Source organism: Gammaproteobacteria bacterium (assembly GCA_041395725.1).
In the GTDB taxonomy this organism is placed as follows: domain Bacteria; phylum Pseudomonadota; class Gammaproteobacteria; order Pseudomonadales; family Pseudohongiellaceae; genus NORP240.
In genome coordinates this window covers 3,292,501-3,523,186 of record JAWKZW010000001.1, presented here as the reverse complement: position 1 = coordinate 3,523,186, position 230,686 = coordinate 3,292,501, and the positions used below count along the sequence as shown (strand labels likewise).

Below are 230,686 nucleotides of genomic sequence, written 5' to 3'. Positions count from 1 at the left end.
ATCCCGACCGCCTCGTCACGGCTCATTTCCGACCGGTCTACCTGCAGATCTTCCCTGACGATTTCCTGCATGGTTTTTTCGATTGCCGCCAGGTCTTCCGGTGTAAAGGGGCGCTCATAGGCAAAATCATAGAAAAACCCGTCTTCAATGACAGGCCCGATGGTTACCTGAGCTTCAGGAAAAAGCCGCTGCACCGCCTGGGCCATTAAATGGGCACAGGAATGTCGCAGCACCTCCAGGCCGTCGTCATCACGCTCGGTGATGATCGCCACCTCGGCGTCGTCTGTCACCAGGTGCGAAGTATCGACAAGTGTTCCATCCACCCGTCCGGCCAGCGCCGCCCGCGCCAGGCCCGCGCCGATTGATTCGGCGATCTGAGCAACGGTTACCGCTTCGTTGAATTCACGTCGGCTACCGTCTGGTAATGTAATCTGTGGCATGTTTTGAATCTTGCAGTGTTTATTGTCTGGCTGAATGCCTGCCGGCTTAATTCGAGGACCCTAAACAAAGACAGACCCGTGCGGGTCTGCCCTGATTATACTGAGAGTCCACGCCGCGTTTGCCCTAAGGGGGCTGCCCGCCGGCTTCCGGTTGTTGGGCTCAGGCCTCTGAATTGGTAGGCACGACCAGATTCGAACTGGTGACCTCTACCATGTCAAGGTAGCGCTCTAACCAACTGAGCTACGCGCCTACATTTCTGTATCCAGAAGGACTGGCGATTATAGGGGATCGGACTGCCAGGTGTCGATGGGTTTATGCGTGTTTCTGACCCTGATTCAACTCCCCCGTAATAGAACTTCCTTGAGTTCGGCAATTTGATCCCGGGTAGCCGCCGCTTCCTCGAAGGCCAGGTTGCGTGCCTGTTCAAACATCTCAGCTTCGAGGCGGTTGATTTCCTTGCTGACCTCCGCCGGATCTCTGGTGTCGATAGCCTGATAACCACCGGACTTGTCCGCCGCCCGGCGCTGTTTTTTCTGACTCCGGCTACCAGGCGCCGCGTAGGCACCCTCCATCACATCCATGACCCGCTTTTCGACTCCGGCCGGGGTTATACCGTGCTCCTTGTTGTACGCCAGCTGTATGTTACGACGATTGGTGGACTCGTCGATGGCTCTGCGCATGGAGCCGGTAATCTTGTCGGCGTAGAGAATGGCGCGGCCATGGATATTGCGTGCCGCCCGGCCGACTGTCTGGATCAGGGAGCCCTCTGAGCGCAGAAACCCTTCCTTATCGGCATCCAGAATGGCGACCAGGGACACCTCGGGAATGTCCAGGCCTTCGCGCAACAGGTTGATGCCAACCAGCACATCGAACTTCCCGAGCCGTAAGTCCCTGATGATCTCCGCCCGCTCCACGGTATCGATATCGGAATGCAGATAGCGGACCCGCACGTCGTGTTCGGCCAGGTAATCGGTCAGGTCTTCAGCCATGCGCTTGGTCAGCACGGTAACCAGTACCCGCTCCTGCTGCGCCACTACTTGCCGCACCTCGGACAACAGGTCGTCTACCTGGCTGGATGCCGGGCGCACCTCCAGCACCGGATCGACCAACCCGGTAGGCCGGACCACCTGGCGCACCCGCTGTCCTTCATGATCTTTTTCGTAGGAACCCGGTGTAGCGGAAACAAAAATGATCTGCGGCGTCAGCCCTTCCCACTCCTCGAAACGCAGGGGCCGATTGTCCAGCGCCGATGGGAGGCGGAACCCGTACTCCACCAGGGTCTCCTTGCGGGAACGGTCGCCTTTGTACATGGCACCCAGTTGCGGGATGGTAACGTGGGATTCGTCAGCCACTACCAGGGCATTGGGGGGCAGGTAGTCGTAGAGGGTCGGTGGCGGTTGTCCTGTGGCACGCCCTGACAGGTAGCGGGAATAATTTTCAATGCCGGTGCAATAACCCAGCTCCTGGATCATCTCCAGGTCAAAGCGGGTTCGCTGCGCCAGCCTTTGTGCTTCCACCAGTTTGTGGCTCGATTCCAGCTGTTGCAGGCGCTCGTTCAATTCCAGCTTGATATGGTCCAGCGCGTTGAGCAGGGTCTCCCGGGGCGTCACATAATGGGACTTGGGGAACACTGTCAGTCGCGGAACCCGGCGCACCACCTCCCCGGTCAGCGGGTCGAAATAGGACAGGTTTTCGATTTCATCGTCGAACAGCTCGATGCGGATGGCGTGGCGATCAGACTCCGCCGGGTAGATATCTATCACGTCGCCCCGCACCCGGAATGTCGCCCGGTGCAATTCCACATCGTTGCGGGTGTATTGCAGGTCCGTGAGCCGCTTCAGCAGATAGCGCTGATCCATCTTATCGCCACGATCGAGATGCACCACCATCTTGAGATAGGAAGTGGGGTCACCCAGGCCGTAAATGGACGACACGGTGGCAACTACGATGACATCCCGCCGCTCCAGCAGAGCCTTGGTGGCCGACAGACGCATCTGCTCAATGTGATCATTTATTGAGGCGTCTTTCTCAATAAAGAGATCCGATGAGGGCACATAGGCTTCGGGCTGGTAATAATCATAATAGGAGACAAAATATTCCACCGCATTGTCCGGAAAGAACTCGGTGAATTCCCCATACAGCTGCGCGGCCAGGGTCTTGTTGTGGGCCATGACCAGCGTCGGACGCTGGGTCCTCTCGATGACGTTGGCGATGGTATAAGTCTTGCCAGACCCGGTCACACCCAGCAGTGTCTGCGCGTGCAGGCCGGCCCCCAGCCCCTCAACCAGCTCATCAATGGCAGCTGGCTGGTCTCCGGCCGGCTGAAACTTGGCGTGTAACTTGAAAGGCGTGCTCATTGAGGCTCTTGCGGGTGCAGACTAGAGATCCATACAAAGCCGACTATGATAGCATGCAAGCAAGATGAAACGCGGTGCGGTGTTGACCCCACTGCGATTTCTAATTAGTATACGCGCGTTTTCGACGGTCCTGTCGAGACATTGCTGCCCAATAGCTCAATGGTAGAGTAGGTGACTGTTAATCACTTGGTTCCTGGTTCGAGTCCAGGTTGGGCAGCCAAATATAGCAATAAAACCAACCAGCTAGACAGATTTCCTGTAAGACACCCAACCTCAAATTGATTTAATCAGCAAGTAATCAGCAAGTCTGATTGATGCCGCCTTCCTTCTATTTGTTACCACTTCAAATCAAACCTAGTCCGCCGCCCTTCTGACTCCCGGTATTCTGGGAGTTTAGGATTGCCGAGCGCTCCTGAGGTAACGACTGTGAACCTATCTGATAAGTGGCTAGACCACTTAACAAAGCCGCTCAAGATTCAGCTGGGGGTTACAGCAGGCTGTATTATTCTGCTTGAGGGTGAAAACGTAGGATACATTCCAAGTAGCGGCATCGGCGATTTTATAATTCCCTTTCTGTGGATAGTGCTCGTATTCCTTGCGTTATGTCATTTACCAGTCTGGCAACAATGCTTATCGACGTCATCCGAAAATAGAATGAAATGCGGGCGAACAAGAAAGCAGTGCTCGACCGCATTGATTCATTATCACAGGAAGAGCTGTGGCATCTTGCGAATCGCTTGCGCGAAAATTGTTCTGCAAGCTCTGCCCGTGTCCTGTCGCCTTTAATCGCCGCCAGCACGACCTTGGCTGTGAATCCCGGCAAATGGTTTCGTCTTTTGCGCCTCATAATCTTCTCCTGTGGTGACTTAAATTACCGCAGGATTTACACTTACGCTACTGTCTCAAATCCGGGGCCCACTTCTATACAGCCCGGCGGCTTCGATATTACCGGTGGAGAATCAGTTGGTGCCGCCAACGAGCGATGTGCAACAAGTCACCTGACCCTTCATAGCCTCCGGTAGCGGCCTAAGTCATGTTCGTGCAGGGTGGGTGCAACTTTCCAGTTATAGAATCCGACAGCGGCCTTGCTTCCATAATCGAAACCGAGCAAGAATCGAAGCCACGCAAAGTTTACTTCTACACAACTTCAAGGTGAGGACTGCCGGGGGCCTTGTGCGGGCTGCAATCAGGGGCCAGCGCTGAGCGGCGAAAAAGACTGCCCAGCCACACCGCGTTCGGCCGCGCTCAGCAGGTGATCGAGAACCAGGGCGCCATCCGGATTGACCCACGGGTAAAGAAGTCCTCCTGACGCTGGACTACAAAGACAGTAACACCCGGTCGAAAAGGACTTCGACGTGCTGCGGCCGGATCGCCGCACCACTACCGGCGCGATCAACCGGAAACGACCCTGCTCTACCGGCTCGTCGAGCAGTATTACCCCGCCTTCCTCAACGCCTGACTCGATAATAAGTAGAAAGCTTTAGTGCTTTAGTGCCTGAGAGCCTGCCAGGGGTGAGGCAAGCGCATTTGAAAGCGTCAGCTTTCTGTTCGGCCGAACGACCACAAACCGTGAATGGGGGCTGGGCCCGGCGGCCGGGGGCGGTCGCTGCCTGAGTCTGTGAATCTCCGAATTTCTCCTTTGCCATGGGAACACGTTGCCCCGGATTCAATCCGGCATCGAATCACTGTTTGAAATTCGACACTCCCTTCATGCTGGCGGGTCGCCCCCTAACATTCGCTGGCTGGCGCTTTATGACGTCATTCGTCACTTTTTGCCGAAATCCGGCAAGTCATACTTGTATAAAGAAGATAAAAACCCTGAACAAGAATCTTTTTTCCTTTTATATCAAGCGCTTACATCCTCTCTTTAAACTGGCACGATAATTGACTGTCCCGGGGGAAAGCAAGAAGTAAAAAAGTATGACCGCGGCAAAACTTTGCCGCCGGATCAGCTTTCCTCACCACAAAGACCGTATTGGGATTGCAGCAACAGACATATGGACAGTTCAAATTTCACCAAACAGGCAGATGACTTGCCCCACGCCCCCCACAGTGGATTCCAGGCACTATGCTCTCTGGTCAAAAATTCACCTGTGGCAACCTTGTGTCTAACACTGGTTTTATTTTCGTCTGGCATATTTTCAGCTGGTGCTGCCCATGCAGCGAATCCTGAAAGTTCTATTTTTGAATCCGCCCTTCCGATGCTCGTGTCAGGTTCCTTCGATGAGGGAGAGACATACTTTAAAACCACTATTAAGATAACTAATAACACTAACAACCCTGTCACTTACAGTGTGGTCTTCTACACACCCGATGGCGCGATCTCTGAAATGCTATTGGAAGAAAATTCAAGCCAGGTATCCAACAATATATTTTCAAGCAGCCTGTTTCCCGAAGAAAGCGTAAACATGGTGCTGAAGTCCTCAGAACAGCCCGCCGAAATAACCTGGGGACTGGTCAGCGCGGATGGTCAGCTGCAAGTCCAGGCCATCATGGAATTGCTGGATTCCACGGGCAAGCCACTTTCTGCAGTTGGGCTTCCGTCCAGCCCACTCAATTTGGAACGCGTCGTATTTCCGCTCATTACAGATCCTTCAACCGGGCTGACAAGTAGTTTTAGCATCGTGAATACATCGGAGCTACCAGTTTCAATCACTGCAACCGCGATCGGATTTGGCGGTACCTTATCAACGATAACCGGTGAGATCGACGCATTCGGCCAATTAGCATTTTTGGCGCAGGACCTATTTGGTATGGAACTACTAAATGCACGCCAGGAAGGGGTTCCGCCCTATGTGGTATTTGAGTCTTCTGAGCCTACACTGGCGGTTACCGCGATCGTATCGGACGGAAACCAAATGATTAGCTTCCCTGGTGCCAACGCAATCAGAATTGACAATACAGACAACACCTGGACGGGTTCAGGACTTATGGGGTCAACAGCTCCGCAAGGCCCGGCGGGTCCAGCGGGGCCTCAAGGGCAAGTGGGACCGCAGGGCCCTGTCGGCCCTGCGGGTCCAGCAGGCGCCGATGGTGCGACCGGGCCACAGGGGCCAGCCGGCGCTGACGGACAAGTTGGTGCAACCGGACCAGTGGGCCCAGCGGGGCCTCAAGGGCCAGTGGGACCGCAAGGTCCTGTCGGCCCCGCAGGTCCAGCAGGCGCCGATGGTGCGACCGGGCCACAGGGGCCAGCCGGCGCTGACGGACAAGATGGTGCAACCGGACCAGTGGGCCCAGCGGGGCCTCAAGGGCAAGTGGGACCGCAGGGCCCTGTCGGCCCCGCGGGTCCAGCAGGCGCCGATGGTGCGACCGGGCCACAGGGGCCAGCCGGCGCTGACGGACAAGATGGTGCAACCGGACCAGCGGGGCCTCAAGGGCAAGTGGGACCGCAAGGTCCTGTCGGCCCCGCGGGTCCAGCAGGCACCGATGGTGCGACCGGGCCACAGGGGCCAGCCGGCGCTGACGGACAAGTTGGTGCAACCGGACCAGCGGGGCCTCAAGGGCAAGTGGGACCGCAGGGCCCTGTCGGCCCCGCGGGTCCAGCCGGCGCTGACGGACAAGATGGTGCAACCGGACCAGCGGGGCCTCAAGGGCAAGTGGGACCGCAGGGCCCTGTCGGCCCCGCGGGTCCAGCAGGCGCCGATGGTGCGACCGGGCCAATGGGCCCTGCGGGCGGACTAAAGGATGTTTACAGCGTTAGTGTGGCGACTTCGGTAACTGAAGCCAAGCCGGGCGACTCCAGAACCGCGATAGCTTCTTGCAAAGAAAAAACCTATTTGGTTGGTGGTGGCTACGAATTGATACAAGGCACAATACCAGCATCGGAATTGAACCTACTGGTAGTGCGACTTAGCAAACCGGCTAGCACCACAAGTTGGGAAGTGGAAGTTGTTAATGCAGGTACTGAAAAGTCCTGGGGAATAGTAGCCTGGGCGCATTGCGCGCAGGCAAACTGAGCACTGGCAACCTGACTGAGCCAATTGAGTCTATCAAACACCGGGATATCAAATAATTTCACGCCGATAGTACGGCAGAGTTTGGCGCATAGGCAGTTGCGAAATTTCGGAAGGCTCCTCATTTCCCACAGCTGCTGCTTCGAAAACCCGGTGTAGGATTCGACGTTAGCATATTTCTCTGCGCCTGCTGAATTCTAGGGAACCTCTGAAAAATTCGTATTTTTTGGCATAATACAGCTTCCAACCAGAAGCAACCATTTATTACGAGCCAGTTGACCTTCGCCGAAGCTGAGGTTGCCATCAAGAAAAAGAAAACGCGTCGAGAGCTCGTTCTGGAAAAATGGACATGCTTATCCCCTGGCAGTAGCTTGAGCAGCAACTGATCAAGGAGTATCACAAGGGGATTCCGGGCCGCCCACCGTATCCGCTGCCTGTTATGCTGCGCGTTCATGCAATGCAACTTTTCTATAACCTGAGCGACCCGGCAATAGAGGATGCCTTGTATGAGATTGAGTCTATGCGTCAGTTCGCGGGTCTTCGGCTCACGGTAACTTGCCGGACGAGACAACCATTTTGAACTTCAGGCATTTTCTGGAAAAACACAAATTCGGCAAAGTGATCTTTGAAACCATCAATGGTCATTTGGCTGGGCAAGGGCTGATTCTGCGTGAAGGCAGTATCGTTGATGCCACGATTCTGAGAGCGCCGTCCTCTACTAAGAACAGCAGCGGTGAGCGTGACCCAGAAATGCATCAAACCAAATAAGATAATCAGTGGCATTTTGGAATGAAGATGCACATTGGCACGGACGACGCTTTCGGCCTGATTCACAGCATCGCCACCACGTCCGCGAATGTTCATGATATTGCGGTAGATGATCAGCTTTTGCATGGCAAGGAACAATGAGTCTGGGGCGATGCGGGGTACCTTGGGATTGCGCAACGACCCGAACATCAAGGGCGCGAGATTAACTGGCAAATCGCCATGCGTCCAGGCAAGCGAGCGAAGCTTCCTGAAGGCGATCCGGCTGCAAAACTGGAACGACTGAAAGCAGGTGTGCGAGCCAAAGTTGAACATAGCATCTTCTACTTCAAGCGAATCTTTGGGTACAACAAAGTGCGCTACCGAGAACTTGCCAAGAACACCGAGCGGCTTTATATACTCGCCAGGTTCAGTAACAGATGATGGCGAGAAAACATCTGGTGGCATAGAAACAGGTGCGCCTGTCTGGCGCCCATTGGCCGCCGGAGGGCGAAAAACAAGAGAATAAATGGTGCCTGTTATACCTGTTTTTCGTCAATTTTTTCAAATTTTTTGTCCGCGTATTCTATAAATGTCAGTTATTCAGAGGTTCTTAAGATGTCAGCTTTACCAAGGGATTTGCCTTCTAGCCGGATCTTGCCGCTACCGCTGTCGCGACAATGATATTGGCATCTTTGCTTGCCACGGGGCGATTGGCGCTGGTATTCCGTGGATAGTTGTTGTCAGCGAACAGCGGCGCCACCAGGCAATTTCACGTCGGTAAATTGCGAAAGAGCCACCGCATTCTGGTGGATGATTTTAAGATCCACTCGCCAGGAGTGAGGTTGTTTCCAAAGCTTTATCCGAAAAAACCACCTGGATCACACTCGAATTCGTAGAAAGGGCGTATAGTGCCAAAAATGCCATCGTGCGCATTTTCCGACAGGATAATACCACCCCGCAGGTTGGACCATTTTAATGACCGCTGTTTGAGCAGAACCGGGTAGTATGCAAACCAGCCAACCAGAACAATCAAACGACCTTGCGCCGGCAAACGAGGGACCGAGGATGTCTAGCATCATTGGTATTCTCAGCAACCCTGAATTGCTCCGACTGGGCGTCGCCAAGCGTCGCGACTACGCTTGCGGTGAAACAATTCTCGAGGAGGGGAGTATCGGTCGAAGCCTGTTCCTGATCGAGCAAGGTCTTTTGCGCATACTTCCACGGGTCGAACTCGACAACCGAAGATCCATTCAACCCGGACTGTGTGACCTGGGATCGGGAGAAGTGTTCGGCGAATTCAGCCTGTTCGAGCCAGCACCGCGCAGCGCCACAGTCATGGCGGTCGAACCCAGCAGCCTCCTCGAGATTGATACTGAGGCGCTCACCAAACTCTTCGATAGCGATCCCGGAATGGGATACCTGGTACTGAAGGACCTGTTCGGTATCCTCACCAATCGACTGCGCCAGGCCGACCGGCGATTCGGCCAACTGTTTGCCTGGGGCCTCAAAGCCCACCGAATAGACCGGCATCTGTAAAAATCCGGGCATCAGAGCAGGCGTTACCTGACACGTATCTTCTTCACAACTTTTGACCCAGAGAATCGAAGCGAAAGTTAGCGGCTGCACGGCTGGCGAAGAAGTGGCTGCTTCACTACCGGGTGGACATAGACGAAAAGACCGGTGGCAATCCATGACTGGGCAACGGGGACGGAATCCCGGTCGGATAGAGCCCACAAAGTCAGGGCTTTGCAGCTTTCGCCGTATTGCGCCCAACCTGAAGTATTGTCAAGGCCGGCAAAGCGGTCCATGCCAAAACAGGCTTAAATTCTAATCGTTTTCGATTTGGGCCGTGGGACTCTCCCGAGTCCGGCCAATACCCTGTCTCAGCCCCCAGAGTTCTGAGACTTGTGCAGGTGGGGCACCCTCAACTATCTCGAGAGCAAGGCTGTCAAAAAACCTTACAATTTCACACAGAGAATTCTTGGGCCAACTGTAAAAAGAACCATAAAATCAGAGATATAAGAATTCTGGTATTTTTTTTGCATCGTATTCCGACAGATAGGACCAAGTCCTACATAATTTCCTCTCCCATTTTACACAGGACGGTAGACGGTCAACTATGAAAAACTTCAAGAAAGCTATCGCTTTAATGGCGTCCGGTGTGGCGCTAACAGTGTTTTCAACAGCCAGTTTTGCGGGGCCCGTTGTCACGACATGGAGTTACTCCACCAATGCAAAATTTACCGGGGCTACCTTCTCAGGTACAACCGGCACACAGACTACTTCTGACTACGAATTATCGTGGGGACAGACCGGTGGTTCTTTTACCCAGAATCAGGTTGATATCACTGATGGTGAACGAAGCGCCTTGACCATCGGGAATGGATCTGTAAATCCTGTGACCTTCACCGGCGGCGGGCCAGCAACCGGATCGGTAGATACAGTGATTGGCGGAGGTGTCCCGAGTGGTAGTGAAATCGGGATAGGCGTCAATTTTTCCCATTGGAATAATCCAATTGACTCAGGCTTTGATACCTTAACAGGCGGGTCTATTCTTGATACTCTAACCTTAACTCCGGTTGCGCCCGCTGCCGGTCCTGCTATTTCCGCACCTTCTTTGAACTTTCAATTCAACTTTCTCGAGACTAGTAACAACGGACCGTGTGCCGGGGGTACAGCAACCCCGTGTGGAGACCTGTTCGGTATCTTGGCAATTCCAACCTTGAACCTCCCATTCAGTTACGATGGCAATGATTATCTGGCCAGCATTCTTGTTACTGATGAATTTGGCGGCGCTGCGCCAATTGGCACATTGCTTGATGGCGAATGTGCCGCAGTCAGCCTTGCAAACGGTTGTCAGGGTTTTAGGACCGCTGAAAATGCGAGAACAACGATACAGTTCGGCTTTGCGATCAGCACTGAACCCGTTTTCGACGTACCAGAACCATCCACGCTTCTGTTGATTGGACTCGGACTGGCCGGACTCGGGCGCAGGCGCCAGCGTAGTAAGACCGCCGGATAGTTGATTAGCAAGAAGCCCGCAGCCCCGCCACGGTTTGCCTTGGCGGGGCTTTTCCGTTCCACCAACGGATTGCCGCGAGCGGTACAGTCTTAGGCTGAAAGACTAAGGAGCCTCTGATTTAGGTACCACTTTGTAACTTTCAGGAATTTTTACACGATCACCAATTTTGTGATAAGCGAACTCTATTGCACAGGAACCAGTCGGCTAGAACGTAATTGGTCGACTGTTGGCCTGGGGGCGTTTGGGCTCAGATTTTCTTGATGATATTGAATAGCGTTGCGGATTCTCGGAGTGTATTTCAGAAACACATTAATTTTTCTGCTGCTTTTCAGAAAAGGCTGTTCCGGAAGAATTTGACCGCTCGGAGTCTGATTATGCAGCTCAATTTATTGTTCATCTCAGCAGGGATTATCTTTAGCATCTCAATTCGAGCACAATCTGACTCCAGAATATCTGAATAGTTTTGAGAGCGGATAGAAACCTTGGCTTTCGAAATTACAGTTCTCCAGACACTTCGCGGGAGTACCATTTCTAGAGGCTCCCTAGATCAGCTTCAATCGCCTGGCCGCCAATGCAGCTTCAGCGCGACTTGATATGTTGAGCTTTCGATAGATCTGTTTTAGGTGATCCTCCACAGTATATTTGCTGATATTCAACTCTGCTGCCACGACTGGACTGCTGGCACCGGATGCGACAAGGCAAAGCACCTGGCTTTCTCTTTGCGTGAGCGGAGATCCCTCGTCAGCACTTTGAGCATCGGAAAACTGCTTCAGAACCAGGGTGGTGGGTAGCGACGTGCTCGGCATAGTGTTTGTGTTATCCGATCCCGTCAATCTGATCTTTCAACTTGTTGATCTGTCTTTTATCGGTACTATTCCCTGAATTAAAGTCGTTGAGTGAAACTGCGCGCAGAGCCCTCTGCGCGCTTGATCACCGTGATTCGATCAATACCATCCAGTCTGTCGAAGTTGTTTTCCCAGCCTGCCCGGTGGTTCTGTTGCGTAGAGGCAAACGTGGTTTAGCTGTAAGAAACCGGTCTTTGCCCTTATTGCTCCCCGCCCTTCCCGCCCCATCCCTCCCCTCGCCTTTTCCGGATGACGTGAGCTGCGCTCGATGTTTGCGGTTAGGCGCGAACACACCCTTGGAGTTTTATGGAACGGGCGTTTATTGTCGCAGTCAAGGCGCCAGCTTACTGCTTTTTGCCGTGAATCGAGACTCAGCCATTTCATTCAGCATCGGCCTGTCAAGGCGAGGCAACGAAGGTAGTGCGCTCGCCTGAAAGCCCCTTCGGGCGGGGCCTGTCGGGCGCCCCTGCGGCGTTGTCACGTTTGGCAGGGGCTGGGCCACTTCCTGCGCAAGACGCCTTGTAGTGACGCCCGTCAGACTCCCGCAGAGCGTTTCTCAAATCAATCAGAGGTTCCCTGAATGAGTTGAACCAATCCACTCGCTTCGCAACGATGTTGCCGATACTATAAGTCAGACTGAAACCGAAAGATCTGCATTGCAAATTGACCATCTGACAGAATCTGAATTTCTGATTTCACCCTGAGACCAAAACATGAGCCTTCTTACAGAAATTACCGTACTGCTTCTTGCCGCAGCATTCGGCGCACTATTCGGAAAAATATCCCGCATTGGTGCCGTCCTTGCTTTTGTCGGCGCCGGAATCCTGATTGGTCCCTCGGTACTGGGCTTTATCAACAGTACAGAAGATATTCTTCATTTTTCAGAAATAGGCGTGGTCTTTCTGTTGTTCATAATAGGCCTGGAACTGCAGCCACGTCGCCTGTGGGCCCTGCGCAAACTCATTTTTGGGGCTGGCAGCCTGCAGTTAGCCGTTACCGGCCTGGTGTTATTTCTGCTCCTGCAACTGACCTCTATGAGCTGGCAGACCGGCATCGTTGTCAGTTTTGGACTGGCATTGTCGAGTACGGCCTTTGCTCTCCGATTGCTGGCTGACAACAATGAACTGACCTCCAGCCAGGGAAAGCTGGCATTCGGCATTCTGCTGTTTCAGGATCTGGCCATCATCCCGTTTCTGACGATTATTCCGATGCTGGCCCTCGGCGAAGCTGCGCAGGACAGCGCCAGTCACGACTCTGTCGGGGGTTGGCTCGCTCTGTTAATTTTTTGTGGATTTATCTTAGCCGGCCATTACCTGCTCATCCCTTTTCTGCGCCTTGTTGCCTGGACGAGAGTTCAGGAGGCTTTTACGGCCACCGCCCTGCTGCTGGTAATCGGGTCTGCTCTGATCATGGAATCTATCGGTCTATCTATGGGCCTCGGGGCGTTTCTGGCAGGCGTCCTGGTCGCTGATTCAGAATACCGACACCAGCTGGAAGCGGACATCGCGCCATTCAAGGCGCTGTTATTGGGCTTATTTTTCATGGCAGTTGGTATGTCGACCAACATTCTTATCCTGGTTAACAGCTGGGCAGTTGTTATCGGGGGAGTAGTAGCACTGATCCTCCTGAAAATTGCCGTCCTCTATCCTATTGGCAGACTGCATGGCCTGGACAATCGTCGCAGCCTGCGATTGTCAGCCTACCTTTGCCAGGGTGGCGAGTTTGGTTTCGTGGCGTTCACCCTGGCCAGCCAGGTTCTGATCTTGGATTCCACTCTGAAAGATCAACTCGTCATGATAGTGACGGTATCAATGGCCATGACTCCTCTTATACTGAAGATTGTCACCCATGCCACCAGCACAGAACAGACCAGCGAAGAAGAGCTGGCTGCACTGGGCCTGCCTTCGGGCGACTCAGTTGATAAAGGCAACCCCGCTATTGTTATCGCCGGATTTGGACGTGTCGGCCAAATACTAGGACGAATATTAACCGCCCAGGGAATTCCCTTTACCGCGATAGACACTAACCCGGCGCAGGTCAAACTCGTGCGCCAGTTCGGCAATAAAGTCTACTACGGTGATCTGTTGCATCTCTCCCTGTTGGAGTCAGCACACGTGGAAGAGGCAAAAATCCTCGCGCTCTGCATTGATGACGTTGAAAAGAGTATTCAGATCACCCGCCAGCTGAAGCGGCGGTATCCGAATTTGCGCATCATGGCCAGAGCTCGAAATCGCCACCATGAGATTCGTTTACGAAACCTGGAAGTGGATTTTGTAATTCGGGACACACTGTTGTCCAGCCTGGAGATTTCCCGCAGTGTTCTGCTGGCCCTTGGCTGCGAACCGGAGGAAGCGAACTCCATGATTGCAACTTTCTCGCAACTTGATAACAAGTTGATCGAACAGCAGGCTGCACTGGTTGACGACCATGAATCCATGATTCAAACCGCACAGGATGCCGCAACAGAGTTTCGCCGCCTGCTACAAAGTGAGAGTGAGGCAGCCGGCGAGAGTCCTGGGTCTCACATAAACCAACCAGGCCACGAATAAAAAGCGGAATTCGGCCTTGACTTGCTGGTGGTGAGTGTTAGACAGGAAAGCTGGCGCAAGTGATTACTGCGGTGTCAGGTGCTTTTCCCCAAAGCACCTGACCTTGCGAGCCTGCTAGGCCGCACCGTGTTTTTCTGCGATGTACTTATCGATTCTCTGCTCCAGAATTGTAAGGGAACAATGCCCACAGCCAGCACCTGGTTATGGTATTCCCGCAGTGAAAACTGGTCACCGAGCCTGTCCCGCGCCCGCTCACGCAATTCTATGATTCTTAACTGGCCGATCATGTAGGAGCAGGCCTGAGCGGGCATCACGACATAGCGTTCAACCTCACTGGCCTCAATTCCAAAATCAATTGCTTGCTGACGCGTCCAGCCCATGGCATGAAGGCCGGTATCAACTACCAGTCTTCTGGCCCGGAACAGTTCGCTATTCAATTGTCCCAGCCTGCCAATCGCATCGTAATCATACCAACCGTCCTCTGTGGCAAAACGTTCGGCATAGAAGCCCCAGCCTTCGCTGCTTGCGGACAATCCCCAGCGCCCGTATCTGCCTGAAGGCGGGTAAGCTTGTGGTCTCCACTGTCAAAGCGATCTGAAAATGATGGCCGGGCACAGTTTCATGATAGACCAGTGAGCGAAGACCGAACTGCGTCAGCCGGCTTGGTCTCAGTGGCATTTGAAAAATACCGGGGCGACTGCCGTCTGCTGGCGGTCCATTTCCTCTTCAATTCTTGCTACTTCCTGTAACCCGATAGTGTGAATTTCCTCCGCAGTCAGATCGGTCACATCTAGCTGGTTGATCAGCCCGACATTTACCCCGTTCATCTGCTGCAGCGGAAAGTCATAATCGATAAATTGCTCGCTATCGATAAGGCTTTGTAACTGCCACTGCATGATTTCTGCGGAAAGCCGCTGATTGTCAGACATTGAGCCCCAATCAAAGCTGGCAAGTTGTTCAAGTCCACGTCGAGCGAGAAGTAGTCTCTGCTCGCGCCACTCTCTCGTCACAGGGGTTAATTCCCGACTCAGCCCATCTTGTTCGTCCCCCTGGAAATATTGGCTTCGCACAGCCTGGTTGGGATCCTGCCTGAACCATTCATCCGTAAAATCGCTGATAAACTGATCAACTCAGGAGACAGAAGAAGGTGCGTCTCCACAGGCGGTTAACAGCAAAGAAATCAATAGTAAGTCAACAGCTAAAATTGGTGAAATATACTTATTGTTCATTACGTTATCTTCTTTTCAGGTCTGATCGAAAAAGCGCTCCGCCCCGGTATTGCGATCCAGATCAAACAGCCTCGCTATCAAACAGCGCAGTATTGAGACAGACGCCAGCTAGACAGGTGGTGTAGGCAGAATCAAGTATTGTATAGTTACACTTAAATCAACAAGAAGCTGTGTCTGTTCGGTTTCACCCATTTCTTAAGGAGATTCAACGCGATGCGTGCATTATTATTGTCAATGGTTGTGGTTTTCAGTGTTACCGCATGGGCCCAGGAAAACCCGGTTGTAGTCATGGAAACCAACAAAGGCGCGATTACCATAGAACTGTTTGCTGACAAGGCACCAATCTCGGTGGAAAACTTTTTACGCTACACCGACAATGATTACTACGACGGGCTTATCTTCCACCGGGTCATTAATGGTTTCATGATTCAGGGTGGCGGTTTTGATGTTGACATGGTGCAGAAATCAACTTATGACGCGATCAAAAACGAGGCCCGGGCAGATGTGCAGAACCGTCGTGGCACTCTCGCCATGGCGCGCACCAGCGTTGTGGACAGCGCTACTTCACAGTTCTTTATCAACCTGGTGGATAATGCCTACCTTAACCACACGGATGAAACACCACGAGGCTTCGGTTATGCCGTGTTCGGACAGGTCATTGAGGGAATGGAGGTGGTTGATGAAATCGCCAAAGTGGAAACCGGGACAGTCCGGGGCTACGCCGACGTACCCACCGAGGCAGTGATTATTAACTCTGTCAGCCGCAAACAATAAACAGAATTTATCAGGTTTCTGCCGGCGGATCTTCTCACCGACACAGACCTGGATCCGGCCGGGGCACTGACAACACAGTTTTGTGCCTGTTTATTTTATCTAGTCCTTGAATAGATGTGTCACCTTGGCAGCTGGTACCCGGCTGCCGGTGTCGACCTGAGAGTCTTCCAGTGGTAACTGTGCCTGCCTGCGGTTGGACCACAAAGGGTCCATAATATCACCCTGCGGTTCGAATCCGTCCACTGCCTCAACCAACAGCTCGCGGGCACCCACCAGGTCAGTTTCTGCACACGCGCTTTTCAATTGGTGAATCAGCTCAGCCAGCTTGCTCCAGGGAAGAAACTCTTCCTCGGCACGCAGAATCTTAGGATGGTCGGTTCCGGTTACAGACTCACCGATCAGCAATTCTTCGTACAGTTTCTCGCCCGGCCTCAGGCCTGTGTATTCTATGGCAATGTCTCCGCGGTAAGACTTCTCATCCTTCACATCGTAGCCCATCAAGTGGATCATTTTTTTGGCCAGATCAATGATCTTGATAGGCTCATGCATGTCAAGGACAAAGACATCTCCGCCACCGGCCATGGAGCCTGCCTGAATCACCAGCTGCGCTGCTTCCTGCACGGTCATAAAGTAACGGGTCACCTCAGGATGGGTAACAGTTACCGGACCACCCTGGGAAATCTGTCTTCGGAATAAGGGCACAACTGAACCGGACGAACCAAGCACATTACCAAACCTGACCATGCTGAACTTGGTGGTCTTCTGATCACGGGACATGGCTTGCAGAATCTGCTCAGCAAACCTCTTGGTCGCACCCATTATATTGGTAGGACGGACAGCCTTGTCGGTGGAAATAAAGACAAAGTTTTTGACGCCGAATTTAGCAGCCGCCGTCGCCGCCACCAGGGTGCCGAAAATGTTGTTCTGAACGCCCTCGATGATATTCTTTTCCACCATGGGGACCTGTTTGTAAGCAGCAGCATGGTAAACGGTATCCAGCTGAAACTCGGCAATCGCATTCTCCATCTGCACCCGGTTACAGACCGAGCCAAGCAAAGAGACTATTTCCACCTGGCTGGACGCATCAAGACCCGCCAGGGTTTCCTGCAATTCCCCTTCGATTGTATAGAGACCGAACTCAAAATTATCCAACAGCACAAGTCTGGCAGGACGCAGCAGGATTATTTGCCGGCACAACTCCGCCCCGATAGAACCGGCCGCTCCGGTCACCATAACCGACTGCCCGGTGATACAGGCACCCAGCAAATCTGGATTGGGGGGAACCGTATCCCGTCCAAGCAGGTCCTCAATATCCACATCCCTGATCTCATCGACCCCCATTCTTCCAGTCACCATCTCGAAGAGGTCGGGCACGGTCTTTACGTGCACAGGAAGATGTTCCAATCGATTCAGAATTTCTTTACGTTCAGTATGGGTTGCCGACGGGATGGCCAGCAAAATCTGCCTGACGGAATAGGACCCGATAAGATCGTAGAGCGCATTGGGGTTGTACACACGGATGCCATGCACCATGCTGCCGACGAGTTGTTGACCATCGTCGACAAAGGCCACTGGCAGATACTGATTACCGCTTTGCAGAGCAGCAACCAGTTGCATGCCGGAGCTACCGGCGCCGTAAATGATTACCGGCTCCTTGGGGCGAAAATTCTGGATCAATGCCTGCAGAATCATCTTCGCCACGAAGCGGCTTCCACCGATCAGCAAAAGCGACATCATCCAGTAAATTCCCAGCAGCGGGTAGGAAGTGTCCAACTGATAACCACTGAGAACTATCGCCGCTGCAACCAGCGCCGTGGCCGCGGTGATCCCTTGCAGCAGAACCAGTACCGACTGAAAACCCATGTAAAGCACAATGGCACGATAGAGCCCCAGCTTGCCAAATAAAAGGATGCCGGCGAAATTGGCCGCCAGCAGGTAGAAATAGAATGACTGGTTATAAGCGAAAAAATCCTGACCCAGCAACGCCATCGAAAAAATAAGCGTAACAAACAGCAGCAGGTAGTCAGAAAGCATGAGCAGGATCTGCTTGACTGACCTGGAAAGTTTAATACTGTAAGGATTCATGACTTGTCTCCTACCCGTCGAAATCCACCCTTCAATCCGGCGGTAATTTTTTCAAGCATTATCTTCTTATCGGGATGTCGTGCCCACAACTTTCAGGCTTCTGACGTAATCAGCCGGCCTCTGCCAAATGGCGGCCAGCCGTTCCAGCGCCGAGCCATCTGGCCAGGCATACCACAGGAAGTAATCCTAACACAGTCAGGTAAACTCCCACTTCAGGACTGTGATTAGCCAGCCAGGCCAATGGCGCCAGCCAGGCCAGGTTGATCACCAGCACCACCAGCGTCACGCGCTGATGGCTGCTCAGCAATCGTGCCGCGATCTGGTACCCGTGACTGCTGTGAGCCTCGTACCAGCGTTGTCCGGAGCACAGGCGATACACCAGCGTGTAAGTGGCATCGACGACGAAAACACCCAGCAACAACAGCCAGGACCAGGGGTTCATGCTGCCATGGGAAAGACTGACTAAAGCCAGCGCCCCCAGTAGATAGCCCAGCAAGCTGCTACCCACATCACCCATGAAAATTTTCGCCGGCGCCCAGTTCCAAACCAGAAACCCCAGGGTGGCAGCGCAGGTAACAGACGCCATGATGCCAACAGCGGGGTCTGCTGCCTTTATAGCGAACAGGCATGACAACAGCGTTACAAAGCCGGCTTCACTGGCGGCAAGACCGTCGATACCGTCCATGAAATTGAACAGGTTGAGCAGCCATACAAAAGCCAGTGCGCCGAGGATATGAACCAAGGTGGGAAACTCAAGACTCCATACGCCCAATTGCACGGCTGGCAGAGAGCCTACCCAGTAAATAACCCAGGTCGCCGCCGCAAACTGGATTGGCAAGCGCCAGCGTATGCTTAATGTCAGTAAGTCGTCCAGCAGGCCGACCAGGGCCACGCACAGGCAGCCGGCAAAGACCAGCGCCTCCTGGGCAGTAAGCAGATCTGCCAACCAACAATACAGAAGAGCGCCCAGCAACGGGATCAGCATGGCGATTCCGCCGGCAGAGGGCATGGGGTGTTTGTGGGCGCTGCGGGAATTCGGATGATCCAGCCATCGGTGTCCCGTATTGAACCCAATCAAGACCCAGGCCAGGACTGCTGTGCCGGTCAGCACAGCAATCAGCATCCCCCAATTCAACATGAACCGTAACCTGACAAGCCAAACCACCAAGAACCATCTGAACAATACTGCTACAACGTTCAGACCACCATTCAGACTACTTCATTCTAAGTCGGGCAGGCAGATATTTACAGCAGGAAAATTAATGACACCGGTGCCGCCTCTTAGGTTCGTGCAGGCTTCCATCGCTAAAGATAGCCGGGCACCGGGGTATCGGTGCCCGGCAATACTCTTATTGCACATCAGTGCGCGAATCAGTTTGGCTCGGTGTTCACCATCAGCCGGTGCCGGTTCTTTTCCAGAGTCGCCGCACCTATTCCGTTCACTTCCAGCAGCTGCTCCAATGATTGAAACTTTCCGAACTGCTGCCGGTACTCGATGATAGCCTGAGCCTTGACAAGGCCCACACCGTCCAGAGCCTCAGCCAGTGTTGCCGCATCAGCAGAGTTAATATCGACCTGCTGCTGAACCGTGCCATCGCCAATCGGGTTGTCGGCGGCACCGGCTATAGAACTGAGGGCGAAGGTCGCGCAAAGGAACAGGGCCTGCAGAATTGCAAATGGGGTGCTTGCTGGTTTCATAGTAATTTCCCTATTACTGAATGTTTTCTATTGACTGTGATTAAATCGCAGTGTCGCCACCGCTAACCTAAGTCTAGTCAATGTCGCCAGGAACGCCAGAAACCTCCCGATTAAATGCCTCCAGACTTTGCTGCGGAGACTCCGCCTGACTGATGGGCCGCCCAACCACCAGATAGGTACTCCCGTTTCTGATGGCCTGCGCAGGTCCGACGACTCGTTTCTGATCGCCTGCCGCATCCTCTGCCCGCCTGATGCCCGGTGTTACCAGGCAGAAATTATCAGGAACCGCGCGTCGCAGCAGCCCGGTTTCCGCTGCAGAGCAGACCACCCCATCAAGTCCGCAGTCAACACTTAGTATCGCCAGGCGTTGAACCTGCTCTTCAGGACTGCTCTTGATGCCGACTTCAACAAGATCGTCTGCGGACAGGCTGGTCAACACCGTCACTCCAATCAACAGTGGTGGCTGGGAGCCCCAGGACGAGAGCGCGCTGACTGCCGCTTCCATCATGGCCCGCCCACCGGAAGCATGGATGTTAAGCATCCAGACGCCAAGATCTGCAGCCGCCAGGACAGCACCAGCGACAGTGTTTGGAATATCGTGAAACTTAAGATCGAGGAATACATCGAAGCCCCGGCCCACGATATCGCGCACCAGAGACGGCCCACAGCTGGTAAATAACTGTTTCCCGACTTTCACCCGGCATCGAGAGGCATCAAGTTGATCCAGCAGGCGCAACGCCGCGTTGGCGTCGGGCACATCCAGCGCGACAATAATCCGATTGCTATCGGTAACGGTGTTTGCACTAGTCAATTAAGTCTCCCTCCCACGGTTACGCGGGTCAGTTGATCCGGCCCGGGCTAATCCCCATCGGCCCCCTTGATGGGATTAAGCTGATCCCATTTCTGGCAACTTGGGCATTGCCAGTACAATTTTCGCGTCTCGAAGCCGCACTGCTCACAACGGTAGCCAGGTTTCGACTCCAGGTAATTCTGTAGTGTCGATGTGCTCAGTTCCAGCTGCTGTCGGATTTCACCCTGAGAATCCTCCAGTTGCAATTGCAACAGAGCCAGACAGGCTTTCAGGGAAGCATGCGCGCGCAGCCCGTCAGCCAGTGTCTGTCGCGCGGCTTCATCGCTTTCCTGGATCTTCACCAGCCGGGCAAGTTCCAGCAGCACGGTGGAACTGGGCTGCTCCTGGAGCAGCCTGGATAACACCTTTTTAAATTCGGCCGCCTGCCTGGAATCCCCATCTGACTCATAACATGCCCGCAGTGGCGGGATAACCTCGGTAATCAGATGCGGCTGACTGGTCGCCACTCTCAACAGCTCTTTTCTGGCCTTTTCCAAATTGCCTGACTTTTTTTCCAGTTCCGCCAGCAGCATGCAGGTTCGGGCGCTGCTTCGGTCAAACTGGAATGCCTTGCGCAGGTGATCTCTCGCCTTGTTCTGATCGTCACTGGCCAGGGCCTGTTGTGCAAGCTCGCAACAGTAGTGGGCCGCTACGCTCCTGAGTGATTTTTCTCGTCGGTATCGGGAGTTGCGAAGTAATTCCTCGACGACTTCTATTGCCTGCCCCCACTCCTTTTCAATCTGGTAGACCGTTACAAGCTGGGCAAGCGCATCCCATCTGGACGGATTGGCTTCGGACAGCAGCTCTTTCAGCAACCGCTCCGCGCGGTCCAGCAGACCTGCAGCGATGTAATCGTTGGATAGCTCCAGCCTGACCGAATCCCCAAATTCACTGGACAATCCCGAACGAGTAAGCAGGTCCTGGTGCACAGTTATAGCCTTGTCCACCTTGCCCCTGCGCCGCAGCAGCGTGCCGAGAGCCAGATGGGTTTCGACAGTGTCCCCGTTGATCTCCAGGCCCTTGATGAAGGTATCTATGGCCTCATCAGGTTCATCCCTCAGCAAGTAGTTAAGGCCCACAAAGTAGTCGTGGTAAATATTGCTGGTAGTCCGCCCCGATCGTTTGCTTGGTTTTTTACCATAGCGGGCCATAAACCAGCCGGCCGCAACAGCCAGCAGTAACCACAAATAAAATGTGATTCCCGACTCGATCATACTGGTATCTTCACGGCGTATTTCACTGGTGGCAAGAGCGGCAAGAGATGAATTCCCTGCTTTCGGTTGGGGTCTGTTAACGGGCCTTAGTATATCAGGGCTAACCTCTGTCAGCCGTATCGTTCAAAACAAAAAGGCGAACCAGCCAGTAAGACCGGGTCGCCTTTTTCGGTTATTGCCTGAAAATTAATCAGGAAACGGAAAAGTGTTGATCAGTAGCCATACTCTGATTGACTCTGTCCCGCAGTTCCTTACCAGGTTTGAAGTGAGGCACGTACTTACCCGCCAACGCCACTGGCGTTCCGGTTTTCGGATTACGACCAATTCTGGGCACGCGGTAGTGCAAAGAGAAACTGCCGAAACCACGAATCTCGATTCTGCCGCCGCCTTCCAGCGTTTGCGACATGTACTCGATAATCGCTTTCACAGCCAGTTCCACGTCCTTTGCAGACAACTGCGTTTGCTTTCCCGTGATTCTATCTATCAGTTCAGATTTGGTCATGGCCTCGTTCCTTCAATTACAGTGGCGGCACTTCCAGATGACAAGCCTGCTACGACTTGTCCATCTGTGCCTTGATTAAGTCTCCGATAGTAGCCGGAGCTGCATCGCCAGCTTCCTGTTTCTTGTGCTCCTGTATGGCAGCCTTCTCATCATCGATTTCGATAGCTTTGACTGACACGCTGAGAACGCGGTTTTTGCGATCGACGCTGACGACTTTAACTTCAATCTCGTCACCTTCGTTCAACACATTTCGCGCATCTTCAACCTTGTCACGGCTGATTTCGGAGGCTCTGAGAACGCCCTCCACACCGTCGGCCAACTGGATAGTGGCGGCCTTCGCATCCACTGAAACGATTTTACCCTTGACGATGCTGCCTTTCTCGAATTCCGCCACATAATCCATGAACGGGTCTTCTTCCAGCTGCTTGATACCCAGGGAGATTCTCTCCCGCTCTGGATCTATTGAAAGAATGACAGTCTCGATCTCATCACCCTTGGAGTAGCCCCGAACAGCTTCTTCGCCGGTATCCTCCCAGGAAATGTCAGACAGGTGCACAAGGCCATCGATATTGCCTTCCAGGCCAATAAAAATGCCAAAATCAGTAATCGACTTGATGGTGCCCTTAACGCGGTCGCCCTTGTCATGGCTTTCAGCAAAGCGATCCCAGGGGTTCTGGAAGCACTGTTTGATGCCGAGGGAAATTCGACGACGCTCTTCGTCAATATCCAGGATCATGACGTCGACTTCTTCACCCACCTGCACCACTTTGGAAGGATGGATGTTCTTGTTGGTCCAGTCCATTTCAGAAACGTGTACCAGACCTTCCACACCCTCTTCCAGCTCGGCGAAACAGCCGTAGTCGGTCAGATTGGTGATCACCGCTTTCACAACAGTATTCTCGGGGTAACGGGCCTTGATGGAGACCCAGGGATCTTCGCCAAGCTGTTTGAGGCCGAGAGACACGCGATTGCGCTCACGGTCGTACTTGAGAACCTTGACATCAATCTCGTCACCCACGTTGACAATTTCGCTAGGGTGCTTGATGCGCTTCCAGGACATGTCGGTTATGTGCAGAAGACCATCCACACCACCAAGATCAACGAAAGCACCGTAGTCGGTCAGGTTCTTCACAATCCCCTTGATGGTGATACCTTCCTGGAGCTTCTCCAGCAACGCATCCCGTTCCTCAGTGCTGACAGATTCCAGCACGGCCCGTCGCGAAACCACAACGTTATTGCGCTTCTGATCCAGCTTGATCAGCTTGAATTCGAGCTCCTGGCCTTCCAGATGCGTGGTATCGCGAATCGGTCGGATATCCACCAGCGAACCGGGCAGGAACGCGCGGATGTTGTTCAGATCGACAGTAAACCCGCCTTTAACCTTGCCATTAATGACGCCCTTGACCACTTCATTCTTGTTGAAGGCATCTTCCAGCTCCAGCCAGGATTCGGCACGCTTGGCCTTTTCCCTGGACAATCGTGTTTCGCCAAAACCGTCTTCCACGGCTTCCAGCGCCACCTTGACCTGATCGCCGACAGCCAGGTCAAACTCGCCGCTTTCGTTCAAAAATTGCGACCTTGGGATTACCCCTTCTGACTTGAGTCCTGCGTTGACGGTCACCCAGTCAGAGTCGATATCAATCACGGTTCCATTGACGATGGAACCTGGCGTCATGTTGATTTCGCTCAGGCTTGCTTCAAAAAGTTCTGCAAAATTTTCGCTCATTAAAATTCCTAAATATTAATAAGTTATGTGAATTATTTAAGATTTCACATAACCATGCCGAATCCCAGCCGATACGGGGTCAATTTACAAATGTTCGATGCCGGCCTATGCTGGTCAAGCCGGAATTGAACGGTCTTTTGAGATGTTCAGACTCGAGGGTCAGTCCTGTGACTGCACGACCAGGTCCATGACTTTCTCCACCACCTCGTCGATAGAAAGTGAAGTGGTATCCAGGATGTGGGCGTCCTCGGCAGGCTGAAGTGGCGAAACCGCTCGCAGACTATCGCGCGCGTCCCGCTCCTGCAGCTCTCGCAAAAGGTCGGGCAGAATAGCACCAATACCCTTACCTATCAACTGGTTATATCGCCTTTTAGCGCGTTCCTCCACACTTGCGGTGAGAAAGATTTTAAGACTGGCATCGGGGAAAACCACGGTCCCCATGTCGCGACCGTCGGCCACCAGGCCCGGTGCCTGGCGAAACACCTGCTGGCGCTCGAAAAGAGCCTCGCGAACGGCAGGCAGCGCACCGACGCGGGATGCCATTTCACCGGCCACTTCCTGCCTGATCAGATCTGTAAAATCCTCGCCATCGACAGTTACCGACCCGGCCCCCCGCTCGCCGAAACGAATCGCCAATCCGGTCGCCGTGCGGGCGAGCAGGTCCTGATCAGTCAGATCGAGTTGGCGCTGCAAAGCGACGCATCCCAGAATCCGGTAGAGCGCGCCGCTATCGAGCAGGTGATAACCGAGCTTATCCGCTACCAGCTGGGAAATCGTGCCCTTGCCGGAACCGCTGGGACCATCGATGGTAATAACTGGCGCCTTGGTCATGGTCATAGTCAATCACTGGCTTCAGAACAAACCTGAATCCGCAGGCCCGCCTGATTAGCGAGCTCGACGAAACCCGGGAACGAGGTTGCCACATTGGCACAGTTGCGCACAACAATGGGTCCATTGCTGCGCAGGGAGGCTACCGCAAAGGCCATGGCGATACGATGGTCACCGTGACTCTGAATTTCACCACCCGTTATCTGACCGCCGGTGATATCGATGCCGTCGTCGTAAAGTGTATGGGCAACACCCAGCGCTTCCAACCCGTCAGCCATCGCCTGCAACCGGTCGCTTTCCTTGACCCGCAGTTCCTCGGCGCCACGCAATCGCGTCACGCCCTCGGCACAGGCCGCCGCCACGAACAAGGCCGGAAATTCATCAATAGCCAACGGGATGAGTTCGGCGGGGATATCGATTCCATGCAGACGGGAAGACCTGACCAGCAGATCGGCAACGGGTTCACCGCCCACCTCAGCCAGATTTTGCAACTCAATGCTGGCACCCATCATTCTCAGCAGATCGATTATCCCGGTGCGAGTTGGATTGATACCCACATGTTGCAGGCACAACTCAGAGCCCGGCGCGATGGCGGCAGCTACCAGAAAAAAAGCCGCCGAGGAGATATCGGCCGGTATATCAATAGAACTTGCGGTCAGGCGCTGGCCTCCGGTCAGCCGGATTTCACCTACCTGGGGATCTTCCTCGATGGGATAGCCAAACCCGCGGAGCATCCGCTCCGTGTGATCACGGCAAACGGCTGGCTGTTGCACCCGGGTTACGCCCTTTGCATACATCGCCGCCAGCAGCAGACAGGATTTAACCTGGGCGCTGGCCATGGGCAACTGATAGTCGATACCCTGCAAACTGCTGCCGGTTATGACCAGTGGGGGCGTCCCCGCCTCCGTAGTCTCAATCCTGGCACCCATTTTTCGCAAGGGATCGGCAATACGCTTCATCGGCCGCATTGATAAGGACTCATCGCCGGTTAACTGACTGGAAAAATTCTGTGCTGCGAGCAACCCGGCCAGCAGGCGCATGGCGGTGCCCGAATTTCCCATATAAAGGGGTTTGCGGGGCGCCTGTAAGCCATCCATACCGACCCCATAAACGGTCAGTTCGCCGCGCTCGGGCCCGACAATGGTGACGCCCATTTCCCGAAACGCTTCCAGCGTATTCAGGGCGTCTTCTCCTTCCAGAAAGCCACTGATCCGGGTCACGCCATCGGCCAGAGAGCCAAAAATGACGGACCGGTGGGAAATGGATTTATCACCGGGCACCCTGATGGCACCTGACAGTTGACCACCGGGCGAAGCCTGGTAATCAACCTGTTTCCTTATCTCGTGATTCTCGGACTTCATATTCTGATTGAACTTCCTTACAAATCTGTCCCGAATGGTTTTAGCTGAGGCAAAAGTGTTTCTAAGCAGCTGATAATCTTTGTTTTGCAATGCATTACGCAGGTGTTGCAGATGAGCGATATAGTCGTCCAGTACCTCCGTCGTGGCCGTGGCGTTGGCAACAAAAATATCCGCCCACATGGTCGGATCGCTGGAGGCCAGGCGACTGAAATCGGCAAACCCGCCGGCAGCATAACGAAAGATATCTTCGCTCTGTTGATTCTTGACCAGTACGTCCACCAACGCATAGGAAAGCAGGTGCGGCAGGTGACTGGTAGCCGCCAGCACCTGATCGTGACGGGCGACCGACATACCAAGCACCCTGGCCCCCAGACTGCGCCACAGTGCATGTACCAGAGCAACCGCGTCAGGATCGGCATTATCCAGCGGCGTCAGAATCACATTACGGCCGTCAAAAAGACTTCCGTTGGAGGCCGCAAAACCGCTCTTCTCCGATCCGGCGATCGGATGCCCTGCCACAAAACGCCCGACGCGCTCACCGAGATACTCCTGGGCTGCCTCGGCCACCGACTGCTTCACGCTTGCCACATCGGTGACCACTGCTCTGGGCTGCATCAAGGGTGCGATCTGCCGCAGGATCGCGGGGATTGATAGAGTCGGCACAGCCAGAACGATCAGATCGGCTTTCGCTACCAGCGCCAGCGGATCCCGGTTGCCGCGGCTGATGACACCCTGAGCTATGGCACAGTCAAGCTGCTGTTGATCACCATCGGCGGCCAGCAACTGCAGCCCTGGCAGCGCCCCATGGAGGCCACGGGCAATAGATCCACCGATCAACCCAAGGCCAATAATCAGAACGGTTTTGTCTGTTGTAAGTGGCAATTCCAGTAACTCCGTCGCCAGGGGTCAGTCGGCTGTCGCTAGCGGTTCGCTGGGAACTGCTTCAGCCATCGGATAGGAACCCAGCACCTTGATCTCGACGGTGCAAAGGGTCAGCTCTGCCAATACCTGTTTGACGGCGGCGTCGCTGCAATGTCCCTGAAAATCGATAAAAAACACGTAATCCCAGGCTTCCTTTCTGGAGGGTCGGGTTTCGATGCGAGTCAGGCTTACCTGATGCTGCTCGAAAGGCTTCAGTACGCGAAACAGAGCCCCTGGACGGTTTTCCGTGTAAATCAAGGTGCTGGTCTTGTCTTTTCCGGTGGCAGTGCGGGTATGCTTACCGATCACCAGAAAGCGTGTGCTGTTATCACTCTGATCCTGAATCGCCGAATTGACAATCTCCAGACCATAAGCATCGGCAGCCATTCTGCCGGCAATGGCGGCTACCCCGGTATGCTGCGCAGCCAATCTGGCGGCCTGCGCGTTACTCGCAGCCTCTTCCTGGGGCAGAGTCGGCCAATTGCCAGCGAGCCATTTTCGACATTGTGCGAGGGACTGTTTATGAGAGACCACTTTCGCAAGATTGCCGAGGTCTGTGCCAGGCTTGACCATAAAATGGTGCTCAATAGGCACCACTACCTCACCCACTATCTTCAGTTCAGTTGCTACCAGGCAGTCGAGTGTGTTGTTGACCGCACCTTCAGTAGAGTTTTCCACCGGGACTACGCCGTATCTGGCACTGCCTTTTTCCACGGCAGAGAACACATCGTCTATGGTGGCGCAGTCGAACAGCCTGGTGTCCCGCCCGAACAAATCGAGCACGGCCGAATGGGAAAACGTTCCGGCAGGGCCCAGAAATGCGACAGCTCCACTACCTGGATTGAGTTCTGTCACAAGCGCGTACGCTCGTTCTGTTGCGGCATCGCTGGGTTTGAAGTCATGAAATCAGTTCCAGAACAGGGCTTATTCAGTCTCCGGGCCGGCTGACTCACCAGCTTCACCGATGTCCTCAGGCTCATTGACACGCGCCAGCCCAACCAGGCGCTCTTCCTTCTTCAGCTTGATCAGTCGAACCCCCTGGGTATTGCGACCCTGCACGGAAACCTCATCGATTCGGGTTCGCACCAGAGTCCCTTTATCGGATATGAGCATGATTTCATCGCCATCATCCACCTGAGCAGCACCAACCACCGCACCGTTGCGGGAACTGGCCTGAATGCCTATAACGCCCTGCCCGCCCCGACCATAAACGGGGTAATCCTCAATCCGGGTGCGCTTACCGTAACCATTTTCACTGACAAGCAGAATCTGCTTCTCAGGTTCTGGAATGATCAATGCGATCATAGAATGTCCGTCAGCCAGACGGATACCTCGCACCCCTCTCGCTGTCCTGCCCATTGGGCGCACGTCATCTTCCCTGAACCTGATAGTTTTGCCGCTGCTGCTGATCAACATCACATCCTGAGAACCGTCCGTAATTGCAGTGCCAACCAGCACATCGCCCTCGTCCAGCTCCAGTGCCTTCAGGCCCACGCTACGGGGGCGAGCAAAACTGGTCAACTCGGTTTTCTTGACCGTTCCGTTTGCCGTCGCCATAAACACAAAATGGTTTTCGGAATACTCCCGGATTGGCAGCAGGCTGGTAATATGCTCCCCCTCTTCCAGGGGCAGAATATTGACGATGGGCTTGCCGCGTGCTGTTCTCGCCGCCAGCGGAAACTGGTATACCTTCAGCCAGTAAACCTTACCCGCATTGCTGAAACACAGCACCGTGTCATGGGTGCTTGCCACCAACAGATGTTCGACAAAATCCTCGTCCTTGACCGAGGCTGCCGCCTTGCCCATGCCACCGCGACGCTGAGCACTGTAGTCACTCAATGGCTGAGATTTCGCATAGCCGGTCTGGGAAATGGTCACCACCCGTTCTTCCTCGGTAATCAGATCTTCGACCGTGAGATCCTGCTGCGATTCGACGATTTCCGTGCGCCGCTCGTCACCGTAATCACTCCGCACGCGCTCCAGTTCCTCGCGTACAACCGAAAGCAATCGCGGCTCATTGCCCAGAATATCGATATAATCGGCGATCTGTTTCAACAACTCCTTGTAGTCGTTAATGAGCTTTTCCTGCTCCAGGCCGGTTAAACGATGCAAGCGCAGATCAAGGATCGCCTGAGCCTGCTCGGGTGACAGAAAGTACTCTTCATTCCTGATACCGTACCTGGGATCCAGATCGTCTGGCCGGCAGGCATCAGAACCTGATTCTCCCAGCATTTTCAGTACACTCTCGGAATGCCAGGATCTTGCCAGCAATTTCTCCTTGGCTTCAGCGGAACTGGGCGAAGACTTGATCAATTCGATTACGGCGTCGATGTTAGCCAGCGCCACCGCCAGTCCTTCCAGGATGTGCCCCCGTTCGCGGGCCTTGCGCAACAGATATTGAGTGCGACGGGTTACCACCTCACGTCGATGCCGCACAAAGGATTCCAGCGCATCCCGCAGATTCAGCAGCCGCGGCTGTCCATCTACCAGAGCCACCATGTTGATACCGAACACGGATTGCATCTGCGTCTGCGCATAGAGATTATTAAGTATTACGTCAGGCACCTCACCTTTGCGGAGCTCGATGACAATACGCATACCATCCTTGTCGGACTCATCGCGCAGCTCGGTGATACCCTCCAGCTTTTTCTCCTTAACCAGCTCGGCAATACGCTCGATAAGTCTTGCCTTGTTCAGCTGGTAGGGAATTTCCGTGACCAGGATGGTCGACCTGCCGCTTTTCTCGTCCGTTAATATTTCTGCTCTGGCGCGCACATAAATGCGGCCCCGCCCGGTCCGGTATGCCTGGACGATACCGGCCCTGCCGTTGATGATTCCCGCAGTTGGGAAATCCGGCCCCTGGATGTGCTCCATAATACCTTCAAGTTCGATGGCAGGATCGTCCAACAGGGCGATGCAGGCGTTCACCACTTCGGTCAGGTTGTGGGGCGGTATGTTGGTAGCCATACCCACGGCGATACCCGAAGACCCGTTGACCAGGAGATTGGGTATCTGGGTTGGCAACACGTCAGGAATCTGCTCTGTGCCGTCGTAGTTATCCGAAAAATCGACCGTTTCCTTATCAAGGTCTGCCAACAGATCGTGGGCAATCCTGGCCATACGGATTTCTGTGTAACGCATGGCAGCAGCGGCATCGCCATCCACCGAACCGAAGTTTCCCTGCCCGTCGACCAGTGGGTAGCGCAGGGAAAAGCTCTGCGCCATTCGAACGATGGTGTCGTAGGCCGCAGTATCACCGTGCGGGTGGTATTTACCGATAACGTCGCCCACCACGCGGGCGGATTTTTTATACGGTTTGTTGTAATCGTTGGACAGCACGTTCATGGCGAACAGAACCCGCCGGTGAACCGGCTTGAGCCCGTCGCGGACATCCGGCAGCGCGCGCCCGACAATGACACTCATGGCGTAGGCTAGATAGGATTCCCGCATCTCGCTTTCCAGCGCGACCGGTGATACCTGTTTGGCAAACTCAGACATAAGCCACCCTAATCCTCATGTGTAAAGATTGCATGATCTCAGTTGATTTGAATAATTATTCTGACTGTAGCGTGGTAGTGTTTTTGCCGCCGGAGCCGCGCCGAAAAAAAGCCTGGATATGCTACAAAGCAGTGTTGTCAGCAAGATAGTTTTCCGCCGTAAATCAAGCCAAGAATTCTAACACATTCCAGGCCGAAACTAACAGGGAAAATGCCACCAAATAGTGCCGGAAATACCAGCCTGGGGATAACTTTTACAGTTCCGGGCCGCAGCAATTTCGCCAAGCTATTTTCCCCCGTTGACGTTATAATGCCGCCCTCGTTAACCAACCGTACGCGTAGCACACTTGGACCCGCAAACTGAACAACAAATCGAGCTGGCCATTTCACCCCGCTGGCTCATTCCCGTTATCCCCGCAGGGGTCGTACTGCACGATCACAGCGTGATAATCGGCGCAAAGCGCATTCAGGCTATTCTGCCCACCGCAGACCTGCCCGCGCGTTACCCGGGAATCGCTGAAGTCAAACTTGCCAGTCACGTACTGATACCGGGGCTGGTCAACTCCCATGGCCACTCCCCGATGAGCCTGTTTCGCGGCATTGCCGATGATGTGCCGCTGAAAACCTGGCTGGAGGACCATATCTGGCCACTGGAAAGTAAATTAGTCAGTGAGGATTTTGTCTACCAGGGCGCCGAACTGGCCATTGCCGAAATGCTGCTGAGCGGCACTACCTGTTTTGCAGACATGTATTTCTTCCCCGATGCCGTAGCCCGCGCAGCGACCAACGCCCACATCCGGACGCAGCTGTCCAGCCCGGTTCTGGATTTCCCCACCGTCTGGGGCCAGAACGCCGACGAGTATATTTTCAAGGCCACAGATCTGCATGACGATTACCGTAACAGTGAACTGATATACACCGCCTTCGGCCCCCATGCGCCGTATACGGTGTCGGACGCCCCCCTGCAGAAAATCATGACCCTGGCGGAGGAGCTGGACATTCCGATTCACATGCACCTCCACGAGACCGCCGAAGAGGTTGAGACCGCCATACAGAGCACCGGCAAGCGCCCGTTGCAGCGCCTGGCAGAGCTGGGGCTGGTCAGCCCAAGACTGGTCTGCGTCCATGGAACCCAGTTATCTGAGCAGGATATCCAGCTGATCCGCGACAACGGAGCTCACGTAGTACATTGCCCCGAATCCAATCTGAAACTGGCCAGTGGATTCTGCCCGGTCGGGGCGCTGATTTCGGCCGGCGTAAACGTAGCTCTCGGAACCGACGGTTGTGCCAGCAACAACGACCTGGACATGTTTTCTGAAATGAGAACTGCAGCATTGCTGGCCAAAGGCGTTGCTGGCGATGCCAGCACTTTACCGGCTCATCAGGCCCTGCAGCTGGCGACCATCAATGGCGCCCGAGCGCTGGGCCTGGAGCAACTGATCGGCAGCATTGAAGCGGGAAAATTCGCCGACCTGACCGCCGTTCGACTCGATTCCTTGAACGCTTTGCCGGTCTACAATCCGGAGTCGCACCTGGTCTATAACACCCAGGCGGCACAGGTCAGTCATGTCTGGGTCGGAGGCCGCGCAGTTGTGAATGACCGGCAGCTGACAACGCTGGAATATGGCGCTGTGCAGGAACTTGCCCTGCACTGGCAGAAAGAAATCAGTGGAGTCCTGTAATGAGCAATGTTGACGAACTGGAAATCCGAAAATTCGAAGCGCTGGCATCCCGCTGGTGGGACCCCAACAGCGAGTTCAAGCCGCTGCACGACATCAATCCGCTGCGTATGAATTACATCAGTCAGGCGATCAATCTGGCCGGCAAGGAAGTGCTCGATATCGGCTGCGGTGGCGGCATCCTGTCCGAGGCGATGGCCCATCACGGCGCACATGTCACCGCAATCGATATGGCCGATGCCCCCCTGGGAGTGGCCAGACTGCACCAGTTGGAAAGCGGCCTCGAAATCGATTATCAGAAAATCACCACGGAGGAGTTCGCCGCCCGGCACCCAGCTCGTTTTGACGCGGTAACCTGCCTTGAGATGCTGGAACATGTCCCTTCACCCGCCTCAATCGTGCAGGCCTGCGAGCGCCTGGTCAAGCCAGGTGGACTGGTGTTTTTTTCCACCATCAACCGCAACCCCAAGGCCTATCTTTTTGCCATTGTCGGGGCCGAGTACGTGCTGAACCTGCTGCCTCGCGGCACTCACGAGTACGACAAATTCATCAAGCCTTCCGAACTCGCAGGCTGGTGTCGCGAGGCAAACCTTTACCTCTGCGACCAGGTGGGAATGGGATACAACCCGCTGACCAGAAAATATGCCCTGCAGAAGAACCTCGACGTAAACTACATCGCCCGCTATCAGAAACCCGAACAGGACATTTGACGTGGAAGAAAGCAGCCTGACTACCGGCATCGAATGTGTACTGTTTGACCTCGACGGCACCCTGGTGGACACCGCGGCAGACTTCCAGCTGGTTCTCGATAAGATGCTGGATCAGGCTGGCATGCAGCAGGTTGCCGCCGACCGGATCCATCAGACCGTCTCAGATGGCGCCCGGGCCCTGATCAAGCTCGGCTTTGGCCTGCAGGAGCACGATGCTGAATTCCAGGCGCGGCTGCAGCAACTGCTGGATATGTACTTCGAACAGTTGTCTGACACCCGGGCGCAACCCTACCCGGGCATTCTCTCTCTGCTCGACAAGCTGGAGAATGCGGGCGTGCCCTGGGGCATAGTCACCAACAAGCCGGAAAAATACAGCCAACGGCTGCTCGATCAGTTGCAGCTGCTGAAACGTTGCGGCACACTGGTATGCCCTGATCACGTAGCCCGGGGAAAGCCGGATCCGGAGGCATTGCTGCTGGCCTGCCAACAGCTTGACCGCGATACAGAGCGCACGGTCTACGTCGGGGATCACCTGCGCGACATGCAGGCAGCCAAGAATGCCGACATCATTGCCGTGGCAGCTGCCTATGGCTATCTGAAAGTCGATACCCGCATCGAAGAATGGCCGGCTGACTTCGTGATCAACACCGCTACCGACCTGGAACCCCTCTTAAAGATTCTGCAATTTGCCTGAGTAACTAACCGTGTTCAATTACCAACCGGCCACTGATTTACTGGCTGACAAAACCATTCTCATTACCGGAGCCGGCGACGGAATCGGGCGCGCTGCCGCACTCTGCTACGCGCAGCACGGCGCAAACGTGATCCTCACTGGCAGGACCCAGTCGAAACTGGAAGAGGTCTACGATGAAATCGAAGCCCTCGCCCCCGGTACCGCCCTGATTCATCCGCTGGACCTGCTGAAAGCCGGTGAGCAGGACTATGCTGCCCTGAAGGAGTCTCTGGACGAGCATTTCCCCTGCCTGGACGGCCTGCTCCACAATGCTTCGCAACTGGGTCCTCGCAGCCCTGTTGAACATTACCCCTACCGGGAATGGCAGGATCTGATGCAGGTGAATGTGAACGCCGCTTTCCTCCTGACCCGGGCACTGCTGCCGGCCTTGACACGCTCGCCAGCAGGACGACTGCTGTTTACTGCCTCCAGCGTGGGGCGGAAAGGAAGAGCTTACTGGGGCGCCTATTCGGTAACTAAATTCGCCGTCGAAGGGCTTATGCAGGTACTGGCGGATGAACTCGGCAACACCACTTCCATTCGAGTCAACAGCATCAACCCGGGTGGGACCCGAACCAGAATGCGGGCTGCCGCCTATCCGGCCGAGAATCCTGCCTCAGTCCCCACGCCTGAGTCACTGATGCCGGTTTACCTGTATCTGATGGGACCAGAGGGCGCGCGAGTGCACGGTAAGGCGATCGACGTCAGATCATTCGACCCCGAGCAGCAACAGTAACACGCCATAACCTTGCCATGCCCGCAACTGACCGGTCTGCGCTTATCAGCAGATTGAGGTCGGGAGCGGGCTCAGACAGGCGCACCCGCAACTGACTCAGAGATGGCTGCCCGGCGCAGCTTGCTGATGTCAGCAGCCGGCAGTTCGTAAAACTGGCCGCGCCTTATGGTGCTGGGGATGAAGAGTGGCCCGAATCTAACCCTTTTCAGGCGGCTGATTTTTACTCCCTGTGATTCCCAAAGGCGTCGCACCTCGCGATTGCGGCCCTCCATGAGTACCACGTGGTACCACTGATTGGCCCCCTCGCCACCGTAGTGCTGGATATCCGTGAATCGGCACAGGTGGCCGTCAAGCAGAACCCCCTTATGCATCGCCTGGATCTTGTCAGGTGTGACCTCGCCAATGACCCTTACCGCGTATTCCCGTTCTATGCCTGAACTGGGGTGCATCAACAGGTTGGCAAGCTCGCCATCGGTCGTGAACAAAAGCAGGCCGCCGGTATTGATGTCGAGCCGACCGATTGCCACCCACCGGCCATGTTTCAGTCCGGGCAGTCGATCATAAACTGTTGGACGGCCTTCAGGGTCCTTACGGGTACAGATTTCTCCTTCCGGCTTGTTATAAAGTAACACCCGGCACTGTTCTTTTTCCCTGGGTCGCGGAGCCAGTTTTTTTCCATCCACGGTTATGCGGTCGTCAGGAGTTACCCGATCACCGAGTGTCGCCACGCGGCCATTGACCTTAACCCGCCCCTTGCTGATCCACTGCTCCAGTTCACGGCGGGAACCAAACCCGGCGCGCGCCAGAACTTTCTGTAATTTCTCATCCATCTGGATCAGTTACTCGTAATGATGATTGTGTCGGTCACTCAGCTCGGCACTAGTGTGCTGAAGTCTTGATGGCAGGCCTGGACCCCGGCTGCCCTTCCCCGCCAGATTCCGCCTCTAAAGCGTCTCGCTCTTCCTCTGACTCAGAGGCCGACCTGTCGCCATCGGCAGCAACTTCCTCGCCCTCTGTCCCGTCGGCAGGCAGCTCTCCATTCGAAGTCGCCGGCTCACTGTCAGAATCGGGTTTACCGGCAGGTTCCCGGCCATCGGAATCCTCCTGCTGGAGCCCCTCGTCCATTACAGGAGCATTCGCTTCGGCGAGCAGCTGCTCGGGGACACTGTCTTCCTGTGCGGGGCCGCCCGCTTCGCGGACAGGCGCGTCGACCGCATCCGGTTCTGACTCATTATGTTCTGCAGCGCCCTCGCCGACTCGCTCCTCGTCGTCCACTTCTGGTTCGAAGGCTGACTCACCGTCGTGAACCACTCCCTCTTCGTCGTCAATCACATCCACTTCGCTGCTCAGGCCCAGTATTTCATCCAGCGGTTTGCGCGCAAGCGCGGCAGCTTCGTCTTCATCAGGCAGGTCCTCGGCATCAAATACCAGCACCTCACCTTCCTCACCGATCACCTGAGCCGGCCCTTCCGGTTCATCCTCGGGCACTTCGAGCACATTGCGAGCAGCCAGATCATCTTCCAGATCAAATTCCGGGCTGGACTTGGTCAGCTCCCGGACTTCTGACAGCGGCGGCAACTCCTGGATACTCGTCAGATTGAAGTAATCAAGAAACTGCCTGGTGGTCGCATACAGCGCCGGTTTGCCCGGGACATCCTTATGCCCGACGACACGCACCCACTCGCGATCAATCAATGTTCGCATGATGTTGGAGCTGACGCCGACACCGCGGATCTCTTCAATATCGCCCCGCGTAATAGGCTGGCGATAAGCGATGAGCGCCAGCGTCTCCAGCAGAGCACGGCTGTAGCGGGGAGGCTTCTCTTCCCACAGTCGCGCTATCCATTCACTGATGTCCTGTTTAACCTGAAAGCGGAAGCCGGAAGCGACTTCCTTCAGCTCGAAACCCCGGTCATTGCAGTCTTCGGCTATGGCTGTCAGCACATCCCGTAATTCCGCGGGTTCAGGGCGCTCATCCTCGCTGAACACGCCTGCGATCACACTGAGACTGAGCGGCTTGCCGGCAGCCAGCAGCAACCCTTCAACGATCATCTTTATCTTGTTATCTACATCTACCATAGCCTGTTACTTCCGGCCGCTCTTCCCGGGCTTCGCGCCATTATCAACTTCGTGATCAACTTCGTGCTTTCAGATGGATTGGAGCAAAGGGCTCACTCTGGACTATCTCGATCATGGAATCTTTGATCAATTCCATGACAGCCAGGAATGTTACCACGACTCCCAGGCGCCCCTCCTCTCGCAGCAACAGGGAGACCAAGGGAACAAATTTCTGAGTGGAAAGCCTGGCCAGAACCTCAGACATTTTTTCCCGCGTGGACAGGGTTTCACGTTGCACATGATGATGCTCGAACATGTCGCCGCGACGCAAAACAGCGGCCAGGGCCTGTAACACGGTCTGCAGATCCACGTCGGGATCGGAAACCACCCGATCAATTTCCGGCAGCGCGCCGCTGGCCTGGTACAGATCCCGATCCATGCGCGGCAGTTCCTCAATGTCCTCGGCAGCCTTCTTGTAGCGTTCATATTCTTGTAAACGGCGAATCAGCTGTGTGCGAGGATCCTCTTCTTCATCTTCCTCTTCCTGCTGGCGAGGGAGCAGAATACGCGACTTGATTTCAGCCAGGGTCGCGGCCATCACCAGGTATTCTGCCGCCAGCTCGAACTGTGACGCCTCCATTAAATCCACGTAGGCCATGTATTGCTGGGTGATATCCGAGACATTGATTTCAAGAATATCGATATTCTGGCGCTTGATCAGATAAAGGAGCAGATCGAGAGGTCCCTCGAAGGCCTCCAGAAATATTTCCAGAGCGTCGGGCGGAATATAAAGGTCTTTGGGCAGTTCGGTAATCGCCCTCCCCGCGACGTAGGCGAAGGGCAGCTCTTCCTGGCTTGGCTGGTCGACCAGTTCAGCCATGTTATCCGATTCGCCGGTGGTTTTAGTCAATGCAGGAGCCCGCCTTGTTTTGTTCGGGAAATATGCTAAATTTTAGCACTAATTGCGGGACAAAGGCCCCACAAAAAGCGTTTTCCAACAAGATACCCGCCAGCTTGCTCACCAGTAACTCAAGCCCATCGCCTGCCTCACCTCCTGCAGGGTTTCCTTGGCCTTGTCCCGCGCCACTTCGCACCCCTCGGCAACGATACTCTTCACCACGTCAGGGTCTTTCTCATACTGGACCGCTTCCTTCTGGATAGGCTCGAGTTCGGCAATCACTGCATCGATGACCGGCTTTTTACATTCCAGGCAACCGATCTTGGCACTACGGCAGCCGTCACAGACCCACGCTTTGGTAGCCTCGTCAGAGTACGTCTCATGCAATTGCCAGACCGGACACTTGTCGGGCTCACCGGGATCGGTCAATCGGACCCTCGCAGGATCCGTCGGCATGGTGCTGATCTTCTTCTGAATCTGATCCAGCGGCTCTCGCAGCGCAATCACGTTGTCGTAGGACTTGGACATTTTCTGCCCGTCCAGACCCGGCATTTTCGATGCCGGAGTCAACAGAGACTGGGGTTCCGCGAGAATCATCTTGCCAGAACCCTCCAGGTAGCCGTACAGGCGCTCCCGGTCTCCCAGGGAGATATTTTGTTGCTCCTTGAGCAGGGCCTGGGCTTTCTGCAGGGCTTCCTGATCGCCCTGTTCCTGGTATGCGACCCGTAACTGGGCGTACATACGGGCCGCCTTCTTGCCCATTTTCTTTACTGCCGCCTCGGCCAGGGTTTCAAAACCCGGCTCCCGGCCGTACAGGTGATTGAATCGTCGCGCGACTTCCCGGGTGAGTTCCACATGGGCTACCTGATCGGCGCCTACCGGCACCAGTCCGGCTCGATAAATCAGAATGTCAGCTGCCTGCAGTAGTGGATAGCCCAGAAAACCATACGTCTCGAGATCTTTTTCCCGCAGTTTTTCCTGCTGATCCTTATAGCTCGGCACCCGTTCCAGCCAGCCCAGCGGTGTCATCATGGAAAGCAGCAACTGAAGTTCGGCATGCTCCGGCACCTTGGATTGAATAAAGATCGAGGCTGAACCCGGATTAACCCCGACCGCAAGCCAATCGATGACCATGTCCAGGACGTTTGCTTCGATGACCTGAGGATCGCTGTAGTGGGTGGTCAGGGCGTGCCAGTCCGCCACGAAAAACAGGCACTCGTACTCATGCTGAAGCTTGATCCAGTTCTTCAGGACGCCGTGCAGATGGCCAAGGTGCAATTTGCCCGTGGGCCGCATTCCCGACAAGACACGCTGCTGTGAATCAACTGTAGACAATTTAATACCCTCTTTGCTGAGAAACCCCTGTTCGGTTACCGCTGAGTCTTGCAGTAATCAAACGGGGATTTCGAAGATGCTATTTTACCCAATCATTGCATAAATTGTTGAGGTCAGGCGCTTTCAGAGTGGCATTTCCAGTGTCGCACGGAGATTTTTAAGGATTGCGCGTAGTCACTCTGCGTGATATCCAGAAAAACTGAGTACGGCGCTGGAAAGCGCTGCTATGGAAGCAGCGAAGCGGTCCTGGGCCAACAACTTATGCAATGATTGGGTTTATATGAACGGCTCGGCATCGCCCTTACCCTGCCTGACCACGGCCGGAATGCCGTCGACCAGATCGATCATCGTGGTGGGCTCCAGGCCGCAGGAACCTGAGTCGATAATCAGATCCACCAGTTTGCCCAGCTTGAGACGAATCTCATGGGGATCGGTAAGCTGAAGCTCCTCGCCGGGCAGAATCAGGCTGGTGCTCATTATCGGCTCACCTATCGCATGCAGAAGCGCCTGGGCCACCGGGTGATCCGGAACCCGCAACCCGATAGTTTTCCGTTTCGGGTGCATCAGCCGTCGTGGCACTTCCGGCGTAGCCTTGAGAATAAACGTATAGGGGCCAGGCGTGTAGGCTTTGAGAATCCGGTAGGCACTGTTGCTCACCTTGGCATAACTGGCCAGCGAAGAAAGGTCTTCACAGACCAGGGTGAAGTTGTGCCGATCATCCAGCTGCCTGATACTGCGAATACGGTTCAGGGCCGCCTTGTCACCCAGGTGACACCCCAGCGCATACGTGGAATCCGTCGGGTAGACTATTACCCCTCCCTCCATGAGCACCGTGACAGCCTGTTTTATGCGGCGCGGTTCCGGGTTGTCCGGGTGCACCTGAAGGTAATCAGCCATTTATCGAGACTCTGTCAAAGCCAGCCGCGGTATTGTGACCGGGGCGGCAAAATAGCCCAGCCGACCTTGCGGTTCGGCGAAGCCCGGGATTCTATTACATGCAGGACCAAAAATAGACTCTTTTTGGCATCGACCAAAACACGCGTATAATGCCTGGCCACGCAGTCTGTCCTGCAATAGCTCTCATCCTCATGCCGGAACGCAATTATGAAACAGTTTCTGGACTACATCCCGCTGATCGTCTTCTTCGCCGTCTGGTCACTGGATGAACGAATCATCAACGTTGCCGGGTATGACTATACGCTGGGCGGCATCTACAGCGCTGCCGAATTTCTGCTGGTGGCTTCGATTCTGGTATACGGCGGCATTTTCCTGAGCCAGCGGCGCCTGGACAAGTTTCAGCTCATCACCCTTGTGGTTGTGGTGCTGGCCTGCCTGCCAACCATTTATTTTCGCAATACAGACTTTCTGAAGTGGAAAGCGCCAATCGCCAACTGGGTATTTGCCCTGGCATTTATCGGCTCCCGGTTTGTCAGCGAAAAACCCGCTATTGAGCACATGCTCGGACACGCAGTAGAAGCGCCGCGGGAAGTGTGGAATACCCTGAATACCGTATGGATCGTGTTTTTTACCGTCCTGGGCGCTACCAACCTCATCGTCGCCTTCACTCTGTCGGAAGCCATGTGGATCAACTTCAAGGTATGGGGCAACCTGGTAATCACCTTCCTGTTTGTTTTTGCCCAGATGCCCTACCTGTCACGCTACATCGAAGTCGCAGAACAGGAGGGTTCGGATTCAGGCTCCGGCTCCTCCTGAAGGTCCGGTTAACCTGACGGGCTGAATCCACTCAAAGACTGTTCCCAGCAGCCACAGCAAGGAAAACCCCCATGCTCTATGCCATTATCAGCGAAGACGTGAAAGACAGCCTGGAAAAACGTCAGGGTGCTCGAGAAGCCCACCTGAAGCGCCTCAAACAGATGGTGGCTCAGAATCGTATTCTGGTGGCTGGCCCGCACCCGGCCATTGACAGCGAAGATCCGGGCGAAGCGGGATTTTCCGGCAGCCTGATCATTGCGGAATTTGACAGCCTGGAACAGGCCAAGGCCTGGGCCAATGATGATCCCTACGTGGCGGCAGGTGTGTACCGCAAGGTTACCGTCAAGCCTTTTAGAAAAGTGCTGCCCTGAAGCCGGCGTGATTACTGGCTGAGCAAGGGTGAAGGCTTTAAATCGGGGAAGTTTTCATTCAGCACGGTGTTCCACTCTTCAATTCTCGCACGCCGCCTTTCCAGCACCGGTGCGGGATCACCGACGATTGTAATGCTGTTAATGACGTCTCCGCGCCGGATCTCATAAACTGTCTCTAACCCGGATGTAACCCGCCCAAACACCGAATGCAGCCCATCCAGGTGCGGCGTTGCCACGTGGGTAATAAAAAACTGGCTGCCGTCAGTTCCCGGCCCGGAGTTAGCCATGGACAGTACGCCCGGACGACTGTGATGCAGAATCGTCTCGCCGCTGAACCGATAACCAGGCCCGCCCGTGCCGGTACCCAACGGGTCACCCCCCTGAATCATGAAATTACGCTCCACGCGGTGAAAGGTCAGACCGTCATAAAAGCCCCGCATGGCCAGATTGACAAAATTGGCGACTGTCGTGGGCGCAGCACGCTGGTTCAACTCAATCTCCAGGGTACCTTTTTCAGTCTCGATTACCGCGACCAGTTGCTGGGCGGCCGCGTTAGTGGATAAAGCGAGGACCAGAGGGAGGCTGAATAGCAAAGATTTAATAAATGAATTCATAATGTTATCGCGTAGTCCAGAATAACAGGTGCATGGTCTGAGAAGTTTTCCTCAGTGTAAATTTCAGCGGCAGTGACCTTATCGCGAAGGCCGGGGGTAATAACCTGATAATCCAGCCGCCATCCCACGTTGTTAGCTCTCGCATTCCCGCGATTGGACCACCAACTGTACTGATCCGGCTCCTGATTGATCAGTCTGAACGCGTCGATATAGCCAACTTTGTCATACAGCTCGTCCAGCCATTGCCGTTCCTCGGGCAAAAATCCTGAATTTTTCTGGTTTGCCCGCCAGTTTTTCAGATCTATCTCCTTATGACAGATATTCCAATCAGCGCCGATGATGTATTCCCGTCCGTCGTGACGGAGCTTATTCATGAACTTCATGTACCTGTTCATAAAGTCCACTTTCCGGGCCTGTCGTTCCGGGCCAGCGGACCCGGAAGGGAGATACAGTGACGCAACAGAAAGACTGCCGAAATCGGCCTGGATATAGCGGCCTTCCGTATCAGCCATTTCCCAACCCAGCCCTGTAGTCACCTTGTCAGGTTCGCGGCGGCAGAAAATCGCCGTGCCGGCATACCCCTTTTTCACCGCATCAAAATAGTAGCAGTGAAACCCCGCCGGGTAGAAGGGCTCGTCGTTCAGTTGATGCTCCTGAGCCTTGGTTTCCTGCAAACAGACCACGTCCACCTGGATAGTCGCGAGCCAGTCAAAGAACCCCTTGCGCGCGGCGGCTCGAATACCATTGCAATTGAAAGTCATTACCCGCACTGGCGCTTACTCCTATCCGGCTACGCGGACAAAAGCCGCAAGTTTAACCAGCTTGAGCAGCGCAGGCAAAATCAACCTGAGAGCTACCGATGTCGGACCAACCCCTTCGTGATCCACCGCACACTTTTGTTACTTTGAGTTACATATTGGCTGAATCTGTTACCTTTTCTCCCATCTCCGTGATAAACTGCCCGCGAAATTTCGGAGTGATCGAAGTTTGACTTGACCAACCAACCGATGAACAAAAGGAGTAGAGAAAGGTGAGTAGAGTGCTGGGTAAAGCATGGCCAACCATCCAGGCCGTGGCGGTAAGCGCAGCTGTCGTTGTCAGTGCAGTGGCGATCCCTGCCCTGATCATGTACGTTGCCGTCTAGGCAACTGACTGTCGGAAGAAATGCCCATCGGGCGTAAACCTTCGCCGACTACTTTAGACCCGGGCCAGCCTGTCCGCTAAGTTGAAACCCGCTGTAAGACCTGTCGGCTGCCCCGCAGTGCCGACCACTGCTCAGCAGTCCCGAAACAGCCGACAGTTTCGTGAACGTATTCGTAAATCGATTGAGTGATTGATCCGGGCCAGCGGATCGATCTAATCAGGCGCCTTGAGTTTATCAACAAAATTACAAGGCTTATGCGCACTGTCCAACTGCGCCGATATTATCTTGTCCCAGGCAGTCTGACATGCGCCTGGCGAACCGGGCACACAAAATACAATCGTCCCGTTGGCCAGGCCCGCAAAGGCGCGCGACTGAATCGTGGACGTGCCTATTTCCTCGAAAGAAAGTTGTCGAAAAAGTTCACCAAAGCCGTCAATCACTACATCCAGCAGCGGCTCTATAGCCTGCTGGGTATTGTCCCGTTCGGTAAACCCTGTGCCGCCGGTCATCAGGATCACCTGAGTTCGAGGATCAGCAATCCCGACAGAAACAGCGGCTCGCAACTGGTAAACATCGTCTGGGATGATGACCTTTCCCAATAGACGATGCCTGGCTGCCTGTAGTCTTTCCACCAGTACAGCACCAGACCTGTCAGTCTCCTCGGTACGGGTATCCGACACGGTAATCACGCGCATGTTCAGGGGACTGCTGGTCATTGTCGAACTCGGCTCTACGGTTTGGGTCGGTTATCCACCGGTCATATTCATCAAGCGGACTGGTTGAGCATAATCCTGGTCGTAGAAATAATGCCGTTCCGGCTTAATATCCATGGCCGCGACGATGGTCTGCTGGAGGTCTTCGAAACTCTTGTCGGGATCACGCAGAACAGCACGCAGATCCACTGAGTGTTCATTTCCGAGACACAGCAGTAAGCGCCCCTCAACGGTAACCCGGACACGGTTGCAGTCGGCGCAGAAGTTGTGGGTGATCGGGGAGATGAAGCCGATGCGGTTTTTTTCCCCTTCCACCTGCCAGTACTTGGACGGACCGGCGGTGCGGCTGGCGGTAGGCAGAAGTGTATAGCGCTGCTCAATCACATTTCTCACCCAGTCATTGCTGCACAGGGTTTCCTCTCTCGAATGATCCGACGGATTGCCCAGGGGCATCTCTTCGATAAAGGCGATGTCGACACCGCGATCGGTGGCAAAGTCCACCAGATCCAGCACCTCGTCCTCGTTGTAGCCTTTCATAATGACCGAATTCAGACGTATCCGTTCGAAACCGGCGGCAATCGCCGCATCGATGCCTGCAATAACACGGTCCAGCTTGCCTACCCGGGATATGCGCTGGAAACGATCGGCGCGCAGACTGTCGATACTGATATTGATGCGCTTGACCCCTGCCTTTTGCAGCGGCTCGGCATAGCGGTCGAGCTGGGCACCGTTGGTGGTAAGTAAAAGTTCCTGCAAACCGGGCAAGGCACCGATGTTATCCATCAGCGACATGATGTTGCTCCGCACCATCGGTTCACCACCGGTAATGCGAATCTTGCGGACCCCAAGCTCAACAAACGCTCGGGCGATCAGGTGCAGCTCTTCCAGCGACAGGACCTGCTTGCGGGGTAAAAACTGCATATTTTCTGTCATGCAATAGACACAGCGAAAATCACACCGGTCGGTCACTGACAGGCGAATATAGTCAATTCGTCTACCGAATTTATCTATCAGCTGATCAGGGGTTGAGGCCATTATCTTCGTCTTCCGCTCAAGTTGAGCCGAATGGTAGCAAATTTTCAGTCCGGGAACGCGTACAACCGGCTAAAATTACCTGCTTCCTGTCTCGCAGCCGTTACCGGGCACAACAACTCAGCGTACGATATCGCTGAGGCTGATGGTCAGGGCAATGGCATCGTTTGCCTCACTGACACTGAAACTGTCTGAGGCCACCCGGTAATCCCCGGGCTGCACGGTGGCAGAACCGGTTCTTGACACTGTTGCCGTCACGTAAACGCGCTGTGCCGAAGACAGATTGAAAGCTGGCGTCAGGGCCAGGTTATTGTCCAGCGTGACCGTCGCCGGCAGGTCATCCACAACCAGGTCTATGGCCGCCAGTGGCGGCGTCCCTTCCTGCTCGGCATTGCGCGCCGAGACAAACACACGCATCCCCGACGGCAGTTCAAGGCCTGGCTCAAGCGCCACGCTCACATCGATGCTGGGACCGGCCTGCGTCGCATCCGCTCCCTCCGCAGCTAACTGTTGCTGCGCCGCGGCGATCCTGCCGCGCAGCTGCTGTGCCTGAGCAGAATTCGGATTGGACTGAATCATCAACCGCCAGTAACCGATAGCCGCCTGCAGGTCTCCCTGCATCTCGGCATCTACCGACAGCAACTGCAATGAGGCGTTCTCAGAGGGGTTTATAGCCCTGGCCTCCCCCACTACTGACAGCACTTCCTCGGTCATCTCACCGCCCGCAACGAGATACTTGATCTGTGCCTGCAACCCTAATGTGGCCGCCTTATCCGGCCCGTCAGGCATCAGATCACTGGCTCGCTGGAAAGCGATATCCGCCTCGCCGAACATGCCCAGATTAGAAAAATTGCGCCCCAGGAAGTACCATGCCCATTGATTGGACTCATCCTGCTGAACCACCCGGCCAAGCTCGATGACCAGATCGCGGGATTCCTGCTGGTTATTGTCGCTGGCGATGGTGCGCTCGTAGAGATCCATAAGCTGGACGTCGTCCAGGTATCCCCACTGCTCATACATCAGGTAGGTGACTAACGGGATCAGAAGAACCATGATCAGAGGCAATGCCTTGGTAAGGTTATCGCTTTTCCCGCCGGGCTCGTGTGCACCCTGCTTCTGCTTGTGACCATGGAGTGACTTACCACTACCCGCTGCATTCGCCGTGTCAGAGAGCAGAGACTTCTTGAGTTCCAACACCAGTTCGTCGAATTGGGCAGGGTCCAGATTACCGTTCTCCAGTTCGAGCTTCAGTTCGTTCTGGCGCTCTTCGAAGATGGTCAGATTGGTCTGCGTGCGAAGCTGCTCGCTATCGGTAAGGGGCCGGTAGTGTTTCCACAGGGGTAACAGCACGAACAGGGCCGCAAGGGCCAGAAGGATGAGACTGATTATCCAGAACAAGAATTTTTCCTAGCGCAAGGTTGAAAGCCGAATCAGGATTTTCTATTGAGCAACTCGTTCAATTGTTGCTGTTCCTCGTCACTCAGGGTTTCAGTGACCGAGGATTTGGATTTCCTGATGATAGTAAAAACCACGACCCCGCCTACCAGCAGAAACACAAGCGGGCCGAACCAGAGCAGCACTGTCTCTGCCCGCAATCGGGGGCGATAAAAGATAAAATCTCCATAGCGCTCGAACATGAACTGTTCAATTTCAGCATCGGTCATGCCGTCCATGATCATGCGATGTATCTCCCGCCGCAGGTCCTCCGCGACACCACCGGTCGAACCGGTCAGATTGGTATTCTGGCACATCGGGCAGCGCAGCTCATTGGACAGGCGGCGAAACCTTAGCTGCTGCTCCTGAGTATCAAACTCAAAGGTATCGACCTGCGCCACGGCCGGTAACGCCCCTATTGTGGCGACCAGACTCAGTACCATTGCTAACAGTAATCTGGCCAATCAGGATTCCTCGCGCCGCAGCTCTTCTAATGCAGGAACAAAGATCTCTTCCCACGCCTGTTCATCAAGTACACTCACATGCCGGTAGCGAATTACACCATTTCGATCGATAAGAAAGGTTTCCGGTGCGCCATAGACGCCCAGGTCTATCCCCAGCCGGCCTTCCTCGTCCATGATGCTGAAGGCAAACGGGTCGCCATTGGTTTCCAGCCAGTCTACGGCCGCTCCCTGCCTGTCTTTGTAATTGATCCCCACGATAGGGATGACATCGTTCTCGGAAAGCCGCATGAAGGTCGGGTGTTCAGCCAGACAGGGCAGACAATAGCTGCCCCACACATTCAGCAGAAAAGGGCCCTCCGGGAGATCCTCTTTGCTTACCAGTGCATTGCTGTACACATTTTCCAGCTCGAACGCCGGCAGAGGTTTGTTAATTAACACCGAAGGTAACTCGCCGGTATTCAAATACAGTCCACGCCACAGCATGAACCCCAGAATTGCAAACCCTGCCACTGGAATGAAAAACTTTATACGCATGCTCAGTCCCTCACCTCACACTGCCTGGGGTCGCCCGGTCAGGTTTTGGTTTTCCTGTGCCACCTGACGCTGCTGATCCCTGGCCTGCAGTCTTCGATAACGACGGTCAAGCGCCGCAGTCACTCCGCCGATAATCATAAAAATTGCACCCATCCAGATCCAGCGTACAAATGGCTTGACGTACAGAGTCATGGACCACGCAGCCCCACCTTCACGCCCCTCCCCGAGAGTGACAAACAGATCACGGAACACACCTGCATCGATTGCCATCTCTGTAGAGGGTGAATTGCTCGCCACATAAATACGTTTTTCCGGGTGCAGTTCGCGCATGAACTCGCCCCGGTAACTGACCAGGATGGTTGCCTCGTCACCTACATAGTTGGGACCGGTGATGGGCCGGGTGCCATTGAACTGAAAATCATAGTCCCCAAGATCAATGGTCTGACCCGCAGACAGGAGAACACTTTTCTCCATACTGTAGTTTGCCGTCAGACTCACCCCGATGATCATTACTACGACACCGAAATGCGCCAGTTGCATGCCAAGGTAACTCGCCGGCAGTCCCAGCAATGCCTTGAACCGGTCCGGCTTGTTTTTCACTTTATTGACTGCGTCTTTGCCGATGGCGAACAAGAGCCAGAATGCAAGGCTCATGCCGATAGTCACCGACCAGGAAAAATCCAGCGTGATAACCAGCGGTACGACAACCCCGAGAATGACACTGGCGATGGCCACCAGGGTCAGTTGATTGCGCAGATAGGAAACCGAGGTGCTTTTCCAGCGGCTGATCGGGCCAATTCCCATGGCGACGACCAGGATTCCCATCAATGGCACGAAAATTGAGTTGAAATAAGGAGGGCCTATGGAAATCAGGTTATCAGTCACCGCCTGATAAACCATCGGGAACAGCGTTCCCAGCAGTACCGAGGCGCTGGCCACCACCAGCAGAATATTATTAGTCAGCAAAAACACTTCACGGGATACGGCGCCAAACCCCGATTCATTTTTAATTAACGGGGCGCGCAGTGCATAGAGCACCAGTGAGCCACCAATGGTGACGGCAATAAACGCCAGAATAAAGACTCCGCGGGTGGGGTCGCTGGCGAACGCGTGAACCGACGTGAGCAGCCCGGAGCGGGTGATGAAGGTGCCCAGCAGGCTACCGGCAAAAGCCAGGATTGCCAGCAGCACGGTCCAGCTTTTGAACACCCCGCGCTTTTCCGTCACGGCCAGGGAATGCATCAATGCAGTTCCAAGCAGCCAGGTAATCAGGGGTGGATTTTCTACCGGGTCCCAGGCCCACCAGCCGCCCCAGCCCAGTTCGTAATAGGCCCACCAGCTGCCAAGAGCCAGACCACCGGTCAGCCACACCCAGGCAATATTGGCCCAGGGCCGCGACCAGCGGGCCCAGGCCGCGTCAAGCCTGCCGCTCAGCAGCGCGGCGATAGCAAAGGCAAACACCACGGAGAATCCAACGTATCCCATATACAGGGTCGGCGGATGCACAATAAACGCAATATCCTGCAGCGCCGAGTTAAGATCGGCCCCATCCCGCGGCGCCAGAGGAACCACCCGATCAAACGGATTGGAAGTGGCAACCATAAACAGGATATAGCCCGCGCAGAGGAAACCCAGCACGCCTAACACCCGGGACACGAAGTCAATGGGCATGCTCTTGCTGAAAATCGCAACCATCAGCATCCAGAAGCTCATCATGAAGGTCCAGAACAGAAAAGACCCTTCATGTCCACCCCAGATAGCCGTGATCTTGTACTGCAGGGGCAGCAGAGTATTGGAATGATTGGCAACAAACTGGACAGAAAAGTCATCGGTCACGAATGCATAACCGAGCACTATCATACAGAGCGAAAGAAAGACAAAGACCCCGGCGGTGAGTGGCCGCGCGAAACTCATCCAGAGCACATTGCCGCGCGCCGCGCCGACAATGGGCAGGGTCGCCAGCACTACACTCAGACAAAATGCCAGTATCAGGGCGACCTGACCGAATTCAGGTACCATCAGGCGCTCCTTCAGCAGACTGCTGATAGTCAGGTTTTTCCACGTGAGCCGCATCGAGTGCCGCTTTCACTTCCGGTGACATGTAGTTCTCATCGTGCTTGGCGAGTACCCGGGAGGCCTGCAGAATGCCGGACTGATCCACCTGCCCTTCTACCACGATCCCCTGCCCCTCACGAAACAGGTCAGGCAGAATCCCTTCGTAATGAATAGAAACATCACTGGCATAGTCGGTCGCAATAAATCGGACTTCCAGTGAATCCGCCGCGTGTACAACGGAGCCTTCCTTCACCATGCCGCCGATGCGGATTTCCCGTCCCGCCGGTATTTCGCCAGCCGCGACTTCAGTCGGCGTAAAAAACATATTCAGATTCTGTCGCAACGCATACAAGGTCAGACCGATACCGACGCTCAGCCCTGCCGCAATAAACAGGATGATAGCCAGTCGCTTTTGTCTATGAGGCTTCACTGTATTTCTCCACGTGCATTTAACAGAGTGACCGGCAGGTTGACATTAATCAGTCATTCGCCGCTGGCTGTTGTCGTTCAGAAAGTACCGCCCGACGCTGTAACTCTTTCAGAATTTGCTTACGGCGCCGGAGCGGACCAAGCAGATTGACCAGCAGGAAAACAAAAAACAGCAGGTACACGCTCCACACATTGAAGGCATACCCCCCCATACTCAGGAACTCACCGAAACTGGAAAACTGTATGCGGTCAAACATGCGCTGGTCCTGTCCTTCCTGTATAGCCTGTATAGCCTGTATAGCCTGTATAGCCTGTATAGCCGTATAGCCGTATAGCCGTATAGCCGTATAGCCGTATAGCCGTATAGCCGTATAGCTGGTTCGCTGAATTGCTCGTTTGCCATTTTACACAGCTGTTACCGCCGTCTTTTTCTTCCGTCTTTTTCCACGTTGACAGCCTGCCGTTACCTGGCGCCCAGCATCAGGTCCTGGACCCACTGCGCCCGGCTTTCACGGCGCAGTATTTCATTCCGGGTCGCCATCATCACGTGTACCGCCATGAACAGGTACATGGCGACCACCATGATCAGGGTTGGTACCCAGAATTCCGGGCCGTTGACGCTGCCGCCATCCATGGACAGGGCACTGGCCGGCTGGTGGAGTGTATTCCACCACTCGACGGAGTATTTTATGACGACCACATTGACACAGCCAACAATGGATAGCACTGCACAGGCTTTGGCCGCAGTTTCCGAGTCATTCAACGCAGAACGCAGCGAGATAACGCTGATCAGGAGAAAAAATTGAAACAGCATGGACGTCAGGCGGCTGTCGCTCCACTCCCACCAGGTGCCCCACATGACGCTGCCCCAGATCGAACCGGATGCCAGCGTCAGGGCCGAAAACCAGGCACCCAGCGGCGCTACTGTCTTGGCCACCATGTCGGCCATCTTCATTTTCCATACCAGAGTGATGGTGCCGGCAACGGCCATGATGGGAAAAAACGCCAGTGATGTCCCGGCGACAGCTACGTGAACCACCAGAATTCGGGTGGTGTAGCTCTGCTGATAGTCTTGCGGAACAAACAGCAGCGCCCACAGCACGCCTGCCGTCAGGAAGAGGAACATCGCCGTTGTCAGCCAGGGCAGCCAACGCCCTGACAATTCATAAAACCACTTGGGAGAACCCCAGCGGTGAAACCATTGCCACATAGCAGTCTTTACGCCTAAAAGTAATGTTATGGGTCACTCCGCACTATACCACGGTGCCCCTGATCGCCTTCGTTACTTATTGTAACCGATTGCGCAGCTCCCGAAAGTCCACCAGTCCCGACTGCAACGCAATCCGGAGGCCGACTGTCCTAATTGATGCTTATTCGCAGGGCCGCGGACGAAGCCAGCGGGGCCAGCGTGACGGCCATCGCCAGCATTGCGCCCATGATGGCCAGATGCCCGCCAACGGGATTGCCGTCTACCGCCTGCCCTACGGCCAGCGTACCGGCAATCAATACCGGCACGCTCATGGGCAGAATTATCATAGCCAGTATCAGCCCCCGGCTACCCAGCGAGACTGTCAGGGCGACCCCGATGGAGCCCAGCAGGCTCAGGATTGGCGTGCCAAGTATCAGCGTAATGATCATGGCCGGATAGGCCTCGGTGGGCAATGCCAGCATATAACCGAGCAGTGGCGAGAGCAGCACCAGAGGAACACCGCTGACCAGCCAGTGACTGAGTATTTTTGCCAGCACCATGAAATACAGAGAATGCGGGCTCAGGATGAGCAACTCCAGCGAGCCGTCTTCGAAATCGGAGCGGTACAGATTGTCCAAGGACAGGAGCGATGCCAGTAACGCACAAACCCAGAGAACGCCGACCGCAATCTCCGCCAGTCCGTCCCGCTCCGGCGTGATTCCAATGGGAAACAATGAAACCACAATGAAAAAGAACATCAGTGGATTCAACAGGTCGTTGCGCCGCTTGAAAGCCACCAGCAGATCGCGCTTCAGAGTGACAGCAAAAGCGCTGACTCCACTGGCCAGAGGATGGTCCTGCTGTAGATGAGTCAACTTATCCATGCTGTCCGCCTACCGTCGATCCAGGTTGAGAACCTGAATGCCCGTTTTTACCGACAGGGCATGGTGGGTTGTCACCACCACCGAGCCGCCTTGTGACACATGCCCGGCCAGCAGTTCTTCCAATGCCGCCACCCCATAGACATCCAGTGTCGTGAAGGGCTCGTCCAGAATCCACAGGCGTGCCGGACTGATTAACAGCCGCGCCAGCGACACCCGCTGCTTCTGCCCCGCTGAAAGGTTGTGACAGGGGGACTGCTCGAACCCGCGCAAATCGAGCTTTTCCAGCGCCTGGTAAATCCGCTCATCACTGGTAGGTGCCTGGAGATTACAGGCCCAGCGCAGGTTCTCCAGCGGACTCAACACCATGTTTACCCCGACCCGATGCCCAAGATACAGTAAAGAACCATAAAAGCTGTCCCGCTGTTCAGCCACTGGTCGCCCGAACCAGTCGATTTCACCGCGGTAATTGTCATTGAGGCCGCACAAGATACGCAACAGGGTTGTTTTTCCGCTGCCATTGCTGCCTTTAACCTGAAGCACCTGCCCTGCCGGTAACTGGAAGCTCAGGGATTCAAACAGCAGACGATCGTCGCGTTCACAGTAAAGCTCACGCGCACTGAGCATTGGTAGGCTGTTGGAAGATGGATCAGGTGACATGTGACTGGCGGGTCCAATAGGCTGGCTTGGGCGCGGATTATAACCAAGTTAGCGCGGACCTGCTCTATCTGTAACCGGTAGCGCCTTGCGGAAAGTCTGTATTCAGAGCGGCTGCGCTGACGCGCCTCGCCTATCTCCAGTCAACCAGCCTGGACCGCAGGCGCAGAGCCGCCTGGCTATGGATCTGACTGACCCGGGATTCGCTGACACCGATTACTTCGCCAATCTCCTTCAGGTTGAGCTCTTCGTCGTAATACAGGGAAAGTACCAGCTTCTCCCGATCCGGCAGATTGTCAATTGCTGCCGCCAGGTGCTCACGAAATGTCAGGCGCTGCAAGCCGTCGCAGGGTCCGGGCAGTTCACCGGCCGCAGCTTCGATAGCCGAATCATCCCCCTCCATGATGTCATCAAAACTGAACAGACGACTGCCGGTGGCGTCTTGCAGGATCGTGTAATATTCGTTGAGCGTAATATCCAGCTCAGCCGCAATTTCCTTGTCTTTCGCATCTTTACCAGTGCGCGCTTCTACCGTCTTGATAGCTTCGGTCACCTTACGGGATTTACGGTGTACCGAACGTGGCGCCCAATCTCCCTTCCTGACCTCGTCCAACATCGAGCCCCGAATGCGGATCCCGGCGTAAGTCTCGAAACTGGCCCCCTTCGAGACATCGTACTTGCGGGCCGCTTCAATCAGGCCGATCATGCCTGACTGAATCAGGTCATCGACCTGGACGCTGGCCGGCATCCTCAGCAACAGGTGGTGGGCGATGCGCTTCACCAGTGGCGCATAGCGGTCCACGACTTCATTCAGATTCTGGTGGGAAGTATTACTAGCTTTCGGCGCCTCGACTTTTTTGTAGACAGATGTCTCTCTTGCGGCGGTCATCAGCAAAATTCCTGTTGTTATTGCGTTTCTGTCTGCGCAATTCCATGCCTGCCCGTTCAGGCGCGTTTCTGGATGCGCAATTCCCCGTGTATGTTTTCGCGGCCTGGCCATGGACCTTGGCAGGATTTCCTAAACTTGTCCGGCTTCGTGTCGACACAACAAGTAGCTTCAGGAAACAGAGGCTTTTTACCCGGCTCCAGGCTCTTGACTTCTGGCGCTCCTGGCCAGAAACATCCGGATCAGGAAAGCAGGCAGACCCGCAAAAAACACAATCCTGTACGTGGTATGCAATATCCGTTCCAGGCCTGAATTTTATTCGTGAAATTTCCTGAACGCCTTGTAAACAGGGGCTTCTGGAGTAGCTGCCAAAATTTGAGGGGTGCTTTCAACACCGACCAGCCGCCTGGGGAAGACGGTTTTATGGCGGTTTCAGGAGTGGGCGCCATTTTTACCACGCTGGAGTGACAAAACCCCGTCACTAACGTCAGATGAACGGCGCGCGTGGTTCAGGCGTTCGGATCAGGCCTTGGGGGGAGTGACGCCGGTCTGCCCCATGTACTTCCCACCACGTTGACGGTAAGTCGTCTCACACTGCTCGTCTGATTGAAAAAACAGCATCTGCGCAACGCCTTCATTGGCATATATTTTGGCCGGCAGAGGCGTGGTATTGGAGAACTCGAGGGTCACATGCCCCTCCCACTCGGGCTCCAGTGGGGTCACGTTGACGATTATTCCGCAACGGGCGTAGGTGGATTTGCCCAGGCAAACCGTAAGCACATCAGAAGGGATGCGGAAATATTCTACAGTCCGGGCCAGCGCAAATGAATTCGGGGGGATGACACAAACCTGCTCATCAATTGCGACGAAACTGGTCTCATCGAAATTTTTCGGGTCTACCACATTCGGCGTATGCACATTGGTGAAAATTTTGAATTCACTGGCACAGCGCACATCGTACCCATAGCTCGAGGTGCCGTAGGAAATAACCCGAGCACCGTCCGCTCCGCGCACCTGCTGCTCCGCGAAGGGTTCGATCATGCCCTTCTCACGAGCCATTTGCCGTATCCACCGGTCTGATTTAATTGTCATGGGTGCCAGTCCTTAATTCGAAAACGCGCATAATAAAGGCAATTGTGTTTCGCTGCACTAAGCAAACTCCGGCAGGGATAATATTCCGCCGTCCAGCCATTTACCACTGAAAACATGCTGAATTCAGCGCCCATCTAAAGTATCATCGCCTGCCGTTGCGCCCCTGTATATACCGGGTCTTACTCACCGTTTCTGCAAGGTTCTGCAAGGAATCCACCGTGTCAAACAGAAAAATTCTAGTCACCAGCGCTCTTCCCTACGCCAACTCGGGCATTCACCTTGGCCATCTGATGGAAGTGATTCAGACGGATGTCTGGGTCCGACTGCAGAAAATGCGCGGCCACGACTGCGTTTACGTATGCGCCGATGACGCGCACGGAACCGCGATCATGCTGAGCGCTGAAGCCCAGGGCATCACGCCAGAGGAGCACATAGCGCGAATCAACCAGGCCCACCAGGAGGATTTCGCCGGCTTTCATATCGGCTTCGACAACTACTACACTACTCACTCTGAAGAGAATCGTGAATTCGCCGAAACGATCTTCGCACGACTGGATGCCAACGGCCACATAAGCCGGCGCAAGATTACCCAGTTGTTCGACCCGGAAAAGCAGATGTTCCTGGCAGATCGCTTCATCAAGGGCGCCTGTCCCAAGTGCAAGGCGGAGGATCAGTATGGCGATAACTGTGAGGTGTGCGGTTCGACCTACAGCCCCACCGAGCTGATCGAACCCCGCTCAACAATTTCCGGGGCGGCGCCTGTAGAGAAAGAATCCGAGCACCTGTTTTTCACCCTGCCGGCCTTTACTGAGTTTCTGAAAACCTGGACCCGCAGCGGCGCACTGCAACCCCAGGTGGCCAATAAACTGGCGGAATGGCTGGACAGCGGCTTGCAGGAGTGGGACATCAGCCGGGACGCACCCTACTTCGGCTTCGAGATTCCGGGCCACCCCGGCAAATATTTTTATGTCTGGGTGGACGCGCCCATCGGCTACATGGCCAGCTTTAAGAATCTTTGCGCACGGTCCGGTCACGACTTCGATGCGTACTGGAACAAGAACAGCGAGGCCGAACTGTACCATTTTATCGGCAAGGACATCGTCAATTTTCATACCCTGTTCTGGCCCTCAATGCTTCAAAGTGCCGGTTTCAGAACTCCGACCGCTGTCTATGTTCACGGCTTTCTGACCGTGGATGGCAAGAAAATGTCCAAGTCCCGCGGCACCTTCATTAACGCCAGAACCTATCTTGATCACCTGGACCCAGAGTACCTGCGCTACTATCTGGTGGCCAAGATGTCGGACGGCGTCGACGACCTGGATCTCAATCTGGAAGATTTTGTTCAGCGGGTGAACTCAGACCTGGTGGGCAAAGTGGTCAACATAGCCAGTCGCTGTGCCGGGTTTATCAACCGGGGTTTTTCCGGGCAACTGGCGGACCAGCACAGCGAACCCCAGCTGCTTGCCGAGTTTCAGGCAGCCAGTGACACCATTGCCACGCTGTATGAAAAACGCGAATACAGTAAAGCCATGCGGGAAATCATGGCGCTTGCAGATCGCGCCAATCAGTACATCAACGATCAGCAACCCTGGGTGCTTGCCAAAGCAGACCCCCAGGATCTGCGCGTTCAGGCTATCTGCAGCATGGGAATTAACCTTTTCCGGCTGCTGGTTATTTACCTGAAACCGGTCCTGCCGGTTCTGGCCTGCAAGGCCGAAGCCTTCCTGGGTGTGGAGAGCCTTCGTTGGCAGGATGCCGATACCGCCCTGAAAGGAACGACTGTCAACCGATTTGAACCGCTGCTGCAGCGGGTAGAAATGGAGAAAGTGCAGGCCGTTATCGAAGCCACACGGGTGGAAGTTGGACAGCGCGAAGTCGAGTCCAGCAAACCGGCCAGCCAGGCATCGGGGCCAGCCCTGGAATCTGAAATCGAGATCGATGACTTTTTCAAAGTTGATCTGCGAATTGCTCGAATAACTGGCGCTGAACACGTAAAGGGCGCGGACAAACTGTTGAGACTGGAGCTTGACCTGGGCATCGATGACAAGGGTCAGCCTCTCACTCGAACCGTCTTTTCCGGCATCAAATCCGCTTATGACCCGGCTCAACTGGTCGGGCGTCTGACGGTGATGGTGGCCAACCTGAAACCACGCAAGATGAAATTCGGCTTGTCGGAAGGCATGGTCCTTGCCGCAGGCCCCGGTGGCAAGGATATCTGGCTGCTTGAACCGGATTCGGGAGCCCAGCCCGGCATGCGGGTGACCTGAGCGCCCGCATTCGTCGGTTCGACTGTTCTGAACTGGCCAGCGTGCACCGAACGTAATAAGCTTGGCGCTTCGCTCCGCAAACAGTTGTCAGTGCCCTGCCGGGGCACTGGTCCCTACCTAGGGCCTTTGAAGACCACCAGAATGGAATTTCAGATACCGATGCTTTCACGTTACTACGCTGCCTGGTCAACCCTGTTCGGAATATGCCTGCTGGCCGCGCCTTTACTGGCCACCGCCCAGGAAACCGAAATCAGTGCGATTGAAGATTCAGTCGTTAAGATCTATACCACTGCGGCGGAGCCTGATTATTTTACGCCGTGGCGGCTACTGACCCCGAGCCAGGGCAGCGGCTCCGGCACAGTAATCGAGGGTAACCTGATACTCACCAATGCTCACGTGGTCGCCAATGCGAGTTTCATCCAGGCGCAGAAGCACAACGATCCGGAGCGCTACCAGGCAGAAGTGGTGTTCGTATCCCACGAGGCCGACCTGGCACTGATCACAGTTTCCGACCAGAGTTTTTTCAGTGATCTGCAGGCGCTCTCGGTGGGCAGCCTGCCCCGCATAAGAGAGGCTGTGTCGGTGTTCGGTTATCCTATCGGCGGCAAGACTCTCAGCGTGACTGAGGGCGTGCTGTCGCGCGTGGAACATCAGCGCTACGCCCACGCTGGCACCTACCTGCTGGCCGGGCAGATCGACGCTGCCATCAACCCCGGCAACAGCGGTGGCCCGGTTATTAAAGATGGTCAGATCGTAGGCGTGGTAATGCAGGCCAATGCCGGTGGCCGGGCAGAGAACCTGGGTTATTTTGTCCCGCCCAGTGTCATCTCCCATGTGTTGAAAGACAGCCAGGATGGTCGCAACGACGGCTTTCCGGACCTTGGCTTCCGCACCCAGACCCTCGACAGCCCGGCGGCCAAACGAGCCCGCGGTCTGAAACCGGGAGAAAGTGGAGTGCTGGTTATCAAGGTATTTGAAGAGTCACCGGTAGACGGCGTATTACGGACCGACGATGTGATTCTGAACATCAATGGCTATGATGTAGCAGATGACGGCAGCATTAGTATCAATGACGACTCCCGCACGGATTACAAACACGCCATCGATCTTGCCCATGTGGGTGAGCCGATCAGCCTTACCTACGTCAGGGACGGCGAACTTCTGACCGTTTCAGTCAAGGCCAGGGAAGCGCTGGAGAGCTACAGTCTGGTGGCAGGTCAGCAATACGACCGGGTGCCTGAGTATTACATCTACGGTGGCATACTGTTCGTGCCGCTGAACATGAACCTGATCCGTCGCTGGGGCTCTGACTGGGCCCGCACCGCACCGGTCAATCTGCTTCAGGCGCGGAACGAGTGGAGTTCTCCCCAGCGCCGTGAAGTGGTCGTAGCGTTGCAGGTATTGGCGGCCGATGTGAATCTTGGCTATCACGACTGGCGCAACTGGATCGTCGACTCCATAAACGGCGAGCCGGTAAAGGACTTTCAGCATTTTGTCCAACTACTTGACAACAACCAACGAGAGCACGTGACTTTTTCCAACGCCAACGGTTACCAGATGGTCATCAACCACGAAGAGGCGTTGCGTACCGAAGCGGAAATTCTGGCACGTTATCGGATCCCTGCCGCACGTTCGGCGGGTCTGCCTGACGACAACTGCGGGCAGTACTGCTGACATTCCCTGCGGCCTTACTCTCTCGACCAGGCCGCAACGTGGGCCTCGTGCTAGAATACAGCCCGCCGTTCAAACGAACCGAACCTTCACGGAATGACCGTATCTTCAGCCAGAAAATTTGCCAACACCCTGCTAGCTGCGTTGTTTGCCTTTCAGACCGGCAGGATGCTGCTTGGTACGCCCGGGCTTGCCATCCTTAGGATTCCCGGTATTGCATCATTATGGCGAACCCTTGCCACCCTGCACACAAGACTGTTTTTTAGAGGTCCAGCTCAGCCTTTTCGGGACCTGTGCATCGCGTTACTGACAGCCAGTCGGGCAGCATCGAACCTGCCGCTGGTTACTCTGGCTGGCGGCTACTAAAACTTATGAACTACGATTCACACCGCCCGCAACTGGACCTGGTTGAGCAGATCAACCGTTTGCTGCCGCAGACCCAGTGCGGGAAGTGCGGATTTTCCGGCTGCGCACCTTATGCCAAAGCAATAGCCGATGGAGAACCCATTAACAAATGCCCTCCCGGCGGCGAACGAACCATCCGCCTGCTCGCCGACCTGATGGCTCAGCCAGTTACCGTGCTGGACCCGGCCCATGGTACCCATTCACCACCTCGCGTGGCCTTCATCAGAGAGACTGAATGTATAGGCTGCACAAAATGTATCCAGGCCTGTCCAGTAGATGCCATCCTCGGGGCGCCTAAACTGATGCATACTGTAATAACGCGCGAATGCACCGGTTGTGATCTTTGTGTCGACCCCTGCCCGGTAGATTGCATTGACATGTTGCCTGCAGCAGGTCAGGAGCAAACAGACTGGCAGCTACGGCAGCTAAGTGACTACCGCAAGAAACGTTTTGAATCACGCAGGCAACGCCTCGCCAGAGACACTGCGATGCGGCGCGGATCGAGACGGCGCTCGGTGGCCCGCCCGGAAAATCCCGAGGTTGCCGATGCCGGCTTACAGGCCTTTTCCAGGAACCAGGCCAGACAGGAAATCGCCGCTGCAGTTGCCCGCGTCAAACAGCGCAAACAGCTGCAAAAACCATTTTTTACCGTAGGTTCTGAAACCAGCACTGAGGAAGATCGGTGAACTCGCCCCGACCGATTGAATTGCGCGCCCAGGTCCCAGTACAGCAGACTGTGGACCGGTACGCTGGCTATTTGATGCTATGGGCAGCTGGGTGTTGGCTGACAGGCACCCTTGCATCAATCTGGTTTTTCGGCCTGGTCAACAGGACAACCTGCAGATGAACAAGGCCAAGCGTACGGAAATCTTTGAGCGTCTGCGCCTGGCAAATCCGGCGCCGACTACGGAGCTCAATTACAACTCAAATTTTGAGCTGTTGATCGCCGTTATCCTGTCAGCACAGGCGACAGATGTCAGCGTCAACAAGGCAACCGCGAGTCTCTTCACAGTGGGCAGCACCCCTGAGGCGATGCTCAAGCTTGGCGTAGACGGCGTCAAACAGCACATTAAAAGCATTGGGCTTTTCAACACCAAGGCCGCCAATGTCATTAAGACCTGCCAGGCTCTGATCGAGCATCACAACTCAGAGGTACCAGCCACCAGAAAAGAGCTGGAAGCACTGCCTGGAGTTGGGCGAAAAACCGCCAATGTGGTGCTGAACACAGCCTTCCGGGAAGCAACTGTCGCGGTCGACACCCATATCTTCCGGGTCTCCAACCGGACCGGTATCGCGCCTGGCAAGACAGTTCTCGAGGTGGAAAAAAGACTGATGCGCGTGGTGCCAGCGGAGTATCTGCTGGATGCTCATCACTGGCTTATTCTGCATGGCCGCTATGTGTGTACTGCGCGCAAGCCAGACTGCATAGCATGCGCCATAAACGACCTTTGTGAGTTTAAAAAGAAAACCCGGTAGCCGGAATAACCCAGAGCCTCATAGACTTTCTTTACCGCCCTTTTTTGGCGGCAATCCTCAGTCGCAAAGAATTCAGCTTGATGAATCCTTCGGCGTCCTTCTGGTCGTAAGCCCCGGCGTCGTCCTCAAAGGTGGCGACCGCCTCGTCAAATAACGAGTCAGAGGACTCCCGTCCCACAACGACGGTATTGCCCTTGTACAATTTCAACCTGACTTTGCCATTTACATACTGCTGTGAATAATCGATCAGCGCCTGCAGCGCTTCCCGCTCAGGCGACCACCAGTATCCGTTGTAGACCAGCTCGGCGTAACGGGGCATCAGTTCGTCTTTCAAGTGTGCCAGCTCGCGATCCAGAGTCAGGGACTCGATAGCCCGGTGGGCCTTCAGCATCACGGTACCACCCGGCGTTTCGTAACAGCCCCGGGACTTCATCCCGACGTAACGGTTTTCAACGATGTCCGCCCGCCCAATACCGTTGGCACCAGCGACCTGATTCAGCTTTTCCAGTACGGCGGCGGGGCTCAACTGTTCGCCATCGATGGCAACGATGTCGCCTTGCTTGTACTCGAGCTCGATATAGGTCGGCTGATCCGGCGCCGACTCCGGCGCAACGGTCCACAACCACATGGACTCTTCCGGTTCTGCGCCCGGGTCTTCGAGAATGTCGCCTTCATAGGAAATGTGCAGCAGATTGGCATCCATGGAGTAAGGAGACTTGGTGCCACGTTTCTTTTCCACGCTGATTCCGTGCTGTTCACAATAAGCCAGCAGCGTATCCCGGGAGGTAAGATCCCACTCTCGCCACGGAGCGATTACCTGGATTCCCGGGCTCAGCGCATAGGCTCCCAACTCAAAACGTACCTGGTCATTGCCCTTTCCAGTGGCACCGTGGGAGATGGCGTCCGCACCGGTTTCCTCGGCAATCTCCACCAGGCGCTTCGCTATCAAGGGTCTGGCGATGGAAGTGCCCAGCAGGTACTCACCCTCATACAGCGCATTGGCACGGAACATCGGGAACACGAAATCGCGGACGAACTCCTCTCGCAGATCTTCGATAAAAATCTCTTTGATACCTAATGCCTCAGCCTTGGCCCGGGCTGGTTCCACTTCACCGCCCTGCCCCAGGTCTGCAGTAAACGTGACGACCTCACAATCGTATGTCTCCTGCAACCACTTGGCTATGACTGAAGTATCCAGACCGCCGGAATACGCCAGCACGACTTTCTTAATTTCCGACATTTTCAGACTCCTGCTTAAGGTCTACTGCGCGGGCCATACTGCTGAAACGGCCCGACGAAAAAGGCGCGTATTGTAGCACCTAAAACCAGAAATGCGACGCCTGACGATCAGCCTGGCGCCGGCTTTAAGGAACTTCTGATTAATTTCCACCACGCGCTACGGGAGGCAAGCGGGCGCTAATGCCAGGCGTCGCGGGAAGGGAACGGCACGCCCCTGCCAGGCGCGACAACAACGCAGTGGCACCCGACAGGCCCCACCCGGAGGGGCCTTCAGACAAACCCGTGGACTTCGTTGCGCTGCCTTGACAGGCCGACACATGCGGGCGGCAATGGGAGCGGGTTCGTCTGAAGGTCAGAGCATTGTAGTATCTATGCAGCGGTTCCTTTAGCAATGGGCCGGGGAGAGCTCCCGGCAAACGGAACGACCATGGAACATTGCCCGCACCATAAACAGTAAGCCGCGCAGATTCCCACCTCTCTCACGACAGGATTCCGAATAGCCCGGTCGACGCCGTTTCGCCCCTGACTGCTCTTCAGCTACAATACGGCAACCAAGGATATCCCTATCATGACCAACAACAGCATTACCCTCACGCGTCCTGACGACTGGCATCTCCACCTCCGGGATGACGACGCGCTCACCCATACAGTGGCGCACAGCGCCAGGGTATTCAACCGCGCAATCATCATGCCCAATCTTGTACCGCCCGTTACCAGTCTGGCAGCGGCCGCTGCCTACCGGCAACGGATCATTCAGCAGGTGCCTTCTGGCAATGATTTTGAGCCGCTAATGACGCTTTACCTGACCGACCGCCTGGCAGCCGCTGAGATCCGAAAGGCGGCAGAAAGCGGCCTGGTTTTCGCGGTCAAGTATTATCCTGCAGGGGCCACGACTAATTCTGAAAACGGGGTGACGCGCATTGAGAATGTCTACCCGGCTCTGGAAGCCCTGACCGAACTGGGAATGCCCCTGTTATTCCACGGCGAAGTGACAGATCACGATGTCGACATCTTCGATCGGGAAAGTGTCTTTATTGATACCGTTCTGTCTCCGCTGCTGCAACGCTACCCGACGCTCAGAGTGGTACTTGAGCACATCACAACACGCGAGGCCGTGCAGTTTGTTCTCGCGCAGAAAACGAATGTAGCCGCGACCGTGACTGCGCATCACCTGCTTTACAACCGCAACCATATGCTGGCAGGAGGGATCAGGCCGCACTATTACTGTCTGCCGGTTCTTAAACGCGACACCCATCAGCAGGCGTTGATTGATGCCGCCACCAGCGGCGACAGACGTTTCTTTCTCGGTACCGATTCTGCGCCGCATCCCGTGGGCAGCAAAGAAACCGCCTGTGGGTGTGCGGGTATCTTCAGTGCTCACGCCGCACTGGAACTTTATACCGAAGTCTTCGATCGCGCCAACGCCCTCGACCGGCTGGAAAGTTTTGCGGCGTTTAATGGCCCGGATTTTTACGGCCTGCCACGTAACGAAGGAAAAATTACCCTGTCCCGAGACGAGTGGCAGGTGCCGCGCAGCTATCAGCTGGGTGATTCATCGGTAGTGCCTTTGCGCGCCGGCGAAAAAATAGGCTGGCGTGTCTCGGAGTATTCCTGATGGATGGACATGTCGATGCAGATGAATGCAACCCTTTGATTGTCGATCGTTTCCGAACCTACCTGCCCGTAGTCGTGGATGTGGAAACCGGCGGTTTTAATTCCAGTACCGATGCCATTCTGGAAATCGCAGCTGTGATTGTGGCAATGAATGGCCACGGCAGACTCGAAATTGATCAGACCTATTTTCATCGTGTGAAACCGTTTCCCGGTTCCAACATCGAGGAGGCGGCGCTTAAATTCACCGGGATCGACCCCTATCATCCGCTGCGAGTCGCCCGTGAAGAAAAAGAAGTGTTTCGGGATCTGTTCCAGATTATCCGTAGCAGTATGAAAACGCAGCACTGCAAGCGAGCCATCCTTGTCGCTCACAATGCCCATTTTGACCACGGATTCATTAACGCGGCGGCAGCACGGCACAACCTGAACCGCAATCCGTTTCATCCCTTTTCAAGTTTTGACACAGCGACGCTGAGCGGTCTCGCCTTCGGGCAGACGGTTCTGTCCCGGGCCTGTGAGGCGGCAAATATTGAATTCAAGAATGAATTGGCTCACTCAGCTCGCTATGACGCGGAAAGGACCGCTGAATTATTCTGCCATATAGTCAACAAATGGCAGGATCTGGGTGGCTGGCCTCTTTAAGGAACTTCTGATTAATCAGCACAACGTTCCGGTGTTCAGACCAACCCGTCGGCAAGGCACCTTGTCAACGTCATGGGCAGGCCTGTCTCGGCAGCGCAAGGAAACCCGCGGGTTTTTTGACGGTCCTGACAATGCGCCAGGACCGCAGCCCTGCTATCCGGCCATTCAGTACTCAGGACTCCGCGCTGGCGGGCTTTTCCGACCCGGCACTGTCGATCAGGGATTTCAGTTCGCCCTTCTCATACATTTCAACCACGATGTCGCAACCCCCTACCAGTTCTCCATCAATCCATAGCTGAGGAAAAGTAGGCCAGTTGGCAATCTGAGGCAGGGTCGCACGGATGTCCGGGTTGCTCAGCACATCTACGTAGGCAAACTTCTTGCCACAGGCCATGAGAACTTGTGAAACCTGAGCCGAAAATCCGCACTGGGGCTGTTCAGGGCTGCCCTTCATGTACAGCAGGATATCGTGTGACTTGATCTGGTCTTTGATAGTTTCTTCAACACTCATCGTAGGCTACCTGTGTCTTTGGTTCGATACGGACAGTTAAAACCGGAAAACTCAAACGCTGAAATCCGGGAGTTGCAGTCGGCCGGTATTCTACACAGCTGGCGGATCTGTGTCAGCTCCGTGCCCGCCACCCCCCGGTGTGGCGATTACCAGGCGGTCACCAGTTCGGGCAGTGAAGCTGACCTTAGGCGCCAGTAGCCGACCATTCAACAGATTCTTGCCGGCAGCACCAGCTTCACCGCCAGCGAGCCCCCAGGGCGGTCGGTAGCGTCGCTCGGTAAGCAGGCTCACCTGGGCCTCGGCCAGAAACTCATATTCCCGAACCAATCCCTCGCCGCCACAGCGCTGCCCCCCTCCGCCGCTGCCATGGCGCAATGCATAGCGTCTGATTCGCAGCGGATAATGCATTTCCACACTCTCCACGGGTGTATTTAATGTATTGGTCATGTGGCTGTGAGCGGCATCCAGTCCATTCTGATGGGGCCCCGCGCCAGTGCCACCTGCAAGGGTTTCGTAATAGTCCCACCGATTACCGGTGTGAGGGTCGATATGGCCCATGGCCACATTATTCATGCTGCCCTGACTGGCAGCGGGTATTCGGTCCGGCAGCGCCTGAGCGAGAGCCCCGAAAATGACATCCACAAGTCGGGTAGAGGTCTCCACGTTACCGGCCGCAACAGCGGCCGGCCGCAACGCGTTTACCAGAGACCCTTCTTCAGTCCGCAGCTTTATGCGCCTGAATGCTCCTTCACAAGCCGGAGTGAAGTCGGGCATCAGGCAGCGAAAAGCATAGAAGGCCGCAGCCGCTGCGACAGATTCAGGGCAGTTCAGATTGCCCCGCACCTGGGCGGCTGTACCTGAAAAATCCACCGTTGCGCGCTCCCGCTCGATAGTCAGCTCGACGGCGATGGGGATATCCCGCTGGCCCGCTCCGTCGTCATCCATGAAATCCTGAAATCGGTACCGGCCGGGCCTCAACTGCTCAAGCGCCGAGCCCGCCAGGCGGTCGGCATAGTCGTTGAGCTCAGCAAGCCCGGCCAGATAACCGGGCAACCCCAGCCTTTGCACCAGATCCAGAAGGCGCTGAACGCCGCTGCTGTTGGCGCTGTACTGAGCCGCGAAATCGGTATCCAGCACCGGCCTGCCACTTAGAAGCTGCAAGGCGGCCGACTGCAGTTCACCCTGGCGGAACAGAAATGTCGGTGGGATAATCCGCCCTTCCTCATGCAGACTGCGAGAGAGCGGCATCGAGCCCGGAGAGTCACAACCGATATCCGCATGATGGGCGCGATTGGCCACAAAGCCGGCAAGGGCTCTGCCAGCCTGCTCGAAAACTGGCGAAACCAGAGTCACATCAGGCAGGTGTGTGCCCCCCAGAAACGGGTCGTTCAGAACCAGCGTGTCACCTGGCGCCCACTCCAGGTCGTTAACTATGGCGCGCATGGCATAGGCCATGCTCCCCAGATGAACCGGAATGTGAGCCGCCTGGGCGCAGAGACTGCCCGCGGGGTCGAATACAGCACAGGAAAAATCCAGCCTGTCCTTAATATTGGGAGAGAAAGCGGTGCGACGCAGAACCGTGCCCATTTCATCACATACGGCTGTGATCCGGCTGTGGAACAGATTCAATTCAATCGGATTCATAAATCACTCTGACAGCCGGGAAACCCGTGGCGTTTTTGATTGTCCGCCCGTTGACTGCAGCCTGCGAGGCTGGATCGCCGGGCTATCATCAGACTCAGGACGGTGGGAGCCGAAACAGAATTTACACCGGTCGTGCCGCAAGTTAAAGACCTCTCAATGTCGTGCTGAGGTCCCTGCTGATGGCATGATCCCCTGGCACAGGCTGAAGCAGTGTCTCACTCTTAGTTTGCTCCCCCCCTTGCGTCTTGTTCTGGTCCGCCCTACACGGGAGGGAATCTGGATCTTGTTTTTCCGCTTTTTTTTATAGCTTTTTCCAGTTTTTCCAGTTAGCGCTCTTTTTTACAGACCGCACCAAGCCGGGGGACCTGCTCCTCCGCAACTTGCACCCCTCCGGGGTTCCCGCCCTCGTTCAGGAACCCGCTAGCGGTCTCCTACGGTCAGTCGGTGCTGCGTTTTGATTGCTCCGTCGTCAGGTCCCCGGCGTGGTGCTCAGTGCGAGATTTCAATCTCGGTGTATTGATGCAAGGATGCGAAAATTCTTTCTTAACACTATTTTCTCCATTGCGTATTCAGCGATTCCCAATCACTTCGGTCTCCCTCGAGGTCGCTGAGTAATGAGTGCGACTCAGTGCCAAGGCGTGGCCGGCAGGGGGTTCTGTGGGCTACAATCAAGGACCAGCGCTGAACGGCAAAAAATGACCGCTTTCCAGGGCATTTTTCAGAGTGAATGCACCCGGGACGGGTGCGGTCCGCAGCCCACAGAACCCCCTGCCGGCCGCGCCGCTCGAAGCCACCTCATGTAACCCCGCCCCCACCCCGTGGCCGCCCCAAAAGCACCACCAACCTGCCAATCCCACCTGACTAAAAACACCCCTGCCCCGCAAAACATCCAGAACGAGACCCCGCACTGTGGCCCGATCAATTGCCCCTGTTACTGCTCTTACGTTAGAATCCACGGACAACAGGCGGCAATGGCTGCCTTTTTTGTTTTGTGTCAGGCCTAATTGCCGCGACACTTCACAGCCCCTCTTATGGAGCCAGGCGTTAAACCGGCTCCATTTTTATTTACTGGACCAGGATCAAGCATGGCAGTTCAACACTTTCTGACACTGAAGGATCTTCCCCGCAAAGACATACTGGAAATCGTCCAGAGAGCCAGCGCCCTGAAACAGGCTGACGACCCCTCAACAGCGCTTGCTGGTCGCACGCTGGCACTGATTTTCGACAAGTCCTCCACTCGCACCAGGGTTGCATTCGAAGTAGCAATGAATCGCCTGGGTGGCAGTTCGATCTTTCTGTCCAACAAAGATTCGCAGCTGGGCCGCGGAGAAACACCGGAAGACAGCGCCAGAGTGCTGTCCCGCATGGTGGACTGCGTGGCTATCCGGACTTTTGAGCACAGCATGCTGGAGCGATTCGCCAGTCATTCTCAAGTACCCGTCATCAACGCCCTGACCGATTCCTTCCACCCCTGCCAGTTACTGGCCGACGTGCAGACCTTCCAGGAACATCGCGGTTCAATCGCAGGCAAGACGGTCGCCTGGATCGGAGACGGCAATAATATGTGCCAGTCTTACATCAATGCCTCGGAAGTATTTGATTTCGAATTAAGGATTGCGGCACCCAAAGGCTATGAGCCGGATCCCCTGCTGGTGCAGCAGCACAGTCATCGGGTCTCGCTGTGCAGCACTCCCCAGGAGGCGGTCCGAGACGTGGACCTGGTGGTCACAGATGTCTGGGCCTCTATGGGGCAGGAATCCGAGCAGTCACAGCGGCTGCAACTGTTTGCTGCCTACCAGGTCAATGAGGCGTTGTTGGCGCTGGCCAACAGCAGGGCTTTGTTCATGCATTGCCTGCCGGCCCACCGGGGTGAGGAAGTCAGTGCCGGGGTAATCGATGCGCCGGATAGCGTGGTTTGGGACGAAGCTGAAAACCGTATGCACTCACAAAGAGCATTACTGGAATTTCTCTGTATCAGCAATTTACTCAATTGACCGCCCGGGTAGCCGTACCGGTTGTAAAAAGGCTTGAATTCAAACCTCTCCAGCGCCCGTTTTCAGCGGAGCGCTACCACTATATATAGTGGTAGCGCATTTTGAGCGCAAACCCCTGCCACGAGGTTGGGCACACCCCGCCATGCGACCCGGCACCGGGCTGCGCCCCGCAGAAGCGCACCTTTGCAGGGCGCTCGATGTAACGTGGCTAAGTCCCGGAATCTATTAACAACTTACTCACAACTACTGCACAAAAAAACTTCTTGCAATAGCCTACCAACCGCATTATCTTGTGGCGGTAGTTTTCGGCTTGCCTATATATTGTAATCAGGCCGACAGGATCACCGGCTGATTCTTGTCAGGAAGAACCAGAAAAAGCCCGGAATATCGAGCGCTTACAGAGCCGCTCGAAAGGCGAACCCAGCGACTTCAGCAGTTTTCAGACAGGGACAACGGGCATCAACCCCCGCTCTTCGGCGACTTTGAAAATAATAGAATAAAAGTGCTAAAGTCCAGCCGCAAAAACACAATATATAGTGTATGGCTCAGAGAGCTTAGCCGACCCGGGTTTTGCCCGGCGACACCAGTCTGCGACGTTCTGGCTGTACAGCGCCAGGAAGCAGCAGCCAACAGGCCGAGACAGCTTGAATCAGCAGGAGACGCCAGCCCGCACCGGGCATTAGGCAAGTAATACAAGACCGAGACAAACAACGACAATCTGCAAACGCGCACAGGTCGCAGACCCAAGAATACACCGGAGAAAAAAATGCAAACTGAAGTTCCTACTCCAGGGGATACCACCCTTACCGCTCCGTCAAGCAAATCCGCCAGCAGCAACACCGTCGCCAGCACGGCACCGGGACAACTGCGCGTCATAAAGCGCAATGGCGCAGTGGTTTCCTATGATGAATCCAAGATCATCGTCGCCATTACCAAAGCTTATCTGGCGGTAGAAGGTGGTAATGCGGCGGCCTCCAGCCGAATTCACGACCTGGTGCTGACACTTGGCAAGCAGATTGCGGACACCTTCAAGCGCCGGATGCCCTCTGGCGGCACTATTCATATCGAGGACATTCAAGATCAGGTGGAGCTGGCCCTGATGCGCAGTGGCGACCATAACGTCGCCCGCAGTTACGTCCTGTACCGTGCCGAGCGCGCACGCCAGCGGGAACAGCGCCAGAAAAAAGACGTGGCGAACAGGCCGGCTCTGGAAGTCACCTTTGAGGACGGTACCCGCGGCCCCCTCGATACCGAGCGCCTGCAAACTGTCATTCGCGAAGCCTGCGAAGGTCTGGAAGATGTGTCCAGCGATGAGATTTATAACGAGACACTTAAGAACCTGTACCCGGGCGTCAAGATGAGTGACGTGAGTACTTCCCTGGTGATGACTGCCCGCACAATGGTCGAAAAAGATCCCAATTATTCCTTTGTCACGGCGCGCCTGTTGATGGATACGCTGCGTAGCGAGGCCCTGAGTTTTCTAGGCGTAGCTGACAAGGCCACCCAGTCGGAAATGCACTACCGTTACGCGTCGGTGTTAAAGCCCTACGTCGAAAAAGGGGTTGAACTAGGATTGCTGTCCCCTCACCTGCTGGAATATAACCTGGAAGTTCTGGGTCAGGCTCTCAAGGCTGAACGCGACCAGCAGTTTACCTATCTGGGGCTGCAAACCCTTTACGACCGCTACTTTATCCACAGTAACGGCGTCCGATTTGAACTTCCCCAGGTATTCTTCATGCGTGTAGCCATGGGACTGGCCAGCAACGAGGAAAATCGGGAGGAACGGGCAATCGAGTTCTACAACCTGATTTCCAGTTTCGATTACATGGTCTCCACCCCGCAGCTATTCAACTCCGGCACCATGCGGCCGCAACTGTCGTCGTGTTTTCTTACCACAGTCCCCGACGACCTGTATGGCATCTACTCGGCTATCCGCGACAACGCCATGCTGTCGAAATGGGCTGGTGGACTGGGCAACGACTGGACACCGGTCAGGGCACTGGGAGCCTACATCAAGGGAACTAACGGAAAATCACAGGGAGTCGTACCTTTTCTCAAGGTGGTCAACGACACGGCGGTAGCTGTCAACCAGGGTGGCAAACGCAAGGGCGCGGTCTGTGCTTACCTGGAAACCTGGCACCTGGATATCGAGGAGTTTCTCGAACTGCGCAAGAACACTGGAGACGACCGGCGCCGGGCCCACGACATGAACACCGCCAACTGGATTCCGGATCTGTTCATGAAGCGGGTGTTTAACGACCAGGACTGGACCCTGTTTTCACCGAACAACGTCCCGGAACTCCACGACCTTCACGGCAGGGAGTTCGAGGAAGCTTACGAAGAATACGAGCGCAAGGCGGCAGCCGGCGAGATGGAGATTTACAAAACCGTCAAAGCTGCCAGCCTGTGGCGCAAGATGCTGTCGATGCTGTTTGAAACCGGCCATCCCTGGATCACATTCAAGGACAGTTGCAACGTGCGCTCTCCCCAGCAGCACGTGGGGACTATCCATTCTTCCAATCTGTGCACGGAGATCACCCTCAATACCAGCAAAGATGAAGTGGCCGTCTGTAATCTGGGGTCCATCAACCTGGTCAACCATGTTGACGAGAATGGACTCAACCAGGAAAAGCTGCAGAGAACAATCAAAACCGCGATTCGAATGCTGGATAACGTAATCGACATCAATTATTACTCTGTACCGGAAGCCAAGAATTCCAACATGAAGCACCGCCCTATTGGCATGGGCATCATGGGCTTTCAGGACGCTCTGTATCTGCAGAAAATCCCCTATGCTTCCAATCAGGCGCTGGAGTTTGCCGATGCATCCATGGAGGTAATCAGCTATTACGCCCTGCAGGCATCCAGTGAGCTGGCAGAAGAACGTGGTTGCTACGAATCCTACCGGGGCTCGCTATGGGATCAGGGTATTTTACCAATCGATTCCCTGAAGCTTCTGCAACAGGAACGCGGCAAGGACTACCTGGATGTCAACCTGGAGCAACGCCTTGACTGGGCCAGCCTGCGGCAGCGAATCCAGGAAAAGGGCATGCGGAATTCCAATGTCATGGCGATAGCACCGACCGCCACCATTGCCAATATCAGCGGCGTTTCCCAGTCCATAGAACCGACCTACCAGAACCTGTATGTGAAATCCAATCTGTCCGGCGAATTCACCGTGGTGAACCCCTACCTGGTTAAGGATCTGAAAGCCCTCGACCTGTGGGATAACGTCATGGCCAACGATCTGAAATATTACGAGGGCAGTGTTGAAAAGATCGACCGAGTCCCCCAGCACATCAAACAGCTTTATGCCACAGCCTTCGAAGTGGAACCGCGCTGGCTGGTGGACGCTGCAAGTCGCCGACAGAAGTGGATTGACCAGGCCCAGTCATTGAATCTTTATATCGCCGGGGCCAGCGGCAAGAAACTGGACGTCACCTACCGCATGGCCTGGCTGCGAGGGCTGAAGACCACTTATTACCTGCGCGCACTGGCAGCGACAACAACGGAGAAATCCACAATATCCGACTCGTCATTGAACAAGGTTTCGTCGGGGCCCGCCAGCGTCCCCATGGCCTGTTCAATTGATGATCCGGATTGCGAAGCCTGCCAATAACAGCGCCCGAGCAGCGAATACAGAATCAGAAACAGAGGTGTAATTATGTTGTCATGGGATGAATTTGAAAACGAAGACCAGCCTGTTGCTTTCGAGCCCCCTGCTCGCAGCAAAGTAGCAGACCTGGCACCTGCGCCGCAAGCAGCGCCGCGGACAGCCACCCCACAGTCGACAGAAAAAGAAACTACAGAGGGCGCGTCGTCACAGACCGAAACAGCAGACGCGGCCATTGCCGCCAACGATCAGGCTCTGCAACGGGCCATTGACGCGCTGGAGGATCTCGATGTTCAGGCCGGGATTGAGGAATTAGAAGGAGCCGCCGCCAGGGTCAAGGTTGATGATAAGCGCATGATCAACTGTCGCGCGGACCTGAATCAGCTGGTCCCCTTCAAGTATGACTGGGCGTGGCAGAAGTACCTCGACGGCTGCGCCAACCACTGGATGCCCCAGGAAGTCAATATGAACGCCGACATCGCTCTGTGGAAGACCGAAGGTGGGCTGACAGCCGATGAGCGCCTGATCGTAAAACGCAGCCTGGGTTTCTTTTCAACCGCGGACTCACTGGTCGCCAACAACCTGGTGCTGGCGATTTACCGCCTGATCACGAACCCGGAATGCCGTCAGTATATTCTTCGTCAGGCGTTCGAAGAGGCGATTCATACTCATGCCTATCAGTATTGCATCGAGTCGCTAGGCATGGATGAAGGTGAAATTTTCAACATGTATCATGAAATACCGTCGGTAGCTAAGAAGGCCGCCTGGGGACTGAAGTACACACAGGACCTGTCTGATCCAGCCTTCGAAACCGGGACTGTGGAAAACGATCAGAAGCTATTACGTAATCTGGTGGCGTTTTACTGCTGCCTGGAAGGAATTTTCTTCTACTGCGGCTTTACCCAGATTCTTTCCATGGGGCGCCGCAACAAGATGACCGGCACTTCCGAGCAATTCCAGTACATTCTGCGCGACGAGTCCATGCACCTGAATTTCGGCATCGACATGATCAACCAGATCAAACTGGAAAATCCACAACTCTGGACCGACTCTATGAAGGAGCAGGTCACCCAGATGATACTGCAGGCCACCCAGCTGGAAATTGAATATGCCCGGGATACCATGCCCCGTGGCGTGCTGGGGATGAACGCAGCCATGATGGAAGAGTATCTGCAGTTTATCGCCAACCGGAGACTGGTCCAGATCGGGCTTCCCGAACAGTTCAAAGGTGTAGGAAACCCGTTCCCGTGGATGTCGGAAATAATGGATTTGCGCAAGGAGAAAAATTTCTTTGAGACACGGGTTACTGAGTACAAGACCGGTGGCGCGCTGAACTGGGACTGATTCTCGGTCAGAGACGGGACCAGGGCCAGCCAATACAATCAAGGAGAAGCCAGCATGAGTGAGAAGAAGTACTCAGAAAACGATCCGGAAAGGACTCTAATTACTCTCGATCAACTCAGCCAGACCATAGAGGTGATGACCAGCGTAGTAAACCGCCTGAGAAAGCACCTGAGCGATCAGATCACGGCGCGTCGGGAAATCGAAGAAATCCAGCGCGCCCGGCGCGAAAGGGAGAGGGATAAAAGCGAACTGGAGCTGTGCCCGGTGGACGACGACGATGCAGGATCCAATCCTCAGGGTGTCGTTGTGGAAGTCACCCAACCGGGCTCCGAGCTCGACGAACGTCCGGATGAGAAGACACTGCACTGAAAGTCCAACCGACCAACGTGAGCGCTAATCCCAGGATTGGTGCCATTGTGCTGGCTGCGGGGTTCAGCAGCCGCTTTGGTGGCACAAAACTGCGTGCCCGGCTGAACTCGGGTTATACAGTGCTGCAGCAGACAGTCGCCACAGTGCAATCCATAATTCCCCAGGTCCTGCTGGTTACCCGCCCGGATAGCGGGGTGACGATTACCGACAGTTCTGTTTACATCGAAGCCTTTTCGGATGCTGAGAAAGGTATGGGCGCCAGTCTTGCCTTTGGCATGCGACAGGCGCTTCAGCACTTCGACTGGGATGGCTGCCTGGTCTGCCTCGGTGACATGCCCTTTATCAGACCCGAGACCTATCTAGCCCTGGCCGAAGCCCTGGGCGCAGACAATATAGTGCTGCCAGATTATGGCGGAACGACAGGCAATCCGGTCGGATTTGGCAGGGTTTTCTTTACCGCCCTGACTGGCCTGCATGGCGACCAGGGTGGTCGCGACGTCATCAGGGATAACTCCGATGCCGTTGTCCGGATCACCGTGAATGATCCCGCAATCAGTCAGGACATCGACACACCCGACGACCTGATCCGCTACGATCAAACCTGACGGGAACCTCCCCTTCTCCATCCACCGCGGACTTTCCCCATCGCAGTTGCACAGGCCCTGGCATTGCTCCTAGAATGGAGCGGTTGCCGTTGCCGTTGCCAATCAAGACGGGACTGTCGGCCGGACAAGACCGGAATGAGAGGCCAGCCAGGTGAAAAAAATAAAGAACGAGAATGAACTGCTGAAAGAGGCTATCCGGGTGGGTACCCGGTATTTTGAGGCTCGCGGTGCGGGAAAGTTCGAAGAAACCGATCACGTGGACACCAAGGCACGGGCCATCTACCTGTTACTGGTGAAGGACAAGGTCATACAGCCCCTGGCCAAACAGGACGAGTCAGTGCAGAACATGAAGCACAAGCTGGCGCTCTGGATAACCAAGAACCTTCCCAAAGATCACCATCTGCTGAGTTAAACCGGAATTTGCATGGTTCCCTTCAAGACACAAACGAAACACCTGATAGCCGCTTTACTCCTGTTACCGATCCAGTTGTTCCCCGGACCAACCAGCGCCGACGAAACCAGCGCAAGAGCCGCGATGGAAAGTGCGGAAAATCCCCTGGTCGTAATCACCAGCGGAGCCGGCAATATTTACCTGGAGTTACTTGAGGACGAGGCCCCTCGCAACGTGCAGAACTTTCTTGCCCTGGCAGAAGGCGAACTGGAAATTACCGACCGTCAATCAGGCCAGACTTTTTCACCACGCTACTTTGACGGCATGACCTTTCATCGCGTGATACCCGGTTTCCTGATTCAGACCGGCAGTCCGGCCGAGAACGTCTTTGGTGAGCCTGCCGAAATCCTGGCGGACGAGATCAACGCCAGCTCCCTGGGGCTGGACCGGATGCCTGCAGTGCTGGCGGACGGCTCATTCAATCCCATTCTGCAGCTCAGTGATCGCGAAGACCTGGAGGAAGCACTGCTGGTGCCCCTGTACCGGACCCTGGGCATCGAATCCAACGGGGAAATTGCCGAACGGCAATACGAGCTTGATCAGCACCTGCGGACACTCACAATCAAGCAGGTCTACGAAAACCAGGGCTATCGTTATACGGAGCAGCACCCCACCAGACCAATCAGTCGCGGCACAGTAGCCTTGACCAATTCCGGGCCGAATACCAACAGTGCCGGGTTCTTCATCTCCCTGGTGCCGGCAGAATGGCTTAACGGACGCTACACGGTGATCGGCCGCGTTGTCGAGGGGCTGGATGTGGTGGAACGCATCAATCAGCAATCCGCCGCCAGAGGGGGAAATCGCCGCGCGACGCTGATCTACAGTATTCGCAGACTTTAGTTGTTGCCCGACGGAAGTCTGTTCGCAATAAAAAACTGACCTTATACTACGGGTTCTCGCCCTGAACACTGTGCTGGAGGCTCATCATGAGCAAGAAAAAAAACAAACGCCAGGCCACTGCTGCTGAAATGTACGCGCTTTGTGTCACCGTGGGCCTGATCATAGGCCTGGGCTTGACGCCGCTGATGGGCAATTTGCTGATAATGCTGGCAGGCGGTGCTGTGGTCGGCGCGCTGGCTGCCTTTCTGCTGACACGAAACACACCCCGTTCGTCACATCGTCATGCCCACAGGCGCCACCATCACCGCTAGCCCAAAGATTTCACCAAACTCCGTGGCGAGACCGTCCCCGGGTGCGGCCGCAGCAGGAGTTTGGTTAAAAATTCAGGACCAGGCCCGGAACCAGCTTTTAAACTGCCGTAATCAGTCAGCGGCGCCCTGCACAGTCAGCGTCTGTTGAAATATTTCCCGCCGATACGGAGGCAGGGACTCCAGGATGGCCTTGCCGTAAAATTTGGTCACCAGTCGCTCGTCAAAAAGGGTTATTTTCCCGCTGTCAGATTCATTGCGCAACAGGCGCCCACAGGCCTGCACCAGTCGAAAAGCGGCTTCGGGAACAGCCAGAGTCATGAACGGGTTATCGCCTCTGGATTCGATCCACTGGGATAAAGTCGCTTCGATTGGATCATTGGGAACTGCAAACGGTATCTTGGCGATCAATACATGGGTGCAATACTTGCCTGGCAGGTCGATACCCTCGGCGAAACTGGCAAGGCCACAAATAATGCTGCGCTCTCCCCGATCAATGCGTTCTCTGTGCTGCTGCAGGAGTTGCGATTTCTGGTAATCGTCCTGGCACAGAACCCTGTCGTACAACTCGGGCTCGAGACCCTGTAGCACGTCCTGCATCTGGCGACGACTGGAAAACAGTATCAGCGCCGCCTGATCCTCCAGCAGCATATCTGGCAAAGACGCCACGATCAGGTCGGTATGACGCTGGTTGTCCGAAGGTTCGCAATGCATGCGCGGAATTCTCAATACCGCCCTGGTGGCGAAATCGAACGGGCTGGGAATGCTCAGATAGCGGGTCTGTTCCGGCAGCCCGGCGCGCAGTTTCAGCACATCGAAGCGCCCCAGCGCAGAAAGGGTGGCCGAAGTCAGTACGGCGCCACCACAGGTACTCCAAAGGCGCCGGGCGAGATTATCTGCCGCCAGCACCGGGCTGGATGCCAGGCTGAAATCCGTGTCATCGTTGAATTCTGTCAGAGTAAGCCAGCGGGCTGATGGCGCTGATTCCGGCGGATCTCCATGGGCAAAGCTGGTCCATAGCTTCAGGCTGCTGTCGGCCCGGGAAAACATACTGCCCGCCAACGGAAACCATTGCTCTGCCAACAGGCGCATCTGCAGATCCGCTCCGTTTTCCACCAGTTGCTTGATGCCATCCTGAAGCTCGTAAAAATGGTTATAGAGTTGCCCGAATCGCACTTCGAGAGCACCTGCTGCCTCCTGCAATTCAATCGGAATTACCCCGAGCGCGAAGGTATGTTGCTGGCTGCTTCCGTAACTGTCCAGGGTATCCAGCGACCCTCTCAGGTTCTCCAGCAGCAGTAACACTTCGCCGAGCTTCTCACCCGTGTCTGCCAGCACAGAGCGAATCGTTTCCAGGTCTGAATCGCCTCCCAGCGCATTCATCAATTGCGGTTCTGCGGTCAGCTGCAGCATCGCCCTGTCAACCTGTTGCAGCCATTGCAGGCTACCCTTGATGCGAGTAAAGGCGGCGAAATGATTGTTACTCTTTACCGGCAGATGATGGGCCTCATCGAAGATGAACAGAGTCTCCGCGGGATCCGGCAAAATGACCCCTCCCCCCAGCGCCAGATCGGCCAGCACCAGATCATGATTGGTGACAATACAATCCACCTTGTCCATTCGTTCGCGGGCCTTGAAAAAACAGCACTGTTTGAAGTAGCTGCAGCGTGCTCCCATGCATTGACTGTTGTCCACCGTCACCTGACGCCAGGCTGTATCGGTCACCGGTTCGTGCCATTCATCCCGATCACCCTGCCAGCGACCGGCCGAAATATCGTCCAGCATTGCCTGATAGAGGGACTTGTCCCCCTGGCCCGGTCCTTCCGGTTGATCTCCATAGAGATCAAACATGGCATTCAGACTGGCGTTGTCCTGCAACAGGCTATCCAGACGCGCCAGGCATAAATATCGCCCCCTTCCCTTGGCCATGGCGAAACTGAAATCCAGCTCCGAGCCCGCCAGAATATCTGGCAGATCCTTAAGGATCACCTGCTCCTGCAACGCCACGGTTGCAGTGGCCAGCACCACTTTGAAGTCGAGTTTTTTCGCCACCGGCAGGACTGCCAGCACGTAAGCAAGCGTCTTGCCGGTACCGGTTCCGGCTTCTACCACGCAAATCGGTGGCGCGTGATCGGTATTTTCCTCCGGGCTCGCACTCGCGTTCTGGACAGTGGCCAGGCAATTGGCAATCTCGGCTATCATTTGCCGTTGCCCCATGCGAGGCGTAAACCTGTAGGTCTCGATGAGCTTCGTATAAGCTGACTGAATGCTTTTTTTTACGTCGTCAGGAAGCAGACCGGCAGGTTGACTGGATTTGGGGACGGCCAAACAGAACTCCATCGAGCGCCACAGGTAAGATGCAATCATTATAGTCCTCCCGATCGGGAAATGTGGACAAATCATCCACTTTCCTCCTGCGTGCGGTATGGCCGGTAGTTTCTCTGGGTGGATTTACCGGCAACTCGCCGCTGTCACCGATGAAATAACTTCTGGTACACTTGCGCTTCATTTCCAAAGAGGCAGCAGGCGGATTAACATGAGCAGTGAAGAAACGCCAACCCCGGCAGTTACCGGCAGCCCATCTCCCTCGAGCGACACAGCGGATCCCGGCGCCACCAGTGACACTGGTAGCATGACAAAAGAGTCTGACCTGAGTCGCGCGACTACCGAGAGTGAAGCTGGCAGCGAGGCCCAGGGAAGCGCCACGCCAGCCACCGTTGAGTCATCCAGTGAGTCATCTGACCCTGGCTCCCGCTGCGAAAATGAAGAGCCCGTTAAGCCAGCGGTCGAAATCGACAGCCGCGTCACCGAACAACTGACCTCCGCACTGCAAGGACACGTTCAGGTACTCTCGACCCTGCAGAATCCTCTCACGAACCAGGAAGAAACCCTGCTCATGGAGCTGGGCAAATCCATGCCAGAGGCCATACTCCAGGTCAGCCGCAATAAAAGCGCCGGCCTATCCGGCGACCTGCTGGCGCTGGCCCGTCTGGTCAAGGCTGTTTCTCTACTGGATGAGCGTCGCCCGATGCTCGATGAGGCACTCAGCGCTGTGGGCAAATTGGATTCGAAGCGCACTGCTGACATTGTTAACGCCCAGAAACTGATCCGCCGACTGAAGAGCGAAATTGGCTGGCCCCTGGAAACTCCGGTTTCAGAGTCCTACCACACACTGCTGGAAGCAGAGCAGACACTTGATGACATTGTCAGTAAGAACCGGGAGTTCCAGGCTGAGCTGCTGGGTGACACCGGCAAACTGGTTGACGAATTACGCAGCCTGCTGGAAGCCGGCAACAGCACCGCAGCCGGCTCCTTGTGGGACAAAATTCAATCCAACACCAGAAATCTCAGCAGCCGCACTCAAACAGAGCTTAAGGAGCAGATTTCCGAACTGCGCGCTAAAATCAACGAATTGCAGGAATGGAAGAAGTTCGCCGCGGCTGAGAAAAAGAAAGAACTGATCGGCGAAATGGAAAAACTTCGCGATCTAACCCTCCCTGTACCGGAAAAAGCCGCCCAGATACGCAAGCTCCACGAAAAATGGAAGCTGTTGGGGTTTTCGGACCAGAACGAAGAGCTGTGGCAACAGTTTAAAAAAGTATCAGACGACGCCTATGCCCCCTGCAAGGAGCATTTTAAACAGCGTAAGGCGCAGATGATCGAAAACTTTAAGCAACGCGAAGAAATATGTTCACGCATCGAAAACTTTCTGCAGACCGCTGACCAGACGGCGCCCAATATCGCAGACCTCAAGAATTTTGAAAAACAGGTCCAGGAAGATTGGAAAAAATACGCGCCAATCGAACAGTCAAAAATAAAGAAATTGCAAAAGAGATTTTACGGTCTTCTAGATCAGGTTCGCTCAATTCGGAATTCCGCGGCCAGGACTAACGGTGAATTGAAGCAGGCACTGGTTGAGAAAGCGCGGCAGCTGCTGGATCTGGATGATCGGCGTGAGGCCATGGCGCAAGCTAAGGCGTTGCAGATCGAATGGAAAGCCATCGGACCGGCCTCATTCAAAGATGACAGAAAACACTGGGAGGACTTCAGAGCCGCCTGTGACACCCTGTTCAAGGACCGTGACAACACCAAAAATGCACTTCGTAACGAGATCGGCAGTTCACTGCAGGCCTGTAATGACCTGCTGTCAAAACTGGATCAGATCCTTGAGCAGGATGACGAGACCTTACGGGAATCGCGCAAACTTTTTGCTTCTCTGCAGCGGGATTTCAACCAGGCGCTGAGCCCTAAAATCAAGAAGGAGCGCCGCCAGTTACTGGATCGTTTCACCGTACTGACCCGGAAAATCGAGTCACGGTTACGCCGCTTACCGGATAAAAAGCAGCTGCAGGCGCTGGCCTCCCTGGAAGCCAGGGCATCTGTCTGCCTGGCGCTGGAGACCACACTGCTGGCCTGTAGTGACGACGAATCGCTGTCCAGCGAGCAGAACAATTTTGACAGGGCGGCCTGGGGTAGCCTGGAAAACAGCGGACTGACAGATTTTGACCGCCGGATGAATCAGCGGCTGGAGGCTGTGCTTGGCACCAGGAGTGTCAAAGCCCTCAACAAGCTTCAGGAAGAGTCTGAAAAACTGGCTCGCAGACAGTTAATTGAAGCTGAAATACGGGCCAATCTCGACTCACCGGAGCAGGACCGCGGTATGCGAATGGAGTTACAGCTCAGCCAGTTGCAGAATAATTTTGGCAAAGCAGTCACAGAAGACAGCGGAGACCGGGCACGATTTGGACGTGAGTTTCAACTGGCCCTGTTGTGTGCTGGGCCGTTATCCTGTCCGGTACGCAAGGAACTGCAGCAGCGGGCAGAAAAGGTGCTGGAAAAGCTTCTTTAATCTGTTAACGCGAAACGTCGGATTACCGGATTGGCATACATCAGGAGAACATACCTGTGCAGTCGCGTGTCGATGCTGACCAGACGACGCGTGAACTTCTCACTGGTCAGCGGATCGAGTGCAGTCGCCCAGGCTCCTTCCGCCAGTGGCGGCAACGCCACCAGATTATTTTCCCGGAGTAAGCGCAGGGCCAGGAAATTAGTGTCATGTAACCGGTAGTTTTTCAGTATCTGGGCATCGATCATGGCCGCCACTTCATCGGGGTCGTCGGTAGCGATGCTCAATTCCTCACCGAAGCCGACATGCACGTGCCCCTTCTGACCGATGATCCCGGTAACGATACTGTGAATATCGCTTTGGTCGGTTTTGGTGAATTCCCCTTTGGCTTCAAGCTGGTACAGCTCTTCTGCCTTGAGTTCATCACAGGCATCGAACTCGTAGGAGATCGCCACGGGAACCAGGTTGAGCTGTGCGAGGCTCTCTCGCAAAGGTACCTGTCTCTGCCCCATGGCCAGCATCTTTATCAACGCCGGCTCCGTCTCATCGACGCCGTCCTTGGCCCGTCCTTCCCGCTGTGCAATCCAGACGCTCTGACCGTCGGCAATACAATGATGGATATAGCGCGACAGCAGATCCAATGATTTCAACAGCTCACGACCCTTCAACGAGCGATGGACAATAAAACTTTTATTCAAGCGCATCAGGTCGGTGACAAAAGGCTTCTTCAACAGGTTGTCGCCGATGGCAATCTGACAGGTTCCCTGTCCGGCATGATGGAGCGCATAGTTGACAAACGCCGGATCCATGGCGATATCCCGGTGATTGCTGATAAACAGGTGTGGCTTGTGTGGATCCAGACGTTCCAGCCCGGAATTGGAGAAGCCAGCCGACGTATCCCGGATCATCTTGCCCATGTGGATCGCGATCACATCCTGCATGGCTGCCACGCTGTCCACGCCTTTCAGCTGGGAACTGAGACGCCTTTTGGCAAGCAACTCCAGCGGCAGCAGACGGGCCAGACGGGGGTAAAAAAAGCGGGCCACGCTGCGAAGAAACTCGGGGTTAGCCAGCAGATCGTCCAGCACCAGCCTGATTTCATTGTCAAGATAGGGTCTGATCTCTTTAAATTCATCCATCAAGCTTGACGGTCCGTCTTGCAGGCTCTTTTTCGACCTGATGAAGGGTGGCTGTCGAAGCCAACCGGAATGGGCGGCAATTCTAGCCTCATCGCCACGCTATGACAACCAGCTATTTCCTGCGACGAGATTTTTTCCTTTTATTAATCAGAATGTTAAAAAGATTTCGCGACGCAACGCCGGCCGGATTGCCCGTTGTCCTCCTGATTCAGCGGAGTGAATCAGCATAACGACACCAGTTACTGGCTGACCGGCAGGAGCCCGGACGTACCTGTGTACAGGCCTGTATTGGCTGCCATCAAGCCTGCATCAGCTTCGGTCGGGCCTGTTTCAGTCTGGGGTCAGGCCTGTTTCAAGTGAGGTCAGGCCTGTTCTGGCGGCGGTTTGACTTGCTCGGCGTAGGTCGATAATTCTGCGAGAATATCCTCATCCTGCGGGCTCTTGCAAAGACCCGCCGCTTCTTTCATCGACCGGGCAAAGTCCTGCCAGCGGGCTGCATCGAGGCGTGAACGGCGAAAACCCTCCCACCGTTGACGCTCCTGCGCACTCAGCGAGTCGGGAAAATTTCTGGCGCGGTAACGAAAAAGCATTTCCGACAGCCTGCGGTCACGAAACGGAAGATTGAGCATTGCGAGCTGTTCTGGCGTGCTTTCTCGAACTACCGCCATGAGCTTACGATCCCCCGCGCTGAAAAAACCCCCGCTGTAAATCATGAAATCCGGGTCCAGTTCCAGTTCGCTCCGCTCCGGCTCAAGGACTTCCCGGAGTCTTGCCGACAGGTCCTTCTGCTCGACCAGGCGTTGCCAGTGACGCTGACAAGCCTCCAGATCGATCTGATAGTGCGCCGCTTTTGCATCGCTTAGAATAGTACGCGGCGCGACAATGGGGCATCGGTTGATGTGCAGGGTTTTCAGGGGAATGCGGCTGACTCCTGCCGGCAGATCTTCCTTGCGGGTAAAAAGACGTTGCCGGATTTCCCCGGCGCTGGCAGACAACCAGCTCTCAGGAGCTTCCCGCAAGTCATAGACGATGACACCGTTTTTATCGACGGGATGTCGACAGAGCGGCATTACCAGGGCAAGACAGCCCTGACTGGCCGGATACATGGCTGACACATGCACAACCGGTTTTTTCTGGAACAAGTCCAGCTGTTGTTCTACATTCTTCTTGTAACGTAGCTGATAAACATAGTCATAGAGTTTCGGCTGGCTCTGTCGCACCAATCGCGCCATCTCGATCGTAGCGAATACATCAGCCCGCGCATCATGGGCATCAGCATGAGAAATCCCGTTGGCGGCAGTTAATTCTTCCAGGCGAAAGCTGGGCTGACCGTCCACACCGGTCGGCCAGTTGATGCCGTCCGGACGGACCGCAGCACACAGCCTGAGCATGTCAATAATATCCCAGCGGGTATTGCCGTCCTTCCACTCCCGCTCGTACGGGTCGTAGAAATTCCGGTACAGCAGCTGACGAGTCAACTCATCGTCAAAGCGAATGCTGTTGTAACCGGCGACACAGGTTTGCGGGGTAGAAAATTCGGCGTGAATACGAGCAATAAATTCCGCTTCGCTGAGGCCTTTTTCGCTGGCCTCCTGAGGCGTGATGCCGGTAATCAGGCATGCCTGTGGTGCGGGGAGAAAATCATCGGCTGGCCGGCAGTAAAGCACCAGGGGATCGCCAAGGATGTTCAGTTTCTCATCGGTGCGGATTCCAGCGAACTGGGCAGCACGGTCCCGACGGGGATCAACGCCAAAGGTTTCGAAGTCATACCAGTAAATAGTTCTGAGAGTCACTTAGCAGCCAATGGGTGGATTCAGATAATGAGGCCGACTTGCCCGGGATGAAACTCTAGCACGAGCCGGTTGCAAGTTCTAACGCCCGGCTAATTGTAGTAGTATCCGCAGGTCTCCCGTATTCCTCGCCGGCACCAAGGCTGCGGCCGTGAGCGAACCCGGGAAACAGGACCCAGACCGTTACACTTACACCAGGCAAACAGCATCATGGACTTTCCCGGCTCTCATATTCTCAGCGTCAAACAGTTCGCCCGGGAGGATGTAGAGAGGGTGTTCGAAGTGGCCGACAGCATGCGCCCCTATGCCAAAAGGGAGCGCGTGACCAAAGTGCTGGACGGCGCCATTCTCGGCAACATGTTCTTCGAGCCCAGCACGCGGACCCGGGTCAGCTTCGGTTGCGCTTTCAACCTGCTCGGCGGTCACGTCAGGGAGACCACTGACGTCAAGGCATCTTCCATTACCAAAGGTGAATCGCTGTATGACACAGCCCGGGTTCTCAGCGGCTACAGTGATGTTATTGTCATGCGCCACCCGCAGGCAGGTTCCGTGGAGGAATTCGCTCGAGCGAGCCGGGTCCCGGTTATCAACGGCGGCGATGGTCCGAACGAACATCCCAGTCAGGCCTTGCTGGATCTTTACACCATCAAGAAAGAGCTGGCCAGCCAGGATCGCGATATTGCCGGCATGAAGATCGCCATGGTGGGCGACCTCAAGCATGGTCGCACGGTGCACTCCCTGTCTCAATTGCTGCATCTCTACGAAGGCGTGGAGATCACCTTGATTTCCCCTCAGGAACTGCGGATGCCTGAGGGCATCGTGGCCTCACTGAACGCTCGCGGTCACCGGGTTGTGGAAACCGACAATATGGAGAACGGGTTGGCCGGGAACGACATAGTTTACCTGACCCGCATTCAGGAAGAGCGTTTTACAAATCGGATGGAAGCTGACATTTACCGGGGACGATTCCGGCTCAATCAGGCGGTATACACCCGTTATTGCCAGCCGAAAACTGTCATCATGCATCCCCTGCCGAGGGACTCCCGGGCTGAAGCCAACGAACTGGACAACGACCTGAACCAGAACCCCGGCCTGGCCATCTTCCGTCAGACAGACAATGGCGTGCTGATACGCATGGCGTTATTTGCCCTGATATTAGATGTGGATCACAAAATTGACGATACCTCCACCGATGTGGGCTGGTATACTGACCGAAGATTCAAATTTGTATAGCTAAAACAACCGGTTATGCCAGGGTCATAAGCTATGGGTTTCAAAGAACTGCTAAAACTGCTGATTGAGAGAGAGGGGTCGGACCTGTTTCTGACCACCAATGCACCACCTACCATCAAGGCTCACGGCAAGCTGGTCCCCGTGACGGACAAGCGCCTGCCGCCCGGTGCAGCCAAGAAGATCGCCTACCAGATTATGAGTGAAGACCAGATCAGGGAATTTGAAAAAAGTCCCGAAATGAATCTGGCAATCCAGGAAAAAGACGTCGGGCGATTCCGTGTAAACATTTTCCAGCAGCGCGGCGAAATCGGCATCGTTGCCCGTCACATTAAAACCGACATACCCAATCTTGATGAATTAGGCCTGCCGGTCATCCTCAAAGATCTGGTCATGTCCAAGCGCGGTATCATCCTGTTTGTCGGAGGTACCGGTTCTGGTAAATCAACTTCTCTCGCGGCGCTGGTTGATCACCGTAATGTAAACAGCGATGGTCATATCATAACCATCGAAGATCCGGTGGAATTCATTCACCATCATAAGAAGTCCATTATCAATCAGCGTGAGGTGGGCATGGATACCCACACTTACGAAGACGCCTTGAAGAACACATTACGCCAGGCGCCCGATGTCATTCTGATCGGCGAGATTCGCAGTCGCGAAACCATGGAGCACGCCATAGCGTTTGCCGAGACCGGTCACCTGTGCCTTTCCACCCTGCACGCCAACAATGCCAACCAGGCTTTAGACCGGATCATCAACTTCTTCCCGGAAGACCGACACAAACAGTTGTTGCTGGACTTATCCCTGAACCTGCGATCTTTCATCTCTCAGCGTCTGGTGCCAACGCCAGAAGGTAAACGTACCGCGGCGGTGGAAATCATGATCGGAACACCAAGGATCTGCGATCTCATCAAGCAGGGCAAGATTACAGAACTGAAGGAAGTCATGGAGAAATCCGAGCAACAGGGCATGAAGACTTTCGACGGTGCCCTTTATGAACTGTATAAAACCGGTAGAATCAGCTACGAAGAAGCCCTGAAGAATGCTGATTCCAAGAATAATCTTCGCCTGCGAATCCAGCTTTCCGAAGACCGTAAACCCGATGAAGATACCGTCTACGATGAAGAAGACGACAGCGGCATTCTGTCCCTTGTTTCCAAGGAAGAGCGACGTTTCTAAGCGCGGCACAGATTCCGCCTTGGCAATAAACAGGGGTTTTTCCCTTGCTCGAGAGTGAAGTCTTTCAACAACTCGATGGCCTCGCCATTGCCGAGGGAATTCGTCGTCGTCAATTCAGCGCCACTGAGGTTATGGACTGTGCGTTGCAACTGGCCGAGGCACTTAACCCCCAGCTGAATGCCATCACCTGGCAGACCTTTGAGCAGGCCCGGGAGCAGGCCCTGGCACTGGATGCCGCTGGTCCGCAAGTGGACCAGCCCTTCTGCGGCGTCCCCTTCCTTGTTAAAGACAACAGCGCGGTCAGAGGATTGCCTCAGACCTCTCACAGCCGGCTTTTCGAGGGCGAGGTCGCCACCCATGATGCGCCGATCGTGAGCGCGTTCAGCAAAGCCGGCCTGCTGTCGCTGGGCAAGGCCAATACCCCGGAACTGTGCCTTACTATCACGACGGAGTCGGCATTCGCCGGGCCCTGCCACAACCCCTGGAATCTCAATCATTCCGCCGGCGGCTCCAGCGGCGGCTCCTGTGCCGCGGTCGCGGCGCGCATCGTACCGCTAGCTCACGGCAGCGATGGCGGCGGCTCCATCCGTATCCCCGCGTCCTGTTGCGGGCTGGTAGGACACAAACCCAGTCGTGGCCTGACTCCCTCCGAACCGGATCTTGCCGGCACCTGGAGCGGAATGAGCGTCGGTCACGTGGTCACTCGAAGTGTCCGGGACAGCGCCGCCATGCTGGATGCCATCCGCCTGCAGAAGCCCGCGCTGTACCCCCTGCCGGAGGTCCCGCAGTCGTTTTTGTCGGCACTGAAAGAATTCAGGCCGCTGACTATCGCGATTCAGCGCCAGCACCCGCTGGATGCGGAAATCCACCCGGAGGTCAACAGGGCCCTGGAAAAAACTGTGGAAGTCCTGCGCCAATTCGGTCACGACGTGCGGGATGCAGCCCCACCGGTCGATTATGGCCAGCTCAGTGACCTTACCGGCAGGATCATCAATCTGCACGTGGCCCAGGCGATTCTGCCCCAATTGCAGAAATGCGGCGAAACACTGGAAACCCCCTTATTGGAGGAAGCCACGCGTCGCATGGCGAAACGGGGCGGTGCGCTGAGTGCGATTGAGTATGCTGAAGCATTGGATGGAATCCACCGTCTGGAGCGGTCAATGGAATACTTCCACCGGCGTTACGACGTTCTTGTGTCCCCGGTGCTGACTCAACCCCCCGCACCGCTGGGATGGTTGGACATGAACAGTGACGACATGAAGACTTATGTACAACGCTTTGGCAGCTACAGTGGCTTCTGCTCTCTGTTCAATGCCACCGGACAACCGAGCCTATCGGTCCCCGTCTACCAGAGTGATGCGGGATTACCGGTGGGTATTCTGCTGTCGGCAGGCTGGGGCGCCGACGCAACGCTGCTGCAACTGGCCTACAGCATGGAAAACGAAATTCAATGGGAGCAGCGACGGCCACCGGTGGCGTTGAGTCAGGGCAGCAAGACAGCCTGAGAAAGAGAATACCGCTGCACTTCTACAGAATTCAGGTCAGCACCGCGGTTTCGGGTGACGTTGGGCAACCCTCATCCGCTCTACCCGCAGTCTGATTCACTGCCGGTCAGACCTGAAGCAGCCTTTCTCAGCGCGCGAATTCCGCATCGAGCTCTTCGCGCCGGGCTCCTGCCAGTATCGCGGGCAGGGAATAATTGCCCTCATGGCAGGCATATTCATAGATTCTTTCGCCTGCCGCCTTCCTTCTCAGGGTCATTTCTACCGTAAACGGCTGTTCATAAATTTGCGGATCGTTGACCGTGTATTGGTACAGAATTTCATTTGCTCCAAGCAGTGTAAAACGTTCACTGACCTTGAAGTCCGCTGAAGAGCGAATGAACGGATGTGAGGCCTGAGGATGAAAATTTTCACTTTCAACCACCAGCACATCGCCTTCCCACGTCCCCACGGAATTACCCGACCACTGGACCAAGGATGCAGGGAAAGGCTCCCCTTCGATTCTGATGATCCGGGCATCGTGAACCATTTCCCTGGCGATCACCACATAGTCCCGGTTCTGAATAATCTGAAAATTAGCGTTATAGGTCCAGGCAATCATGGGCGGCAGCTGGCCACCAACAAAGAAACAGCGTTCCCAGGGATTCCTGATTTCCGGACCATCAAAGGCTCCTGCGCCGGCAGCCAACCATTGCCCATAGACATCCCCTGACTGCCCACCTGGACGATACGGCAACTGACCATTGGGCGGATCTACTACCAGGGAAGTGCGGTATTCACCATGAACCTGCATGAGGTCGATTCTGGTGTTGGCGAAGTTTTCATCCGCCTGAAAACGAATGATTTCACCCGCCTCGGGAGCCTGTCGGTTTTCCTCCAGCGGCGCGGCTTTGTCCTGATCACGGACCAGTGCCTGCCGCTCCTGTTCTCTTGCTTCCTGGCTGGTGAAAAACCGTTTGTTCCCGAATCCGGTCGGTCGCTGCAAAGGTGTCTGGCTGGCATTGGTCCAGATTCCCTGTAAATCAGGAAACCCATACTCGGTGCGGGGAATCCCGACGGGCTGGGGCAGCGCCAAACCGGGGAACAACCACAGACTGAGAAAAAGCGGAGTAAAACGGGCAAACATTGAAAACTCTCCCTAGTGCTTGTGACCAGGTACCACCTGCCGGTGACACTCTGAGGCTGACCGTAGAACAAACAACTCCAAAACTGACCTTTTAACCGGCCTTGCCACGTCTCACGGCAGTGACCTCTGCCATGACAGATATAGCGATTTCAGCTGGTGTCTTACTGCCAATCTGAAATCCGATAGGCGCATGCAAACGGTTTATCTCATCCTCGCTCAGACCAAGCTCCGGCAGCCTTTCACGGCGTTTCGCAGATGTTCTATCAGACCCCATGGCGCCCACATAAAACGCCTCGGTTTTCAGCGCTTCCATTAACGCCATATCGTCTACCCGGGGGTCATGGGCCAGTGCAATGATGCCACTGTAGGGATTACTGAACTGTTCGCGCACAACATCATCCGGTAGACGCGAAGTGGTCGTGACGCCATTCACCTGCCAGTTCTCCAGATACTTCGGCCTCGGGTCGCAGAGGGTTACATCATATTCCAGCGCCAGGGCAAGTTCGGCCACATAGCGGGCCACATCACCAGCGCCCAACAACAGCAACCTGTAGTGGGGGCTCAGACTGTGGATCAGTCTGTCACCTTCGACGATCACCGCTTCTTTGCTGGACTCGTCAGCAAAATGAATGTCACCTGACGCCAAATCTACAATGCGGCTTATCTGGCGGTGCTGTGCCAGGGCATTGCTGATATGGTTGAATACTGCGATCGCTTCAGGCTCCGGGTCAAAATACTCAAGCAGGACGTGCAGCTGTCCACCACAGGGCAGCTTCAGCCGCGCCTGCTCTTCGGCCGTGATTCCATACTTGACGACAAAAGGACGACCCTCTTCAGTGAAGCGCGATTTAAGACTGCCGTCACGCAACTGTTCCAGAAAGTCCTCTTCGATGCAGCCGCCGGAAATGGAACCTACCAGTTCACCGTCCAGCGTACAGGCCATCATCGACCCCACAGGTCGCGGCGAAGATCCCCAGGTTTTCAGAATCGTACATAACCAGACGGATTTTCCACCATTAAGCCACTCGGCCACCCTGGAAATAATGTTCTGTTGACTGCTCAGCATAACTGATATTGCCTACTCACCGATTCGCACCTCATACCATCTTGCTCTTCCAGCTACCCCGCCGAAAGAAAAAGACGCCTAATATACCAGCGAGTACGTCGGAAACAAACACTGCCCAGAAGACCCCCACCGGCCCCAGACCACTGCCCAGGGCCAGAACGTAGGCCAGCGGCACCTGAACTATCCAGAAGCTGAAGAAATTAATCCAGGTCGGTGTCATGGTGTCACCGGCCCCGTTAAACGCCTGCACCGACGTGCCACTGATACCGAAGAAGACCAGCCCGTAACTGAAAATCTGCAGGCAGGCCACGCCATAATCCAACACCTCCGGATCGGTGCTGAACAAACCGATTAACTGCTCATCGAATACCAGGGCGATCAGCGCCGTACCGAGCATGTAATAGCTTACGTACTGCATTACCTTCCAGACCGTCGCTTCAGCACGCTCAGGCAGCCTGGCTCCGAGGTTCTGGCCCACCAGGGTTGCGGTGGCATTGCTGAGGCCGAAAGCTGGCAGAATAATAAATAACACTATTCGCACCGCAATGGTGTATCCCGCCACCGCCGAACCACCGAACTCGGAAACGATCCGCATCAGGAAAACCCAGCTGGCCGTAGCAATCAACATCTGAGCCACTCCACCGAACGAGATCCGCAATATTGCCAGCAACACTTTACTCTGGAGGGCCGCATAGTCCCGTACCAGGCGAATCCGGTTGTCGGCGGAGAACAGGTAATACACGCCGTACAGCACGCCACAACCGCGCCCGATATTGGTAGCGACTGCTGCACCGGTGACTCCCAGCTCAGGAAACGGACCGACACCATAAATCAGGCAGGGGTCCAGCAGAATATTGATCCCATTTGCCAGTACCAGAGTCCGCATGGCCAGACTGGCATCTCCTGCGCCGCGAAATATTGCGTTGATGAGAAACAGGAAGAAAATCGTGAAAGAGCTGCCAAGCATAATGGTGGTGTAGCTCCGCCCGGTTTCGACTACACCCGGCTCCGCCCCCATAAGGCGCAGGATATCTTCACCGAACAGGATGCCAGTGAGACCAACCAGCACTGAAATAAGCGCTGCCAGCCACAAGGCCTGAGCCGCTGTGATGGAAGCGGCCTCGCGGTTCTTTTCGCCCATTCGGCGCGCCACCAGGGCGGTCGTGCCCATGGACAGCCCCATGGCGATAGCATACAGCAGGGTAATGACTGCTTCGGTAAGGCCTACGGTGGCTACGGCCTCGGTGCCGACGCCAGACACAAAGAATATATCCACAACGGCGAAGATTGACTCCATCGCCATTTCGATAATCATTGGGACCGCCAGCAGGAAAGTAGCCCGGGCGATCGAGCCCTGGGTGAAATCAATCGCTGAGTTTCCCACGACAGCCTGCTTCAGAAGAGCCCAGCCCTTTTCTTGTTGATTTTCCGACATGATAAATTCCAGACAGGTGGATTCCAGACAACGAGGCCGTGACGTCGCTGACCGTTTGGATACGTTAGGGAGGCTTTGCGGATAAACGTCTGCTCTATTCTATTAAGCAGGCCGACCGGACAGTATGCCGGTGGCCGAAACAGCAGGGTAAAGCCTCAGGGCTATGAGTGGGAAAATTTCATTGGAGCGTGCTCCTGTCTTGAAAGGACGCCGGATTATATAGTGTTGACCTGGAGCTGTCGTGAAAAAATCCCGTTTCAAGTGATCCCGATCACTCGACCACCGGCTCAACGGGGATTCAGTACGCGTTGCGCCTGCTGATACGTTTCATCATTACGGTAAATCTGCTCCTGCAAACGCTCCAGCGGTGCATTGCCGCTGCCGGAATAGACTTCAATCCCCTGCGAGAGCTGTTCCTGCAGGTATTCCGCAGCAGCGGAGTCGAGCCCGATGCCCGCCAGATTTTCCTGCAGTTGCTGCCTGTTCCCGGCAATTGTCCCCATGGCTGTGCGTGAGCGATCGGGCTCGGCGGAAACATTGAATGACAGATTCAGCCGGCCCGGAAGCTCAGCCTGTGCCGAAAAAATCTCCGCCCCGGGGCAATCCAGGAGTTCATTCTGGGCCTGCAAAGGCGTGCAGGCGCGCATACTCCGGTCTGCCTGCCTGGCCTGTGCGAAATCACGCACTGACTGCTGAATTGTCGTTAGCGCAGGCAACCAAGGTGACACCGCCGGCGTTCTGGGTATCCGACTGGATTCTGTATTTTGTGGCACGTCAGGAACCTGTCTATCAGATTCCACTACTGCCGGTTCTGCGACAATTTTCATTCCTTCTCCGGTCTCTGCGGAGAGCCCGGCAAGCTGACCCGGAGATCGGTAATTGGGATCCTCTGCCACCGCTTCCTGAGGGATCTCCTGCATAGAACCCGGCTCCGCGATCAAAGTCTCGGGGACAACCGGCACAGCGGATCGACGGTTGACAAGGCTTATGCTCAACATGTCGATTGCCGGGCTGACGACCGACCGCTGGGATTGTTCCCCAAGCCAGACCAGGGCGGCCACCAGCAGTCCGTGCAGGAGGACACTGATGCAGGTTGCCAGCCGCAGGTGTGTTCGTTGTGGCAACAGTGGCTCCAGAGTTCTCTCGTTGTCAGCCCAGTCCACTTCAGCCCAGTCCACTACGGTTGTTGACCCCTGCATTGAATAAGAAAACGTTGATGAAGTTCCGCAACCTCAGGCATGTCGGTGGTTGGACCGCAGGCCAGACGCAAGGTTCCTGCCTCGCTCAGCGGGGTTCGAGCAGAAACAGATGCCTGGGTGGAAACCCGGTCAGAATCCTGAACCCCAGACCCAGCCTGTGTTGGCCATCAATCCGGGCATAGTCCATGCCGTGCAGCTGTATCGCCCTGTATGGGACGGATTCACCATCCACGGTCACCTCAACCAGAGGATTGTTCAACATCCTTCTGTACCAGGCCCGGGGCCAGTGATTGACCGCTACATAGAGTCGCGTTCCACTTTCCAGCTTTGCCACAACACGGTCGTACCCGGCACCATCTGCGCCGAACGTGGTAACGACCATGGTGGCTCCTGCCTGAGGCTGAAAATACCCCAACAGGGACTCAAAGAGTACCACCACCCCTACATAGACAAGCAGAGAAATAGAAATAATTTTTATTTTTTTCATTAGGTTAGGGGGTATAACTATTGTATTGCCAGAGGTTTTTAAGATCAGGCAATCCACCTGCTAAGTTACCCCCAAAACTCATGAGTCAGGAAGCACCCCCTCGCCTGATGGTTTTCAGGTTGGTTGTTCGGCGCACCAGTCCCGCCGCTGCCGCCCAGGAACCGGATGCTGCCAGTGCCGGGCCTGCCTCGACGTCGATGCGATTAGCACCGTAGCGCCGACGCAGATCCTGTATATCCTGGAAGCCATCAATCTCATCTTCGAGACAGAGTGACAACTGAACCAGGTTCAATGGTTTCGCTTGCTCCTGTACAGACCGGCAGTAGGGCATCGCAATGACGCGGTAAAAATCCTGGTTCGAGTATCGGCCGTTGTCTGCCTGAATTCTGGCCAGAGCCTGCTGTTGCTCCCGCAGACAAGCCGCATACAAACGCTGGTCTGTGTCATCGCCACTCAGCCAGGAGGCGCGGCAGAATTGCTGAATGTCTGTACCATTAAATACACCCGGTGCACTTGACTGCGCCAAGGACAGGACAGGCACTGCCAGACTGAGTAAAAAACTGCCAATAAGAAGATTTTTCATTACGTTATGCTCCTTTTCTGCGGCCCTTTCTTATCCGTTAAAAAGATCCACCCTGCGACTTCTAACTCGCTATTTCATTCCCGCTATACTCATTACGCACTGATCAGGTGTTGATTGCACGACCTGCCTGTCATCCTATACGCCAGAATGACATTGGTAAACCTCCCAGTGTTAAGCAAGCGGCACCGCCCCACTTAAAGTCAACCGCCAGTCTTCAGCCCCCCAGAGGACACTGAAAGGGCTCAGCCCAGACGGCCCATCCCTGCCCTCGGTATTTAAAAACAGTGTAATTCCCGGCCCGGCAGGCGGTCAGCACACTAAGAACAGACCGAGCTGACCGGCGAATTCTGACACCGTCTGCAGAAATCCCGGTATCATCGCAACATCAGTAATCACGACGATCAGCCACCATGCATGAACGCCCTGCTCTGCTCACTCTTTCACTGGCGGTGGCCATCCTGTTTTACGCGCTGGTGGTCTTTTTCAGCCAGAATATTCCGCAACAGGATGACTACGACAGTATTCTGTACTACCTGCTGAATTCCTCTACCGTATTGAACAGTGCTCTATTCGACGTCCATGTCAGCCACCGTCTGGCTCTCACCCGCCTGCTGGCTGAAGCTACTACGCTGCTCGGTCACGGCGTGGATTTCCGTCTGTTGGTATACAGCGGCTCCCTGTGCCTGCTCGGTGTTGTTTTCCTTTTATTCCGAACAATCAGGCAACGCGAGGACCGCGCGCTTCTGCTGGCACTGATCTGCCTCAGCGCCTTCTCACTGTATCACTGGTCCAACATGGCCTGGGCAACTGCAGCAGTCCAGAACTATGCTTCGCTCTTTGCAGCCTTGGCGTGTTTTTATCTGTTTAATCAAAAAACCCTCGCTACCACGACATCAGCTGTATTGCTTGGATTAGCCGTACCTTATATCAGCAGTAACGGGCTGCTTGTACTTCCAATCCTGCTGTGCTGGTCAGCCTGGTCCTCGGGGCATCTGTCGGCGGCGACAAAAACCAGCCTGGTTCTTGTATCGTCCAACCTGTTCAGTTTCTGCCTGTATTTTCTATTACTGCCGACCGACACGGGCAAAGCCTTCGATCCATTGCCGATCAACGCAGAGCTTCCCGCGCTGATACGTCTGGTCAGAGCCTACCTGGTCATCTGTGCAGGTTACTTGCATTTTGAGCCGCTGGCCCTCTTTGCCGGAACTTTCATCAATGGCTACTTCCTGTTGCTGGTTCGAAGGCGTTACTACACCCGAAATCCGGTTGTGTTCTTTTTCTTCTCCTACCTGATGCTTTCAATGCTGCTGATTGCCCTGTTCCGGCAGGATCTGGGTATCAGGCAGCTGATCGCGTCCCGATACCAGGTATACACCCAGCTGATCAATGCACTGATTGCTATTTCCTTTCTGGAACTGGGCCTGGATCGCTGGCTACTCTGGCAAGGCTTCCGTAAAATGCTGCTGGCATTTTTCTGCTCGATTTACCTGGCCTCGTTTTATTACCTGGGGAATCTGAACAGCGAAAAAAACAGGCTTGAATCCGGCATCGCCGACTGGCGCAACAGCGGTTCGGCGTCGCTTTATCACCCGGACCCTCGCAGAGCTTCCGAACTGCTGAGCAGGTCCATCGATGCCGCTGTTTATCAGCTTCCGGCCGATATCAGTCAATAGCCTCCAGGCTCGCTGCCATACCGGTACGGTGCTTTAGCGCTCGCATAACCAAGGGAATCACACGGGAACCTTTATCGGGTTCTTTGATCAGACTATGACCAACTCAACAAGGCCCACTGTCATCCTATACCTGGTGTCCGCAGGGGCTGCTCTTCTGATGCTGGCGAAAATTTTTCTGGCCAGCAGGCTGGACCTTTACAGTGATGAAGTCTTTTATTGGCTGGCATCCGAGCACCTGGCACCTGCATACAGCGACCTGCCCTTTATGACGTCTCTGCTGGTAAAGCTGGGCTCCAGCCTGGATCCCGGCAGTACGCTGGCAGCCAGATCCCTGTTTATCCTTATTGGCAGCTGCCTGCCTGTGCTGGTCTACTGGCTGGCAAACCCGATAGTCGGCAAGTCAGAGGCCCTGATGTCTGCCCTGCTTTCTCTGTGTATTCCGCTGGGGGGCTTCCTCGGGCTACTGGCAGTACCTGATGTCCCTTTATTATTTTTCGGAATTCTAAGCATCGGACTGTTTGAGCGTTCACTACGCACTAACCGTCTCTGCTACTGGCTTGCCGCGGGTCTGGTGGCAGCCATGGGGCTGGCGACTCACTACCGATTCCTGCTCTACCCTGCTGCGGCTGTTCTGTTCCTGGTTTACTGCAAGTCGGAGCACAGGCAGTTTCGCAATCCTTTTTTCTGGGCAGCGACAGGTCTGGCGGCGTTGGGGTTGATCCCGGTCATCTGGTTCAATCTTTCGCACCAGCTGGCCAGTGCCAGTTTTTACCTGGTCGAAAGACACCCCTGGACGTTCCAGGCCTCGGGATTGTTACACAGCCTGAAACAGGCAGTCCTGGTAACACCCCCCTTATACCTGTTGCTCGGGTTTACTCTGTGGCGGATGCTGCTGAAGGCCCGGGGAGGAGACCAAAGGGCCGGCCTGCTGGCCAGCTTTGCACTGGTCAATCTGCTGGTCTACCTGATTCTGGCGCCCTGGACAGACTCCTCAAGCACATCCATTCACTGGCCGCTGTCCGGTTACTTTCCGCTGCTGGTGTACGCCCCTGCGACACTGCGTTCAACAGGTCAATGGACGGCCGCCAAGTGGAATACAGGTGCCGCCAGGATCATAACGCCTGGCATCCCGGCTCTGGGCTTCTGTGGCTCCGTGTTGGCTTTGCTGGCAATCGGATCCCAGGCCTTTCAGATACCACTGCAGGCACTGCTGGGAACCGGGGTGTTGTCGAACAAAATGGCTGGCTGGCGGGAGTTCACAGCTCACACAGCCACGGTAATTGAATCAGGCTACCCTGAGGAGCTTCCGGTATTGGTAACGGACAACTATTACACCGCAGCTCAACTGCGTTTTGCCGGGACGGGCGCGCCGGTATTCACAACGGATTCTGACAAGTCGGTACGGGATGGTCGACGCCTGCAACTGACACTGTGGGGAATGGACGCAACCGCGCTGACCGGGTTCAGGAATCGACCGGCGCTCTTCATCACCGAAGACAGCACATTATCGGTAGTGGACAAAGAGGCGGCCATCGGGGCGATGTGCCGGCAGGTGGCAGATCTTTCCTTCCTGTCAAACCTGCGGCTGTTTAACGGGGAAAAACAGTTCAGTTACTACCAGGCCAGCCGACTCAGCGGTGTCGGGGATCAGTCCGCCGACTCATCGCATTCGTGCCCCTATCCCGCCAGGGCCTGGTTGGAACCTCCCGTAGCCAACGCGTCGCTCAGTGGAACGACACACATGGAAGGCTGGGCTTACCAGGAAGACATTGGAATCCAATCCGTAAGCCTGCTGCTCAACGACGAAGAGATTGCATCTGTTGACTACGGAATCAGCCGGCCGGACGTCGTTGACGTCATGGCTGTGGAGAGTGACCCCAATGCACCTGACCTGGGATTCAGCTATGAACTTGATACCCGCCCCTACCCGAATGGTCGCTACCGGCTTGCCCTGAAGCTGACCGACAATCGGGGCGTAACGACGATTTATGGAGAGCGCCCGGTATTTATAGTCAACTGATCGGCCAGGCGATACCCATAATTTGCAATAGCATGATCAGCCAGGTAACGCGGCATCTGTGAGGAGAGTGTTCTCAACCTATCAATCACGACAGAAAGCGCCCGGTACTTCTTTAAGGAGTCTCTGGTTAATTCAGGAATGTATGTCAACTGGCGCTTTTGAATTTCTGCATCACTGAGCGAGACCGATATTTCACCGTGCTGATCAATATAGATGGCGTTGTCCGGATGAGTGTAGACGACCGGCCCAACCGTTAGCGGTATCCCGGTAACGACATCGCAACCATTCACAATCCTGTACAGGGGCAGATCGGCAAGCTGTTTGGCGAAACCGGCATTACCAATTCTTGGGCAACCAAAACTGTAACAGGCACAAACATCGATGCCCGAGCGAAGGAATTCAGCCGTAGTCAGAGTCGCCAGCGCTGCTCCAAGACTATGCCCGGCAATCATCAGTCGGCCATTGAACAGCCCCTGGTCATGCAGCTGCGCGGCAATGCTCTGGTACCCCTGTAAAAAACCACTGTGAACTCTGACGTCCCCTGGGAAGGGCTGTTGGTTGGCCTGCAGGTTCAGCTTCCAATCCAATGTCTCATTGGAGCCGCGGAATACCAGTAATGTCAGGCTCTCATTACCTACTGCCTGCTTTCGGCTGCGGGTAAAAACTACCGCCCGACTGGAAGTGGCAGCATCAGCTGCGATAGTCCGAATTTGAAAATCGATTCTGGCCAGTGCGGCAGTCACTACTGCATCGACCTCACCTGCCAGTCGCAGCTGGTCGTCCATGCGGTAAACCAACCGGCAAAATTCAGTCAGCCACCAGGCATCGACAGAGGAGTAGACGGCAGGGTCCGGCTGCCAGGGAAACTTCGGTGTCCACTGAAAATAATCCACCGCTGCCCCAGGACTAAATAATGCATCAAAAGATCTGTCGTAGCGGTTCATGCTTCACCTGGCGAAATCGCCACTGCGGCAGTGGCCGGCCAGACCCCTCTTTACAACGGGCACTTACTCGGACAACCCGGGCAGACGGCTTCCCACCTATCTAACGGCATTGTGTCAGGTTTTTTGACATCCAGGTTAGTGGAAATCATGCATCCTGCTGTTTTTATTACTTATTTATAACGGGTACGAATTTTGCAGAAACCCTTGTGACTCATAGTAATCTTGCAGGGAGAGCAAAATACATGACAAGAGAACGAAGCATCGATCTGGCAATAATGTTTCTGAACCTGGTAGCTGTAGTGGTGCTGGTGGGGATACTCAGTGTAATGGTGAACACCGCCGAAGCGCGAGAGCCTGCCGATCAGACCATCACTGGCAGCGAATCCAATCTGTCAGACAGCGTTACGGCTTCTTTGTAGCCCGACGCCCGTCTGACTGTCCAGACGCACAGCTGCCTCGGGCCGGGAACAGCTCCTGGCGGTAGAAGTTTTGCCTGGCAACCAGGGAGCCCTGACGGCGCCAGGCTGATCGGCTCACACCCGGTTGGCGCCGGCAGTGGCTGGTGCGTGGCCCGGTGCCCATGATTGCCGACTCCGTCAGGCGCCGGCCGGGACGCACTGATCAACTGTCTCAGACCATTTCATTGAAGACGCCCGCCAAGTAACGCCTTCAATCCTGTTCGAAAAGAGTTGGAGCGATAGCCTCCTGCTCAAGCGCCAACAACTTCTGCTTGACGCCCAGCCCACCACCAAAACCTACCAGCCTCCCGCTCGCACCGATCACCCGGTGGCAGGGTATGATGATCGGGATCGGGTTTCTTCCATTGGCTGCCCCGACTGCCCGACTGGCACTGGGCTTTCCAATTTGTCGCGCAAGTTCGCCATAGCTCAGGGTTTCGCCATAGGGGATGGAAACCAGCGCGCCCCAGACCCGCAACTGAAATTCCGTGCCCTGCGGGGCAATTGGTATTGTAAAAACTCGACGCTGACCGGCGAAGTATTCCACCAGCTGCCCGCGAGCCGCGGCAAATATTTCGGGTTTGAAAACCCACCCCGGGTGATGGCGACGTGCCCCTTTGCCCGCTGGAAAGCCCAGCTCTACCAGATTAGCTCCGTCCCCCGCCAGCATCAGACTGCCAATGGGCGTTTCTATGTAATCGTAAAACAGTACCTGCATACTCATTTACCTCATAGCCGCACTCAGGCCGGTGCCTGGGGTTCCCTCGATTGTTGATAATTCCGCCACAACAACATTACCGCGTAAGCGCGCCAGGGGCGCCAGTATTCGGCTCTTTCCAGCAGTTGGCCGGGGGAAAGCGGTGAGGACCCGAGATGCAAGGCCCGACGCAGGATCAAATCCCCATGAGGAAAGGCGTCCGGGTCTCTCAAGGCGCGCAAGGCAACATAGTCAGCTGTCCATTGACCCACCCCCTTCAGCTGGCAGAAAAGACGCCTGAAATTCTCGCTATCCTGAGCGCAATCGAAACTTAACTGACCGTTGGCTACCGACCGGGCGAGCGACTGAATTGCTTCGATACGGCTGCCGGTAATACCAAGTCCCGACAAGTCAGCCCCTGCCAGCCGACGAGCGTCAGGAAACACCCGATAGATACCTCCCTCAGTCTGCTCAGCCGCGGTGGTGAATTTGTCGCCGGTCCGTTCCACAAGGCGCCGCATCAGCGTGGCTGCTGCTTTTACTGACACCTGCTGACCGACGATCGCCCGCACCGCGATTTCCAGTCCGTCCCAGCACCCTGGCACCCGCAGCCCCGGGTTTCTTGCAACAATCGGAGCCAGCTGCTGATCAGCACTCAACTCACTATCGATCCAGGCGCTGTCGGCTCTCAGGTCGAACATATTGCGAACACGCTCAACAATCTCCAGCAGTCGAGCGGAGTCGGGAAAAACCACAGTCAACGACGCAGACCTCCCCGGCAGGGAAAAAACCAGGGAAAAACAGCCAGCCATGTCATCAAGCACAAAAGAGCGCTGGTAACTCCTGTCGGTAATCTGTTCGACACCAGGGATTGCTCGCATGGCGAAGAAATCAAGCATCGCTTGCCAGTCGAAGGGCGGACGGTAATGCAGCTGGATCTCGATACCCGCAGTTGTTTGCTGCCTCCTGCGGGGTCGCTTCCGTAACCGGGTGGGAGACTCTCCATAGGTTGTTTTTATGACTTCGTTAAAGCGCCTGACACTGCCGAACCCGGCCGCAAAACACACCTCCGAGACAGGAAGTGTTGTCTCATCAAGCAGTTGTTTGGCAAACTGCAGCCGGTGTGTCTGTATGACGGCCTGCGGGGACGCCCCAAGGTGTTTCCTGAACAGTCTGCACAGCTGCCGTGTGCTGATCCCCAGTTTCTCGGCCAGTGCCGCACTGGCCCCCTCGTGCGACGATTCCCGTCCGATAATCTGCAAGGCCTTCGATACGGTGAACGACGACCCCAGCCAGGACGGGGTACCGGGAGACGTCTCCGGCCGACATCGCAGGCAGGGTCTGAATCCAGCCTCAGCGGCGGCAGCCGCAGATGGGAACAGAACCACATTTTCCCGCTTGGGGATTCTCACGGGGCATACGGGACGGCAGTAAATCCCGGTCGTGGTGACACCAACAAAAAAACGACCATCGAAGCGTGGATCGCGATTCTGACGCGCGAGTTCATAAACTTCGGCATCACTTAACACTGTTGCTCCTCCAGCCGGTTGCCCCCGACGCGCCGTTGATCTGCCCCTGTCCAGCAGGGCGACCTCAGTCTACAACAGTGGCAGGCGATTTTCTGGCCGTTTTCAGCCCCCATCATCAGGCTGAGGAGCCATGACGGCACCCTGGAAAGACTGCTGATGGCCAATTACAGGGAGTTTGTTGTATAGTGCGTACCGTCTCAAGTCGAGCCAGCTGTGCTGTACTGGCGCCACCGCCCAGGAAGCTGTATCTCAGGCTCGCGCTGAGCGGTTATCCATTGAACACTGTCCTGATCAGAACAAGCATTCCCCTATGAGCAACAAAGACCCCAGAAAATATTCTCACCTCGTAGTTGACGGCGTGGAACAGGCACCAAGCCGAGCCATGCTGCGAGCCGTTGGATTTACTGACGAGGACTTTAAAAAACCTCAGGTAGGCATTGCATCCACCTGGAGTATGGTCACTCCCTGCAACATGCATATTAATGAACTTGCAGAGAGCGTAAATGCCGCCGTGGACGCAGCCAAAGGGAAAGGGGTCATCTACAACACGATAACCATTTCCGATGGTATTTCCATGGGCACCGAAGGCATGAAGTACTCCCTGGTTTCCCGGGAAGTGATAGCCGACTCCATCGAGACTGTCTCGGGCTGCATGGGTCACGATGGAATCATCACTATTGGTGGCTGCGACAAGAACATGCCCGGTTGCGTAATGGGTATGGCCCGACTCAACCGCCCATCCATCTTTATTTATGGGGGCACCATTCAGCCCGGCAAAAATCATACCGACATCATTTCTGTCTTCGAGGCCGTGGGTGGTCATGCCAAAGGCACTGTCTCTGACATCGAACTGAAGGAGATCGAAGAAACAGCCATTCCCGGGCCGGGTTCATGTGGCGGCATGTATACCGCCAACACCATGGCCTCGGCCATCGAGGCACTGGGCATGAGTCTGCCCAACAGTTCCGCGCAGGACGCCATATCTCAGGAAAAACTGGACGACTGCCAGAGGGCGGGCGAAGCCATCATGTACCTGATCGAAAACGACATCAAACCATCCGACATTATGACCCGCCCGGCCTTTGAAAATGCCATCAAAGTGGTAATAGCCCTCGGTGGGTCCACCAACGCAGTACTGCACCTGTTGGCGATGGCGCATACCATCGGTGTTGAACTCAGCCTGGATGATTTCTCCCGGATCGGCAAGGCTACGCCGATGGTGGCCGACCTGCGCCCCAGTGGTAAATACCTGATGTCCGAACTGATCAAAATTGGTGGTATCCAGCCTCTGATGAAGACCATGTTGGATCGCGGCATGCTGGACGGCAGCTGCCTCACTGTGACCGGCAAAACACTCGCTGAGAATCTTGCCAACGTAGCGCCCTATCCAGCAGGCCAGGATATTATTTATCCGTTCGAGAAGCCGATTAAAAAAGACAGCCATCTGGTCATTCTCAAGGGCAACCTGGCCCCTGGCGGGGCAGTGGCCAAGATCACCGGCAAGGAAGGCCTGCAATTCACTGGAGCAGCGCGGGTGTTTCATTCGGAAGAGGAATGCCTTAAGGGAATACTCGATGGGACAGTTGTTGCTGGCGATGTCATCGTGATTCGCTATGAAGGCCCGAAAGGTGGGCCAGGTATGCGAGAAATGTTGAGCCCCACTTCAGCGATTATGGGCAAGGGGCTCGGACAGGAAATAGCGCTGATCACCGATGGACGTTTTTCGGGCGGCAGCCACGGCTTTGTAGTCGGCCATATCACGCCGGAAGCTATCGAAGGCGGCCCCATTGCCATCGTGGAGAATGGAGACCGCATCACTATCGATGCAGAACGCAATGAAGTCGCCCTGCATTTGAGTGACGAGGAAATTTCCGACCGGCTGGCTCAGTGGCAACGCCCGGAGCCCCGCTATACGCGGGGCGTTCTGGCGAAGTATGCAAAGACGGTGGTGCCCGCTTCAGAAGGTGCTGTAACTGATAAAAATCTATAGCGGATTGCGAGACCCAGGGGCCCTTCGATAATTACCGCGATGCTCTGCGGCAATTAATCAGAGGCCCCCTAATCCAACAATAATAAAAAAGGCGATCCAATGCCTGACTTCTTTACCGGCATGGCTAATTTGTTAGACGGCACCTTTCTCCAGGCGGGAGCCCTGTGGGCATTGAGCTCGATCCCCGGTTTCCCGCCGATTATCCAGACTGTGCATATCCTTGGCATTGCTGTTGTCATGGGATCGATAGTGCTGTTAAACCTCAGAATACTCGGCCTGGTTTTACCCTCCCAATCCGTTACCGAAATGACCAGCCGCGTCATGCCATGGCTGTGGTGGGCACTGGCCAGCAATTTTATCTCCGGTGCCTTCTTCGTTTTTGGCCGCCCCAATCGCTATTTCAATAACCCGGTGTTCGCCTGGAAACTGGGTTTGCTGCTTCCGGCTATCGCCCTGGCCTTGTATTTCTGTCTGATGCACAGAAAGTACGCCGGCTATTGGGAAGAACCTGGCAGAAAATGGATGGCCCGGGGCATTGCCCTGCTATCCCTTGGGTTGTGGATACTGGTTGTGTTCGCCGGACGCTGGATCGCCTACCTGGAGTACCTCCAATACCCGCTTTGGACTATCGAAGTTTTCGATGCCGGCCCCCAACAGTCCTGGCTGGTGGCACTGGAGAATTCATCCTTGTCTCAGATAATCGCCGCCACGAACTGGTTCCCCTTGCTGGAAACCATCCATGTTGTTGCCATAACCCTGGTACTGGGCTCGATACTCTGGGTTGATCTGCGTCTGCTGGGATTTGCCACCAGACGCTACCCGATCACCCTCCTGAGCAGGGAACTGCTTCCCTGGACCTGGGGCGCTTTTACGGTTGCCACCGTGACCGGACTGGGCATGTTTATCACCCGGGCTGCCTCGCACATGGTGAATCCGGCATTTCAGTGGAAGCTTTTTCTGTTGGCTCTGGCCGGCCTCAACATGGCGCTGTTTCACGGCAAGGTTTATCGCCAGCTGGGAGAGTGGAACAATGCTCCGAGGCCGCCCGGCAAAGTGCGATTTTTCGGCGCTTCGTCTCTGGCGATCTGGTCCGGCGTCATGCTGGCGGGTCGCTGGATCGGGCATATTGTTTAGAGCACCTGTGACTATGACTGCAAGGAGACCACTTTGGCACACCCTTGGCTTACCCACGCTTCTCTCATAACATTACTGATCAGCCTTGGTCAGACAGCCCTGGCTCAAACGCAACCGGTAGGCGAATCCCCCTCCAGCGCCAGGGCAGCGGACGGCCGATACATTCGCTGGCGAGAACATATCATCGATGATCCGCAACGAGCCGGATTTCTGCTCAGCGGCAGCGATGGCCTGGTCATGGCCGACCTGGACAAGGATGGCTATGAAGACATTGTCTCGGTACACGAGTTCGACTCCAGTTATGATTCCGCCAGTTATCAGCCTGGATTTGTCGCGCCCGCGGATGGCCATGTTCGAATAGCCTTCGGGTCCGCCGACCCGGACCAATGGTTCAATATCACCGTGGCAGAGGGCAGCGATGCCCCTGCTCCCGAAGACGCCGATATCGCCGACCTGAACGGTGACGGCTACCCGGACATCCTGGTCGCAGCGGAACTGTCCCATCTCATCTACCTGCAAAATCCGGGGGTGAATGCACGATCCGCGCCGTGGCCAAGGCTGATTCTGCCAATGACCAAGGGCCGCGGCTCCTACATCAGAGTCTTTCTCGCCGATTTTGATGGCGATGGCCGGCCTGAAGCCTCGGCCCCGAACAAGGGGGCCCAGATTCCGGGACCGGACGATTTTGCAGTTTCCAATCCCGTTTCCATTTTCAAGGTCAGCGGAGATCCACTGCTGGGCGAAAATTGGCAAGAGGTGATTCTGGGTTATTTCAGTGTTCCGCAGAACGCAGAACCAGTGGATCTCGATAGCGATGGCGACATCGACATCGTGGTAGGCAGTCGGGGCGAAGCACGACTGGTGTTCTTTGAAAATCTCGGCACTGGCGGGCTGGATTTTCGTGAACACGCCATCGGCATCAATGGCGGCAGCATGGCCGGCTTCAACCTCGAGTACGCGGACCTTAGCGGTGATGGAAAACTGGACATCATAGGCCGATCGCGACGCGATCTGGCCTGGATAGAACAACCCTCGCGTCCCGGTGATGCCTGGAATGCACATTTTATTGGCAGCTTTCAATCAGACACTGTGACCGGGCTGGAAGTGGCTGACATCGACAACGATGGCGACCTGGACATCATTGCAGGCAGCTACAGCGAGGGCGACAGAGAAAACGACAGCAGTATCGACGTGAACGGGGCGCTGGGTCGGTTGGGGTGGTTTGAAAATCCCGGCAATGCCCGCGGCGACTGGCGTCGCCACGACATCTCCAGACGTAAACGAGGCATGTTCGACAAGTTTATCGCCCGCGATGCAGACGGCGATGGCGACGTGGACTTTTTCGGCACCCGAGGCAACAGTGCACCCTATGACGGAGTCTTCTGGCTGGAACAGATTCGCACTCCCGAGGCGGCGCCGGTATTTATTCCCGCCAGGGCGGACGAAAGCCGGGAAATGCCCTTGCCACAGCAGTAATCCTTTCCTGCCTCAGAAAGACCCGATCACCAGGAATACACCGCATTTACTGACCACCATAATCGAGAAAACTGTGTTTTAGGTTACCGAGCCACTGTAAAAAACCATTCCAAAGCGTGATCTCTGTCACGCTTTCTTACTACGAAACGCCGATCATCAACCGCCAGACCACGCTAACAAACTGATAATCATCCATTTTTTCTGCCAGTGACAGGTTTGTGAACCGAATCACAGCACCAGCGGCACTGGAACCCATATCATCCTTTCTGTCCTTCGCGGAAATGAATTCCCGAATGGAGCGACAGGTTTAACCGAACTGAACTATTAAACTAGTCGTTAAAGAATCACGTATTATCTACGATGTATTGGCTAATAAACGGAATTAGAGAGTGACGACGCTATGAACATCTTTGAAAAGCTTGGCGAACTAACTTCCAGCAACCGCGGCTATCATGACGTAGCAAGAGAACTGGAACGACTCCGCAATTCTGGAAAGCCCGTTTCAGTAAAGTTCGAAGGCGAAGGCCGCTCTTACTCAAGCCGGATCACCGCATTTAATCGTGATCACAAGATTTTTGTGCTGGACAATATATTCCCCCCTGCACCCGGGGAAACATTTAAAAGCGGTCGCATGGTGACAATTTCCTCCACAGACAACCAGAAGACAATCTCGCTGACAAGCGTCTGCATTGAACCCTTGGTTGACAGCCAGGAAATGGGCTACGAAATGAAAGTCAGCAGCTCACTCACCGTTGTGGAGCTTGAACAGGATTTCGATTTTGGTCTGCAACACATGAATTCCGTTTCCAGATCTGAAACTTCCATTCCAAATCGCAAGGTGGTAGGGCTCTAGCCTGAGACATCAGAGACATCACGCGGCCCGCAAACCCGAGTGCTGCCTGGTCGCCGTTCAGCAGTCCCGCCTAGGGCGGGATTGCCTCACAAGCAGCGAGAAAACGTCCCCTACCGATTTGGCCTCTGATCATCCTCGTCACTGATTCTGCGCAAGCGTCCGTAGATCATTTCCTCAACAAACTCTACACACTTGAATTCCAGCAACTGCATGTTCTCGTCAAGCCTGCGGTAAAGCGGAAACCTGATTTTCCAAGGCCGGGTGTAGACGTTGGGGTCTTCCAGCGTTGCCTCATACAATAACGTATCCGGACCAGTATGCGTGTAACGCTCGGTCACTCGCAGCGCATCAGAGTGATGATTACCCGCATGGTCCAGCCAGCTGTCAGGCATCTGATCGGTAACGTCAATTACCAGTGTGTCGCCCTCGAAGTGGCCTCTGGAGTGCCCCATCCAGCTCAACACCGGTGCCTCGAAGTCAGGCCGATTCATGTAAACAATCCGACTGGCACTGGCAAATTCATAAGCCATGATAAGGTGATCAGGTGACTGGACGATCTGAAAGGGAAAAGGCAGATAGTTCGCCCTGGGTACGCCAGGCATGTAGCACTTCACATAGGGATCGCGAGCCAGCCACTCTTGGCGGTTCTCCTGCTGCCTGAGCCGGGCCTCAGCCGTATAGGGAATTCCACCACCGACCACGATCCCCAACCCTGCTGGCGCCGCGCCCCAGGCACCCAGTTCAGATAGAGGCGGGAAATCAGCTGCATGGGGTTCAATATCCCAGTGAGCAGCCCCCATGGTCTGCCAGATTCCATTGAAATCCGGACTGCCGTCGGCTGTTCTGGGCGGCTCGAATGGCACCGCCGCCTGCGCGGAACAGACCAATGAAAACAGCATCAGGATAGACTGCAGGTTTCCCCGCAAATTGGACATTCTCATCGCAACCACCTCGTCGCTTTTCTTGTTTTATAGTTATCAGGCTGTTTTCGTTATCCGGAATTGATTGCTTTTTCCGGACCCGGCATCTGGCCAGCAGTGGTTTTCGCCTTGAAAGCAAGACTGCATCGATTCTAACACAGCGACAGAGCGCGTCCATGACGACGAGAAGGCCGCCCTGAATAACGGTCAACTCGGCCTTGTTTCACCTCGTAGCCAGCCGGATTCTCCCTAATTAAGGTCCCAAAGTGGTCCGCAACTGCTGCTATCGATGGCATCAGCAGTCCCCTATAGCGCGCATACAGGTTGGCTGCCCTCCTCCCACTGCCCTCCCTGATTTGGTCCAAAAACTCAGACACCGTCCAGCGTGTAGGAGCATCAGGGCGGTGAAATTAAGCCCTCAGTTGTATTAAACCTCCAACTCCTTTAGGCTCACCGACTTTTCATCAGGCAACTATCCTGGCCGGGCCGCAGCCCGGCAATGGCAACGACATTCTATGGCTTCCTCGCGTATCTGGTCTCTGGGACCGCTGCAAATTCGTATCAACTGGCTCATACTGGCCTGCGTGCTTTTCGCCGTATTCGGTCTGCTAAGGCTCGGGCTCTGGCAATTAGGTCGGGCTGGAGAGAAACTGGCGGCACAGGAAGTCTTTGAGCAGCAGCAACTTTTGACTGCCCGCCCGATTGAAGAGATCGAACTAGAGGCTCAGAACCCCGCGGAGTTGCGTAACCTCCATGTGGCTCTGCAGGGAGAGTATGTGAATCAGCGGGCCATCCTGGTGACGGCACAGTTCTTCGAAGGCCAGATCGGCTATGAGGTGGTGACACCCTTTCAACTTGAAAATTCCAGCCGCCTGGTGCTGGTAAGCCGCGGCTGGACCAGCGGCATCCTGCCCCCTAACACGCCCCCGAACCTGCGTCCCGTGGAGGGACCGGTGCAACTGAAAGCACAGATTTACGTGCCTGCTCCCGATGAACGCATTCTCCCCAGTCAGATCGACGCCGGCAGCTGGCCCCTGCGTGTTCGAAGCATCGAAATGGATGTCCTGGAGAGTATCTTTGGTGAGCCACTATTCCCCTATCTCGTGCGCTTGACGGAAGAACAACCCGGCATGCTGGTGCGGCACTGGCCGGAAACCAATGTGGACATCGATACGCATCTTTCCTACGCCCTGCAATGGTTCACCTTCGCTGTGATGATCGCTATTGCAGCGTTATTTGCCAGCAGCAACCTGCTTGCCCTGATGCGCGACCCGGAAACAAAAGATTTCCAGTAATATCAACAACCTGGAAACACGCCGTCAGAGTTGATCGCGACCTCCTCCTGCTCCTCTCCGCTGTCCTTGCAGCTGCATCCGGCAACGACCCTGAAATTCACGACACAGTCGTTCTAATCGTGCCAATCTCGTGATATCTTTGAGGGCTATTCCGGATGGCTGTCAGGCTCCTGCAAATTCCATGGCCTGCGCAACCTGATGGAAAAAGACCGGAATCCAATAGACCAGACTGGATTAGACTGATTTGAATCTAGCACGGGGAGACAAACTCATGCCCATCACTCGCTTCTTGAAAGTTACCGGCCTGATGGCGCTGGCAGCATCAGTGCTCTGGCCAGTCGCCAGCATGGCACAGAATGCCGGACAGGTTACATTTCACAAGGATATCGAACCCATTCTGCAACGCAGTTGCCAGAACTGCCACCGCGAAGGTGGTGTGGCGCCCATGCCGCTGGTGACCTACGAGCAGGTAGCGCCTTTCGCCGGACTGATCGAATACAAAACTGCTTTGCGAGACCGTGCCGGGGCCATGCCGCCCTGGTACGTGGAGAAAGATATCGGCATCCAGGAATTCAAAAACGATCCGTCGCTGACCGATGAGGAGATCAGCGCAATTTCGGTCTGGGCCCGTTCCGGGACCCCCAAGGGTGATCTGGCCGATGCGCCGGCACCGCTTGTTTTCGATGACAGCGTCAAGTGGACTCTCGGCCAGCCGGACCTGGTAGTGTCGACTCAGGACTTCTCGATGGAGGCCGGTCGTCCCGACTGGTGGGGCGAGCTGGCGCGGGTACCGCTGGGCCTGGAAGAAGATCGCTACGTGAAATCGGTGGAAATCGTCGAAGTCAATGATGTACCGAGCGCCGGAACCGGTAGAGAGACTGTCGGTGGCCGGTACATATTTCATCACATGATCTGGCGGACTGAGGTGCACGACGAGAACGGTGACCCGACAGCTGATGGCACCGTGAGCTGGCCGGTTCACGAGGTGGGGCGCAACCCTGACATCTTCGACCCGTCAAACGGTCGTCTGCTGCGAGCCGGTTCGGTTTTTGCTACCGACTCGGTCCACATGCATTCCAATGGCCGCGACACCACAGGCCATCTGGAGATCGGATTCAGCTTTCATCCCCGGGGATATGAGCCGGAATTTGAAACGGCCCGATTCGGCCTTGGCAATGGCGTCGATATCAGCATCGCTGGCAATGAAAAAGATCAGGAACTGCATGCCTACACCGTGCTGGAAAATCACACCAAGCTGATCACTTTTGAGCCTCACCTGCACGCCCCGGGCGAGCGTATGTGCCTGGAAGCCATCTGGGGCTACACAGTAGAAACTCTCTCCTGTGTGGGCTACGACCATAACTGGGTACGCGGTTATCCGTTCGCCGACAACTATCAGCCCATCCTGCCGAAAGGCACGATATTGCACATTGTTGGCTACATGAATAACACCGAGTCCAATCCCAATGTACCTGACCCACGCAACTGGCAGGGGTCCGGCAATCGGTCTGTAACCAATATGTTCATCGACCTGGGTATCCGGGTAAAGCTTACCGATGAGCAGTTTTTCGCCGCCATGGAAGAACGACGCCAGGAGTTAAATCTCGGTCCGAATGACCATGTGATCGGCTGCCCGTTATGCCTTGCACCACTGGTAGCGCCGGTTCCTGAAACAACAGATTCCAGCGAAGAACTGACTGACGACGTGGCAGCTAACTGAACTGCCGTTTAACGATCACAATAAGTCCAAAAAACGCAAGGCTCGACTCATCGACCTTGCGTTTTTTTCGCCAGTATTTTAATAAGCGTCTTCGGGTGAACTAATCACCGACGAGGAATCGAGAACGCTAGAAAAAAGGAGAGAAGTCAATGAAACCAAGCGCACGGTTAAAGAGCGTCGTATTACTGCTGTTGCTGTCCTGCAGTGCTCTGGTGCTAAGTCCGACGGTCAATGCCCAGCTATCTTATCGTCAGGGCCAGCATGTTGAACCAGCCTACGAGGGCTGGCGTGAAAATGAAGACGGGACTTTCTCGTTCATTTTTGGTTATTTCAACGAGAACTGGGAACAGGAAGTCGATATACCTGTAGGCAATAACAATTTCTTCTCCCCGGGCGACGCCGACCGGGGCCAACCCACCCACTTTCTCCCGCGCCGCAACCGTTTTACCTTCGAGGTGGTGGTTCCAGCCGACTGGGGCGACCAGGAACTGGTCTGGGAGGTCACCTCCCCCAACGGCATCACCAAGCGTGCATTCGCAACCCTGGCTACCGATTACATCATAGACGACGTGGTGATTGCCTCCGAGACCGGTTCATTGGGTGCTGGCACCAGCAGTCCCGAATCGCGGTCCAATATCGCCCCGCAACTGACGGTGCTGGGCGATGCAGTACGAACGGTCAATATCGGCGAACCCTTGCTGATCCGAGCCCAGGTGCAGGACGACGGCATTCCCAAGCCACGTCGTTCACGCATCGAAACAGAAGAAGATCTGATTGAAAGAATGCTTAATCCGCCCAGTCGCGTCACCGTAGGAAAAAGAAATGGGCTGTTCCTGTCCTGGAATGTTTATCGAGGTCCTGAGCCGGCAGCTGGAGAAATTCAGGATGCGGTTGAGTTCGACCCACCCCAGGTGAAGCCGTGGGAAGACACCCGTACATCCGCCAACTCCCCCTGGGGTGCTCTGTGGCAACCGCCTGCCGTACCCGAAGACGGTATCTATGAAACAGAAGTCACTTTTGATACCCCTGGCACGTACATATTGTGGGGGCGAGCAGATGACGGTGGGCTTTACCATGATCAGTACATAACGGTGAATGTCAGACCCTGATAAAAAATACACGACCCCGAGAGAAAAAATAATGAATAAGAATAACGATCTCGGCGGCAAGGTGCTGGCAGGTTGGCTTCTGGTAACGGTACTGGCCTGTCTACCGGCCGGCCTGGCAGCCCAGGACTCCTAGCGGCAGGGTCAACAAATCGGGCCTGCCTACGGGTGGTTGTAGCAACCGCCGCCAATCCCCGAGGACGGCCTGTATGAGACCCGGATTACTTTTGACCAACCCGGGACCTATATACTATGGGGTCGGGCCGATGATGGTGGCCTCTACCACGATCAGTTCATCACGGTAAACGTCACCCCCTGAGCTGCAGACGCACACAAAAAAGCCCGATGAATTCAGCTTCATCGGGTTTTTTGTGTGCCTGTTGATAACGCCTAGCGAGGCTGCCCCAATACCGGGGCAAAGGGTGGCTCAAAGTTAGGATCGGGGGCGTCGCTGAACCGGATACCTCCGGGCTCGGGCTGCAGACCATTCAGATCGGGCATGCCCTGATGCTCCGCGTGCATCATTTCACGGGCCATCACCAGCGAAGGGGTTTCCGCGCCCGGACCGAAGGCAAAACTGAAGCTGCCTTTTACCAGACGGTCACGGGCATCCAGAATCGCCCAACTGACCGAGTAGTAATCGGCCTGTTGCAGTGCGGGCACTGGCCAGGCGTATTGGGTTCCAGGACCGGGCCGGTAGCGGAATCCGATATCCACCCAATCACGCTGGTTGTCATAAATCACCAGCTTGACAAGTTCCACGGGCTGATCGAATTGTAACTGCACCGCAGTTGGCGAGTTGACCAGCACCGCATCATTCAGGGGTACCGTTTCTGCTACAATACCGGCAATCGTGGCGCTCACTCCGAATTGAGGCCCGTCATGGCCCTGATGCTGCGCATCGGCCGTTGTCATACCCAACGACAGGCAGGCGAGTAACACAATGGTCGGCAGGAAAATTCCACCTCTGCGCCGGGACATAAACATAATAAGACTCCGCAATAGACTGGTAAGCTGTGCAAACAGGCATTCCGTGCATTCTACCGCCTCTTAACCCCAACGGAAACACTCAAAGTTCTAAGCCAAGAGACGTATTTACTATGCAGGACAGAGACTTACCTGAAATATTGAAACAACTGAGGAATCATCCCGAGCACCGGACATCATTTTCGGCGACCTGGACTCAGGGTCGCTCTGCATTTGGAGGCTTAAGCACCGCCATAGCTGTCTGCGGAATCACTAAATTACTCCCGGAGCCGCAGCCTATCCGGTCGCTGATGGTGTCTTTTATCGGCCCGATCCCACCTGGTGAGGTGGTCGTGGTACCCAGGGTCCAGCGTCAAGGTAAAAATGTCACGCAACTGGCCGCCGACTTGTTGTCCAATGGCGAGTTATGCCTGCAGATCATGGCAGTATTTGGAAACTCGCGAAACTCCCTGACAGTGCCTGCGGCACCGGCCTTCAATCCAGAACCGCGGGACCTGCAGCGGGGGTTCCAGCGTAATACCACTGCCCCGCCTTTTCTGCGCTATTTTGAGGGTGCATGGACCGGTGGCGGCATTCCATTCAGTGGTGAAAAAGACCATCGACTGGGAATCTGGGCCCGACACCGCAGCGACATGAGAGATTTTCCTATCGAGAAAATCATCGCCCTGGCGGATATTCCCCCTCCGGTAATCCTCTCTCACTACACGGAGCCCGGGGTGCCGGCAAGTTCGCTCACCTGGTCTCTGGAGTTTGTCAAAGAACCGGAGTCAATCAGCGACGACTGGTTCTATCTTGACTACCAGATAGATCATGCCGCGCACGGCTATACCCAGCAGTCCGGGAAATTGTTCACGGAACAAGGAGATCTCTGCGCCCTGTCCCGCCAATGCATGGTTTACTTCGACCAGCGGGTCCACAAACCAGCCTGATGGGTGGTTAACGGAACTCAAAACCCTGTTCGGCAAGAAATGCTTTCATATGCGGTCGTGACTTTTCAGACAACAGGGTCGCGACCTGCTCGCTCCAGCTTATACCATGACCACCGCCAGTGCGGGTCCGATAGTACTCCCGTACCGTCTCGTCATAATCAGCTATTGCTTCAGCATCTCCGACCTCGTTATAAACATCTTCTTTCACGATCACCGACTGCGGCAGGCGCGGTTTTACCTCAGGATTCTGATCGGGATAGCCGAGACACAGACCGAATACGGGATAGACGCCGCGGGGTAGTTGCAGCAGATCGCTGACTTCTCGAGGGTTATTCCTGATACCACCGATATAGCAGATTCCCAGCCCTACCGATTCGGCCGCCGTCACCAGGCTTTGTGCCATCAGGGACGCATCCACAGTCGCAATTATGAAATGTTCGGTATAGTCGCCCTCAAAGGGTTTACCGTATTGATGGCAGTAGTTACCTGCCCGTTTCAGGTCGGCACAAAAAACCAGGAACTCGGCCGCTGATTCCACATAAGGCTGGTTGCCCGCCAGGCGGGCCAGCTGTGACCGCGCTGCAGATTCTCGCACCCGGATTACCGTGCTGCCCTGCAAAAAGCTGGATGTGGCGGCAGCCTGCCCGGCTTCAATTAATTGCCGAAAAAGAGTTTCCTCGATCGGCTGCGACGTAAACTTTCGAATGCTGCGATGGGACTTCAACAATTCTATTACCGAGCTCATAGTGTGCTTTCTCCGGAATCTCTGGGTGAAAAATAAAGAGCCTCTGATTGATTTCCGCAATCGGCTGCGAGGGCTGTCGGGCGCAGCTGCGAGGCGTCGTGCGCAGAGGAATAATCACTCCCCTGCCAGCGGGGTTGTCTGAGGGCCAGAGCGTTGCGGTAATTAATCAGAAGATCCATAAGTTATTTTAAAAGCGAATCCAGGAACGCCGGCACTACATCATTGGCCAATTTGGTTTCGGCATTGAACAGTACCACCAGCCCGAGATCTCGTTCCGGCACCAGTGCCACCTCTGAACGAAAGCCCCTCACACCGCCACCGTGATGCACGATGCGCAGCCCCCGGTAATCGAAGACCCGCCAACCAAGTGCATAATAGGCTTTCTCCAGCCCCGGCCAGCGATTGAAATAATTGCCGCGCGGCGTCTCCACCACCGGCTCGTGCTGCTGTCGCAGGAATGACTCGGACAATACAGCGGGAAATCCACCCAGATTGGCACGAGCCCAGATTGCCATGTCCACCACACTGGCGTTGATTCCCGCCGCCGGTGTAACGCTGTAGTAGGCCGGATTGTGGGTTGTGCTCCGCCAGGTGCCGCGCACCAGTCGATGCGGTGTGGTGGCATCGGAACTGCCGACGAAACTTTCCAGGCCAGTAGACGCATGTTCCATACCCAGGGGTCTGAAGAGCTCCTCGCTGAGGTACTCTTCATAGCTTTTCAAGGTCGCTATCTCTACGACGTCAGCAATAAGAGAAAACACTACGTTCTGATAACCATAGCACCGACCTGGCGGACACACAGTGGGAATTTCGTGAAATTTTTCCAGGATGCTTTCATAGACTACGCCAGCATCCAGCATGTTCGAATAGGCATGGGGCATCAGGCCGGTGGTATGGCTTACAATGTTTCTTAACGTGATAGCGCGGGAGGCACTTCCGGTACCAATCTGCAACTGTGGGAGCACGTCCGTAATCGGCGCCTCCCAGGCCTGCGGGTTCGCGCCGACGACCAGGGATGCCACTGTGCCGGCAAAGGTTTTGGATACTGACGCAATCCGGAACAGGGACTGTTCAGTAATAGGCAGATGATCGTCGGCACTGCGCTCGCCCCAGGTCTGAATGTCAAGCGTCCGCTCCCTGGATACCAGGGCCACGGCAGCTCCTGGTAGATTCTGCTCGGCAATCTGTTGACTCAGCCACAGCAGAAATCCATCCAGGTCCGGTCGCTGTTCAGCATCGGTAACGGAGTCTTCGAGGTAAAGCTGGTAGGGCTCCTGCTGCGCATTAAGCGTTGCTGATAAAAAAAACAGCAAGGTGGCCAGCAGCGCGACTCCCGACGATAGCGATCCGAATTTCATAAACCTCAAGTTGTGCTTACCCGCTTGATCGTCGATGGTCCCTGCACGGCCATAGTCTTTGCCGTGCAATAAAAAGCGGCTCAATGATACACGCCGCAGTCGCTGTAACAAAGCCCGCGACCCTCGCTCAAACGAATTGAGAAGGGACCGAAATTTACTGGAAAGAAATCTCAGACCAGGTTGCGCGGTACCCCGGCCGACATGTGCCGGTAGCCAGACCCGCCGATGCCGGGATGGGCTGCGCAAGGAATTTGCACGACAGGTTGCAACCGCACTTCACAGGAGTCTGGATCGCATCAGGAATCACAACCAGAGGCAGGCGCTAAACTGTGTGAGATGAGAGGTGAGAGGTGAATCGAAAAAAGCCGGCCCGGGATGAAATCACCAGGCCGGTGCTTCGAAGAATTGCTGCAGCAGGCACAGCCCCATAGTCACCGTATCAGGGAGGCGTCAATGGCTCATGAAACCAGCACCAGCAACCGGCGATGCTCCCGCCATACGGTCAGTGCCACCAGCCTGCCGGCGGCAGCCAGTTCCTGCCTGAATTGTTGCAGATCCGCGATAGCCTCACGGTTCAGCTCGATGATTATGTCGCCTTCTCGCAAGCCCGCTTGCCAGGATCGACTGTCAGGATCCACACCAACCACAGCTACGCCATCCATTTGCGGCTGGCTGGCCGTGCCCATGGCGTCCCGCAGAGTTGCACCGGCGAATCTGTCAATGCCGGGCTCGCGGCTGGCCGCGGCCACGACTCCCTCGTCGCCAGCGATGGTAGCGGTCAGATTCAGCGCCTCACCACCGCGCACTATACCCAGTTGCACAGCTTCTCCGCGTCGGATCAGACCTATCCGGTTGCGGACATCGCGGCCATTTTCAACCTCCTTGCCGTTAACGCGGACTATCACATCATAGACTTCGATGCCCGCCGCCTCCGCCGCGCTGTCGGCCAGCACGCCGGCAACCAGCGCCCCTCGCTGGGTACCCAGCTTCAGGGCCGCAACGATTTCCGGCGACACATCGCTGATCTGTACCCCCAGCATGCCACGCCGCACCTCGCCATCCTGCTCCAGTAAATGGACGACCGCAGCAACCATATTAGCGGGCACCGCAAAACCGATACCATCGCTGCCACCACCATTGGCGCTGATAATCGCAGTATTGATTCCCAGTAACCGACCTTCCATATCTACCAGTGCACCACCGGAATTGCCCCTGTTGATCGCCGCGTCGGTCTGGATAAAGTCTTCATAGTTTCCGTTGTCCAGGCCCGCCCTGCCAAGCGCGCTGATGATACCGGATGTAACTGTCTGGCCCAGACCAAACGGGTTACCAATGGCGACCACAAAGTCCCCTACTTCGGCCTTGTCACTGTCCGCGAATTGCAGTGCCTTCAGGTTGGATGCCTGAATCTGTAACAGCGCAATATCGGTCTTCTGGTCATGGCCGACCAGAACCGCCTCAAAATTGCGTCCATCCGCCAGGGTCACGCTGATCGAGTCCGCGTCGGCAACTACGTGCTGATTGGTAATAATGAACCCCTGTCCGGCATCGACAATGACCCCTGACCCGGCGCCCTGTCGCCTCGGCCTGCTTTCCTGTTCCGGAATCAGCAACCGGCCGTCAGGCTCCCGGTCGCCGAAATCAAAGTAGCGCCGCATTGACTCAGGGAACTGACCTGGCAAAGGCGCGCGTAGATTCTGCCCAACCGCTTCCGTCACCCTGATACTCACCACGGCCGGCGTTACCTCTTTCAGCATGGGCGCAAGCGAGCTGCTGCCGGTTGCCGACGCTGGCGAACCCAGCGCGCTGGCCATGGACAGCCAGGCGGCCACCGCCACCAGGGCAAGCGCAACGATACAGCGACTGAAAATCTGTCTGGTGCTCATACTCTTCTCCTTCGTCTATTCACAATTAACCGAGCCCCGGTACCTCTGCGAAGACCCCCGCCATTGAAGACCTGAGTCAGCATCGGCAATACCACTGCCGGTCGCCGACAGGATTACCTGCTGTCTGGAGGCGTACCAAGGACATGGGAAGCAGATTAGCCAGGTTCAATTTGAGAGTCCTGAATAAAGGCGGAAGAAAATATCCAGAAAAGCTGAAGACGGAGCTGAGGAAGACTGGCGCTATGGAAAAAATCTCCCAACTGTGTTTTCTTATCCCTCGTGTAACCGTTCACTGGGAATGAATGGATGCCATCGGCTTCGGGGGCCCGACCGTCAGCTTCGACTCGGCCCCCAACGCCGGCGCCGCCCCGGAGCAGCGCCGCGAGCCTGGCTTGCCACTCTGGAGAAATATCCTAATTACTGATTATTTATCATAAGGTTAGGCGCATAATGTCAGAGACAACATTACCGCAAAAAGAAACTCTAAGCGTAGCCCTGCAACACCCTTTCCTGCTTGGTGACTGGCGCATAGAACCCGCCCTGAATCAGCTTTCGAGCATTTCCGGAACCTCATGCCAACGCAATCTAGAGCCTCGACTCATGCACCTGCTGTGCTTTCTGGCAGCGAACAGCGGTCTGGTAGTGACCCGCGAGCAGCTCAGCAATGAACTCTGGCCCCAGGTCATTGTGACCGACAACTCCCTGACGCGAGCCATCAGCGAGCTCAGAAAGCAGTTGCAGCCGCCGCTTCAGGAAAGTGGATGCCGCAAAGACTATCTTCAGACTGTTCCGAAGCGAGGTTACCGGCTCCTCCTACCGGTTGGCACGATCACGCCAAGGGACGACCTGGAAACCACGGGGTGGATAGCCGGCATCCCCTTACTGTGCGGTTTAGCGAGGCCTGGCGTCCGCAGAGGCCAGGCATTGCTTGCCGCCTGCCTGGTGAGCAGCTGGTTGAGTTTCAGCTATTGGAGCGCGAGTCACGAGCCCGCAGCCGGCCCGTCGTTAGCAGACTTCGACCGGCCCGGCGATCGGGTCATCACCGAGCAGCAGCCCTTACAGGGTCGCCTGGTCAGCCTCAGCACGCTGAATTCGTTTGACGAACCGGCCGGCCAGAACAGAACCGTCGCGATATCACCGGACGGCTCGACAGTGGCTTTCCTGCGTTATGAATACGGATTGTCGCGTCTGTACATGGCTGAGGCCGGTTCCGATGGCGGGCCATTGGTCCTGTTCAGCAGCGAAGACTACCTGTACAACCTGCAATGGTCACCGGTGGGCAATGCCATTCTGTTTGCCCGGCAGCCCGCCACTGTATCGACCACACTGCTCGACGCCCCCCGACAGAGCGTTGATCTGGTAATGCTGGACATTGATACGCTGACACTCAAAACCCTGATTGACAACACACCTGAACCAGCAGGTCCTGGCGCCGCAGTCTGAGCACGGGAAAAGCTTGACATTCGGCACAGCAGCGCGGGTTATTCGCTGTGAGTGAGAGGGCCGATAACGGTGGATAGATAAACGGTAACTGCCAGGACCAGCAGGCCGACAACTGTTTCCAGGGCAATGCTGCGGCGTAATTGATAAATACCTCCAGGGCTTTCCAGCTTCGGTACGAGCCACCAGCGATTCAGTGCAGCCAATGACAACATGACCGACACCAGGGCCGTTTTCAGCAGCAGGTTGAGGCCGTACGCCGAGCTGAACAGCTCCCCTGGAGATGCGATCAGGTTTACTACCAGCAATCCCGCCGCTGCGAGCAATACACTGACCATCACCGTAGCACGGCGACTGAACTGACCCATGATAAACCGCACCTGGCCAGGCTCGAACTGGTGGGTCGATCGCAGCAATGGGACCAGCGAGCCCAGCCAGAGCGCTACGCACAGTACATGCAGGATAATAGCGACCCGGGCTGCCAACCCCAGGGGCGCCGTGTGCCCGGTAGCCTGAAAGGATAACAATAGAATCAGCACGGCTATTCCGTTGAGCCGATAGAAAAACCGAAAGAAGGCCTGCCCGGGAGGCCTGGTGAGTCGTTTCAGATAGCCGATTGTAAAAAGCTGTCCAAGCACCAGCGTCAGGAAAATACCCATCCGCAGCAGGCTGGTTTCACCAACACCGAGATTCAGATAAAAACTGATCAGGCCCCAGTTAAACATGCCGGTCAGACCGGTGTTACTGGCCGCGCCCACCTGGGCGAGAAAATAAAAGATGACCCCGTGGAATCCCAGCAATGCCCCTGCGAGCGTGAACAGCACACTCCACTGCAGGCCCCGGCGACTGTGGTCCGCGAGTATCCACACCGAAGCGATGCCACCGGCAACGCCAGTGACACCCAGATACCAGCACAGTTTGCTAAGCAGGCTAACGATTTCCCAGGTAGACAGAGACGCGAACATTGCCTGGTTAGTGGGAGTGTGACCCGCCTTCGGCGTGATGACCACCGTGCTCTTCCTCGGCGTTGGGGTCGACACTGAAACCGAACTCGCCAGTTACCGTATGACCATCCTCGCCGATTGCCGCCCAGCCAACTGTGTAGGTGCCTGCCCCAAGATGCGCTACAGGCAACAGGTAGTCATCAGTCGTGCTGGACTGAGGCCGGAAGCCCAGATCGATTGCACTGCCGGTCTGATCAGTCACGGTAAACCGCACCAGATTGACTGCCGCCGTAAACTGGAGACGAATCTGCTCAGGAGCAGCCCTCATAACAGCGCCATCGGCCGGGTGGGACTCTTTCAGCCCGGTGTGGGCTTGAACGGTAGATAAAAACCCAAAAAGTGTCGTGATAAGGGCCAGACTTCGGGCGACATTCTGCCAGTGACTGAATTGGTTCCTCACGGTAACCTCCAAGTTAATCTTAAAATGATTCGAACGGGTTCAGGAACCTCTGGTTGATTGCCGCAGTGCTCGGCGCCAATCAACTAGAGGCTACTTATTATGTCACCGGTCACTCTGAATGAATACTGAGCAGCTTCCTGACAACAACGCCCCGCTTATATCCGCGACCTGCCTACGCCGGTTGCGCGGCACCAAAGCCCCGACCGCCATTTCTTTTTTTATCTTATTTTTCAATAGGTAACAGAGCAATAAGGGCAGGCCTGCGGTACCAACAACGCCAGCTTCTAAGCGCAGGCAACAGGCCTGAAGCCCCCTGCGACATATTGTCGCAAACACCTGAATTCGCGTTTCACACGGGCAATCATCGAATTGGACTCTGCCAGTGCTGGCGGTTGATTTATTTTGCCCCAGGGCTTAGCTTACGACTTCCTGCTGCTTGCCTGCTTATTTTTTCAGCGCATCCCGGTCCGACATTAACTATGACCTCACTGCCATCGGACAACCCGACTTACCTTCAGCTAGAGCAGGCGTTTACGGCCGACGACATCAAACAACTGGTTGATCACATCAAAGCCAGTGGGGAACTGGGCCGGTCACCGGTATATGAGGCACTGCTGGACTACCTGTTAAGGTGCTCTCTGGCCGGGAAGGTCCCGAAGGAAATAGAAATAGCGGCGGATGCCCTCGGCAAAGGCTCCGATTACGATGTATCCCGAGACTCCTCGGTACGTGCGTACGTTCACCAGCTACGCAAAAAACTCGATAGTTATTACGATTCTCACCAGGCGGAAGCACCCTACCGGATAGTAATTCCCAAAGGGCAGTACGCCATAGCGGCGGTCGACAACCGGCCAGACGCTGCTGTACCCGCCCCGGCTCGACCGGCAAGCAGTCGAGTCAGCATGCGAGGACTCGCCCTGACTGTCATTCTGCTATTTCTCGCCAACCTGGTAAGCCTTTCGTTAACCCGCAACGCCGATCGTATCCCGCCGCACGCTCCTCCCCTGGTTTCGTCGATCTGGGAAAACCTGCTGGACGACGATCAGCCTATCATGCTCGTAATGGGAGACTATTACATTTTTGGAGAGCTGAACGAACGGGGAAATATCGGCCGCATGGTGCGGGATTTCACTATCAACTCCAGAAACGACCTGGAGGAAAGGCACTTCAGCGACTGGGAAACAACACACAATTATCAGGATCTCGATCTCAGTTACATGCCGGAAGGAAGTGCCTATGCCCTCTCCAGGATAATCCCGATCCTGAGCGCCAGCGGAAAGCACTTTCAGGTGGTCATGATGTCCGATCTGACAACCATCGAACTAAGGGAAAACCATATTATCTATGTGGGTTACTTGTCCGCCCTCGACAAACTCAGCGACATGGTCTTCGCTGCCTCCAACCTGCAGATCGGTCGCAGCTACGATGAGTTATTGAATACTCAGACCGGCAGGTATTACACCAGCGACGCCGGTTTACCGGAAGAAGGGCAGCAGTTTCGAGATTACGGGTTCTTTTCGACTTTTCCAGCCAGTAGCGAAAACCAGATACTCATTGTCGGGGGCATGCGCGATGCCGGACTCATGTATACAGCCCAGGCACTCTCCGATCAGAGTACACTGACGGAACTGGACAGCCTGTTAATCAATCCCGCCAGCAGCCTCGAAGCCCTTTATGAAGTCTATGGCGTGGACCGCATGCATTTCGACGGCCGACTCATCTACAGCGACAATCCCGACCCGACACTTAAGTGGCGACAGAGTCTGACCGACAGAAATTATTGATACGAGAGCAATATACTGCAATGCGAACTCGACTCGGCGCCTTATCGCGCACCGTCATAATAATGCTGGCCGTGACGTTTTTATCCGCTTGTTCTGAATCTGACAGGAACACTGCTCCGGTTGCAACGGGAATATTGAAAACCAGAGAATACATTATTACCCTTTATGCCGCTCCCGCCGGCCCTCTCTACTCAGTTCAGGATCTTGATGGCACAGTCCTCGAGAAGGATATCAACATGGAAACCATGGGAGCTTCTGATTAACTATTGAGTCTGGCTATAGCGATGTATCGGCAAGCGTACCAGTCTGTCAAAAACCTGCCAGCGCTATTACTCCGCCGGAGTCACATACCATAGACAATCACTTCGGGCTATTTCCAGATTGGAAGTAATCATGAAAAGCTTTTGATTGTGCCGCGGAAACAACCCGCCGCCCTCTTCACGGTAGAGCGCCGTGAAATGATTTTTTCGCTCAGCATCAAACGCTGCCATCTTACTCATGGCCTCCGGAGACACCCAGCCAAGCAGTGTGTCGGGTGTGACAAGGCCGAAATTAAGATGCTCGATATCCCTGATAAGCGTAATGTCTGAACCCCGTACATGAGATTCCGCGCAGCATATTGTTGTCGCCTGATGCATTTCCACCCGCATGGGATTAACGAACAGCTCTATACCATAATCCCTGGTCTCTTCCGCGAACAACTCTTCCTTGCTGAAATAGCGTGACACCCCCTCCAGGGCAATCCGATCAGCCACGGATTCGAATGAGCCACCGCATTCAATAGTGACAACTGGCACTCTGGCCGTGTTGGTTTCCATCAGAGCCCCCAACCGCAGATCTGTCACTACCAGGCGATCGCTGAACAGCGAGACGATCTCGTCGTGCTTTTCATCGTAGCTGGTTGTTACGCCAAATGACGGCCCTTCTCCCGAGGTATTGTGCATATCGACGACCGCCTCCGGATTCAGCCGAAATATTTCATCCAGCAGCTGGGCACAGACAGGCCCCTGATCATCGACCTCAAAAGGTGGTAAAAAACAACGATTATAGTCCCGCTTACCAGGAACCTGACGGTGGGTGAACAATGGCAGCAGAGCCGCGGCTTCCGTCGCTATCAGGTAGCAATAGATGTCCACCGCCGGATCGCAGCCATGCTTTAACAGCTTGTGCAGAGCCCGCATGCCTGACGGCTCATTGCCGTGCAATAGCGTAACCAGTACACGGCAACGGCTGGAGTCCTTCCCCTTCAGCCTGATGCGGCTGGGACCCGGCAGAAACGCCAGAAACTCCTCTATGGTCTCGCCAATATCGTCGCTTATTGAACTGTCGAAGTGATGAATGAGGGAATTGCTTTCAGTCTGTTGAAACATCGCTTTACTTTTGATCCCTGTCTACTTCAGGAGGAGGTCAGTCCCATTCTGAAACCGGTTTATTAGCTGTACTCTGCTCGTAGTAGTGATCGAGCAAAAGACGGCAGGCGGTTCTGCTGTCATGCTTACGACGCAGCGCATCATATTTCTGCAACTGCCATTCCGCACCGCTCAAACCGCGGTCAATACGCCTCTCTATGACACCCAGGTAGCGGTCAATTTCACTGGTTTCGACACCGATTGACTGCAGCCCGGCGTAGGCCACCGGCAACAGGCGTTGCAGCAGTTCCAGCACCGGCGCATCGCTGAGTTGGGACGCATCGGGGTCAGGCCAGAGAATGCGACTGTGGACACCAAACTCCGCCGCCCGGTAAAAATTATAGTTGGCATAGGAAAAAGGCAGCGCGGTGATAAGTCGGTTTATCTCCGGGCGCAGACCTTCGGTCAGACCTATCGCCAAAGCGGCATTGGCCATCATATCCACTACACTCGGACCGGATGGCAGGGCTCTCAGTTCGATACGCAAATGCCCGCCGGATGCATCGTCATAGATCGGCCTGTTCCACAACCAGACAGTGCTCTGTTGCAGGCGCAGCTCGGAAAGTTTTGGCATCCCCCCTGTTGCTACTGTAGCCAGGCTGTCTTCGTCGTCCAGAATAGGCAGCAGCACAGGATACAAATGTACTGATTCGGCAAAAAGATCAAGAATCCCATTTCGTACCCAGCCATTGCCAAAGTTAACTCTCGGCAGCTGATGCCAGGGAGCATTCATCAGCAGTTGCTCTTTTCTTGTATCGATGGATTTCTTGAATAGAGGAATTCTGGTCTCATGCCACAACCGCTCGCCGAATGCGATGGGTGAATTACTGGCTATGGCCAATACCAGTGGCGTCACCAGCTGTAAGGCATTAAAGGTATCGGTGAATGCCTCGGGATCGACACGATAGTGAACCTGAAAAGATGTATTGGCGCCTTCGAGGGTAATATCATCGATCTCCAGATGCAGCTCATCCTGCCCCTTGATATGAATCTTGAACAACCCGCCCCGATCACGCTTCAGGCGATTGGCCAATGCGTGATAGCGCGGCACATCTGTCATGGTCTTGTTGTTAAAGTCCACGGTACGGAGAGTCGGCAGAATTCCGATCGGTACTGCGCGACCATCTACACGCTCAGCGCACTCTCTCACCTGCGCCATAGCACCGAGAAGTTCGTCCTCGCTGCGCGAGAATGGCCTGTTGTTCATGGCGAAGGGAGTCAGGTTATATTCCAGATTGAACCGGTTGAGCTCCAGAGTCAGCTGCGGGTTCCCCATCATCCGCTGTATTTCCTGGTTCTGGCAAAGGGCATTACCCTCGCTGTCGATCAGATACATCTCCAGCTCGGCACCGAAAGACCCTTGGCCTTTGCCGAAACCCGGCCGTTCAAGCAGTCGCCGCAGCGCTTCCAGATTCTCCCGCAGACGCGCTGAGAAGCGTAGGTAGTCTTCACTCTCGAATTCAATTTTCTCTATCGATCGGCCCATGGGGTGATTCCGCGCATCATTTCAGGCACAGTGATAATACTGTCTTTTGTCGATATAACGAAACAGAAGCTTTTCGACTTCTTCCTGCATCTCTTCACGCTGATCATGCAGTTGCTGAACCTGCCCGTCCTGCTGATCGAACTGCCGGGCAAACAGCGACTCGTCGGGGTAGATCGTCGCTATTCTGTTGAAAAAATTCCGCGGCATTCTGAACAATCCGATACTGACCGAATGCAGTTTCGATGCGTCCAGTCGACTGAAAACATCCTCGAAAAGACGCGCGTAGTTGTGCTGAAAATCCGGACTGTAAATCAGCGGCTCAAACCGCAGAGCCACTGGCCAGCCTTGCTGCTGTAATCTGGACAGCGCCTCAAGCCGCTTGGGGATAGAGGGTACACGATGCTCCCAGCGCTGATAATCCTCTTCGGGCATAAAGCTCATGGCTATGACACAGTTCTGCAGCGGCCCGCGCTGCAGCAGGTCGCGTACCTGGGTGCTCTTGGTACGAATCTCCATGATGAGGTCTGGCTGCCTGGAAAACCACTCCACGAAGTAACTGATAAACCTGCTCACCGGCTCCAGCGCCAGACTGTCGCAATCATAGCCACTGTAGAAAACTGCCTGTTTCTGTTCCGCACCTGCCACGGCAATCTGCTGCGCAAACTCCTCATAATTCGTGAAGAGCACATAATGGGCTGACTGATACATCCCCTGCAGAAAGCAATACCGGCAATCGTACACGCAGTTAAGCATATGAGAAAAGTAGTAGCTTGATGGCGCGCGAAATCCGTATCCGGACGGCGCCGGCAGAACCAGCCTGCCATGTTTTTTGGCCAGAATCAGGGCGGGGTTACGTTTCTGCAGCCGAAAATTCTGCGCTCGACGATTAAACACCTCGCCGTATCTTTCAATTGGCACCACAGGTACGTCTCGAATCCTCCCAAGAATTTCCTCAACCCGGGGCGTATCACGCACTTCCTCTTCGATGTAGATGCAGGAAAACTTCATAACAGCGGTATCAGCCCCTGCACCTTTTCCAGCAACTCTTTGCCGTCACTTATCGGAGCGTGCGTCAACTTTCCCAGCAAATCAACTCCCCCAAGCGCATGATACCTCCGATAGCTCGATTCAAGCTGCACACGCTGGCTGGCAGTCAGCCTGACCAGTGCCGCGAGTTGGTGAAACTCATCAGGGAGCGTATACAAGCCATTATATTCGTTCGACAATAACGCCAGATTCCCAATCAGACGATCAATAATTCCCAGCTGACCCTCTACCCACCCTACAATTTTCTTTTCGGTCACCTCAACGACAGGAGATTCCCGATTATCGGATATGATTTTAAAAAGCTGGATCAGCTCCGCCGTTACAAAGCGGTTGGCGACCGCCACAAATACACTTCCTTCCATGTCATATGCAACATCGTCATCATAGCTGAGCTGTGGCTGTTCTACAGTAACAAGCGCCGAAGACGGACAGTCCGCGGGAACGACCAGGGGCGGATAGGCGACGCGGCCGCTGGCCAGATCAGTCACACGGTTTATCCGCACCCCATCTCCCAAAGTACGGTCACCGTGGCCTGCTATGCCTATGTTCAGCCAGGCGGCCTGCCGGTTTGACTGCTGCTGCAGGCCAGCAAGGTAACCGCAGGCACCGGCCATCGCTGTCTTTCCCACACCACTGATGAGCAGCGTGAGCCCCCTGCCGTCGGAATAAATGCGCATTCCACCGCGGGATACTTCCTGTTTCAGGCCAAAATACCGAACCAGGGGGCGTGCCTCGCACGCGAGCGCAACCACCAGATTCACACTGCCCCTGGCGCCGGACTCAGTCATAACGCTGAGAAAACACAGAATTGTGGTCAGCGGGACTTTTCAATGGGGTGATCATTCGACGATAGAACTCTGCCTGCTCCGGCTTTCCTCTCTTCAAGGCGCCATTGATCAGGATCTCACACTTGCTCACTAACATTGCTTTAGCGGACCGATATTGGCTCCGGTCAAGAATTCCGGACTGGAGTATTTTCTGCAGCGCAGAAACTCGAAAACGATCCATACCCCAATGCTGCGTCGACAGCTGATCAGCGTTTCCGCCGTACTTGCGTAATAACGGCTCATTCACAAACAGCACGGGATAGCGCGCACAGATTCGCAGCCACAGATCATAGTCCTCGCAGGCCGGCAGGGTCTCATCGAACCCTCCCACCCTCTCAAACAGATCCCGCCGCAGCAATACGGAGGAAGGGGAGATCGCGCACAGCGGCAGGCACCTCTCGAAGATATGACCGCCGGCCTTGGCGTGCTTGCGCTTGGGATTGACATGTCTGCCATTGCGTATCCAGAATTCATCAGTATGACAAAGCAGCATGTCCTCTTGCTCGATCGCAGCCATTTGCTTTTTTAACTTGTCCGGCAACCACTCGTCATCCGAGTCAAGAAACGCGAGCCAGCGACCCTGACTGTTTGCCACTCCAGTGTTGCGCGCACTACTGACACCCTGATTGAGCTGCTTAATATAGCGAACCGTTGGATAATTCCCACGCACCAACTCGGCAGTGCTGTCAGTGGAGCCATCGTCAACTACTACGACTTCCATCGGCAGCAGCAACTGAGCGAACACTGAATCAAGCGCTCTCGCCAATACGCGGGCTCGATTGAAAGTTGGAATGATAACGCTGATGTTGTTGCTGGTGATAGGCATACGGGTTAAGCCCGGTTATCCTGGCGCCTGGGTATTGATTTCCGCTAAGGGTCGTGCCGTTGCTGATCAAAGCAGCAGGCTTGAGGTGGTCGGCAATCTCGCATGGCCACGGCACGAGACACGAATTTTGGCGAGACTGGTGACAAACGTACCGGCCTCGCTTTACAAATTCTTCACCGTGACACTTCAGCTGTCGTACCTGGCCAGCTCCTTGCGAGCGACTACGCGACGGTGCACTTCGTCGGGCCCGTCGGCCAGTCGCAGAGTACGCTGACTGGTCCACAGGGCGGCCAGCGGAAAATCCTGCGAAACCCCGGCCGCCCCGTGCATCTGGATGGCCCGGTCGATCACCCGTAACGCCATATTGGGCACAGCCACTTTAATCTGCGAAATGGCGTCCCGGGCAGCCTTGTTACCGATAGTGTCCATCAGGTAGGCAGCCCTTAATACCAGCAGTCGGCACATGTCGATCTCTATACGGCTGTCTGCAATCACATCGTAATTCCCACCCAGTTCTGCCAGGGGGCGCCCGAATGCCTCACGACTGAGGGAGCGCCGGCACATCAACTCGAGTGCTTTTTCCGCGGCGCCTATAGAGCGCATGCAATGGTGTATACGCCCCGGACCCAGACGCCCCTGGGAAATTTCGAAGCCCCTGCCACGGCCCAGAATGATATTGGATTCCGGAACCCGTACATTATGAAATTTAATATGCATATGGCCATGGGGGGCATCGTCTCGCCCGAAAACTTCCATTGGCCTCACGACTTCCACGCCCTCTGCATCCATCGGCACCAGGATCTGCGACTGGCGACTATACTTGGGAGCATCAGGATCGGTGATAACCATGACTATCATTATCTTGCAGCGAGCATCCCCGGCGCCGGAAATGTAGAACTTCTCTCCATTGATTACCCACTCATCGCCATCAAGCACCGCAGACGTGGAGATATTGGTTGCATCTGACGAGGCCACGTTGGGTTCAGTCATGGCAAACGCTGATCGGATCTCGCCTGCCAGCAGCGGCTTCAACCATTGCTGTTTTTGCTCCTCTGATCCGTAGCGTTCCAGGACCTCCATGTTGCCGGTATCCGGCGCGCTGCAATTAAACGCTTCTGATGCCAGCCTGCTCCGCCCCATAATCTCAGCAAGGTGAGCGTATTCGAGATTGGTGATACCCGCACCACCCTGACTTTCCGGCAGGAAAAAATTCCACAGCCCCATATTGCGGGCTTCTGCTTTGAGCCCGTTGAGTATTTCTTCCTGGCGCGGCGTATGCGACCAACGATCACCGACTCCTACCTCGTCCTGGTATTCCTGCTCAACCGCCTCAACCTTTTCATTAACAAAGGTGCGAATTTTTTCCCTTATCTCCGCCATCTCATCAGACAGCCCCAGATTCATCATATTCGTATTACCTCAATAACTGATTCGCTTAGCTGGCAATTGTACCACCACCGTCTACCACCAGCGTTTGACCGGTAGTAAAGCTTCCAGCCGCCGAGGCCAGATAAATGGCAGCCCCGGCAATCTCGTCCGGCTCACCGATACGCCTGAGCGGGTAGTGTTTTACCGTGGCAGCATAGGTTTCGGGATTTTCCCACAGTGCCCTTGCAAAATCAGTTCTTACCAGCCCTGGGGCGATGCAGTTTACCCGTATGTTCGCGGGGCCCCACTCAACAGCCAGATTCCGGGCGATCTGCATATCAGCCGCCTTGGAGATAGCATAGGCGCCAAGCTTGTCGGTGCCTTTCAAACCACCAATGGAGGAAACGATAATGACAGCACCCCCGCCCCGCTGCGCCATACCCGGAATCACCAACTGGCAAAGTTTGTGGACACTGCCGATATTTGCGTGCATGACCTTGTCGAACGCAGCGTCTGGAATTTCCTGTATTGGTCCATAATAGGGATTAAGAGCAGCATTGCAGACCAGAATATCGATGGGGCCCAGCAGCTCAATGGTTCGGGTAGCTAGATTTTGCAATTGCTCCTTGTAATTGATGTTACAGGCGATTGCGACTGCCTCACCACCTGCCTGGCGAATCTCGTCGGCGACTTCTTCACAGGCATCCTGGTTCCGGCTGGAAATTACCACCCGGGCACCCTGCTCGGCCATGCGCACCGCAATAGCCTTACCAATACCCTTGGTCGATCCGGTTATCAGCGCGACCTTGTCAGTTAAATCAAATAAACTCATAGTTGCCTCTTTCTTGATTTCAGGAGCCTCTGATTAATGGCTCATCCGGCACCGTAACCGCCAGGAGACCGGGATTAGCAGATCGGGGCTGACTGTGTGATTTAATTCGGCGAATCAAGCCAGGACCTGGCACCCTTGCTGATGCTGGTGCCACCGTCCACCGGGATAACTGTACCGTTAGTATAGTTACCGGCACGAGAAGCAAGGTAGATTACCACACCAACAATTTCAGCCGGTTGACCGATCCGACCCAGCGGGCAGTCTGCCTCGATGTCCTGCTGATAGTTCGCCAGCACGTAATCGGTCATTCTGGACTCGAAAAATCCCGGCGCTATGGCATTGACAGTAATATGCCTGCTGGCCAGGTCCACAGCCAGCGTGCGGGTCAAGTGGTGCAGTGCTGCCTTGCTGGCCGAATAGGCGAACGTCGGCACTCGCTGCACGACCGGGACCTGCAGGCCATCCATGGAACCAATGTTGATTACTCTGGACGGATCTTCCCGTCTGCCGGCTTTTGCCAGCAAGGGAACCAGATCCCTGGTCAGAGAGAATACGCCATTCAGATTAGTGTTGATTACCTTGGCAAATCCCTCGTCCGGGTAGTCTTCAAGCCGCGCACCCCAGTTGGTTCCTGCGTTGTTGATCAGGATATCGAGCCCCCCGTCGGGCCCGCGATCACGCAGAGCAGTCAGCAGCCGCAGCCTGTCTTCCTTATCTGTCACATCCGCCGGTATTGCCAGACAATCACCGTACTGCCTCAACTCGGCTACTGCGGCATCGCACTTATCCTGGCTGCGCGATGAAATAGTCACCTTGACGCCATTCTGCAACAGTCCCTTGGCCATGCTAAAACCAAGGCCACTGGATCCGCCGGTAACCAACGCAGTTTTTCCCTGTAGAGAAAACAGGCCAGCCAGTGAAAAATCTTCCGTCATTCGCTTTACTCGTCAGCTATCTTTACCAGCTGCTTGCCGAAATTCCTGCCCTTCAACATACCTCGAAACAACTCCGGAGCGTTTTCAATACCCTCTCCGATTGATTCCCGGTACTTTATTTTTCCCTCGGCGACCCAGGCCCCCAGCTGCCTGGTTGCCTGCACCCAGCGATCAGTCCATTCCGTAACCACGAAAAATCGATGCTCTGGAACCGGGTCGAGTTTCTTAAGAATGTGAAACGGAGTTTCTGCCTTGGTGATATCCTCATCATTGTAATTGGATATGTATCCGCAAATTGGTACTCGTGCTCCCTCATTTAAAAGGGGCGCTACTGCGCGAGTGACATCGCCTCCCACATTCTCGAAATAAATATCCACCCCATCCGGACAGGCATTTTTCAGTGCCTGTTGCCAATTGTCAGATTTGTAGTCAATACAATCGTCAAATTTCAATTCTTCCCGCACATAACGACATTTCTCCTGCCCCCCCGCTATACCGACCACGCGCAGCCCCTTGATCTTAGCGATCTGCCCCACTACCGAGCCAACGGCACCGGATGCCGCTGCGACGACCAGGGTCTCGCCGGCCTTTGGCTTGCCCAGTTCCAGCAGACCGAAATAGGCGGTTCTACCCGGCATGCCTACCACTCCAAGATGGGCCTGTAATGTGCCGTTATTCAGATCGACTTTCATCAGTCGCGGTGAGTTATCATCTATTACCAGCATGGTCTGCCAGCCCGCATGGGCACAGACATAGTCGCCCGGTGCGAAATTCGGAGATGTAGACTGAATAACAACACCCGCGGATTCACCGGTCATGACGTCACCGATCTGGAGCGGGTCAGCGTAAGACTTTACATCGTTCATTCGACCGCGCATGTAAGGGTCGAGTGACAACCAGAGAACCTTGACAAGTACCTGGTTTTCCCTCAATTCCGGGACATCTACCTGGTCGATCCTGAAACAGCTGTCATCGGGCTCACCGACTGGGCGCTTAGCCAGCAATACACGGGTGTTCTTCATTATTATCCCCCAAAACAAATTTCGAAACGCAGTCTATCCCAGCTTAGGAAGTAGCAGCAACCCGCCGGATCAGACTGGTGGCTATCAGATCCAGCGCGATCGGCTGGCATTTACCACGGACATCCTTAGCAAGGGGGATATTTCATCCGCAATCACTTTAGCCCGATCAGAAATCCCCACCCTTGATGGTAACCAGATCAGCGACGTGGTTTTCGATCAGGTATTCAATGACACTGGCGGATACGGCACACTGGGGGATTGACGCAAAACGTGCCAACACGATTATACCGTTCAACACAATTCATGTTATCAACGCTTAAAAGACTGACCTTGTCACCGCGAGCGAACAGGGGCTCCCAGAGCAGAAAAAACCTCCAGGGTCAGCGACGCCTGGAGGTTTCGACTTTCAGAATGTTTTCTATGGGCTGGTTACCAGTTCCACCTTAGAATAAAGCTGTCAACGAAATCTTTCATCCCGTGGTTCAAAATCCTCAATATTATTCAGATTCAATTCAAAGTACGGGTTCTCGAAAGAGTAAACCCTTGAATCCCGGTCCATGATCAACCCCTCGATGACCACCAGCACCATATAGCAGGCAATTGTCGACAGCAGCAAACGATGCCGATCCTTAAATAGAACTAATCTGATCTTATCCATTTTTAAAACCCGATTGATGTTTGTACCCAGGCCATCCCTGATCAGCAGCCTGTTAATCCGTAAAGCGTCGCATAGTGACTGCGCCGCCAATCAGCAGTGAGCCAAAAGCTATACCAATCAACATGTCATAACTGAACAATCGCTGAAAGAAATCCTGCAGATCGAAAATAATGTAGTTGTAATTACTGGTTCGGGTCTGCACCCAATTACCCAGAAATTGCGTTCCAAAAACAAAGTCTTCAAGCAGCAAAAGCAGAATGAAAGCGCCGAAAGTCCACAGGAATGGCAGGCTGCGGACATACGCTGAGAACAGCAATATCCAGCCAATTGTCGGGAACAGCCACAAAGCACCCAGGACCGCCGTCAGATAAACCAGCAGCGTACTGTATAGCCCGGCGCCCAGGAGCGACCAGAATGGCGCAATGACTACGTCGTGACTAGCACTCAGCACTGCAATAACCAGCACACTGAAAAGGATCAACAGGCCGCTCGCCGCCGCAGTGAACAGCGGCGCGAGTAAACTGACCGTAACGACCTTGGAAAGCACAGTCGCCAGATTGGAGACCGGCATCGACTGCCAGAAAAGGATACTGGAGTCCTTGCGATCATGATACAGCGCATTAACCAGGTAAATGAGGGCACAGATATAGAGGACAATCATGAATGGTATAGCAGAAACCATGAATACCGGCATCAACTGGTAAGGGCTGACTCCCTGCAGATAACTCCCAAGCTGGGTTATACCTTCAGCCTTGATATCAACCGGCACTTCGAGAAAAATCCACAACAGGATGACCAGCGACAAGCCGGCAAGCACAGTCGGTGATGCGATAAAAAGACGGCTGCTTTCCCACATTTCCCGCCTGAGTAATACCACGAACTGCCTGAATACGGTGCTATTCATTAGCCGACACTCCCCCCTGCAGCTTGGTCGATCTCAACTTGGCAACGAACAGATCAGAAACACCCGGCGTATGCAACTCGCCAAACCGGGACAACTGTTCCCGGGAGCAATTCTCGAACAGACATGCCTTCTTCCCCAGCAGGTTCCTTGTATAAATGGGATGCAACTCCATCGCTTCGTCCAGATCCTCCGCCCTTACCAGCACTTCGATGAATCGGTCAGCGATGCTGGACATCGGTAAATCCAGAACAATGCGGCCCCGATCGATGAACAACAAATGGGTAAGCAGTGTCTCTATTTCCTCAACCTGGTGAGTGCTGATAATTACCGTCCTGCCCCCGTCGTAGTAGTCATTCAACAGCCGGTCGTAGAATTCTTTACGGTATATGATATCCAGGCCCAGGGTCGGTTCGTCCAACACCAACAGTTTCACGTCGATAGACATGACCAGTGCCAGGTGAAGCTGCGTCACCATGCCTTTGGATAATGCCTTGATTCTGGAGTTGCGCTTGATCTCCGTGGTCGCCAGAAAGGCCTCTGCTTTGTCGCGCTGGAAGCGTGGATGCACACCCTCCACGTAGTCAATTGCCTGCGATACCTTCATCCAGCGAGGAAGGATTCCCACGTCAGCGATAAAACACACGTCTTCCATCAGCTTATGGCGGGATTTCCGAGGGTCCCGATCCACGACCAGCAACTCTCCGTCGAAATCGCACAGACCCAGCAGCGCCTTCAGCGTGGTTGTTTTACCTGCGCCGTTAGGACCAATAAGCCCGGCAATCGCTCCGGCAGGTATGCTCAGATTGATACCGTCCAGCGCTTGAAATTTACCGTAGTGCTTGCTCAGGGAGTTGGCTTTGACGACTGTTTCCATCACTCTTTCTCTGTTTTAGCGGTCAGTATCCGCGCCAGAATCAGCTGCCGCGCCGCCAGGTAGTTCATCAACTTTAAGGCCAAGTCGCGCAATTCTTCGCAATATGGCGGGCCATTCCTCTTTGAGGAACTGTTGCCTCTCGAGATCGGTAAGCCTAGCTTTTGCACCTGTAACCACATACATTCCACGCCCCCTTCGCTTTTCTACCAATCCCTCATCCACCATAAGCTGGAAGGATTTCGAGACGGTAATCGGGTTAATCCGCTGCTCACTGGAAATCTGCCGAACCGAAGGTAAAGGCTCCCCCTCCTGCAATACGCCATCGAGGATCAGGTCCACCAGACGATCACGCAGTTGAAGATAAATCGGCTCTTTGTCGTTCCAGGAAATTTGCACAGCAATTCTCTTGCTTGGTGTTGTAGTTAACTATAACACCAAAACACGAAGATGCAAGCGCTTAGTCCAGATACACTCCAGAAATCAGAATAACGGCTTACAAAAGGAGTTATCTACCTGTTTTTATGGCTATTTTCTTTTTGTCAAAACAGTTTCTTCGGCCAGAAGATCAGAAATTTCAGCGTCGCTGAATCCAAATTGCTGAAGAATTTCACGGCTGTGTTCACCATACTTTGGCGGTAGAGACTCAATTTTGCCGGGAGTCCTCGACATTTTGATCGGGGTCCCGGACATTTTATACCAGCCATTTTCAACACTCATCTCCCTGTGTCGGGTATGGGGATGATTGACTATCTGCTCTGTGTTGTAGATCGGTCCGGAGGCCAGACCGGCATTCAACAGACGTGGAAAAATCTGGTTTCCGTCGAGTTCCTTCAGGGAAGACTCCAGCTCCCGCTTCAGGTCATCGCGATTGTTTACCCGGTCGATGTTATTGGTAAATCGGGCGTCATTGATGAGCTCCGGACGCTCCAACTCGACACACAGCTTGGCAAATGCCCCGTTATTCCCCGCTCCGATAAAGATGTCAACGGTACCGGTGCGAAAGGTGTCATAGGGGCTGATGTTAGGGTGTGCATTCCCCGTGGGTCCGGGGATCTTTCCGGACATGTTGTAGTTGACTATGTGCGGGTGCATAAGCGACACCGCGCAGTCGAACAGCGTCATGTCCAGATACTGACCGCGACCGGAGTTTTCCCGCTCAGCGAGCGCCATAAGGATAGCAATTGTCGAATACAGCCCGGTGCCCATATCCACCATGGCCAACCCCAATCGGGTCGGCTCACTGCCTTGCTCTCCATTTACGCTGAACCAGCCAGCCATCGCCTGGATAATGGCATCATAGCCGGGAAACCCGCCCAGCGGACCGTCCCCACCAAAACCGCTGACGCGACAATGTATGAGACGGGGAAATCTCTCCGCCAGCACAGCCTCGTAACCCAACCCCCACTTTTCCATGGTGCCAGGTTTGAAATTTTCCACCAGAATGTCGGCATCCTGCAGCATCCGCAGCAGCACCGACCTACCCGCCTCCACAGTAAGATCCAGCCCAATTGAACGCTTGTTCCTGTTGACGCCAATGAAGTAGGCGGCATCACCCTCGTGAAAAGGCGGCCCCCAGTCACGGGTCTCGTCGCCTCTAGGGGGCTCAATCTTGATTACTTCGGCGCCATGATCCGCCAGTATCTGGGTGCAGTAGGGGCCGCCGAGCACTCTCGACAGATCGATCACGCGCTTGCCCGCGAGGGCACCGAATTGACTGGATGTCACTGCTTTTTTCTCCCGCCCGTAATGGACTTCTGCGACGCCACAGACGCATCGTGGCAAGGGCGATGAAGCATAAAGCAGCCACAGAGTTAGTTCAAGGAGCTCCAATCTCTGCCCCGTAGCCGCCAATGACTCAGTCCGGGGGTAGCAGTGTCACTTTCAGCCCACCCGTGACATGCTCTCCTGACTGACCCCCTCCCGCCCCATAATCTGCTTCAGCTGGTTCAGCGCCTCAAGCTGAATCTGCCGCACACGCTCCCTGGTCAGACCGATTTCTGCGCCTACGTTTTCGAGTGTATCTACCGAGCGACCATTCAGGCCGAAGCGCCTCTCCAGCACTTCCTGATGCTTTGCGGGCAGTTCCTGTATCCACTGCCTGAGTCTCTCAGCCACCTGGTTATCCTGAATCAATCCGCCCGGCTCAGCTGTGGTGTCTTCCGCCAGCGCGCAACTGTCAGCCAGGGCATACTCAGCGTTAAGGGGGTCATCCAATGGCGTCACTTTTTCGTCAAGCGCCAGTAACCGCTTGACCGCTACCACAGGGCGGTCGGCCAGTGCTGCAACCTCTTCGGCGCTCGGTTCACTCGCGTGCCTCTGCAGCAACTCGCGTCTTGCCCGCAGGCACACGTTTAGCTCCTTGACCACGTGTACCGGAAGGCGGACCGTTCGAACCTGATTCATGAGTCCTCGTTCGATATTCTGGCGGATCCACCAGGTTGCATAGGTAGAGAACCTGAACCCTTTTTCGGGATCAAACTTCTCGACTGCCCGAATAAGCCCCAGATTGCCCTCCTCGATAAGATCCAGAAGCGCCATTCCGCGATTCAGGTAGCGCCGGGCAATTTTTACCACCAGCCGCAAGTTGCTCTCGATCATCCGGTTGCGACTGGCCAGATCACCGGCACGGGCAAGCCGAGCGTAATAGACCTCCTCGCTGGCACTTAGCAATGGCGCCACGCCTATTTCTTTAAGATAGAGTCTTGTTGCATCGGGACTTGTGTCAGCGCAGCGATGAGATCCGGGCGCTGGTTCATGGTGCGCCTGGCCAATCGAGGGCAGCTTTGGTGCCGCCCACCTGGCGCCTGACGGCCGGCGGACTTCCAGTTCAAAATATCCGGACTCATACAGTGACTCGCTGGCGGGTAGCAGTACCTCGTACCCGGCAATTGGTGCATCAGCTATTTCCCGAGGTTTTTCTTCATTCATTGGCGTACCTTCCCTGATAGCTGGCAGCCTGGAGAACAGGCCGCCGAATTGGTGGCAATCCCTTGCCGCGTTCTTAGGAAACTCCGATTAATTACCACAAAACTCTGCGGTAGCAGATCAGAAGTTCCTTAAAGTATAGATCCACGCGACCGTAATACCAGGCCAACCGCGACCAGGCAACCGCTCGCAATCAAATAGAAACTTCGGGAAATCAGGGGTTACCGCAGACCAGTTCAGGCAAAAAGAACTCCGCCACCAGAATCGGGCGCCAATCCAACTCGAACAGGGAACAGCGTCCCCATGAGTCGTTCCCATGGGTGATATCCAGCCGGCTGCGCCGCAGCCCGGGATGACTGAAAAGAAAGGCTCCCAGTGGTTGATTACGCAACTTTCTGACCGCCCCCAGCTTACCCATCAGGCTGACCTGCGGAACCAGCGTATGGGCCAACACCCAGGGCGTATCATGGCCCTTGAGGATTACCTTGCGCGACCACATGCGCTGGCTGGCCAATCTGGCACCCAGCAGTCTGATCAAGTAGGGAGAAGTGCCCTGCCACCAGGATTCAGATACTACCTGAACCGAAAAATGCCCATTACTGAAGGCAACCAGCGCTTCAGTCAGGGAACCCTGGTCCAGCAGCCAGTGACGCCAGACAGGAGGAGGTTGCGGGAAAAATTGTTGGCAGTCTTTCCAGATCAGGTCGCGGTCACTGATTGCGGGTACGAACACCGTTGATTCTCTTCGTGCAGGCACCCGTGGAGGGCATGGGGATAGAACAAAGCAGGCAGTGAACAAAGCCGACCCACTGAGGATCGGCTTTGCCGTGGGAGGCCTTAACGAGGCCGGTAGTCTTGCAGAGTCTTGATGATCACGGTGATCACACGACGGTTCTGCTCCCGCCCCGCTGCCGTTTCGTTGCTCGCCACTGGCTGGGACTCACCGTAGCCGGTAGCAGACACGCGACTCGCCTGCACGTTGTAGCGACCGATCAGCACCTGGCGGACGGCTTCAGCGCGGCGTTGGGACAGACCCTGGTTGTACTGGTCAGTTCCCATGCTGTCAGTGTGGCCTTCCAGCTCAACGATAACATCCGGGTACTGGCTCATGAACTCAGCGACTTCCTCAATATCTGGAAAATACTGTGGACGCACGTCCGAGCGATCGAATTCAAACTTCACATCCAGTTCTATCCGGGCAACTTCCTCAACAGGGATCGGGCAACCGCGGGAGTCCACTGCATAGTTGCGTGGCGTATCCGGGCAGGCATCGCGACTGTCTGGCACACCGTCGCCGTCAGCATCCGGCTCTGAGTCCCGCTGAGCCGCAGGGGCTGGAGTCGGGCGTGCCTCTGCCACCTGGGCCGGGGCAGACCTGGTGGGGCCACCAAATCGGAAGATAAGAGCGGTCTCGATTCCAAACTCATTGTCTTCCAGGTCTCTGCCCTGGAAATGGAAATTCCTGAGGGTGGTTCGCAGTGAGAGGTTGTCTGTGAAGTCGTACCGAAGACCGCCACCATAATTCCACAGCGACTCATCCTCGCCATCAAAATTACCGTTGCCAAAACCGGTGACCAGAAACGGCTGCAGCGGTCCGATATTGACGTTCAGACCGTAAAGCAGGTCCACTTTCCAGAGATCGATATCCTGATCTGTATTGGTCTTGTCTCTGGGGTCAAGATCGGCAATATTGAATTCAGCGCTCCACTGGTCTGTAAAATCATACCCCAGACCGAAGAAGTAGCCCTCGTCATCGTCCAGATGCCACTGATTATCGAAATCCATCCATTGAATGCCCGGGGCGATATAAAACTGCCCCTCCGCAGCATTCAGGGTTAACGCCTGCGTGGAGACGATAAGCAATGCACCGACGGCACATAGTTTGCGAAAATTAATCAGCATTATTTACACCAGAATTAGTTTGAATGGGTTTCCCTTGATATCCGCATAGGCGGACTGCGCAATTATACGAAATATTCCCTTGGTTGCCTAACTTTAAGGAAGTGTTCGTCCAGAAAAGCCCTACTGGACGGCAAGGTACTGTGGGTATCGGCACTCTGAGCCTGCCCATAAGCCATTACCCGTCAGTTCGCGAACTTATGCGACCAAATCCTTTCCGCTGTCATGGTTTTGTCATATTAACCCGAGTAAAATACTCGCTAAATCAACAGGGTATGTCACCTCGAGCACACTTATGCCAGACGCAAAAATCCTTATCGTCGAAGATGAACCTGCCATCAAGGACATGATTGCCATTACGCTGGATCTTGCCGGCTATGACAGCATCTCGGCAGAATCCGCACAGCAGGCCCATGTTGCGGTAGTGGATAACAAGCCGGATCTTATTCTGCTGGACTGGATGCTACCCGGAGGCAGCGGTATTGAACTCGCAAGGCGCCTCAAGCGGGAGGAACTCACCGAGAATATCCCGATTATCATGCTGACGGCCAAGGCCAGTGAAGATAACAAGGTCCAGGGCTTGAATGCCGGTGTCGACGACTATGTCACCAAGCCCTTTTCTCCCCGTGAACTGGTCGCTCGAATCAAGGCGGTGCTCAGGCGAACTCACGACAAGCAACAGGACAAAGTCCTGCGCGTCTACGACCTGCAGCTCGACCCGGGCAGTCACCGGATTACCATCGAGGACAGGCCCGTAGACATGGGCCCTACCGAGTTCCGCTTGCTCAAATTTTTCATGACCCACCAGGAGAAGGTCTTCAGCCGCGACAGCATTCAGGACCAGGTCTGGGGAGGTAATGTCTACCTTGATGAGCGTACCATCGATGTGCACATCAGGCGCCTGCGCAAGGCCCTGGGCTCCATTGAAAGCAGCATCAACTACGCCAGACTGATCCAGACCGTGAGAGGCGCTGGCTATCGATTTTCTGTCAAGCCATCCTGAAGCCTCTCACTCGCCATGCCTGACGCCGGCCAATACACCGTATATTTTAACCGGGGTATTAGCTATAGTGCCTCGAATTTGAACTAAGGCCCGGATCGTGGCTCAAGACTGGCGACTGGAAATAAACCGCGTTCTAGTAATGCTGCTGACAGGAGGGCTGCTGGGCTTTCTGTTTGGCAATTTTTTCTTTTTCCTGTTCCTTGCCCTGCTGATTCACTTTATTTTCAACCTCATACATTTGCGCCGGCTGGACCTGTGGCTGGGCAAATTAAGGGACAGCCCACAGGAGCCCCCGCCGGAAAGCCGTGGCTACTGGGGGCAGCTTTTTGACAACGTCGACCGGCTCCACAGAAGCGGAATAAAGGCCCAGGAAGAGCTCCAGGGGATTCTGTTAAGAGCGCAAAAATCTGTGTCCGCCCTTGATTTCGGCATTATCCTTATCGACAGTAAGAACGCCCTCGAATGGTGGAACACCAAGGCAGAAACATTGCTTGGCATCCGGTTTCCGACCGACCGCGGGCAAAATGCCAGCAACCTGATACGTGACCCCAAGTTCACCCGCTATTTCACCCAGAAAGACTACCAGGAGCCCCTGGTTATACACTCCCCGATCAACAATAAAATTACCCTTGAACTTAACATTACCCTGTTTGGTGAAAACGAAAAGTTGCTGATAGTGCGTGACATAACACAGGTTCAAAAACTGGAAATGATGCGCAAGGACTTTGTGGGCAATGTATCGCACGAACTACGGACGCCAATCACCGTCATTAGTGGCTACCTTGAGACCATGCTCGAAAACAATCAGATTCTGGAACCCCGCTGGCGAAAAGCGCTGGAGCAGATGCATCAGCAGTCACGACGGATGGAAAACATCCTGCGCGATCTTCTGATCCTGTCGCGGCTGGAAACACAGGCAGCCTCCATGGATCAGAGACCCGTTAATATCTATGGGTTACTCAATGAAATCAGGAGTGACACACTGAATATTTTTGAAGATAAGAATCACTCCATTACTGTTGAATGTGAAGAGGATGTCGTGTTGACAGGAGACAGAGGCGAACTTTACAGCGCGATATCAAATCTATCGATCAACGCCGCCAAATACACACCGGCCGGTGGAACCATAACACTGCTTGGCAGACGTCCCGATTCAGGCGTGGAAATAGCTGTGCGGGATAACGGCATCGGCATTGCTACTCAGCACATTCCCCGATTAACCGAGCGATTTTACCGGGTTGATGTGAGTCGATCGAGCGCCACCGGCGGCACCGGATTAGGACTGGCTATAGTCAAGCATATCCTTGCCCGGCATGGCGCGACCCTGACGATTGAAAGCCAGCTGGGTAAAGGCAGTTGTTTTACCTGCCATTTCCCTGACAATCGCAAAACGCTTTCTCCCTGAAAACCTGAGGCGAAGCACTCCACTCTTCGCCTCTGGCTTAAAACTCCCTCAAGTAATCACAGAGTAAGTGGCGGAACCACGCGCCTTTCTTCCGGCCACTCAAAAAGAGACGTCCCACTGGAATCGGAACCGATTCCCTTCTTCATCCAGCCCGACATACGTGTCATCGAGTGTGAGCCTGGAATAGTCCAGGGTCAGTTTGCTGTTATGGCCACTGAAGAACCAGTTAGCACCCAGGGTAAATTCCTCACGCTCGTTTTCCAGGCCCAGATTAACCGCATTGGGCTCGTCCACATAGGCATAACGGGCAGCCAGTTCCAGTGGCGCTGGAAAAGCCGGAAATAGGTTATGGAAGAAATAGCCGGCCTGAACATAGCCGCCGGTCAGCTCACTGCGGGCTCCAGTAACAGTGTTACGAATTCTCTTTCGATGATGTTCCTGTTGCGCAGAAAAGCCTTGGTATTTGAAGGCAAATTCCTGCACAACCTGGTTGATTTCGTAGAGATCCGGCGCCGCCGCAGCAGGCCTTTCAAAGCCATCCAGGTTGCCGCATCCTGACGAGGACCAGCGCGTACAACTGCCGGTGTGAGTGGCGCCCGCGATTGCCAGGCTCCCAGTCGGACGCTCCGTGTATTCGACGTCAGTCTGTCGCCAGGCCAGGTCGCGGCCGAGGAAGTTCCATTGCAACCTGCCCATGTACATGAGGTTGTCATCGGTATTGTTCACTCCGCGTCCTTCGCCATTGAAGACACCGGCATAATATCGCATGTCCGCAGGGGTATCCTGGAACAGGTGTCCCCTGAGCTGGATACCGACCTGACGATCAATAGTAAAAACCCGGTTGGCAATTGAGCGTTCCACGAACTGCTGGCGACCGGATGAATCAACCCGTTCGCGGTTGAGATCCACCTTCCACTGCCCGACCCGGAGTCCTGCCCAGTCCCACTTGGCCAGATCAATACGCCAGTCAATGACCCTTGCGCTGGCATCAGAACTGCTGTCATCCACATCGCGGGAGGGTTGCAGATCCACTTCAAAGTAGTAACGGATCCACGGCTGGAAACCGTAACCGCCAATCTTCATTCGCAAGCGGCGTGCTTCAAAATTTGATTGATCGTCGCCATTGAAGGCTGACAGCTGTCGCGGATCAGAACGATACGGATCCGTATAGCGCATCTGCGCCCGCCACTGCAGCTCGGTGCGCCAGTTTCCATCCCGTGTATAGAAGCGAAAACCACTGCTTTCGTAGCTGGCCTTGACAGGAAATTGATCCCCTATCTGTCTGGCGACCTCGGTCGCTACTGCCTCGTCGAACCCGGCCGGGGCAGAGGCCGGCTGCTGAATTATATCGTCGCTGTTGAGCGTCTCCCTTTCGAGCAGCTCCTGGTACTGTTGCTGAGTGATCGCTCCGTTCCCTAACAGAATATCGAGCAATTCTTTATCTGCTGCCTGCGCACTGATGACAGCTTCTGCCAACACTACGGCAATTACGGCCTGGCGTATGCGGGTGATCATCTTTTCTCGTGTCATTGGGCTGCCTCCAAGCTTTTTTCGAGTCAATATAGGTAGTAGCTTCCGATCAGGAATGCAGCGCACTATATTTCAGCTATATGACAAAATGATGACATTGTGACGACCTGGTAATCTTTCTGAAACATTTGCCGGCATCAGCGCCGAACAGGCCGAATAGGCCAGCTTTCCGCCTCAGCACGGAGGCAGCGCAAGCCGTTCGCATGGTTTCAGTCACCCGGCCAGCGCCGGCTCAATCGGTAAATTTCGACGACAGACCCGAGGAAGAAGAGCCGCCCCGGGGAAAGGGCGAAAAACAACATGTACCATCGGTGCGAGGCAGGGGATAGCTATACTGGATCTCAACGGACTAAGCCTTGCACAACACGAGACAGGCTCGCGCAGAGCAGAAAGAGCGCCAGGGACGCCTTGGTTTGAAGCCAGACTGCCACCAGCAGTGGCAGCAGCAGTGAGGCTCTGGGGCAGGACTACGTGTTCAGGCCACTATGCCTTACATCTTTACCACGCACTACGTAAAGAATGTGTTCCGAAATGTTTTCCGCATGATCGCCAATCCGCTCTAATGCCCGCAGGGCCCAGATCAGATTGAGAAAACGATCAATTTTGGCAGGCTCCTCCTGCATCCAGTCGATCATGGCCCGGATAGCGTTACTGTACTGCTCATCGACATCCTCGTCCGAGTCAGTCACCGTAGCGGCAGAATTCGCATCGTAGCGGGCGAAGGCATCCAGCGCATTGTGAACCATGATACAGACCTGATCGCCAATAAGCTGAATCTCGTCGCTCCCTTTCGGCAGATCACCATCCTGTGCCAGCCGAATCGCCATTTTGGCTATTTTGCTCGATTCGTCACCGATTCTCTCCAGATCGCGGATGGTCTTGATGATGGCAAGAATAAGCCTTAAATCGCTCGCAGCGGGTTGTCGTCGAGCGAGAATCCGGCTGCACTGGGCGTCTATAGAGACCTCCAGTGCATCGATCTGGCTGTCATCCTTGCGTACCCGCTGCGCAAGCGCGCTGTCGAGGCCTGTCAGGGCATCAATGGCGTCCTTGAGTTGCTTCTCAACCTTACCACCCATTTCCAACATACGGGTTTTTACATCTTCGAGTTCAATGTTGAACTGTCGTGAGATGTGATGACTGTGGTTTTCCACTTCCTGGATCATAGGGTTTTGTGTCCTGACCGGCCGGCCTGCAGGCCGCCAATCACAGCTGATGAATAATAAAAGAACCGACTTTGAGCAACTATCTTACAGGATTTAACCGTATCGACCTGTTATGTAGTCCTCAGTTTGCTTTTCGGCAGGATTGGTAAAAATATTATCGGTTTTGTCATATTCAACCATATTGCCCAGATACATGAACGCTGTGAAATCCGAGACCCTTGCGGCCTGCTGCATGTTATGGGTTACGATGACAATCGTGTAATTGGTTTTTAACTGATTGATAAGCTCTTCAATTTTCAAAGTCGAAATCGGGTCGAGTGCGGAGGCTGGTTCATCAAGCAGAAGTACTTCCGGCTCCACTGCGACTGTGCGGGCAATAACCAGCCGTTGTTGCTGACCACCAGACAGCCCCAGGGCGCTGTCGTGCAGACGGTCTTTAACTTCGTCCCAAAGAGCGGCAGCGCGCAGAGAGGTTTCCACCACCTCATCCAGAATCCGTCTTCTATTGACGCCCTGAATCCGCAATCCATAGGCAACATTCTCATAAATGGTCTTTGGAAACGGATTCGGTTTCTGGAACACCATGCCGACCCGCCGCCGCAAATCGGCCACGTCGACAGATTTCTGATAAATATCCATGTTATCCAGTTCGATGGTGCCATCTATCGCGCAGCCATCAACCAGATCGTTCATGCGGTTAAAACAACGCAGTAAAGTCGATTTGCCGCAACCGCTGGGGCCGATAAAAGCAGTGACCCGCTTCCTTGGAATGGAAAGATTAATGTCCTGGAGGGCCTGTTTGTCTCCATAGAAAAGATCAAGATTCTTAACCACCAGGCATTCTTCAAGCGCATCCATCTCGTTGTCAGCGCTTTTCCTTAACACCTGTGAAACATCTATATTCTTGGATTCTGCTTGCCCATTCATCGCCAGTACGCCCGATATTCAACCGTATTCAAAGTTTGTCAGTCCTGCCTACATATCCAGTGATTTGTATCTTTCCCGCAGTCGATTGCGGATTGAAACAGCACTCAAATTTAAAATGGCAATTACAACGACCAGTAGCAACGCGGTGGCGTAGACCAATGGCCTTGCTGCCTCGACGTTCGGACTCTGAAATCCCACGTCGTAAATATGAAACCCCAGGTGCATGAACTTCTGGTCAAGGTGCAGATACGGGTAATTACCATCCAACGGTAACGAGGGAGCCAGTTTGACAACACCGACCAGCATGAGAGGCGCCACCTCCCCCGCCGCTCTGGCTACTGCAAGAATCAACCCGGTCATCATAGCAGGGCTTGCCATTGGCAGTACAACGCGCCAGAGCGTCTCGAATTTGGTTGCCCCAAGGGCCAGGCTGCCCTCCCGGACACTCCTGGGAATGCGAGCCAGGCCTTCCTCGGTAGCCACGATGACTACCGGGACCGTCAACAGCGCCAGGGTCAGTGAGGCCCACAACAGACCGGGCGTCCCGAACGTTGGCGCAGGAAGGGCTTCCGGGTACAGAGCCTGGTCTATTTCAGCACCAATAAAATAAATAAAGAAGCCCAGCCCGAAAACGCCGTAAACGATCGAGGGTACGCCAGCCAGGTTATTCACGGCAATCCTGATGGTGCGGGTGAGAAAGCCCTGCTTGGCATACTCGCGCAGATAAACCGCAGCCACCACACCGAATGGGGTGACGAAGACGGACATCAACATTACCATCATCACAGTGCCAAATATGGCTGGATAGATACCCCCCTCTGTATTCGCCTCGCGGGGCTCGTCAGAAAGAAACTCCCACAGTTTGCTGAAATAAATACCCAGCTTCTGCAGGGTGTTTATCTCATTAGGACGATAGGCCCTGACCACATCAGAGATGTTAAATTCTGTCTGCTGCCCTTGCGACGCCTCGAAAACGACAGTATCCCTGTTTATCTGATTGTAAAGTTCAACCAGTTGCGTTTGCAGCTGCTCGTATTCCTGATCAAGGACTGCACGCTGACGATCCAACTCTGCAATTGCTTCGGCATCATCGTCGCCTTCCAGTTCCAGACGCCTTTGCTCCAGCCTCAATCTCTCAACCTGGTAATTGATGCTGCCGATCTCATCTGTTTCCAGGGCAACGATCTGTTCGTGTAGTGCCAGGGAGCGCTCCAGGCGTCTTTCAAATTCTTCCCACAAAGCCGTGTCGTCCGCACCGCTATCGGCACTTAAAACCACTTCGCCGCTCTGCTTCAGCTCCCGCAGGAAGCCGTAAAAATTGCCCCATTCGTATCTCTCCAGAACGATAACATGAGACGGAAAATCACTATCATGAATGAAATCGTTCAGCACCCAGCGAAAGTCAGCCCCGGTCAGATCCCTGTTGCCGAGTTTCATCAGAGTTCTCTCGTAACCGGCCGTGTTTTCTTCCACGGGAATGCCGGAGGAAATTATCTGACTGGCCGAAATCGTCTCACTCTCGACCATTTCCCCCATGATTTCCACCGTCTGTATCTCACCGGACGTAGTGGGCACGGAATAGGACGCACTGACCACATCAGCAGGCCAGAAATGCACCATGCCGCGGACCGCCAGCAACATTAAAAGACCGACTACCATAACAAGACTGATTGCCACGGCGCCTGCATTGAACCAGATCCAGGGTGAGCCTGATTTTGTCCATTTTAAAATGCGTTGTTTCATATCGTACTGTACTTGTCGCGAAGTCGCTGGCGGACTAATTCAGCGAGTGTGTTGAAAACAAAGGTAAACAAAAACAACACCAGGGCTGTCAGGAAAAGAATCCGGTAGTGCGTACTGTCCACTTCAGACTCCGGCACCTCCACGGCGATATTCGCAGCCAGCGTTCGCATGCCTTCGAAGATATTGATGTCCATAATAGGCGTATTGCCTGTGGCCATCAGTACAATCATGGTTTCTCCTACCGCACGGCCGAAACCGATCATGACTCCGGAAAATATGCCTGGACTGGCCGTCGGTAATACCACCCTGTACATGGTCTGCCAGGGCGTCGCTCCCAGTGCGAGAGATCCGTAACTGAGATGGCGCGGAACTGTAAAGATAGCGTCTTCGGCAATAGAAAAAATTGTCGGGATTACCGCAAACCCCATCGCCAGACCGACAATCATTGCATTACGCTGATCGTAAGTGATGCCCAGGTCGTTGGTAATCCAGGTCCTCATATCGCCGGCGAAAAACAGATTCTCGATAGTCGAGGAAAAGCCGAAGCACAGATAGGTCAGTGCAATGACGACCGGCACTAACAGTGCAGCTTCCCAGCCATCTGGAACCCGGTGACGCACTTCATCAGGCAGCTGCGCCCAGCCGAAACTTGCCAGCAGAATGCCGAACGGCATAATGAACAGAATACTGAACACACCCAGCAGGTTGCTTTCCACAAATGGTGCCAGCCACAGGCCTGCCAGAAATCCCAACACGACGGTAGGCATGGCCGCCATCAATTCAATCAACGGCTTCACCTGCTGTCGCATCACCGGCACCATGAAATAGCCAGTAAAGATCGCACCGCAGATCGCCAGTGGCGTCGCCAGTAACATGGCATAGAAGGCCGCCTTCAAGGTGCCAAATGCCAGGGGTACCAGGCTGTATTTTGGCTCAAAGTCGTTGTTGGCTGCAGAAGACTGCCAGATATAGTCGGGTTCGCTATAGCTTTCGTACCAGACCTTACCCCAAAGCGCCGACCAGGAAACTTCCGGGTGCTCATTATGCACGTCCCAGACCGAGATACTTCCGCCAGCCAGTTCGGCCAGGAGAGTATCCCCGCGGGGCGAGATCGCCAGCGCCTCGGGAGCGGTTTCGAACAGCGGCGCATAGTAGGCCTCGCGATGCGCCGTGGTGTTATACAGACCTATATGACCTTCCTGATCTGCAATAACGAAATTCTTTCGCCGCTGTTCCGGAGACAGCGCAATGACCGGGCTGTCTCCGACGTCAAAGGTCCGCACCCGTTCCAATGTCGCCTGACCGTCGGCCCCGGATACCAGCATCCACTGCGATACGGAACCGGCATCGTCCGCCACCAATAGAGAAATATCACCCAACAGCAGTGCTATGCGGGTTGGCCGCCTGCCGTCCTCTACCAGATCCAGGACCTGGGCGATGCCTGACGCCCGGCCCTGGAGGGCGGGCCTGAGATCCACCAGGCTCAGCCCCCCGTCGACAGTCACAAAGTACATCCAGCGCTGATCACCGTCGATAAACAACTGGTTCACATCATTGATAGCGATGGAAAGGGATAAGGGCTCCACTTCAAACCCGGGTGCTGCACCGCCTAGACTGAAGGCCGAGAACAGATTGCGCTGCTGGGCAATACGTATCAGGTTGGTATTGCCGTTGTCGTTGACTGCCGCTAACAGATACACGCCAGACCTTTCACTGATCGCAAGCCGGCTTACCTGCCCGCCCTCAAACAGGGTGAAGACATCCGGTCCGAACGGGTATTCGATGCTGGGGATTATTTCTCGGGTCCCGTCGGCTGCGAACCGGGTCTCGAAATCATATTGCGCTATCAGAGCGGCACCGTTACTGAAGCCGAGTGCAAAAACACCGCTCGCTTCAGACGCCAGGGCAAATCCCGTTACAGTAGCGCCCGGCGGTACCGGCAGCTGTTCGCTGTTGATCAGGGTTCCATCTGTGACTCGAAAGAAGACCACCCCAGCCTCCGCGTCCAGCCGCATGGCCACCTCAGACTGTTCCTCGACCGCCAGGTGCAGCAGTTCTGAATCACCGGCTCCGGCCACCTGGTAGCGGGACAACTGCTGCACGTCGGCCTGCTGAAACAACGGAATCACCTCTAACAGCAGGTAAACAAAGATCAGCAGGATGGCAACTATGACACCGACGCCGCCGGTGGCGATGGCAACGCGGGCAAACTGATCGTTGAAATAGCGCAGACGACGGCGGAAGCTCTGGCGGGCGAGCAGCTGCTCTAACTCCGCTTCTGTCGGCCTGGGGGTACCGGTATCTGTGCTGACACTGTGCCCGCCATTGGTTGAACTCATCGTCGCTGGTTGCCTGTAGAAGGGAGGGCTGCTAAAACGTGTCTGCTGACTTGGTCGCCTGACATCACTAGCCCCTTTTTATTATCTGACTTTTCTGACGTCGTTACATTCCGACCCCTATAAAAGAATCAGCTCCCCCTGGAGCTGATTCTTCGGATCGAATTCTACAACAGCAATAGCGTCTCGGCTACATACCCAGGTTTCTCATGGTTGCCTCAACAACCTGGGCTGGTAAGGGAATATAACCGTCTTTTATTACAACATCTTGACCGGTCTTGGACAGCACCAGCTTGATGAATTCCCGCTCCAGGGGCGGCAACGGCTGGTTGGGCGCCTTGTTGACATAAACCCAGAGGAACCGGGCCAGTGGATAGTTACCGGACACGGCGTTCATCGGTGTGGCATCGAAATAATCATCGCCCTCCCCCCGGGCCAACGGGACGGTTCTGACACTGGAAGTCCGGTAACCGATCCCCGAGTACCCCACTGCATTGATAGAGGTGCTTACCGACTGGACGACAGAGGCTGAACCCGGCTGCTCATTGACGTTGTTCTTGAAATCCCCTTCGCACAATGCTGTTTCCTTGAAGTATCCATAAGTGCCGGAAACCGAATTTCGGCCAAACAACTGAATGTCGCGACGCTCCCATGGCCCGGTCAGGCCAACCTGCCCCCAGGTTGTAACCGGTCTTGCGGAGCCACAGCGCAGAGTCGATGAAAAAATCGCGTCTACCTGTGCCATCGTCAGCCCTTCCAGAGGATTGTCCTTGTGCACAAACACAGCCAGAGCATCTATAGCAACCGGTACCGCTGTCGGTCGATAGCCATAACGTCTTTCGAAAGACTCGATTTCGTTGTCCCGCATTTCACGACTCATAGGGCCGAAGTTGGAAGTCCTCTCCGTCAGGGCCGGCGGTGCGGTCGAAGAGCCTGCCGCCTGTATCTGGATATTTACATTCGGGTAAACCCGATTGAACTCCTCCGCCCACAAGGTCATCAGATTGGCGAGAGTATCGGAACCAACGCTGGACAGATTGCCGGCAACCCCGCCTACGCGCTCGTATTCGGGCAGTGCGGGGTCGACATCCTGTGCTTGACCGATACTGAACCAGGTTACGGCAGCCGCCAGGCTGGAAAATTTTAACGCTCGAAGCAGGCTCATGCTTATCTCCAGGGTTTCATGTTCAGGGCCAGAATTAACCGCCGCTCACTATAGGGGGGTTATATTACAGAAATATGACAAAGCAGTAACATTCGCGTCGCCGGGGGAACAGGAGGCGCCAAAAAACATTCTGCCCCTGTGGTATCCTGACCTGCTTCTTTCAATCTATGCCAGCTATGCCAGCCGGATACTCGCCAATATGAAACCCGGGTGTCTGCGACTGCCGACAAAGCAACGCACCTACAAAAGAGACTACCGCAACTCTATGAAGAATGACTCCCCAAGCGCCATCCCCCTGACCGGTTTTACGGCGGATCCGCCGCAGGCCGACAACAATGATCAAGCAGACAAAATCAGCGGCAACAGCCAACAACCTCAACAACCCGCCCTGGACCTCAGCAACAGTGAGTATTACCAGAATCGGGAACTGAGCCACCTGCAATTTAACCTGCGGGTACTGGCGGAATCCCAGAATCAATCCAATCCGTTACTGGAACGGCTGATGTTCCTGCTGATCTTCAGCTCCAACCTGGATGAATTTTACGAGATCCGGGTCTCCGGGCTGAAGAAACAGCTCGAATCGGGGCGCCAGAAACAAGGCCCCGACGGCCGCTATCCAGATCAGGTCCTCAAGAAGATTCACACCATTACCGAAACTGCACTGCACGACCAGTACCGGGTTCTGAACGAGGATCTGCTGCCCTCTCTGCGCGAAGAAGGTATCTCCATCCTGAACCGTGATGAATGGGATGCCGGGCTTAAAGAGTGGGCGAGCGACTATTTTCAGGATGAGGTGCTTCCCGTAATCAGCCCCCTTGGGCTGGATCCGGCACATCCGTTTCCGCGGCTGGTCAACAAAAGTCTCAACTTTATCCTGTCTCTGGAGGGCAAGGATGCATTCGGTCGGGACAGTGGACTCGCCATCGTCCCAGCCCCCAGGTCTTTACCCAGGCTGATCAAGATTCCACCACAAATAATGCCTGACGGTGACAACTTCGTATTCCTCTCGTCAATCATCCACGCCAGTGTCGCCCAGCTATTCCCCGGAATGAAAGTCAAGGAATGCCACCAGTTTCGCGTGACCCGCAATTCCGACCTGGAAATGTCAAATGTGGAAAACGAAGATGTTGCCACGGCCCTGAAAGGCGAACTGCACAGTCGACGGTTTGGCGCAGCGACCAAGCTGGAAGTAGCCAGCGAGTGCCCCGACTATCTGACTGACTTCCTGCTCGATCGGTTTAATCTGAGCGACGAAGAGCTGTTTCGCCTTAACGGCCCGGTCAATCTGCAGCGCATGATGACTATTCGGGGCATGGTAGACAGGCCGGATCTGTGTTTTCCCAAGTTTTCACCCGGCGTCCCCCGCTACCTGGAAGAAGACAGCTGTATTTTCACTGCGGTGTCCCTTGAGGACCAGTTGCTTCTGCATCCATTTCAGTCTTTCGTCCCGGTGATCGACTGGGTCCGCCAGGCGGCCCGCGATCCGGCCGTGCTTTCCATCAAGCAGACTCTTTACCGCACCAATGAATCATCAGAGTTGGTGGCGGCCCTCGCCGAGGCAGCCCGCAACGGCAAGGAAGTAACCGTTGTCATCGAACTGCGGGCCCGATTTGATGAAGAGGAGAATATTCAGTTTGCCAGCATCCTGCAGGAAGCGGGTGCAGTAGTGGTGTATGGCGTGCTGGGCTATAAGACCCACGCCAAGATGCTGCTGTTCGTACGACGTGAAAATGGCAGCCCGAAGTATTACGCGCATCTGGGGACGGGCAATTATCACCGCAAAAACTCCCAGATCTATACCGACTACAGTCTTTTGACCTGTGACAAAAATCTCTGTGAAGACACCCACAGAGTATTCCAGCAGATTACCGGGATGGGTAAAAAAATCACTCCTGGCGTCCTGCTTCATGCACCATTCAACCTGAAAAAATCTCTCCTGAAAATGATCCGTGCCGAGAAGGAAATTGCCTTAAAAGGCAAACCGGCCCGTATTATTGCCAAAGTGAATGGCCTGACGGAGCCAGACATTATCTTTGCCCTCTACGACGCCTCAAATGCAGGTGTCCAGATTGATCTGATCGTGCGGGGAGTCTGTTGCCTGAGACCGGGATTGCCCGGGGTCAGTGAGAATATCCGGGTAAAATCCGTGGTCGGCAGGTTCCTCGAACATTCACGGGTCTACTACTTCCTCAATAACACCAATCAGATCTACTGCGCCAGCGCTGACTGGATGGAGCGCAACCTGGCGAATCGCATTGAAGTGTGCTTTCCAATACTGAAAAAGAAACTGGTCAGTCGAATCATCGAAGAACTGGAGCTGTACCTGCAGGACAAGGTGCAAAGCTGGGTTCTGCAACCGGACGGTGAATACCGCAAGCTGATACCGGGAGATTCAGAATCCGCCGTAAGTGTACAAAACTTGCTGCTCAAACAACTCGCTCAGAATTACGACCCGGCATAACTCACGCCAGGAAGCTTGGATGGATCCAGCAGATGAGTGGCCTTTCCGTTTCTTACAATAAAATCAAGCATGCCTTCCCGCAGGGCCGCCGCACTGAATTGCAGCCTGTCACAGGCGAGCGCACGCATTAAAGCCTCCATGATCACATAGCCGGGCAGCAACAGGTCACGGCGTTTTTCTTTCAGCCCAGGCAGTTCAGCGCCGGTGAGAACCGTTTCTAACAGCAGCTCCCGCAACTGCTGTAATAGCACCAGAGATACCTGCCCCGCAGGACCGCCGTGCTCCTCGCAGATTGCCGCCAGCATCTTCGCGGTGCCGGACGATGCAAAGGCCTCGAGCCATTCATAGTGATTGATGCCGGGAGCTACAGATTGAAAAATGCTGAGAGCCGCAGCCCCGGCCTCGTCCAGGGCCTCGGTAAGCAGTGCCTGGGTGGTTCCACTCTGGCCGGAAAAATAGCGATCGCGCCACGACACGCAACCCACGGGCAGACTCTGTGTAATCAATCGCTGCTTGCCGCTTCCCACAATCAACTCGGTGCTGCCACCGCCAATGTCGATAACGAGCCGTTGTTCGGGGCTGCTGGGCAGGCCGGTTTGCACACCGGCAAAGATCAACACCGCTTCCTGTACGCCGCTGATCACGGAAATCTCCAGTCCGATGTCAGCAGCCGCCTGGACAAACAGATCTGAATTAGCGGCTATCCGGAATGTATTGGTGCCCAGCGCCCAGTAGCGCTGTACGCCATGGCGACTCATTAAAGTCTCGAAATTGCGCAAACAGTCCATCCCACGCTGAAACGCTGCCGTCGAGATCACACCGCTGGCTGGTACCCCCTCACCGAGCTGCACCTTTTCGCTGCAACGCTCGATGATTAGTATCCTGCCGTCTATCCATTCTCCAATCAGCAGGTGGAAACTGTTGGAGCCAAGGTCAATGCACGCATACATTTATAGCAGCTCAATTCGCTCAATCAACATCAGCCGGACTGATTTGCCGCCGGCTCAGGGTCTCATCCCCTCACGAGGGACCGTATGTTAGCAACAAAGCCCAGCGGGAGCACCTCGGCATGCCTTGCGCGGTTTACCACGGTGGCAGAATAACGGGCAATAAAAAGCCGGGGTTCAGCCCGGCGTTCTCATCACTTACTTAAGTAAGCTCTGATTACTATCGCTACATCATTGACTGCTGGTAGTTTTCCAGCCCAACTCTGTCGATCAGGCTGAGTTGTGTTTCGAGCCAGTCAATATGCTCTTCCTCGCTGTCCAGGATAGAAGCCAGCAGATCGCGACTGACGTAATCACCCACAGATTCACAATAAGCAATGCCCTCCTTCAGATCCGGACAGGCAATCATTTCCAGCTTGAGGTCGCATTCCAGCATTTCACGCGTGTTTTCCCCTATCAGCAGCTTGCCCAGGTTCTGCAGATTGGGCAGCCCCTCCAGAAAAAGAATCCGCTCGATCAACTGGTCAGCGTGTTTCATTTCATCAATGGACTCTTCGTATTCTTTCTCGCCAAGCTTGATGAGCCCCCAATCCTTGTACATCCGGGAATGAAGAAAATACTGATTAATGGCAATAAGCTCGTTGCCCAGGGCTTTATTCAAATGCTTGATTACTGTGCTATCGGACTTCATACACTCCTCCTGTGTTCGATCCGCAAACTATCGCCGTTTCGCTGCTTCATGTCAAGGTTACTTGAGCGTAACTTACTGAATTTGCTAATAAATATGAATAAGAAGCAATCCCATTTACATTACCGTGGTGACATGGGGGTAGGCTGGCGCCGGCGACCGGCACGACCCGTTAAAAACGCTGAGTTCTAGCAAACAATGTAGCCCGCTAAGCAACAGATGAGCGGAAGAAGTAGCTGGTGTTTGGGAAACTGGGCAGGTCGAAGATGAGAATCCAGGCAATTCATGCCACTGGACAGTCAAGGCAACGGGCTATATCCCGCTGTGGCGAGCGCCCCGGCGATCAGGTTGCACTGACAAATTGAGCGGGTTTGCTGAACTCGCTGATAATGGAGCGCGCATGCTGCCCGCACTTGCCACACTCGCTGGCCACTCCCAGCTTGGCCCTGACGTCGGCCAGCTTAACGCCGCCGTCCCGGCACACATCCCGAATTTGCTGGTCAGTAATCTGGCGACAAATACAAACGTACATAGTAATTCCTCAATCTGAGAAGAAGTCTAAACCTTAATGAGAATGATTGTCAACAACATTTAAATCTGCTAGATTGCAGCCTTATTCGACAGTTCCGAACCTGACGTACTGACACCGGGTCAGCCCGGTTTCCCTGTCTTAACCAGCCTATCGTGGTAATTGATGAGCAAAACAACTCTGGCAAAGGCTTCAACCGGTGATACCTGTGTGGTGCTGGATATTCAGCCGGAACCGGCTGAACTGAAAAGCCGCCTGTATGCCCTGGGCGTCATTCCCGGCTCAAAACTCAGGGTCATTCGCTTCGCACCACTTGGGGACCCCATGCAGGTCCGTGTGGGTGGGTCCTATATCAGTATTCGGAAAGCCGAGGCGGAAGTCATCGCAATTGAGGTGCAGTAACTGATGTACAAAGTAGCACTGATTGGCAATCCCAACTGTGGAAAGACCACCCTCTTCAATCTGCTGACTGGTGCGAATCAGAAAGTTGGTAACTGGCCGGGGGTCACGGTCGAGAAAAAATTCGGCACTCTGCAGGTGGGTGGGCATGCCGTCGAACTGGTGGATTTACCAGGAATCTACTCGCTGGAACAGGCAGCCCAGGGTATTGATGAAAAGATTGCCCAGAACTTCATCCAGCAGACTGATGTCGATCTGGTGATAAACATCATCGATGCAACAAATCTGGAACGAAGCCTGGTGCTGACTCAGCAGCTGCTGGAAAAAGATCACCCGGTCCTGGTGGTCCTGAACATGCTCGACGTTGCAGAGCAGCAGGGTATCCAGATCAACATCCACAGTCTGGCTGAGAATCTCGGTGTACCGGTAGTGCCCATAGTGGCCTCTCGCAAGCGCGGCCTGGACGAGCTTGACCGGCATCTGCTGGTAATGCTTGAGACACAGATCAAAAACTCCCCGAACAGGCCGGGGCCCGCCATTACTCCTCCCGACGCCACTGAAGAGCAGCTGTTACGTCGCTACCACCGTTCCCGACAGCTGGTGGATGGAGCCGTCGAAGTCGTGCCAACCCGGGATTCCCTGTCCGAAAAGATCGATGCCGTTTTGATCAATCGCTGGCTGGGATTTCCGGTATTTCTGCTGATGATTTATCTAATGTTTACCGTAGCGGTAAATCTCGGCGCCGTGTTCATCGATTTTTTTGACATTCTGTTCAGTGCCGTCCTGGTGGACGGAACCACCTGGCTGCTGGAGCAGGTCTACGCTCCCCCGGTTTTGATAACACTGCTGGCCCAGGGGCTGGGTGGTGGCATCACGCTGGTAGCCACCTTTATCCCGGTTATCGCATTCCTTTACCTGTGCCTTTCCATCCTGGAGGACTCCGGATACCTGTCCCGCGCTGCATTCGTCATTGACCGGCTGATGAGCGGTATAGGCCTGCCAGGCAATGCCTTCGTACCCCTGATCGTAGGGTTCGGCTGCAATGTACCCGCGGTGATGGCATCCCGAAGCCTGGGACGCGACAGCGACAGGTTATTGACTATCGCGATGGCCCCGTTTATGAGCTGCGGCGCGCGACTGACTGTTTATGCCCTGTTCGCTGCTGCATTTTTTCAACGCAGTGGTCAGAACCTGGTCTTCCTCCTCTATCTGCTGGGCATTGGCCTGGCGGTATTCACCGGATGGATCTTCCGCAGGCAGCTGTTTACCCAGGAGATCACTCCTTCCTTCCAGGAAATGCCCGCCTACCACATCCCGGTAGTGCGCAACATTCTGATCACCACCTGGTTCCGACTGAGAGGCTTCATGCTGCGGGCAGGCAAGACGATTATTACCGTTGTGGTGGCCCTGAGCTTTCTCAACTCAATCAGTACCGATCTGAGTTTTGGCAACGAGGATACTGAGAATTCGGTTCTCAGCGTGATCGGCAAGTCCATCACGCCGGCCTTCGCGCCGCTGGGAATTGAACAGGAAAACTGGCCTGCCACGGTGGGGTTGTTCACTGGCATGTTTGCCAAGGAAGCTATCGTAGGCACCCTGGACGCTCTGTACAGTGCGCCGGAAAGCACCGACGGTCCGGCCGAGGCACCTGACCTGTTGGCCGCCGCCGGGGCAGCAATCGGTTCAATCGGCAGTGAACTGCTGGCCATCGGAGAGACCCTGACCGACCCGCTGGGGATTTCCATTGGTGATGTTTCGGACAGCGCTGCCGTTGCCGCTGAGCAGGGTGTCGAAGCCCAGACCCTGACCAACATGGCCGGGCTGTTCGCCAGCCCGTTCGCGGCTTTTTGCTACCTGGTTTTCGTACTGCTCTATGCTCCTTGCGTAGCCGTGCTCGGAGCCATCAACAAAGAAGCAGGGTGGCGCTGGACTCTGTTGGTATTCGGATGGAGCACCGGCCTGGCTTACGTTACAGCCACAATCATCTATCAAGTGGGAACGTTCGCCCAGCATCCGTTGTTCTCAGCGCTGTGGGTTACTACCGCAAGTGCGGCACTCGGTTTGTTTATCTACCGATTGAAAAGTTTGTCATCTCGGGTAGTGCCCAGGAATCTGATTGAAGTGGTGCAGATCTAGCAAGGCCTTGGCCGCTCCTCAGCGCCACCGGCGGCTGATCGTGATGGAAATTCTGGAGCTCTGCAGCGCGTCAAAACGGGCGCAGGAACTCCATCGCGACCTTCCACTCATTCACCGGGCTGAAGCGCCAGACGCGCAGGTAGTTGGCCCGGAATCCCGAACTGTTCCCTACATTGGTTGTGGACATGACCCCATAGGTATACCCCAGCTCCCTGGACTCGGCCAGGAATCCGCCCCTGTGCTCTACTCTGATCGGATTGACAGTGGTGACCCGACTGTCCAGGTATTTGCCGTAGGCAGCACTGGCAGCCTCCATTCCTACTCCGGGAGCCATGCCTGGCAGATACACGCGTAGATTTTGCAGCCCGAAGCGGATCATTGCCCGTTGCCCCCCGCGAAAATTAATGGAGAGCCCCAGGGTATTGTCCGCCTCGGCCAGGCTCTCCACGGTATTGTTCACTGCCAAACCCGGATGCGCCGTTTCTTCCATGGCAGCCAGGGTATCCTCGTAATCGGCCTCAACATCCATACTGAGGAATCCGGGCACTGTTACAACCATGTCGGCCACCAACCGCCACTGTGCCTCGATCCGTCGCCAGACATTCACCAGGTAGCTGTAGGTCTGTTGCCCCTCTTCGCCGTTCTGACCTGGCTGAATAGCTGTAAACCGGTTGGGTCCGACCGTGACCCCAAGGTCGCCTGCCCTTGAAACATCAATATAGTGATCGCGCCAGTAAAGCTGATCCAGGCTGTAAGAAGATTGGTTGCGCTCATAGAGAGCGCGAGCATCCACCGGTCCATCCCTGAACAGCACGGAGTCCTCAGCGAGCACCTCGAGAAACGCCTCGGTACGCCCTCGCTCCGTCGCTGCCCGGGAAAATTCCCGATCCACCTGTGCCACCTCCTGCCAGAGTATGTAGTGATCATTGGCCTGCTGGGCGACACTGGCCCCGCTAACCAACAGCAAAACCAGCCACCAGGCACCCACCCGGCCAGCCTGTAACAGGCTCCCGGTACGCCTGACGGGTTGCTGCGAAGGCTGTCCGGAAACAGCCCTGACGAGTCCGCTGTTGCACCACAGGAAATGTTTGATGGAAGACTCGACAGCAGGACTGCCGTGGGGACACGTGAAAGCTGGCATAGTCGAAGACCTCAAAAACATGCCTGAAGTATGAACCAAACCAGGCTATGGGTACAACCTGACGCAAGGCCCGGCTATCCCTCATTGAGGACACCCCGCTTAGGGCCCCTGCCAGCTTTGTCCTGCTTTCAGTTAACTGCTACCATACTGCGCCGTTGAGACACGCGGAAGCCGTTGCAGATCGTTCTCAAAAACAGTCCAGGAAATCCTGCATGCCAAACGAAATATGGAAAAAGCTGACCGCGGAGGCGCAACAGGTTATCAAGCGCGAGCCATTGCTGGCCAGTTACGTACATGCCTGCATACTTAACCACGATAGCCTGCAATCAGCCCTGAGCTTTATTCTTGCTAATAAAATTTCCGACGAGGTAATGCCGGCCATAACCGTACGGGAACTGTTCGAGCGCGCGTTCAACTCTTCCCCCGGGATTATTCAGCATGCCGCCAGCGACATCCGCGCAGTGTATGAACGGGATGCAGCAACCAGCTCTTACCTGCCGGTAATTCTTTATCTGAAAGGCTTTCAATCGATCCAGGCACACCGCCTCGCGCATTTCCTCTGGACCAATAATAGAAGAGATCTGGCACTATTTATACAGAGCAGGAACTCGGCGGTATTCACCGTTGACATTCACCCTGCCTGTATAATCGGCAAAGGCATCATGTTTGATCACGCCACCGGAATCGTCATTGGCGAGACCACGGTCATTGAGGATGACGTGTCCATTATGCAATCGGTAACGCTGGGTGGAACCGGTAACGAGAAAGGCGACCGGCACCCCAAGATCCGTACCGGGGTGCTGGTATCAGCAGGGGCAAAGGTGCTGGGAAATATCGAAATCGGGGTCGGTGCGAAAATCGGTGCCGGTAGCGTCGTGCTTGACGACGTGCCACCACACACGACAGTAGTTGGCGTTCCAGCCCGGGTCGTTGGGAAACCCTGCACGGAATCACCTTCCCAGACTATGGAACAGAACATTCTCAACGACGAACAGGCGTGAGTGCCTGACAGCACCGGGAATTACCCTCCGGCGAATTGAATCAGCACGCCCGCGGCGATTGCGGAGCCTATAACCCCCGCGACATTGGGTCCCATGGCGTGCATGAGGAGAAAATTATGGGGATTCGCTTCAAGCCCGACCCGGTTAGCCACTCGCGCTGCCATCGGCACAGCGGATACTCCCGAAGCTCCGATCAGCGGGTTGATTTTATTGCCAGGGAACAAGTTCATCAGCTTACCCATCAATACTCCCATCGCCGTTCCGATGCCGAACGCAACAATGCCCAACGCGAGGATACCCAGCGTGGAAGCCACCAGAAACTGATCGGCCATCAGCTTTGAACCGACCGACAATCCAAGCAGGATCGTGACAATATTGATCAGTGCGTTCTGCGCCGTCTCGGAGAGGCGGCCCACTACACCGCATTCCTTCATCAGATTCCCGAACGCAAACATACCCAGGAGCGGCGCGGCACTGGGAATCAGCAAGGCAACCAGCAGCAGCAACAGGACCGGAAAGAAAATCTTTTCCGGCTGGGACACTTCCCGCAACTGGGTCATTACTATCCTGCGCTCATCCTCGGTAGTCAGCAGCCTCATGATGGGGGGCTGGATCAATGGTACCAGAGCCATATAGGAATAGGCCGCCACGGCAATGGCACCCAAAAGTTCCGGCGCCAGAATGCCCGATACGTAGATGGCGGTGGGGCCGTCGGCGCCACCGATTATGCCTATGGCTGCCGCCTGGGAAACCGTGAAATCAAAGATTCCAAGGTCGGTAAGAAACAGGGCTCCCAGCAAGGTCGCAAAAATACCGAACTGCGCCGCTGCCCCTAATAAAAGCGTCTTCGGATTCGCCAGTAATGGCCCAAAATCGGTCATGGCGCCGACCCCCATGAAAATCAGCAGAGGAAATATGCCAGTTTCCAGCCCCATGGCATAAAACTGGTGCAGAATGCCATCGCCTACGGCTATATCCACGCCGGGTATGTTGGCCAGGATGCCGCCAAAACCAATCGGCAACAGTAACAGGGGTTCGAATCCTTTCCTGATCGCCAGGTATAGCAATCCTAACCCTATCAGAATCATGATGACCTGCGGCAGGACAACCTGGGCGAGACCGGTCGCCCTCCAGAGTTCAGAAAACTGCATCATGGTCTAATCCTGAGTCAGGCTGAGCAGAGGGTCACCAACCTTCACCGAATCACCGGCTTTCACCTGCAGGCTGATTACCCTGCCACCCACGGAGGCCCGGATTTCGGTTTCCATTTTCATGGCTTCCAGAACCACGACGACTTCATCCTTGCAAACTTGCTGGCCCTCATGGACAAGTACATCGAACACCGTACCTGACAGGGGTACTGTGACCTTCTGCGCATCCTCGACTTCAGAGCGAGGCAGGGCAGCGACTTGCGCACTGTCAGCCGATACTGGCCGGGCTTCACTTAAGTGACTGAGCTCACCACCTTCTGTGACACGCACTACGTAGGCAACACCACCTACCTCGACAGTATAGACATCGCCCGCATCCCCCTTGGCCTGGGCCGGGGCCGTTGCCTGCTCAGAAGCTGGCCGCTGAGTCCCTGGCGCTGGCTCGAAGGCAGCGGGATTCCGCCGATTGCGGAGAAATTTGAGGCCAACCTGAGGGAACAACGCGTAAGTCAGCGTGTCGTCGGTTTCGTTCTCCAGGTCAAAGCCTTCTGCCTGCGCAAGGCGCAGCAATTCCGCCCGCTGCCTGTCGAATTCCGGCTCCAACAGATCAGCCGGCCTGCAGGTGATCGGCTCCCCGCCCTGCAGTACCTGCGCCTGAAGCGCTTCATTAACCGGTGCCGGCGTCGCTCCGTATTGCCCTTTCAGAACACCCTCTGTCTCTTTGGTGACAGTCTTATAACGTTCTCCCACCAGAACATTCAGCACCGCCTGCGTGCCTACAATCTGCGAGGTGGGGGTTACCAGCGGAATGTAACCAAGATCTTTACGCACCGCTGGAATCTCCTCCAGCACATCATCCAGTCGCTCTGTGGCGTTTTGTTCCCGCAGCTGATTTTCCAGGTTGGTCAGCATGCCGCCCGGGACCTGGGCTACCAGTATGCGTGAGTCGACTCCCCGGAGAGCCCCCTCAAACTGTGCGTATTTCTTTCTTACCTGGCGGAAATAGGCGGCGATCTCCTCTAACAGGTGGATATCCAAGCCGGTATCCCGATCAGTGCCCTGCAGTATCGCCACCAGGCTTTCGGTGGCCGAATGCCCGTAAGTCATGCTCATTGATGAGACTGCCGTGTCCAGATTATCGATGCCGGCTTCCACCGCCTTCAGGTATGTGGCGGTCGACATGCCCGTAGTGGCGTGACACTGCATGTGAATTGGCAACTGAACAGTTTTCTTCAAAGCTGTGACAAGTTCATAGGCGACATAGGGCTTCAGCAAGCCGGCCATGTCCTTGATACAGATGGAATCGGCGCCCATATCTTCGATCCGGCGCGCCATGTCAAGCCAGCTTTCGATGGTATAAACCGGACTGACCGTATAAGAGAGAGTGCCTTGTGCGTGCTTGCCAGCTTTTCGAACCGCTTTGATAGCAGCCTGCAGATTGCGCATATCATTCATCGCATCGAAGATACGAAAGACGTCCACGCCATTGGTAGCAGCCCGGTCGACAAACTTCGCCACCAGGTCATCCGCATAATGACGATAGCCGAGAATGTTCTGGCCTCGAAACAGCATCTGCTGTGGGGTATTAGGCATCGCCTCCTTCAACAGCCGGATACGCTCCCAGGGATCCTCCCCCAGATAGCGAATGCAAGCGTCGAATGTCGCGCCACCCCAGGATTCCATTGACCAGAAACCCACCTGGTCCAGCTTCCCGGCTATTGGCAGCATGTCATCGATACGCATACGGGTTGCCAGCAAAGACTGGTGCGCATCCCTGAGAACCAGTTCAGTAATTCCCAACGGACGCTTCTTATCACTCATGTTAACGACTCTCTCCAAGCTTGATACTTTTGGGCGATACCCGCCTAGTCAGGTTTTTTTGCTTTTCTGTGTTGGTGCACCGCCGCAGTGATAACGGCCAGAATTTCACCACGTGCGCCTGAGGTTCTCTCTGGAGCGGAGGATGTAGATACAGAGGGGGATGCTTGTTCGGAAGTGGCAAGGCGCAGTGCCAGCCAGGACATGGCCCTGGTGGCAAATATGAGTAGCACAAGAAACGTGAATACTGTCCCCATGCCGTAAAGTGTCAGCATCAAACCCGTTTCTGTCAGGTTTTCCCTCATCAGCCTGCCCCATCTGGAAGAACGCGCAAGAATACTAGAATGCGAGTCTAGAAGCCAAGGAACCTCTGCTAAATTACCACAAGGCTCTGCGGAAGGCTGACGGGCCCTAAAGCCGGGCGACGTGCGCAGGAAATGGTCACTCCCTTGCCAGGCACGATAACAACGCAGTGGCGCCCGGCGAGGCCTCCAGAAAAACCCGCTGGCTTCGCTGCACTGCCTTGACCGGTCGACGCATCTCAGGGGCAATGCGCCTTGCCAGCGGTTTCGTCTGAAGGCCAGAGTATTAGTAGTTAATCAGAGATTCCCTAACTTACCAATCGATTCCGGGGGCCGAAACAGGAAATGGATAAGGAACCTGAGATTAATCAGAAGTTCCTATACTATTCGCGATCCGGGGGGAAATAGCGATATTCGAGAATACCCTCAAAGGGTTGGGGAACACCGGCGTCGAGTACCGGGCGAAAATTGACATAGTGCAGACGCTCAGCAAGCTGTTGTTCCGTGAGCTGCCGCCGCCCCGTCCCACCCAGCCATTCGAAACCGTCAATTACACTGACCTGGCTTATGTAACGTCCCCTGACCCAGCGCCTGACCTTATTTACGCCGTCCAGCTCAATAGCAAGCCTGACGGTGTTGAGTGTCGAAATATCCTGCTGTAACAGTGCAGGTTGATTAATCACAACGTGGATATTGGGAACCGACGGAGACCACTCAACGAAATACAAGGTGTCCTCCCGCTCTTCGTGGCCCAAAGTGACACTGGCTTCAGCCAAGGCCGACTCGTGAGCCCGATCTATCGACGAATAAAAATTCCGTGAGGGTATGACACGAGGCTTGCGAAAATATTCCTGCAGCTTGGTTTCGACCACTCCGGCCTTCAGCAACTTGTCGTATGCGTTACGATACCCTCCATCCGGATCACCATTGTCAAACAACACCTGCCAATCCGCCTGATAGAGATCAACCATGGCTAAGGCTTCCAGATCAGGATATTCAGCACTTTCATAAACACTTCGCATTCGCCTGAACATCTCAACGCCCAGCCGATAGTAAAGTTGCTCCATTTCAAGCCTTGACCTGATCATCATATCCAGGCCAGGGATGAATCTCCGGAGGCCCTGCGAAGCGGGGCCTCCCTGATTCAGCACAACAAATTGAAGATAGTTTCGGATTACTTGTCGGTAGTAAAGATCCACAAGACGGAGGTCTGTCGCTTCCCACGTATTCTCACTGACCCTGACTGCAAAATTACTGATTGCTTCTGCCGACCGAAAATGGGGATCTTTCATCTGCTCCACATCTCGAGCCACGCCTTCAAGATGCAGATTACTTACCTGGAGTAACTCATTGATCAGGCGACTATCCTGCTGCCGGGGCACAATTGTGTAAAGCTCAGCAAGATGACTCAATGACTCATTTGCGTCACGCCAGTTTCCTCTCCGCACGTTATTTCTCGCGGATAGAATAAGAAAGGGAAACTGGGCCTCGGTGAATAGCCCTTCGTCGATTCTTAATATCTGTATCGCTCGATCCAGTATCTGGTCCGTTTCGTTAAACTGATCAAGCTCGATTGTCAACTCAGCCAGGCGCTCCAGGTATTCAAGTAGCTGGGGATCATAGCGGCCGACCTCTTGCTCCAGCGCTTCCAGCTGGGAGCGATAGCGTGCCAGAGTGGAAGCTGCCTGCTCGGCATTAAAAGATTGCCCGTGGGCAACGCCCAGAACCAGCGGAAGAGCTAAGAAAAAAGTATTGAGCAGTTTCAGCATAGTCACACAACAGTTCAAATGTCTCAGACCAAGAAAACTTACTACGCGGTGCAATAAAATCTGGACTTCCAGGGCTGACAATGGAAAACACCGCAGGTGCCCCACGTCAGAACTCAATGGCGCCTGGATGACACTACCCCGTAATTTACATCTTTCCCCTGCAGATACAAGTCACAATACCCGGGTAAGTGACAAAATCGAAGCCACGCAACAGCTTCCGTAGCGGCATTAAACCGTATAAAAAATAAAGAAATAGCCTCCGGGCGACGTTGCCATGACGCCCCGCTTTCACCATCTCCCCCTGGGCGGCCTCAAGGCTGCGCAGCCCCGGCAGCAAACAGGTTGAGGAGCTGAGCCTTCATGCCGATAATAAGGTTCAATGGAACGACAAGTTGTCAGACTGCTTAGACTGGACCGTAATCAGTGCTAGTATTTGCTCAAGGAGCTTCGGATTATTTACCACAATGCTCTGGCCTTCAGACAAGTCTTTTGGCAAGCCGCATTGCCGTCGGCCTGTCAAGGCAGTGCAAAGAAGCCAGCGGGCTTGTCTGAAGGCCGCTCCGGGCGGGGCCTGACGGGCACCACTGCGTTGTTGTCGCGCTTGACAAGGGAGTGCCCTCCCCTACGCACGACGCCTGGCAGTAGCGCCCGACAGACTCCCGAAGAGCGTTGTGGTAATTAATCAGAGCCCCCTTAAATTTGGGTTTCCTTTTTCGACATGCCAGATGAGAGCCGAATTCCATGAAGATTCTCATGATTTATCCACAGATCGATGCACCGCTAGGGACCAATCACGGTATTGCTTCTCTGGCTGGCGTTTTACATGCCAATGACCACGAAATGGACCTGCTGCACGTTTCGGAAAAATACCGGCCAGTACCCAGCAGCGCAGAACTCATCGAGTATATACGCGAAACCAGACCTGGCCTGGTGGGTTTTTCCGTGATGTCTCAACAGTACGAATGGGTTGAGGAGCAAAGCAAGGCAATCAGGCAGGCCTTTCCGGAACTGGTACAAACCATTGGCGGCGTGCACTGCACAATGGTGCCTGATGAGGTACACAAATCGCGATTGTTTGATTATGTCTGCGTTGGCGAAGGTGACTGGGCCCTGCTGGAATTGATGGATGCGCTTGAAAAAGGAGAACGGCCGCATACCTTGTCAAATTTTCGCTCCTGGATGGGAGACATTCCGGTTGCCAATCCTGTGGCGCCGTTCCCTGATCTCGACAAACTGCCCCCCCTGGACTACAACGTTTTTGATATGAAAGCCGTGATGAAGGAAACCCGCGGCTGGATGGGCATTCTCACGTCACGGGGCTGCCCTTACAAATGCACCTACTGCTTCAATATTGAAATTGTTGACCAGTACATAGAGGACGGGGCTGCCAAAAACGTCAAGGACTTCCTGAGACATTTCCCCATTGATGTCATGATGGAGGATTTAAAAAAACTGCTGCGGGAAAACCCCGAGATCAACACATTTATCTTTGACGATGACCTGTTCGCCCTGAATACCGATTATGTAGTGGCATTCTGTGAGGCCTATAAAAAGCATAATGTGGGCATCCCCTTCGTGGTGAACGGTCATGTAAACTGCTTTGAAGAACGGGCAGCAAAAGCCCTCAGCGACGCGGGCTGCATTATCGTCAAGTTCGGCCTGGAAAGCGGCTCCCCACGGGTAAGGCGGGAAATATTGCGCCGCTATATGAGCAACGACCAGATAGAGCGATCCTTCGCCGCAGCCCATGCTTCTGACCTGCACAGCTCGGCTTTTATCATGTTCGGGCTGCCCTACGAGTCACGCGAAGAAGTCATGGAAACCATCCGCCTGTGTGCCAAAGTCAAGATGGGGCGCTTCCGTTGGGCGTTGTTTTTCCCATTCAAGGGAACAGCCGGCTACGAGATTGCCAAACCGCTGATCGATGAGTCCAAAATAGCAGGTCAAGGCAATTACTTTGACGGTACCTGCCTTAAGTTTGGAGAAGATCACGACCTGTTTCTGGACAAACTGGGTAAACTTTGCAACTGGTACGTGAATGCCGAGACCGATTGGGAGTGTGCTCCTATCTATCGAAACCTGGTCGAAAAGGTCGAGGCTATGGACAAGGAAACCTGGCTGCGGGAGCGAGACGACCTGGTGGCTTATGACCGCGACCTGTCAGAAGAACTGATGGCTCAGGACAAGATTCATTACACCATACGTTACTCCAATGTAATGGGCGTTCGCTCTGATTATATAAAGCAGGAGCGGGAACAAATGGCCTCCGGTGAGAAAACAGAGGCTGTCGCTTACACGCTTGATCAAAGCTAACCCGTCAGCAGACAGTTCGGTGCCCATGTCTGACTCACCACCATCTTTCGACAACCTGGTGGTGCGCTGCCCCAACTGGGTCGGGGATATCGTCATGGCGACGCCGGCCTTCGAATGCCTGCGCCAGAACTTCCCCAACGCACACATTACGGCCTGCGTGCGGCCGTACGCCCGCGGCATACTGGAAGACAGCCCCTGGTTCGATGAGATCATAGACCTGCAGGACAGGAACCTGGCGGGTATGCGCAGTGCTCGCCGCAAACTCAAGCACCTGCACCCCGACGCCGGTATTCTTTTTACCAACACCACCCACTCTTTTCTCACTTTCAAGCTGGCGGGCATCAAGCAGATCTATGGCTATCGTCGCAATCTGCGCAAGTATTTTCTCAGCGGCGGCCCGGACCCGATCAGAACAGGGAAAACCTATCAACCGCTACCGATGCAGCACTATTATCTGGAAATCTGTCGCTACCTGGGTCTTGAACTTCCTGCCGACCCAAAGCCTGCCCTTTACCTTTCTGAACAAGTGCGTGCCGATGGCGCAAACCTTTTGAATAAATACGGCGTGTCGGACCAGGACACGGTTATCGGACTGAATCCAGGCGCCAGCTTTGGCTCGTCCAAATGCTGGTCGGCGGATTACTTTGCCAGACTGGCGGAACTGCTGCAGGGCCAGTACCGCTGCCGCCTGCTCTTATTGGTCGGCCCCGGCGAAGAGTCCATTGCGGAAAAAATTGTTGCCAGCAGCCGGGCCGACATTATAAATACAGCGCCTGACCGGGTTGACCTGGCACTGCTCAAGCCACTGGTGCAGCGCTGTAATCTTCTTATAACCAATGACACCGGGCCGCGCCACTACGGTGTCGCCTTCAATGTTCCCACGGTAGTGTTGATAGGGCCAACCAACCCGGTTTACACAGCGACCAATCTGGAACTGACACGGATATTACGTCGGGACCTGCCCTGCGCTCCCTGTCACAAGAAAACCTGCCCGCTTGGCCACCATGCCTGCATGCAGGAAATCAAGCCGGAGCAGGTGCTGGATACAGCGCGCCACCTGCTGGAGGTTTCATAATGAGGCCGGCCTATTATCAGGAAAAATGGCTTCAACTGAAAGAGACACCTGACGCGGACAGCATCGACTCCCTGGCCCAGAGGATCGCTTCCACCTTTGTCGACCGCTATTTCTACAGCGATGAGTACAATGCCCCCTACATCCAACTACTGTGTGAAATGGCGACCAGCTTTGAACAGGACGAATTGAATCAGTTAGCAGCGCGTGCCCTGTTTGGGACGGTGATAGAACGCCTCTGTGATGATTTTGAGGAGCTTCAGACTGAAACTTATAATCGTTTAATCAGTCAGGTGGTCGATTTTCTCAGGAAGTTGCCTGAAGGCAAAGAACTGGACCAGGAGCTGGCAGATTTCGGGCTCCAGAGCGAAGATCAACTTTACCAGCGTATCGAGTCTATTCGGCTCAGCCCCGACGAGCGCCTGCCGGGCAGCTTGAACCCTCGAAAAGTAATTGTGCTTTCCCGGGTAACAATCGGTGCCGACGTGGCAATAACCAGCGTTATTTGCCAGCGGATTCGCCAGGCATTCCCCAATGCGACGCTTGTCGTTGTCGGGAATGCCAAACTGGGCCAGGTATTTTCAGCAGACTCCGGCATCCGTATTAAAGCACTGCAATATGCCCGCCGAGGCGGCTTGCTGGAGCGCTTCCTGAGCTGGCTTGATCTGTTGCATGAGGTACAGTCGGAACTTGACGGCCTGGGAAATGACGACTATCTGGTGCTGGATCAGGATTCTCGCCTGACCCAGTTGGGTGTTCTGCCCCTGGTGCCGGGTCGGAACTACCGTTTTTTTAACAGTCGCGGCAAACCAGGCTATCCGGCCAAGGCGTCCATCTCGCAACTCACCAACGAATGGCTTGATAATATCCTGACCACCACACAATTCTGCCATCCACTTGTCTGGCCTGATCAGGCCAGCCTGTCGAGGGCTGAAGCGACACTCACGCCTCTGAAGCAGGCTTCTCCACGACACATTATCACCCTGAATTTCGGGGTCGGCGGCAATGCACGTAAAATGGTCGGCGGTGAATTCGAAGTGACATTGGTGCTGGCGTTACTGAGAAACCCGGCTATCACTCTGGTCCTGGATCTGGGATTTGGCCGGGAGGAGCGCCAGCGCAGCGAGGCCATACTGGCTATGGCCGACAAACAGGGCTTCGTAACGCAGGAACTCACCTTTGACGAACTGGAGAATCTCAGGAGCGAAACCCGTTTGCTGGGTGTAGAGTGTTCGGTAGCCGAAATCGCCGCACTGATTTCCGTCAGCGACGAGTTCATCGGTTACGATTCAGCCTGTCAGCATATCGCCGCAGCGCTGGGAGTCAGAACTTTTACAATCTTTGCCGGCACCAGTAACGCGCGGTTCATACGGCGCTGGCAGGCCTGCGGCCCCAACCTGAGTGAAATAGTCTATGTGGACACGGTTTCCCGGGAGTCACGACTGGACTACGGTGAGATCGTCGAACGTTTACTGGACCTGCGTGCAGACTAACGGCATCTTCTGCGCCCGACGAACCCTTCAGGCGAGCTCACTGACAAGATGAATTCCAATCGGCGGGTAAATATAGGCAACACAGCAGAAAACTCAGGATTGCCAGAAGACCAGAGCGCTGTGGGACTTAATCTAGTTATAAAAGCGGTTGAGGTCTGTCGTGTACTCGCCCAGCACTCCTCCGAACGCGCCCTCAAAGGCTTCCTGCGGCAATGGATTATCGTCGATATCGGTCAGGCTGGCATGCTTGGAGGCACCTTTCAGGCTGAAGACCATTTTGGCGCTGTCAGTCACCAGGGTGTTGCCATGCCAGTCGCTCACCACGGTAAATGCCCTTCGATAATCATCCGCCAGCAGATCCTGGCCGTGGCTGACCGGTTTCTCGCCCCCCTCGAAACCCAGGAGCTTCAACATCGTAGCCGGCAGGTCCAGGTGACTGGTCATCTTCGATCGCTGTAAGGGAGCACTGCCCGGCACGTGCAGAATCAGTGGCACCCGGATCTGCTGCTGACTGAAGGTGGAGTTATGCCCCCACCGGCCATTTTCCATGAATTCCTCGCCATGATCGCCGGTAACCACAACAAGGGTATTTTCTAGCAACCCGCGCTCTTCGAGTGCCTGGTAGACCCTGGCCAGCTGCCGGTCCAGATGATGAACCGAGTTGAGATAACGGTTCCGGATTCTGTCAATTTCTGACTCCACATCCACGGTCAGGTAATTGAAATCCTCGAGGTAATCCGGGGCAATAATATCCTCCTCGGGAAAGTAGTAATTGGCGTGGGCAGACTCGAAGAACATAAAGGCAAAAAAGGGCTTCTGTGCCGTCTCGATAAAATGCAGCAGATCGGTGGTGTTTTTCTGGTCCCGTTGCCACCCCTCACCCGTGTTGTATTCCTGCAACTGTTGCCGGTCGAAATCACTGAAAACAGTCTGGTCAAATTCCGGATAGGTAAAGGCCGAGCTGGTGAAAGCCATGGTGTCATAGTCCTTGGCTTTCAGGTATTCCATCAATAGTGGCGGTCGCTTGGCTCTGAGCATGTCAAACCAGTAGTTGCCATAGATACCGTAGAACTGGGTAAACATGCCCATGCGGGTACCGTTGCCACCACTGTAGTGATTGACGAACCACTGATTTCGACTGGCAAACCCATAAGTATTCGGCATGATTTCCGGGCTCACCATATCGGCACGCCAGGATTCAGCGGTCAGCCAGACAATGTTCATGGCGTCTCCACCAGGTCCCACGGAAGCCAGTTCATCGCTAAATTCATAGTTGAGCCGGCCGCCTCCAGCTTTCAGGTTGGCACCGAAACTCTCTCGCTGCGCAATTCCCAGTGCACCAAAGAATGACTTCGCGGTCACCGGCTGGTACCAGACTATTCGATCCGCCACACCAAGGACTTCCAGGTCTGACTGGTAATCCGCATAAGCATAGACCATGGACTGGGCCACATAGCAGACTGTCAGAGCAAGTATGACATAGCGCTTTTTAACAGACTGAGGGACAAGGATCTCAAACTTGATCAATCGCAGAGCCACACCATACAGCACGGCGAGGAGCAGCATGGCAAGACTAAGGCTCAACCAGGTTGAAGCAGTAACTCCCATGGCATCGATGCCACCCGGAGTCGATATGATATTGATGACAAAGAAATTGGTGAAGAACCCATAGAGCGAGAAGAGTTTGAAGTTGGCCAGCAGAAATCCAACTGTTATAAAACCCAGCAAGTAAGTGGCAGGTAAAAGTAACTTTCTCACCAGACTTCGATCACCAATGCGCTGAGCCAGGGAGACGCAGGCCAGTGTAGGAATACTGAACAGGCTGGCCTGAAAAAAACAGGCCAGTAGCAGGAAGGCCGCTGACCAGGGCCCTGTAACTGCAGGCCATGCATACCAGAGCAAAGCGAGCAAAGAAAAAACCCAGACCGCCGTCAGCGGGCGCCAGTTGTGCAATTGGAAAGAAGTCATAGCGGCACCGAAGATACAAGCCCAGAGAAAATAACGAAGGAGTGTGACCGGCGTAACTTAAGCAAACCTTAAACCGCCAGAGATCCTGCCCAAAGCCACCGGAAACCTGCGGGCTCTGACCAGGGCCGTTTCCTGACCTGGCTAAAAAACTTTCACTTCCCTGTTCTGTTTAAGTTTCTCTTAATATTGACTCCGTAACGTGGCATGCAGTGAAGTCAGTAACAGGAATCTGCCATGTCAACCTCAGCCACCGAGTTACAGCAATTGGTCAAGCAGCCGTCCAACCGAGGGGCCATCGTTCCCCCCAGAGCGCTCCATAAGTCCGCGACGACCCTGTTTACCCTGAATTCGCCCAGTTCGGACCAGCGCGCCAGGCTGGAACAGTTCATCGCCAACAAGTTCAATGTCGCTTACGGCGCCTCGATTGTGGAATTCTTTCCTCTCCTGCTGTCACGTATCGACGACAGCCAACTGTCCTCGGTCGTGGGACTGCGCCCCGGCACGGAGCGCCCGCTTTTCCTGGAGCAATACCTTGATTGCCCATTGGAGGAAGCGATTTCTCGCCAAAGCGGAGTTCAGGTGGAACGGGACCGACTGATGGAAATAGGCAATCTTGCCTCCAGTTACCGGTCTGGCAATCAGCTGATGTTCATTTTACTGACCGCAGTCCTGGCCAGGGCCGGGTACACCTGGGTGGTCTTTACAGCCACGTCGCAGGTGCGCTCGCTGCTTACACGGCTGAATTTCCAACCCGTGACCCTCTGCGAGGCAGATGAATCCAGGCTGGTCAACAAACAACAGGTCTGGGGCAGCTACTACCAGTCCCAGCCCATGGTCCAGGCAGGCAGTGTCAGCCAGGGACTGGCTGTTCTGGAAAGCAATGAATTTTCCAGCAAGCTGCTACAAACCTTCAATGAGGAAATCGACTGCCTGGCTGAAACCCTGCGAATTCTGCGCCAGCAACGTCGAGGCCAGTAATATGAGTGCCTTGTGGCAAGCCATTAAGGACGGAGCCAGGCAGCACCTGCAGGACCCCGCCCTGTCCACCCCAGGCGCCAGAGCCAGTGTCTTGTCTTACGAAAGCCTGTGCCAACGCGTCGAGCGCCTGTCCCGCCACCTGCAGGGCATTGATCCAGGCCCACTGGGTTTGCTGGCAGACAACGGCATTGACTGGATTATTGCCGATCTGGCGAGCCTGGCAGCCGATCGCTGCCTGGTGCCTGTCCCCCTGTTCTTTTCCCCCCGGCAACGGGAACACGCGCTGGACGATGCGGGCGCACACTGCCTTATAGCGCCCGCCTCCACACCGCTGCCAGCCAATTATTCCAGGCTGGAAAAATTACCCGGCCTCGAGGACCTGGTGCTGTGGCATCGGGAAGCTGTCGATAGCGCTGATAAAGCGAGGTTGCCGGAAAAAACGCTGAAAATAACCTATACCTCGGGGTCTACCGGCGCTCCGAAAGGCGTCTGCCTGGGTGATGATCTGATTACGGAAATGGCCACAGTCCTGGCCGAGGCTACCCGCGACTGCCCGATTGAAAGACATCTTTGTGTTCTGCCACTGGCAACCCTGTTGGAAAACATAGCCGGCGTCTATGCCCCCTTGTTGCGAGGCGCCGAAGTCGTTGTGCCTGGCCTGTCAGACCTGGGCTTCGAGGGTAGTTCCAACTTTGTCCCGCAACTGTTTCTGGAAAGCCTGTCCCGCATCAGGCCCCACAGCATGATTCTCATACCCCAACTGCTGGACGCCCTGGTTATGGCGAGTCATGGCGGCTGGGAGGCTCCCGACAGCCTGCAGTTCATCGCCGTGGGCGGCGGCAAAGTCAGCCAGACACTCCTGGCCGGAGCAACCCAGGCTGGCCTCCCGGTTTATCAGGGCTATGGCCTGTCCGAATGTGGTTCTGTGGTCAGCCTGAACCTGCCCGGGCAGAATCGTCCCGGCAGCGTAGGCAGACCTTTGCCCAATGCGAAGGTGACAGTAGTCGATGGCGAGATTGTTGTGGATAAAAAACTATTCCTTGGTTATACCGATGGAACGGGGCCGGCCATGCATAGCGCGCTCGCTACCGGGGACCTTGGTTATCTGGACGCCGACGGTTACCTTTATATAAATGGCCGGCGCAAGAATCTCATTATCAGTTCCTTTGGTCGGAATATCTCGCCCGAGTGGGTAGAAGCTGAATTGCAGGCAATCCCGGGAGTCTTGCAGGCAATAGTAGTTGGAGAGGCGCGCCCCTTCCTTGGCGCCCTGATCTTCGCCAACCCCACTGTCGATGATGAAACCCTGGATTCCGCAATCCAGCAGACCAACAGACTGTTGCCCGACTATGCCCGAATCGGTTCCTGGCTGCGACTTGCGAAGCCGCTGAACACGGAAGAAGGCACACTGACCAGCAATGGAAGATTCAAACGAGAGGTCGTCGCAACGCTTTATGCCGACCAGATCAGTTCTCTTTATCCGGCTTCAAAGCCGGGCGATTCGACCCTGCAGCCCCCCACTGGGCGGCCTGTTTATTCGGAGTAAACCCAATGAGCTTTTATCAGGAACTTAAATCCGCCACTGAATCCGAACGCCAGGCGCTCATCGGCACCGAGATGATTCAGCGCACTTTCAGTGGTGACATTGAGCTGGACGACTATGTGAGATTTCTTGGCCAGGCCTATCACCACGTCAAGCACACGGTTCCCCTGCTGATGTCCGTGGGTGCCAGGCTTGGAGATGACAAAGAGTGGCTGCGATCAGCCGTCGCGGAATATATCGAAGAAGAAATCGGCCACCAGGAATGGATACTCAACGATATCGCCGCCTGCGGATACGACAAAGAAGCTGTACGTAACAGTACACCCAACTTTGAAACCGAGCTCATGGTTTCCTATGCCTACGATCTGGTCAATCGGATCAATCCCGTCGGGTTCTTCGGCATGGTACTGGTTCTTGAAGGCACCAGCGTCAATCTGGCCGACTCCGCCGCGGACAGAATCAAGACTGCATTGAATCTTTCGGAACGGGCATTCAGTTACCTGCGTTCCCACGGCAGCCTCGATCAGGAACATATCAAATTCCTGGAGACACTGATGGACAAATTCGAAGATCCACAGGAACAGCAGTTGATCATACATTCGGCGCAGGCCTTTTACAGACTGTATCGGGGCGTCTTCGAGAGTATCCGGCACTAGCTGGCGGCCAGTCCAACTTCTGGCATCGAGAGGTAATAACATGATTCTTGCAGGAAAGACACTGGTCCTGACCGGCGCGAACGGCGGCCTAGGACAGGAAATCGCCAGGGGGCTGGCAGGCTCGGGCGCCCGATTGGTGCTGGTAGGAATGGGCCTGAAAGTCCTGGAGAACCTGGCTACTGAGCTCGGCAGCGAAACGCTCCAGCATTGTTCCCTGGACCTGGATCTCAGCCAGGAACAGGGCATCGAGGAACTGGTGCAATTCTGCCAGCAACTACCCGAGGGTATCGACGGACTGATCAACAGCGCCGGATTGAACCGGTTTGCCATGCTGGAAGACCATGAATATCCCGCCACGGTCAAACTGTTCATGGTGAACCTGGTGGCACCGATCATGCTGACTGCCAGGTTGCTGCCACTGCTGAAAACCAGGCAGGAAGCAATTTTAGTCAACATCGGCTCCGTTCTGGGAGCCATCGGCAATCCGGGCTACAGCACCTACTGCGCGAGCAAATCCGGCCTTGCAAGGTTCAGCGAAACCTTGCGTAGAGAGCTGGCCGACACACCGGTCAAGGTTCTTCACTTCAACCCACGAGTGATCAGAACCGGCATGAATTCCGGCCCGGTCAATGCCCTCAATGACAAACTCGGTAACAAGTCAGACTCTCCGGAGGCCGTAGCAAAGTTATTGGTTGACCGGATTCTGGATGAACGGTTTGGCGAATACAGTGTTGGCTGGCCGGAAAAACTCTTTGTCCGAATCAACGCTCTACTGCCAGGGCTGGTCGATCGTAACTTTATGAAAAACCTGGCGCTTATTAAGACCGCCGCCCGAGACGAACGCATCGAGGCCGGCGTCGCTCAGTCTCCAGCGGTCAAAGAACCAGCGACTAATTGAACCTTATTCCTCAAGGAGGTAACTTCCCATGAACAAACTGATGAAATCTCTCTTTACTGTCTTTCTGGTACCACTCCTCTTCAGTGGCTATGTGGCGGCAGAGGTGAGCGCCGATGTTCTGGCACTGCAGAATCGCTGGGCAGAAGTCAACTACCAGCTGGCTGGCGATGAGCAGGTCGTAGCTTTTGAGTCTCTGGCAGCAAAGGCTGACCAGGTGACCACTCAATACCCTGACTCCGCCGAAGCCTGGATCTGGAGTGGCATCATCAAGTCCACCTATGCCGGGGCCAAAGGTGGTCTTGGTGCTCTTTCCCTGGCCAAGGCATCCCGGCGGGATCTTGAGAGGGCCATGGACATTGATCCGAATGCCATGAATGGTTCGGCCTACACCAGTCTAGGCACTCTTTATTACAACGTTCCTGGCTGGCCAGTCGGGTTCGGTGACAATAAAAAAGCGGAAGAACTGCTGTCGAAAGCGCTGGAGATAGCGCCGGATGATATCGACGCCAACTACTTTTACGCGGAATTCAAACGCGATCAGAAAGAGTACGACACAGCCAGGGCCTATTACCTGAAAGCGCAGTCAGCAGCAGCCAGACCCGGCCGGGAGTTGGCAGACCAGGGCCGCCAGAATGACATTAATCAGGCACTCGCGGCGCTGAAATAACAATCTTGCTATTCGACTTTTCCCCATAAGAAGATATCATCGACTCCATGCAAGTATTGTTGGTAGAAGATGATAATCTCCTGGCGGAGGCCGTTGTGGTGGCTCTGAAGCGCCACAATTTCGCCATCAACCGGGTCGGCAACGGCAAGGATGCCGTGCTGGTCGTTGAAACCACGCCCCCGGATATTATAATTCTGGACCTGGGCCTGCCAGACATTGACGGCATCGAACTGCTGCAAAAAATCCGTAAACAGGGCTTCTCGAACCCGGTACTGATTCTGACCGCCAGGGATTCCATCGAAGACCGGGTTACTGGTCTGGATAGCGGGGCTGATGATTACCTGCCCAAACCCTTCGACATCGACGAGCTGCTGGCCCGTCTTCGCGCTCTGGAAAGGCGCCTGAGCAAGGCGCCCAGTTCCACTATTACCCTGGGCACTGTCATTCTGGACACCCACACGCACCAGTTGCAGGTCGGTGGACAATCCGTTGACCTGGCCAGGCGGGAATACATGCTATTGAAGGCGCTGATGGAAAGTGGCAACAAAATTCAAACCCGGGAATCCCTGGAAAACAAGCTTTACAGCTGGGGAGAAGAGATAAGCAGCAATGCTGTTGAGGTGCATATACACCATCTACGCAAGAAGTTGCCGACAGATTTTATCCAGACCGTACGTGGGGTTGGTTACATTATCAAAACACCGAAACCAGACACCGGCCAGTAGACGTCAATGCCGTCGATCCGTCTGTTCCTGACCCTGACAATCATTGCCATCATTACTTTGGTCAACTTTCTCTCCTCGTTACGGGGTTACCGGGAAAGCATGCTGGAGGCGGAAACTCTGTTTAACGAGCAACTGGTTGAGTATGCGCTGCTCATCAGTGCCACTCTGCCGCCGGCAGGCAACTCAAATCCGCAACCCAGCTTCAACCCGGGACTCGACAATTCCCCGGATTTTCAGTCCACCCTGGTTTTTCAGGTACTGGACTACGATGGAAATCTCCTTTTCAATTTCAACACTGGCGCCAGGGCTGCCATAACCAATCTGCAGCCAGGATACCGGGATGTCAACTTTGATGGCTATCGCTGGCATACTTTCACCTATCGCGACGCCACTAATCAGCGCTGGATTACCACCGCCCAACGTTATGACATTCGTTATACCCTGGCCGAGCAGGTCGTCCTGCAATCGGTACTGCCGATTGTTTTGAGCATTCCTGTGGCGGGCTTCATTGTCTGGCTGCTTATCGGGGCTGGACTGAAACCGGTCACCCGACTGGCGAGTGAGTTGCAGAGCAAGGAGGCAACTGATCTGACGCCGGTATCCCTTGACGCGACACCAAAAGAACTGGCTCCCCTGCAGCAATCAACTAACGAACTGCTTGGACGTCTCAAGGCGTCCTTCGAAAGGGAAAAACGCTTTGCAGCTGACGCGGCTCACGAACTGCGCACTCCGATCAGCGTGCTCAAGGTGCAGATTCACAATCTGCTGGATGAATTGCAGAACCCGCCAGCTTCGGCACAGCAACTGAAAATCGGGATTGATCGCATGGGGCACCTTGTCGAACAGATTCTTGACCTGAACAGAACCTCACCGGACCTTTACATGGCACAATTTGAGCGCCTGGATCTTTACGAGTTGTGCCAGGAGGTAGTAAGCGAGTCTTACGATCAGTTTATGCAGAAGAACCAGACACTGGAGTTGCTGGGCGATAAGGCTCCGGTGCAGGGAGACCGGTTCGCAATCACCACACTGCTGAAGAATCTGCTTGGCAATGCCTCCAAGTACACTCAGACTGAAGGTAAAATCGTTGTTCAGGTTGCAAGTCGAACCGATGGCGTGGTGTTAAAAGTCACCGACAACGGGCCGGGAATTCCAGAACAGGAACGTGACCGGGCACTGGAAAGATTTTACCGCACCGGGGGCGACCGGCACATCAGCGCCCAGCCCGGCTGCGGATTGGGCCTGGCGATCGCCAAGCATATTGTGGACCTGCACAAAGCCAGCATGGCCTTGAGTGACCCTGAATCGGGCACAGGACTTTGCGTGACAATCCATTTTCAAAACCCGCAGAAAAGCACCTAGCATGAAACTCAGATACCAGATAAAAGCGATTTTTTTCCTGTTGATGCTGGCACCGGCTTTCGGACGGGCCGCGACTCCCGAATATATTATCGAAATTCGGGACCATCTGTTTTATCCCTCGGAACTCATCATCCCCAGCGGGGTCAAAGTAAAACTGCGAATCGTGAACACGGATGCAACGGCTGAAGAGTTTGAAAGTTACGAACTGAACCGGGAAAAAGTCATTCGTGGCGGTCGGACCGGCACTGTTTTCATCGGCCCCCTCAAAGCCGGAGAGTACCCGTTTTTCGGCGAGTTCTATCCGAAAACCGCCCAGGGGAAAATTATTGTAGTGGATGAAACTTAGCCAGCAATCATGACCAGCGCACTGATCATTATTCTACAGGAAGTTGTCGAGGCGATGCTGATCATCAGCCTGCTGATGGCTGCCACGGCAAATATAGGCATAAATCGCCGTTGGATAATGGCGGGCATACTGCTGGGGACCGTCGGCGCCGGGTTCTATGCTTATTTTTTTGACACAATCACTGATGCCTTCGATGGCGTCGGCCAGGAAATCACCAATGCGATGACCTTATTCGGTATCTGCCTGTGCCTGGCTCTATTCAATTTTTACCTCATCGGGAAGCTAAGGCCTGACTCAAGACTGATGCCGGCGTGGATTGGAATAGCAGCACTCTGTGGCAGTATTGGCCTGGCGATCACCCGGGAGGGCGCGGAAATCTATATTTATTTTTCAGGATATCTGCTTTCTCCGGAGCCTTTACAACCGATATTGATCGGGGGCGCTCTTGGAACCGGCATCGGTCTCAGCTTTGGCGCGCTAATCTATTACTCGGCAAGCATGCTGAGTCGACGCCGCTGTCTCATGGTCAGCAGTATTGTACTGGTGCCCGTCAGCGCAGGCATGGTTTTACAAGGCGTCACTTATCTGATGCAGGCAGACAAACTGCCTTCCCAGCTTCCACTGTGGGACTCTTCATTCCTGATACCAGAAAGTTCGGTGATCGGCCAATTACTGTTCGCTTTGTTTTCCTACGAGGCAACCCCAACGCCGCTTCACGTTGGCCTTTATCTGACTACGGTACTCCTTATTCTGCTGGGAATGCTGCTGAGTGCGCGCCTGCACCCTACTGACAAGCGAGGCCCCGCCACCCATGCCGTATAGCAACCGGCGGGCACGATGCCTTCAGGACCTCTTCAGCCACTGTAGCCTGTTTCTGCTGGGGGTTATTCCTGGGGCTGCGCTGGCCGATGATCCGTTCCAGCACAATGGCGTTGATAAAGTCTATCATCCCTACGTACAACCCCTGGAGACCGAGATCGAGTATCGCACCGTTTATCATACCGACGATGATCCCCTGGAAGACGGTGTAGCCAGGCACCGTTTTGCTATCGGCCGGGCGGTGACCGACCGTATATTCGTCGAAGGGTATCTGATCGGCAAGGAAACACCTCTGGATGATTTTCGACTCGACGCCTGGGAACTGGAAACCAAGGTTCAGCTCACCGAGCAGGGTGAATTCTGGGCTGACTGGGGAGTTCTCTTCGAATTCGAGCGGGAGCGCAGCGAAAGCATTACCGAGTTAGGTGTGGCATTGCTGATGGAAAAACAAATCAGCTCAACGTTGATCGGCACCGTGAATTTCGGCACCGAGTACGAATTCGGCTCCGATATTGACAATGAATTTGATTTTGATGTCGCCGCCCAGTTGCGCTATCGCTTCTCGGAACGTTTCGAACCTGGCCTGGAATTTTACTCCGACGAAATCACGTCTGCGGCAGGGCCAGTATTTCAGGGCGTTGAAAGGTTTGGTGTGGCGCGCAAGCTCTTTTGGGAGTTAGGGGCACTGTTCCCACTGAACGACACCACACCTGATACGACGATTCGCTTTATGCTGGAATTCGAGTTTTAAGTCCTTCCCTGTTAAGAATCCCTTAAGGTTGACACCGCACACTGTTCGAAACTTCTGCTTTCCCAGATCCTGGCCACATGACGCTTTCCAATCCCTATCCAAGACTGCTTTCAAAACACGGCCGCTCTTTCTATCTGCATCCTGATTTTGCCAGAGATGCAGCTCTGGTGGGCCTCCAGCATTTCGATGACTTCTGGGGGCTGCCGGCAGTGTATGTGGACGAAATCAATGAGCGGCGCGGCGGCTGGAGTGCGGTCAGTCAACTGAAAATCGAATCCCCGCAGGGGTCAGCGCTTTATTATGTTAAACGCCAGGAGAATCAACTGCGACGATCCCTTTCACATCCTTTCGGAACTCTTACTTACCATTATGAACTGGCGGCCATCCAACGAAACCTGCGCATGGGCCTGCCAGCTGTCGAAGTAGTCGGATCTGGTTTCCTATCCGGCGCTGATTTCCGTCGAGGCATCCTGATTACCCGCGCTCTGAAGGCAAAGCCCCTCGCTGATCTGATTGAATCAAAACCAGACTGGAATACCCTGACACCATTGTTGCAGCGTACCGGAGAACTTCTCTATCGAATGCATACCAACAGAATCAGCCATGGAGCACTATACCCCAACCATATTTATTTTGAACTTGATCCTGAACCTGATCAATTGCAAAGCCAGCCCTATCTGATCGATTTCGAAAGAGCCAGACGTTGCCTTACTGCCCGATCGGCAATCAAAAGGGATCTTTCCCAGTTCCTGAAGAGAGCTCAACGAATACCCGAGCAGGTGCTCGAAAATCTGCTAGACTCTCACCTCAGGTTCCACCCGAAACTAACCACCCGCCTAATGGACCGATTCTATGCACGCTGAAACAAGCGACCCGAGCGCGGAAAAACTGTCAAATCACGCTAGAGTGAAATCTGACGAAGTCAGCGCCCGGCTCTACACCCATCGAAAACCACGTAAGCATCGCAGTGAAATGCAGCTGGTTGAAAAGGCGTTCAGCCTGCTACCGGCTGGTAGCGTCAAATCCGTGCTGGATGCCCCCTGCGGGGTTGGAAGGATAAGTGTCTGGCTTACGCAGCAGGGGTGCCAGGTTACCGGGGTTGACCTTGGCGAAGCGGCAGTAGAACTGAGTCGGGCTTCCCTTGACGAGCAGGGTTTGACAGCTGACATCAAGGTTCAGAACATCATGGCCATGGAGTTTAGCGACAGGGCATTCGATTGCTCGATCTGTTTCAGACTGCTGCACCATTTTGAAGAAAAAGACGCAAAAGAAAGGTTGATACGTGAACTGTGCCGCGTCACTTCCCGCTACGTCATAATCTCCTATTTTTCACCTGTCTCAGTGATCAGCCTGAGAAGACGATTCAGGAAATTTGTGTCCGGTAAGCCAATAAAGCAATACCCTGATTCCTTGCCTTCGCTACAAGCTATGTTTAATAAAAGCGATTTTCAGCTTTATGGACAGGTAAAGCGATCAAAAATACTGCATTCGCTGCAACTCGCCATCTTTGAGAGGCACATTTAAGGGGCCTCCTATTAAAGCAGGTAAAAAGAATGCCCCAAGGGGCATTCTTTTTCCTATCCTGTGCGGCACTATTCCTGCCTGCCTCACAGACTATTTTTTCCATCGCAGCCTGTATTGCCACCGGGGTGGTCAAACAAACACTACCACTCGTAAGCCATAGCCAGAAGCGAGTAAGTACTTCCGATCTGTACCGCCCAATAAACAACAAAGAAGACGATTATAGTAGCGGACGTGACCAGGGCTGCGGTTTCCAGGTCATCGCGTTTGTTTTCTGTATTCCCTTGCTCGGTCATGAATTTCTCCAGTCTGTCTTTCCAGAACCTGTCTTAGTAGAATCTACCTGATTTAAAACTGCCTCTGCTCAATCCCCTGCCGCCGCAAAAATCGCCCTACCCCGCATCCGCGGATAAAATCCCTGCCCGGCTTAAAAGTTAACTAGCTGCCGGCGAAGCCGATCCAGCGCCCGGTGGCGGCAACGGTCACCCAAACCAGGACCGAAGAAACGGCAATCAGTTTGACAGTGGCCGGATTCAGGTTTTCCACACCCCGCGCCAGTAGCGGCCGCTTGATAAAGAATACGAACAGAATACCCGTCGCCAGCGCCAGCATCTTGTACCAGAACACCGGCAGAAAGTAGATTTTACCCGCCACGCCGCAGGCCATGAAGACACCGGTGAAAAGCACTATACCGAGGCCCCATTTAAAAACCTTGTGCGCCTTGTCCAGAATTTCCTGGGCCGGGACATCTTTAAAGCCGATACCAAGCAAACGGGCGTCGGCGATAAACACCGCGCCACCCAGCAGCGCCATCGCCAGCAGATGAAAGGCTTCCACCAGCGCAAATGCCGCTCCCCAGGTTTTACCGATCACGCCAAACCAGGTAGTTTCCATCCACAGGAAAAAATCATAGAGATTTACCCACACATGCCGTCTCAGGGTGATGAGGCACTCTCCCCCGGTACTGGCACACTCGGCCACCGGCCAGATCGGTATCACTGAAAACAGCAGTGTGCCAATCACCAGTACGGCAACGACAATGGTCCGACGGTATGCCCCTAATGTAGATGTTGCGGCAATTGATGACATTATGTGCTCCTTGATGCCTGCCGGAAACCTCTCCAATTCCCGGTCAGAATCGCTTATTAGAATATTGTCTGACCCGGGACACAACCTGAAAGGGCTTGCATTAAACCTGGCTGCGTGTATTCGCAATCAAACCAGTCGTAGGCTATGAAACGGCCACAGATGACAATCAATGCCCAGAATACCAGTGACAGGGCCGCTCCCAACCGGAGATTGGCCGGGGCTCTGGACTGAGTGTCCCAGTCGCCAGTGGCATTGAGCATGTTTCTGTGGAACAAATAAGCATTAATCGCAGCAGCGACAAGAAGGACCATCTTGACCCTGAACCAGATGCTCTGGGTGTTCCTGACCGGAACCGCATAAAACAGCGTGACTCCGGTAATAAACATGACGGTAAAACCTATCAACATGGGAAGGTTCAGCTTTCTGGCGAGAGTGCTGGCGGGAATGTTGGTGAATGCGAAACCCACCATCCGCAGATCAATCAGAAAAAGCATACCCAGGCATAACATAAGGGTAAGCACATGAGTCGACTCGACCCAATTGTACATGTAGTAGGATTCGTGCAGGCGGGTACTTAAGTCGTGCGTGTCCAGCCATAAGGCAAAGTTGTATAGCAGCTCGTTCACCTCAGGTGACCTCCCCTCTTGATTATCGACATTTCGTACCACCAGGATGCTGAATCCGGCGATCGCTTTGCTTTTTAATTATTAATTCTTTGAATTGTCTTTTCTTTAATCGCCAATCGCCTACCGAACGATTTGAAACCTCTGGCTCCCATTCTCGACGCAACATACCAAGATCTGCAAGCTGAATATTGAGGCTGATCAAACTCTGGTCAGCAGCCTGCTCTTGCTGCCAAGTCCTGCGCTTGACCGGCCTGGACCCTCCTCAGAGAATACCCCAGCAATGCCGCCAAATCCACAACCTGGAGACAACTTCGTCAGCCGACTACCCCTTCGTGTCCCCGTTCAACTTCCGCTTCCTGTATTCGGAAGGGGTAACACCCATTATCTCCCGGAAGGCATTATTGAAGGGTGTGATTGACTGGTAACCGACTGTTAGGGCTATTGTGAGAACTGGCACACCGCGGTTTTCAGCATCGGCAAGTGCTTCGCAGGCATCTTCGATCCGATACTGGTGAAGCATTGCATTAAAATTGCGGTAGCCAAGGGTCTTATGAATGAAGGCACGGAGCCGGTATTCCGGCAAACCCAGCTTTTTAGCCAGGCTTGATATAGTCAGACCGGCTTCTCTATACAATTTGGCGTCCCTGAACTGCAGATTGAAGGTTTCAATATCAAAGTCTGCCGAGTTCTCGCTCTCGACTTTCAGAACCGTGACTTTGCGTATGACGTTGCTCAGGGAGACATAATCAAACTGCATTGTCGCAATCAGCATGGCGGTTACCAGCACGGCTATCGCCGAAACCAGGACCAGCTGTGCCTGCGCATCATTGATCGAGCCGGATGCCAGCAGGAAATTCTCTACCAGCACAACAAAAAATATCAACGCCCCCTGCAGAGAGATAATCATCCATCGCAGCGCACGGCGATCCTCCACCAGATCTGATCGCCATCCCTTGACTGTCCAGTAAATGGCGAAACCCACAAACAACAACTGCATGATATCCAGAACGGTCGCCAGGAGCGCGAGTGCCAGGCTGGCGCCGCTGCTCGCCACCAGCGACAGCGTGGCCTCGAGCACAATCTGTATGGCAAAGAGAATGCCCAGCGCTAACGGAAACTGTCGCCGCTCCTGGAACACCAGGTAGCTGTATAGCATGAATAAGCCGGGAATCGCTGCGATAGCCGTACTGATGAGCAGGCTCCACCGGGAGAGATCGATGCGAAACTGGGGATCGACGTGAGGAGCGGACATGCCGTTAATCACGTAAAGAACGGCAAAACTGGCCAGCAAGGCGAATATCCTGGCACTTGACGCGCGGGGCTCGGCTTTCAGATAGCCGATCGCCAGTAATATCAGAGAATTAATGGCAAACAGCTGAATTGTAAAAAGCAGAACTGGATCGGACAAAGTTGTTTCCCGTAGCAGTTTCTAACATGCCAGACCTTTAAGGTTGGTCACGCCGCTAACCGTTCTCCGGGCCGAGCGATATGACTGAAAACCAACTGCGGCTGGCAGCAATGCCATCATCGCTATTCTTTTTATTGTCTGCTATCAGGCAATCGAGGGGAGAGAGCTTAGCCTGTTCAGCTTACAAAGCCAAGATCCGGCGTTCCAACAGTCGGACAGCCTGTCACGGAGCACTGGCTTGCCGGCAGCAGAATCAAGCAGCACTGCCAGTCCGCCAACCAGGCAACCACGCAACCGGAACGACAATTCGGCTTTCGATTCTACGCCTCAGACTGGCAATGGGTGTGATTCGCTGGCGCCAGGACCGTCGACATCGCGGGCATGACGATAGCCCATCCAGATAAGAAATTGAAATCCGAACAGCAGCGAAGCTGCCAGCAGGTGGGTAGGTTGAACCAGCGCGGGCATACCCAGGTGTCCGAGGGTGGCGCCAGACACTACACCCAGCCCTGTTACGGCGATCATAGCCACAGTGAAGCGGGTGAGACTGTGGTGCCAGCCTAATGAGCTTACGAGCAGATAAAGCAGCCACAGATTTGAAAACAACACTACCGCCGAAAAGCTGCGGTGCACGTAGAAAAACCAGGGCATAAACTCAATCCAGTTGGAACGCAGTTCCTCCCCTTGGGCGCGACTGATCAAGTCGGTCATCTCCCTGACCTGCGTACCCATGCTGATCTGTATAAGACCCAGCACAATAATGACGTAAAGCCATTTCTCAAAGCGCGGGTCTATGCCCGCAATCGTCTGGGCAGCCATGATCCCCCGACGGGACTGGGCCAGCGCAAACAGGAGAGCTGCAACGATTGCCAGGGCCATCAGCATATGCAGGGTAATCATGCCCGGCTGCAGGTTGGAGGCTACCACCCGGGAGCCCAGCCACCCCTGAAAGCCGACCATAAGAAAGGCAGCCACAGACGCCCGGAAAATCCAGGTATCATGCTTCCGGCATCGCCAGGAAAACAGCGCGGTCAGAAAAATCAGCAACCCGATAGTCACACCGATCAGACGGTTGGCGTATTCAGTCCATGTTTTTACGACATTAAACCGCGTGTCCGCATAGCCCAGTTCAGCGTAGATCTCCTGATAATCGGCCGGCAGCTGCGCCTCACTGGTCGGCGGTATCCACTGACCAAAGCAGGTAGGCCAGTCCGGGCAACCCATTCCCGCCCCGGAGGCCCTTACACTGGCACCGACCAGAATAAGAAAATACACAGCGCCGATAGTAATCCAGGCGAAGCGGCGGTAGCGTTGCAATGCAAAAGAATCTTGTTCAGTCATGTCAGCAAATACGTCCCTGGGTCTGCCACTGGATCCTTCGACCCAGTGACAAACAGACAAAGTTCTGTCAATTCTATATTTTCAGGTCAAAAACCCGCCAACCTCTCATTCGCGCAGGGATTCAAGCAGCGTGTAAGAGGCGTAGCCGTCTTGCGGAATACCGGCCTGGCGCTGGTATTGCCGGATTGCGGTACGGGTCTGACCGCCAAGTATCCCGTCTACCGGGCCGGCCTCAAACCCTTTGCTGGTAAGCAGGCTTTGCAGTTCCAGCACGTCATCCCGGCTCAGAGCCTGTTCATTGGCAGGCATATTGCGAATCGGCGGACCGCCGACCAGTCGGTCCGCCAGATGCCCTACTGAAATTGCGTAGAACGTGGAGCGGTTCCAGACCAATGTGGTACGGTAATTGTTGTATACCAGAAAAGCCGGGCCGTTTGCGCCAGCGGGTATAACGACAGATGCCTGCATGTCGGCTTGGGGCAGCGGAGCACCGTTTACCTGGGTTACCCCAAGCTGCCGCCATTCGTCCACGGCTTTCCGGACACTGGTTCCCGACATCCCATAATCGAAATTCGCCGGCAGCGAAACTTCCCGCCCCCAGCGCTCGTCCCCCCGCCATCCTGAACGGGAGAGAAAGTTGGCCGCGGAGTGAAACACATCGGGCAGGCTGTTCCAGATATCGATCCGACCGTCTCCGTCACCATCCACGGCGTAATTATTAAACGTAGAAGGCAGAAACTGCAGCTGCCCCATGGCGCCCGCCCAGGAGCCGGTCATGCGCTCCGCCGGGATGTGGCCGGCATCGATGATACGCAGAGCAGTGAACAATTCCTGCCGAAAAAAATCCGCCCGGCGAGGATCGTAGGCCAGCGTCGCCAGGGCCGCAACTACCGTAAACCCGCCGGTAGCACGGCCATAATTGCTTTCCAGTGCCCAGAACGAAACCAGGTAGTGGGGCTGAACCCCATAGCGGCTCTGCACCTGCTGCAGCAGGCCGGCATGTTCCTGCAGCAGTACCCTGCCCCTGTCAATCTGCAACTGTGAGATCCTCAGGTCAGTATAGCGGGTGAAAGTCTGCACAAATTCCGGCTGGCTGCGATCCAGCTCAAGCACCCGCTCCACGGGCTCAATGCCGTCCAGGGCGGAGATCAGCGTCTGCTCACTGATTCCCTGGCTCAGGGCCTCGGCCCGCAATTCGGCCAGCCACTCGTCAAAAGAAAGCTGCTGGGCAGTTGCCAGGGCAGGCACTGCCAGAATAATCAGGACAGCCAGGGCGGCCAGCGAAGGGTAATTGAAGATCTGAGTGCTAATTTTCATCGGCCCAATGATAAAGCAAATTTACCCCGAATTGAACGAGGACTGAAGACTGCCGGGAAAGTCTCACCAATGCCCTGGCTTTGGTCGGCGAGCCTATCAGGGCTTGCTTGCGCCGGCTGATTCAATAGAATGGCACTATGTCCGGAAACCTGTCTATTCTGATTCTTTCACTGGCTGCAGTGACCTGGCTGATGGCGGGCGTCAATCACCCGGGTGGTGTTGCCGAGGGCGCGGAATATGCCAGCCCTCTGCCGGTGAATGTAGTGCGCGAATACCGTGAAAAGGAACTGCGCCCACAACTCTGGCGGCTCATGGCAGAATATGGCCGCAACAAAGAGTTGCCCGAAGGCTACGAACTGCAGACTCTGCTGGCTCTGAGCCACTATCCCGAACTAAGGAATACCCGCATTCGGTTTATTGTGGATGACGTGAACATCCCTCTCTCATCGCGCCCCCACTGGGCCACCATGTTCCGTTCAGCAGGCAACCGCACCTATCTGGTGGTAATTGATTCGCAGCGGGATGGTAATCGTGAAGAACTTTTACTGAAGAATCAGCCTTTCAACGCCCAGACGGGCGTTATCGGCCACGAACTCGCACATACGGTCTATTATCTGGATCGCTCCTTCTTCGGCATCGTGTCGGACGCCTTATGCCAACTGAGTGACTGCCGCATCAACTTTGAAAGAGACACTGACCGGCGGACCATCGATTACGGCCTCGGCTGGCAGCGCTATGACCACTCCCTGTTTTTACGTACAAGTTTTGGCCTGGATCCACACGCGACGCCTGATCCAGAAAGCGCCTATATGGGTCCCCGCGAACTGCTGAGCCTCATGGAGTCGCATCCTGCCTACCGGGCTACTCTGGTCCAACGTTAGCAGACCGTCGACCAGAACTAACTGAACAGGTCTATAAAGTGTTCCTCAATGCCAAAGCGGGAAGAAAACTGATTGGAAATTCCGGCCAGTCGCCGCAAGGCCACGTGCTCCGGCGTCAGGATGACCCCTCCTGAATCCACCTGTAAAGTCACGGGATTAACGGGTAACGCTTCAATATCCGCGTCTGTAGCACCGACCACACGGTTACCTCGAACGCCCGCACCCGTGGCCATGATACTGGTGACATTCCAGTGATCCTTGCCACGATTATTGTTATAGAAAGGTGTCCGGCCAAAATCTGAGCCGACCAGTACCGTGGTCCGGTCCTGAAAATTATGCAGCTCTATCTGGCTCCAGAGATGATCGATACCTGCCAGCAATTCCGTGAGCCTGCGATAATGATTCTGATCATGGTTGCCGTGTCTATCAAAGCCCCCCAGATTCAGGTTGGCACTTACCGCCACGCCACTGGCGAATGCGGCAACCGCCACCTCGGCCTGACCGGCCAGCCCGCTGGAGGGGTTCTCGGGCAATTCTTCAACCACCCGGTACAGGCCTTTTTCGCCACTGCGTGCCATCAGTAATTCCTGTACTTGACGTCGTCTCAAGGGCAGGCTTTCCTGGTTCAGCAACCTCTCTCAAGCGAAGACAATAAAAGCGCTTCGGTGGTTTGTCAGCTCCGCGTGTCCCGATGGCAGGCCTTCACCCGGAAGATACTCATGCAGGTATTGAATACTTGCCCTGATCAATTGCAGCGCCTGCTGATCAGGAACGCCGTCCAGGTTATAAGGCAAAGCGTCCAACTCCACAAATGGCAACAGTCTGCGTTCCTGTGCCGGAAGCAGGAATTCATTGAGCACTGCGTAACGGGCCAGCTCATTAGCCAGCCTAGACTGCATGGCACTCATCATGCCATTAGACGCAGTCAGTCTCGCGGTAACGGAATCAGAATCAATACCACCGTAGACCTGGTGATAGCGATAACCGGGCCAGGACGCCCAGTACTTGTCTTTTCCCGGTAGTAGTTATCCAGGCTGCCACGCCATTGGAAGCGCTAACTGCGCCTCGATTTTTCTATCCAGCTCTTCAAGAGAAAGTAGATATTGAGAACTGGTAGCCGAGTGAGCAATGGCATCCGCGCCGTAAGCAAGGCCCTCCGCGCGCCAGTAAGGGCTCATTACCAGCTCCAACACCAGCGTCTTCAGATTGAAATTATCCTCCACAAACCGAGCCTGTAACTCATTAAAAAGTGCCCGCTCCGCGATAAAGGCGTCGACCTCCTCCTGACTGGCTCCTTCCCCGGGAGCGGCAAGAGGTTCTTTACCGTTCAATCCATTAACCAGTACTCTGACCACCGCCCGTGGAAACTTTGGGTCGCTTGCAATTTTACCTCCCAGCCATTGCACGGAGCTGTCCACATTACCCGCCAGCGGCATGATTTCCACATTGAAGCCACGCTGCTCCATATCGGTATACCAGCCATCATCCAGCCTGGCCGGGCGGTACCTCCCTTTGTAGTCCCAGTTTTGAAACAGAGAAGCCACCGGATCCAGAACGGAATGACACTTGGAGCATAGAGGATTGTCAATGGTGGGAATCGGGGTACTGATATCCACAGCATTTCCAGGTCGTACGCCCTCGATTGCAAGTATGTCAGTATCAGGAAAAATATCAAAAACCACTCTTGCCCTGCCGCGATTGCGATTGGTACTGGTTGTGGGATAGCGGTTCAGAAACATTGGTGAAGTCAGGATCCCCGCATGGGGAATGCCGGCAATGCTCGCCGGCTTGAACTCGGTCGGGTTGTCCGGGTCCTCACATACCAGTTCGGTCAGCCCGAAACTCAGTGCCGAGTACGGGTTCACCAACAGGTAGTCGGCAGTCATGATCTCGGTAAACGGCAGATCATTTCGCGCCACATAATTGATCAGCTCCAACGGTTCCCGCGCGATCGCATCGTTGGTTCGCTGGCGATCAATGCTGTAGTTGTCATCGCGCAGCTCCTCTCCCGGATCAAACCATCGGGCCTGGGGAAAATCATTGCGGTCCAGCAACCGGATTGCTTTCTCGGAGCCGTTCCTCGAATGGTATTTGTCCGTCAGGAGATAGTCGTTGAATATCTCGCCAAGCCGGCGGTAGAACCCATCCTCTTCCAGCATCCCCCGGATTACCTGCGGCACACCGATTTCAGGATCGGTAGCGGCAATCTGTAACTCTTCCAGCGTAGGCAGACGACTGACCAGCTTCATACCCGCCTTGCGCACCGTATCTGTTGCCGACAGGACAGCAATGAAACCGACGGTATCTGCCGAGACCTGCTGGTTCCGCCCATTGAAAACGGTGAGCAGATAGTCGATCAGCTGTTCACCACATTGGCTGTCGCAGGCAGCACTGTTTCCTAAAGGCATGGTCGCGCTGATATAGCTCGCCAATGCTGCCAGGCTGCCAGGCTGCCGCAATTGGCGCAGCCGATCAGTGAAGGTCCGGCGCCAGTCCCCTGCCCTTCGCCGCCGTGACAGTTGGCACACTGTTGCAGGTAGAGAGATTCTGCCTCCTCGTAGTTCGCAACCGGAGGTTCAGGTATGCCACTGTTGCCCAGATAATGGGCTTCCAGCAGTCTGAAGCGCAATCCCGCAGCAGCCGGCACCAGCCCAATCCTTGCGGAAAACAGATCGCCATTTGCCAGCTCGATTTCAAACAGGTCAAGCTCCATGGCCGCGCCGTCAAAACTGGCAGCGTTGGCAACCGAGAGCGATGCTTCCGCCACGTCGGTCAAATCAAAGAAATACTCGTCTGCAAAGACGATATGGAAAGCCAGCTGCAACGCACTTAACCCCTCCACATCGACCCTTGGCACAAGCAGCATATCGTTTTCGATGATCGATCGACTGGCAAAGCTGGTACCCGGCAACAGCACCATTATCGTAAACAAAAAAGGAAACAATACCTTAGGTCGAAACATTCGATTCCTCCTTGAAGGAGCCGCACGGAAAGGCTCCCGAATCTTCCTGTGAACTCAAGTATTGAGGGGTTTAAACCGAAAAAACCGGACCTGTGTCACACGCAGTGGAACGATGCCAATTTATTCCGTTACAACACGCGTCACTGTACGGCTGAACCGACACGCAAGCATCCTCCCAGCCTGGGTGATTTCAACAACCCACTTCACGGGTGCGCGCTCCGCACTGTTCCGCTATCATTGCCTCTGTTGCATAACTACGACAAGGACTGACTATGGCGACTCTTACATTTCTGGGTGCTGCGCGCGAAGTAACAGGATCCTGCCACCTGCTTGAATCTGAAGCGCTTGGGCGGGTTATTCTTGACTGTGGCATGCATCAGGGTGGAGACGCCACCGAGCGGATCAAAAAGGACAATTTCCAGTTTGTACCAGCGGAACTTAATGCAGTAATCCTTTCCCACGCACACCTGGATCACAGCGGCCTGCTGCCGAAACTGGTCAACCAGGGTTTTGAAGGGCGCATCTATTGCACTGCCGCAACCCGGGATCTGCTTCGCATCCTGCTCTACGATGCACTGGGGCTCTACGAACGCGACCTCGATCGTGACAACATGAAGCGAAAAAGACGCGGTAAGGAACCACTGGCTGCTGAATACACGGAACAGGATGTTGAAAAAGTCTTTGCGCTTTGCCAGACACAGCGTTATCGGCAGCGAGTCAATCTCAGCGAAAGGGCCACTCTCACCTTTCATGATGCAGGCCACATCCTTGGCTCCTCCATCATCGAGATCAACCTGGTGGAGAGTGGTGATACGAAGAAGCTGGTCTTCTCAGGGGACCTAGGCAAACGCAACAGTATTCTGATGAACGATCCGGCGGAGCTGAGCGAAGCCGATGTAGTGCTGATGGAAAGCACCTACGGTGATCGCGAGCATCGCAACGAGCAGGATACCCTGCAGGAACTTACCGACATTCTAGCCAGCACCTGGAAGCGAGGGGGAAACGTCTTCATACCCTCATTCGCGGTAGGCCGGACCCAGGAACTGATTTTTCAGCTGGGTCAGCTGCACCATCAAGGGCTTCTGGACGACTGGAAGGTTTTCCTTGACAGCCCCATGGCCATCGAAGTCACGCACGTCTATGACAACTGGTTGCAGATCATGGATCACGATGACGTCAAACAGCTGAGCGTTACTGATCGTTCCTCGCTGGAAGGATTTCTACCCTCCCTGAATCTGTGTGTAACCCCTGAGGAGTCGATAGCGATCAACAAGATTGACTCGGGAGCCCTGGTAATTGCCGGAAGCGGTATGTGTACCGGCGGCAGGATCCGTCACCATTTCAAACACCGTATCTGGCATCCGAACAATACGGTTATTTTCGTAGGCTTTCAGGCCATGGGAACACTGGGACGTCTGCTGGTCGATGGCGTGAAGAAGTTCCGTATGTTCGGCGATGGATTTGTAGTCAAGGCCAATATCGAAACCCTCGGCGGTTTCTCAGCACACGCCGGTCAGCGGGGGTTGATTGACTGGATGACCCGTTTCCAGAATGCTGAACATAGAATCCTGGTTCACGGTGAAGAAGGCGCCATGCAGACCCTGTCCGACAAGCTGGCCACTGAACATGGACTACACTGCCAGATGCCCCGGCAGGGCGAGCAGTTTACGTTCTAGGGCCTGCCGATACAGATCAATTACCGCCATATGGTAACTGCCAGGCGAACTCAACAGGAAAGCGCTTTGCTGCAGCCTGATACGGCCTTGCAGAAAAGAAAAAAGACACAAAGCGCGACTGAAAGCCAGTCGAGGATAAAGAGTATGCATCTTAAATGCTTTAACGTGACCATCGAGAATCGTATCGCGCATATTCAGTTACAACGGCCGGAAAAACGCAACAGCATGATTCCGGAATTCTGGGAGGAGCTGCCAAGAATCATTCGCGACATTGACAGTCAGGTCAAAGCGCGGGTCATCGTTATCAGCTCTACGGGACCCCATTTTTCCTCGGGCATGGACGTGAAAGCTTTCACCCGTTCCAGCAACACGGAACGAGCTGCCGACGACCACTCCAACCGTGTCAGAGGAGAATATTTTTACCGTAATGTCGCGCGGCTGCAGGAAACATTCAGTTGTATTGAACGCTGCCGTCTGCCCGTCCTGGTCGCCATCCAGGGTGGCTGTATAGGCGGCGCTGTCGACATGACTACCGCCTGTGATATGCGCTATGCAACCAGAGACGCGTTTTTTACCATCTTTGAGGTCAATATTGGCATGACCGCGGATGTGGGAACTTTTCCGCGCCTAGTTAAACTGATTCCCGAGGGCATTGTTCGAGAGCTGGCCTACACCGGCAGGCGCATGTCCGCTGCCGAAGCCAGGGAAGTCGGCCTGGTGAATGCTTTGTACGAGAATCAGGAAGCCATGCTGGCGGGGGTTATGGAGATTGCGGCCGAAATTGCCCGCAAGGCACCCCTGGCAGTCTACGGTTCAAAACACATGATCAACTACTCTCGTGATCACAACACAGTCGACAGCCTCGATTATGTGCGCATCTGGAACGCCAGCATGCTGCAGCGTGAGGAAATCGCTGAGGCCATGGCGGCCAGCAGTGAAAAAAGGGAGGGTAATTTCGCGGATTTACCGCCCTTCCCCGACAGTGACGCCGGGAATTGATAACCCCCGCTATCCTGCCAGGGGGGCTGTACTGAGAGCTATATAAGAAAGTCTTCTTAGTCCGGGTTGTGGCGGCCACCAACGGCAGGCCGGCAAAAAACCACAGCTATTTTGTCAGTGGAAGTTTCCGTTTTAGGTGAGAGCCGGCTACAATCCCCCGGTCAGATCAAAGGTCCTCTGGTTTATCAAGGCGGGTGTAGCTCAGTTGGTAGAGCCCTAGCTTCCCAAGCTAGCTGTCGCGAGTTCGAATCTCGTCGCCCGCTCCATATCCTGGCTCTACCCCATTAACGGGGGATGGGCATTCATACTCACTCGATTGATCCTTTTCTACTCCTGCGGTACGCGTTCGAACCTTAAATCAGGCTGCCAACCCCCTCCGTTCACTGTTTGCGATTCAGGGGACCGCCCGTCAGAAAAAGCAGAAAACCTGCCACACCCGCCGCCGCCGCAACCATGTATGCATAGCCATAAACGTTGTTGCTGGCAGCATATACGAGGCCCAGAGCTGCGGGACCTGATGCCGTTCCCCACGACGACATGAAATTACTCATGGCAAAAATACGGGAATATTCACGCACACCAAAGGCCTCTGCCAGCAGCAGCGGTTGCAACATCAGGAGATTACCGACAGTGATACCAAAAAGCGCCAGCCCGATACTCAGAGTCACAGGATTGAATCCGCCTGACAACAAGGCCAGCGATAAGACCTGCAGACTCATCATGCCAATAGAAAATGCGCGGATTGACATCTGCTCCACCACCCAGCCACCGACCAGCCTGCCGACAATACTGGCGACCGGCAGAATTGCTACAGCCAATGCCGTCTGCGCCTCGCTGAGCAATTCTCTGGCAAGCCCGTACTGGTGGGAAATACCCCCAACCTGAGCCATCATCAAAAAGATATAGGCAAGGCTGATGCACCAGAACAACCTTCCCCGTCGCGCTTCGCGAAAAGAAACTCCTTCCAGCAACATGCTCCGCCCTGAATGCACCTTCTTGACATTCTTCTCGGGCATTTGACTTTGCTGCGCTGGTTTATAGGGTTCCTTTGATTTGGCGGCTTCTGGCATTTCACCATCGGGCAGCAAACCCATCGATTCCGGACTGGAACGCAGCCAGATCAGTGCCACTGGCACAACCCCCACCAGGTACATCAGCCCCATGACCGGAGCCGCCCGTGCAAGTCCCATGTTTTCAACCAGCACCGCACAGACTGGCGTTATTATCACACCACCGAGAGAAAGCCCCGTCGAGGCGATGGACAGGGCCCTGGCACGCTTCTTATGGAACCAGCGCGTAACCAGCGTAGTTGCGGGGACCAGGTTGGATGCCGAGAAACCCACCCCGAATACCAGATACACAACGTAGAGATGCCAGACTTTCGTCACCAGCGCCAGAGCAGCCAATGAGACGCCACACAGCAGGGCGCCAAAGCAGATACAGAAGCGGGGATCGAAATCGTTTACCCACCTGGCAACCCAAAGCCCCGCGACGCCGCCACTAAGAAAAAAAAGCGACACCGCAATGGATGCTGAGCCAACGGAAAATTGCGGCTGCTGAGCCAGGGCATTGAGGATTACCGCATGGTTGTAAAAACTCAGGCCCGTCGCGAAGGTAAGCATAACAAGCAGGGCAGCAACCAGTTTCCAACCGTAAAATATTCTGGAGGTTTCCGAATTAGGCATTGGATTAAGAATTTCTGACCTGGGAAATTGCGATTATTTTGGACATGGAGAGTATAGAGCACTGAATCGCTTGTCTATGAATAAAAGCAACCCGACCGGAATCCCGCGCTTGCCCAATGTAGCGGTTTTCACCCGCCAACATCAGTATACTGGGAGCCCTGAAAGTCAGTTGAAGAGGAAGTCCAATGTCAGACAAGTTGCCCCATGTGGTGGAAACTGTTGTTCATGTCCGCTATGCAGAAACGGATGCTATGGGTGTCGTACATCATGCTTCTTATCTGGTCTATTTTGAGGAAGGTCGAAGCCACTTCATGCGTTCCATGGGCAGTAACTATGCTGACATTGAAGCCAGCGGTTTCCGCTTACCTGTCACCGAAGCCAATTTGCGATACTCAGCGGCAATCACCTACGGCGACGCAGTCATTATCCGCACCTGGGTCGAGCAATCACGGAGTCGCCAGCTCAAATTCGCTTACCAACTCCTTTCCTCAAACACCGGCAGGGAACTGGTAAGGGGATTTACACAGCACGTCTGGACCGATACCACGGGCAAAGTCACCCGTGCACCTGAGATGTGGAATAAACTTCTGGAAAAAATACCGTGATTGGACTGCGGGAGCCTTTGTCAACTTGCGTTTAGAATACCTGCAATAGCCTCAGAATTTTCCCGAAACTTTGTTACTGTTGCCCTTCTGAACTGCCAGATTCAACCTCAGGTGAGCCATTCCCGGACCCGGCAAAAAACCTGCTGTGGCGCTGTGTTGGGAGCATTGGCAGTGGAAGCAGTTGCTGTTTGCCAATTGCTCGGCCATGTGCAGGTTTTCAGTTCAGGTCACCCTCCCACCCGCAGGGTCAGTTCGGCCGTGAATAACATGGATTTATCCAGATCCCGCGCCGCCCACTTCAGCAGAGTGGACAAATCCTGCGTCAAGCGTTCGCTTTGGCGGAGCGAGTCATTGATGTAGATCGCCACAGGTCTGGAAAAGTCGATTTCCTCCGGGTTCAACAACAGCGTAAATGACTCAACTCCAGTGGTGCTTACGTTGATTATGTTGCCATTGCGGGTCACCCTGACCATACCAGACTGATCTGTTTGTGCCAGCTCATCAATAATCAGCCAATGATTTCGATTAAACCTTTCTGTTGAATCAGTTACCCACTGAACACGATCCGGTAAGGGATCTCGAGGATTGTCCCGCTTGAACTGCTCAATGGCCGCGCTTTCCTCCGGTAGCCAGCGGGTATTGTGGCCACCACCGACAATTGCCCTGAATACATGGTTGATGTTTGCCTGGCGCAATACATCAACGAATGACGCAAGGGACGACGCCGGGTAGAGGGGGTCCTCTTCCCCATTGACAATGTATAGCGGCTTGGCCATCAGGTTTTCGAAATACAGCTGGTAACTGGCTTGACCGGCCGGATTGCGGAGCACACCGGGATGACCGATATACGGCATGAACGCCGCCCAATCGGTATTCTGCTTGAAGGCAAAAAAATACGCGCCGGTACCTCCATCGGAAATGCCGGTCAACGTAACCTGATTGTCTTCCACGTTGTAGCGGCGCTTGACGGACCGTAGTATCGCCGGCAAATTTTCCGCCTGATTGGGAAACCACCAGAACGCCTCATTCCAGGCAGCAGGCACCACGGTGATCCTGTCTTCATTGCGAAGTGAATCATAGCCACTGCGCCACCAACTGCCGGGCTCAGCAGGAAAAGGCCGGCCCACTCCACCATGCAACAGAAACTCTACCGGATAGCTGCGGGATGGATCATAGGTTTCCGGTACGAGCAGCACGTAGGGAAAACTGGTCCCGTCCAGGGCTTCCCGAGTTAACTCCTGATAACCAACTGCCACGTCGGCAGAATAGGCCGGACCCTTTTTCAGCGCCCGGTACAGAGTATCAACCGTCACGTCGGCACCCAGCAAACGCTGCTGCGCCAACTGCCGTTCTTCTGGGGAAACGGCATTCCAGAAACCAGCAACTAATTGCTCAAGGGACCCCGCCTCTGCGGCAGAAACCTGACTGCACATACCCGTGATGAATAGCGAAATCAGTAACGTTGTCTTCATACACCCACCCTGGAGTCAGTTCGTTACAGGAAGTTTGGATTTGATGAGCAGGCCAGAGGAGCCCATCATTTGACAAAATTGAAATCCGCAGGACCCCCCCGCCGCACCAGTATGACAACATCGGCTTCAGGGGGAACATCCCAGGAATGATTCATTGCGCCAGGTATCACCACGTAGCTGCCTGCTGTCAGCGTGTAGGTTTCGGCCCCCAGTACGATCACGACATTGCCTTGCAGAACGGCAACATACTCATCATGCGTGTGCCAGTGCAGGTCAAAATGTGAGCCGGCCGGGAAACGTGCATAATAGGTTATACCGCCGGTAACAGCATCCAAGCCAAGCCTCACGGTCTGGACCCCCACAGGGAATCCGTTGCCGCCGCCAGGCTCCCCCCACTCCACGGTATCCAGATCTGTTACGAAAGCGTCCACCGGGGAAACATCAGCTTGCGCTTCGGTAAGCGCGGCCGGAAGCAAAGTCACCACGGCCAAAACACAATTCCTAAAACAGACTCTGAGTTGGAAAGAAGATAAAAGGCGTCGCATAACTGACCTCGGAACCCCGGCCCTGGTGGCCTATTTTTTTTTGCGGCTGGTGCTGGGCTCTGCCAGAAGCCGGTTTGTGCTGTTGTCTGATTCTACTATGTACGGTGCGGAGTGTCTTTCGGCTGCTGTGGCCCCGCTGGCGTCACAGGGCATTCCGCTTAGACTGGCCGCAGCCCTGAATTGTAACACCTGACTGCGGAATGACGAATGCGGGCAACCTGTTCCCTAAGGAACCTCTTATCTGTCAGGGCCTGTGCGCACTAATTTGATTATCGCTGTTGTGACTAAAAAAGCGCCAATCCACGCGCGAGGAGCGTGGTTTGGTGGCTCCAGATTAGCGACGAGTGGCGCTTTTTTAGCTGCAACACGAAGGGCTGGAGGTCATTTTTGCCTCCAGCAGCGATAATCAAATTAGTGCGCACAGGCCCTGGCCAGCTAGCTGTCCAGGGCCCTAAGAAAAGGCCCGTCCACGCACAGACGACGACCGTCCGGCGCGCCACAGGCGCCACAGATGCCAACCCCGCATTTAGTCAGATAATCAATGGCGTTGTAAATCTGCGCCGGGCGACAATACTTCCTTTGCACGGCCTCTGCAGCATGAACCATGGGCTCGGGACCACAGTTATAAAATACCAGTTGCTCTAACTCCTCGGCAGACATCTCCTGTAATCGAGTCTCCAACAGCTCTGTCACCAGCCCGTGGTGCCCTTGACTCCCGTCATTGGTGGCCACATGCAGTCTGGCAACGGCCTGGCATTCATCAACAAAATAAAGCCGATTTCGGGTTCTGGCACCCAGAAAGATTTCGGCATTGCCGAAATCCCGGGCGATCTGGTAAACAGCCGCCAGCCCGGTCCCACCGGCCACCGCCATTATTCTGCTTCCCGATTGTGGCTGCACCGGTATCCCGTGCGGCCCCCTGACATAAGCTTCTGTGCCAGGCTCCAGCTGCATCAATTCACCGGTGAACTGCCCCAGATTTATAACCACCAGTTTGAATGGGTTGTCCACCAGGGCAGAAAACGGCTTCTCTCCCAGCCCCGGTATCCACAGAAAGATAAACTCACCGGCCTGCACGTTGATTTCCTGATCAAATGTCAGGATAGCAACATCGTCCGTAACACGCTCATTGCTGCGCAGCGTGACTGGACGGAAGCTCATGTCAACGTCATAGTGTACTAACGATTCAGCGCGGTCTGTGGCGTCCGAAAGGTCCGCGCTCAGCGTCTGAAAATAGTCCGCCATCTCCCTGGTAGTCATGCCAATCAGCGCCGACCCGATACCAATAATTGAGGCGCCAGCCCGCTGAAATTCCCTTACATTCTGTGCGCTGCTGATACCACCACAGGCGATAATGGGACAGCTGACTGTCGCAGCAATCCGGGTAACACAATCCAGCGCTGTGGGCAGCACTTCCTTGCCGGACATGCCTCCCTTGCCGTTACTGAGAACATCGTGCCCGAAGACCGCGTAGCGTTCCGGCCCCATTGTATTGATTGCGCAAATGGCATCAGCACCACCCTGCTCGGCGGCTCTGGCAATTTCGTCGATGTTCGGCACATTGGGTGTGAGTTTGGGGATTACAGGAATGTCTACTGCCGCCTTGACGGCCCTGACAATTTCTTCAACCAGCTCCGGGTCCTGCCCCATGGCCATTCCGTATCCCTTGGCATGGGGACAGGACAGGTTCAGCTCAAGTCCGTCCCCATAGGGAGCCAGTTGTCGGGCAACCTCGACATACTCTTCGATACTTCCACCGAAGATTGAGATCAATAGGAACCTGTCCTCTGGAACCTCGAGCTCGGCCAGTAATTCTGCTGAGCGGGCAGCACCGGGATTGGTCAAGCCCACGGCATTGACAAAACATCCGGGCTTATACTGGGCCAGAATCGGTTCCCGATAACCCAGCCTGGGTTCCGGGCCGATACTCTTGGTTGTCAGTACCCCAACCTCGGGTATGGTGTCCATCACACGCTGAATTATAGAAGTGGAACAGGTAACGATACCTGAAGGAATGGTAAAAGGCCCGGAAAGCTGTTTGCCAAGAAATTGTGTTTTCAAAAGGAATTACAACCCGAAACTACGCCGTTATCAAAAGGTGTCATTCTACAATGAAAACTGACCGGGCGGGTGAACATTACCCGCCCGAATCACCTGGCCTTACTATTGCCTGAACAGCCTTCGCGCCAGGCAGGAAAGCCTGCTCCCTCCAGCAGAGGACAGACCGCAGAAAGTTCCTACTGGCCAGCCAGCTCTGAATAGACGGCTGTCAGAAACCGCTCGGGATCACCCCATTTTGCCTCGTATTGCGCAGTCGGCCTGGCCGTCATTACCTGTTCGAAGCTCATTCCCTGGTTGACAAGGGATTCAACCCGGGCGGCGACATCCAGCACCATGTCTCGAAACTCCATCACATCCTCACGGGTCGAAACTTCCCCATGCCCAGGAACAATTTTAGTGTCAGGGCCCGCCATACCTATCAGGATTGCCAGGGCATCGATGGTGCCGGCCAGCGTGCCGCCGTTGCCCTGATCGATCACAGGAAATGCGACTGTCCGAAACACATCGCCAGCATGAATTACATCGGCGTTACGAAAGTAAATATAACTGTCACCGTCCGTATGGGAGGGGGGAACCGGTATTGTCGTTACCTCATCATCATTCAGATGAATAGTCACGCTTTCACTGTAAGTAAGAACCGGCAGGGCCGCTTCCGGCAATTGACCTTCCAGCCTGACGCGTACTTCGTCGCGAGCCAGGATGAGCAACCCCATATTGCCGAGATTTTCATTACCTCCGGTGTGATCCGGGTGCACATGGGTATTGATCACAAAGCGGATGGCGCCATCACTCAAGGTCCTGACTGCTGCCAGAATTTTGTCAGTCAGCGGAGCGAACTGATCATCAATCATAATGACCCCGTCATCTCCAACGGAAACACCGATATTGCCACCAGCGCCCTGCAGATAATAGTAGTTACCGGACACGTGATGGGGGATTACCTCCACGTTGCTGTAGTCCCGCTGGGCCAGGCTCGGAGTCGAGACTGCGGCAATGATCAGGGCAATAGTATTCAGGGCTATGGTACGCTGGCCTGACAGTTTTATTTTCATGTGTTCTCTCCAACAGGCCTCTACCAGCCTGACGATAGTTGATAACAGTGGCGAATACAGAATTGAACCGGACATTATTTAGGGCCTGTTCGCACTACTTTGATTGCCGCTGCTGGAGGTCATTTTTGCCTCCAGCTTGGCGGAATGAGTGTAGTTTAGTCGTTCTAAATAAGCGAATTTCAACAACGCTGGAGGCAAAAATGGCCCCAGCCCTTCGGGTTGTTACTAAAAAGCGCCACTCGCCACTGCTCGTCGCTCATCTGGAGTCACCAAACCACGCTCCTCGCGCCTGGATTAGCGCTTTTTAGTCACAACAGCGACAATCAAAGTAGTGTGACAGGCCTTAGCACAATCGGCCCCGGATTCATTGATTTCTCTAAGAATTCATTCGGGAAATTGTGACGATTCGTATCATCGCTAGACTACACGAGAAATGGCCTTTATCCTACGTGCCTCGGAATTTTAGGGGCGTGAACCCCGTTCTGACAAGGAAAGCGCCTCCCCACTCTGGTTAACCGAGCAAGGAAGATCAATAAACGGCGCTGGAAAAACCAACTACTGGTGAATTACTGGAGAGAACAGCAATGACTCAGACTTTTAAAACAGTGATTAGTATTGCCCTGGGGCTGCTTTTAGCTGTTTCGTTTACGACTCAGGCCCAGACCCCTCCGCGGTTTCTGACCCTGTCACCACCGGTCGGCTGGCCGATTATCCCCCTGCTGGAAGGCTGGGTAAGGAACGAAGACGGATCCATCACTCTGATTTTCGGTTACATTAACCGCAATGACGAAGACGTAGACGTTCCCGTCGGCGAGAACAACTACATCGAGCCATCGGAATTCAACGGCATGCAGCCAGGGAGCTTCCTCGCTGGTCGCGGTCCACAGGTTTTCTCCGTGACATTGCCACCGGATCGCGCCGACGAAGATGTCTGGTGGTATATCCGCTCTGGCGACGACAGTGAATTACTTAAGGTCCCCGGTCGGGCCCGTGACAGCGCCTACGAGTTAGACTTTATCCGTCCTCGCCCACAGGGTGCGTTACGCCCGACAGTAGGTGTCGGCGAGAACGGCGCGCAAGCGGCTGAGAATATGGCCGTAATCGCCGATTACCCGCGCACGGTGCAGGTTGGTGAGCGCATTGAAATGGCCATCAACGCAACTGATCCGTCAGTGCGAGACTCCAGCGATCCGCGCTTCCGCGAACCGTTGGACCTGGGCGTTCACTGGGCCAAGCATCAGGGCCCAGGCAATGTCACATTCAGCTATCACCCGGACAGCCCGGCACCGGAGAACCCCTATAACGAAAGGGATCCCCGCTATGCTCGATGGGAAGCCGATCCTCGCGAAGGCAGTATCGAAGCGGGTAACGGGGTTGCCAAAGTCTGGGCCAGCTTCTCCGCGCCGGGAGAATATATGATCCGCACCATGGTTGAAAACTGGCAGGCACCGGACAGCTCACAAGGCGACCAGTGCTGCTGGACTAACGTTTTCCAGCGAGTTACCGTCCGGTAGCGACGCTGGATTGAGTATGATGGCGGCCGGCGCAGGCGACCGGCCGTCTTCAGTTTAAAAACTCGACTTAACCCCAATATGCAGTAGAAAGAACCCAAACTTCTGCCGATATATAGAGGGGATTGCTGTTGCAATTTGTTGCAAAACCAGACCACAAAAATAGATGTCATAGAGTGGACATTTCGGACAACTGGCCTTAATCTTGGCATGTTGTCCACCCACTACCTATTACGAGGAGACACGTATGAAAATAAGACAAGCGCGCAAAGCCCTTGCAGGCGTCGCAGCACTGGCGGCTCTGGGTATTCAGGCGCAGGCTTCGGCTCAGGAGCACAGTGAGCTCACATACACTGGCGAAATTGGCCGGATTATCAACGACAACTGTGTTGTCTGCCACCGAGAGGGTGGAGTTGGCCCGATGCAGTTCGAATCTTACGAGCAGGTACGACCCTGGGCGCCGCTGATCTCCATGCGCGTTGAAAACCGGGAAATGCCTCCTTACGCCTACGATCAGCACGTCGGTATCCAGGACCTGCAGGGCGACTGGCGCCTGGAGCAGGAAGAGATTGACAAGATTGTAGCCTGGGCCGAAGCGGGCGCACCGCTTGGCGATGCCGATGTCGTGGTACCGATGCCAAATCTGCCCGACCCCGATCAGTGGACCTTCTCAGACCAGTTTGGTGCCCCTGACCTGATCATTCCTTCCTCCCCTTACGATATTCCAGCTCAGGGCAACGACCTGTGGAGCAAGGAATATACTGCGACAGGACTGACCGAAGATCGCTGCATCAAAGCAGTACAGGTTAAGCCCCGTGGCGACGCCGCTGCGGTGGTGCATCACGCTAACTCGTCTGTCTACGTTCCCGATGAAAACGGCGAACTTCAGCGCTACGGTCAGCTGACTGAATACGCTATGGGCAAATGGGGCGAAATCCCTGGTGAAGGCGTCTGTCGCTCACTGCCGGCAAATGCAACTGTGCTTTGGGACATTCACATGTTTCCGGGCGGTGTAGGTGCTACCGCAGCTGGTGAAATGATCGAAGACAACGTCGTAGAAATCGGTGTGTGGTTCCATGAGAAGGGCTACGAGGAAAATGCTTACGATCAGGACCTGCGACTGTACGGCCTGCGTGAGGGTTATGAGAACGGCCACCTGGTCATTCCTCCTCATGGCACAGCAATGACTCAAGGTTTCCATTCTTTTGACCACCCTGTCCGTATAGACAGCTTCCAGCCTCACGGCCACCTGCGTATGCGTGCCGCGTCTCTGGAAATCTACTATCCTGAAACTGGGCGCACCGAGCAGATCAGCCAGATCTCCAACTGGAGCGCCACATGGCACCACAGCCACCTCTACGAGCGTGATGCAGCACCTCTGCTGCCTGCCGGCGCAGTTCTGGTCATCAAGCAGTGGTACGACAACACAGCTGGTAACCCGAACAACCCTGATCCTGATCAGTGGGTGTATGATGGCAGCCGTACCGGTGACGAAATGTCCCACGCATGGATCGCGGTAACTCACCTCGACGAAGAAGGCTACGAACAGCTTCTCGCTGAGCGCATGCAAGCCAGCAACTAAACTAATCAGATCCAGACGATCTGATACAGAAAGGCCGGTTGGTTACCAACCGGCCTTTTTTTGAACCAGCTTTTTGTACCAGTCAAATAGAGGGCTACAACCTCATAGCGCAATTTGGCGTTAGGTTTTGACCAGCACCAATACCGAATAATCAGAGCAATATTCGCTGTGGAGAATCACACTCAACGCACCACCCGCTGACTCGGCACTTGCAGCGAACAGCCACATACCCCCTGCGGGAAAGCCGACCCGCTTCTTAAAGTACCGCAACGTTCGGTGGTTCCGGCAACTGTTCAGACTAACGGGCCTATTCTACATGTTTGCCCTGAATCTGTTATCTCCAGCCCACACCCGGGCTATTCCACTCATTTCTCAGAATGTGACCTATTGCCGGACGGGATAGCTAACGCAGGATAGCTGGCTCGAACCCCGTAGGAAGCTCGTTTTGCTGCATTGCATGAGTATTTCCTCTCCTGATAGACCGGGGGCCTGCAACAAATCCATATGTGACAATTTGTAAGGAAAAGGCCAGTCTGAGGCCCAGTAAGTCTTTATTAGCGTATTCGTTGCAGATTATCACTAATATTTCATGGACTTTCTTATGTCCTACAGTTAACGTCTAAGTAAGCCCTTGACCTGCAATCAGCGGCTTCCCTGCAACGAGGAGACAATGTTATGAAAAAAGTGGATAAACCAAAGGTTAAACGCGTGTCCGGCGCATGGTTGGGAGCCGCTGCTGCTGCCGCTCTTGGCTTCCAGGCATCTGCCATGGCTCAGAACCACAGCGAAGAACTGACCTACACTGGCGGGATTGGCCGCCTCATCAATGACAACTGCGTGGTTTGTCACCGCGAGGGCGGTGTAGGCCCTATGCAGTTTGAAACCTACGAGCAGGTACGCCCCTGGGCGCCGCTGATTTCCATGCGGGTCGCAAACCGGGAAATGCCTCCGTACGCTTACGATCAGCATATTGGTATTCAAGAGCTTCGAGGCGACTGGCGACTGGCTCAAGAAGAGATTGATGCAATTGTCAGTTGGGCAGCCACTGGCGCGCCTCTTGGTGATGCAGACGTTGCTGTAGCAGCACCCGATCTGCCTGATCCCAATCAGTGGACTTTCACGGAGGAGTTCGGAGAACCAGACTTGATTGTTCCGTCATCTCCTTACGATATTCCTGCTTCCGGAAATGATCTGTGGAGTAAAGAGTTCACTGCTACCGGGTTAACCGAAGATCGCTGCATCAAGGCTGTTCAGGTCAAACCACGCGGTGACGCGGCAGCGGTTGTTCACCATGCCAACTCGGATGTCTATATCGAAGGCGAGGATGGGCAGTTGGAAAATTACGGCCAACTGACTGAGTATGCTATGGGTAAATGGGGCGAAATCCCTGGCGATGGTGTGTGTCGCATGATGCCTGCCAACTCTCACGTGTTATGGGACATACACATGTTCCCGGGTGGAGTCGGTGCAACTGCCTCTGGCGCGATGATTGAGGATAATGTGGTTGAAATCGGTATCTGGTTTCATGAGCCAGGCTACGAAGAAACCGCTTACAGCCAGGACCTTCGCCTTTACGGGATGCGCCAAGGCTACCAGAACGGTCACCTGATCATTGAACCGAATGGTACTGCCATGACTCAGGGTTTTCATTCTTTCGACCACCCGGTCCGAATCGACAGCTTTCAGCCACACGGCCATCTGCGCATGCGTGCCGCTTCTCTCGAAATCTACTATCCAGAGACCGGTCGTACTGAACAGATCAGCCAGATCTCCAACTGGAGCGCTACCTGGCACCACAGTCACCTGTACGAGCGTGACGCAGCCCCGGTGCTGCCAGCAGGTGCTGTTCTGGTCATCAAACAGTGGTACGACAACACTGCCGACAACCCGAACAACCCTGATCCAGAACAGTGGGTTTACGGTGGCAGCCGGACAGGTGACGAAATGTCTCATGCCTGGATAGCTGTTACACACCTCGATGAAGAAGGCTACGAGCAGATTCTCGCCGAGCGTATGCAAGCCAGCAACTGATCAGATCGACCTGATCCGATGAACAAAGGCCGGCTGGTTACCCAACCGGCCTTTTTCGTGTCTCGAATTTCGCACGGCTGACTTGAAATCACATCAGCTCCCGATGATTTATTGACTGTCGGTGGACAGTTCTAGCCACTGTAAGGCAGCTTTCAGCCCCTTCCCTTCTGCTCTTTCCGTCTGTCCTCTAAACGACAACGTTGGATCACGGTAATTCTCCTAAACTGGCAATTTTCAGCAGCCCGCGCCCGATCAATGTCCGTCGGCACACGCCCCTCCACCGCGTCTTATCGGCTAAAGAGACCTGGATCAGTCACGACGATGTACTGATAATCTATGTTTTTTGGCACCAGCGGGCCTCAACTAATTGCTGCTGTACCTGTCCCGCAGTCAGGAATAGGCGGATAGACATCACCATCCTCAGCCATACAATTCTTAGCTAAGTAATCCAGTGATCGCTCTCAGCCTGTGGTTCTCACTATCGCTCACGTACACGACACCGTTGTAAACACAGACTCCATGTGGACGATTGAGTCGGCAGCCTAGCGGATCTCCGTCGGGCCCGTCTCCGCGTTCACCAGAACCCAGCACGGTATCGATGAGCCCCGTTGCCAGGTCCATCCGCCTGATAACATGGTTCTCGGTGTCGACGATATAGAGACAATGATCTGACTCAGAATAGGCGATACCCTTAGGTCCATTGAACGTCGCCTCAAGAGCCGGGCCTCCATCCCCAGTAAATCCCCGCTCTCCAGTTCCCGCAATTCTATGCAGCCGATTGCCACGCAGGTCCAGGCGGAACACAGAATTGCCTTCCCGCAGCACCAGGTAGGCATTACCTGCCGGGTCAGTATCGAGGGAGCGCGGCCCCAATAGAGGCGTGCCAATCAAAGGGGCCTCATCAGGCGTGGCAAGGCGCTCGCCAGTGCCCGCCAGAGTAGCAATTACGCCGGAATTCCTATCCACCCGACGAATGCGACTATTGCCGATGTCGCAAATCAGCAGGCTACCAGAATCATCAAAGGCAATACTGTGAGGCTGTCGCAATCGCGCCTGGTCGGCCGGCCCAGTATCTCCCCCAAACCCCGCCTCGCCAACGCCGGCGACAGTCGATACCATGCCTGTCCCACCATCAATTTTGCGTACCACATGAGCGTCCCGTTCAACCACAAACAGATTACCTTGCTGATCGAATCGGATTTCATGAGGTGCTGAGAATCCAGCCTCAAGCGCGGCCCCACCATCACCCGTATAAGTCTTCTCTCCGTTGCCCGCTATTGTGGTCAGCCGGTTTGTTCCCAGATGAAGTCGCCGAGTGCGGCCAGTATCCACCTCGCAGAAATAAAGCGCCCCGTCTGGCCCAACAACCACGCCATAGGGATTATTTACCGGTGTCTCCACACCCGGACGCCCCTGGGGCCCCTCAGGCTCGTAACCTGCCACTCCAGTACCTGCTATCGTTCTCACCGCTGATACATTCTGGGCGAACAGCTGGCGAGTAAAGGCCAGTGCGCCACCCATCCAAAGGCTTTTCTTCAGGAATATCCGACGATTAACATTAGCCACTGTAAACTCCAGTCTCATAACAGATCAAAGATAAAGAGAAACGCTGATTGAGAGAGTAGTAAGCCGGACAATGTTTGTCCATGCTTGATCAATAACCTGACTTGGGTAGTTCTACTCAGGAATAGCGTCGCGTATCAAAATAGGTTCGCACTTGTCTTAGCTGTTTGAGTTGCTGCTCGAAATCCATCGCGTTCATTGCCTGTCCAAACTCAGCCAAGAGTGGCGATGTGCAAGCAATAGCGCGTTCCCGCATTTCACGGCCTTTTCGTGTCAGTGTCACGCGTTTGCGCCGACCGCTGCTGGCATCGGGCTCCAACCGGACGAATCCCTTTGAGGCAAGTTTTTTCAGCGTATTTGTCATTGCACCTGCCGTCACCTGAAAAGCGTCAGCCAACCTGCCAGGTGTCGCTTCAGAGTCCACTCGGACAAACCAGTTAAGCACACTGAATTGCGAGACAGTTAACCCATCAGGTAAATTTCGTTCAAATTCGTTATTGGCCAGCTGCGCTATGATTCCTATCTCATTAAGGTAGCTGAAAAGTAGCGATTCGTCTTTCTTCCTGCTCCTGTTCTTATCCTTTAACACCTTCAAGCTCTTATCCTTCATCCTTATCCTTATCCTTATCTACAAGCTATAGCTATCTTTGCTATCTCGTGATGCCGCAGGTTTTCTCTACTCCCACGGCGCATCATGCACCGTCTTCAAGACGCTTTTCCTGCACAAGACAATGCCTCAGGTAAGCCTAACTTTTTTAACGAAGCCAAGTCTGAATAGTTCGATAACAAGTTAGTAGATCTGATCATTTCCCCTAAATTACCACTCCTACAGACTGCTTATTCGAGTAATCATTTACTAAAGAACCTCAGATTAATTAATCTTAGAGCCTCTGTCCCCTTTCGCCTGGTTACTTTCCTATCTTTCCCGGCATTCATTGTTGACACTTGACAGCAACACATATAGTTTAACCCTAAATATTTAACTTTAAACCTTTCTCGAATGATTTACAGGATTTCTAGGGGGAATGACACTATGAAATACCTCGGCTGGGCAATAGGCCTGCTTCTAACCTTCGCGATATTGTTTGTTGGTGCCGAGAAATTAGCATCCGAACGAGTAGAAGTAGTCGAGCTACACACCCTCGATATGAACAATGAACTTGTGACCACCAGACTATGGGTTGTCGACGACGAAGGTTTCCAATATTTACGAGTTGGAAGTGACGGATCGGGTTGGTTTACCCGGCTGCAGAACAGCGAAAGCTTTCAGATGACCAGAAATGGTCAGACTCACACCTACTTCGCCGTCCCGCGGATAGAAAAAAGCGACAGAATTAATCAATTAATGCAAGAAAAGTACACCTGGGGCGACACGCTGATCGCTCTCATGGTTGGAAGCCGGGAGAAATCTATACCAATCGAAATACACTCGGTGACTTCACGCCAATGAGTATTAAATCAGACCGATTCGCTCGCAGCCTTCTCTTTTTCACCTGAATGCGAAGAACTCGATTCATGCGCCAAATTTATCTCTGAACGTAAGGTTTTTATCTCATCGTCACGAAACGTGTAGAGTGACATTCCTGTTATCTTGTCCAGTTCCTCTGAGGCTTTTCTGGCTTTAGAAAATTCCTGCTTTTGTACGTACAGATTCATGAGATTAAGGTAAGTTTCCCACTCACCAAACCTGGCGCCAGTTCTCTTCGAGATTTCCAGGGCATCTTCCAGATCGTCTCCGGCAGCATTGCAGTCACCAACAGCCAGATAGAAATTGGCCCTTGCGTTTAGGCCGGAGGGTAAGTAGAGCCACTCATCTGCCTCTTTCAACAAATCAACCTGCTTGTCCAGATACAGTTTTCCATTGGCATGATCGCCCAAAGCAAGAGACGCAAGCCCCAAAATTTGCATGTCACTGGCCAATAGAGACGTAGTATCAATAGCTACCTGCCACCCTCCCTTGCTACGCCAGCTAAATGTTTTGAGTGATCTATCTAAAGCTTTTTCAGGCTGCCCGGTTTCTAGCAGGTACTTACAATAATAAGAGCTAATTGTTGGAAAGGTGACCTTTGAGCCGGGATCCTCCATTGTCAGAATTGCATCCGATTTTTCAAACAGCTCCCCTGCTTGTTGGTCCTCACCACAAAGATGAAGAGCGTGGGCTTTGAATGAATGTGCCATTGCCTCAACTACCTGATTTCTCGATTTTAAAACTACCGGTTCTAATTCATCTATAAGATCCAGAGCTTTTCTAAGATCTCCAGAAATCATTAGCATTGACACGAGGGGTGCCGCGATGTTCAGAGCATCCAGCCAAAATTCCCGCTTTTTGAACCACTCAATACTTCTAAAACACGGGCCAACCGCTTTATTAATCTCCCCTAGATATATTAAATTAGTCGCTGCACAAGATAGCAAATAGAACTTCGCGTCTTCATGCAATTCTGATACTGGCTCGTTCCACTCAACATTAAAAAAACTCCTTATACACGCCTGATCTTCATGATGGGATCCTTCGGTAAACATAGAGAACTGCCGCTTTTTAATTTTGTCAAAGTAAAGCTCGAATGCCGATTCATAGAGCCCTGCCTGCGTACCATGAATGACGGCCCGGAAAAGTGGCTCAAGATCAGCAATCGTGGACGGATTTTCCTTGGCCTGCATTTTTAAGTAGTCAAAAATCAACGCATTGCCCTTTTGCCAGACTGAAGGAAACTCAGACTTAAGAAACTCTGATAGAAAGTCCCTTACTAAGGGGTGACAGTCGAGCACTGTGGTGGAGTCCTTCTCCTTAGCGGTGATCAGGTTTGCCTGTCGAAGTCGGTCGATCGCGTAGCTGAATTGCAGATCAGTCAATTTCGACAATTCCGCGGTCATACCATCAACCCCGGGATTCTGTCTCGAAATGTGCTCTATGTCCTGGATGCTGACTGCTCGATCAAAAAGACCTATTGCAAATAGAAGCGCTCGCTCAGGCGTTCCTTGAAACCAGTCCAGATAATTTCTCATCAGGTTTCTTGCATGAACGCCCATCTCCTGCTCGTCCAGTAAAGAACGAATTTTCCTGAAGTCCCCCATTCTGCCTCTATAGACTACGTTGAGATAGCCTCCCAGCAGAGAAAGACTCAGCGGATGTCCAGAGTATTCCTCAGCGGCCTGGGAATACTCATCGTATGATCCTTGCAACCCGATTGCCTTAAGCATTTTTATGCTTGACTTGTCCGAGAGAGGCTCCAGTTCTGTAGTTTTGACCCTGCTGCCCTCAAATGAAACCAGATCGGCAACAGGTAACCTTGATGTGATCACACAAAGTCCATTGTTTTCTGTTGCGAGTTCCTTCAGCAACAGGGATACGGCTGGATTCTCAATCAGACCATGCTTTGGGCCTGGCGGGTATTGCATCGGTTCAAGCCCATCCAACAGCAAGAGTGTACGTTTGGACCTTATCAGGTTTGCCAACCTCGAAGCTTTTTCCCAGGGAGTACCTTCGGCAGGCGATGAGTCACCAAACCACCCCAGGGCATGTTCGATGAAGTAGTCACCTGATGATCTGACTTCCGATCTGGCTGCCTGCCAGTAAAAGGACCAGGCATATACTCTTCGCGCGCCGCAATAGCCCTTCTGGTCCAGTAGTGACAGCCACGCATTGATCAGTGAACTCTTTCCCATGCCACCGAACGCAACCAGTTGCACGATATTCGTTTTTCTTTGCTCCCACTCAGCGCCAAGTGCTTTAAGCTCGGTTTTGCGCCCAAATATTTTGGCTGGCGTATTGGGCATAAGAGAAACCGATATTCTTTCTGGTTTCTTGAGATCCAGGCGGCTTTCCGTCTCCAGCTTCTCGTACAGTTTTGCCTCAAACTCAGGGAATTCCAGCGTGAACCAGTGCTCGTTGATACCAAATATTGCTGACACATCGGCGACTTGGGACAGGGGAATAGAATCACCCTGACTTGTTTCCGTGCCTCTGGCCCATTTCCCGACAGCCTGACGCGAGATACCCAGCAATTCGGCAAGGTCTGAGTGAGTTTTTATTGCCGGGTTCAGCCTGAGTGAATAAAGCAACGCGAGCTTTTTAGCAAGTTGTGGATGTCTCCTCATCTATGTGTACTCCCCTTTGAAGGCCTGTCGCGCAACTGGATCCCCCTGAACCTGATGATCGAACTGCCGCTCGGCTTTTATTGATTTTTGTGGAGGTTTTTGCTCCAGTAACGGCTCAGCACTTAGGATTGTTCACCGCTTCCACGCCTACTCGATAATCACTACAATCCCTTCTCGTTGCCGAGCAAAAGCTCGAACTGGTTGTTTTTAAAAGAATATATACCATTTTTTCTGTTCGTAGCGAGAGCACCAAGGTTTCCAACTGGTTGACACCCCGGTTCAATCGGCGCTTTCAACCGCCCCATAGCCAGTGAAGGCATGCCGTGAAACAAGAATCCCGGACATTCTCCGCACTGGCCAGGCAGGCTCCTGAATGCCTGGATAAGCTAACCAACTGACTGATTTCTCAGGAATTCCCATTGGCTTTTTTCAAGTTGCGCAATGCCAGAACCCAATACTGCTCCCAGCGATGGTCTTGCGACGCATCAGGAGCGTTGATGCCCCCTCTAAAACGCTGATTAGTTGGTACGGGTCCTGGATGCATCGATACCTTGCCGCAGTATTTTAAGGAGCGTAAATCCCACGCTGCAATTCGCTTACCTGTTCACCGCGACTGCCTGTAGCACTCGGGTTAGGCTCTATTCGAGGAATAATGAGCAAATTTCCCGCGGAACTATCCACTAATCCCTCAATTTGCGGGATGAAAGAATGTTAATCCGTAACCTGCAAAGATTTGTCGTTGTATAATCAGGTTAGCCAGTACATGGCGATCACATGAACAAATTGTCCGGAATCCATTAATGATCACAATAAATAGACCACTCACAAGAATTTCACAGATACTGACAATACTGTTATCCCTGCTTTTTTCATTGCCGACATTAGCTCAGGAATCCTGGCCAGCGGAGCCACCGAACGAGCCTCCGGCACACTGGGGTCCGGTGTCCGCTAACTTCGAGGAAATCCCCTACCCGTACCCGGTGCATTTTCTTGGCCTGAATCGTTTCGGTGAAGACATGCAACTGGCCTACATGGATGTACCGCCCACGGGCCCTGCCAATGGACAGACAGTGTTCTGGCAACATGGCATGAATTTTTATTCAGAGGCGTACACACCCACCCTGAAAACCCTGTCCGCAGCGGGATTCAGAGTGATCGCGGTTGACCGGATCGGTTACGGAAAGTCCTCCAAGCCGGTTATTCCCTACAACTTCAATTTTGTCGCTGCCAACATGAAGTCTCTTCTGGACGAGCTCGGCATCGAAGAAGTCGCCATTGTTGGCCATTCGATGGGCGGCATGGTGGTCAGTCGTTTTGCCATGCTGTATCCGGACATCACCACTCACGTGGTGTTGGTCAATCAGATCGGCCTGGAAGACCAGCGTCAAAGTCGCCCCTGGAGTGATCCATTTGCGACGCCGGTATCCCCGGCCAGCTACCGTTCGATTCTGGCCGGTCACCGTCGCTACTTCCCGGATGAATGGCCTCCCGCGCACCTGGAGTTCGTCCGCCGGCAGTATGGTCAAACCATGAGCAGCGAATGGCAGCGTCTGGCCATGGTAAGACGCCTGCAGGGAGCCATGCTTTATGATGATCCGGTCGTCTATGACTGGCAGCACATTACCAGTAAGGCCCTGGTTCTGGCCGGCGAGGAAGATGGCCTGATAGAAGACTTTCCCAAGCACGCCCGACACGTGGCCAGCGAGCTACAAAACTCGGCAATCCTTCTCTATCCCGGTATCGGACACGCACCACAGATCGAGATCCCGGATCAGTTTCACTCCGACCTGATCCGCTTCCTGCGTTCGGATCCAGACGAACCTGCCAGCGAGTGGCGATAGGAATTCAGACAGGCAACCCGGCACTTTAATATCAGGGGCCGGGTTGCTCCCTGTCGCGATAGACTCCCCTAGATTTTCTGTCGCTGTCGTACGAACTCGATAAACTCGGGGCGCCAGTCTGGTTCATAGCGGGCTAAAAACAGCCGAACCCCTTCATGATGGAGTATCTCGTCAACAAGTTTAGAGGTGCCCTCTGTCCCTGCCGGGTTATGAGACACTGATAGCTGCCGGATAAATGCACCTTGAATGGCAGAAAATATGTTTCTGACCAGCATTTCGTAACGGATGCGATAAGGCCCTGCATTGCCCCATAGGCTCTGTTACCTGTGTCGTATAATTCGACAATTTCAGGATTCAAAATAAACAGCTCACGAATCGGGTTGCCTGACTCGATAATTCGCTCGAAAGCGGAAAGTCGATGTGGCTCAAGGCTGGCTGAGAGCTGGTGGGTGTTCTGGCGAATCTGCAGAGCCAGATAAAACAACGAAATCAATACGCCAATAACCCCGACGATCTCGGCAATGGCACCTAGCGCTTCCCAATTCATGAGCCTTGCCCCCTTTCTTATGCGGCCAGCCTAGAGAGGCCCTAGTCCGATGTCCAGATCCCACAACCTATTAACTTCACCTCGCCGAATAATACCTTGTGGTAAATGGTAACAACTCCTTGAATTCAAAATTCAAACTATGAATCACCCGGGCTATTTCCCCTAGCAATCAACCCTGAATTGTGATTTAATAACGCCTGAGTAGTGTGGGCACCCATAAAAGCACCACTTCCCCCAATAGCTGCTCGAATAATTAGAAATATAAACAATAAGATACGCGTAACAACAAAGGGAGATACCGAATATGTCACCTCATGGCATTAAGCATTCGCACGCACGCCCCATAAAACTGAACCTACTGACAGCTGCAATTTCACTGGCTCTGGCTACTGGCGTGGAGACTGCCGCAGCTCAACAGGGCAATGAGGTTGAAGAGGTGGTCGTCACCGGCTCCTATATTCGACGCACAGAAGGATTCGATGCGGCTTCGCCGGTGACAACATTTACCGCGGAAGACATCCAGGCCGAAGGCACCATCAACATGGCCCAGGTGGTGCAGAACCTGACTTTTAACAATGGCACCGGCGTCGCCAACTCTATCCAGGGCAGCACCAATCAGATCGCCAATTTCAACCTGCGCGGTCTGGGTTCCCGGGCAACACTGACTCTCGTAGATGGCAAGCGCGTCGTCGAGACAAATGTGCAACAGTTGTTACCCACCATGGCAATTCAGCGCATGGATATCGTGACTGATGGCGCGGCCACCATCTACGGTACCGATGCGGTGGCTGGCGTGGTCAATATCGTGCCCTACAAGTCCTATGACGGCTTCAAAATAGAAGTCTACGAGGAAGGCGATGACCGGGGAGATTTCCGCAAGGTAGAAACATCGTTCCTTGGTGGCGCCAGCTTTGATTCTGTAGACCTGGTAGTCGCCGGTTCCTTCCAGGATGGCGGCAATTTGAAGTGGCACGAGCGTCCCGATTACGTGGCCGCGGGCCTGACCCATAACAGCGGATCGAATCCTGGCAACTTTGTCGTTCCTACTCGGGATGCCAACGGTGACCTCACTGGCTCGACAGCGTTCAGGCCAGATCCTAACTGCGGAATCGATGAAAGTGATAACCAGGCAGAAGTAAATGGCTCCGCGTGGGGAACTAATGCCCTCGGACGTTGCTGGCTGAGCTTCGGCGACACCCGGGACTTCATGGAGGAAATGGACACCTCCAACCTCTATGCCAACATGAATTGGGAATACAGCGACGACCTGTCCTTTAATGCCCAGGTCATGTGGAACCGTCAGGTGGTGCGTGGCCGGGAGAATCCCGGTAACCCGGGTTTCAGGGAAGGTGATCTGCCCACTGTACGTGGCGAGCTGCCAGGAAACACCTTCCGGGCCGTATCCGCTGACGGTACTCCGCTGTTCGCCCAGCCACTCCGCGATTCCGGTGGCAACATCGTGCTGGACGGCTACGGCCGCCCACTCCCGTTTCGCGACAGCAGCGGACAGGTCGTATTGGCGGATAACCGCTTCGCCTCTATCGACAGCGATCCTTTCGGTGGCGTACCGTTTGCCGAAGACGTACGCATGACTTCCTGGCTGCCGTTCGGCAAGGGGGGTATCCCCAACACACTGCCGCAACGGATGCAGAACAATAGCGGCCTCAATATGGAGCTGGATGACAAGCGAACCGTCCGCGGCTCCTTTGGTGCTGATTTTACCGTGCCCTTCATTGAGGGCTGGGAAGGCACCGCGTTTTACACCTACAGCCAGACGCAACAAAAAGACATCGCCCAACAGGACTTCAGTTTCGGCGCCGTGGAACAGGGGTTAAATTGTGATGTGATCACTGATGTGGAATCCTGTTTCAACCCGTTTGCCGCGGTGGATCCACGCTTCCGTAATTCCCAACAGGTCGCTGATTCGGTCTATACCCTCTACCGGGAAAACAACACCGACTACCTGCAGACTTTCGATATCATTCTCAATGGGGAAATACCAATCGAGTTCGAACTGCCAGGGGGCCCGATCAACATGGCGGTTGGTTACCAGCGCCGTGAAGAGGAGAACGATGACGTACCCCCTCTGGGTGATATCCTGAACGATCAGTTGATCGGTAACCAGGAAGTGCCCGGGAATCAGACCCGCTCCAGTGACTCCTGGTTTGCGGAATTCAGCTTCCCTATCCTGGATAACCTGCAGCTGTCAGCCTCAGTGCGGGACGAAAGCTTCAGCTCCGGCCAGGGAAAGGTAATCGACAAGTACGGCCTCACTTATACACCAACCGACTGGCTCAACCTCCGCGCCACCATGGGCGAAGCGTTTATCGTGCCTACCCTGCAGCAGCTTAACCGGCCGGAGCAGTGTGGCCTGAGTAACTTCGACGATCCGTTTACCACGGCTCAGGGTTTCATCACTTCCTGCGCCACCGGTAACCCGGGCCTTTTCTCAGAGACCTCAGACAGCACCTCGGTTGGCTTTGACCTGACTCTGTTTGATGACCTCGTGTGGTCTCTAACCTGGAGTGAAACTGATTTTACGGATCGAATCGTGAGCACCACCACCCAGGATATCGCTCGCAGCGACTTCAGGAATTTCGTGGCCTGGTCCGGATTTGTCGCCACCGATGCGCAGCCCGAGCCCACAGAAGGCCAATTGCGCTCATGGTTAGCGAGCGGCCTGTCTGACCCCCGTATCATTCGAAACGACGCCCTGGAGCCGATTCGATTGCTGCAGTCAGACAGTAACGCCTCCAGCATGCTGGTCAGAGCATTCGATACCTCGCTGAGCTACGGCTTCTCACTGGACGATGTAGGTCTGAGTGGCTGGGGCGATATCAATCTGTTGCTGCAGGCCACCTATACGGATACCTACTCCTTCCAGCTGCAGGAAGATTCGCCAGAACGTGAAGCGGTAGGCAACCAGAACAACGATTACGGTGCTGTACCGCCGATTCCAAAAATTCGTGCCAATCTGCGCGTCAACTGGACTCTTGGCAACCACAGCGTAAGCGCTACTACCCGCTATGTAGACGAACTGGTGTTCGATGCTAACGAGTTCAGCTTCCAGCAGTTCCTGCCTGGCAGCACCTGGCGCTCCACAGACGTGATCCGTGAATGGACCCAGATGGACATGTTCTATAGCTACCAGGGCCTCGAGGCTCTGGGCGGCGAGTTTAACCTCTCCGTGGGTGCCCGCAACGTGTTCGATCGTATGCCACAGAAGACTGGCATGATCGCCGGTGTGGTCGCCTCCCTGCAGGATCCGCTGGGACGGGTGATCTACGCACGGGTCAACTACACCTTCTGATACCGGGCAAACCGCTCAATGAGTAAGTTTCTGCAACTTACTGGAAGTAAAAAAAGCGCCGGAGAAATCCGGCGCTTTTTTATTTTCTGATACATCCAGCATTGAGCTTGAATCGCGAATTGCCTGTTAAATCATCAGGCCAACCCGATCAGGCTTACCCTTCCTCTTCTCCTTCCCTTTCCCTTTCACCAGCACTTCCACTAACACCTTCAGAAACACCTGCAAAAAAAGGTGACAGGCAACGGGCTATCTGCTGCTGTAGCGTAGCCGAACGATCACTGAAATGAAAAAAACCCTCGGCTGCGATGCGGTCCATTGGCAATGAAAATGTCCGCGCCGTATCCAGAGCCTGAACCAGAGCCAGGTACTTTGCCTGGGTTAACTGGCTGGCATACATCTTAACTACCTGGTACTTTTTCCCTGCGAACTCCGAGACATCAAGCAGCGTGTTAATCGGTGCCAGAGTACTGATTTCATAGCCATAGCAGCTGATCGGAAACCCGCTGATACAACCAGCACTCTGCCAGGCGAGCTCAGCGGTTACCCGGTGATCAGGGTGGTATTCCATGGGCGAGGGGAAAAACACGCTGGCGGGGCGCAATCGCTCCAGCAGTGCCACGGTTCGCTGCCGGAGCCCCTCGGACAGCTTCAAGCCCCGATCCGGCTCGCCAAAAAAATGAATCGAATCCACCTCCAACACCGAAGTGGCAGCTCTGGCCTCTTCCATACGCTTCACCACCAGGGCTTCCCGGTCACCCTCGCCACCCAGCGCGCCGTCGGTAACAAAGACCACATGAGTCTGGATTCCCAGCTGCTTCGCCAGCAACAGCGACCCGCCCATACCGAACGTCTCGTCGTCCGGGTGCGGGGCGAACACCAGCCAGGGGCCAGGTGGCACCTGCGAAAGGGTGTAGGGTAGCAGTTGGTTTTCTTCCAGAATCATTGCATGTTCTCTGACTGTTGTGTTGTGAATAGGGTTGGACTTCACGGCACCTGCCTATTTGCCGGTACCCGTGTCTTATGAGTACCGGTAATCAATCCAGCCGCTCTCTTCTTTCATTTTCGTTTGTCTATCTCTAGCGCCAAACTTGCCTGACTATCTCGCCAATCTATCTCGCCGGTTTATCTCGGCTGTCTATCTTGCCTTTCTATCTTGCCTATTTATCTCACCTGCCTATCTTGCTTGCCTGTTTATCTCACCGGCCTATCTTGCCTTTCTATCTTGCCTGCCATGCCTGCGTCTCTTATCTATCCTGCCTGGCTGTAATACTTATCCGCTTTACCGCTTCCCTGATATATTGGCGTGATAACTTTTTTGCGGTACCTCCAGCGCGAGACCTAACCGTTGTCGAACCCTGCTTGTATATACTCTTGTGCCCAGTAAACTCATAGAAAGTCACTGTCGCCACACAGAAAAAACCACCTGTCCCGCACGTCGTCGGCACTCAGTCCGGGGCTGTAGACACCCAGCGGTAACCGCAGCGGAGGCTTCTCAATGATCGGATCCGTGGCGCCGACGAGTGGCAGGTCTCGCTCGGTCAGCCAGCCATACAGTTTCCGGCAGCCCATCTGACTGGCCAGCTGGCGCGCGTAATGAATTAACTGGGCCAGGTTGGCTGTTGCCCCCACCATGTCAACCAGCAACAATCCTTCATCGGTGCGGCGGGTTACCAGTAACCCCAGCACGTTCTCAGCATCGATAGCCGGGTCAGGCCGATGCGGCGTCTGAACCGGGCCATCCGCCGGAATGGCGACGAGGTGGAAGTTGTAATCAAGCGTCGGATTGTCATAAAAGCGCTGCTTAAGATAAGCCAGATCGCGAATGCCGATGGCCCGGTCCAGGAACTCCGAGGCCATGTGCCGCCACAATTCATCGGCCAGATGTCGGTGACCGGCATCCCCGAAATCAAACGCCTGGGCCACTAACCCGGAAGCCGCAACCGGCCGCCAGTCGACCTCCAGCATCGCGCCGACGTCGTCATAGAGTTCGAGCCGCTGCGCCAGACGCATGGCCCGGGCATTGGGGAAACCATAAGAAAGCAGATAAGGCAGACCCTCACCAACGTACTGGCCCAGAAAGGCGGTGACAGACAGGTAAAAAGGCCCCTTACGGGTGAGGATGCCGCGATGCGAAGGGGCCACCATGGAATCCCCACACTGCATGGCTACCAGTGGCTCACCGTTGAACAGCACCCGCCGCTCGGTGCCACCGAAAAATGCCACTACCTCGTCATTCTGCAGTACCACCACGCCCAGACCGCGCCCGTCGCCGTATTTCCACTGCCAGTGGGCATCGGACATTTCCTGACCGAAAACCGACTTAAACAGTTGGCGAATGCCGGCAATATGTTGGAGACCAGCATCCGCAACCTGCCAGTTTGAAGACGGCACGCTAGTCATGCACCGTCGCCAATGAAAATGACTGGTAAAACCAACTCCAAGCGTACAGGCCGGACTTCCTACTGACACCCTGGCCTGACTCGATTCTAAATGCTTTGATCATGGCTTGGTCCTTGGGCTTGGAAACATTTAATTAGCAGCTGATCCGATCCGCGAGCAAAGCCTCAGCTACTATCCGTGTCATTCCAAGCCTGCGCTGAAAAGCCTGCAAAGGTAGCGGCACAGAGTTGTTTTGTCCAGCCAGCCTTACCTAGCCGATGCGCTCATATTCCCGATATGACATTAGTACTGCAGTAAAATACAAATAAGTCAGCAGGATTAGCGACATGCAATTGTCTGCGCGAATCACAGAACATAATGTTAGCGAATCAGGGCCTGACTGGGCGGCTGGCCTGCTTCAAAGAACGCCACATCCGACGAATGAGTGGCCACGATCAGGGGCGTAAAGTAGACCCCGCGAGTCAGGTTGGTAGTGGTCACCTCGTCGGTGGCCTCGCAAATAGAGTTACCCTGGGCCAGGGTGGCCCCGGACAAGCTCAGCGCAATGGTCGCAATCAGCAATTTCAATGGGCTCATACACTGTCTCCTGTTTAAAGTTGAGGTACGGCTCTGGCGGCAGTTGCTTTCGGCACTCTGCCCCCTTGCCTCAGCTTTCCGACTTCTGCGTTCAGCCTTCTTCCTTCAACTGCTGCATGCCGCACCTGCTAAAGTCTGGCACCGGCCGTTCACAGGGGCGGGCCAGCGTTTATCTCAAGGTTCCCGATAAGCCTATGAAAATACGGGCAAAGGGCATGACCTCCCGTTTATCCGTGATACTTTCGTGAAATATCTGGTCTACGGTTCAGGGGTGGACAGTAGTAATCCCAGTCGGGTCGCAGCTTGAGTGGGGCTGGGTTCCGAATTCGGGGTTCGGGGTTCGTATGGATGTGAGCGTTTAGGGATGTTTACATGGTGAACTGTGCGATGAGGGAAGGGAAAAAGTGCTTAGTGGTTAGGAAAGGGGAAACAAAAGCAAAAATTGAAGAATCAAAAGAGTCGCGATCAGGAAAGAGTGCTAACGTACAGATAGGGTATTACAGCCTGGCAGTTGGCCGACCAAGACAGTAAAGAAAAATTAATCATTATAAATAACAAAGAGATAGATGGTATTTTGAAAGCAGCAGATGAATCATTGACAAAGCCTGTCAAGGCCAGAGAATTTCCTCTCAAACAACACCAGGTGCTGGTGATCGAGGACGAATGGGACATCGCGCGATTGATCGAAATACACCTGCGGGATGCCAACTGCCAGGTGACACTGGCCGCCGATGGCCATGAGGGCATGCGCCAGGCCTTTGCGCGGCCCTGGGATCTGGTGATCCTGGATTTACGCCTGCCCGGCCCCGACGGGCTGAGCATCTGCCGTGCGCTGCGCCACGAGCAGCTTTACGTACCAATTCTGATGCTGACCGCCAAATCGTCGGAGCTGGACCGGGTGCTGGGACTGGAGCTGGGTGCCGACGACTATCTCACCAAACCCTTCAGCGTCGCCGAGCTGCTGGCCCGGGCCAAAGCTATCTTCAGGCGCGTGGAGTCCTTTCAGAAGCGTTTCAGCGACCCGGGTGAAACTCTTGCCGTGGGCCCCCTCAAAATCGACACCGGGGGCCGCCAGGTGAGCCTCCATGGCGAGGACATCCCTTTGACAGCCAGGGAATTCGATCTGCTGCTGCACCTGGCCCGCCACCCGGGCCAGGTATTCTCCCGGGTGCAGTTGCTGGACAGTGTCTGGGGCTATGGCTACGAGGGTTACGAGCACACGGTGAACTCGCACATCAACCGGCTGCGCGCAAAGATTGAATCCGATCCAGCAAAGCCCGCCTTGATTACCACGGTATGGGGTGTGGGCTACAAACTGGAGCCGGGGCGGGAAATCACGGCTTCAGCAGGCACGGCTGACCCGGCGTCGAGTTCGGTCAATACCACCGCGGCGGCTGCCACCCCCGCTTCCGCCATTGGGCCCGCTCCGGCTCTCAAGCAGGCCAGCCGCGGGGAATCGCTCTCATGAATACGCTGTTCGCCCGCCTTTCCTTCGCCCTGCTCGCCATCGTAATGGTGGCCGGTGGCGCCCTGTTTTACGTTAATCTGCTCAGCACCCGGAATTACCACGAAGAGATCACTCAGCGACTCAACGAATCCATCGCCATGTACGTCACCGGGCAAAGCCAGTTGATTGAAGATGGTGTGGCAAATCAACAAGCTCTGGCGAACCTGGCCGAGCAGGCCATGGTGATAAACCCGACGGTCGAGATCTACCTGTTGGATATCCAGGGTCGGATTCTTGGCAATGGCGAACCTGCTAACCTGCGCACTGACGCTGTCGAACTCGCTCCGGTGCGTCGCCTGCTGGCGGGCGAGGCACACCTGCCCCTTCGTGGCACCGACCCGCGCAGTGACCGGGAGAAAGTGTTTTCTGCCTGGCCGGTGATGCAGGGCGAGACTTTGCAGGGCTATCTGTATGCGGTGCTTGGCGGGCAGAAATACGATGCTCTGGTCGATTCGGTACGTGGCAGCTACGTACAGCAGCAAAGCCTGGGCGCCCTGCTGGCAATTCTTGTCATTGCTTTTCTGGTCGGCCTGCTGGTTTTCAATCTGCTGACCCGCCGACTGGTAAACCTGACCCGGCAGGTGCGCCGCTTCAGTGAATCGGACTTTGACCCGGCGTTCGCCGACACCCTCTTGAATGCCTCCAATGGTTCCAGCCAGGCCTCGCCGCACCGGCAGAGTGGCTTCATCGGCAAGATGGCGCCGGGGGATAAAGCACCAGTTGGGACAAACGCAGGTGCGCTATTGAACCACGGCGACGAAATCACCCAATTGCATACTGCATTCAGTCACATGGCCGCCAGGATCAGCCAGCAGATCGACGCGCTGAAAGAAACCGACCGGCTGCGCCGGGAACTGATCAGCAATGTCTCCCACGATCTCCGTACTCCCCTCTCCTCCCTGCACGGTTATATCGAAACCTTGCTGATCAAGAACGAGGAACTGAACGCCGCGGAACGGCGCCAGTACCTGGAGATTACCCGCAAGCACAGCAAGCGGCTGGAGCAGCTGATCAGTGACCTGTTTGAACTGTCCAAGCTGGAAGCCGCCGCCATCACGCCCCAGCTGGAACAATTCAGCCTGGCGGAACTTCTGCAGGACGTCACACAGGAATTCGTGCTGCAGGCTGACCGCAAACAGATAGCGTTACGTATCGAAGGCGAACCGGGAAACTCCATCGTTCGCGCGGACATCAGCCTGGTGCAGCGGGTACTGGAAAATCTGCTGCGCAATGCTATCCACCATACACCCCAAGGCGGCTCGGTCACCGTGCGCATCGATCCGCGCCCGGACTGCGTTGAAGTTTCCGTGGCCGATACCGGCTGCGGCATTGCGGAGGAGGATCTGGATCGGGTTTTTGACCGCTTTTACCGCAGTGAGGAGAATCACAAGCTGGCAGACGATTCGGCCGGTCTGGGCCTGGCCATCGTACAGAAAATTCTGGACCTGCACGGCAGCAGGATTACCGTGTCCAGCAAGCTCAATGCCGGTACGACATTCGCCTTCGATCTGCCAGGCGCTCAGGCGGCCTGAAGTCAGTGTCACCGGTAACATAGCTTGGGAAAAACCATGTCAGCGCCGCTTGTTCGTGATTGCCCTTGTAATCCCTGGTCTGGATTCAGAGGGATTAAACCGGAGGCAGGGTGGCATTCTCAAGGACAGAGCGATTCGAGCTGTGCACTGTGCAGCAGCGCAAGGCTGACTGCCAGATGACTGTGGCTGGCCATGGCCTCGCAGGGATACACCAGGCCAACTCTTCGCGCCCCCTTAAGACTTGTTCAGCTTGTTACTGATTCAATTATTGGCTGAACTACGCTTCCTCACCATTGCTACTGATTGCTCATGGTGAGTAGCCTGACTGTATTGTTGCCTCTAGAGGCTACTATTTGCATATGTAGCTTAAAAAGACTACTATTTGGAAATATAGCCTCGATGGGCTACTCTATCTTACAACTTATCCCGACCTTGCTAAGAGAAAGATCAGGAGCCAGCATAATGTCCCGAATTGCGGTGATTACGGGAGATCTTATTAACTCCACCAAAGTCCGCGATGCCCATGGCTTTCGTGCAAGACTGGAGGAGTTGATGGAACTGCTGGAACGGAATTACCAGGCAAGAACGATGCTTTATCGGGGTGACGGATTCCAGGCCGTACTGGACGCCGAAAGGTTCAACGCGCTCGAAGTTGCCGTAATAATCCGTACAGGGCTGATCGCGCAGAGCCCTGATAAAAACAATCGGTGGGATGCAAGAGTTGCTCTCGCCTTCGATACCGGAGATGGCGACGGAAAACTTTCATTCGAAGACCAGAACAGCTCGGCATTCGTCAATTCAGGCCGTCTATTGGACGAGATGGACAAAGACCACTTCAGTATTTATGGCAGCAACGAAAACACGCGACTTGCGCTCGGGGTCGCAACCGGCTTTGTGGATGACATCGTAAACCAGCTGACACCAACCGAAGCGGAAGTTCTGCACTATTTCTTCCTGGACAGAAAAAGTCATAGTGACATTGCCAGGCAACTTGGCAAAAAACGCCCTACTATTACCTTGGCCCTGCACCGGGCCAGATACACATTAATCGATCGCTTTGTTCAGGACATGAACAAATTTTTAGTGCAGGGCGATGACTGAGTACGCTGGAGGTTACCAACTAATTAAAATGGTCCTGGTATTCGGGCCGGCTTACTTTTGCGTCTTGTTTCCGGCCTCCTACTTTATCAAGGCGCAGCTGATCCCGTTTATCAGAGCCATTGAACAAAGGGGTGATGCCGACAGCTCATCGCTGGAAAACGCAGGCACGGTGATTGGACGTCTGGAACGGATAATTATGCTGACTTTTATCTTGCTGGACGAATACACAGCAGTGGGTTTCGTCCTGGCTCTCAAAGCGGCCTATCGTTTCAAGGACACTGACGATCATGCCAGGGCTGAATATATGCTGATGGGAACTTTTTTAAGCCTGGCAATTACGATCGCAGTCGGTCTGGTGGCCAAATTCCTGGCTGAGTTACTTTAACCCATCGAGAGTCAGATCGATCAGAACGTGGTCTGCACCGACAGGGTCAGGCGCCGGAATCGGGTGCTGCAGGAGTCTTCGGTCCAACGCAGATCACCGTCGATAGTAGTGCCGTTGAAGCGCTGCCGGATACGACAGCTGGAATCGTCCAGGGTATTGTCGGAATCCAGCCGCACCAGAAAGTCGTCGAAAAATACTTTCGAGACAAACAGGTCAAGCGACGGCTGACCGTCGTTGCGGGTGATGGTGTTGATATCGATATCGTACTGCCCGCCAATGAGAGGATAGCGGTATTCCGCTCCATAGGTCAGGCCCAGGTCGGTCACATCGTGGCGAAAGTTGACGCTGCTGAAGCCGCGCCCATTGACCCGCTGTTCTGTGCCGAGAAACGGGTCGATAATTTCTGAATCGAACAACGCCAGGTCGGCGGAAACAATGGCGTCCCGCAGTCCAAAGTAAACCAGACGGCTGCTGGCGTTGGCAAACATGCCCCAGCGTTTGACCGGGCCGACGTTGCCGTTAGCGGACAGGGGCGTGTCCGGATTCACGGTGGCGTTGATACGCCCGATGTAATCCTCGATGTCGTCGTAAAACAGCCGGGCATTGAACACGCCGGCATCATCGGGCAGGCGATATTCCATCACCGTTTCATAACGCCAACGTTTTTCCGGTACCAGCTCCGGATTACCGGCGTTGGTGTTTTGATCACGGTCATCGTTATTTTGGGTGGCGGCAAAATTGCCGAAGCTCAATTGCGAAATAGTCCGTTGGGCTGATGCCCGAAACTGAAGGCTGTCTGTGATGTTATAGCGGAAATCTACCGACGGCCGCCAGAACTGAAAATCCCGGGTTTTTTCGAACTGGCCCGACTGGCTGATCTCGGAAGTCTCATAGACCAGGCTGCTCTCCAGGCTCATGCTGTCGTTCAAGGTCCAGTTGTGAAACGCAAAACCCTCATAGCGAATCTCCTGTACTTCGGTTCCAGGATTGAACTGTGAGGTAAGTGGCGGTAGACCGCCAGTGCGGTCGGAGGGTGGCTCAGAGCCGGAACGGCTGCCCAGAAACAGGCTTGAATCCAGGCGTGTATCGGCTCGCTCCATCCCAACCCGAAGACTCTGGGCGTCGGTCAGTGAAAAGCTGTAGTTCCCCTGGAAAATGCGCTCCTGGGTGGTACGCTTTGAGTCGATAAACAGCACCTTGTCCAGATCCCCCAGCGGGTCGCCGGATGCCGTAGCAAAACGTTCACGGATACTGTCCCTGACTTCTTCGTTGGCCAGCAACAGCACCTGAAGCCGCGCGTTGTTTTCAAACGAGTACTCGTACTCGCCGCCAATCTCCCAGTTGGTCTGCGTGTTGTCCAGCTCTTCGGTCTCGGTGCGCCCGACCGCCTCGCCATCGATAAAATCGACAAAATCCCGCCGTACTGGCCGTGGGTGACTTTGATCGCCAAGCAGGGTATTGAACTGGATCCGGTGAGAACCGTTCATATAGCTCATATTGGTAGAAAATTCGTAGTCGTCCTGATCGCGGATATCCGTCTCACGCAAGGTGGTAACCACCTCCCCCCCTGGAACAATGCGATCCTCCCAGGTAGCGCGATTCTCATAGTTTGGCCTGGCCTGCAGGTTCATCAGCATCTGAAAGTCACCAACCTGGCGGCTGTGGGAGAGATTTCCTCCCCCTTCGACGGTGCCGTCGTGATTGTGACGTGCACGCACCTCAGCGGTGGTAGTCGAGCGCGACCGACCCTCCCGCAGGATGATATTGACCACCTGCCCGGCGCCGCGCACGTTCAGGCTGCCTGAGGTATTGCGAATAATCTCGATGCGCTCCACATCCTGGGCAGCGATGCGGTTTAACTGATCGTTGGCAGAGTTACCCTTACCGGCAATCCGTTGGCCATCAATCAGCAGGTTACCGCCGGTACCCAGACCGCGCCCGCCACCGCCGCCGCGGCGCCCGCCGCCAACATCCAGGCCGGGAATTCGGGACAACATGTCGTTCACATTAATTGGATTGTAGGAATCGAAGTAGGAGGCCTCGTAAACCACGGTGGAATCTTCGGCTTCAGCATCCGACGCCAGGTCACCGAGCTCATCACCCGAACCCGCTGCCGCTTGCTCAGCATCCGCCTGCTCGGATTCCGCTTCTGTATAGCTCAGCTCGACGAGCTCCGAATCGACGCCACGATACTTATCGGGCAGTTGAGCGCCAGGTACTCGCTCTGGCACCCCTTTGACGACAATGTCATCCCCCTCAGCCGTATTGGGATAATTGCGATTGCTGGAGTCTGGAGATTGAGCGGAAGCACCCTGCCCCGCAGTAAACATAACGGCCACGGAAACGGCACAGCACATTAATTTCAAGTGTTGGTCAGGTTTTTTGATCATGGCTTTTGGCAGTCGACTCGGAGTGTGTGAATGTAACAAATACAGCCCACTTCGGCAGTACGGTCTCGCCGGTACGAAGGCTTGTTACGATTATTTACGGCAGATGGTTCTGCAACTTCCTGATTTTCCCAGACAATTCTGCAACAAATTGTGTCAGACCGATGACGAAAACTGGCAGCCTCCCCGGAATAGACCGTTAAAGCAACCTTTAATTGAGCATAGCACCAGGCAGCACCCACCAGATCCTGATAAAAGGGCCCATCCCCACTACGCATGAGAAGCCGCCCGAAGAGTGTGTATCTCGCGCCCTCGCGGAATACGAATCACAAAACGTGTCAGCGTTCTGCTCAGCCCAGGTCAGCCCAAAAGACCGACATAAGCAGCCCCCACCAGCCCCTGATAAAAGGGCCCATCCCCACTACTCATGAGATGCCTGACTGAATGCGCAGCATTCAGGACGGCGAAGCCGCCCGAAGGGTGAGGATTCTGGCTTAGCCAGAATCCGAATCACAATGACGCGTTGCAACGCAACGCCGTCATTGCGCATCTAATAAAAAACCCCACCCGGCAACGCCGGATGGGGTTTGTTATTAGATGCCTGACAATGACCTACTCTCACATGGGGAAACCCCACACTACCATCGGCGCTGAGCACTTTCACTTCTGAGTTCGGGATGGGATCAGGTGGTTCACACTCGCTATGTTCGTCAGGCAATTCTGTAAACCCCGCTTTGCAATGTGTTATTGCGCAGCCGGGCTGTCCGGCCAGATTCCTCCGACCGGTTGTTCTCAACAATTCAATGAATGAAGACTGTATGCTGTAGCTTTTTACTCGTACTCAGTCGTACTTTGCGTTATACAAATCTGACCTGTCATCAAAGTCTTACGATTGCTTATTCACACAATCTCAGTTCCTGGTAAGTCTTTCACCAAAAACCTGCGATTATATGGTCAAGCCTCACGTGCAATTAGTACTGGTTAGCTCAACGCCTCACAGCGCTTACACACCCAGCCTATCAACGTCGTAGTCTTCAACGGCACTTCAGTGGACTTACGTCCAAGGGAGATCTCGTCTTGAAGGAGGCTTCCCGCTTAGATGCTTTCAGCGGTTATCCTTTCCGAACATAGCTACCGGGCAATGCTACTGGCGTAACAACCCGAACACCAGAGGTTCGTTCACTCCGGTCCTCTCGTACTAGGAGCAACTCTTCTCAAATCTCCAACGCCCACGGCAGATAGGGACCGAACTGTCTCACGACGTTCTAAACCCAGCTCGCGTACCACTTTAAATGGCGAACAGCCATACCCTTGGGACCGGCTTCAGCCCCAGGATGTGATGAGCCGACATCGAGGTGCCAAACACCGCCGTCGATGTGAACTCTTGGGCGGTATCAGCCTGTTATCCCCGGCGTACCTTTTATCCGTTGAGCGATGGCCCTTCCATTCAGAACCACCGGATCACTATGACCTGCTTTCGCACCTGCTCGAGTTGTCACTCTCGCAGTCAAGCACCCTTATGCCATTACACTAAACGAGCGATTTCCGACCGCTCTTAGGGTACCTTCGTGCTCCTCCGTTACTCTTTGGGAGGAGACCGCCCCAGTCAAACTACCCACCACACACTGTCCTCGATCCCGTTTCAGGACCAGAGTTAGAACCTCAACATTACCAGGGTGGTATTTCAAGGGTGACTCCACCAGAACTGGCGTCCTGGCTTCAAAGTCTCCCACCTATCCTACACAAATAAGGTCAAAGTCCAGTGTGAAGCTATAGTAAAGGTGCACGGGGTCTTTCCGTCTAGCCGCGGGTACACTGCATCTTAACAGCGATTTCAATTTCACTGAGTCTTGGGTGGAGACAGCGTGGCCATCATTACGCCATTCGTGCAGGTCGGAACTTACCCGACAAGGAATTTCGCTACCTTAGGACCGTTATAGTTACGGCCGCCGTTTACCGGGGCTTCGATCAAGAGCTTCGCCGAAGCTAACCCCATCAATTAACCTTCCGGCACCGGGCAGGCGTCACACCCTATACTTCCACTTACGTGTTTGCAGAGTGCTATGTTTTTAGTAAACAGTTGCAGCCACCTGGTCACTTCGACTCCCCTCAGCTTACGTAGTAAATACTTCACCAAAGGGAGCGTACCTTCTCCCGAAGTTACGGTACCATTTTGCCTAGTTCCTTCACCCAAGTTCTCTCAAGCGCCTTGGTATTCTCTACCTGATCACCTGTGTCGGTTTACAGTACGGTCAGCTTTTACCTGATGCTTAGAAGTTTTTCCTGGAAGCAGGGCATCAACCACTTCTCCCGAAACTCGCGTTAAGGGATCGTCATCACGTCTCAGGGTAGCGAACTCCCGGATTTACCTAAGAGCTCCCCCTACACGCTTAAACACGGACAACCAACGCCGTGCTGGCCTAGCCTTCTCCGTCACTCCATCGCAGTAAAAGCCGGTATCGGAATTTTAACCGATTTCCCATCGACTACGGATTTCTCCCTCGCCTTAGGGGCCGACTCACCCTGCCCCGATTAACGTTGGGCAGGAAACCTTGATCTTCCGGCGGGGAGGTTTTTCACCCCCCTTGTCGTTACTCATGTCAGCATTCGCACTTCTGATACCTCCAGCAAACCTTACGATTCACCTTCAACGGCTTACAGAACGCTCCTCTACCATACACAACCTATAAATAGATCGCATATCCGCAGCTTCGGTTATCAGTTTAGCCCCGGTATATCTTCCGCGCAGGCCGACTCGACTAGTGAGCTATTACGCTTTCTTTAAAGGGTGGCTGCTTCTAAGCCAACCTCCTAGCTGTCTGAGCCTTCCCACATCGTTTCCCACTTAACTGATATTAGGGACCTTAGCTGGCGGTCTGGGTTGTTGCCCTCTCGACGACGGACGTTAGCACCCGCCGTCTGTCTCCCGTGATAAAACTTACTGGTATTCAGAGTTTGCATCGGGTTGGTAAGTCGGGATGACCCCCTAGCCGACACAGTGCTTTACCCCCAGTAGTCAAACACGAGGCACTACCTAAATAGTTTTCGAGGAGAACCAGCTATCTCCGGGCTTGATTAGCCTTTCACTCCGATCCACAGCTCATCCCCGCATTTTTCAACATACGTGGGTTCGGTCCTCCAGTGCCTGTTACGGCACCTTCAACCTGGCCATGGATAGATCGCCCGGTTTCGGGTCTATTACCAGCAACTAAAGCGCCCTATTAAGACTCGGTTTCCCTACGGCTCCCCTAAATGGTTAACCTCGCTACTGACAATAACTCGCTGACCCATTATACAAAAGGTACGCAGTCACCCCCCGAAAGAGGCTCCTACTGCTTGTACGTACGCGGTTTCAGGTTCTATTTCACTCCCCTCACCGGGGTTCTTTTCGCCTTTCCCTCACGGTACTAGTTCACTATCGGTCAGCTAGGAGTATTTAGCCTTGGAGGATGGTCCCCCCATATTCAGTCAGGATTTCACGTGTCCCGACCTACTCGATTTCACTACAAAAGACCTTTCGCGTACGGGGCTATCACCCTCTATCGCCGCACTTTCCAGAGCGTTCCGCTAAATCTTATGTAACTTAAGGGCTAATCCCCTTTCGCTCGCCACTACTCAGGGAATCTCGGTTGATTTCTTTTCCTGCGGGTACTTAGATGTTTCAGTTCTCCGCGTTCGCCTCGTTAACCTATGTATTCAGTTAACGATACCTGGTAAACCAGGTGGGTTTCCCCATTCGGAAATCTCCGGATCAAAGCCTGTTTGACGGCTCCCCGAAGCTTATCGCAGTCTACAACGTCCTTCATCGCCTCTAGCTGCCAAGGCATCCACCACGTACGCTTAATTGCTTGACCATATAATCTCAGATTCTCTACTGCCTTAATCAGACAGGGCCTTTTGACTCCCCTGACCGGTAAAACAGCAACTACCAGAACTGCGATCAACTGCTACGGATAAGCAATCGTTAACGACT

General features: G+C 54.6%; 193 protein-coding genes, 3 tRNA genes, 2 rRNA genes and 1 pseudogene (1 of these 199 cut by a window edge). 83 read left to right on the top strand and 116 right to left on the bottom strand.

Going from position 1 to position 230,686, the window contains the following annotated elements; genetic code table 11:
- The 3 genes from thrS to uvrB all read right to left on the bottom strand — a co-directional run.
- Positions 1-440 carry the beginning of a threonine--tRNA ligase gene (gene thrS, locus R3F50_15495; protein ID MEZ5491704.1) on the bottom strand. 1,492 nt of this gene lie to the left of the window's left edge, so only the first 440 of its 1,932 coding nucleotides appear in the window; its start codon is at positions 438-440; its stop codon lies off the left edge, out of view.
- A gap of 174 nt (positions 441-614) precedes the next feature.
- Positions 615-691 (bottom strand) — tRNA-Val (locus R3F50_15490).
- Positions 692-776: 85 nt separating this feature from the next.
- Positions 777-2,798 carry an excinuclease ABC subunit UvrB gene (uvrB, locus tag R3F50_15485; GenBank protein MEZ5491703.1) on the bottom strand — a complete coding sequence of 674 codons (2,022 nt, stop codon included), beginning with the start codon at positions 2,796-2,798 and terminating at the stop codon, positions 777-779.
- A gap of 145 nt (positions 2,799-2,943) precedes the next feature.
- Between uvrB and R3F50_15480 the strand changes: the two genes are divergently transcribed.
- The 5 genes and pseudogenes from R3F50_15480 to R3F50_15460 all read left to right on the top strand — a co-directional run bounded on the left by R3F50_15480 (position 2,944) and on the right by R3F50_15460 (position 10,520).
- Positions 2,944-3,018: transfer RNA gene (locus R3F50_15480), tRNA-Asn, on the top strand.
- Positions 3,019-5,876: 2,858 nt separating this feature from the next.
- Positions 5,877-6,479, top strand: a complete 603-nt coding sequence (locus R3F50_15475; protein MEZ5491702.1) for a hypothetical protein — start codon at positions 5,877-5,879, stop codon at positions 6,477-6,479.
- Between the two features lie 547 nt (positions 6,480-7,026).
- Positions 7,027-7,965: pseudogene (locus R3F50_15470) on the top strand (IS5 family transposase).
- Between the two features lie 598 nt (positions 7,966-8,563).
- The gene (locus tag R3F50_15465; GenBank protein MEZ5491701.1) at positions 8,564-9,034 is read left to right on the top strand and encodes a cyclic nucleotide-binding domain-containing protein; all 471 of its coding nucleotides are present in this window, start codon (positions 8,564-8,566) and stop codon (positions 9,032-9,034) included.
- Positions 9,035-9,617: 583 nt separating this feature from the next.
- Positions 9,618-10,520, top strand: a complete 903-nt coding sequence (locus R3F50_15460) for a THxN family PEP-CTERM protein (GenBank protein ID MEZ5491700.1) — start codon at positions 9,618-9,620, stop codon at positions 10,518-10,520.
- Positions 10,521-11,062: 542 nt separating this feature from the next.
- On the opposite strand, the gene R3F50_15455 is transcribed toward R3F50_15460, so the two are convergent.
- The gene (locus tag R3F50_15455; protein ID MEZ5491699.1) at positions 11,063-11,326 is read right to left on the bottom strand and encodes a helix-turn-helix transcriptional regulator; all 264 of its coding nucleotides are present in this window, start codon (positions 11,324-11,326) and stop codon (positions 11,063-11,065) included.
- 752 nt (positions 11,327-12,078) lie between these two features.
- On the opposite strand from R3F50_15455, the gene R3F50_15450 reads away from it, so the two are divergent.
- The gene (locus tag R3F50_15450; protein MEZ5491698.1) at positions 12,079-13,914 is read left to right on the top strand and encodes a monovalent cation:proton antiporter-2 (CPA2) family protein; all 1,836 of its coding nucleotides are present in this window, start codon (positions 12,079-12,081) and stop codon (positions 13,912-13,914) included.
- A gap of 74 nt (positions 13,915-13,988) precedes the next feature.
- Here the strand turns inward: R3F50_15450 and R3F50_15445 are convergent, their stop codons facing one another.
- Entirely contained in the window at positions 13,989-14,447 is a 459-nt protein-coding gene (locus R3F50_15445; GenBank protein MEZ5491697.1) for a DUF885 family protein, read from the bottom strand.
- A gap of 135 nt (positions 14,448-14,582) precedes the next feature.
- Positions 14,583-14,843: a hypothetical protein gene (locus tag R3F50_15440; GenBank protein MEZ5491696.1), complete on the bottom strand. Its 261-nt coding sequence runs from the start codon at positions 14,841-14,843 to the stop codon at positions 14,583-14,585.
- 513 nt (positions 14,844-15,356) lie between these two features.
- On the opposite strand from R3F50_15440, the gene R3F50_15435 reads away from it, so the two are divergent.
- On the top strand, positions 15,357-15,917 hold the full coding sequence (locus R3F50_15435) for a peptidylprolyl isomerase (GenBank protein ID MEZ5491695.1): 561 nt from the start codon (positions 15,357-15,359) through the stop codon (positions 15,915-15,917).
- A gap of 99 nt (positions 15,918-16,016) precedes the next feature.
- On the opposite strand, the gene R3F50_15430 is transcribed toward R3F50_15435, so the two are convergent.
- The 11 genes from R3F50_15430 to gyrA all read right to left on the bottom strand — a co-directional run bounded on the left by R3F50_15430 (position 16,017) and on the right by gyrA (position 30,600).
- A complete protein-coding gene (locus R3F50_15430; protein MEZ5491694.1) occupies positions 16,017-18,002 on the bottom strand; it encodes a nucleoside-diphosphate sugar epimerase/dehydratase in 1,986 nt (661 codons plus the stop codon).
- Between the two features lie 109 nt (positions 18,003-18,111).
- Positions 18,112-19,140, bottom strand: a complete 1,029-nt coding sequence (locus tag R3F50_15425; protein MEZ5491693.1) for a glycosyltransferase family 4 protein — start codon at positions 19,138-19,140, stop codon at positions 18,112-18,114.
- Positions 19,141-19,373: 233 nt separating this feature from the next.
- Positions 19,374-19,700 carry a ComEA family DNA-binding protein gene (locus R3F50_15420; protein ID MEZ5491692.1) on the bottom strand — a complete coding sequence of 109 codons (327 nt, stop codon included), beginning with the start codon at positions 19,698-19,700 and terminating at the stop codon, positions 19,374-19,376.
- Between the two features lie 73 nt (positions 19,701-19,773).
- A complete protein-coding gene (gene pyrF, locus R3F50_15415) occupies positions 19,774-20,511 on the bottom strand; it encodes an orotidine-5'-phosphate decarboxylase (GenBank protein ID MEZ5491691.1) in 738 nt (245 codons plus the stop codon).
- Between the two features lie 47 nt (positions 20,512-20,558).
- Positions 20,559-21,764 (bottom strand): lipopolysaccharide assembly protein LapB, encoded by a 1,206-nt coding sequence (gene lapB, locus R3F50_15410; protein ID MEZ5491690.1) that lies wholly within the window; start codon positions 21,762-21,764, stop codon positions 20,559-20,561.
- A gap of 190 nt (positions 21,765-21,954) precedes the next feature.
- Positions 21,955-22,266, bottom strand: coding sequence for an integration host factor subunit beta (gene ihfB, locus R3F50_15405; GenBank protein MEZ5491689.1), 312 nt, complete (start codon positions 22,264-22,266; stop codon positions 21,955-21,957).
- 49 nt (positions 22,267-22,315) lie between these two features.
- Complete coding sequence (gene rpsA, locus R3F50_15400; protein MEZ5491688.1) at positions 22,316-23,992, bottom strand: 30S ribosomal protein S1; 1,677 nt, start codon at positions 23,990-23,992, stop codon at positions 22,316-22,318.
- Positions 23,993-24,151: 159 nt separating this feature from the next.
- A complete protein-coding gene (cmk, locus tag R3F50_15395; protein ID MEZ5491687.1) occupies positions 24,152-24,823 on the bottom strand; it encodes a (d)CMP kinase in 672 nt (223 codons plus the stop codon).
- A gap of 8 nt (positions 24,824-24,831) precedes the next feature.
- The gene (locus R3F50_15390) at positions 24,832-27,063 is read right to left on the bottom strand and encodes a bifunctional prephenate dehydrogenase/3-phosphoshikimate 1-carboxyvinyltransferase (GenBank protein MEZ5491686.1); all 2,232 of its coding nucleotides are present in this window, start codon (positions 27,061-27,063) and stop codon (positions 24,832-24,834) included.
- A gap of 24 nt (positions 27,064-27,087) precedes the next feature.
- Positions 27,088-27,957 carry a prephenate dehydratase gene (gene pheA, locus R3F50_15385; protein MEZ5491685.1) on the bottom strand — a complete coding sequence of 290 codons (870 nt, stop codon included), beginning with the start codon at positions 27,955-27,957 and terminating at the stop codon, positions 27,088-27,090.
- Between the two features lie 69 nt (positions 27,958-28,026).
- The gene (gene gyrA / locus R3F50_15380) at positions 28,027-30,600 is read right to left on the bottom strand and encodes a DNA gyrase subunit A (protein MEZ5491684.1); all 2,574 of its coding nucleotides are present in this window, start codon (positions 30,598-30,600) and stop codon (positions 28,027-28,029) included.
- Between the two features lie 346 nt (positions 30,601-30,946).
- Here gyrA and R3F50_15375 point away from each other — a divergent pair, with 346 nt between their 5' ends.
- Genes R3F50_15375 through R3F50_15360 form a run of 4 tightly spaced genes read left to right on the top strand, consistent with a single transcriptional unit; the run spans position 30,947 to position 34,457 of the window.
- Positions 30,947-32,281, top strand: a complete 1,335-nt coding sequence (locus tag R3F50_15375) for a TRZ/ATZ family hydrolase (GenBank protein MEZ5491683.1) — start codon at positions 30,947-30,949, stop codon at positions 32,279-32,281.
- Positions 32,281-32,988: a bifunctional 2-polyprenyl-6-hydroxyphenol methylase/3-demethylubiquinol 3-O-methyltransferase UbiG gene (gene ubiG / locus R3F50_15370; GenBank protein ID MEZ5491682.1), complete on the top strand. Its 708-nt coding sequence runs from the start codon at positions 32,281-32,283 to the stop codon at positions 32,986-32,988. Before R3F50_15375 ends, ubiG begins: the two co-directional genes overlap by 1 nt.
- Before the next feature lies 1 nt (position 32,989).
- Positions 32,990-33,682, top strand: coding sequence for an HAD-IA family hydrolase (locus R3F50_15365; GenBank protein MEZ5491681.1), 693 nt, complete (start codon positions 32,990-32,992; stop codon positions 33,680-33,682).
- Positions 33,683-33,692: 10 nt separating this feature from the next.
- The gene (locus R3F50_15360; GenBank protein MEZ5491680.1) at positions 33,693-34,457 is read left to right on the top strand and encodes a YciK family oxidoreductase; all 765 of its coding nucleotides are present in this window, start codon (positions 33,693-33,695) and stop codon (positions 34,455-34,457) included.
- A 71-nt stretch (positions 34,458-34,528) separates the two neighbouring features.
- Here the strand turns inward: R3F50_15360 and rluB are convergent, their stop codons facing one another.
- From rluB to R3F50_15335, 5 genes are all read right to left on the bottom strand, one after another.
- Positions 34,529-35,287 (bottom strand): 23S rRNA pseudouridine(2605) synthase RluB, encoded by a 759-nt coding sequence (gene rluB, locus R3F50_15355; protein MEZ5491679.1) that lies wholly within the window; start codon positions 35,285-35,287, stop codon positions 34,529-34,531.
- A 49-nt stretch (positions 35,288-35,336) separates the two neighbouring features.
- Positions 35,337-36,536, bottom strand: a complete 1,200-nt coding sequence (gene scpB, locus R3F50_15350; GenBank protein MEZ5491678.1) for an SMC-Scp complex subunit ScpB — start codon at positions 36,534-36,536, stop codon at positions 35,337-35,339.
- Between the two features lie 55 nt (positions 36,537-36,591).
- Positions 36,592-37,395: a ScpA family protein gene (locus R3F50_15345; GenBank protein MEZ5491677.1), complete on the bottom strand. Its 804-nt coding sequence runs from the start codon at positions 37,393-37,395 to the stop codon at positions 36,592-36,594.
- 138 nt (positions 37,396-37,533) lie between these two features.
- The gene (locus R3F50_15340) at positions 37,534-38,748 is read right to left on the bottom strand and encodes a tryptophan--tRNA ligase (GenBank protein ID MEZ5491676.1); all 1,215 of its coding nucleotides are present in this window, start codon (positions 38,746-38,748) and stop codon (positions 37,534-37,536) included.
- A gap of 276 nt (positions 38,749-39,024) precedes the next feature.
- On the bottom strand, positions 39,025-39,645 hold the full coding sequence (locus R3F50_15335; protein ID MEZ5491675.1) for an L-threonylcarbamoyladenylate synthase: 621 nt from the start codon (positions 39,643-39,645) through the stop codon (positions 39,025-39,027).
- A gap of 207 nt (positions 39,646-39,852) precedes the next feature.
- Between R3F50_15335 and R3F50_15330 the strand changes: the two genes are divergently transcribed.
- Both R3F50_15330 and R3F50_15325 read left to right on the top strand, forming a co-directional pair.
- Positions 39,853-40,461, top strand: coding sequence for an inner membrane-spanning protein YciB (locus R3F50_15330; GenBank protein ID MEZ5491674.1), 609 nt, complete (start codon positions 39,853-39,855; stop codon positions 40,459-40,461).
- Between the two features lie 71 nt (positions 40,462-40,532).
- The gene (locus tag R3F50_15325) at positions 40,533-40,832 is read left to right on the top strand and encodes a YciI family protein (protein ID MEZ5491673.1); all 300 of its coding nucleotides are present in this window, start codon (positions 40,533-40,535) and stop codon (positions 40,830-40,832) included.
- Between the two features lie 11 nt (positions 40,833-40,843).
- On the opposite strand, the gene R3F50_15320 is transcribed toward R3F50_15325, so the two are convergent.
- From R3F50_15320 to dcd, 15 genes are all read right to left on the bottom strand, one after another.
- Entirely contained in the window at positions 40,844-41,446 is a 603-nt protein-coding gene (locus R3F50_15320; GenBank protein ID MEZ5491672.1) for a peptidylprolyl isomerase, read from the bottom strand.
- Entirely contained in the window at positions 41,443-42,216 is a 774-nt protein-coding gene (locus R3F50_15315) for an exodeoxyribonuclease III (protein ID MEZ5491671.1), read from the bottom strand. Before R3F50_15315 ends, R3F50_15320 begins: the two co-directional genes overlap by 4 nt.
- Before the next feature lie 586 nt (positions 42,217-42,802).
- On the bottom strand, positions 42,803-43,306 hold the full coding sequence (moaB, locus tag R3F50_15310; protein ID MEZ5491670.1) for a molybdenum cofactor biosynthesis protein B: 504 nt from the start codon (positions 43,304-43,306) through the stop codon (positions 42,803-42,805).
- A gap of 30 nt (positions 43,307-43,336) precedes the next feature.
- A complete protein-coding gene (moaA, locus tag R3F50_15305; GenBank protein ID MEZ5491669.1) occupies positions 43,337-44,338 on the bottom strand; it encodes a GTP 3',8-cyclase MoaA in 1,002 nt (333 codons plus the stop codon).
- A 117-nt stretch (positions 44,339-44,455) separates the two neighbouring features.
- The gene (gene ccmI / locus R3F50_15300; GenBank protein MEZ5491668.1) at positions 44,456-45,733 is read right to left on the bottom strand and encodes a c-type cytochrome biogenesis protein CcmI; all 1,278 of its coding nucleotides are present in this window, start codon (positions 45,731-45,733) and stop codon (positions 44,456-44,458) included.
- A gap of 32 nt (positions 45,734-45,765) precedes the next feature.
- Entirely contained in the window at positions 45,766-46,233 is a 468-nt protein-coding gene (locus tag R3F50_15295) for a cytochrome c-type biogenesis protein (protein MEZ5491667.1), read from the bottom strand.
- Positions 46,234-46,767, bottom strand: a complete 534-nt coding sequence (locus R3F50_15290) for a DsbE family thiol:disulfide interchange protein (GenBank protein ID MEZ5491666.1) — start codon at positions 46,765-46,767, stop codon at positions 46,234-46,236.
- A 15-nt stretch (positions 46,768-46,782) separates the two neighbouring features.
- The gene (locus R3F50_15285) at positions 46,783-48,786 is read right to left on the bottom strand and encodes a heme lyase CcmF/NrfE family subunit (protein ID MEZ5491665.1); all 2,004 of its coding nucleotides are present in this window, start codon (positions 48,784-48,786) and stop codon (positions 46,783-46,785) included.
- Positions 48,776-49,252, bottom strand: coding sequence for a cytochrome c maturation protein CcmE (gene ccmE, locus R3F50_15280; GenBank protein ID MEZ5491664.1), 477 nt, complete (start codon positions 49,250-49,252; stop codon positions 48,776-48,778). The genes R3F50_15285 and ccmE overlap by 11 nt, the downstream gene beginning before the upstream one ends.
- 49 nt (positions 49,253-49,301) lie before the next feature.
- Positions 49,302-49,508, bottom strand: a complete 207-nt coding sequence (gene ccmD, locus R3F50_15275; GenBank protein ID MEZ5491663.1) for a heme exporter protein CcmD — start codon at positions 49,506-49,508, stop codon at positions 49,302-49,304.
- Positions 49,509-49,714: 206 nt separating this feature from the next.
- Complete coding sequence (gene ccmC, locus R3F50_15270) at positions 49,715-50,461, bottom strand: heme ABC transporter permease CcmC (protein MEZ5491662.1); 747 nt, start codon at positions 50,459-50,461, stop codon at positions 49,715-49,717.
- Positions 50,462-50,610: 149 nt separating this feature from the next.
- Positions 50,611-51,324 (bottom strand): heme exporter protein CcmB, encoded by a 714-nt coding sequence (gene ccmB / locus R3F50_15265; GenBank protein ID MEZ5491661.1) that lies wholly within the window; start codon positions 51,322-51,324, stop codon positions 50,611-50,613.
- 9 nt (positions 51,325-51,333) lie between these two features.
- Positions 51,334-51,948, bottom strand: a complete 615-nt coding sequence (ccmA, locus tag R3F50_15260; protein MEZ5491660.1) for a cytochrome c biogenesis heme-transporting ATPase CcmA — start codon at positions 51,946-51,948, stop codon at positions 51,334-51,336.
- Between the two features lie 163 nt (positions 51,949-52,111).
- Complete coding sequence (locus R3F50_15255; protein ID MEZ5491659.1) at positions 52,112-52,867, bottom strand: RNA polymerase sigma factor FliA; 756 nt, start codon at positions 52,865-52,867, stop codon at positions 52,112-52,114.
- A gap of 519 nt (positions 52,868-53,386) precedes the next feature.
- Positions 53,387-53,956: a dCTP deaminase gene (dcd, locus tag R3F50_15250; GenBank protein MEZ5491658.1), complete on the bottom strand. Its 570-nt coding sequence runs from the start codon at positions 53,954-53,956 to the stop codon at positions 53,387-53,389.
- Between the two features lie 218 nt (positions 53,957-54,174).
- Here dcd and metG point away from each other — a divergent pair, with 218 nt between their 5' ends.
- The 5 genes from metG (at position 54,175) to nth (ending at position 59,775) form a co-directional block, all read left to right on the top strand.
- Positions 54,175-56,223 carry a methionine--tRNA ligase gene (gene metG, locus R3F50_15245; GenBank protein MEZ5491657.1) on the top strand — a complete coding sequence of 683 codons (2,049 nt, stop codon included), beginning with the start codon at positions 54,175-54,177 and terminating at the stop codon, positions 56,221-56,223.
- Positions 56,224-56,364: 141 nt separating this feature from the next.
- Complete coding sequence (locus tag R3F50_15240) at positions 56,365-57,897, top strand: serine protease (GenBank protein ID MEZ5491656.1); 1,533 nt, start codon at positions 56,365-56,367, stop codon at positions 57,895-57,897.
- A 93-nt stretch (positions 57,898-57,990) separates the two neighbouring features.
- Positions 57,991-58,260 carry a hypothetical protein gene (locus R3F50_15235; protein MEZ5491655.1) on the top strand — a complete coding sequence of 90 codons (270 nt, stop codon included), beginning with the start codon at positions 57,991-57,993 and terminating at the stop codon, positions 58,258-58,260.
- A gap of 5 nt (positions 58,261-58,265) precedes the next feature.
- Positions 58,266-58,985, top strand: coding sequence for an electron transport complex subunit RsxB (gene rsxB / locus R3F50_15230; GenBank protein ID MEZ5491654.1), 720 nt, complete (start codon positions 58,266-58,268; stop codon positions 58,983-58,985).
- 157 nt (positions 58,986-59,142) lie between these two features.
- Positions 59,143-59,775 carry an endonuclease III gene (gene nth / locus R3F50_15225; protein MEZ5491653.1) on the top strand — a complete coding sequence of 211 codons (633 nt, stop codon included), beginning with the start codon at positions 59,143-59,145 and terminating at the stop codon, positions 59,773-59,775.
- A gap of 31 nt (positions 59,776-59,806) precedes the next feature.
- On the opposite strand, the gene R3F50_15220 is transcribed toward nth, so the two are convergent.
- Positions 59,807-61,015 carry an argininosuccinate synthase gene (locus R3F50_15220; protein MEZ5491652.1) on the bottom strand — a complete coding sequence of 403 codons (1,209 nt, stop codon included), beginning with the start codon at positions 61,013-61,015 and terminating at the stop codon, positions 59,807-59,809.
- Between the two features lie 567 nt (positions 61,016-61,582).
- Here R3F50_15220 and pyrC point away from each other — a divergent pair.
- Together pyrC and rnt are read left to right on the top strand one after the other, a co-directional pair.
- Positions 61,583-62,629, top strand: coding sequence for a dihydroorotase (gene pyrC / locus R3F50_15215; protein ID MEZ5491651.1), 1,047 nt, complete (start codon positions 61,583-61,585; stop codon positions 62,627-62,629).
- Positions 62,629-63,270: a ribonuclease T gene (gene rnt / locus R3F50_15210; protein ID MEZ5491650.1), complete on the top strand. Its 642-nt coding sequence runs from the start codon at positions 62,629-62,631 to the stop codon at positions 63,268-63,270. Before pyrC ends, rnt begins: the two co-directional genes overlap by 1 nt.
- A 172-nt stretch (positions 63,271-63,442) precedes the next feature.
- Here the strand turns inward: rnt and grxD are convergent, their stop codons facing one another.
- Entirely contained in the window at positions 63,443-63,781 is a 339-nt protein-coding gene (gene grxD, locus R3F50_15205; protein MEZ5491649.1) for a Grx4 family monothiol glutaredoxin, read from the bottom strand.
- A 90-nt stretch (positions 63,782-63,871) separates the two neighbouring features.
- Positions 63,872-65,425, bottom strand: coding sequence for a hydantoinase B/oxoprolinase family protein (locus R3F50_15200; GenBank protein MEZ5491648.1), 1,554 nt, complete (start codon positions 65,423-65,425; stop codon positions 63,872-63,874).
- Positions 65,426-66,510: 1,085 nt separating this feature from the next.
- Here R3F50_15200 and argF point away from each other — a divergent pair.
- The 8 genes from argF (at position 66,511) to R3F50_15160 (ending at position 74,952) form a co-directional block, all read left to right on the top strand.
- The gene (gene argF, locus R3F50_15195) at positions 66,511-67,419 is read left to right on the top strand and encodes an ornithine carbamoyltransferase (GenBank protein ID MEZ5491647.1); all 909 of its coding nucleotides are present in this window, start codon (positions 66,511-66,513) and stop codon (positions 67,417-67,419) included.
- A 766-nt stretch (positions 67,420-68,185) separates the two neighbouring features.
- Positions 68,186-71,038, top strand: a complete 2,853-nt coding sequence (locus R3F50_15190) for a ribonucleoside-diphosphate reductase subunit alpha (protein MEZ5491646.1) — start codon at positions 68,186-68,188, stop codon at positions 71,036-71,038.
- Positions 71,039-71,083: 45 nt separating this feature from the next.
- Positions 71,084-72,376, top strand: a complete 1,293-nt coding sequence (locus R3F50_15185) for a ribonucleotide-diphosphate reductase subunit beta (GenBank protein ID MEZ5491645.1) — start codon at positions 71,084-71,086, stop codon at positions 72,374-72,376.
- A gap of 54 nt (positions 72,377-72,430) precedes the next feature.
- Positions 72,431-72,745 (top strand): hypothetical protein, encoded by a 315-nt coding sequence (locus tag R3F50_15180; GenBank protein ID MEZ5491644.1) that lies wholly within the window; start codon positions 72,431-72,433, stop codon positions 72,743-72,745.
- A 17-nt stretch (positions 72,746-72,762) separates the two neighbouring features.
- Entirely contained in the window at positions 72,763-73,350 is a 588-nt protein-coding gene (locus tag R3F50_15175; protein MEZ5491643.1) for a nucleotidyltransferase family protein, read from the top strand.
- Between the two features lie 151 nt (positions 73,351-73,501).
- Positions 73,502-73,762: a DUF5062 family protein gene (locus tag R3F50_15170; protein MEZ5491642.1), complete on the top strand. Its 261-nt coding sequence runs from the start codon at positions 73,502-73,504 to the stop codon at positions 73,760-73,762.
- Positions 73,763-73,774: 12 nt separating this feature from the next.
- Positions 73,775-74,641: a peptidylprolyl isomerase gene (locus R3F50_15165; GenBank protein MEZ5491641.1), complete on the top strand. Its 867-nt coding sequence runs from the start codon at positions 73,775-73,777 to the stop codon at positions 74,639-74,641.
- An 86-nt stretch (positions 74,642-74,727) separates the two neighbouring features.
- A complete protein-coding gene (locus R3F50_15160; protein MEZ5491640.1) occupies positions 74,728-74,952 on the top strand; it encodes a hypothetical protein in 225 nt (74 codons plus the stop codon).
- Between the two features lie 111 nt (positions 74,953-75,063).
- Here the strand turns inward: R3F50_15160 and dinG are convergent, their stop codons facing one another.
- Positions 75,064-77,316: an ATP-dependent DNA helicase DinG gene (gene dinG / locus R3F50_15155; GenBank protein ID MEZ5491639.1), complete on the bottom strand. Its 2,253-nt coding sequence runs from the start codon at positions 77,314-77,316 to the stop codon at positions 75,064-75,066.
- 169 nt (positions 77,317-77,485) lie between these two features.
- On the opposite strand from dinG, the gene R3F50_15150 reads away from it, so the two are divergent.
- Positions 77,486-79,798, top strand: coding sequence for a DUF349 domain-containing protein (locus tag R3F50_15150; GenBank protein ID MEZ5491638.1), 2,313 nt, complete (start codon positions 77,486-77,488; stop codon positions 79,796-79,798).
- Here R3F50_15150 and R3F50_15145 read toward each other — a convergent pair.
- Entirely contained in the window at positions 79,795-80,934 is a 1,140-nt protein-coding gene (locus tag R3F50_15145; GenBank protein MEZ5491637.1) for a 1-acyl-sn-glycerol-3-phosphate acyltransferase, read from the bottom strand. The genes R3F50_15150 and R3F50_15145 overlap by 4 nt on opposite strands.
- Before the next feature lie 362 nt (positions 80,935-81,296).
- On the bottom strand, positions 81,297-82,727 hold the full coding sequence (sbcB, locus tag R3F50_15140) for an exodeoxyribonuclease I (GenBank protein ID MEZ5491636.1): 1,431 nt from the start codon (positions 82,725-82,727) through the stop codon (positions 81,297-81,299).
- A gap of 207 nt (positions 82,728-82,934) precedes the next feature.
- Here sbcB and R3F50_15135 point away from each other — a divergent pair, with 207 nt between their 5' ends.
- Genes R3F50_15135 through R3F50_15125 form a run of 3 tightly spaced genes read left to right on the top strand, consistent with a single transcriptional unit; the run spans position 82,935 to position 86,641 of the window.
- Positions 82,935-83,957, top strand: coding sequence for an aspartate carbamoyltransferase (locus R3F50_15135; GenBank protein ID MEZ5491635.1), 1,023 nt, complete (start codon positions 82,935-82,937; stop codon positions 83,955-83,957).
- Positions 83,958-83,990: 33 nt separating this feature from the next.
- Positions 83,991-85,136 carry a PilT/PilU family type 4a pilus ATPase gene (locus R3F50_15130; GenBank protein MEZ5491634.1) on the top strand — a complete coding sequence of 382 codons (1,146 nt, stop codon included), beginning with the start codon at positions 83,991-83,993 and terminating at the stop codon, positions 85,134-85,136.
- Positions 85,137-85,180: 44 nt separating this feature from the next.
- Positions 85,181-86,641 (top strand): amidase, encoded by a 1,461-nt coding sequence (locus R3F50_15125; GenBank protein ID MEZ5491633.1) that lies wholly within the window; start codon positions 85,181-85,183, stop codon positions 86,639-86,641.
- Between the two features lie 127 nt (positions 86,642-86,768).
- On the opposite strand, the gene R3F50_15120 is transcribed toward R3F50_15125, so the two are convergent.
- From R3F50_15120 to R3F50_15095, 6 genes are all read right to left on the bottom strand, one after another.
- A complete protein-coding gene (locus tag R3F50_15120; protein MEZ5491632.1) occupies positions 86,769-87,764 on the bottom strand; it encodes a hypothetical protein in 996 nt (331 codons plus the stop codon).
- Between the two features lie 91 nt (positions 87,765-87,855).
- Entirely contained in the window at positions 87,856-88,830 is a 975-nt protein-coding gene (locus tag R3F50_15115; protein ID MEZ5491631.1) for an XdhC family protein, read from the bottom strand.
- 31 nt (positions 88,831-88,861) lie between these two features.
- Entirely contained in the window at positions 88,862-90,265 is a 1,404-nt protein-coding gene (locus tag R3F50_15110) for an MATE family efflux transporter (protein ID MEZ5491630.1), read from the bottom strand.
- Positions 90,266-90,552: 287 nt separating this feature from the next.
- Complete coding sequence (locus R3F50_15105) at positions 90,553-91,464, bottom strand: hypothetical protein (protein MEZ5491629.1); 912 nt, start codon at positions 91,462-91,464, stop codon at positions 90,553-90,555.
- An 85-nt stretch (positions 91,465-91,549) separates the two neighbouring features.
- Positions 91,550-91,951 (bottom strand): hypothetical protein, encoded by a 402-nt coding sequence (locus R3F50_15100; GenBank protein MEZ5491628.1) that lies wholly within the window; start codon positions 91,949-91,951, stop codon positions 91,550-91,552.
- Positions 91,952-92,036: 85 nt separating this feature from the next.
- On the bottom strand, positions 92,037-92,534 hold the full coding sequence (locus tag R3F50_15095; protein MEZ5491627.1) for a hypothetical protein: 498 nt from the start codon (positions 92,532-92,534) through the stop codon (positions 92,037-92,039).
- Positions 92,535-92,944: 410 nt separating this feature from the next.
- Between R3F50_15095 and R3F50_15090 the strand changes: the two genes are divergently transcribed.
- Entirely contained in the window at positions 92,945-94,207 is a 1,263-nt protein-coding gene (locus R3F50_15090) for a hypothetical protein (GenBank protein MEZ5491626.1), read from the top strand.
- A gap of 157 nt (positions 94,208-94,364) precedes the next feature.
- Positions 94,365-96,227 (top strand): glycosyltransferase family 39 protein, encoded by a 1,863-nt coding sequence (locus tag R3F50_15085; protein MEZ5491625.1) that lies wholly within the window; start codon positions 94,365-94,367, stop codon positions 96,225-96,227.
- On the opposite strand, the gene R3F50_15080 is transcribed toward R3F50_15085, so the two are convergent.
- Entirely contained in the window at positions 96,194-97,171 is a 978-nt protein-coding gene (locus R3F50_15080; GenBank protein ID MEZ5491624.1) for a lipase family protein, read from the bottom strand. The genes R3F50_15085 and R3F50_15080 overlap by 34 nt on opposite strands.
- A 242-nt stretch (positions 97,172-97,413) precedes the next feature.
- On the opposite strand from R3F50_15080, the gene R3F50_15075 reads away from it, so the two are divergent.
- The gene (locus R3F50_15075) at positions 97,414-97,590 is read left to right on the top strand and encodes a hypothetical protein (GenBank protein ID MEZ5491623.1); all 177 of its coding nucleotides are present in this window, start codon (positions 97,414-97,416) and stop codon (positions 97,588-97,590) included.
- Between the two features lie 250 nt (positions 97,591-97,840).
- On the opposite strand, the gene R3F50_15070 is transcribed toward R3F50_15075, so the two are convergent.
- Complete coding sequence (locus tag R3F50_15070) at positions 97,841-98,347, bottom strand: methylated-DNA--[protein]-cysteine S-methyltransferase (GenBank protein ID MEZ5491622.1); 507 nt, start codon at positions 98,345-98,347, stop codon at positions 97,841-97,843.
- Positions 98,348-98,370: 23 nt separating this feature from the next.
- Positions 98,371-99,855, bottom strand: coding sequence for an AlkA N-terminal domain-containing protein (locus R3F50_15065; protein ID MEZ5491621.1), 1,485 nt, complete (start codon positions 99,853-99,855; stop codon positions 98,371-98,373).
- Between the two features lie 310 nt (positions 99,856-100,165).
- Between R3F50_15065 and ilvD the strand changes: the two genes are divergently transcribed.
- From ilvD to R3F50_15045, 4 genes are all read left to right on the top strand, one after another.
- Positions 100,166-101,845 (top strand): dihydroxy-acid dehydratase, encoded by a 1,680-nt coding sequence (ilvD, locus tag R3F50_15060; GenBank protein MEZ5491620.1) that lies wholly within the window; start codon positions 100,166-100,168, stop codon positions 101,843-101,845.
- A 99-nt stretch (positions 101,846-101,944) separates the two neighbouring features.
- Positions 101,945-102,979, top strand: coding sequence for a DUF6644 family protein (locus tag R3F50_15055; protein ID MEZ5491619.1), 1,035 nt, complete (start codon positions 101,945-101,947; stop codon positions 102,977-102,979).
- Positions 102,980-103,012: 33 nt separating this feature from the next.
- Positions 103,013-104,455, top strand: coding sequence for a VCBS repeat-containing protein (locus R3F50_15050; protein ID MEZ5491618.1), 1,443 nt, complete (start codon positions 103,013-103,015; stop codon positions 104,453-104,455).
- 400 nt (positions 104,456-104,855) lie between these two features.
- A complete protein-coding gene (locus R3F50_15045; protein ID MEZ5491617.1) occupies positions 104,856-105,308 on the top strand; it encodes a hypothetical protein in 453 nt (150 codons plus the stop codon).
- Positions 105,309-105,418: 110 nt separating this feature from the next.
- Here the strand turns inward: R3F50_15045 and R3F50_15040 are convergent, their stop codons facing one another.
- Positions 105,419-106,249, bottom strand: a complete 831-nt coding sequence (locus R3F50_15040; GenBank protein MEZ5491616.1) for a hypothetical protein — start codon at positions 106,247-106,249, stop codon at positions 105,419-105,421.
- Positions 106,250-106,743: 494 nt separating this feature from the next.
- On the opposite strand from R3F50_15040, the gene R3F50_15035 reads away from it, so the two are divergent.
- The 3 genes from R3F50_15035 (at position 106,744) to R3F50_15025 (ending at position 110,352) form a co-directional block, all read left to right on the top strand.
- Positions 106,744-107,523 (top strand): SURF1 family protein, encoded by a 780-nt coding sequence (locus R3F50_15035; protein ID MEZ5491615.1) that lies wholly within the window; start codon positions 106,744-106,746, stop codon positions 107,521-107,523.
- Positions 107,524-107,794: 271 nt separating this feature from the next.
- A complete protein-coding gene (locus R3F50_15030; protein MEZ5491614.1) occupies positions 107,795-109,243 on the top strand; it encodes a hypothetical protein in 1,449 nt (482 codons plus the stop codon).
- Between the two features lie 149 nt (positions 109,244-109,392).
- A complete protein-coding gene (locus R3F50_15025; GenBank protein MEZ5491613.1) occupies positions 109,393-110,352 on the top strand; it encodes a hypothetical protein in 960 nt (319 codons plus the stop codon).
- A 387-nt stretch (positions 110,353-110,739) separates the two neighbouring features.
- On the opposite strand, the gene R3F50_15020 is transcribed toward R3F50_15025, so the two are convergent.
- Positions 110,740-111,330: a copper resistance protein CopC gene (locus R3F50_15020; protein MEZ5491612.1), complete on the bottom strand. Its 591-nt coding sequence runs from the start codon at positions 111,328-111,330 to the stop codon at positions 110,740-110,742.
- Positions 111,331-111,449: 119 nt separating this feature from the next.
- On the opposite strand from R3F50_15020, the gene R3F50_15015 reads away from it, so the two are divergent.
- Entirely contained in the window at positions 111,450-112,265 is an 816-nt protein-coding gene (locus tag R3F50_15015; protein ID MEZ5491611.1) for a thioesterase family protein, read from the top strand.
- A 7-nt stretch (positions 112,266-112,272) separates the two neighbouring features.
- Here R3F50_15015 and nfsA read toward each other — a convergent pair whose 3' ends face one another.
- The 3 genes from nfsA to R3F50_15000 all read right to left on the bottom strand — a co-directional run bounded on the left by nfsA (position 112,273) and on the right by R3F50_15000 (position 116,254).
- Positions 112,273-113,010, bottom strand: a complete 738-nt coding sequence (gene nfsA, locus R3F50_15010; protein ID MEZ5491610.1) for an oxygen-insensitive NADPH nitroreductase — start codon at positions 113,008-113,010, stop codon at positions 112,273-112,275.
- Between the two features lie 182 nt (positions 113,011-113,192).
- Positions 113,193-114,452: a serine hydrolase domain-containing protein gene (locus R3F50_15005; GenBank protein ID MEZ5491609.1), complete on the bottom strand. Its 1,260-nt coding sequence runs from the start codon at positions 114,450-114,452 to the stop codon at positions 113,193-113,195.
- A gap of 374 nt (positions 114,453-114,826) precedes the next feature.
- Positions 114,827-116,254 (bottom strand): Do family serine endopeptidase, encoded by a 1,428-nt coding sequence (locus tag R3F50_15000; protein MEZ5491608.1) that lies wholly within the window; start codon positions 116,252-116,254, stop codon positions 114,827-114,829.
- A gap of 450 nt (positions 116,255-116,704) precedes the next feature.
- On the opposite strand from R3F50_15000, the gene R3F50_14995 reads away from it, so the two are divergent.
- Positions 116,705-117,697 (top strand): winged helix-turn-helix domain-containing protein, encoded by a 993-nt coding sequence (locus R3F50_14995; protein ID MEZ5491607.1) that lies wholly within the window; start codon positions 116,705-116,707, stop codon positions 117,695-117,697.
- Between the two features lie 38 nt (positions 117,698-117,735).
- On the opposite strand, the gene R3F50_14990 is transcribed toward R3F50_14995, so the two are convergent.
- The gene (locus R3F50_14990) at positions 117,736-118,704 is read right to left on the bottom strand and encodes a CopD family protein (GenBank protein ID MEZ5491606.1); all 969 of its coding nucleotides are present in this window, start codon (positions 118,702-118,704) and stop codon (positions 117,736-117,738) included.
- A complete protein-coding gene (locus R3F50_14985; protein ID MEZ5491605.1) occupies positions 118,667-119,098 on the bottom strand; it encodes a copper resistance protein CopC in 432 nt (143 codons plus the stop codon). The genes R3F50_14990 and R3F50_14985 overlap by 38 nt, the downstream gene beginning before the upstream one ends.
- A 479-nt stretch (positions 119,099-119,577) precedes the next feature.
- Here R3F50_14985 and R3F50_14980 point away from each other — a divergent pair, with 479 nt between their 5' ends.
- Together R3F50_14980 and R3F50_14975 are read left to right on the top strand one after the other, a co-directional pair.
- Positions 119,578-120,882: a hypothetical protein gene (locus R3F50_14980; protein MEZ5491604.1), complete on the top strand. Its 1,305-nt coding sequence runs from the start codon at positions 119,578-119,580 to the stop codon at positions 120,880-120,882.
- A gap of 134 nt (positions 120,883-121,016) precedes the next feature.
- Positions 121,017-121,145: a hypothetical protein gene (locus R3F50_14975; protein ID MEZ5491603.1), complete on the top strand. Its 129-nt coding sequence runs from the start codon at positions 121,017-121,019 to the stop codon at positions 121,143-121,145.
- A 66-nt stretch (positions 121,146-121,211) separates the two neighbouring features.
- On the opposite strand, the gene R3F50_14970 is transcribed toward R3F50_14975, so the two are convergent.
- The 9 genes from R3F50_14970 to R3F50_14930 form a co-directional block, all read right to left on the bottom strand.
- Positions 121,212-122,252 (bottom strand): succinylglutamate desuccinylase, encoded by a 1,041-nt coding sequence (locus R3F50_14970; protein MEZ5491602.1) that lies wholly within the window; start codon positions 122,250-122,252, stop codon positions 121,212-121,214.
- A 37-nt stretch (positions 122,253-122,289) separates the two neighbouring features.
- Complete coding sequence (locus R3F50_14965; GenBank protein MEZ5491601.1) at positions 122,290-123,777, bottom strand: glutamate--cysteine ligase; 1,488 nt, start codon at positions 123,775-123,777, stop codon at positions 122,290-122,292.
- Positions 123,778-123,798: 21 nt separating this feature from the next.
- On the bottom strand, positions 123,799-124,785 hold the full coding sequence (locus tag R3F50_14960) for a DNA photolyase (GenBank protein MEZ5491600.1): 987 nt from the start codon (positions 124,783-124,785) through the stop codon (positions 123,799-123,801).
- Positions 124,782-125,585, bottom strand: coding sequence for a hypothetical protein (locus tag R3F50_14955; GenBank protein MEZ5491599.1), 804 nt, complete (start codon positions 125,583-125,585; stop codon positions 124,782-124,784). Before R3F50_14955 ends, R3F50_14960 begins: the two co-directional genes overlap by 4 nt.
- A gap of 19 nt (positions 125,586-125,604) precedes the next feature.
- On the bottom strand, positions 125,605-126,477 hold the full coding sequence (locus R3F50_14950; protein MEZ5491598.1) for a glycosyltransferase family A protein: 873 nt from the start codon (positions 126,475-126,477) through the stop codon (positions 125,605-125,607).
- Positions 126,478-126,663: 186 nt separating this feature from the next.
- Positions 126,664-127,881, bottom strand: coding sequence for an acyl-CoA dehydrogenase family protein (locus R3F50_14945; protein MEZ5491597.1), 1,218 nt, complete (start codon positions 127,879-127,881; stop codon positions 126,664-126,666).
- A 31-nt stretch (positions 127,882-127,912) separates the two neighbouring features.
- Entirely contained in the window at positions 127,913-128,677 is a 765-nt protein-coding gene (locus R3F50_14940; GenBank protein ID MEZ5491596.1) for a glucose 1-dehydrogenase, read from the bottom strand.
- A gap of 101 nt (positions 128,678-128,778) precedes the next feature.
- Positions 128,779-129,612 (bottom strand): SDR family oxidoreductase, encoded by an 834-nt coding sequence (locus tag R3F50_14935; protein MEZ5491595.1) that lies wholly within the window; start codon positions 129,610-129,612, stop codon positions 128,779-128,781.
- A gap of 5 nt (positions 129,613-129,617) precedes the next feature.
- Complete coding sequence (locus tag R3F50_14930) at positions 129,618-130,634, bottom strand: NADP-dependent oxidoreductase (GenBank protein ID MEZ5491594.1); 1,017 nt, start codon at positions 130,632-130,634, stop codon at positions 129,618-129,620.
- Here R3F50_14930 and R3F50_14925 point away from each other — a divergent pair.
- Complete coding sequence (locus tag R3F50_14925) at positions 130,624-130,896, top strand: hypothetical protein (GenBank protein MEZ5491593.1); 273 nt, start codon at positions 130,624-130,626, stop codon at positions 130,894-130,896. The two genes, R3F50_14930 and R3F50_14925, sit on opposite strands and share 11 nt — an antisense overlap.
- 195 nt (positions 130,897-131,091) lie before the next feature.
- Here R3F50_14925 and R3F50_14920 read toward each other — a convergent pair whose 3' ends face one another.
- From R3F50_14920 to R3F50_14885, 8 genes are all read right to left on the bottom strand, one after another.
- The gene (locus tag R3F50_14920) at positions 131,092-131,292 is read right to left on the bottom strand and encodes a hypothetical protein (protein ID MEZ5491592.1); all 201 of its coding nucleotides are present in this window, start codon (positions 131,290-131,292) and stop codon (positions 131,092-131,094) included.
- A gap of 52 nt (positions 131,293-131,344) precedes the next feature.
- Positions 131,345-132,196, bottom strand: a complete 852-nt coding sequence (locus R3F50_14915; GenBank protein ID MEZ5491591.1) for a hypothetical protein — start codon at positions 132,194-132,196, stop codon at positions 131,345-131,347.
- Positions 132,189-133,070 carry an ABC transporter ATP-binding protein gene (locus tag R3F50_14910; GenBank protein MEZ5491590.1) on the bottom strand — a complete coding sequence of 294 codons (882 nt, stop codon included), beginning with the start codon at positions 133,068-133,070 and terminating at the stop codon, positions 132,189-132,191. The genes R3F50_14915 and R3F50_14910 overlap by 8 nt, the downstream gene beginning before the upstream one ends.
- Positions 133,071-133,085: 15 nt before the next feature.
- Entirely contained in the window at positions 133,086-133,466 is a 381-nt protein-coding gene (locus R3F50_14905) for a GntR family transcriptional regulator (protein MEZ5491589.1), read from the bottom strand.
- A 129-nt stretch (positions 133,467-133,595) separates the two neighbouring features.
- Entirely contained in the window at positions 133,596-134,795 is a 1,200-nt protein-coding gene (locus R3F50_14900) for a CoA transferase (GenBank protein MEZ5491588.1), read from the bottom strand.
- Between the two features lie 156 nt (positions 134,796-134,951).
- Positions 134,952-135,998, bottom strand: a complete 1,047-nt coding sequence (rpoS, locus tag R3F50_14895) for an RNA polymerase sigma factor RpoS (GenBank protein ID MEZ5491587.1) — start codon at positions 135,996-135,998, stop codon at positions 134,952-134,954.
- Positions 135,999-136,209: 211 nt separating this feature from the next.
- Positions 136,210-136,728 carry a chorismate lyase gene (locus R3F50_14890; protein ID MEZ5491586.1) on the bottom strand — a complete coding sequence of 173 codons (519 nt, stop codon included), beginning with the start codon at positions 136,726-136,728 and terminating at the stop codon, positions 136,210-136,212.
- 104 nt (positions 136,729-136,832) lie between these two features.
- Positions 136,833-137,897 (bottom strand): OmpA family protein, encoded by a 1,065-nt coding sequence (locus R3F50_14885; protein MEZ5491585.1) that lies wholly within the window; start codon positions 137,895-137,897, stop codon positions 136,833-136,835.
- A 292-nt stretch (positions 137,898-138,189) separates the two neighbouring features.
- Between R3F50_14885 and phoB the strand changes: the two genes are divergently transcribed.
- Together phoB and phoR are read left to right on the top strand one after the other, a co-directional pair.
- Positions 138,190-138,897, top strand: a complete 708-nt coding sequence (phoB, locus tag R3F50_14880) for a phosphate regulon transcriptional regulator PhoB (protein MEZ5491584.1) — start codon at positions 138,190-138,192, stop codon at positions 138,895-138,897.
- 97 nt (positions 138,898-138,994) lie between these two features.
- Positions 138,995-140,302: a phosphate regulon sensor histidine kinase PhoR gene (gene phoR / locus R3F50_14875; protein ID MEZ5491583.1), complete on the top strand. Its 1,308-nt coding sequence runs from the start codon at positions 138,995-138,997 to the stop codon at positions 140,300-140,302.
- A 99-nt stretch (positions 140,303-140,401) separates the two neighbouring features.
- Here phoR and R3F50_14870 read toward each other — a convergent pair whose 3' ends face one another.
- From R3F50_14870 to R3F50_14845, 6 genes are all read right to left on the bottom strand, one after another.
- Positions 140,402-141,832: a porin gene (locus tag R3F50_14870; GenBank protein MEZ5491582.1), complete on the bottom strand. Its 1,431-nt coding sequence runs from the start codon at positions 141,830-141,832 to the stop codon at positions 140,402-140,404.
- Positions 141,833-142,299: 467 nt separating this feature from the next.
- Complete coding sequence (gene phoU / locus R3F50_14865; GenBank protein ID MEZ5491581.1) at positions 142,300-142,998, bottom strand: phosphate signaling complex protein PhoU; 699 nt, start codon at positions 142,996-142,998, stop codon at positions 142,300-142,302.
- A gap of 93 nt (positions 142,999-143,091) precedes the next feature.
- Positions 143,092-143,856 carry a phosphate ABC transporter ATP-binding protein PstB gene (gene pstB / locus R3F50_14860; GenBank protein MEZ5491580.1) on the bottom strand — a complete coding sequence of 255 codons (765 nt, stop codon included), beginning with the start codon at positions 143,854-143,856 and terminating at the stop codon, positions 143,092-143,094.
- Between the two features lie 117 nt (positions 143,857-143,973).
- Positions 143,974-145,668, bottom strand: a complete 1,695-nt coding sequence (gene pstA / locus R3F50_14855; protein ID MEZ5491579.1) for a phosphate ABC transporter permease PstA — start codon at positions 145,666-145,668, stop codon at positions 143,974-143,976.
- Positions 145,665-148,007, bottom strand: a complete 2,343-nt coding sequence (locus R3F50_14850) for an ABC transporter permease subunit (protein ID MEZ5491578.1) — start codon at positions 148,005-148,007, stop codon at positions 145,665-145,667. Before R3F50_14850 ends, pstA begins: the two co-directional genes overlap by 4 nt.
- 187 nt (positions 148,008-148,194) lie before the next feature.
- The gene (locus R3F50_14845) at positions 148,195-149,169 is read right to left on the bottom strand and encodes a phosphate ABC transporter substrate-binding protein PstS family protein (protein MEZ5491577.1); all 975 of its coding nucleotides are present in this window, start codon (positions 149,167-149,169) and stop codon (positions 148,195-148,197) included.
- A gap of 265 nt (positions 149,170-149,434) precedes the next feature.
- On the opposite strand from R3F50_14845, the gene ppk1 reads away from it, so the two are divergent.
- On the top strand, positions 149,435-151,630 hold the full coding sequence (gene ppk1 / locus R3F50_14840) for a polyphosphate kinase 1 (GenBank protein ID MEZ5491576.1): 2,196 nt from the start codon (positions 149,435-149,437) through the stop codon (positions 151,628-151,630).
- On the opposite strand, the gene R3F50_14835 is transcribed toward ppk1, so the two are convergent.
- The 3 genes from R3F50_14835 to R3F50_14825 form a co-directional block, all read right to left on the bottom strand.
- Positions 151,615-152,580, bottom strand: coding sequence for a hypothetical protein (locus R3F50_14835; protein ID MEZ5491575.1), 966 nt, complete (start codon positions 152,578-152,580; stop codon positions 151,615-151,617). The two genes, ppk1 and R3F50_14835, sit on opposite strands and share 16 nt — an antisense overlap.
- A gap of 223 nt (positions 152,581-152,803) precedes the next feature.
- On the bottom strand, positions 152,804-153,268 hold the full coding sequence (bfr, locus tag R3F50_14830; protein ID MEZ5491574.1) for a bacterioferritin: 465 nt from the start codon (positions 153,266-153,268) through the stop codon (positions 152,804-152,806).
- Between the two features lie 340 nt (positions 153,269-153,608).
- A complete protein-coding gene (locus R3F50_14825) occupies positions 153,609-153,797 on the bottom strand; it encodes a (2Fe-2S)-binding protein (GenBank protein ID MEZ5491573.1) in 189 nt (62 codons plus the stop codon).
- 162 nt (positions 153,798-153,959) lie between these two features.
- Here R3F50_14825 and R3F50_14820 point away from each other — a divergent pair, with 162 nt between their 5' ends.
- Together R3F50_14820 and feoB are read left to right on the top strand one after the other, a co-directional pair.
- Positions 153,960-154,196 (top strand): FeoA family protein, encoded by a 237-nt coding sequence (locus R3F50_14820; protein MEZ5491572.1) that lies wholly within the window; start codon positions 153,960-153,962, stop codon positions 154,194-154,196.
- 3 nt (positions 154,197-154,199) lie between these two features.
- Entirely contained in the window at positions 154,200-156,329 is a 2,130-nt protein-coding gene (feoB, locus tag R3F50_14815) for a ferrous iron transport protein B (GenBank protein ID MEZ5491571.1), read from the top strand.
- A 70-nt stretch (positions 156,330-156,399) separates the two neighbouring features.
- Here feoB and R3F50_14810 read toward each other — a convergent pair whose 3' ends face one another.
- Positions 156,400-157,470, bottom strand: coding sequence for a hypothetical protein (locus R3F50_14810; protein MEZ5491570.1), 1,071 nt, complete (start codon positions 157,468-157,470; stop codon positions 156,400-156,402).
- A 212-nt stretch (positions 157,471-157,682) separates the two neighbouring features.
- Between R3F50_14810 and cysE the strand changes: the two genes are divergently transcribed.
- Complete coding sequence (gene cysE / locus R3F50_14805) at positions 157,683-158,471, top strand: serine O-acetyltransferase (protein ID MEZ5491569.1); 789 nt, start codon at positions 157,683-157,685, stop codon at positions 158,469-158,471.
- A 20-nt stretch (positions 158,472-158,491) separates the two neighbouring features.
- Here the strand turns inward: cysE and R3F50_14800 are convergent, their stop codons facing one another.
- The 4 genes from R3F50_14800 to R3F50_14785 form a co-directional block, all read right to left on the bottom strand.
- On the bottom strand, positions 158,492-159,625 hold the full coding sequence (locus R3F50_14800; protein ID MEZ5491568.1) for a sodium ion-translocating decarboxylase subunit beta: 1,134 nt from the start codon (positions 159,623-159,625) through the stop codon (positions 158,492-158,494).
- 3 nt (positions 159,626-159,628) lie between these two features.
- Positions 159,629-161,443, bottom strand: a complete 1,815-nt coding sequence (gene oadA / locus R3F50_14795) for a sodium-extruding oxaloacetate decarboxylase subunit alpha (protein MEZ5491567.1) — start codon at positions 161,441-161,443, stop codon at positions 159,629-159,631.
- 44 nt (positions 161,444-161,487) lie between these two features.
- Entirely contained in the window at positions 161,488-161,745 is a 258-nt protein-coding gene (locus R3F50_14790; GenBank protein ID MEZ5491566.1) for an OadG family protein, read from the bottom strand.
- Between the two features lie 380 nt (positions 161,746-162,125).
- A complete protein-coding gene (locus R3F50_14785; GenBank protein ID MEZ5491565.1) occupies positions 162,126-163,517 on the bottom strand; it encodes a hypothetical protein in 1,392 nt (463 codons plus the stop codon).
- Between the two features lie 735 nt (positions 163,518-164,252).
- Here R3F50_14785 and R3F50_14780 point away from each other — a divergent pair.
- Genes R3F50_14780 through R3F50_14770 form a run of 3 tightly spaced genes read left to right on the top strand, consistent with a single transcriptional unit; the run spans position 164,253 to position 168,389 of the window.
- On the top strand, positions 164,253-165,824 hold the full coding sequence (locus R3F50_14780; protein ID MEZ5491564.1) for a radical SAM protein: 1,572 nt from the start codon (positions 164,253-164,255) through the stop codon (positions 165,822-165,824).
- 25 nt (positions 165,825-165,849) lie between these two features.
- Positions 165,850-166,899: a lipopolysaccharide heptosyltransferase II gene (gene waaF / locus R3F50_14775; GenBank protein ID MEZ5491563.1), complete on the top strand. Its 1,050-nt coding sequence runs from the start codon at positions 165,850-165,852 to the stop codon at positions 166,897-166,899.
- Positions 166,899-168,389, top strand: coding sequence for a glycosyltransferase family 9 protein (locus tag R3F50_14770; protein MEZ5491562.1), 1,491 nt, complete (start codon positions 166,899-166,901; stop codon positions 168,387-168,389). The genes waaF and R3F50_14770 overlap by 1 nt, the downstream gene beginning before the upstream one ends.
- A 132-nt stretch (positions 168,390-168,521) precedes the next feature.
- On the opposite strand, the gene R3F50_14765 is transcribed toward R3F50_14770, so the two are convergent.
- On the bottom strand, positions 168,522-170,357 hold the full coding sequence (locus R3F50_14765) for a sulfatase-like hydrolase/transferase (GenBank protein MEZ5491561.1): 1,836 nt from the start codon (positions 170,355-170,357) through the stop codon (positions 168,522-168,524).
- Positions 170,358-170,591: 234 nt separating this feature from the next.
- Here R3F50_14765 and R3F50_14760 point away from each other — a divergent pair, with 234 nt between their 5' ends.
- From R3F50_14760 to R3F50_14705, 12 genes are all read left to right on the top strand, one after another.
- On the top strand, positions 170,592-171,335 hold the full coding sequence (locus R3F50_14760; protein ID MEZ5491560.1) for a thermostable hemolysin: 744 nt from the start codon (positions 170,592-170,594) through the stop codon (positions 171,333-171,335).
- On the top strand, positions 171,271-172,881 hold the full coding sequence (locus tag R3F50_14755; protein ID MEZ5491559.1) for an AMP-binding protein: 1,611 nt from the start codon (positions 171,271-171,273) through the stop codon (positions 172,879-172,881). The genes R3F50_14760 and R3F50_14755 overlap by 65 nt, the downstream gene beginning before the upstream one ends.
- 5 nt (positions 172,882-172,886) lie before the next feature.
- Entirely contained in the window at positions 172,887-173,534 is a 648-nt protein-coding gene (locus R3F50_14750) for an iron-containing redox enzyme family protein (protein MEZ5491558.1), read from the top strand.
- Positions 173,535-173,574: 40 nt separating this feature from the next.
- Positions 173,575-174,432, top strand: a complete 858-nt coding sequence (locus R3F50_14745; protein MEZ5491557.1) for an SDR family oxidoreductase — start codon at positions 173,575-173,577, stop codon at positions 174,430-174,432.
- Positions 174,433-174,460: 28 nt separating this feature from the next.
- Positions 174,461-175,099, top strand: a complete 639-nt coding sequence (locus R3F50_14740; protein MEZ5491556.1) for a hypothetical protein — start codon at positions 174,461-174,463, stop codon at positions 175,097-175,099.
- Positions 175,100-175,146: 47 nt separating this feature from the next.
- Positions 175,147-175,824, top strand: a complete 678-nt coding sequence (locus R3F50_14735; GenBank protein MEZ5491555.1) for a response regulator — start codon at positions 175,147-175,149, stop codon at positions 175,822-175,824.
- 6 nt (positions 175,825-175,830) lie between these two features.
- Entirely contained in the window at positions 175,831-177,186 is a 1,356-nt protein-coding gene (locus R3F50_14730) for an ATP-binding protein (protein ID MEZ5491554.1), read from the top strand.
- Between the two features lies 1 nt (position 177,187).
- On the top strand, positions 177,188-177,532 hold the full coding sequence (locus tag R3F50_14725; protein ID MEZ5491553.1) for a cupredoxin domain-containing protein: 345 nt from the start codon (positions 177,188-177,190) through the stop codon (positions 177,530-177,532).
- Between the two features lie 9 nt (positions 177,533-177,541).
- A complete protein-coding gene (locus tag R3F50_14720) occupies positions 177,542-178,354 on the top strand; it encodes an FTR1 family protein (GenBank protein ID MEZ5491552.1) in 813 nt (270 codons plus the stop codon).
- Positions 178,344-179,102 (top strand): hypothetical protein, encoded by a 759-nt coding sequence (locus R3F50_14715; protein ID MEZ5491551.1) that lies wholly within the window; start codon positions 178,344-178,346, stop codon positions 179,100-179,102. The genes R3F50_14720 and R3F50_14715 overlap by 11 nt, the downstream gene beginning before the upstream one ends.
- A gap of 77 nt (positions 179,103-179,179) precedes the next feature.
- Complete coding sequence (locus R3F50_14710; protein ID MEZ5491550.1) at positions 179,180-179,965, top strand: lipopolysaccharide kinase InaA family protein; 786 nt, start codon at positions 179,180-179,182, stop codon at positions 179,963-179,965.
- Positions 179,955-180,626 (top strand): methyltransferase domain-containing protein, encoded by a 672-nt coding sequence (locus tag R3F50_14705; protein ID MEZ5491549.1) that lies wholly within the window; start codon positions 179,955-179,957, stop codon positions 180,624-180,626. The genes R3F50_14710 and R3F50_14705 overlap by 11 nt, the downstream gene beginning before the upstream one ends.
- Positions 180,627-180,766: 140 nt before the next feature.
- On the opposite strand, the gene R3F50_14700 is transcribed toward R3F50_14705, so the two are convergent.
- The 6 genes from R3F50_14700 to R3F50_14675 all read right to left on the bottom strand — a co-directional run bounded on the left by R3F50_14700 (position 180,767) and on the right by R3F50_14675 (position 186,404).
- Positions 180,767-180,919, bottom strand: coding sequence for a hypothetical protein (locus R3F50_14700; protein MEZ5491548.1), 153 nt, complete (start codon positions 180,917-180,919; stop codon positions 180,767-180,769).
- Between the two features lie 142 nt (positions 180,920-181,061).
- Positions 181,062-181,712 (bottom strand): DUF6644 family protein, encoded by a 651-nt coding sequence (locus R3F50_14695; protein MEZ5491547.1) that lies wholly within the window; start codon positions 181,710-181,712, stop codon positions 181,062-181,064.
- Between the two features lie 56 nt (positions 181,713-181,768).
- Positions 181,769-182,338, bottom strand: a complete 570-nt coding sequence (locus tag R3F50_14690) for a DUF6644 family protein (protein ID MEZ5491546.1) — start codon at positions 182,336-182,338, stop codon at positions 181,769-181,771.
- Between the two features lie 322 nt (positions 182,339-182,660).
- Positions 182,661-183,746: a helix-turn-helix domain-containing protein gene (locus R3F50_14685; GenBank protein MEZ5491545.1), complete on the bottom strand. Its 1,086-nt coding sequence runs from the start codon at positions 183,744-183,746 to the stop codon at positions 182,661-182,663.
- Positions 183,747-184,073: 327 nt separating this feature from the next.
- Complete coding sequence (locus tag R3F50_14680; GenBank protein ID MEZ5491544.1) at positions 184,074-185,087, bottom strand: COX15/CtaA family protein; 1,014 nt, start codon at positions 185,085-185,087, stop codon at positions 184,074-184,076.
- 105 nt (positions 185,088-185,192) lie between these two features.
- Complete coding sequence (locus R3F50_14675) at positions 185,193-186,404, bottom strand: lytic murein transglycosylase (protein MEZ5491543.1); 1,212 nt, start codon at positions 186,402-186,404, stop codon at positions 185,193-185,195.
- A gap of 137 nt (positions 186,405-186,541) precedes the next feature.
- Here R3F50_14675 and R3F50_14670 point away from each other — a divergent pair, with 137 nt between their 5' ends.
- Entirely contained in the window at positions 186,542-187,285 is a 744-nt protein-coding gene (locus R3F50_14670) for a hypothetical protein (GenBank protein ID MEZ5491542.1), read from the top strand.
- Between the two features lie 17 nt (positions 187,286-187,302).
- Here the strand turns inward: R3F50_14670 and R3F50_14665 are convergent, their stop codons facing one another.
- The 4 genes from R3F50_14665 to R3F50_14650 form a co-directional block, all read right to left on the bottom strand.
- Positions 187,303-187,893, bottom strand: a complete 591-nt coding sequence (locus tag R3F50_14665) for a DUF1501 domain-containing protein (protein MEZ5491541.1) — start codon at positions 187,891-187,893, stop codon at positions 187,303-187,305.
- Between the two features lie 30 nt (positions 187,894-187,923).
- Positions 187,924-188,184: a hypothetical protein gene (locus R3F50_14660; GenBank protein MEZ5491540.1), complete on the bottom strand. Its 261-nt coding sequence runs from the start codon at positions 188,182-188,184 to the stop codon at positions 187,924-187,926.
- A 126-nt stretch (positions 188,185-188,310) separates the two neighbouring features.
- On the bottom strand, positions 188,311-189,693 hold the full coding sequence (locus R3F50_14655; protein MEZ5491539.1) for a hypothetical protein: 1,383 nt from the start codon (positions 189,691-189,693) through the stop codon (positions 188,311-188,313).
- Positions 189,684-190,247, bottom strand: coding sequence for a hypothetical protein (locus R3F50_14650; protein MEZ5491538.1), 564 nt, complete (start codon positions 190,245-190,247; stop codon positions 189,684-189,686). The genes R3F50_14655 and R3F50_14650 overlap by 10 nt, the downstream gene beginning before the upstream one ends.
- A 272-nt stretch (positions 190,248-190,519) precedes the next feature.
- On the opposite strand from R3F50_14650, the gene R3F50_14645 reads away from it, so the two are divergent.
- The 3 genes from R3F50_14645 to R3F50_14635 all read left to right on the top strand — a co-directional run bounded on the left by R3F50_14645 (position 190,520) and on the right by R3F50_14635 (position 193,188).
- A complete protein-coding gene (locus tag R3F50_14645; GenBank protein MEZ5491537.1) occupies positions 190,520-191,923 on the top strand; it encodes an MBL fold metallo-hydrolase in 1,404 nt (467 codons plus the stop codon).
- 144 nt (positions 191,924-192,067) lie between these two features.
- Positions 192,068-192,922, top strand: coding sequence for a crotonase/enoyl-CoA hydratase family protein (locus R3F50_14640; GenBank protein MEZ5491536.1), 855 nt, complete (start codon positions 192,068-192,070; stop codon positions 192,920-192,922).
- 190 nt (positions 192,923-193,112) lie between these two features.
- Positions 193,113-193,188: transfer RNA gene (locus R3F50_14635), tRNA-Gly, on the top strand.
- 114 nt (positions 193,189-193,302) lie between these two features.
- Here R3F50_14635 and R3F50_14630 read toward each other — a convergent pair.
- Entirely contained in the window at positions 193,303-194,607 is a 1,305-nt protein-coding gene (locus R3F50_14630) for an MFS transporter (GenBank protein MEZ5491535.1), read from the bottom strand.
- Positions 194,608-194,792: 185 nt separating this feature from the next.
- Here R3F50_14630 and R3F50_14625 point away from each other — a divergent pair, with 185 nt between their 5' ends.
- On the top strand, positions 194,793-195,212 hold the full coding sequence (locus R3F50_14625; protein MEZ5491534.1) for a thioesterase family protein: 420 nt from the start codon (positions 194,793-194,795) through the stop codon (positions 195,210-195,212).
- 227 nt (positions 195,213-195,439) lie between these two features.
- On the opposite strand, the gene R3F50_14620 is transcribed toward R3F50_14625, so the two are convergent.
- From R3F50_14620 to R3F50_14605, 4 genes are all read right to left on the bottom strand, one after another.
- Positions 195,440-196,684, bottom strand: coding sequence for a dienelactone hydrolase family protein (locus R3F50_14620; GenBank protein ID MEZ5491533.1), 1,245 nt, complete (start codon positions 196,682-196,684; stop codon positions 195,440-195,442).
- A gap of 65 nt (positions 196,685-196,749) precedes the next feature.
- The gene (locus R3F50_14615; protein ID MEZ5491532.1) at positions 196,750-197,169 is read right to left on the bottom strand and encodes a cupin domain-containing protein; all 420 of its coding nucleotides are present in this window, start codon (positions 197,167-197,169) and stop codon (positions 196,750-196,752) included.
- A gap of 495 nt (positions 197,170-197,664) precedes the next feature.
- A complete protein-coding gene (locus R3F50_14610) occupies positions 197,665-199,290 on the bottom strand; it encodes a tRNA-dihydrouridine synthase (GenBank protein ID MEZ5491531.1) in 1,626 nt (541 codons plus the stop codon).
- A gap of 176 nt (positions 199,291-199,466) precedes the next feature.
- Positions 199,467-200,342, bottom strand: coding sequence for an MBL fold metallo-hydrolase (locus R3F50_14605; GenBank protein ID MEZ5491530.1), 876 nt, complete (start codon positions 200,340-200,342; stop codon positions 199,467-199,469).
- Between the two features lie 584 nt (positions 200,343-200,926).
- Here R3F50_14605 and R3F50_14600 point away from each other — a divergent pair.
- The 3 genes from R3F50_14600 (at position 200,927) to R3F50_14590 (ending at position 205,466) form a co-directional block, all read left to right on the top strand.
- Positions 200,927-201,856 (top strand): hypothetical protein, encoded by a 930-nt coding sequence (locus tag R3F50_14600; protein ID MEZ5491529.1) that lies wholly within the window; start codon positions 200,927-200,929, stop codon positions 201,854-201,856.
- Between the two features lie 244 nt (positions 201,857-202,100).
- Positions 202,101-203,435, top strand: a complete 1,335-nt coding sequence (locus tag R3F50_14595) for a hypothetical protein (GenBank protein MEZ5491528.1) — start codon at positions 202,101-202,103, stop codon at positions 203,433-203,435.
- A gap of 675 nt (positions 203,436-204,110) precedes the next feature.
- Positions 204,111-205,466, top strand: a complete 1,356-nt coding sequence (locus R3F50_14590; protein MEZ5491527.1) for a hypothetical protein — start codon at positions 204,111-204,113, stop codon at positions 205,464-205,466.
- Between the two features lie 435 nt (positions 205,467-205,901).
- On the opposite strand, the gene R3F50_14585 is transcribed toward R3F50_14590, so the two are convergent.
- Together R3F50_14585 and R3F50_14580 are read right to left on the bottom strand one after the other, a co-directional pair.
- On the bottom strand, positions 205,902-207,032 hold the full coding sequence (locus R3F50_14585; protein MEZ5491526.1) for a hypothetical protein: 1,131 nt from the start codon (positions 207,030-207,032) through the stop codon (positions 205,902-205,904).
- Positions 207,033-207,147: 115 nt separating this feature from the next.
- Positions 207,148-207,639, bottom strand: a complete 492-nt coding sequence (locus tag R3F50_14580; GenBank protein MEZ5491525.1) for a MarR family transcriptional regulator — start codon at positions 207,637-207,639, stop codon at positions 207,148-207,150.
- Between the two features lie 423 nt (positions 207,640-208,062).
- Between R3F50_14580 and R3F50_14575 the strand changes: the two genes are divergently transcribed.
- Positions 208,063-208,479, top strand: a complete 417-nt coding sequence (locus R3F50_14575; protein MEZ5491524.1) for a hypothetical protein — start codon at positions 208,063-208,065, stop codon at positions 208,477-208,479.
- A gap of 8 nt (positions 208,480-208,487) precedes the next feature.
- On the opposite strand, the gene R3F50_14570 is transcribed toward R3F50_14575, so the two are convergent.
- Positions 208,488-211,127: a hypothetical protein gene (locus R3F50_14570; protein MEZ5491523.1), complete on the bottom strand. Its 2,640-nt coding sequence runs from the start codon at positions 211,125-211,127 to the stop codon at positions 208,488-208,490.
- A gap of 800 nt (positions 211,128-211,927) precedes the next feature.
- Between R3F50_14570 and R3F50_14565 the strand changes: the two genes are divergently transcribed.
- Entirely contained in the window at positions 211,928-212,968 is a 1,041-nt protein-coding gene (locus tag R3F50_14565; GenBank protein ID MEZ5491522.1) for an alpha/beta hydrolase, read from the top strand.
- 133 nt (positions 212,969-213,101) lie between these two features.
- Here the strand turns inward: R3F50_14565 and R3F50_14560 are convergent, their stop codons facing one another.
- Entirely contained in the window at positions 213,102-213,515 is a 414-nt protein-coding gene (locus tag R3F50_14560; protein ID MEZ5491521.1) for a hypothetical protein, read from the bottom strand.
- A 304-nt stretch (positions 213,516-213,819) separates the two neighbouring features.
- On the opposite strand from R3F50_14560, the gene R3F50_14555 reads away from it, so the two are divergent.
- On the top strand, positions 213,820-216,825 hold the full coding sequence (locus R3F50_14555) for a TonB-dependent receptor (GenBank protein MEZ5491520.1): 3,006 nt from the start codon (positions 213,820-213,822) through the stop codon (positions 216,823-216,825).
- A gap of 154 nt (positions 216,826-216,979) precedes the next feature.
- Here R3F50_14555 and R3F50_14550 read toward each other — a convergent pair whose 3' ends face one another.
- From R3F50_14550 to R3F50_14540, 3 genes are all read right to left on the bottom strand, one after another.
- Positions 216,980-217,813, bottom strand: coding sequence for a PIG-L family deacetylase (locus tag R3F50_14550; GenBank protein MEZ5491519.1), 834 nt, complete (start codon positions 217,811-217,813; stop codon positions 216,980-216,982).
- A 398-nt stretch (positions 217,814-218,211) separates the two neighbouring features.
- Positions 218,212-219,225: a GNAT family N-acetyltransferase gene (locus R3F50_14545; GenBank protein ID MEZ5491518.1), complete on the bottom strand. Its 1,014-nt coding sequence runs from the start codon at positions 219,223-219,225 to the stop codon at positions 218,212-218,214.
- Positions 219,226-219,585: 360 nt separating this feature from the next.
- Entirely contained in the window at positions 219,586-219,801 is a 216-nt protein-coding gene (locus tag R3F50_14540; protein ID MEZ5491517.1) for a hypothetical protein, read from the bottom strand.
- Positions 219,802-220,396: 595 nt separating this feature from the next.
- Here R3F50_14540 and R3F50_14535 point away from each other — a divergent pair.
- The 4 genes from R3F50_14535 to R3F50_14520 all read left to right on the top strand — a co-directional run bounded on the left by R3F50_14535 (position 220,397) and on the right by R3F50_14520 (position 224,326).
- Positions 220,397-221,269 (top strand): response regulator transcription factor, encoded by an 873-nt coding sequence (locus R3F50_14535; protein MEZ5491516.1) that lies wholly within the window; start codon positions 220,397-220,399, stop codon positions 221,267-221,269.
- Positions 221,266-222,840, top strand: a complete 1,575-nt coding sequence (locus R3F50_14530; GenBank protein MEZ5491515.1) for an ATP-binding protein — start codon at positions 221,266-221,268, stop codon at positions 222,838-222,840. Before R3F50_14535 ends, R3F50_14530 begins: the two co-directional genes overlap by 4 nt.
- A 462-nt stretch (positions 222,841-223,302) precedes the next feature.
- Entirely contained in the window at positions 223,303-223,941 is a 639-nt protein-coding gene (locus tag R3F50_14525) for a sigma-70 region 4 domain-containing protein (GenBank protein MEZ5491514.1), read from the top strand.
- A gap of 28 nt (positions 223,942-223,969) precedes the next feature.
- The gene (locus R3F50_14520; GenBank protein MEZ5491513.1) at positions 223,970-224,326 is read left to right on the top strand and encodes a hypothetical protein; all 357 of its coding nucleotides are present in this window, start codon (positions 223,970-223,972) and stop codon (positions 224,324-224,326) included.
- Positions 224,327-224,346: 20 nt separating this feature from the next.
- Here R3F50_14520 and R3F50_14515 read toward each other — a convergent pair whose 3' ends face one another.
- The 3 genes from R3F50_14515 to R3F50_14505 form a co-directional block, all read right to left on the bottom strand.
- Positions 224,347-226,716: a TonB-dependent receptor gene (locus tag R3F50_14515; GenBank protein MEZ5491512.1), complete on the bottom strand. Its 2,370-nt coding sequence runs from the start codon at positions 226,714-226,716 to the stop codon at positions 224,347-224,349.
- 596 nt (positions 226,717-227,312) lie between these two features.
- Positions 227,313-227,428 (bottom strand): 5S ribosomal RNA (rrf, locus tag R3F50_14510).
- A gap of 235 nt (positions 227,429-227,663) precedes the next feature.
- Positions 227,664-230,567 (bottom strand): 23S ribosomal RNA (locus R3F50_14505).
- Positions 230,568-230,686 lie beyond the last annotated feature (119 nt).

Coding starts and splice junctions, on each gene's coding strand:
- uvrB (MEZ5491703.1), bottom strand. CDS start 2,798: ATGAGCACGCCTTTCAAGTTACACGCCAAGTTTCAGCCGGCCGGAGAC.
- R3F50_15465 (MEZ5491701.1), top strand. CDS start 8,564: ATGTCTAGCATCATTGGTATTCTCAGCAACCCTGAATTGCTCCGACTG.
- R3F50_15460 (MEZ5491700.1), top strand. CDS start 9,618: ATGAAAAACTTCAAGAAAGCTATCGCTTTAATGGCGTCCGGTGTGGCG.
- R3F50_15455 (MEZ5491699.1), bottom strand. CDS start 11,326: ATGCCGAGCACGTCGCTACCCACCACCCTGGTTCTGAAGCAGTTTTCC.
- R3F50_15450 (MEZ5491698.1), top strand. CDS start 12,079: ATGAGCCTTCTTACAGAAATTACCGTACTGCTTCTTGCCGCAGCATTC.
- R3F50_15440 (MEZ5491696.1), bottom strand. CDS start 14,843: ATGTCTGACAATCAGCGGCTTTCCGCAGAAATCATGCAGTGGCAGTTA.
- R3F50_15435 (MEZ5491695.1), top strand. CDS start 15,357: ATGCGTGCATTATTATTGTCAATGGTTGTGGTTTTCAGTGTTACCGCA.
- R3F50_15430 (MEZ5491694.1), bottom strand. CDS start 18,002: ATGAATCCTTACAGTATTAAACTTTCCAGGTCAGTCAAGCAGATCCTG.
- R3F50_15425 (MEZ5491693.1), bottom strand. CDS start 19,140: ATGTTGAATTGGGGGATGCTGATTGCTGTGCTGACCGGCACAGCAGTC.
- R3F50_15420 (MEZ5491692.1), bottom strand. CDS start 19,700: ATGAAACCAGCAAGCACCCCATTTGCAATTCTGCAGGCCCTGTTCCTT.
- lapB (MEZ5491690.1), bottom strand. CDS start 21,764: ATGATCGAGTCGGGAATCACATTTTATTTGTGGTTACTGCTGGCTGTT.
- ihfB (MEZ5491689.1), bottom strand. CDS start 22,266: ATGACCAAATCTGAACTGATAGATAGAATCACGGGAAAGCAAACGCAG.
- rpsA (MEZ5491688.1), bottom strand. CDS start 23,992: ATGAGCGAAAATTTTGCAGAACTTTTTGAAGCAAGCCTGAGCGAAATC.
- cmk (MEZ5491687.1), bottom strand. CDS start 24,823: ATGACCAAGGCGCCAGTTATTACCATCGATGGTCCCAGCGGTTCCGGC.
- gyrA (MEZ5491684.1), bottom strand. CDS start 30,600: ATGTCTGAGTTTGCCAAACAGGTATCACCGGTCGCGCTGGAAAGCGAG.
- ubiG (MEZ5491682.1), top strand. CDS start 32,281: ATGAGCAATGTTGACGAACTGGAAATCCGAAAATTCGAAGCGCTGGCA.
- rluB (MEZ5491679.1), bottom strand. CDS start 35,287: ATGGATGAGAAATTACAGAAAGTTCTGGCGCGCGCCGGGTTTGGTTCC.
- scpB (MEZ5491678.1), bottom strand. CDS start 36,536: ATGGTAGATGTAGATAACAAGATAAAGATGATCGTTGAAGGGTTGCTG.
- R3F50_15345 (MEZ5491677.1), bottom strand. CDS start 37,395: ATGGCTGAACTGGTCGACCAGCCAAGCCAGGAAGAGCTGCCCTTCGCC.
- R3F50_15335 (MEZ5491675.1), bottom strand. CDS start 39,645: ATGGCTGATTACCTTCAGGTGCACCCGGACAACCCGGAACCGCGCCGC.
- R3F50_15330 (MEZ5491674.1), top strand. CDS start 39,853: ATGAAACAGTTTCTGGACTACATCCCGCTGATCGTCTTCTTCGCCGTC.
- R3F50_15325 (MEZ5491673.1), top strand. CDS start 40,533: ATGCTCTATGCCATTATCAGCGAAGACGTGAAAGACAGCCTGGAAAAA.
- R3F50_15320 (MEZ5491672.1), bottom strand. CDS start 41,446: ATGAATTCATTTATTAAATCTTTGCTATTCAGCCTCCCTCTGGTCCTC.
- moaB (MEZ5491670.1), bottom strand. CDS start 43,306: ATGACCAGCAGTCCCCTGAACATGCGCGTGATTACCGTGTCGGATACC.
- moaA (MEZ5491669.1), bottom strand. CDS start 44,338: ATGGCCTCAACCCCTGATCAGCTGATAGATAAATTCGGTAGACGAATT.
- R3F50_15290 (MEZ5491666.1), bottom strand. CDS start 46,767: ATGCGTATAAAGTTTTTCATTCCAGTGGCAGGGTTTGCAATTCTGGGG.
- R3F50_15285 (MEZ5491665.1), bottom strand. CDS start 48,786: ATGGTACCTGAATTCGGTCAGGTCGCCCTGATACTGGCATTTTGTCTG.
- ccmD (MEZ5491663.1), bottom strand. CDS start 49,508: ATGTTTGACCGCATACAGTTTTCCAGTTTCGGTGAGTTCCTGAGTATG.
- ccmC (MEZ5491662.1), bottom strand. CDS start 50,461: ATGTGGCAATGGTTTCACCGCTGGGGTTCTCCCAAGTGGTTTTATGAA.
- ccmB (MEZ5491661.1), bottom strand. CDS start 51,324: ATGGATAAGTTGACTCATCTACAGCAGGACCATCCTCTGGCCAGTGGA.
- ccmA (MEZ5491660.1), bottom strand. CDS start 51,948: ATGCTCAGTGCGCGTGAGCTTTACTGTGAACGCGACGATCGTCTGCTG.
- R3F50_15255 (MEZ5491659.1), bottom strand. CDS start 52,867: ATGACCGCCGCAAGAGAGACATCTGTCTACAAAAAAGTCGAGGCGCCG.
- dcd (MEZ5491658.1), bottom strand. CDS start 53,956: ATGACAATTAAATCAGACCGGTGGATACGGCAAATGGCTCGTGAGAAG.
- R3F50_15240 (MEZ5491656.1), top strand. CDS start 56,365: ATGGAATTTCAGATACCGATGCTTTCACGTTACTACGCTGCCTGGTCA.
- R3F50_15235 (MEZ5491655.1), top strand. CDS start 57,991: ATGACCGTATCTTCAGCCAGAAAATTTGCCAACACCCTGCTAGCTGCG.
- rsxB (MEZ5491654.1), top strand. CDS start 58,266: ATGAACTACGATTCACACCGCCCGCAACTGGACCTGGTTGAGCAGATC.
- nth (MEZ5491653.1), top strand. CDS start 59,143: ATGAACAAGGCCAAGCGTACGGAAATCTTTGAGCGTCTGCGCCTGGCA.
- R3F50_15220 (MEZ5491652.1), bottom strand. CDS start 61,015: ATGTCGGAAATTAAGAAAGTCGTGCTGGCGTATTCCGGCGGTCTGGAT.
- pyrC (MEZ5491651.1), top strand. CDS start 61,583: ATGACCAACAACAGCATTACCCTCACGCGTCCTGACGACTGGCATCTC.
- rnt (MEZ5491650.1), top strand. CDS start 62,629: ATGGATGGACATGTCGATGCAGATGAATGCAACCCTTTGATTGTCGAT.
- grxD (MEZ5491649.1), bottom strand. CDS start 63,781: ATGAGTGTTGAAGAAACTATCAAAGACCAGATCAAGTCACACGATATC.
- R3F50_15200 (MEZ5491648.1), bottom strand. CDS start 65,425: ATGAATCCGATTGAATTGAATCTGTTCCACAGCCGGATCACAGCCGTA.
- argF (MEZ5491647.1), top strand. CDS start 66,511: ATGGCAGTTCAACACTTTCTGACACTGAAGGATCTTCCCCGCAAAGAC.
- R3F50_15190 (MEZ5491646.1), top strand. CDS start 68,186: ATGCAAACTGAAGTTCCTACTCCAGGGGATACCACCCTTACCGCTCCG.
- R3F50_15185 (MEZ5491645.1), top strand. CDS start 71,084: ATGTTGTCATGGGATGAATTTGAAAACGAAGACCAGCCTGTTGCTTTC.
- R3F50_15180 (MEZ5491644.1), top strand. CDS start 72,431: ATGAGTGAGAAGAAGTACTCAGAAAACGATCCGGAAAGGACTCTAATT.
- R3F50_15165 (MEZ5491641.1), top strand. CDS start 73,775: ATGGTTCCCTTCAAGACACAAACGAAACACCTGATAGCCGCTTTACTC.
- R3F50_15160 (MEZ5491640.1), top strand. CDS start 74,728: ATGAGCAAGAAAAAAAACAAACGCCAGGCCACTGCTGCTGAAATGTAC.
- dinG (MEZ5491639.1), bottom strand. CDS start 77,316: ATGATTGCATCTTACCTGTGGCGCTCGATGGAGTTCTGTTTGGCCGTC.
- R3F50_15150 (MEZ5491638.1), top strand. CDS start 77,486: ATGAGCAGTGAAGAAACGCCAACCCCGGCAGTTACCGGCAGCCCATCT.
- R3F50_15145 (MEZ5491637.1), bottom strand. CDS start 80,934: ATGGATGAATTTAAAGAGATCAGACCCTATCTTGACAATGAAATCAGG.
- R3F50_15135 (MEZ5491635.1), top strand. CDS start 82,935: ATGGACTTTCCCGGCTCTCATATTCTCAGCGTCAAACAGTTCGCCCGG.
- R3F50_15130 (MEZ5491634.1), top strand. CDS start 83,991: ATGGGTTTCAAAGAACTGCTAAAACTGCTGATTGAGAGAGAGGGGTCG.
- R3F50_15120 (MEZ5491632.1), bottom strand. CDS start 87,764: ATGTTTGCCCGTTTTACTCCGCTTTTTCTCAGTCTGTGGTTGTTCCCC.
- R3F50_15115 (MEZ5491631.1), bottom strand. CDS start 88,830: ATGCTGAGCAGTCAACAGAACATTATTTCCAGGGTGGCCGAGTGGCTT.
- R3F50_15110 (MEZ5491630.1), bottom strand. CDS start 90,265: ATGTCGGAAAATCAACAAGAAAAGGGCTGGGCTCTTCTGAAGCAGGCT.
- R3F50_15105 (MEZ5491629.1), bottom strand. CDS start 91,464: ATGCAGGGGTCAACAACCGTAGTGGACTGGGCTGAAGTGGACTGGGCT.
- R3F50_15100 (MEZ5491628.1), bottom strand. CDS start 91,951: ATGAAAAAAATAAAAATTATTTCTATTTCTCTGCTTGTCTATGTAGGG.
- R3F50_15095 (MEZ5491627.1), bottom strand. CDS start 92,534: ATGAAAAATCTTCTTATTGGCAGTTTTTTACTCAGTCTGGCAGTGCCT.
- R3F50_15090 (MEZ5491626.1), top strand. CDS start 92,945: ATGCATGAACGCCCTGCTCTGCTCACTCTTTCACTGGCGGTGGCCATC.
- R3F50_15085 (MEZ5491625.1), top strand. CDS start 94,365: ATGCTGGCGAAAATTTTTCTGGCCAGCAGGCTGGACCTTTACAGTGAT.
- R3F50_15080 (MEZ5491624.1), bottom strand. CDS start 97,171: ATGAACCGCTACGACAGATCTTTTGATGCATTATTTAGTCCTGGGGCA.
- R3F50_15075 (MEZ5491623.1), top strand. CDS start 97,414: ATGACAAGAGAACGAAGCATCGATCTGGCAATAATGTTTCTGAACCTG.
- R3F50_15070 (MEZ5491622.1), bottom strand. CDS start 98,347: ATGCAGGTACTGTTTTACGATTACATAGAAACGCCCATTGGCAGTCTG.
- ilvD (MEZ5491620.1), top strand. CDS start 100,166: ATGAGCAACAAAGACCCCAGAAAATATTCTCACCTCGTAGTTGACGGC.
- R3F50_15055 (MEZ5491619.1), top strand. CDS start 101,945: ATGCCTGACTTCTTTACCGGCATGGCTAATTTGTTAGACGGCACCTTT.
- R3F50_15045 (MEZ5491617.1), top strand. CDS start 104,856: ATGAACATCTTTGAAAAGCTTGGCGAACTAACTTCCAGCAACCGCGGC.
- R3F50_15040 (MEZ5491616.1), bottom strand. CDS start 106,249: ATGAGAATGTCCAATTTGCGGGGAAACCTGCAGTCTATCCTGATGCTG.
- R3F50_15035 (MEZ5491615.1), top strand. CDS start 106,744: ATGGCTTCCTCGCGTATCTGGTCTCTGGGACCGCTGCAAATTCGTATC.
- R3F50_15030 (MEZ5491614.1), top strand. CDS start 107,795: ATGCCCATCACTCGCTTCTTGAAAGTTACCGGCCTGATGGCGCTGGCA.
- R3F50_15025 (MEZ5491613.1), top strand. CDS start 109,393: ATGAAACCAAGCGCACGGTTAAAGAGCGTCGTATTACTGCTGTTGCTG.
- R3F50_15020 (MEZ5491612.1), bottom strand. CDS start 111,330: ATGTCCCGGCGCAGAGGTGGAATTTTCCTGCCGACCATTGTGTTACTC.
- R3F50_15015 (MEZ5491611.1), top strand. CDS start 111,450: ATGCAGGACAGAGACTTACCTGAAATATTGAAACAACTGAGGAATCAT.
- nfsA (MEZ5491610.1), bottom strand. CDS start 113,010: ATGAGCTCGGTAATAGAATTGTTGAAGTCCCATCGCAGCATTCGAAAG.
- R3F50_15000 (MEZ5491608.1), bottom strand. CDS start 116,254: ATGAGCACCAGACAGATTTTCAGTCGCTGTATCGTTGCGCTTGCCCTG.
- R3F50_14995 (MEZ5491607.1), top strand. CDS start 116,705: ATGTCAGAGACAACATTACCGCAAAAAGAAACTCTAAGCGTAGCCCTG.
- R3F50_14980 (MEZ5491604.1), top strand. CDS start 119,578: ATGACCTCACTGCCATCGGACAACCCGACTTACCTTCAGCTAGAGCAG.
- R3F50_14970 (MEZ5491602.1), bottom strand. CDS start 122,252: ATGTTTCAACAGACTGAAAGCAATTCCCTCATTCATCACTTCGACAGT.
- R3F50_14965 (MEZ5491601.1), bottom strand. CDS start 123,777: ATGGGCCGATCGATAGAGAAAATTGAATTCGAGAGTGAAGACTACCTA.
- R3F50_14960 (MEZ5491600.1), bottom strand. CDS start 124,785: ATGAAGTTTTCCTGCATCTACATCGAAGAGGAAGTGCGTGATACGCCC.
- R3F50_14950 (MEZ5491598.1), bottom strand. CDS start 126,477: ATGCCTATCACCAGCAACAACATCAGCGTTATCATTCCAACTTTCAAT.
- R3F50_14945 (MEZ5491597.1), bottom strand. CDS start 127,881: ATGAATCTGGGGCTGTCTGATGAGATGGCGGAGATAAGGGAAAAAATT.
- R3F50_14940 (MEZ5491596.1), bottom strand. CDS start 128,677: ATGAGTTTATTTGATTTAACTGACAAGGTCGCGCTGATAACCGGATCG.
- R3F50_14935 (MEZ5491595.1), bottom strand. CDS start 129,612: ATGACGGAAGATTTTTCACTGGCTGGCCTGTTTTCTCTACAGGGAAAA.
- R3F50_14930 (MEZ5491594.1), bottom strand. CDS start 130,634: ATGAAGAACACCCGTGTATTGCTGGCTAAGCGCCCAGTCGGTGAGCCC.
- R3F50_14920 (MEZ5491592.1), bottom strand. CDS start 131,292: ATGGATAAGATCAGATTAGTTCTATTTAAGGATCGGCATCGTTTGCTG.
- R3F50_14915 (MEZ5491591.1), bottom strand. CDS start 132,196: ATGAATAGCACCGTATTCAGGCAGTTCGTGGTATTACTCAGGCGGGAA.
- R3F50_14910 (MEZ5491590.1), bottom strand. CDS start 133,070: ATGGAAACAGTCGTCAAAGCCAACTCCCTGAGCAAGCACTACGGTAAA.
- rpoS (MEZ5491587.1), bottom strand. CDS start 135,998: ATGAATGAAGAAAAACCTCGGGAAATAGCTGATGCACCAATTGCCGGG.
- R3F50_14885 (MEZ5491585.1), bottom strand. CDS start 137,897: ATGCTGATTAATTTTCGCAAACTATGTGCCGTCGGTGCATTGCTTATC.
- phoB (MEZ5491584.1), top strand. CDS start 138,190: ATGCCAGACGCAAAAATCCTTATCGTCGAAGATGAACCTGCCATCAAG.
- R3F50_14870 (MEZ5491582.1), bottom strand. CDS start 141,832: ATGACACGAGAAAAGATGATCACCCGCATACGCCAGGCCGTAATTGCC.
- phoU (MEZ5491581.1), bottom strand. CDS start 142,998: ATGATCCAGGAAGTGGAAAACCACAGTCATCACATCTCACGACAGTTC.
- pstB (MEZ5491580.1), bottom strand. CDS start 143,856: ATGGATGCGCTTGAAGAATGCCTGGTGGTTAAGAATCTTGATCTTTTC.
- pstA (MEZ5491579.1), bottom strand. CDS start 145,668: ATGAAACAACGCATTTTAAAATGGACAAAATCAGGCTCACCCTGGATC.
- R3F50_14850 (MEZ5491578.1), bottom strand. CDS start 148,007: ATGAGTTCAACCAATGGCGGGCACAGTGTCAGCACAGATACCGGTACC.
- R3F50_14845 (MEZ5491577.1), bottom strand. CDS start 149,169: ATGAGCCTGCTTCGAGCGTTAAAATTTTCCAGCCTGGCGGCTGCCGTA.
- ppk1 (MEZ5491576.1), top strand. CDS start 149,435: ATGAAGAATGACTCCCCAAGCGCCATCCCCCTGACCGGTTTTACGGCG.
- R3F50_14835 (MEZ5491575.1), bottom strand. CDS start 152,580: ATGTATGCGTGCATTGACCTTGGCTCCAACAGTTTCCACCTGCTGATT.
- bfr (MEZ5491574.1), bottom strand. CDS start 153,268: ATGAAGTCCGATAGCACAGTAATCAAGCATTTGAATAAAGCCCTGGGC.
- R3F50_14825 (MEZ5491573.1), bottom strand. CDS start 153,797: ATGTACGTTTGTATTTGTCGCCAGATTACTGACCAGCAAATTCGGGAT.
- R3F50_14820 (MEZ5491572.1), top strand. CDS start 153,960: ATGAGCAAAACAACTCTGGCAAAGGCTTCAACCGGTGATACCTGTGTG.
- feoB (MEZ5491571.1), top strand. CDS start 154,200: ATGTACAAAGTAGCACTGATTGGCAATCCCAACTGTGGAAAGACCACC.
- R3F50_14810 (MEZ5491570.1), bottom strand. CDS start 157,470: ATGCCAGCTTTCACGTGTCCCCACGGCAGTCCTGCTGTCGAGTCTTCC.
- cysE (MEZ5491569.1), top strand. CDS start 157,683: ATGCCAAACGAAATATGGAAAAAGCTGACCGCGGAGGCGCAACAGGTT.
- R3F50_14800 (MEZ5491568.1), bottom strand. CDS start 159,625: ATGATGCAGTTTTCTGAACTCTGGAGGGCGACCGGTCTCGCCCAGGTT.
- oadA (MEZ5491567.1), bottom strand. CDS start 161,443: ATGAGTGATAAGAAGCGTCCGTTGGGAATTACTGAACTGGTTCTCAGG.
- R3F50_14790 (MEZ5491566.1), bottom strand. CDS start 161,745: ATGAGGGAAAACCTGACAGAAACGGGTTTGATGCTGACACTTTACGGC.
- R3F50_14780 (MEZ5491564.1), top strand. CDS start 164,253: ATGAAGATTCTCATGATTTATCCACAGATCGATGCACCGCTAGGGACC.
- waaF (MEZ5491563.1), top strand. CDS start 165,850: ATGTCTGACTCACCACCATCTTTCGACAACCTGGTGGTGCGCTGCCCC.
- R3F50_14770 (MEZ5491562.1), top strand. CDS start 166,899: ATGAGGCCGGCCTATTATCAGGAAAAATGGCTTCAACTGAAAGAGACA.
- R3F50_14765 (MEZ5491561.1), bottom strand. CDS start 170,357: ATGACTTCTTTCCAATTGCACAACTGGCGCCCGCTGACGGCGGTCTGG.
- R3F50_14760 (MEZ5491560.1), top strand. CDS start 170,592: ATGTCAACCTCAGCCACCGAGTTACAGCAATTGGTCAAGCAGCCGTCC.
- R3F50_14755 (MEZ5491559.1), top strand. CDS start 171,271: ATGAGGAAATCGACTGCCTGGCTGAAACCCTGCGAATTCTGCGCCAGC.
- R3F50_14750 (MEZ5491558.1), top strand. CDS start 172,887: ATGAGCTTTTATCAGGAACTTAAATCCGCCACTGAATCCGAACGCCAG.
- R3F50_14745 (MEZ5491557.1), top strand. CDS start 173,575: ATGATTCTTGCAGGAAAGACACTGGTCCTGACCGGCGCGAACGGCGGC.
- R3F50_14740 (MEZ5491556.1), top strand. CDS start 174,461: ATGAACAAACTGATGAAATCTCTCTTTACTGTCTTTCTGGTACCACTC.
- R3F50_14735 (MEZ5491555.1), top strand. CDS start 175,147: ATGCAAGTATTGTTGGTAGAAGATGATAATCTCCTGGCGGAGGCCGTT.
- R3F50_14730 (MEZ5491554.1), top strand. CDS start 175,831: ATGCCGTCGATCCGTCTGTTCCTGACCCTGACAATCATTGCCATCATT.
- R3F50_14725 (MEZ5491553.1), top strand. CDS start 177,188: ATGAAACTCAGATACCAGATAAAAGCGATTTTTTTCCTGTTGATGCTG.
- R3F50_14720 (MEZ5491552.1), top strand. CDS start 177,542: ATGACCAGCGCACTGATCATTATTCTACAGGAAGTTGTCGAGGCGATG.
- R3F50_14715 (MEZ5491551.1), top strand. CDS start 178,344: ATGCCGTATAGCAACCGGCGGGCACGATGCCTTCAGGACCTCTTCAGC.
- R3F50_14710 (MEZ5491550.1), top strand. CDS start 179,180: ATGACGCTTTCCAATCCCTATCCAAGACTGCTTTCAAAACACGGCCGC.
- R3F50_14705 (MEZ5491549.1), top strand. CDS start 179,955: ATGCACGCTGAAACAAGCGACCCGAGCGCGGAAAAACTGTCAAATCAC.
- R3F50_14700 (MEZ5491548.1), bottom strand. CDS start 180,919: ATGACCGAGCAAGGGAATACAGAAAACAAACGCGATGACCTGGAAACC.
- R3F50_14695 (MEZ5491547.1), bottom strand. CDS start 181,712: ATGTCATCAATTGCCGCAACATCTACATTAGGGGCATACCGTCGGACC.
- R3F50_14680 (MEZ5491544.1), bottom strand. CDS start 185,087: ATGACTGAACAAGATTCTTTTGCATTGCAACGCTACCGCCGCTTCGCC.
- R3F50_14675 (MEZ5491543.1), bottom strand. CDS start 186,404: ATGAAAATTAGCACTCAGATCTTCAATTACCCTTCGCTGGCCGCCCTG.
- R3F50_14670 (MEZ5491542.1), top strand. CDS start 186,542: ATGTCCGGAAACCTGTCTATTCTGATTCTTTCACTGGCTGCAGTGACC.
- R3F50_14660 (MEZ5491540.1), bottom strand. CDS start 188,184: ATGCAGTCTAGGCTGGCTAATGAGCTGGCCCGTTACGCAGTGCTCAAT.
- R3F50_14655 (MEZ5491539.1), bottom strand. CDS start 189,693: ATGCCTTTAGGAAACAGTGCTGCCTGCGACAGCCAATGTGGTGAACAG.
- R3F50_14650 (MEZ5491538.1), bottom strand. CDS start 190,247: ATGTTTCGACCTAAGGTATTGTTTCCTTTTTTGTTTACGATAATGGTG.
- R3F50_14645 (MEZ5491537.1), top strand. CDS start 190,520: ATGGCGACTCTTACATTTCTGGGTGCTGCGCGCGAAGTAACAGGATCC.
- R3F50_14640 (MEZ5491536.1), top strand. CDS start 192,068: ATGCATCTTAAATGCTTTAACGTGACCATCGAGAATCGTATCGCGCAT.
- R3F50_14630 (MEZ5491535.1), bottom strand. CDS start 194,607: ATGCCTAATTCGGAAACCTCCAGAATATTTTACGGTTGGAAACTGGTT.
- R3F50_14625 (MEZ5491534.1), top strand. CDS start 194,793: ATGTCAGACAAGTTGCCCCATGTGGTGGAAACTGTTGTTCATGTCCGC.
- R3F50_14620 (MEZ5491533.1), bottom strand. CDS start 196,684: ATGAAGACAACGTTACTGATTTCGCTATTCATCACGGGTATGTGCAGT.
- R3F50_14605 (MEZ5491530.1), bottom strand. CDS start 200,342: ATGAAAATAAAACTGTCAGGCCAGCGTACCATAGCCCTGAATACTATT.
- R3F50_14600 (MEZ5491529.1), top strand. CDS start 200,927: ATGACTCAGACTTTTAAAACAGTGATTAGTATTGCCCTGGGGCTGCTT.
- R3F50_14595 (MEZ5491528.1), top strand. CDS start 202,101: ATGAAAATAAGACAAGCGCGCAAAGCCCTTGCAGGCGTCGCAGCACTG.
- R3F50_14590 (MEZ5491527.1), top strand. CDS start 204,111: ATGAAAAAAGTGGATAAACCAAAGGTTAAACGCGTGTCCGGCGCATGG.
- R3F50_14580 (MEZ5491525.1), bottom strand. CDS start 207,639: ATGAAGGATAAGAGCTTGAAGGTGTTAAAGGATAAGAACAGGAGCAGG.
- R3F50_14575 (MEZ5491524.1), top strand. CDS start 208,063: ATGAAATACCTCGGCTGGGCAATAGGCCTGCTTCTAACCTTCGCGATA.
- R3F50_14570 (MEZ5491523.1), bottom strand. CDS start 211,127: ATGAGGAGACATCCACAACTTGCTAAAAAGCTCGCGTTGCTTTATTCA.
- R3F50_14565 (MEZ5491522.1), top strand. CDS start 211,928: ATGATCACAATAAATAGACCACTCACAAGAATTTCACAGATACTGACA.
- R3F50_14560 (MEZ5491521.1), bottom strand. CDS start 213,515: ATGAATTGGGAAGCGCTAGGTGCCATTGCCGAGATCGTCGGGGTTATT.
- R3F50_14555 (MEZ5491520.1), top strand. CDS start 213,820: ATGTCACCTCATGGCATTAAGCATTCGCACGCACGCCCCATAAAACTG.
- R3F50_14545 (MEZ5491518.1), bottom strand. CDS start 219,225: ATGACTAGCGTGCCGTCTTCAAACTGGCAGGTTGCGGATGCTGGTCTC.
- R3F50_14540 (MEZ5491517.1), bottom strand. CDS start 219,801: ATGAGCCCATTGAAATTGCTGATTGCGACCATTGCGCTGAGCTTGTCC.
- R3F50_14530 (MEZ5491515.1), top strand. CDS start 221,266: ATGAATACGCTGTTCGCCCGCCTTTCCTTCGCCCTGCTCGCCATCGTA.
- R3F50_14525 (MEZ5491514.1), top strand. CDS start 223,303: ATGTCCCGAATTGCGGTGATTACGGGAGATCTTATTAACTCCACCAAA.
- R3F50_14520 (MEZ5491513.1), top strand. CDS start 223,970: ATGGTCCTGGTATTCGGGCCGGCTTACTTTTGCGTCTTGTTTCCGGCC.
- R3F50_14515 (MEZ5491512.1), bottom strand. CDS start 226,716: ATGATCAAAAAACCTGACCAACACTTGAAATTAATGTGCTGTGCCGTT.